We start from the raw sequence: 230686 nt of genomic DNA, 5'->3' as shown, positions 1-230686 counted from the left end.
ATGCGTTGCATCCAACTCATTGGCAGCTTCTGCAAGCGCCTGAACGACGGTTACATCAGCAACTGCCGGAAACTCAATCGGCGCGTACTCTTTGCTTGTGCCTTCCATTCGGACTGCACCACTCGCAATGACCAAATCTCCACCCATGATTTCCGGCTGCATACCGCCACTCGTTCCGACACGGATAAAGGTATGCGCACCGCAATGCACCAGTTCCTCCAGTGCAATGGCTGCCGAGGGACCTCCGATCCCGGTAGAGGTCACACTTATCCGTGTCCCATTCCATTCACCCGTATACGTGACAAATTCACGGCTGTCAGCCTCCAAAACAGCATGATCGAAATAGGCTGCAATATTTTTACAACGCTTTGGATCACCGGTCAGGATCACATACTTCCCGACCTGCTCCGGCTTTAATCCGATATGATACTGATAACCGGCACCTTCTGTATAATCAATCATGGTATGTCCTCCTGCTAAACGTGTCTCAAAAAAGCAATTCAAATAAATCTACCTGTTTTACATGCTGCTGATCCAGCTCCATAGATTGTACTGGCTGAAGATTGATACGGTGACCAGAGAAATATTTGCCATAATTTTAATAAAGATATCGAGACACGGCCCAACGGTGTCTTTTAACGGATCACCTACGGTATCACCGACAACGGCTGCTTTATGAGCCTCAGAGCCCTTGCTGTGTCCCTCAATGGCACCTGTTTCAATATACTTTTTGGCATTGTCCCATGCGCCACCTGCATTTCCGGTAAAAATAGCCAGCATGATAGCACAAATTGTAGATCCAATCAATATACCGCCGACAAATTCCGGGCCAAATACAAAGCCACAAAGGACTGGAACGATAACCGCCAGCAGAGCCGGAATCTTCATCTCACCGATGGCACCTCTGGAAGAAATTTCAATACATGTTTTATAATCCGGCTTGGCCGTGCCAGCCAGAATGCCGGGCATTTCGCGGAACTGGCGTCGCACCTCATCGACCATCTTGCGGGCAGCCTTGGCAACTGCTTCGATCAGGATACCGGAAAAAATAAATGGGAGGGCGCCACCGAAAATAAGATACGATATTCATAGTGAATAAACGCATTCGCACCCACGCGGATTGCAGACGCAATCTCAGACATCTGCTCCGTGCCTTCGTCCATTTTCTTTACGTCAAAGAAGTTGAACACGGCATACGCCAGAGAAAGAACCGACGCAAACAGGACAAGAATCAAAACACCATTCATACATAGCCCTCCTTAAAACAGCAGCGTACTGTTACAAAAAATATCCTAAGAGCATTATATCATAGGGAGAAGATTTCATCCACTCATTTATAAAAGGTAGATTTTGATCCCCCTCATTCCTGGCAGTCCATGAAAGACGACCGGAGCATCACTTATAAAATGGAAAGAACCGATGCGCTCTACCTGCCTTACACCGATAAAAAAACAAAAAGTACATCGACTCTGGTATTTGATCGAGAAAGTGACGAATAACAGAGGCTGCACCGACTATGAAAGCAGCTGTCCGTATTGATTTATGCCCTTTTGTTTTTTATTTCTACACAGCGGTTCCACATGTTGTCGTTGTTCCAGTAATGTTTTATTTTTTGTTGCGGGGCCGCTGTGTAATGAACTTGTTTGTACGGAAGCAATACAGGAGCTATATAGAATCAGCCCTGAATGCTGAACCGGTAAATTGTAGTTTCATGATACTGTTCATTCCTCCGCAGAATCGCAGAGGGAAAATCAGGATGATTCGGGGAATCCGGGAAATGCTGGGTTTCCAGACAAAACGCGCCGCGCTTTGTATATACTGCGCCGTTTTTCGCTTTGCACAGTGCCGTATCTTCCTGCACAAAATTGGCATTGTAAATTGGCTTCGCAGTGCGAAAATCAAACGGCGTATGCGCTACCGGCCGCAGCTCTCCTGTCGGAATGCTGTCCGGCTTCACAACAGTGAATCGGGATGCGCCTATACACAGCATTTGCTCTGCGACAGAACCGGCACCATGACCATCCAGATTGAAATAGCTGTGATTGGTCAGGTTGATGACCGTATCTGCATCCGACACTGCCTGATAATCCAAAACCAGTTCGTTGTTTTCCGTCAGTGTATACGTGATTGCCAGCTCTACGTTACCTGGATAGCCTTCTTCCCCGTCTGGGCTTATTCTGCGGAATACAATACTGTTTTCCGTGGTCTCAGCCTGAAACATACTCGTGGGATAGACGCCGTGAAGATGATTTTTTCCTTCATTTGGATGCAGCAGATAGGTTTTTCCGTTCAAAGGGAACTGGCTTGCCGCAATGCGGTTGGCATACCGTCCGACAAATGCGCCATGGAACACACTTCCCTGCTCATAGCCTTCCAGCGTGTCATATCCCAGTACAACATCCACTGCGCTTCCATCCCGGTCCGGTATCACAATCGACTGAATGACACAGCCGTAATCCAGCGCACATACAGTCATACCATTCCGGTTGGTCAGCGTATATCGCGTAACAGGATCTCCTCCGCAGGTTGTTCCAAAAAAGTCTTTTGTAATCATACTTCCTCCTGTTCATCCGTCCCTTCCTCATCCTGTGCGCCGGGAATGTCATATTGTCCGGTCAGGATTCGTTTGACAGAATCGACAATCAGTATCACTGCTGCTATCAGGAATACTGCCATTGCGATGGTAAACGGAAGCGTTCCGAATTCATTCCGAAGCAGATAAACCAGATACAACAGATATCCACCGATCACGGTGCGCAGCAACAGATTCATCTGCGTCAGGGGATGTTTTCTGTGCTCTTTTTTCATCATTTCAATCACAATCCTTATGCAGCAGCTTTGGTATCTTTGTTTCCCATACCGCACTGGGCAGGTATGGGAAACAAAAAGGAAGTAAGGAAAGGGAACATCAGGAGAATGGATTTTCCGTCGGATACGGCAAGTTCTTTGGCTGATTGTATGCAATATCCTGTACGCCGAGATATTTCATCACTTCAAACAGCGCCTTGCCGACATGCGCGAAGGCAACTGCACCATGATGCGGATAACGCTTCTGAATAAGCACATGGCGGTAGAAACGGCCCATTTCCGGAATGGCAAAGATGCCGATTCCGCCGAAGGAGCGGGTCGGTACGTCAAGTACCTCGCCCTCTGCAATATACGAACGCAGGACGCCGTCGGAATCACACTGCAAACGATAGAACGTAATCGGGCTGGCAGCGATATCGCCCTCCAGCGTACCGCGGGTGAAATCCGGCTCTGAGCCTTCCGGCTCGAGAAGACGGTGCTGGATCAACTGGTATTTCACAGCACGGCTTGCGCACATCTTGCAGCTCGGCGTGTTGCCGCAATGGAATCCCATAAAGGTATCCGTCAGATCGCATGCATACTTGCCCTTGATATCTTCGTCATAGATGTACTTCGGTACTGAATTGTTGATATCCAGCAGCGTAACGGTATCACCCGATACACACATACCGATATACTCGGACAGCGCGCCATAGATATCTACCTCGCAAGAGACCGGAATTCCGCGGGAAACCAGACGGGAATTAACATAACATGGTTCAAAACCGAACTGGCTCGGGAATGCCGGCCAGCACTTGTCGGCAAATGCAACGTATTTCTTGCTGCCCTTGTGGTTTTCTGCCCAGTCGAGCAGCGTCAGCTCAAACTGTGCCATGCGGGCACTCAGTTCAGGATAATAGACCCCCTCGCCCATTTCCTTCGCCATATCCTCACAGACTGCCGGAATACGCAAATCGTCCGCATGCTCCTTGTACGAAACGAGCAGATCAAGTTCGGAATTTTCTTCTACTTCAACACCCAGCTCATACAGTCCCTTGATTGGTGCATTGCAGGCGAAGAAGTCCTGGGGGCGCGGGCCGAAGGTGATAATCTTCAGACTGGAAATGCCGATAATGGCGCGGGCAACCGGGACAAATTCCCGGATCATCTGTGCGACTTCCTCAGCTGTTCCCACCGGATATTCCGGGATATAACCCTTCAGATGCCGCATGCCCAGATTATATGAGCAGTTCAACATACCGCAATACGCATCGCCGCGTCCGTCAATCATATCGCCGTCGCCTTCGGCAGCTGCGACAAACATGCATGGACCGTCAAAGTTCTGTGCAATCTGTGTTTCCGGGGTCTCCGGACCGAAATTCCCCAGGAAGACAACCAGCGCATTGCAGCCGACTTTCTTTACATCTGCAACTGCCTTGAGCATATCCAACTCATTCTCTACGGTTACGGTACAATTATAAATTTCTTCGCCATATGCCTTTACAATGTTCTCGCGGCGCTGCGTGGAAAGTGCAATCGGAAAGCAGTCACGGGAAACTGCAATGATGCCCAGCTTTAGACCTGGAATCTTGATATATGCTGTAAAAATGTTCAGGAAGGTCTTATTCTGTACGGAAACTGTCTTGCTGTCCAGAACAAGGCGGCCAATACCGCGGAATATGAACATGCCGGCCAGTGTAGTGATGAACGGCGGAATGCGTACATAACCAATCCAGAAGCCCTGCCATACACCGGCAATCAGGCCGATCAGCAGGCAGATAACGATGGTCAGGATTGGATTCATACCCTTATTGGTAATCATAACGACTGCGACACCGCCGACCAGACAGATAACAGAGCCAACAGAAAGGTCAATGTTGCCGCCTGTCAGGATGCAGAGCAGCATGCCGCAAGCCATAACCAGAACATAGCCGTTTTGCAGCATCAGGTTGGACATATTCTGCGGATACAGCAGTCTTCCGTTTGTCAGGAAATAAAACAGGACAAAAACGACTGCAAGGGCAATGACCATTGAATACTTGGTCATAAACGCCACAAGATTAAACTTGGTTTCCTTTTTCATTTTGCACGCTCCTTTGCATTATTTTACGGTGGAACGGATGATATAGCTCATGATGCTCTCCTGTGTTGCAGTTTTCGCATCCAGTTCAGCCAGCATCTTGCCTTCGTTCATGACATAGATTCGATCACACATGCCCAGAAGTTCCGGCATCTCCGAGGAGATCATAATAACGGACTTTCCACTCGCCACCATTTTATTGACAAGACAGTAAATATTATATTTTGCGCCGACATCGATGCCTCGGGTTGGCTCATCCAGAATGAGCACATCCGGTTCGGTAAACATCCATTTGCCGAGCAGAGCCTTCTGTTGATTGCCGCCGGACAGATGGCTGACCTTTTGCTCAATGGACGGGGTCTTGGTTCCCATTGCCCGAGTCATATCCTCTGTGACCTGAACTTCCTTGTCCTTGTCAATCACGCCGCCGCTGCAAATCTTCTGCATGGCTGCCAGGGTCGTGTTAAACCGGATACTCTCATCCAGAACCAGACCGTTGACCTTTCGGTCCTCAGTCACATATGCCATATGATGTTCAATTGCGTCCTTGGGATTCTTCAGATGTACCTTTTTGCCGTTCAGATACAGCTCGCCGCTGATATTCTGTCCGTAGCTTCGTCCAAAGATGGACATTGCCAGCTCAGTACGTCCTGCGCCCTGTAGGCCGGAAAAGCCGACCACTTCTCCCTTATGTACCTTGAAGGAAATATGGTCGTCGACAATGCGCTCCGGATACAGCGGATGGTGCACGGTCCAATCCTTTACCTCCAGAAGAACCTCCGGATGGATGCACGGTTCGCGCTTCGGGTAACGGTCTTCCATAGCGCGGCCGACCATTCCCTTGATGATGCGCTCTTCGCTCAGTTCATCTACGCCCTTGACCAGCGTTTCGATGGTGGCGCCATCGCGGATGATCGTAACCTTGTCCGCACAATAGATGATCTCGTTGAGCTTGTGTGTGATAATAATCGAGGTGAGTCCCTCTTTTTTAAAGGCGATCAGCAGATCCAACAGCATCTTTGCGTCCTCATCGTTCAGTGAAGAGGTCGGCTCATCCAGGATCAGCAGCTTGACATTTTTGGAAAATGCCTTTGCAATTTCAACCAGTTGCTGCTTGCCGGTGCCGATGTCCTTGATGAGCGTCTGTGCCGATTCATACAGACCTACCTGCGCCATGTGTTTTTCTGCTTCATGATACGTTTTATCCCAGTCAATGAAACCTGATTTCGTCTTAATTTCATTGCCGAGGAACATATTTTCTCCAATTGTCAGCAGCGGGATCAAAGCCAGCTCCTGATGAATAATAACAATGCCCTTCGCTTCGCTGTCCTTCAGCGTTTTGAACTGGCACAGCTCCCCATTATAATAAATCTCACCCGTATAGGAATCTGCCGGATAAATACCGGACAAGACGTTCATCAGGATGGATTTGCCTGCGCCGTTCTCTCCAATCAGCGCATGAATTTCGCCACGTTTGACAACCAGATTGACATTATCCAGTGCCTTGACACCCGGAAATTCCTTTGTAATGGATTTCATTTCCAGAATGATGTCTGCCCAAACAGGTCTCCTCCTTCCTGTATCTCCATCGCCGCTTTTCGAGCCGGCAGACAGGGCATTGCCCCGTCTGCCGCAAGCTCAGAGGTGAATGATAATAACAAACGGTTTCTTACTGTGCTACAGACAGATACCCGTCGTCTCCCATGGTGTACAGACCCGTGTCGACCAGATCCTGCAAGTTGTCCTTGGTGATAACTGCCGGAACCAGAAGCAGGGAGTTGCAGTTATTTCCATCGGAGGTCTGGTAGGAGGTGGTATCATATACGCAGTCAAACTCCCAGCCAGCCTTATCGATGAAGTCCTGATCGATTGTCTTGTCATCCAGAATGCCGTTTACCAGATCCAGCGTGGCAATGCATTCATTGGATACGTTCTTATATACCGTCATAGTCTGCTTGCCGTCGACGATGTTCTTCAGGTTTGCTTCGTCACCGTCCTGCCCGGTGATGATGATATCGTTGTTGCCCTTGTAGTCGGACTCAATAGCCTGTGCAACGCCCAGTGCGGTGGAGTCATTGGAACACAGCCATACATCCAGCTGTGTACCGTCTGCGTAGTAGGAACCAAGAATATTCTGTGCGCGCTCCAGTGCGACGTCGGTGTTCCACTGCTCGGTAGCAACCGTGTTGAAATCCTTCTGGCCGGAAACAACATTCAGCTTGCCGGAATCAATGTACGGCTTCAGTGTATCAAACGCACCGTTGAAGAAATAGCCTGCATTGTTGTCTGCCGGATCACCCGCGGTAAACTCCATATTGTAGGTCTTGTCGGTATTGTCCAGATCCAGCTGGTCGATGACGAACTGGCCCTGCAGTGTGCCTACCGTATAGTTATCAAAGGATACATAATAGGACACCGCATCATTTTTAATCAAGCGGTCATATGCGATAACCGGAACACCTGCTTCTGCCGCTTCGTCCAACGCGGTGTTCAGCGCCTCGCCGTCAATCGCTGCGATGACCAGCAGATCGGCGCCATCAGCAAGCATATTCTGAATGTCATTGACCTGCTTACCGGAATCGTTGTCCGAGTAGGTCAGAATGGTGTCGTAGCCGGCATTCTGGAACTGCTCTTCCAGATATGCGCCGTCACGGTTCCATCTCTCCAACGACTGCGTCGGCATGGACAGGCCGATTTTTGCCTTGCCGTCTCCGCCGCTGCTGTCGCTGCCCGCTGAGCTTCCGCCTCCGCCACAGGCAGTCAGGCTGACCGCCATAACCGCTGCCATCAGCATAGCCATCAATCTCTTTTTCATAATGGATACCTCCATTTCCGCTTGTAGAATCCTGTCTTTTTTTCAGGATTTCCTTGTTGTATTTATGATACGCCAACTATGCGCCAAACAAAATAGACAAATCAAGCCGTTTTTTGGATGATTCTATTCAGCAAAATGCATATGTTACAATGACTAGCACAAAAAGAAAGAGACCCGAAGGTCTCTTTCAGCCTGTCGAAAAAGTCGCCGAAAGGCGGCTTTTTCTGTTATAATAAAGATAAGAGAGACAGGTGATAAAATGATAGTAAAAGGGAAGGAAAACAGAGAGGCAGTAGAGATTGTAAGTCTGGATATGTTAGTGCCCGAGGATCATCTACTGAGGAAAATAGATGCAGCAGTAGATTTCAAACAAATTTATGAATTTGTAGATGATTTGTACTGCAAGGACAACGGCAGGCCAAGTATCGATCCGGTAGTATTGTTTAAGATTGTAATGATACAGCACATATATGGGATACCATCGCTCCGGCGGACGCTGGAAGAAGTGAATATGAATGTTGCATACAGGTGGTTTATCGGTTATCCATTGAATGAGCAGGTGCCGCATTTTTCAACAGTAAGCTATAATTTTAAGCATCGTTTTACAACAGCAACTGTAGAATATATATTTCGGTGGATATTGAACACAGCAGCAAAGGAAGGATTTCTGGATACGAGTGCAATTTTTATCGATGGGACACATATCAAAGCAAGTGCAAACATGAAGAAAAAAGCACGAAAAGCTGTTCCAGTTGAAGCAAAACGATATGCAAAGGAGCTGCGGGAAGAAATTAACAGAGATCGCGAAGAACACGACAAAAAGCCATTCAACGATGATGACGATTCAACACCGCCAAAGGAGAAAGAAATAACAGTTTCGACAACGGATCCGGATGCCGGCGTATTCCATAAAGGTGAACACAAGAAGTGTTTTGCCTACGAAGCGCATACAGCCTGTGACAAGCATAATTTTATTCTCGACGTAGAAGTAACAGCAGGAAATGTACATGACAGTGTAGCATTTGACCCGTTATATGACCAGCTTTGCGAACATTACCCAGAACATAAAACGATAGTAGCAGACAGCGCCTACAAAACTCCTTCGATTTGTAAACGTATTTTTGAGAGTGGAAGAGTATTATCTACAGCATATAAACGTCCAATGACAAAGAAAGGCGGTCATGAATGGTGGAAATATGTTTATGATGAGTATTATGATTGTGTAATCTGTCCGGAGTATAAAACACTTCATTATGCAACAACGAACAAAGATGGATATCGTGAATATAAGAGCAGGTCATACGTCTGCGAACATTGTCCGACCAGAGAGCTGTGTACATCGAGTGCAAAGTTTGAAAAGACTGTCACCAGACACGTATGGGCTGATTATGTAGAGTTGGCAGAAGACGCACGTCATATGACTGAATATCGTGACTTATATAAACTCCGACAACAAAAGATTGAACGTGTATTTGCAGATGCCAAAGAAAAGCATGGTATGCGCTATACACAATATCGAGGCTTGGCTCAAGTTACCAACTGGGTGAAGCTTAAATTTGCTGCCATGAATCTGAAAAAGCTGGCTATGTGGAAGTGGAAGATCCATTTCCCTATTCCAGTTTTCCGGCTTTTTCCCTATATGTGCCAAAATCTGGCTCTCGCTTAATGCGCAGCCGGGTTCTTCGACAGGCTCAAAGAGACCCGAAGGTCTCTTTAAAATCGTACAGCTATTTGTTGTCCGTATCTGGAGTATTGCGGTACACCTGTGCACGCGAATGGAAGCCGCTCTGGATGATAACTTCGTCCAGATTATCTGCTGTGACCGCGGTCGGCTCAAGCATGCAGCACGGAACGAAGATACTTCCATTGTATACGGTGTCCTCTGTTTGCGGTGTCTCTCCCCGGCTCAACTGCACCGCATATTCCGCCGCCAGACTTGCCAGTTCGATAAATGGCTTATAGACGGTCATCGTCTGGGTTCCCTCTGCAATCCGCTGGCATGCTGACAGCTCTGCATCCTGTCCTACCAGCACCACCTGTCCTGCTTTCTGGTATTCCGACAGCGCCTGGAACGCCTGACCGGCCAGATCGTCGTTGCCGCACATGACGCCGTCAATTTTATTGCCTTTCTGCAATTCCTCGCTGACGATGTCATAGGCATATTCCGCAGCAGACAGAGCAGCAGACTTGCCGCCAGTATTTTTTCATTCCATATTGCTCCCATTATCTCGATATTCCCTCGGTGTGACGTCCTCATATTTCTTAAAGGCCCGGCTAAAATACTTCAGATCCTGATACCCCACATCACATCCAATCTTGCGAATGCTCTCCTGTGTCTCCCGCAGCATCTGCTTTGCTTTCTCCATACGGAGCCGCGTCAGATATTCCAAAAATGTCATGCCCAGCTTTTCCTTAAACAGTTTGCTGATGTATGGCGGGCTGACATGGATGATCTCAGACACTCGGTTGAGTGTGAGCTCCTCCGTATAATGCTGCTGAATATACTGCTCAGCCCGTTTTACCATGTCAATCGTCTGGTGTTCCTTTGTCAGATGTATACTTTCCAGCGCATTGCGGATTCTATCCTGAAACCATTTCTTCAGCTCCTTCATCTCGCTGGTTTTGTTGATCTGTTCCAGATAGCCATGCCGTTCCAGAAAGCGGTATTCTCGGCCGCCCGTGTGGAACGCACGATTCTCACACTGCAGCACCAGTTCCAGTGTTTTCAGCTTGATATCCGTCACATTTTCTCCATGGATCATCAGCATCCAGTCAAAAAATTGTTCTGCGGTCTGAACTGCATTTTCGTCCCCGCACCTGACTTCTTCATATAGCTGATATTCCAGATCAACCGGATACCCTTTCTCTCAGCTTTTTTGCAGCGGCAGATCATTGAAATGACACACCTCACCTTTGTTCTGCCGGAGTGCATTGATTGCCTGCTTATGTGACCGTGCCAGCTCTTTGACCGGAACAACTGAGCCGATTCCAATCTGGAACTGCTGTCCGACGGCTGTAGTCAGCCTTCGGTTCAACTCCTTTGCCTGCTCCATCATATGCAGGCGTGTTGTATATTCGTCCTCCTGCGTGTCGCACATCACCACGCACAACACTTTATCCCCCATCAAAGGGCCGCAGATAGCGGAGAAAATCTCATGCGTCAATTCGCGTATTCTCTCATACATGCGGTTCAGATTGAGGTTCCACTGGATACTGTCCGCATCCTTCTTCGGGGGCTGTGCCGCCAGCACCAGAAAACAGCCATATTTCTGATGAATCCCCAGCAGTTCCCGATACTGTTCCATCAGTCCCGCTGTATCCTGCCCCATGATGACGGAATAGATAAAGCCATGCTCCAGCATCGGCAGTGCGGTTTCCAACTTTTCGCGCAGTTGCAGATCATTGCTGCGGCTCTTCCGTGACATCTTCCAGCGTCTTGAGCAAAAGATCCTTTTTTACCGGTTTGGTCAGATATTCCTGCACGCCGAGCTTGATTGATTTTTGTGCATAGTCAAAGTTATCATACGCGGACAGGACGATAAACTGCATATCCGGGTGATTGGGTAAGATTTCCTGCATTGCATAAATCCCGTTAATACCCGGCATCTGAATATCCATGATCGCAATATCCGGCCGGAAGCTGTCCGCCAGTTCAATCGCAGCCCGTCCGCTCCGTGCCGTCTGTATTTCGCACTGGCTGCCGAATTTTCGTTCTATCATATATTTCAGTGCAGTCAGTTCCAACCCTTCATCATCTGCCAGCATGATCCGATACATCCTGTACCTCCCTCGGAATCCTGATTTGAATCCGTGTTCCCTTATTTTTTCCCTCACTGTAAATCATGACCGCATCTTCCGTCCCATAATACAGGCGCAAGCGATTGATTACATTGTGCAAACCAATTCCCCTTTCACCGACCGGATGGAACTGTTCTGTTTCCTGCATCAGGCGTTCGATCTTTTCTGCGGACATTCCGACGCCGTTGTCTTCCACCTCGACAATGATTCAATCCTCCTCTTCTCTGACAGAAAGTCGCAGCCGCTTATATCCTTCCAGCCCGCGTATGCCATGTTCGATTGCATTCTCCATCAGCGGCTGCAAACACCATGCCCGGAATGCGGACGCGCGGCAGGCGCTCCGGATAGCAGGACTGGTAATCAATCTCGCCGGCATATCGCGTATTCATAATATAGATATAGCTTTCCGCCTGTGTGATTTCCTCTTCCAGCCAGGTCTCTTTGCCGTTGTTTTTGGTGTTGTATCGGAAGAAATCTGTGACATTTTCCAAAAATGCATACGTCCGGTCTGCATCCTCCATCATGGCAAGCTGTGCGCCTGCGTTCATGGTATTGTAGAGGAAATGCGGATTGATGCGTGCCTGTAACGCACCCATCTGTGCATCCTTCAGATGCACTTCCATCAACAGATTTTCCTCCTTCAGCCGGCTTTCCGCCTCCATTTGCTGCCGAAGCAGGACAATGTATTTCTGCAAGCTCTGCACCATTCGATTGAATGCATCGCTCACAATGCCTACCTCATCATGACTCTGTACCGTGAGCGGCGGCAGGTCAAGTTCTCCCTTACCAACCTGTTCTGCATGCCCCGCCAGCGCATCCAGCGGCTGTGTAAAGTGATCGAGGCAACACAGCAGCGCCAACAGGTTGAAAAGCAGCACCATCAGACTTTCACAAATGCTCAGCACCAAAATGCGCTGATGAGACTGTGAAAGCATCTGATACTGTTCTGTTCTTCTGGAAAACAGCTCTGTACTCAGGCTTTCCAGTTCTATCTGTAAATACTGGTACACCTCTTCCGCCTGCTGATATGCCCGACCATAGCCCGCGATGTCCCGTCCACGTTTGGCATTGATCGCCTGTTCTGTAAAGCCGAGCCAGGTTTCTCCCTGTGAACGGATATTTTTCTCCCGCAGCTGAATGAAATCATTGGTCGGCTGGTCGTTAAACGCTTCCATATATTCCCGAAAATCCGCACTGGCTCGATAATAGCCTTCCAGATCATCCGTTCCTCTGGTATTCAGATATGCATAGACATTGGACTGGATTTCCTCCATGGTTGTCAGAATCTGCTGTAGATTCCGATTGTTGTCATAGACAGAATTGACCGTTTTTTCAAGCCGATTCAGATTCATATAAGTAACCAGATTGACCAGGCATACAAGCATCATTGTCATGCCGAACACGAATCCAATCTTTTTTCTCAGAGAACAATATTGCAGGTGCGATCTAATCCGCTTTTTCATTGCGTTCCCTCCAGGGTGCTGCGGTACTCCGCCACATTGTCAATGGTAATCACTTTCAGTGGAATCGAACGGTAGCTGCTCTTTTTCCCCTCGCACACAAGATCATCCAGGCATTGCACGCAGCTGCTGCCCAGCTTTTGCGTATCTAATGATACGGATGCAAAGATACCGCCCTTTTCAATTGCATCGAGTATTTCGCCAGTCGCGTAATTCACCAGCAGCTGAATGTCACCGACCCGATTGCAATCCACGACTATATGATAGGCGCAGATTGCAGCAACGGTGCTCATACAAATCAGTACATCCGGCGCATCTTCCGACAGGATAAAATCCTGTATGTTCTCCTCAATCGAAAATGTATCGCTGCCCTCGATTATTTTTCTGTCAAGAGCAATCTCATCCGGCAGCACTTCCAACAGGCTGGCTTCTACACTCCGAATGGTGTTTTCTGAATCCTCCGCCGTCTGCAAGATTGTGACTTTCTGCACTTCGTCTGTCTTTTGCAAGTCGAGTACAAGCTGTCCATACGCCTGTCCAACATCATAGCTGCTGACGCCGACATAATCCTGTGTCTGTCCGCTGTAATCATCTATCACAGAAACAACGGGAATATCCTGCTCCTTTGCCTCTGCAATCAGATCATTTACCTCCTGCGATGCGTCCGAGCGGATGATAATGCCATCCGCGGGAATGAATGACAAGGGACAGCTTGTCCGCCAGATCAAGTGATAACGGCAGGCTCTCTCCAACCAGCTCCACACAGACATTTTCCTCCTCTCCTGTCTGTTTCGCACTGTCGTAGACGGATGCCCAGAACGGATCTTCGTTATCTTCCAGCAGCATCGCATAATGCCTGTCATAATATATGGTCTGTTCTGTATCTGTCGAAATCTGACGTTCCAGACGGCTCTGTATCACCAGAATCATACCGACAATGAGCAGACACAGGCTGCCGGTCAGTATCATCCCCAGTTGGGTTCCCGACAGAGCAGGAAATTTCATCTTCTTTTTCATTATATTCCTTCTCCCAACCACACAGGATTCCCTCAGGCGACCGTGCCAACTTTCCTGAATCGTTCGTCTGTTTATCTCACACAGTATCTATAATATACCAAAGAAAATACATATTGTCTTTGATTCCTTTGATTTTTACTGTGATTTATTTGCTGTCCCTCTTCACACAGCGGGTATCCATATACAATTTGAACTTTGATTCAAATTCCGATTTATGCGCTGACAGAAGCTCCGCAGATTTACAAATAAAACAGCATAAAAATCCCGCCCTGCTGCACAGCAAGGCGGGATTATGTAACCAGATATTTTTGTTTTTTACTCAGTCTCCTTGACAGGGACACTTCAAAAACAGCGAAATGGTGCCGTATTACTTTTTCATCAAGGGTGGCAGCAGACAGAGTAAATCTTACGGCTTGAGGTTCGGTTGGATTTCCCCGCAGGCGACCAGCCGTTGCCAGCTGGCGGTTTCCCATTATGGTCTGTGCCGGGTCGTCACCGATTCCGGGACCGAATTGCCACTTAGTCCGTACTGCAATCCTCTGCCTGCCCAGTTACGACAGTCTAGGCGTTTTCCGCGACAGCTCCCCACGTTCTTAGCCTCTTTTGCAGACATGGTTTCACAGGTCAATACAGATTATGCCATGGCCGTGACAACAACCTGCGGACACCCGATTCACCATGCCCACTCAAGGCAGGCTACACTGCACACAGCGTCGTTGGACCGTAAAGGTACTTTGCACCGCATTGCAGGTTCTTCTCCTGCCCCGTAGAGCATCCATCAATCTGAAGATGTATAGGTGCTCCACAGCAACAGGTCTCCACGGTAACAGGGTCGTGATTTCATGCCATTGAAAGACGCCCTGAAACCTTAACCCCCAGCATCCACCCCAAACTGGGCGTAAGAAGCAAACACCAGGGACTTCATCGATATGCCCGTCTACGGATTTTTAGGCCCGTCTTAGGAACGTAAAGAACTGACTAGAATACTGCGCCACCGCTTCATAATTTACCATATTGTTTAGAAATTTGCAAGTTGTCGCTCCATTTGTTTACAATTTATTCTAGATTGATTTAATACTTGCGCTCGGCCAGTGTACGTGCGAGTGCCGGCAGCATGCCGGTATCTGCAAACGGCGTCAATGCCTGAATGGCCTGCTCCGACAGCTCACGCACGAGCTCATGACAGCGTTCTACGCCGAGCAGCGACGGATATGTACTCTTGCCGTTTTCAGCATCCGAGCCGATTGGCTTGCCCAGTGCTTCCTCATCGCCCTCGATATCCAGAATGTCATCCTGAACCTGAAACGCAAGTCCGATGCAGCGTGCGTATTCCAGCGCTGCTGCCGTCTGTTCTTCACTTGCACCGCCAATCAGACAGCCAAGCTGTGCTGCAACACAAATCAGTGCGCCTGTCTTGAGTTCCTGAAGGGTTTTGAGCTGGTCAAGCGAAATCTGTTCTTCTTCAGCCTTCATGTCCAAAACCTGACCGCCGATCATGCCTTCCATACCAGAGGCGCGTGACAACGCGCGGACAGCTTTCAGCTGTATTTCAGCGCTGACCAGCGCGGTGTTTGCCGGGTCAGACGCGGTCTCGAATGCCAGATTGAGCAGGCCGTCGCCGGCAAGCACTGCCATCGCTTCGCCATACACTTTATGATTGGTTGGCTTGCCGCGGCGCAGGTCATCATCATCCATGCACGGCAGATCGTCGTGAATAAGAGAATATGTGTGAATCATTTCCAGTGCACACGCAAACGGCAGCGCCGCTTCGATCTTTCCACCACTCAGTCGGCAGAACTCCAGCACCAGTGCAGGACGCAGGCGCTTGCCTCCTGCCATTGCAGAATACTGGCATGCCTCAAAAATTACACTCTGACCTTTATCTTCCTGCGGCTGCAAATATTCCATCAGCTTTTTTTCCACCATTGCACTGTAGGCTGCAAGCTGTTCATTCAGTGTCATCTGTCATTCTCCTTCCTGCGTATCAAATGGCAGCTCAACTTCTTCGCCATTTTGCGTTGTCACCATCGTTACCTTCTGTTCGGCGCGGTCAAGCAGGCCAGACAGATAAGCAGAGAGTTTCGTTCCCTCTTCAAATAGCGCCATGCTCTTATCCAGCGGCACCTCTCCGGCTTCCAGCTGGGCTACAATTTCCTCCAGACGTTTCATCGCCTGTTCAAATGTCATGTCTTCCATATCTATTTCCTCAGCATTTTCGCTTGACTTGTTTCACCGTGCACACCGCGCCGCCTTTGGCAAACCGGACAAAGATTTCGTCCTCACGGCGCAATTTGGCACTGCTTGCGACAACTGTGCCATCCTTCGTTACGACAGAATAACCACGTGCCAGAACCTTGAGCGGACTGTACGCGTCGAGATATGCCGCCTGCCGTACAAATTCCTGTCTTCTCGCCGCAAGAATTTGCTGCATGGCAGCAGTCATCTGTCCAGCTACATGCTCCAGTTCAAAGCGTTTGTCCTGAATATATCCGATCGGAGTTCGCAGCTTTCTGCGCTTGTCCAGTGCATCCAACTGTGCACGCTTGCCCTGCAAAACCGCTTCTATATCGCTGCGCAGGATGCTGTCCGCCGTGCGGAGAAAACGCCGGAGCTCTGCGACATCCGGCACACAGATTTCTGCCGCATTGGACGGCGTGGAAGCGCGAACATCGGCGGCAAAATCTGATATCGTAACATCCGGTTCATGCCCTACGGCAGAAATCACCGGAATTTCTGATGCCGCAATGGCACGCGCCACAATTTCTTCGTTAAATGCCCACAGGTCTTCCAACGAACCGCCGCCGCGTCCGGTAATAATCACATCCGCTTCCCCGCGCCGGTTTACTGCTGCAATGGCATCTGCAATTTGAGCCGCTGCCCCTTCGCCCTGCACAAGAACCGGATAAATCTGCACCTGCGCCAACGGATACCGACGTCTGAGAATGCGAAGCATATCGCGCACTGCCGCACCGGTCGGTGAAGTGACAACAGCAATTGTCTGTGACAGACGCGGAATCGGCTTTTTGCGCGCCTCATCAAACAGTCCTTCGGCATATAATTTCTGCTTGAGCTGTTCAAAGGCAATGGTAAGTGCGCCAATACCATCCGGCATCATATCCGCAATATACATCTGATACTGTCCATATTTTGGATAACAACTGATGCGTCCGCGCGCAATGACCTTCATACCATTTTCCGGTCGGAAACGCAGTCGTGCAGCATCTGAACGGAACATCACCGCAGAAAGCACACCATCTTTATCCTTGAGGGTCAGATATCTGTGTCCGGAGGAATGTGCCTTATAATTGGAAATCTCGCCCTGTACATACAAATTGCGAAACGGCTCATGCTCTTCCAGCATCTGTTTTATCGCATGATTGACCTGTGAAACCGTATAAACTGTCTGTTGCTTCATAACAGCTCCCCACTCAGCAATGCCGCCAGGACCGCAACACCTACTGCATTATCGCCCGACAGTGTCGGTTCGGCAAACTGTGCATCAAATGCATCGCGCATGCGCTGTTGAAGCCGACGGTTGGACATCACGCCGCCCGCACACAGCACGGGCAAATGAAATTCTTCCACAGCCTGCCGCGTTGCATCCATCACAGCACTGCCAACAATATCAATTGTATAGCGCGCAACGGTTTCACGCGGCGCGCCTGTCTGATACAGCTTTTCAATTTTATTCTGTGCGCCGGACAGTGAAAACCGACAGCCTGCTACCTTCGGACGGAACGGCTTTTCCGGCTCCGTACAATCATTTGCCAGCTGTTCCAGCTGTGCTCCTGCCGGAAATGGAAGCCCCAGCAGATTTCCGGCACGGTCAATCAACTGGCCTGCTGCCAGATCATCCGTGCCACCAATGATTTCCGCCGAAAATAGCGGTGCATCCGGTTTGACATATAACAACTCGGTCGTGCCGCCGGACAAATGCCATGCCAGAAACGGCTCACGCAGCAAATGCAGGGCGTTTGCAGAGAATGCTGCTGCCGCTAAATGCCCCTGTTGATGTGAAACCTCATAGAATGGGATTCCCTGTGCATGTGCCATACTGCGTGCAACACCTGCTCCGGCAAGAAAACACGGCATATAAGACCCCTCAACTGCACGTGGCCGGGTACTTGCCGCAATTGCCGCGATCTGTGTGCCGAAGCCCTTTTCCAGTTCGAGAATCCGTTCCGGCAGATGCTGTACATGCTGAAACAGCGCATCACTTTGCCGCAGTCCGATACGACCCTCCGGCACCTCCAACAGCCGTCCGGCATTGTGCCATGCGCGGCTTTCACTGTCAAACAGTGCCGCAGAAGTGCGGTAATTGGAAGTGTCAATACCAAGAAAACGTGCCATCAGTCTGCCGCCAGCTCGCGTGCAGCAGCGCCGAGTACGCCATTGATGTACCCCGGAACTTCCTCGGATTCATATTTTTTCGCCAGCTCCACTGCTTCGTCAATTGCAGTTCCAACCGGAACATCCTCGACGTACTGCATCTCATACAGAGCAAGCCGCAGCAGCGACATCGTCATATGGGACAGGCGGTTCGTATTCCAGTTAGTGGAATGCTCCTCGACAACTGCGTCCAGCTCTGTACAATGTGCGCAGACACCCATAACGGTATTGCGAATATATACCTTCTGATCTTCCGGCAGTTCTCCTGCATACAATGCAATATCGCCCGCCAACGAATCCATAACCGACTTTTCCAGACGGTCAGACAGCAGTTCCTCGTCACTGAACTGCTTGAAGCTCAGTTCAAAAATCAGATGAAGTGCAATTTCTCTTGCTTCTTTTCTTCCCACAGAAGTACCTCCGTATTGCGCCTGCCGTCTCACGGCATATCGGCACATTCATTTCGTTTTATCATTGATTGCATTCTTGCAAATCGCTGTATGAGCTTTTTCTGTTATTATTTTAGGCGCTATCTGAATTTGCAGAAATAATCAACATTTTCAACTTGTCAGATACACCCTAATCAAAAGCCCGCAATTTTACAGAATAATTCTATCACATGACAGCGCATTTGGCAAATGGATTTGCATAACGCACCGTAGTATGCGATGCAATCGTGTAACAAAGTGAGAAAACGACCATCTTCTGCCGCGAAATATGCCGATAAACCGGTTAGCTGTCACTTCCCTATCCATACACTTGATTTTCCCCTATCGCATGATATAAAATGTCATGAGAGAATGGAGCGTGAACACATTTATGAAAACTGACAAGCAGTCGCCTCAGATTTTAAATGATTTTCTGGCGTACCTTTATACTGTAAAAGGAAAATCACAAAAGACTGCACACGAGTACTATCTGGATCTGCGCATGTTTTTCCGATTTATCAAGCAACAGCGCGGTCTGGCTGATGATATCCCGTTCGACGAAATTCCGATCACAGATATTGATATTGAATTCATACGAACAATCACTCTTTCAGATGCGTATGCGTTTCTGATGTATACTGCACAGGATCGTCTGAAACACAACAATTCCGACCACAGCGATGTCGGACTGTTGTCCACCTCCCGTGCACGCAAAGTCTCTGCTCTTCGTTCTTTTTTCAAATACCTCACCGACAAGGCACATTTGTTGTCACACAATCCCATTCAGAACCTCGAGTATCCGTCTGTGCGGCGGTCCCTTCCGAAATACCTGACCGTTGACGAGAGCATTGCTCTGCTTGAATCGGTCGATGGCCCCTATAAAGAGCGCGATTACTGTATCCTGATGTTGTTCCTCAACTGCGGTCTGCGTGTATCCGAGCTGTGCGGGTTGAATGTGTCTGATATCAAAGAAAATCAGATCCGTGTGCTCGGCAAGGGAAACAAAGAACGCATGCTGTACCTGAACGAAGCCTGCGTAGACGCCATCAACGCCTATCTCCCCCACCGGGTTGAGCCAAACAAGGATTCCGATTCCGCAGGTGCGCTGTTTGTCAGCCGACAAAAAAACCGGATACGCAAGACAACCGTGGAGCACCTGGTCAAGAAATACATCGCACAAGCCGGACTTGATCCGTCCAAATTCTCCGCGCATAAGCTGCGCCATACCGCTGCAACACTGATGTACAAAAACGGTGTAGATATCCGAACTTTACAGGATGTTTTGGGACACGAAAATGTCAATACTACGATGATTTATACCCATATTAACGATGCAAACATGAAGGACGCTGCTAGTAAAAACCCTCTCTCCAGTTATAAACATAAAAAAAAATCGTCAGAAGACGATGAATAACCGCTCAGATATAACAAAAGGTGCCACATATGCGGCACCTGAGCCTGTCGAAGAACCCGGCTGCGCATTAAGCGAGAGCCGGGTTCTTCGACAGGCTGAGCGGAGCAAGTGCTTGCTCCGCTGTAATCACATCCGTTATTTCAAATACTTCGCAAGATACTGTCCGGTATATGACGTCTCACAACGCACAATTTCTTCCGGCGTACCGGTGCAGACGATTGTGCCGCCGCCATCACCGCCCTCCGGGCCAAGATCAATGATATGGTCAGCAACCTTGATGACATCGAGATTGTGTTCAATGACAATTACCGTGTTGCCTGCATCGACCAGCTTTTGCAGCACATCGACCAGGCGGTGTACATCCGCGACATGCAGGCCCGTCGTCGGCTCATCGAGAATATACATCGTGCGTCCAGTGGCGCGCTTGGAAAGCTCAGTCGCTAGCTTGACACGCTGGCTTTCACCGCCGGATAACGTGGTTGACGACTGTCCGAGCTTGACATATCCCAGACCAACGTCCTGAAGTGTCAGCAATCGGCGGTAAATCTTCGGCACATTTTCAAAGAAAACCACCGCTTCGTCTACTGTCATATCAAGCACATCTGCGATGCTCTTTCCCTTGTAGCGCACCTCCAGGGTCTCCTTATTATAGCGTTTTCCCTTGCACACCTCACACGGAACATACAGATCGGGCAGGAAATGCATTTCAATTTTCAGCAGGCCGTCGCCGGTGCATGCCTCACAGCGTCCGCCTTTTACGTTGAACGAAAATCGTCCCGGCCCATAGCCGCGCATTTTCGCATCCTGTGTCTGTGCAAACAGCGCGCGGATGTCATTGAACAGTCCGGTATACGTGGCCGGATTGGAGCGCGGCGTACGTCCAATGGGGGACTGGTCAATATCAATCACCTTATCCAGATGTTCCATGCCGATAACTTCACCAAACGAGCCCGGCCGGGTTTTCGCGCCATTGAGATCAGCTGCCAGCTTTTTATACAGGATCTCGTTGACGAATGAAGATTTGCCGCTTCCCGACACACCGGTAACGCAGGTCAGCTCGCCGAGCGGGATCGTAAACGTCTGATTTTTCAGATTGTTGACGCAGCAATCTGTAAAGGTGATAAACTTTCCATTCCCTGTTCTTCGCGTATCTGGCACGTCAATTTTGCGTTTTCCGCTCAAATACTGTCCGGTTATGGATTCTTCGCATTTCAACAATCCGTCAATATCACCCGAGTAGACAATATTGCCGCCGCCGGTTCCCGCTGCGGGCCCTACGTCAATGATATGATCTGCCGCATACATGGTATCTTCATCGTGTTCAACGACAATCAGCGTATTGCCGAGATCGCGCAAACGTTTGAGCGTGGCAAGCAGTTTATCGTTGTCGCGCTGGTGCAGGCCGATGGACGGCTCGTCGAGAATATACAGCACTCCCATCAGGTATGAGCCGATCTGGGTTGCAAGGCGGATGCGCTGGCTCTCGCCGCCGGACAGCGTGGCAGAGGCGCGCGCAAGTGTCAGATAATTCAGGCCGACGTTGTTGAGAAAGCCGAGGCGCTCGCGCGCTTCCTTCAGAATGCGTTCCGCAATGCGCATCTGCTGTTCGGTCAGCGTCAGGTGGTCGAGAAAGTCCAGCTCCTGCGAGACAGACTTTTCACAGAATTCCATGATATTCAATCCGCCGACCGTAACGGCAAGAATTTCCTTTTTCAGACGGCGTCCGGCACAATCCGGGCACGGAATCTCACTCATGCTGTCTTCAATTTCCGCGCGCGCCCATTCAGAATTGGTCTCACGGTGGCGACGCTCCAGATTGCGGATGACACCTTCAAATGGCTGCTCCATTTTTTTGCCGGAATAATGCGCCGTGCGCAGCAGCAGTTTTTCCTCGCCGGTTCCGTACAAAATGGCATGTACCGCCTCTGCACTCATCTTTTCAATCGGCGTATCCAGTGTAAAGTGGTATCGCTTGCCAAGGGCATCATAATACATCTTTGCAATCGTTCCGTCGTCACAATTCGTCCATCCGCTCGCTTGAATCGCGCCTTTGCGAATAGAGAGCTTTTTGTTCGGAATGATGCGGTCAGGGTCGATTTTCAGCTGTACACCGAGACCGGTGCAGGTCGGGCAGGCACCATACGGATTGTTAAACGAAAACATGCGCGGTGTCAACTCTTCAATGGAAATCCCGCAGTCATCACATGCATAGTTCTGCGAGAATGAGAGGGTTTCGCCGCCGACGATATCCGCCAGCACCAACCCACCCGCCAGCGCAGATGCCGTTTCGACTGAGTCATTCATGCGGCTGCGTATCTCCGGCTTGATGACAAGGCGGTCAACCACAATTTCAATGCTATGCTTCTTGTTTTTCTCCAGTTTGATCTCTTCAGACAAATCGTATAGATTGCCGTCGACACGCGCACGTACATAACCGCTCTTGCGGGCATCGGCAAGCACCTTGACATGCTCGCCTTTCCGCTGACGTACAACAGGCGCGAGAATCTGCACCTTGGTGCGCTCGGGGAGCGCCATAAGCTGGTCAACAATCTGGTCGATGGTCTGCTGCTTGATTTCCTTTCCGCACTTCGGACAGTGTGGTGTGCCGACACGTGCCCACAGCAGGCGCAAATAGTCATAGATTTCTGTAACCGTGCCAACCGTGGAACGCGGATTACGGCTCGTGGTCTTCTGATCGATGGAAATCGCCGGCGACAGACCTTCAATAAAATCCACATCCGGCTTGTCCATCTGGCCGAGAAACTGACGCGCATAGGATGACAGCGATTCGACATAACGTCGCTGTCCCTCCGCATAGATGGTATCAAAAGCCAGCGAGGACTTTCCGCTGCCGGACAGTCCGGTCAGAACAACCAGCTTATCGCGCGGAATCCACACCTCCACATTTTTGAGGTTGTGCTCGCGGGCTCCTTTTACATGTATATATTCCTGCATTTCTTTGCCTACTCCCAATTCTTTCCGATTAGGCGCTATCTGAAAACCAAGAAAATGACGAATATTTCGCAAAGGCGAGACTGGTTCAAGGCAACAGCACGCTGGAACCCTTTCGGATTTCAGGTGTTTTTAACAAAGAAGCAGTCCGTATTTTCAACTTTTCAGATACGCCCTAGTCCTGCTCCAGTGCGCGAATCTGATCGCGCAGTTCAGCTGCCAGCTCAAATTCCAGCATCTTGGCGGCCTCCTTCATTTCCCTGCGCAGCACAGCAATTTTTTGCAGCCGCTGGGTCTTGTTCAGCTTGTTCTGGCTGAGCACGGCGCCGACCTCCGTCGCTGGAGCGGAAATCTCAATGACATCATGCACCTGTTTGACAATCGTCTTGGGCACAATGCCGTGTTCCTGATTGAACTGCTGCTGAATGGTGCGGCGGCGTTCTGTCTCACGAATGGCATTCGCCATGGACGGCGTAATGGTATCTGCATACAAAATAACTTCGCCGTTGGCGTTTCGCGCCGCGCGGCCAATGGTCTGCACCAGAGAGGTCTCTGAACGCAGAAAGCCCTCTTTATCCGCATCCAAAATCGCAACAAGCGATACCTCTGGCAGGTCAAGGCCTTCGCGCAGCAGGTTAATGCCGACCAGTACATCGAACAGACCCAGGCGCAGGTCGCGGATCAGCTCCATGCGCTCAATGGTTTTGACATCGTGGTGCAGATAGCGCACACGAATGCCCGCATTTTCCAGATATGCGGTCAAATCCTCCGCCATTTTCTTTGTCAGTGTGGTGACCAGCACGCGCTCCTTCTGCGCGGCGCGGGTGTTGATCTCCCCGATCAGATCATCAATTTGTCCTTCAATCGGGCGGACATCGATCTTCGGATCGAGCAGTCCGGTCGGGCGGATCAGCTGCTCGACAATCTGGCTGGAACGGCTCTTCTCAAAATCCGACGGTGTCGCGCTGACGTAAATGACCTGATGGATACGCGACTGAAATTCTTCAAAATTGAGCGGACGGTTGTCCAGCGCAGACGGCAAGCGGAATCCGTTGTCAATCAGGCTCTTTTTGCGGGCATAGTCGCCGTGGTACATCGCACGCACCTGCGGCAGCGTGACATGCGATTCGTCGATAATCATCAAAAAATCCTTCGGGAAATAGTCCAACAGCGTAAACGGCGCTGAACCCGGCGCGCGCCCGGAAATCACACGCGAATAGTTCTCAATACCGCTGCAAAACCCGATTTCCTGCATCATTTCCATATCATAGCGTGTGCGCTGTCCGATGCGCTGTGCTTCGACCAGCTTGCCGTTGTCCTCGAACCATTTGACGCGCTCATTCATTTCACGCTCAATTTCCTTCAGCGCAGCCTCCATTTTCTCCTTGGAGGCGACATAATGTGACGCCGGATAAATCGCGGCGTGCTGTACATCGCGCATGCGTGCGCCCGTCAGTGGATTGACCTCACTGATGCGGTCGATCTCGTCGCCGAAAAACTCTACGCGATAAGCAAACGAATCGGTATATACCGGCCAGATTTCCACTGTATCGCCGCGTACCCGGAACCGATTGCGTTCAAACGCGATGTCATTGCGCTCATACTGGATTTCAGTCAGGCGTCGGGTCAGCGTATCGCGCGGAATCTCCATACCGGGGCGCAGCGAGATGACCATATTTTTATAGTCAATCGGATCGCCGAGGGAGTAGATGCACGAGACCGACGCGACGATAATGACATCTTCCCGTTCAAACAGCGATGAGGTAGCAGAATGACGCAGGCGTTCGATCTCCTCGTTAATGGCGGAATCCTTCTCAATATAGGTATCCGTCGAGGCAATATACGCCTCCGGCTGGTAGTAATCATAGTAGGATACAAAGAATTCTACCGCGTTGTTGGGAAAAAATTCGCGCAGCTCCGAGCACAGCTGTGCCGCCAGTGTTTTATTATGTGCCAGCACCAGCGTTGGCTTCTGCACTGCCTGAATGATATTGGCCATGGTGAAGGTCTTGCCTGAACCGGTGACACCGAGCAGTGTCTGCTCCTCAAAGCCCAGTTTTACCCCCTGTGCCAGCTTTTCAATGGCCTGCGGCTGATCGCCGGCAGGCTGATATTCCGATACAATTTCAAATTTCGGCATGTACACGCGCCTCCTGTGTGCTCTATTATAATGCAGGCTCTGTCCGAATGCAAGAACAAATGTTCGATTTTCGATTCAGTACGTGATATCCTGGCTGCTGGAAAGAGAAATCCAGTGGTTTTCTGTGACGATAATATGATCGGCCAGATGAACCTCGACCTGCTGAAGCAGCGCCCGCAGGCGGGCGGTCTCGTTGATATCGGCGCGGGATGGCAGACATTCCCCGCGGGGATGGTTGTGCGCAAGCACGACATTGGCGGCGTTGTACTTCAAAACTGCCTTTAACAGCTCGCGATCGCTGATTTTTACGGCGCAGGCACTTCCCTGCCCGATTTCACAAATGCGGATCAGGCGACAGTTGTTGTCGAGCAGGACGGCAATGGCCGCTTCTCTGGGCTTGTCGGCATAATAGCTCATGAGCAGCTCGGACAGCTTTTCCGTATTGTTGTACTGTTTGCCCTTCAGCTTGGCCATCTGATAACGCTTGAACAGCGGCGGCATCAGATGAAGCAGTGCAGCGACAGACGCCCCTGCCCCCTCTACCTTTTGAATATCGACAGGTGACGCCTCCAGCACGCCTGCCAGTGAGCCGAACTCCTCAATCAAACGGTGTGCCAGCGGATTGACATCCCCACGCGGAATGGCATAGAACAGCAGAAGCTCCAGTATTTCATGATCGGCAAAATTGTCCAATCCATGTTCCAGAAACCGTTTGCGCATGCGTGCGCGATGATTCTGATGTATTTCTCCTGCCATGATAACAGCTCCTCTCTGCGTATGGAATCTCTGTCCGCTCTGTAAACACCATCAAATCCAAACTGTGCGCAGCTGCGCAATCGCCGGTTCGATATCCTCCTCGGAAATACCTGCGCTGGACAGGTAAAATACTGCGGCATGCATGCGCTGCCGCCCGAGCTGATACGAAGACATCGGCACAATGCGGACGCCGACCTGTCTGGCCTGTTCGCACATTTCCTCCGCATTCCCATGCCCCGCCAGCGAAACAATGACATGTAAGCCGGTGTCATTCGGTCGCACTGCGGCGCGCGCACCGAAATGCTCGGCAAAGGCTTCGGCAATGCGCGCATTTTTGTGTGCATAAATGCGGCGCAGGCGGCGCACCTGCTTTTCCAGCCGTCCCTGTTCGATAAATCGCGCCATGGTCAGCTGTTCCATGGTGCTCGATGTCTGATTGTAATGCTGAGCCACGGCACGGTACAGCGGCAGCAGCCGGGGCGGAAGCACTGCATAGCTGATGCGGATGGACGGCGGCAGCAGCTTGGAAAATGCGCCCAGATAAATAACATTGCCGCCCGAATCCAGCGCAGAAAGCGTTGCGAGCGGCTTTCCTGTATAGCGCAACTCGCCGTCATAATCATCCTCGAAGATGACGGCGCTGTTCTGCTGTGCCCATCGCAGCAGCTGCACCCGTTTCTGATGGGTCAGACTCGCACCGGAAGGAAACGAATGTGATGGAGAAATATACAGCATATTTGCCTCTGACTGCCGCAGCTCGCCCAAGTCAATGCCGGATGCGCCGCCGCGGATAAACACAGTATCATAGCCATGGTCGGCAAACACACGAAAACCTTTTCGGAAACCGGGATCTTCAAACGCAATGCGCTGGCAGCTCTTGTCAAACATTTCGCACAGAATACCGAGCAAACTCTGGATGCCCGCGCTGATGACGACATGCTCCGCTGTCGTATACACACCGCGCCCGGCGGACAGATACCGCGCAATCTGCTCACGCAGCGCGCGTTCTCCCTGATTTTCACCGTAGCCGAGAAACGGGTCGCTGTCCATCATGACCGAACGCGACAGCTTGCGCCAGATATCGAAGTCAAACAGCTCCGGGTCCATGCGGTGACCAGAAAAGTCATACCGGCACTGCTCCGGCTGCGGCTCCGGCTCAATGTCCTGGCAGACAGGCGGGCGATGTGGAATATCGTTGACATAATATCCGCTCTGCGGAATGCAGTTGACAATGCCATCCGCACACAGGTGTTCATAGGCAGTTTCCACCGTCGTGCGGCTGACCGCAGAATCGTGCGTCATCTGCCGGATAGATGGCAGCCGTGTCCCGGGTGCGAGCCGCCCGGCCTCAATTTCGTCCCGAATCTGGTGATACAGCCGGAGGTAAAGCGGTTCACTCATGAGGCTGCTCCCCTCGCGGTTCATGCACCAGCTCCGCCGCATGCGCAAGTACCTCGCGGCAGAATGCGCTGTCCCGAATTTCCGGATATGGGATTGTGGGCTGCGGTGCACCATCATGGTGCCGCAGCGATTTCCCCATCCAGATGACGTCCCGCCATTGTCCGAATTTATACATGCTGTTGTGATAAGCTCCCATGCGCTCAAACCCCATTGACATATGAAACGCCATGCTGCGCGGGTTGGGGCAGGTGATACCGACATAGATGCTGTAATAGCCCTGATATGCCAGGATTTCAAACAGCGCAGTGTACAGTGCGGACGCAATGCCGCGGCGATGGCATCCCATGCGCGTATAAATCGAGGTCTCGCATGACCACTGATACGCAGCACGCTTGCGGTGCGGAGATGCATAGCCATAGCCGACGATCTGTCCGTCCATTTCACAGCACAGCCACGGCGTCTTCGCTGTATACGTGCGAATGCGGCCGAGAAACTCTTCCAGACTCGGCGGCTCGTATTCACTTGTCACCGTTGTATGAATGACATACGGTGCGTACAATCCCAGCATTTCCCCGGCATCTGCCTCTGTCGCGGGACGGATAATGATTTGATTCAATACCGAAACTTCCTTACTTCCAGAAATAGTATCGCATCAAATGGCATTTTTGATGCGCATTTGTTCCCGCCATGCGGGAGAATACACAAATGTAATACACATTTAGTATATCATAGCAGAATCCGGTTGTGAATATCAACGGATGAGAATTTGTCACGGGCGATACAGGTGTTGCAATGATGCGTGACACCTGCAAAGACTGCAACTGTTAAAAGTTTGTTTCATCTTGACCGATCCTGTCGAACCGTGCTATAGTATATAGATACAGAGGTGTACCGATCTGTCTCCATAATACATGGAGCAATGCCTGATCGTATTGGAAAGCATGGGTGCTTTTTGTGCTCATGCTTTGTTCTTTTTCAGGCAGCTTTGAATTTTGAGAGAGGAGAACATATGAAAAAGAAAAACATCCTGTTTCTGGTTGTTGCCGTCGGAATTGCAGCACTGCTGATTGGCTTTACCATCAATACCCCCGGCACCATCGACCCAGAGAACTATGTTCCGGCAGTCTATTCCACGCCGGGTGCGCTGTTGCCGCCGATCATCGCAATTGCACTGGCACTGATTACCAAGGAGGTCTATTCCTCCCTGTTTGTCGGCATTGTCGCAGGTGCCCTGCTGTATGCCAACGGCAATCTGGAGCTGATGCTCAACACCATGCTCTTCAATGAAGACGGCGGCATGATCTACAAACTGGCTGACAGTTGGAATGTCGGTATTCTGGTGTTCCTGGTTATCCTGGGAATTATGGTCGCGCTGATGAATCTGGTAGGCGGCTCTGCGGCCTTTGGCCAATGGGCTTCCACCCATATCAAAACCCGTGTCGGCGCACAGCTTGCCACAATGGTTCTTGGCGTACTGATCTTTGTCGATGATTATTTTAACTGCCTGACTGTTGGTTCTGTCATGCGCCCGGTCACTGACCGCTATCAGGTCTCCCGTGCGAAGCTGGCGTATCTCATTGATGCCACGGCCGCACCTGTGTGCATCATCGCGCCGGTTTCCAGCTGGGCTGCCGCTGTCACCTCTTCTGTACCGGAAGGCTCCGACATCAACGGCTTTTCCATGTTCCTGCACACAATTCCGTACAATTTCTATGCACTGGCAACTCTGCTCATGGTCGTAATCGTCATCGTTTCCAAGCTGGATTACGGCCCGATGTACCTGCACGAGAAAAATGCATTAAACGGAGACCTCTTTACCACAGAATCCCGGCCTTATGGCAACGCCGACGAGGAACCCACCAATCCAAAGGGCAAGGTCTTCGATCTGGTTTTCCCGATTGCTGTCCTGATCGCCAGCTGTATTGTCGGCATGATCTACACCGGCGGATTCTTCTCGGGCGAGAGCTTTGTAAACGCATTTGCAAATGCGGATGCCTCTATGGGTCTGGTTCTCGGCAGCATGGTCACATTGATTATTACATTCTGCTTCTACATGGTTCGCGGCGTGATGACCTTCCAGGAATTTACCAGCTGTATCCCCGAAGGCTTTAAAGCGATGGTAGCGCCCATCCTGATTCTGACCATGGCATGGACGCTGTCCGGCATGACCGGTCTGTTGGGTGCAAAGTACTATGTACACGACCTGGTGTCCGCTTCTGCCGGTGCTCTGAACATGTTCCTGCCGGCAATTATCTTCGTCGTTGCGCTGTTTCTGGCGTTCTCCACCGGTACAAGCTGGGGAACCTTTGCAATTCTGATCCCGATTGTGTGCAACGTCTTTGGCAACGGAGACACCTATGAGATGCTGGTTATCTCCATTGCAGCCTGCCTCTCCGGCGCTGTATGCGGTGACCACTGCTCCCCGATTTCCGACACCACCATCATGGCCTCAGCCGGTGCGCACTGCGATCATGTCAACCATGTGTCAACCCAGTTGCCGTATGTCATGACGGCTGCCGCGGTCTCCTTCGTTGGCTACATCATCGCGGGCATTCTGGGCTACTATTCAGAGGACTCTCTGGCTCTGGCTGCGACTCCCATCACATTGGTGCTCATGATTGCTGTTCTGTTCCTGATGCGTAAAATTCATACCAAAGACGCGGCTGAGTAACACAAAGTTACCTCTCAAGCATATAAAAAGGACGATCACTGGCGCTGTCAGTGTCGTCCTTTTTCTGTTCACAGCTTATTCTTACCGCTTGTGATACTTTCTGTCTTCCTGCTCGTATTTCGGCTCGCAGGTCAGCAGAATGCCCAGCTTTTTAAACACCTGCTCATCCACCGAGGAAAGCAGAACGGTCGAATGTGCCTGACACCCCCGCAGCTTCGGCAGCTGCTCCATCGCCAGTCTGGCAACAGGGTTGTGCGCCGCTGAGGAAGAGAGTGCAATCAAGATTTCATCCGTATGCAGTCTTGGGTTGCGGCTGCCGAGATAGTCGGTTTTCAAGCGCTGAATCGGCTCAATTGCATCAGGAGAAACCAGCTTTTTGCCGTGGTCAATGCCTGCCAGCTTCTTGAGTGCATTGAGCAGTGCCGCAGCAGATGCGCCGAGCAGGTCACTTGTGCGTCCTGTGACAATGGTACCATCCTCCAACTCAATGGCTGCCGCAGGCTGTCCATTTGTCTCCGCTTCCTTTTTCAGTGCCGCATCGACGACAAAACGATCCTTGATGCTGACACCAGCCTGTTTCATCAGCAGCTCCAGCTTAAAGCGGTCGTCGCGGGAGGCGCCGTTTTTCTTGTGCTCACACAGGCAGTTGTAATACCTGCGTATAATTTCCTGTCTGGACGCCCAGCGACAGGCATCGTCATCAATGATACATTTTCCCGCCATGTTGACGCCCATATCGGTGGGCGAGCGATACGGGCTTTTGCCTGAAATCAGCTCAAACATGGCATTGACCACCGGGAAAATTTCAATATCACGATTGTAATTAACCGTTGTGACACCGTATGCTTCCAGATGGAACGGGTCAATCATATTGACATCGTTCAGGTCAGCTGTCGCCGCTTCATAGGCCAGATTGACCGGGTGCTTGAGCGGGATATTCCAGATCGGGAATGTCTCAAATTTTGCATAACCGGCCTGAATGCCGCGCTTGTGTTCATGGTACAGCTGGGAAAGGCAGGTTGCCATCTTGCCGCTGCCCGGGCCAGGTGCCGTAATGACGACCAGCGGGCGTTCGGTCTCGATGTACTCATTCTTCCCATAGCCCTCATCGCTGACAATTCGATTTACATCGCCGGGATAGCCCGGAATTTTATAGTGGCGGTAAGAGCGAATCCCCATGCTCTCGAGCCGCTTCTGGAACAGCTCGGCGGAAGCCTGTCCCGCAAACTTGGTCAGGCAGACGCTTCCCACAAAAAGTCCGGCTTCCTGAAACACATCAATCAGCCGCAGTACGTCGAGATCATAGGTAATCCCATAATCGCCTCGCACCTTGTTTTCCTCAATATCTTCCGCACTGATGACAATGACAATTTCCGCCTGATCCTTCAATTGCAGCAGCATTTGCAGCTTGGAATCCGGCTGGAAGCCGGGCAGAACGCGCGATGCATGGTAGTCGTCGAACAGCTTGCCGCCGAATTCCAGATACAGCTTGTTTCCAAACTGTGCAATTCTGTCCCGGATATGCTGGGACTGTAGCTTCAGATATTTTTCGTTATCAAATCCGATCGTAACGAGAATCTCCTCCCCTTATTATCCGTGTTTTCTGTTTGTGTGCGTTTTCATCCGCCGGGCAGCTCTGCCGGGCGCTTCCAAAAATAGAATCAAGATCAGTATACCACAAAAGTCGGGGAGATTCACGCCTTCCTGCTTATTTTTCACCCGAAGCAGCAAAATTTTCCCATTTCACATCCTTTGTACCAAACAGTCCATTCTGTCGCTTGCCGCACGCCGCTTTACATGCTAAACTGAAACAAAAAGGAGCGTGATATGCATGCACTGTGAGCGAATTCCATTTCCGGGAAAGCCAAAGGTTTTTCTCGACTGTTATCTGTTGGACTCCGGCCTGCGCCTCGGGCAGGATACGGCTCGTCCCGCTGTCATGATCTGTCCGGGCGGCGGTTATGTATACCTGTCCCCGCGCGAAGCGGAACCAGTTGCCATGGCCTATGCTGCCAGAGGAATTCACGCCTTTGTTTTGAACTATTCCCTCGGCTGGGATACCGCAGGCTTTGCCCCGCTCACAGAACTGGACTGGGCAATTGCGCTCCTGCGCAGTCATGCCGCCGAATGGCACATTGATCCGCAAAAAATCTTCACCTGTGGTTTTTCCGCGGGCGGGCATCTTGCGCTTGCCGGCGGCCTGCTTGGGCAGGAACGCCCAAACGGCGTGATCCTGGGCTATCCTGCAATCGATTTCAGCAGTTCTGAAAGCGCCTTGATCCGCACCCTGTTCGATGAACAGGATGACAATGCCCCCTGGATCAGCCTCCAGACACAGGTTACACCGGATTCTCCGCCGGTCTTCCTGTTTACAACATGGGACGATGCCATGACGCGCCGCATGTCGCTGGAACTCGCCATGGCCTATGAACGCTGCAACGTGCCGATGGAATGCCATATCTTCGGCAGAGGGCCTCACGGCTACAGTCTGGCCAATGCAGCCAGTGCGGACGGTTCCAGTCAGGTTGTCAGCCCGCATGTCGAGAAATGGCTGGAACTGAGCGTCGAATGGCTGTTCTCCGTCTTCGGGGAGCCTGAAATGCGCGATTATTCCACCAGCCATATCATGGATGCAATACGGGAACTGGGCATTGCGCTGCCGGATGACTCAGACGCGCGGCAGACGCTAGACAACGCATAAATATTGATACGCATAGCAAAGCGGAAACCAGACCATTGTCGAAACCGTGATAGCTGTCTACGAGCAGAAAACTGCCGCCCGGCGAAAAACTCAGCTGGGCGGCAGTCTCATTTATTCTTTTTCGATCCTCTACCAAGGAACCATTCGGCTTACATATAATCCGCTACGTTGTCCTTGTTTACCGGCTCAAACGGGATCCAAACGATGGAATCACTGTAGGATTCGCCGCTTTCATCCTTGACAAACTGCGTGTTCTCATTCGCGGGCTTTCCGTTAATCAGATTGATCGCCGCTTCAACAGCGCCAACACCCTGACCCTCCGGATTCTGGAAGACAGTCATCAGCATCTTGCCCTCCTGAACCATCTGCGCACCATCCTTGGTGCAATCGACACCGACGATCGGGATAGTAGACGGATCAACATTCGCCGCTTCACAGGCCTCAACAGCACCGCATGCCATCGAGTCGTTGTTGGAAATGATGCAGTCAAACTCCTGACCCGAAGTCAGAACCGGGCTGATCTTGTCGATTGCCTTTGCACGGTCATATTCCGCCGCCAGCTCAACAACCGGCGTTGCGGTAATACCATTCTCCTTCAGGCCGTCCAGAACACCGGCACAACGCTTGATCTGCGAGACCTGTCCGAGTGTACCCTGAAGCAGAACATACTTAATCTCAGTCTTGCCCTGTGCCTTAAAGTACTCGGCCAGTGCATCCGCCTGATACTTACCGGCATCGGTTTCATTGGAACCGACAAATGCAACATTTTCTGCATCCAGCACGTGATAATCCGAAGGACCACGGTTGACGAATACCAGCGGCATGCCGTCTGCTGCATCTACAACCGACTGTGCAGCGTCGGAATCGACCGGATTGACAATGCAGGCCGAATCTCCACCGTTCTTTGCGGTTTCAACGAACTGAATCTGCTTCTGCGCATCGTTCTGCGCGTCCTGCGCTACGATCTTGTAGCCTCTTTCCTCACCAGCTTTGGTAGCGGCCGATTCAAGGGTAGACAGGAAGTCATCGCGCTGTGCCATAATCAGGGTCATATTTCCCGTGCTGCCGGAGCCGCCGTTCGATGCCGCGGAACCGTTGTCTGCTGTTTCTGCGCTGCCGCCGCAGCCTGCCAGACACCCTACCGTCATCACACCTGCTGCAAGCAGTGCCAGAAGCCGTTTATTTTTCATTTGTGTTACCTCCATATTTCTCTCGGTGTCATTGTTCTAAAATAACATATTTTCAAAACAAATACAGATAACCTCCTGAACGCAATGCAGCCTCCCATCGCTGCATTGCGTTCGATTATCGTCCGGGCAAAAAAGAACTGTCGAGCGCAGTTTCATTTCCGCAATTGCAAATAAAAAAGGAAGAGAGTAAAAAGGAACTGAAAATGATCTATGCTACATGCCACATGCAAGGCAAATAGCCAATATTGATTTTATTTCCTCTCCTGCCTCATGCAGGAAGCATGAGACGGGAGGAAGAAAACGAATATAACGAATATTTTGAACGGGTACTGTGTGATTAGCGTGCGAAGAATCCATAGGATTCCGGTTCCGGCTCAGTGATGCTCGGTACATTGACCAGATTATCTTCAATCATCTTGCGCGTATACGCACCATCTTCAATGGCTCTCTCCGGGAAGCCCAACGGGTTGAAGGTCGCAATGGTATCATCCTGCTCATTAAAGCCCATCTCGCGCAGCGTCTTGAAGATACGGTCAAAATCGACGTCGCCTTCGCCCAGATGGCCGATGTGCGCATGGCAGCGGACGGAGCCGTTTGCATACAGCGGAGACGGGTTGACGTTGTAGCGGAACAGCTTGGTATAATCGTAGGTATCTGCAAACAGGACATGCTTCAGATGCTTCCGGGTGTACTTCAGGTTCTTCTCAATGTCGCCCTTACCGCCGTCATAGTGGAAGGTATGCGGGATGGAATACAGATAAGCCAGTGCCGGGCTGTCATAGTAACGGATAATGTCATAGGCATCGTTGTTGTGCTCATAGAAATCGTCCGGATGTGCCTGAACGTCCAGACGCATGCCCTTGCTCTCGAGCAGCGGTACCAGTACATCCAGCGAACGCATCAGCTTTGCTTCGCGCAGCTCCGGGTTGTCGCGTCCAGGGCCAAGCTCGGTGTTGAATACCTTGACGTCCAGAATTTCTGCGATTTCAATCATTCGTTTCCAGCAGTCAATGGCATATTCGCGGACAAATTCATCCGGATCAGCCCAGCGGAAGCCAGTGGTCAGAGATGCAATCTTCAGTCCTGCATCGGCAATCGCCTTCTTATGCCACTTAACCTCATCGTTCGTTGCCTTCGGGCGCTTCCAGAAGCCCGGGAAATCCGCGTTGTACGGATTGATGTACTCATATCCGGCTCTCGCTACAGTGTCGTACTGCTCCTCGTAGGTCATTCCGGTTTCCCAGAACGCGCTTCCGTCAAATGCGATTTTCATGGTTTTTCCTCCTCAAATCAGAATTCACATTATATTCTCATATCGGTTGTCGTTGCTGTGTATCAGGAAAGCATAGTTTCCTTCAGGAACTTCGCAGACTTCTGGATTGCAACCAGATTGTTCGGCATCGACGGGTCTTCTACCTCGATGCAAACCGGACCATGGTAATCGCCCATTGCCAGCGTTGCGAAGAATTCCTTCCACCACAGGTGGTCGTGGCCATAGCCGACAGCGACATAATTCCAGACGCGGTCAACCGCCGGGCCGTTGTATGCGCCAAGCTCGAAGCACTCCAGACCCTTGATGTGGTCATTCAGGCGGGTGTCCTTGCCATGTACGTGATAGATTGCCTTCTCTTCACACAGCTTGCGTGCAATCATCATCGGGTCGCCGCCCATAAAGAACAGATGGCTCGGGTCGAGGTTCAGTCCGATAATATCGCCGACTGCGTTTCTCAGATGCATCAGTGTGCTGACATTGAATACCATGTTCATCGGGTGGTTTTCCAGCGCAATGGTCTTGACGCCGCATTTCTTAGCCAGATCGGCAGCCTTGCTCCAGAAATCGATCGTGACATCCCACTGGTATTTCAGTACATCCATCATTTCCGGCGGGTATGTGTGCAGTACCCAGTTCAGGGTTTCATCATTCGGGCTGCCTGCCGGAAGGCCGGACTGTGAAACGACATGCTCAACACCCAGCAGTTCTGCCAGTCGGAATGTGTTCATGACATCCGGCGCATGGCTTGCCCACCGCTCACCCGGGCCGATTGCGTTTGCAGAGCAGTTCAATGCTGCAATTTTCAGGCCGCGGCTCTCGATGGCATTTAAATACTCTTTGCGTGCCTCTGCACTGTGCAGCAGCTTCTCCATGTCCAGATGCGGTGCGCAGGAATAGCCGCCGGTACCGAGCTCCAGCACCTCGATGCCCATCTCACAGGCTGTGTCGAGTACCTGTTCAAACGGCATGTCCGGCAGGCCGTCGGTAAACAGGCCAAGTTTCATCGGGTTCGGGTTAAACGATGCAACCGGCATATCAAAATCTTTCGGATTGATGCTCATAAGAATTCTCCTTGACTCCTCTATTTGGCTCTCTCCGTCAACGCAGTCCGCGTTGACGGAGGAATTTTCTTGCTTGTTGATATACTTGGAATGTTAAAAATCAATCCATGCGCCGCCCTGATCGCCGGACTGTGCGCATTTCTCGACCCACTTGACACCCAGAACGCCTGCATGGATGTCCGGATACCAGAAGTCGATTTCTTCGCCCTTCTCGTTTTTATCGATTGCTTTTGCGAAACGGGTATACAGATTGCTCCAGGACTCGAACAGACCTTCCGGATGTCCGCCGCCGATGCGGTCATCTGCGACAGCTTCCGGATACAGATAGCCTGCGCCGCGCTGCATGACACTCTGCGGCTTGCCCTGTACTTCATATGCCAGCTGATTCGGATGCTCAACATCCCATGCAATCGAAGCCTTTTCACCGACGATACGGAAGCGTGCACCGAACTCAGAACCCGCGTTGACACAGCTCGACCAGATGTAACCGACAGCGCCGTTGTCATATTCCATAATGGTCATCGCATTGTCCTCCAACTGGCGGCCCTCTACGAACGACTGCTTGGAGCACATCAGGCGCTTGATGTTCATATCCGGCATCATTGCCTCAGACAGGTAAACCATATGGGTGCCGACATCGCCGAGGACGTAAGCCGGACCTGCCTTCTTCGGATCAACGCGCCATGCGGTCGAACCGGACTTCTTTTCAACTGCTACGTTGTGTGCGCCGTGTGCAAACTGCATGTTTACGATGCGGATTTTGCCGAGGTCGCCGCGTGCAATCATCTGACGCGCCTGCTCAATCATCTGATGGCCGCAGTAGCCATAAGAGATGAACATAACCTTGCCGGTCTTTTTTACCAGAGCTTCCAGTTCCTCTGCCTCTTCCGTCGTGAAGCACAGCGGCTTCTCACAGTAAACATGCAGACCGGCCTCCAGCGCAGCCTTTGCGATTTCAAAATGTGTGAAATTCGGGGTGGCAATCGAAACAGCCTGGACGCCGTCCGGACGCTTTGCTTCTTCCTCAATCAGGGTCTTGTAATCCGGATAGCAGCGATCCGGATCGACATGGCAGTTGATACCGAAGTCCTTGCCGCGCTCCGGGTCGACGTCGAACGCACCCGCAACCAGTTCAAAGTTTGCATCGCGCAGTGCTGCGGAGCGATGGATATAACCGATCTGGCTTCCTCTGCCGCCGCCAATCATTGCCCAGCGAATCGGCTGATCTACAATTTTTTCACCGTTAATCATGATAAATTCTCCTATCTTAAATATTTTATTGTGTCGCTGTAGGTGTTTTTCCTTTGTTGAGTCTATTATATTCAGAATGCCGTGCAACATCGAGAACAGAAAAATTCAATTTTAGCACGAAATAACGATATTCCTTTCTTTCGGCAATCTGCTGTTATTTCCACGAATTATTTATGCACTCTGCTATTGATACCATATTTACCCGTGTTTTTATGTGTATTTTATACAATTCCTATTTTTGAACTGTCTGATATAGCACGAATTTCGTTTGAGTTCTCCAGATATCACTCAAAATAGCACAAAAAGCTGCCACCAGATCGGAGCGTCTGATGGCAGCTTTTCTTTTGGGCGGAGAGGGAGAGTATATCATCTCCGCCGCTATGGAGAAGTTGTAATGATATAAGCGCAGTTATGCTGCAATGCCAATCGGCGAGAAGAAGATATACAACGCGATGGCAAGCACGATACCGGCAAGGCAGACAATGTGGCGGTATTTCCACGGCGTCATGTCAACGGTTCCGGTTGCAGGCGGATTCCACTCTTCTTTCTTGCTCGTATGATTCAAAATTGCATAGAATGCAACCTCAAGGACAAACAGGACAGCCATTGCATACAGGTAATGGATCGGCTCTCCATTGGTCGGATAGGTCGGGGCGACAATCAGGAAGATCGCATAAACTACAAGATGGAATACAGTGACAACCTTCGGTGTCCAGTTGGGTACACGCTTGAAGAAGACGGCACCCATGATGGTGGTCAGAATCGGCAGCCCGAGGAACTGCATCATGGAGTTCAGGAAGGTAGTAATACCATTTGCATAAGCAACAAACGGGGAAATTGCAATCGAGACGACTGCGACCAGCGTGCCAAAGCGCTTGGCGATTTTGACATAATACACCTCCGGCTGATCCGGCTTGACAACCGCCTTGACGATATCCAGAGCGAACATGGTGGACGCAGAGTTCAGTACCGAGTTAAACGAGGACAGGATCGCACCGAACAGGACAGCAGCGAAAAATCCCAGAATCGGCTTCGGGATCACCGCAGCGATCAATGCCGGATATGCGACGTCGATGGCATTGCTGCCTGCCGCTGCAATCGTGTCCTGAATGGACGGCAGGAAGTATGCGATAACGCCCGGCAGAACCAAATAGAAGAAACCGATGGACTTCAGGAATCCACAGTAAATCGCTCCCTTCTGGCCTTCTGCCAGAGACTCAGCTGCCAGTGTACGCTGTACGAACGACTGATGGGTGCACCATGCAAACAGGTTATAGAAGAACATGCCGGTGAAGATCAGCGGCCACGGGAGAGCCGGCTGCGACGCATCCCAGGATGCCCAGGCATTCAGCTTGGCCGGTTCGGTATGAACCATATACATAAATCCATCGATAATACCGCTTCCGCCGGTCTCTTTGGCCAGCATGGCCAGTCCGAGGAACGGAACCAACAGACCGCCAATCAGCAGGCCAATGCCGTTGATGGTGTCGGATACGGCAACTGCCTTCAGACCTCCGAAAATTGCATAGCAGGCACCGATGACACCAATGATAACGCAGAGGATAGCAACCGATGCAAACCGGCTGATGTTGAGCGCACCGGAAAAGTCGAAGATTCTCTCAAAGGCTACTGCACCGGAATACAGGATAACCGGCAGATTCAGAATGGAGTACATAATAACGGTAAGTACCGAGAAAATCAACCGGGTGGTTCGATCAAATCGGGCCTCCATCAGCTCCGGCATGGTCGTAACGCCGTATTTCAGATACGTCGGCAGGAAAAAGTATGCCAGTGCGAACAGCGTGAACAGAGAACCGACCTCGAATGCCATCGGGCTCATATTGGTCGCCCATCCCTGGCCATTGGTGCCGACCAGCTGTTCTGCTGACAGGTTGGTTAACAACAGTGATCCGGCAATGACCAAACCCGGAAGGCCGCGTCCTGCAAGGAAGTAGCCGTCATTGGTATCCAGCTGATCTCCGCGTGTTTTGACTGCTGAAATAACGGCAACCAAAGCGGTGAAAAACAGGAAGGTAATGACACCCAGATCATGGAATTGAAAAAGCTCATGGTATCTCTCCTTTTTCATCAGTATATCGCATGCCCTGTATGGCACAGGCACGCGAATGATATTGCAAAGCGCATGCATTCGGCCGGTTCGTTTGCTTTGTGAGTTTATTATATTCATTTTGTTTTGTAACATCGAGAACAGAATATCTTAAATTTAGCACAAATTTCAGATCCTCGCCTTTTTTGTCAAAACGACGTTTTTACAGCAATTATTTTGTATATATTGCTAAAATCAACCGCATCTCCGCCCATCTATTCGGATTTCGCACAAAACCATGCTGATATTATGAATCCTAGCACAAAAAACCTGCCGAGAGGTTTTTTCCTCCCGGCAGGTTACATTCGATGGGGTTACATTTTGCTCGGCGCGCAGCCCATGATCTTTTTGAACAGCCGCGAAAAATAGTTGAGGTCATAGATGCCGACGCGTTCCGCCGCTTCGCGGATCGGCATGTTATCCCTCTGTATGTACTCACAGGCACGGACAATGCGCAGGCGGTTGACATAGGTGATCGGAGAAAATCCCGTGATGTCCTTGAAGATCTTTCGGAAATAGTTGGGGCTGAAGGAATACTCCCGTGCGATTTCATTGAAATCCAACGTTTCGTCCAGATGCTCTTCAATCAGCATCAGAACATCTGCCACAGCTTTCTGGTTGGACTTCGAGCACACCGCATACATCTGGTTCTGACGTCCCATCGCCTTCGTCAGCTCCAGCAGGAAAACCTCCAGATATTTCTGTTTCATCAGCAGACTGATGTGCTCCGTGGATTCCTGTACGTCGACGCCATGCTGCAAAACCGACTTGACAAATGGGATCTCCATCGGGTTCAGATGCACAACTCCCTGTTTGCTGCTGTTCAGCTCATAGCCAATGCGCAGTTGTCCATGATGGTAGTATGTCTCCCGTTCGGTCAGAAGTGTCTTTTCCTCGCAGGAATTTGCGTCTTCTTCCAATCCGGTGTCCTCTGCAAATGCCTCATACCCCCGCAATGCGTGTACCACACGTTCATCCAGCGATTCCAGCAGAAACTGACAGTTGTAAATTAACGTCTGCCCACTCAGGGAAAAGCCATGTACGCGGTGCGCCGCGACAATCACGACATCACCCTGTATCAATAACGTCTCTGTGCTGTTGTACATATGTCGGCATGAACCCTGTCCGACGAATAAAAGCTCATAATATTCATGCCGGTGCATATCGACAGAACGGGAGTCTGTCCAGCGCTCGAATGAAATATTGGAGCCGTCTCTGGAATACATGTCGAAATACGGATATACGCTTTTATCCATTGTCTTTCCATCCATTTCGGTTCTATGATCCGATGGTCTATACATCTTTTTTCTATTATAGCGTGGTTTTCATTGTATCATCGAGAACAAAACATTCCGCTTTTAGCACAGAATTATGATATTTGCATATTTTTTTACACTTTCAGGCACAAAAAATGCCGGAGGCGGTTTCGTCCTCCGGCTACGGTCGTATTATATCCTGCTCGGTGAGCATCCCATGATCTTTTTAAACAGTCGGGAAAAGTAATTAAAATCGTAAATCCCGACCTGCTCCGCCGCCTCGCGGATGGTCATTTTATCCTTCTGCATGTATTCGCAGGCGCGCAGGATGCGCAGGCGGTTGAGATAGGAAACCGGTGACAACCCTGTGATTTCCTTGAATATTTTCCGGAAATGATTCGGGCTGAAACAATAGTTCTGCGCGACCTCATTGAAATCCAGTGCTTCATCCAGATGCTCCTCCATGTACATCAGAACCTCTGCGATTGCCTTTTGATTGGACTTCGAGCACACATGATATTTCTCATTCTGACGCGCCATTGCTTTTTTCAGCTCGAGCAAAATAACCTCCAGATATTTCTGCTTCATCAGCACACCCAGTCCGTCAGGATTTTCCTGCTCCTCAATGCCATGCTGTAAAACCAGATTGACAAAGGAAAATTCCATCGGACTCAGGTGAATCACGCCCTGCTTGCTGTTGTTCAGCTCATAGCCGACATGAAGCTGGCTGTCCTGATAAAATCTTTCCCGTTCGTTCAGTCGATCCTGCCAGGTGCGGACATCTTCATGGAGAGAAAGATCCGGCACATGTAAAAATGGTTCGCCCGCCCGCAGCTCTTCTGCAACCTTCGCTTCCAGTGCATCCAGCTGGAATTGACAGTTATAAATCACAGTCTCCCCATGCAGTGAGAATCCATGTGGCTGGTGCTCCGTCACAATGACTGCGTCGCCCTGAATCAGCAACGTCTCTGTCCCGTTGTACATGTGGCGGCACGAGCCGCGTCCGACAAAGAGCAGCTCATAATATCCATGCTGATGCATGCCCACAGACCGGCAGTCTGTCCAGCATTCAAACGCAATATTTGAGCCATCCCTGGAATACATGTCAAAATAAGGATATTCCGCCGATTCTTTTTTCATAGTTCCACTCCAATTTAAACAACAGGCCGCTTCAAATTATGCCATCTATTATAACACCGCACCGCATCTTTTGTCCATCGCCGGAGCCTACTGCCTGAATCTGAATAAGAAAGGAATAAATGTTAAATCTAACGCCAGTGTAGCACATTTTATAGTATAATAAAAAAGAAAGAAGGTGCTGCTATGAAGAATCGAATGCTTATCACCATCAGCCGACAATTTGGAAGCGGTGGACGTGAAATCGGTGGACTGCTGGCCAAAGAGCTGGAGCTGCCACTGTTCGACAAAGACGCAATTGCACAGGCCATGAGGGATTATGGCATTTATGCACGCATTATGAGCGAAGAACGCCCCTCCCCTACCAACAGCCTGCTGTTTTCTATCGCAGCAAATATGTATCCACTCGGACAGCATGGGTTGTCATTTGAACAGCAGGTCGGCCTTGCGGAAGAGGAAACCATGCGCAATCTGGCAAAGGAAGGACCGTGCGTGTTTATTGGGCGCGCCGCTGATGCAGTTTTTGTCGATGACCCTGGACGCATCAGCTTTTTCATTCATGCACCGCTACAGTGGCGGGCAGTGCGTGTGGCGCAGCAATATCATCTGAGTGAATCCAAGGCAAAGAGCCTGACACAGCAGATGGACAAAAAGCGTGCATCCTATTATACAGAACGCACAGACAACAAATGGGCAGAGGCACAAACCTATCACCTCTCGATTGACAGCAGCCTGTTGGGCACCGAAGGAACCGTGCAGCAGATGCTTTCTTTTGTCCGTGCCGTACAGGACAGATAGCTTCATATGTATCTAAAAAGCGGAATGATGGCGAAATAAAACCGTTGAGGTGACCCCTCAAAGTTAGACTTTTTTCGAGACGGCTTTGGCCGTCTCGTTTTTTATGCAGCTAAAAGATGGAGCCTATATTGGACAGGACTCCTCCATCCTAACTTTTCTTTGATTCTTCGCTCATTGTAATATTTTATAAATCGTTCTATTTCAAATTTTAATTCATCAAAGCTATAGTAAACAACACCATAGTATATCTCTTGTTTAAGCAATCCAAAGAAGTTTTCCATTACAGAGTTATCAAGACAATTTCCTTTTCTAGACATACTCTGAAATATTCGTTCTGATTTTAATCTGTGTGAATATGCCTTCATCTGGTAAGCCCAACCTTGATCAGAATGAAAGGTTCTTCTGTACGGACAATCAGAAGTGATTTCTATGCATTTTTCTAAAGCATCCATTACATTCTTTGCAGAAGGTGTTGTGATATAATATAGTTGTAACACCTCGACCTAATAGGATATAATCTTAGGAGGAAACGAGGTATGTCACAAATGAGTAAACACTATGAACCAGAATTCAAGAAGAAGATAGTTCGTCTTCATCTTGAGGAGGGAAGAACCCTCAAAGGGCTTGCTGCCGAATATGGTGTATCCAAGGCAAGTATATCTATCTGGATCAAGCAGTTCCGCAAAGAATGCCAAACAAATGAAGAAGCCAAAGCTGATTATGATTACATGAAGGAGAATCTGCAATTGAAAAAGCAGTTGGCAGAACTTCAGAAGGAAAATGACTTCCTAAAAAAAGCGGCGGCATTCTTTGCGAAGGAAATCGATTAGCGGCTTATCGATTTATTCAGCAGTATGGGCACAAATATGGTGTCCGTTGGTTGTTGAAAAGACTGAATATCTTACCAAATGCTTATTATAATTTTCTGAAAAACAGAAAATGTGATTATCATAAGCATAAGGACAAAATCAAGCGTGAAATTGTGAATATATACCACTCTCACAACGGCACAGATGGTTACAGAACCATGCATGCTTATCTCCTTCGCAGAGGATATAACATCAGTCGCATAACTGTCCATAAATACATGAATACAGAGCTTCAGTTATTCTCAATTGTAAGGAAACGCAAGCCGGACTATGAATACGGTGCACCTCATAAAGTGTTTGAGAATAAGCTCCATCAGGATTTTAAGGCAGAATCCATTAACCAGAAATGGTGCACTGATTTTACCTGTTTATTTTTAACGAATGGCAGCAAACGTTATAATTGCACGATTATTGATCTATATGACAGAAGCGTTATTGCCAGCATTACCGACAAACACATAACCGCAGAGCTTGCAAAAAGGACCCTGCAGAAAGCAATTGATTCCCAGCCGGGCTTAGATCCCAGCTGCCTGATTCTTCACTCGGATCAGGGAAGCCAGTATACCTCAAAGGAATTCACAGAATACTGCGAATCAGTTGGTATAACGCAAAGTATGAGCAAGGCTGGATATCCATACGATAATGCCCCTATGGAGCGATATTACAACACTCTCAAGAATGAATTGATAAATCATCATTACTATCATTCTGAGAAAGAATTATATACATCCATCGAAGAATTTGCGTATGTCCATTATAACCATGAACGACCGCATTCTTATAATAATTACAAAACGCCTTTCGAGGCACGCTACGGGGCGTAAAACCTATGCAGTAAAAATCAGGTCAAAGTGTTACAAAAAAGCTTGACCACAACACACGTCATTCTGCTTTTTCTTTTTGATTTAGGCGCGCCCGGCGCTCCGGCCAGTCCGGTAGGAATTTCGTCATGAGCTTCCAAAACCGTTCACTGTGGCTCGCCTCCAGCAGATGGCACAGCTCATGCACCACGACATATTCCACGCATTCCAGCGGCCGCTCTGCCAACGCGAGATTCAGCCAGATGCGGTGCGCGCTGTAATTACAGGTGCCCCATCTGGTTTTCATACGTTTGATGTGCCATTCTCTCACCTGTACGTGCATCACCGGCGCCCAGTGTGCGAGCAAATCGCCCGCCACCTCGCGCAATTGTTCCCGCTGCCAGCGCCAAACCAGCTGTTCGCGCTGTTCACAGGTGCTTTTGACGGATGCCGTCAGCACAAGGCAATTCCCTGTTCGCCGCACACCGCAATCCCGTCGTGTTTCCGTCTCGTGCACCTCCAGTGAGCAGGGCTCCCCGAATACAAATATCTGTTCGCCGGTCTCATACCGGCGCGGGACATGCCGCGCACGCACAAGGCGTTGTTGTCTGACAATCCAATCCATGTGTGCGTGTACAAATACGCGCACCGCCCGGTCACTGGTATGTGCCGGAACAGACAGATGCACGCGCCCGTCCGGCGCCTTGACATACAGGTTCAATGATTTGATGTTCTTGCGGACAACCGTGACGGAAATCCCGTCAATTTCCATTTGCTTTGTCATCCAACCTGCCTTCCTTCCGTTTGAGTTCCACCGTCATGGCAAACGCTGCAAGCGGAATTGCCGCAATGCAGCCCAGTCCTGCCACACCGGAAAACAGGAAAACCTGATACAACGCCTTGGAGTTGAGAAAATACCCGAAAGAATAGCCCCAGTAGCACACGATGTGAAACAACAGCAGCGATTCTCCCACACAGGAGAAAAACAACGTATTGATTGTAGTGGATAGGATTTCCCTGCCGATGTTGAGCCCGGAGGCAAACAGCTGTGACGACAGCAACGTCGGATTGTTTCGATGCACCTCATAGACGGCCGACGTCACCGCGACAGCGGCATCCTTTACCGCGCCCAGCAGTCCGAGCAGGATCACGCCAATTTCAACCTGATACATGGACAGGCTGACATTTCCGTCAAGGAACAGGCCGTCATCGAGGTTAATCTTCACTTCGCTGTAGCCGCCCGCATGTCCTGCGCGGCACAGCAGCAAGCCAATGACAAATGTCACCAGCAAAACTACGAGAATGACCAGAAACGAGACACGCGTTTTCAGATTGTTGCCATTTTGATAGAACAAAATCAGAACAGTCAGCAGAATACCCGCCGCCGCACTGACCGCCAATGGATTCGCACCATATACAATAGCGAGGACAACTCCCGCTAAGACAGCCATATTCATCAGAATGGTCAAAAATGCCTGCAAACCGCGGTCATGCCCAATGAGAAACATAAGCGCCAACAGGATAATGCCCAATATCTTAACCATGCTGCGCCCCCTTCCGTCGATTTGTCCAGAGCTTCAGCACCAGCTGGGAAATCGGCACAGCAAGCACCAGACCGATGGAACCGACCAGAAAACGCACCAGCTCAAATGACAGCACATATTCCCAGACGAAAGATACGGTCAGATTGTTGCGCAGCATAAGCAGCATTTCCGGCAGTCCACCACAAATATAGGTGAAAAACAGGACATTGACCATCGTGCCCATAATATCGTCGGATACCGCACGCACCGAATCGCGCAGCTGTTCATAGGAAAGATCCGGATTGTGCATCAACAGCTCATCTGCTGTGGAAATCAGCGAAATGGCGACATCCATGACCGCGCCCAAACCACCGACCATGATTTCGCAGAAGAACAGCGCGCTCAGGTCATCCGGTACAACAGCATATTCCAGCATCTGATATTGCAGTGCAGGTGTGTAGGCGCGAACAACCAGAAAAATCCCTGCTGTGGCAGCAATCGACAGCAGCGTGACCGCAATGGCGAGCACTGAGCGCCGGTTCCAGCCGTTTGCGATAAGCAGGGAAAGTATGGTGAACAACAAAATGAGCACGCCTGTCAGTGCAAAAATATTCCAGCCATCCAGATAGCAGCGCAACGCGATGGTCAGCAGCGCGATATTAAACAGCAAAGACAGGGTTGCGAGCAGACCGGAGGCACCCGCGACCGCAAGCATGCCGAGCAGCAATGCCGCCGCAAGCAGATAAATCAGCGTGTCACGCTTCTGACCAATGATTTTTCCGATTTCCCCATTGCCGCCCGGTTCGACAAACAGTTTATCGCCAACCCGATAGCATTCATCACGCACGCCGGAATCGGTGTACTGGTTAGACAGCCGGATGGTTTCCCCTGCCCGTGTGCCATTTGTGAGCCGCGCGGCAATCGTCTGTACATAATAGTTTTCATTTCCGATGCTCACGCCGCTCTGTGTCTCGGTGTGTTCGGTCTGGATTTCTGTAATGACCGCAATGGTACTGGTATACCATGCATCGTCGTGATCGACAACAACATAGCCGGCCACAGCGCACAGAAAAAGGATTGTCAGCAGGATCGCCTGTCTGCGCTGCGAAGCCGACGCATTTGGCCGCGCCAACGCCCGGCTGCCCGGAATTTTCGTAACAATTCCTCCTCAAATCAGTGTTAATCTGTTTTTATTCTATGGTCTTCCCTATCAAATGTCAAGGCATGTCCTGCCGGTATAAAACAATATCCTGCCGTCCATACTTTCCGTGAGGTGATTTCAGATGTCAAAAAACAGTGCCTATTTCTCCGTTTCCTCCCTGAACGGAATGCATGACCTGAAGCGCATCCGGCAGGAGATCGACCGGACATGCGATGGTGTTCTTTCTGTTGCCGTCGGTCTCGACCGCAATGTGGTTACGATTGATTTCGATGACACCGGCGTAACCCCACAGAAGCTGCGCGACTGTCTGACCAATATGGGAATGCATGTCACCGGTGCACGCATCGAATACCATTCGATGCAATAAGGGCAGGACAGACGGCAAAAAGAAAGCCGAGTCATTGCCCGGCTGAACCAGCTGTCCCCTGTTGCCGCATGCGCCCGGCACAGGGGACAGTTTCTTTCTCTTTCGCGTTAAAATGCAATTGTTCCGCCGCCGATGACAACATCGCCGTCATACCATACAGTCGCCTGTCCCGGCGAAATGGCACGCTGTGGCTGGTCAAATTCTACTATAACCCGTCCAGTCTCACTCGGGAACAGCATGGCAGGCTGTCCCTCCTGACCATAGCGAATTTTTGCCTGTACACGCATTGGTCTGGTCAACTGCTCCACAGCAATCCAGTTGCAATCCTCCGCTGTCAGGCGGCGGGAAAACAGTGCCTCCTTTGTGCCGATGGTCACAGTATTGTGTGCCGCATCCTTGGCGCAGACATAATGTGGCTCAGGAAAGGCAAAGCCCAGTCCCTTGCGCTGTCCGACCGTATAATGCACCAGCCCGCGGTGCGTACCGATGCAGTTCCCCTCCGCATCGAGAAACGCACCCGGCTCAGGGGGATTTCCTGTCGTACGCTGAATAAATGCAGCATAATCGCCATCCGGCACAAAGCAGATATCCTGACTGTCCGGCTTGTCGGCATTGCGCAGCGAGGCGCGTTCTGCCAGCGCGCGTGTCTGCTGCTTCGTCAGTTCACCCAGCGGAAATTTGACGCGCGCCAGCTGCTGCTGTGTCATACTGTACAGCACATAGCTCTGATCCTTATGCTGGTCGCATGCCGTTTTGAGCAGGATGCGTTCGCATGCGTGATCGTATTCGATGCGCGCATAATGCCCGGTTGCAATGCGCCAACAGCCAACATCCTCCGCACGGCGCAGAAGCGCATCGAATTTGACATATCGATTGCAGTCGATGCACGGATTTGGCGTCTGGCCACAGGCATATCCCGCAATGAACCGATCAATGACCTGCCGGTGGAACGTATCTCCCATATTGAATACATAGTGCTCAATGCCCAGTCGGCTGCACACGCTGCGCGCGTCCGAAATATCGTCCGCAGAACAGCATGAGCGCGTGGATTTTCCCAAATCGCCCTGATCGTACAGCGCCATTGTCACACCCGCGACATCATAGCCCTGTTCCAGCAGCAACAGCGCGCTTGCCGAGCTATCCACACCGCCGCTCATGGCAGCGAGTATTTTTTCCTTCAATTTGCACACTCCCTCAGAGAAACAGCCCTGCCTTTGTCAAAAAAGCAGAGCTGTCGCATATCTTTCAAATTTAGCCGAGACGAATCATTTCATCGATGCAGCGCTTTGCCGCAAGACGGGTTTCCTCGTCCATCCGGATTTCCTCACCTGCGCGACCCTGAAGCACATGCAGTACATCGACCAGCGTGGTGGACTTCATATTGGGACAGATGAGTTTTTTGCTCAACGGATAGAATTCCTTTTTCGGACAGTCATACTGCAAATGCTCAGCGATGCTAATCTCCGTGCCAATAATGAATTCCTTCGCATCGGATGCCTTTGCATATTCCATAATAGCAGAGGTCGAACCGACGAAATCCGCCTGATTCACAACAGCCGGGACACATTCCGGGTGGACAAGCAGCAGCGCATCCGAGTGCTGCGCACGCGCCTTCTCAACATCCTTCGCCGTGACTGCGGCATGAATCGGGCAGCCACCCTGCAACAGCTTGATTTCCTTTTCCGGCACCTGATCCGCGACATACTGACCGAGATTGCAGTCCGGGATAAAGACAATTTTATCACTCTCGAGCTTTTTGACAATCTTGACCGCAGAAGACGAAGTCACACAGACATCACAGATGGTCTTCAGTTCTGCGGTGGTATTGATGTACGCGACCACCGTGTAATCCGGATTGGCGCGTTTCCACATGGAGATCAAATCGCGATCCATCTGCTCCGCCATCGGACATCCGGCGATGGGATTGGCAAGATAAACGGTCTTCTCCGGTGAAAGGATTTTTACCGTCTCCGCCATAAAGCGCACGCCGCACATAATAACGGTTTTCTGCGGTGCAGTGGTTGCCTTGACGCTCAGCTGATAAGAATCGCCGACGAAGTCGGCGACCTCCGCAATTTCTCTCGCCTGATAGCTGTGTGCCAGAATACAAACGTCCTGCTCCTTCTTTAAGCGCAGAATCTCGTCCTGAATTTCTCTAATCATAATTGTGTCATACTCCTGCTGTACAGATAAATTCAAAGAATTTATTATTCCTATCGGTTTAATATGTTTATCAGCCAAAAGAATACCATGTTTGCGGTCTCCTGTCAAGAGCTCCGACATAATTTTATCAAAAACCGACCTCCCACTCGCGGTGGGAGGTCATTTTTCACACCAGCTCGACAGTCCGTGCAGCGACCGCATCGCAAAAGGCGCGGTCATGCTCGACAAGCAGCATCGTCGGGCGATATTGTTTCAACAGCTCTTCGATCTGAATGCGGGAATCGATATCAATATAATTGAGCGGTTCATCCCATAAATACAGATGTGCCTGCTCACACAAGCTGGCAGCAAGCAGAACCTTCTTCTTCTGACCCGCACTGTAAGTGCGCATATCTTGTTCAAACAGGGTACGGGAAAAATCCAGCTTGCGCAGAATGGTATAAAACAGGCTGCGGTCAATGCCGCGCTGACAGGCAAACGACTCCAGCCCGCCGGTCAGGAACGAGGTATCCTGCGGAACATAAGAAATGCGCAGCCCGCTGCCGATGTACAGCCTGCCGGAATAATCAACCGGCGCACCACACAGCAGCTTCAGCAGACTGCTCTTCCCGGCACCATTTTTTCCGACCAGCGCGACGCAGTCGCCGCGCGAAATGGTGAGGTCGACCGGACAACAGATATCCCGACCGTCGTATCGAATGCTCACCTGTTTCAGCTCCGCAAGCGTTTCCACACAATACCGCAACGGCGACAGCCGGAGCGGGGGCGCCTGTTCCATATTGTGCAGCAGCTGGGATTTTTCATCAATCGCTGCCTGCTGCCGCGCCTCAATTGCTTTGGAGCGTTTCATCATTTTGGCCGATCTGTGCCCGATATATCCGGTATCCGGCCGCAAACCGGAATTGCGCGTGCCACGCTTGGTTTTTTCCATTTTGTCCGACCAGTTCGAGGTGCGCGCGGCGGCAGCTTCCAGCCGACTGATATCCTTCCGCAGTTTTCTGTCCTGCGAGCGCTCAAACTGTTCCTGCCTTTGCCGATTTTCATTCCATGACGAATAATTTCCGCGCTGAATTTTCACTCCGGTGCGCTCAAATGACAGAATATGGTCGACACATCCATCCAGAAACGCGCGGTCATGTGAAACCAGCAGGAAACCGTGCTTGCGCCGCAAATATCGGCTGACAACCTCACGGGCATGGCGGTCCAGATGGTTGGTCGGCTCATCAATCAGCAGAAAATGATCCTCGCGCAGGAACAGTGCCGCAAGCAAAACCTTTGTCTGTTCGCCGCCAGACAGTGCGGCAAACGGGCGTTCCAGTACATCCGGAGATACCTCAAGCAAATTGAGTTCACGCTCCAACTGCCATTCCTCTCCCGCCGGAACGAATGTCTGTATCAGCTGCGCAGTCGGTCTCCCTGGATTGTCTACCGGAAATGGAAAATAATCGCACGCGACATTCATATAGATACCACCGCTGTATGCAAAATCCCCGTGCAGCAGACGCAGAAAGGTCGTCTTTCCGCGCCCGTTTCTTCCGATCACACCTGTTTTCCAATCAGTATCCAGCTGCATGCTCAATCCATCAAAAACAGGCTCTGCATTTCCTTCATGTGTAAAGGTAAGATGATCTGTTTGAATCAATGACATGTATTTCTTCCTCCATACATCAAAAATGGGCTACAGGAATGGTATCCTGTAGCCCAAACGCACGTATGCCATCAAGCAGAGCAAATACAAGCTGTCACATTCCCGCAGCGGCACGACAAACACACCCGGCAGAGACAAACCCTGTCGGTTCACAGTGCCGTATTTTCATTAGCAGGAAAAATGACGCAATGGTATTCACTCCCATCCAGATTTTATCGGTTCTGATTGTAACAGATCGGTTTTCTCCTGTCAAGCCGTCATGCCAGCAGATACACGAAATATGCGGCATAGCCCAGCAGCATGAGGACACCGACCGGCCTGCGCAGCTCTTTGGTGCGGAAGGTTCCCAGCCACAGCAGAACGCCGGCTGCAATTGCCACAAGCGCATCAATGACAAACGCAGACGCAAATACAACCGGTGTAATCAGTGCAGTAGTGCCAATGACAAACAGCATATTGAAGAGGTTGCTGCCGACAATGTTGCCGATTGCGATGCCCGCATTGCCTCGGCGTGCCGCCGTCACCGAGGTGACCAGCTCCGGCAGCGAAGTTCCAAGGGCGACAATGGTCAAACCGATAAAGCGTTCGCTCAAACCGATCATACGTGCAATGCCGGTGGCGCCATCGACAGCAAAATCACTGCCCAGCACAACAATCACACCGCCAACAACAATAAAAAGCAGACATTTTGCGATGCGCATCGGCGCATGTGCAGGCTCATCCTCTGCCACGCCCTTCTTAGACAGATAGAACAGATATGCCAGATAAATGAGAAACAGCACCCACAGCATTACGCCCTCAATCAATGTGATCTCATTGCCGGTTAAGCCCATGGCAATCATCACAACCGTGACAAACAACATATACGGGATTTCAACCTTGAGCGTCGATTTCTGAATTGCGACATTGGTAATCACCGCCGTAACGCCGAGAATGACCAGTACATTCATGATATTACTGCCGACGACATTGCCGACTGTAATACCCGCATTGCCCTTCAGAGCAGCCGTAATACTGACCGCAGCTTCCGGCATGCTGGTTCCCATCGCCACAATAGTAAGACCGATAACGAGCTGTGGAATACCGAATTTTGCCGCAAGCGATGCAGCACCCTCTACAAACCAGTCAGCGCCCTTTACCAGCATAACAAATCCGACAACGAGCAGCACAAAATTTAACATATTTCTTTTCTCCTTCCAGATAGCAGATGGCAGCAGAGGATAAAAAAATCGAGACCTCTGCTGTGAATACAACAAAAGTCTCGCCGTTTAGTCACTCTCCGGGCCTCAAAAGACCGTATTGACGAAAAGTAAACGTCCGCACCGGACGCCAGCTACTCCCTTTTTACGTTATTATAATCAGATTTTGTCGGCTTGTCAACGGCAGAGAACAAAAAGAACCGGAAAAGATATCAATCTGACACAGTCAGGCAAACAATCCGTTTCTTCGGATTATCTCGTCTGTCCGCGCTGTGTGAAGGGGTTTGATCCCCCCTTGAGACGTGGAAAATCGTGCTATTCGTTCAAATATGATTGAAATTTTTCTCTGGCCACGATACAATAGAACTACTATGGATACCGAAAAACAGAAAGGATGAAATCAATGACCACGACACCCGTTCCAATCCATCCTGAAGAGGAAAAACCAACTTATTTCTGTACAAAAAGCACAACCAATACCTATACACTCATTTCTACCATAGCTTTTTTAATTGGCGTCCCGCAGCATACCTTTGAAAATGAGCATGAGCCGCCGCAATTGGAAATATATGACAAACTGAAATATAATAAAAACGCCTGTATTATTCGTAATTTATGCATGCTGCGCACAGCAATTATCCGCAATTTTAAAAAGATCAATCACGAAATGTACCATAATTTCCGCCTGTTGACTTCGCTGGATGAATACATTCCCATGTCCTGTCTGACCGAGCTGAGCGCCTGCGGCATCCATATTTTAAAGAAAAACGCACGGCTCGCGCAATATATTGTAGACATCAATAAAAATATTTCTGATCGAATCAATAACTGTAAAAATCTATTTCCGCTCTGGCTCGACTGGAATTATGTGCGCGATATTTTTATCATGCCCAATGGACTGAAAGAAGACGGGACGAAGGCAGCTTCCGACCTGTATTACGCTGAAAAAGGCAATTATCCGTATCAGGTCTATCTCAACTGGGTGTTCTTTCCGAGTGATGGTAATATCCTGTTTAACGACAAAAAATTCACATCGCTGCTGTACAAATGGCATGAAGACGAATTCACCGATTTCAACCGTGTTTCCAACGTCGATCATTCAGTTAAAACCAATATTTTCCGTTTTCTTGAGGAAAGTCAGAACACAGTCATTGCTGTCGACTGCGAAAATTCAGATCCATATGATCTGTGTGCAACACTGAACAATCTGGAAGATGAGCTGCGCGATAAGATCAGCAAAATCATGCTGTTTGACGATGTACATACCTCCACTGCCTGGCAGGTGCTCGCAGAACACACAGAAATCCCGATTGAACGCATTGAGGTTAAGCGCCTCAAGGATGACAAATCGCTGGTCGATACGCATCTGACCGTCGGCGTCTGCCGTGAGTTTTATGCCAACCATGTCGACTCATTTGTGTTGGTCGCAAGCGATTCAGATTACTGGAGTCTGATTTCCACCTTACCGGAAGCGCGCTATCTCGTCATGGTGGAACATGAAAAGTGCAGTGAAAAGCTCAAAGAAGCGCTGGATGAAAACGGCATTTTCTACTGTTATATCGACGATTTCTATTCCGGCATGGGCAAGGATATCAAGCTGACCGCTCTGCTGACCGAAATGAAACGCTACCTTGCCGCACATATCGACCTGAATGTCAACCAGATGATGGACGAAATGTACCGCTCCACCCGTGCTGTCATGTCGGAAACGGAAAAGCACCAGTTCTATGAAAAATATATCAAATCTCTTTCCCTCGCCATCGACAACGACGGAATGGTTTCCATTCAGATCAAAGGGAAATAAGCCATGATTTACACAGAACAAACCAGACGGGCGATGAAGCTCGCCTATACCGCACATCATGAACAAACAGATCGGAGTGGCCTGCCCTATATCCACCATGTTCTCCATGTCGCGGAACAGATGACCGATGAGGTGTCCACAGTGGCCGCTCTGCTGCATGACACCGTGGAGGATACCCCGCTCACGCTGGATGACCTGAGGGAAAACGGCTTCCTGCCGGAAGCCATTGAAGCCGTGCGCCAGCTGACGCACGACCCTTCTGTTGCCTATCTGGACTACATTCGCACGCTGCGTGACAATCCCATTGCAGTCGCTGTAAAGCTTGCTGATCTCGCACACAACAGTGATCTGTCTCGGCTCGAACACATCACCGGGCAGGATCGACAACGAGTCGAAACATACCGGCAGGCCATTCAGATTCTGAAAACGACTGAAGTGGTCGCGGCGCTCCTCTGGGATGCAGATCGGTTCCTGATCTGCCAGCGCCCGCCGCACAAGGCGCGCGGTCTGCTGTGGGAATTTGTCGGCGGAAAGATCGAGCCTGGTGAAACCGGGCAGCAGGCACTGGTGCGCGAATGCCGCGAAGAACTCGGCATCACCGTTTCCGTCGGCGATGTCTTTATGGACGTCACACATCAGTATCCCGACCTCACGGTACACCTGACGCTGTTCCATGCGCGCATTGCCGCAGGCACACCGCAGCTGCTGGAACACAACGCGCTTCAGTGGATCACGCCGCAGGAAATCGACCGGTATCCATTCTGCCCGGCAGATGTCGCCATATTGGAACGGATCCGACAGGAATATCTGTAAAGCAACTTCCTGTCTTTACAAAACAGCAGCGCATGGTGTATGATTTTTGCAGACAGCGAATGTCCGGCTATCACTCGCTGAACGAAGGAAGGGAATTTACGTGATCTTTTATTTTTCGGCAACCGGAAACTCAAAATATGTCGCAAATCGACTCGCACGTGCACTGGACAGTGAAATCGTTTCCATTGTCGACTGTCTGAAAAATGGCAGGCTTTCATTTGAAATCCAGACAGACGAACGGGTTGGATTTGTATTTCCCACATATGCATGGGGACTTCCGTCTGTAGCCCAGGAATTTATGCAGCGCATGGAGCTGCATACAAACGGAAGTGCATATTTTTACTTTGTTGCGACGTTTGGTACGACACCGGGTACCATCGGCTATACAGCAAACCAGCAGCTGTACGCGCGCACGGGTCGAAAATTTGACGCCCGTTTCGGCGTGAAGATGCCGGATACCTGGACACCGATGTTTGACCTGTCAGACAAAGAAAAGGTGCAGCAGATCAATGACCGCGCAGAGCCACAGATTGACCGCATCATCCAGAGAGCCCGGCATTATACCGGTGGAAATTATTTAAAATCCAGAGTACCGCGGTTTCTCATTCCAATTTTTGAAAAATACTACGATTATATGCGGAAAACCAGCCATTTTACCGTAGAATCGTCCTGTATTGGTTGTGGCCTGTGCGAACAGAACTGTCCGGCAGACGCAATCCGACTCGAAAACGGAACGCCGGTCTGGACAACAGACAGGTGTGCCATGTGCCTCGGCTGCCTGCACCGCTGTCCACACTTTGCGATCCAGTACGGAAAAAACACGCAAAAACACGGGCAGTATCTCAACCCGCATACATAACAAAATCCGGGCCGTCGGCTTCGCCGCTGACAGCCCGGATCTTTTTATCGTTTTTTCCGAAATTAACCTCTGATATTTGCGCAGATAATCGCGCCCATCTCGGAGGTAGACAGCACCTTCTCACCTTCCTTGGCGATATCCGCAGTGCGGTGTCCATCGTTCAGTGCCTTTTCAACGGCTGCTTCGATGCAGTCAGCTTCCTCGCCCAGACCGAACGAATAGCGCAGCATCATTGCACAGGACAGGATAGTTGCAATCGGGTTTGCAATGCCCTTGCCTGCAATGTCCGGTGCAGAGCCATGAATTGGCTCGTACATGCCCAGCTTGCTCTCGCCGATAGAAGCAGACGGCAGCATGCCAATCGAGCCGGTAATCATGCTCGCTTCATCTGACAGAATGTCGCCGAACAGATTTCCGGTCACAATGACGTCAAACTGCCCCGGATTGCGAACCAGCTGCATCGCCGCATTGTCGACATACATATCCTGATATTCGACCTCTGGATACTCCTCGCGCAGCTTGTGCATTGTTTCACGCCATACGCGGGAGGTTTCCAGTACATTTGCCTTATCTACGGAAACCAGCTTCTTGCCGCGCTTCATTGCCATATCGAAACCACGGCGACCGATGCGCTCGACCTCGGTGACAGAATAGTTCATGTCATCCCAGCCGGTTTCACCCAGTTCGCTCTCTCTGCGGCCGCGCTTGCCGAAATAAACGTCGCCGGTCAGCTCGCGGCAGACCAGGATGTCAAAGCCATCACCGATGATCTCCGGTTTGATCGGGCAAGCCTCTGCCAGTGCTGCGTGCATCTGTGCCGGGCGCAGGTTAACAAACAGGCCCAGACCCGAACGCAGACCGAGCAGTGCGCGCTCCGGACGCTTATCCGACGGAACGCTGTCCCACTTCGGGCCACCGACAGCACCCAGCAGGACGGAATCAGACGCCTTGCAGATATCCAGTGTCTCCTGCGGCAGCGGAATGCCGTACTTGTCAATGGCGTTGCCGCCCGCATAGCACTCGGTAAACTGGAAGGTATGACCGAACTTTTCACCGACAACCTCAAGTGCCTTCATGGCCTCTGTTACGATTTCCGGGCCGATGCCGTCGCCCTTGATGACTGCAATATTGTACTGCATCGATTAACCCTCTCTTTCCTTCAGGCTCTTGAGTAAACCGCCTGCACGGATAATATTCTGTAAGAACGGCGGGAATGCCGCTGCCTGGAACTGCTCGCCCGTAGTGATATCCGTGATGATGCCGGTATCGAAATCGACCTCTACCTCATCGCCTGCACTGATGGCATTCGCAGCTTCTTCACTCTCCATGATCGGCAGGCCGATGTTGATGGAGCTGCGGTAGAAAATACGCGCAAAGGACGATGCGATAACGCAGGAAATACCATTGTCACGGATAACCTGCGGTGCATGCTCACGGGAAGAGCCGCAGCCGAAATTCTTGGTTGCAACCATAATGTCGCCCTTCTTGACGTTCTTGACGAATTCGGTGTCGATATCCTCCATGCAGTGAGTTGCCAGTTCAACCGGATCGGCAATGTTCAGATAACGAGCCGGAATGATAACGTCGGTATCGACGTTATCGCCATATTTAAAAACAGAACCTCTTGCTTTCATGACTGTTCCTCCTTTATTCTGCGACGTCTGCCGGGTCGGTAATATAGCCGGTGATTGCGGATGCAGCAGCTACCGCCGGGCTTGCCAGATAGATTTCCGAAGAAACATGACCCATACGGCCGACAAAGTTGCGGTTGGTCGTAGAAATTGCACGCTCACCGTGTGCCAGAATGCCCATATGTCCGCCGAGGCACGGGCCGCAGGTCGGTGTGGAAAGAATCGCACCTGCCTCAACGAAGATTTCTGCGAGACCTTCGCGGATGCACTGGAGATAAATCTCCTGTGTTGCCGGAATGACAATCGTGCGGACGTTCTTCTTGACCTTCTTGCCCTTCAGAATCGCAGCGGCTTCGCGCATATCCTGAATGCGGCCGTTGGTGCAGGAACCGATGACAGCCTGCTGAATTTCAATCTTGCCGAGCTCATCAATCGTCTTTGTGTTCTCCGGCAGGTGCGGGCAGGCAACCGTCGGGCGCAGTGCAGACAGATCAATATCATAGGTCTCATCATAAACCGCATCCGGATCTGCTTCATATCTGATAACCGGACGGTTGACGCGGCCTTCGATGTATTCCATAGTCTTCTCGTCAACCGGGAAAATGCCGTTCTTTGCGCCCGCCTCGATCGCCATATTGCAGATCGTGAAGCGGTCATCCATCGACAGCGAAGCAACGCCTTCACCGGTGAATTCCATCGAACGGTACAGTGCGCCGTCGACGCCAATCTTGCCAATAATGTGCAGGATAACATCCTTGCCGGAAACATACTTCGGCAGAGAGCCGATCAGATTGAATTTGATGGCAGACGGAACCTTGAACCATGCCTTGCCGGTTGCCATGCCTGCCGCGAGGTCTGTGGAACCGACGCCGGTGGAAAATGCACCCAGTGCACCATATGTACAGGTATGGGAGTCCGCGCCGATAATCAGTTCGCCCGGGCCGACCAGGCCTTTTTCCGGCAGCAGGGCATGTTCAATGCCCATCTGTCCGACATCGAAGAAATTGACGACCTCGTGCTTGCCTGCGAAATTGCGGCAGGTCAGGCACTGCTCTGCGGACTTGATGTCTTTGTTCGGTGCGAAATGATCCATAACGAGCGCAACCTTGTTGCGATCAAACACCTTGTCAAATCCAGCCTTTTCCATCTCACGGATGGCAACCGGGCCGGTAATATCATTCGCCAGTGTCAGGTCGAGATTTGCCTCGATCAGCTGACCTGCGGTTACGCTTTCCAGCCCCGCATGACTGGCGAGAATTTTCTGTGTCATAGTCATTGCCATGAGAAATTACCTCCTCTTTTCATAAAAATCTGCCTGCCCTGCGCGGGCAGGCAGATATGCAGTGCAATTAGCTGTTGAGATACTTGTTGATGCCGTTGATGTATGCCTTGATAGAAGCCTCTACGATATCGACAGATACGCCGCGGCCGGTAACGACCTCATCCTCGCTGCCGTCGAATGTCATCTTGACGACAGCTTCACTCTGTGCATCCTGTCCATCGGTCAGTGCACGCAGCGAGTAGTCCTGAAGCTCAATCTTCAGGCCGGTAATCTTATTGATCGCAGCATAAGAAGCATTGATCGGGCCATCGCTCAGTGCAGCGCGCTCGAACTCCTCGTCACCCTTGGTCATCTTGACAACAGCAGTGGTGCTGATGGTGTTGCCGCTGTTGATGACATACTGCTTGAGGGTATAACGAACCGGGCCGGAAACCGGAACCACGCCGATGAGTGCTTCGAGGTCACGATCCTTGATGACCTTTTTCTTATCAGCCAGTACCTTGAACTTGGCAAATGCCTTGTCGATTTTCTCCTTGGACAGCGTATAACCGAGATCCTTCAGGCGTGCCTCAAAAGCATGTCTGCCGGAATGCTTGCCAAGGACAATGGCATTCTGCGGGATACCGACGGATTCCGGTGTCATGATCTCGTAGGTGCTCTTGTTGTTCAGTACGCCATGCTGATGGATGCCGGACTCATGTGCGAACGCATTCGCGCCGACAATCGGCTTGGTCGGTGCAACCGGAACGCCGGTGATGGTCTGGATCATGCGGCTGGAACGATAGATCTGCGTGGTATCGATGCGGGTATCCGCGTCGAAGAAGTCCTTGCGGGTCTTGAGCGCCATGACAATTTCCTCGAGGGATGCATTGCCCGCACGCTCGCCGATGCCGTTGATGGTACATTCAACCTGACCGATGCCCGCCTGAATGCCTGCCAGAGAGTTTGCAACGCCCATGCCGAGGTCATTGTGGTTATGGCAGGACAGAATAATATTTTCCGTGCCGTCAACGTGCTCACGGATGTAACGGATCAGGTTCGCATACTCGTCCGGAGTCAGATAGCCGGTGGTATCCGGAATATTGATGGTGGTAGCGCCGTTCTTGATTGCGACATCAACAACGCGGCACAGGAAATCCCAGTCGGAACGGGTTGCATCCTCTGCGGAGAACTCGACATTGGACAGCAGCTTTGTGGTGTATGCAACGTGATGTGCAACGCTCTCGAGTACCTCTTCCGGCTTCATCTTCAGCTTATACTCCATATGAACCGGAGAGGTTGCAAGGAATACATGGATACGCGGATCAACCGCATCCTTGACCGAGCTGTACGCAACATCGATGTCCTTTTCCACACAGCGCGCAAGCGAGCAAACGGTGGAATTCTTAACGGTATTGGCAATGGTAGCAATGGCTGCCGCATCGCCCGGCGACGCAATTGCGAAGCCTGCTTCGATGATATCGACGCCCAGCGTTTCCAGCTGGCGGGCAACCTCAATCTTTTCGCTGAGGTTCATGCTGCATCCGGGAGACTGTTCGCCGTCTCTGAGGGTGGTGTCAAAAATTCTGATCTGCTTTGACATGACTTTATCCTCCAAAAATAATTAAAAATTACTGGTTCAAAGAAGTGGACGGGACAGGCATAAAAAAAGCCTTCATCTCGCCAAATAAATTTGGAAACAGAGACGAAAGCAAACTTCCGCGGTACCACTCTACTTGCCGCCATTGTTACATAAATAAGCGACCGCTCAACGCATCCAGCAATGCGCTTCCCCTGTAACGGTGGGAAATCCGTTCCAACCTAATCAGGGCAGAGCCTGGTTCAGCGGACTGTTCCCGGGTGAGTTTCGCTGCTGAACGCCACTGCCTTGCACCACACGGCAGCTCTCTGAAGACGGCTGACAGTTACTTTACCCGTTCATCACATTTTTCAAATATTACGATTCCTATTATATGACGATTCTCCCCTGCTGTCAAGAGCTTGCGGCAAATTTTGCAAAAGAAATCAGCAAAAAGTGGTAGCTGCGCAGGAGCAAAATCCGGTATTTGTTGTTGGTTTTTGCAGATATGGTATAATGAACTGCGCCCCGTTCCTCCACGGTTCACTTTATCTCCCTAAATTTTTCTTGACATTCTATTCCCGTTGCGTTATACTGTATACAAATTTTGATAACAGCACTGCGATGACGGAGAAAAGTAAATCCGCATCGGCTCACCAGGGATAGCACGCCACAGACTGAAAGCGGGCTTTGAGCCGGACGAATTGAAGTTCCCTCCCGAGCTTTTGCGCTGAACTACAGTAGGTGCAGACGGCTGCCCCCGTTACCGGGCTAGAATATCGGGCTTCCCGGCCCCGTATTTGAATAAAGTGCGGCATAAGTGCCGAATTTGGGTGGTACCACGGAATGTTTGTCTTTCGTCCCTTGCGATGCGGGAGGAAGGACTTTTTTTATGCTTACTTTTCTTGCTGTGTTCAGCCGGGAAATATCTGTTTCAAGGAGAAATGTATCATGATCGTTGTATTGAAAAAAGGTTGCCCGAAGGACGAAGTTGAACGGCTTACTGGTTGGATTGAGCATTTTCATGTCAGTGTAAATCCGATTGTCGGTGAAGAAACCACAATCCTTGGTCTTGTCGGCGATACCTCTGCGGTTGATAAGGATACCCTGATGCTCAACCAGTGGGTTGACCGCGTCATGAAGGTACAGGAGCCGTTCAAGCTCGCAAACCGTCAGATGCATCCGGAAAATACCGTTGTCGATATCAACGGCGTCAAGGTCGGCGGCAATAAGCTGGTCGTCATGGCCGGCCCGTGCTCCGTCGAGAGCGAGCCGCAGATCTGCGAGATCGCCGCAGAAGTCCAGCGTCAGGGTGCAGCGATTCTGCGCGGCGGTGCGTGGAAGCCGCGTTCCTCCCCGTACTCTTTCCAGGGCATGAAGGCACAGGGTCTCGAACTGCTGTGCAAGGCGAAGGAAAAGACCGGTCTGCCGATTGTCACGGAAATTACCAATCCGGCTCATATCGAGCTGTTCGAGGGCAAGGTCGACTGCTATCAGGTCGGCGCGCGCAATATGCAGAACTTTGAGCTGCTCAAGGAACTGGGTAAGACCCGTACACCGGTTCTGCTGAAGCGCGGCTTCGCCAACACGCTGGAGGAGTTCCTGATGTCCGCCGAGTACATCATGGCGGGCGGCAATGAGCAGGTTATCCTGTGCGAACGCGGCATCCGTACCTATGAAACCTACACGAGAAACACGCTGGATATCAGCGCAGTTCCGGCACTCAAGCGCCTGAGCCATCTGCCGGTTGTGGTCGATCCGTCGCATGCCGCAGGTATCTACTGGATGGTAGAGCCGCTGGCAATGTCTGCCATCGCCGCAGGCGCAGACGGCCTCATTATCGAAGTGCACAACGATCCGGCGCACGCGCTGTCCGACGGCGCACAGTCGCTGACCTATGAGCACTTCGCTCGCACAATGGGCAAGATTCGTGCGGTTGCCGGTGCAATCGGCCGCGAAATCTAAGCAGGAGGCAAAACAATGTATCATCTTTCCCTTCAGGGCTCTACCAGCACATCTGATATCTATATCGGCGCAGGTGTGTTCCAACAGACTGCCAAGCGCGTTGCAGAAAAATTCAAGCCCGCACGCATTCATGTCGTCACGGACTCCAATGTTGCACCGCTCTATCTCAAGGAGCTGTGTGCGGAGTTCCCGCTGAATATCACGACGACTGTCATTCCCGCAGGTGAAGAATACAAAAACCTCGATACTGTTGCAGGCATTTATGCCGACATGAGTAAAGCCGAGCTGACCCGTTCCGACCTTGTCATTGCACTGGGCGGCGGTGTCGTCGGCGATATCACCGGCTTTGCTGCGGCAACCTATCTGCGCGGCATTCATGTCTGCCAGATTCCGACCACGCTGCTGTCGCAGGTTGATTCCTCTGTCGGCGGCAAGACCGGTGTCGACCTGCCGCAGGGCAAAAACCTTGTCGGCGCGTTTTATCAGCCGGAGCTGGTCATGATTGACACAGACATTCTGACTTCCCTGCCAGAGCGCATTTTTAACGACGGCATGGCAGAGGTCATCAAATATGGCTGTATTTCCAATCCGACGATTCTCGAACTGATTGCAGAGCCGGACTTCAAGTCGAATATGGAACAGATTGTATACGAATCGGTGCGCATCAAACGCGACGTCGTTCAGCAGGACGAACACGACACCGGTCTGCGTATGATTCTGAATTTCGGTCATACCATTGGCCATGCGGCAGAGAAGGTCGGTCATTTCACCGAGCTGTCACACGGTCAGGCAGTTGCCATCGGCATGGTACAGGCCGCAAAGCTGGGCGCTGCGCTGGGCGAAGCCGACCTGACCGAACAGATTGTTGCCGCTTGCAAGGCACACGACCTGCCGACTGAGCTCCCATATCCGACAGAGGACATCTACACCGCTCTGCTGCACGATAAAAAGCGCACGGCGGACACCATGAACTTCATTCTGGTACATCCGCTCGGCAAGGCTGTTATTCATAAAATCCCGCTGGAGCAGCTGCACCAGCTCATCACAGCGCTGTAAGGAGGAACTATGGGTTCTGTTTGGGGAAATAATTTCAAACTGACCATTTTCGGCGAATCACATGGCGGCGGCATTGGCTGCGTACTCGACGGCTTTCCAGCCGGCGTAGCCTATGACGAGGAATTTATTCTGTCGGAAATGGATCGCCGTGCACCGGGCAAAAACCGTCAGTCCACGGCGCGCCGTGAAAAGGACCTGCCGAAGGTCCTTTCCGGCGTATTTGAGGGAAAAACCACTGGTACACCAATTTCGTGTGTCATTGAAAATACCGATACCCGTTCGGGTGATTATCGCAATTTGATCGACCATCCGCGCCCCGGTCATGCGGACTACACCGGACGCATTCGCTTCCATGGCTGCAACGACCCGCGCGGCGGCGGACATTTTTCCGGACGCCTGACTGCCCCGCTCGTATTCGCGGGTGCCATGTGCAAGCTGTTCCTGCGCTCGAAGGGGATGGCAGTTGGCTCACATATCGCTTCCATCGGTCAGATTATGGACACGCCGTTTGATGACGTATGCATTCCGGCAGAACAGCTGGAAACCCTGCGCACACAGCAGTATCCAATCATCAATCCGCGTGCACAGCAGGCGATGCTCGATCAAATCGATCAGGCGCGCGAAGCGCTGGATTCGCTCGGCGGTATCATTGAATGCGCCGTCATCGGCGTTCCCGCCGGTCTGGGCTCTCCGATGCTGTGTCCGGCTGAGGGCCGCATCTCTTCCCTTTTGTTCGCTGTTCCGGCGGTCAAGGGCGTAGAATTTGGCGCAGGCTTCTCCATTTCCGCCATGCACGGTTCAGAGGCAAATGACCGCATGATTCTCGAAGACGGTGTGGTCAAAACCGAAACCAACAACAATGGCGGTATTCTGGGCGGCATCACAAGCGGCATGCCAATAGTTGTACGCGCAGCGATTAAGCCGACGCCGTCCATCTCCCGTGAGCAGATGACGCTCAATCTGGCGGACGGCAAGGTGGAACCTCTGGTCATCAAGGGACGGCACGACCCGTGTATCGTCACGCGTGCCGCACCTGTTGTCGAAGCAGCCGTCGCGGTTGCCATGACCGATTTGTATTTGGAGGCCTACGGATATGCGCAAGATTGAAGACATTCGCCGTGATATCAACGCGATTGACCACGAAATTCTAAAGCTGTTCCTCAAGCGCATGAAATGTGCGGAGGAAGTTTCCGATTATAAAATGGCGAACGGCGGACAAGTGCTCGTTCCATCGAGAGAAACTGAGCTGCTGGACACGATGCTGAAGGACATTCCGGATGAGCTCAAGCTGGAGTATTCCTCCCTGCTTCGCACCACAACGCGCGTCAGCCGCAAGCACCAGTACTTCCGCATGCTGGAGGCCGAGCCGGAACGGCTCAAGCTGGACATCCAGCCGCGCATTACCGACCCGAAGATGGTTTATTACGGCGGACTTCCCGCATCCTATCAGGATATGGCCTGCTCGGAATTGTTCCCGAACGCAGAAAGACGCCCCATGGAATCATGGGAGGACGTTTTTCGCGCTGTGGTAAACGGCGAAGCTGATGCTGGCGTCGTTCCGGTCGAAAACTCGACGGCAGGAACTGTCAACGAAATATATGATTTACTCCAGCAGTATGGTTTGTATATTTCTCATTCGCATGTCAAGGTAATCCGGCACTGTATCGCCGGATGTAAAGGTACTACCCTTGATAGTGTAAAAGAGGTGTATTCCCATCCACAGGCGCTCCGCCAGTGCCAGCAGTACATCAAGAAGCACGGCTACATGCTGCTGGAGGAAAGCAACACAGCGGTTGCCGCAAATAAAATTGCACAGCTCGCTGATCCGACCAAAGCTGCCATCTGCTCCGAGGCTGCGGCGAAGCTATACGGCCTGGAAATTCTGGAAACAAGCGTCAACGACGGTGACTACAACCAGACGCGGTTCATTGCAGTGCAGCGCACACTGTCCGCACAACCGGGTGATACCCGTGTCAGCCTTGTGCTGACGCTTCCGCATGTCGTCGGCAGCCTGTACGGTTCGCTCGCCGTGTTTGCTGACTACGGCCTGAACATGACGGAAATTCATTCTCGTCCGCTTCCGGATATGCCGTGGAATTATTGCTTCTATATTGATTTTGATGGAAATCTGCTCGACCAGGATACACGTGCGCTGATCTATCAGCTGACACAGGAATGCGCCTATGTCCGTGTGCTCGGTTCGTATCCGGTCAGCCAGGAGGAGGGCACAAAATGAGTTTGACACTTTCCCCTGTCCCCGCACTGCGCGGTACCGTGACTGTGCCGGGAGACAAATCCATTTCCCACCGCGCGGTTATGCTCGGCGCACTCGCGGAGGGTACGACCCACATCACCGGTTTTTTGATGGGTGAGGACTGTCTGTCCACCATCTCCTGCTTTCGCAAGATGGGTATTGACATTGAAGTTTCAGATGAAGAGGTTGTTGTGCATGGCGCAGGCCTGCACGGTCTGAAAGCGCCGACCGAACTTCTGTACACCGGCAATTCCGGCACAACCACCCGCCTGCTGTGCGGCATCCTCGCCGGACAGCCCTTTTCCTCTGTTCTCAACGGCGATGCCTCCATTCAGAAACGTCCGATGGGGCGCATCATCAAGCCACTGCGCCTGATGGGCGCGGATATCGACGGCAAGGACGGCAATCTCTGCCCGCTGACCATTCATCCTGCGCCGCTCTCCGGCATCCGCTATGAGCTGCCGGTTGCGAGTGCACAGCTAAAATCTGCAGTCCTGCTCGCCGGACTGTTTGCCGACGGACAGACAACAGTAGTAGAACCCGCTGCCTCGCGCGACCACACGGAACGCATGCTGCGCGGACTCGGCGCAAAGGTGGAGACTGTGGGCAATGTCATCACACTGACACCGCCGGATACGCTGCGCGCTGTCGATGTTGAAGTTCCCGGCGATATCTCCTCCGCAGCTTATTTTCTCGTGGCCGGCCTGATTCTGCCGGACAGCGAAATTATTATCCGCAATGTCGGCGTCAATCCGACGCGCACCGGCATTCTGGATGCACTGGACGCGATGGGGGCAGATATTGAGCGTCTGAATGAACGCGGCGATGTCGAGCCGGTCTGCGACCTGCGCGTGCGTTCCTCCCGTCTGCACGGCACAGTCATCGGCGGCGATATCATCCCGCGGCTGATTGACGAGCTGCCGGTTTTGGCAGTTGCAGCCGCATTTGCCGAGGGTGAAACCGTCATCCGCGACGCACAGGAACTCAAGGTCAAGGAATCCAACCGTATCGCGGCGATGACAACGGAACTGTCCCGCACAGGTGCGGATGTCCGTGAAACAGAAGACGGCATGGTTATCTGTGGCGGCAAGCCGCTCCACGGCGCGGATTTTCTCAGCTATGCTGACCACCGCGTTGCAATGAGCATGGCGGTGTGTGCGCTGGCCTGCGAAGGCTCGTCCTCCATCGATGACCCAGCCTGTGTCGCCATTTCCTATCCGACGTTCTTCGATACGCTGGATAGCCTGAAAAACAACGAAGCATCCGGCAGGAGGTCGAAGCTATGATTCTGACAATGGAAGAATTTCGGGCATACCAGCCTGAAAAACCGACCTTCGCGCTGTTCGGGCACCCGATTGCACACACCATGTCGCCGGAACTGCACGCACTGCTGTTTGCAGCATCGGGCAAGGATTGTACCTATTTCGCAGTCGATGTGCCGCCAGAGGATCTCGCGGAGGCCATGCAGATCGCCAGCGAAAAATGCGGCGGTCTGAACCTGACCATTCCGCACAAAAAGGCGGTTTTCGACTATCTTGATGCCGTTGATGAAGCCGCGCGTGACCTCGGCAGTGTCAACACCGTGCATTTCCGGGACGGCAAAGCCATCGGCTATAATACCGACATCCTCGGCTTCTCCGGTTCTCTGGAATTTGACGGTATCGATCCAAAGGGTAAAATCGCCGTCGTGTGCGGCTATGGCGGTGTTTCGCGTGTCATGGCCTATCATCTCGCCAATGTAGGCGCCAAAGTGTTGATTACCGGGCGCAATCTGGCTAAGGCAAAAGCGCTGCGCAATGAGCTGCGCGGTTATCTGCCGGAGGCGGATATCGACATTATGCCCGCCACCCAGCTGCCGCGTGCTACTGAAATCGTCGTCAACGGCACACCGCTCGGCATGTATCCGCATGAAGACGGCACTCCGTTGGACAAGCTGCCAGTCGGCACAACTTATGTTTTTGATGCAGTCTACAATCCCCCGCTCACTACAATCATGCGGCTCGCGCCGGGCAATGCCAAGACGCGCAATGGCCTGCTGATGCTGGTACTTCAAGCGGCCTATGCCCAGACCATCTGGTTCGGTACGCAGTTTGAACAGGCAAGCCTGACGCGCATTCTACGCCTGCTCGCGGGCGACATGGCAAAAAAACGCCTCAAGACAATCTATGGCAAAAGCAATATCGTCCTGTGTGGCTTCATGGGCAGCGGAAAAACCACCATTGGCCGCAAACTGGCGCGGGCGCTGCAATGCGAGTTTATCGATATGGACGATTATCTGGAAGAGCGCGAAGGCAAGAAAATCTCCGATATCTTTGCAGAGGTTGGAGAAGAAGGCTTCCGCGATATCGAGACCCGGTGCGCGCATGAAATTGCGGACAAAACCGACTGTGTCATTGCGCTGGGCGGCGGTGCAGTTCTCCGCGCGGAAAATGTCGAGCAGTACAAAAAGAACGGTCTGCTCATCCATTTGAATACGCCGTTTTATCGTATTGTCCAGAATCTCAGCCGTGACACCTCCCGCCCCCTGCTACAGGGCGACAAAGAGAAGCAGACACGTCTGCTGTACAACCGGCGCAAACGCATTTATGTATCCTGCGCTGACCGCTCGGTTTCGGGTACACGCATTTCCGAAATCATAGATTCGATATTTAATGCGATTTGACAGCATTGTCACCGCACATTTCCGGCAATTGAAATATACTCGATTTCCTTGCGAAATTCATCCGTTTTTTTGGTTGTATTTGCAATTGTAAAGACCTTTTGAACGTGGTAAGATAATCTGGTGCCTGCGAGGGCATCAGATTATTTTTTTGCAAAGGATGCAAACAGCCATGAAGGATATGACAAAGGGAAACCCGACCAGACTGATTCTGCAATTTGCCATTCCATTGCTCATCAGCAATCTGTTTCAGCAGGTATACAGCCTGGCAGATACGCGTATCGTCGGCAGCTTCCTTGGCGAGGAAGCACTGGCGGCGGTCGGCGCGACCTCTTCTCTCAATTCACTTGTAATCGGACTGTTGATGGGAATGACGAACGGTTTTGCAATCGTCACAGCGCGTTTTTTCGGTGCAGATGACCGAAAGAGCATGAAAAAGGCAATCGCAGGTACCATTGTGCTCGCCGCCGGTACCGTCGCGGTTCTCACCGTTCTGTCAGTCGTATTCCTGACCCCGCTTCTCCGCATCCTCAATACGCCCGACTATCTGCTCGTACAGGCCGCTTCCTATTTCCGTATCATTCTGCTCGGCATGATGGTCACAGTGTTCTATAACGGCTGTGCAGCGACGCTGCGCGCAGTGGGCGACAGTGTAACTCCATTGATTTTCCTTGTCATTGCCACAGTTTCCAATGTCGGCCTCGACCTGCTGTTTATCTGTGTGTTCCACAGCGGTGTACCGGGTGCGGCCATTGCCACGGTGCTCGCTCAGGGCATTTCGGTTATCCTATGCCTGCTGTTCATCAAAAAGCGCTACCCGGAGCTTGTGCCATGCTGCGATGACTTCATGCGTCTGTTCCACGACCGTCATCTGGTCAGCTGGATGTACAGCACCGGTCTTTCGATGGGCTTCATGCTGTCACTCGTCAACATCGGTTCTGTTGTACTGCAAAGTGCCATCAATACCTTCGGTGCCAACACCATCGTCGCGCACACAGCGGCGCGCAAGCTGACTGAGCTGTTCATGATGCCATTTTCCGTGCTTGCCACAACAATGGCTACCTATTGCAGTCAGAACCTTGGCGCAGGCAAAATCGAGCGCATCAAAGCGGGCATATGGCGCGCACTCATACTCTCATGGATCTGGTGCGGCATTGTCATCGTCATATGCTACTCCATTGTGCCAACGCTGATCTACATGGTAACCGGCAGCACAACTGCGGAAATTCTCAATACCGCGACAAAATATCTGCATATCAACTGCATTTTCTATTTTGTCACCGTTGTGATTTCTGTCCTGCGCAATTCGCTCCAGGGCATGGGCGACATGGTCACGCCGCTGGTGTCCAGCAGCATCGAATTGGTCGGCAAAGTGCTGATTGTCGTGCTGCTCGTCCCGCGTCTGGATTATATGGGTGTCATCGTATCTGAACCGATTATCTGGTTTATTATGGTCATCCCGCTGATTATCCAGGTAATCTTTGGCAAGACCTTCCGTATTATGCGGGAGGAAACGCAACCTGCATAAAGACTGACAGCTGCCGCACATATACGGCAGCTGTTTTTGTATCTCCCTGCCTGATGCCAAAATAAAAATACCGCAGCGGTGCTACGGTATTTCAGGCGCGTTCTCTGAAAATCAGGAAAATTCAGTACGCTTAAATAAAATGAAAGGAATTAAAATGAAAAAGAGAGAGAAATAAGAGTAATATGTCAATTCACATCCGGCACAAAGCTGGATGGAGCGGATTGGTTGTCTGCCGCTTTTGTTTCTCTGAGGAAACCGGCCGGGCAGCTGGCCGAGAGATGTGTTTCATTTGTTTGTTTCTTAACTCTGGTAATAGAATACACTATTTTTTCCTTTCTTTGGTGACAGAATTGCGAAAAATTTTTTACAATTTTACGACGTATTTGTTTCTGAATCATGAACGACAAAAAAGAACCATTCTCGCCCGGCACATCCCCGTGCTTGACTATCTTTTTCCCATATTCTAAAATAATCTTCGGCTTTACTTTTTTACATATAAAGGAGTTTCTATGAGAAAAGCATTATTTTCCGGCATTGCCGGGGCATTTTTCTTTGCCTTTACTTTTATTTTAAATCGGAGCATGGATTTGAGTGGCGGTTACTGGATGTGGAGCGCAAGCCTGCGCTATCTTTATACACTGCCGATGCTTTTCCTTATTCTATGGCAAAAGCATCAGTGGAAGGCTATTTTGCATGAAATCCGCCAAAGACCTGCCTTCTGGATTCTCTGGAGTACCGTCGGGTTCGGGCCTTTTTACGCCCCCTGTCTCTGGCTTCTTCCTATGGAGAATCCTGGCTGATTGCATCCACCTGGCAGATTACCATTGTGGCAGGCGTTTTGCTGACACCACTGTTCGGACAAAAAATTCCGCTGAAAATCTCGCCATGTCCTTTCTGATCCTCGCAGGAATCTTCATCATGCAGGGCTCTCACTGGGGAACATCGCACCCTGGCACAATTGTCAAGGTTCTGACTCCCATTCTGATTGCAGCCTTCTCCTATCCGCTGGGCAACCGCATGACAATGGCAGGCTGTCCCTCACACATCACTGCGATTCAGAGAATTTTCGGCATGACCCTGTGCAGTATGCCCTTCTGGCTGATCTGCTCGGCAGTTGCCTACAGTCAGGCCGGATGGCCGAACGCCGGACAAAACATACAGTCTTTTCTTGTCGCGCTGTTTTCCGGCGTAATTGCGACGTATCTGTTTTTCCATGCAACCGATATGGTAAAAAACAATCCCAGACAGCTCGCCATGATCGAAGCGACACAGTCCGGAGAGGTTATCTTTACTCTTCTGGGCGGTGTCCTGCTTCTCGGGGATTCCGCTCCATCTGCACTGAGTTTTCTCGGTGTCGCTCTGATTGTCCTAGGAATGACAATCAATAGTCTGATAACAGATTGAAGAAAAAATACCACTTTTTCGTGACATATGCAATCCTGTCTGATAGCACTCGTGTAAATACGTAGTATTTTTATGCAGAGCAATGCCGCAGCCAGAAACGGCTGCGGCATTAGAAAGGAAAAATATGAAAAATATAAGAGTAAATCGAATTGGAAGAAAAGAGGAACTCCCAACCCGATGGGGCAGGTTGTCTGCCGCTTTTGATCCGATGATCGGGCCGGGCAGCTGGCCTGTAAGAGCGATACAGAATGTGGTTTGTACAACGTTTTGTACTGGTATTATCATACTGCATTGTACTCGTGTTTGGGTGAACAAAACGGGAAAACTTTATGTCGATCATGAAAACAAAATATGTCATTTTTGTTAACAGACGCAAAACCAGGGGGGTGATGGCAGATCTCATCCTGCCCGGTCGTTTTTCGCTACAACAGCAGTGCCTTTTGATACAGCCGCTATGCCTCCGTCATCATCTCCCGCATGTGCTCAATCGCGCGCCGTTCCAGCCGCGACACCTGTACCTGTGAAATTCCCAGCGCAGCCGCACACTGCTGCTGTGTCTGGCTGCGGAAATAACGCAACAAGATGACTTTTTGCTCCTTTTCATTCAGACGGTGGATGCTGTCGCGCAGCAGGACAGATTCAAGCACTTTTTCCTCAATGCCGTCGTCACCCACAAGGTGCTCCAGCGTCGCGCCGTCGTCACCGATTTCCCGCTGGAGCGAGTCAGTCGGAACCAGCGCACTTTCACACGCTGCAATCTCTTCCGGTGAGGCATCCAGCAGCTCAGATAACTCGGAAATCGTCGGCTCACGCCCCGTCTTCATCGAAAGCTGTTCGCGTGCGGCATTGACGCGAATAGCAAGTGATTTGATGGTGCGGCTGACCTTGACTGTGCCGTTATCGCGCAGAAAACGCCGGATTTCCCCGCTGATTTTCGGCACAGCATAAGTGGAAAAACGCGTGCCATACTCACAGTCAAAGCCCTGCACTGCTTTGACAAAACCAAGACTTCCAAGCTGATACAAATCCTCCATGTCGACGCCGCGCCCGGCATAGCGACGGACAATGCTCCAAATCAGACCGCTGTTTTCCCGAATCAGCGTTTCACAGGCATCTTCCTCCCCTGCTTGTGCACGCCGGATCAGGCGGAGCTGCTCTGCGGCATTATTTCTGTCCAAGGCGCGCCGCAATCCGTTTGGTCATTGTGACCTGTGTTCCAACCCCTTCACGCGAGCGCACGCGCAGGCGATCCATAAAGCTCTCCATAATGGTAAAACCCATGCCGGAGCGCCCTGCGTCGCCGGTGGTAAACATCGGCTGGCGCGCCTTCTGAATATCCGCAATGCCACAGCCCTTATCTCGTACAACAATCTGGATTTCCCCGTCATCATACAGCTTCGCCGCAACAGTTATGTATCCGAGTGTATCCCGATACGCATGAACAATACAGTTTGTCACTGCCTCGCTCACCGCCGTCTTGATATCGTTAATCTCCTCAATCGTCGGATCGAGCTGCGCGGCAAAGGCTGCAACTGCCTGCCGCGCAAATGCCTCATTATTGGAACGACTTTGGAATTTGATACTCATCTGGTTGATTTCGCTGTGCATGGCTCTTCCTCCTCATCCTCCGGCTCCGGCAGATGCGGCAGCTCCGGAATAAACTGTATGCGCCTGACGATACCGCTCGCCTGAAAAATACGCATGGCTGTAGGCGGCGTGCCGACAACAGTAAATGTCTGACCTGCCCCAAGCACATTGCGCTGTGCCCCGAGCACGACCGCAATACCAGAGCTGTCCATAAAGGTCAATCCGGACAGATCGAGAAAAATTGGTTCCGTCGCATACAAGGTCATTGTTTTCTCGAGATATTCCACGCACTGTGCCGCTTCGTGATGACCCAACTCACCGTTAAAGCGGATGACAATCCCGCAGTTCTCCCGCTTGTGTGAACATTTCATTTGTTTTTCAACTCCCGAAAAAAAATAGAACTGCCTGTTTTCAGGCAGTTCTATTATAGTCAAAGCGATCTATTTTTTCTGTCAGATAATGCCGTCTTTGAGGGCATTTTTTGCTTCTCCTGCGACATAAAGCGAGCCGCAGACAATCACAACATCATCGTCCTGCGCAGATCCGAGTGCGCGCCGGAGGGCAGAACCGATATCACCGCAGTCAAATACATTGGTATACGGCGAAAATTCACGGATTGTGGAAGCAAGCTGGCGGCTGGACAGCGCGCGCGGATTGTCCGGCTGAACGGTATAAATGGCATCCGCGCGGCGCGTCAGCATGCGCACACACGCCTCATACTGCTTATCTGCGACCATGCCGAGTACAAGCGAAATGCCGCCCTGGGGCAGCATGCTGTCCAGCGTTTCGCACAATGCGGTCACGCCATCGACATTGTGTGCGCCATCGATCATCAGCAGCGGTTCGCGCCGGACAATCTCCTGACGGGCAGTCATGCATGCTTTGGCAAAGCCCGCAGAAATCGCCTCGTCCGGGATGCTCCAGCCTTTGCCGCGCAGAGCAGTCAGAGTTGTATATGCAGTAGCGGCGTTATACGCCTGATGCCTGCCAATCATCCGCAGGCAAAACGATTGACCGTCAATCACACATTCCGTGCCCTCCAGCGTGCACGCAATATTTTCCGGCTGTGCGGCTGGAAGATAGGGCACGCACATGTCATAGCAACGCTTTTTCAGCACCTGATCGACCGACGGCTTCTGCTTCGGATAGTTGATGAGCAGCGAGCCGGATTTTACAATATAGCTTTTATCCGCGGCAATTTCTTCCACCGTATTGCCGAGCACCGCCATGTGATCGAGCGCTACATGCGCCATAACAGCGGCCTCCGGGCAGTCAATGACATTGGTCGCATCAAAACGCCCGCCGAGTCCAACCTCCAGCACGACAATATCACAGCCCTGTTCGAGGAAATACAGCATCGCGCACGCGGTGGTAAATTCAAACTCACCGATACACTCCCCTTCCGGCAGCTGTAAATACTGCTCAATCTCGAGGACGCGCGATGCAATGCGGCACAGGTCTTCCCGTGGGATATATGTGCCGTTTATACGAATGCGTTCACAGAAATCGACAACAAACGGAGAAACGAACAGACCGGTTCGATAACCGGCCTGTTCCAGAGCAGCCGCCGTCAGCACGGCAATGCTGCCTTTTCCGTTGGTTCCCGCGATGTGAACAAATTTCAGTTTTTTCTGCGGATTGCCCAGTGCGGCGAGCAATGCGCGAATGCGGTCGAGGCACGGTGTTCCGCTGAACCGGCCGTGCGCATGAATAGCAGATAAAATCTGTTCGTAATCGCTCATATGCTTCAGTCCAGTGCAGCCAGGCTCTCATCCAGCTTGGCGATCTGCTCCTTCAGCTTGGCTGCCTTGGTGCGCTCGCCCTCGACAACCTGCTCCGGCGCTTTCTTGAGGAATCCCGGATTGCCCAGCTTCTTCTCGATAAAGGACAGATCCTTCTGTGCCTTTGCCTTTTCCTTGTTGAGACGTGCTTTTTCCTTCTCAAAGTCGATCAGCTCATTCATCGGCATATACATCTGTACATCGCCGGTGACAACCGATACCATCTTTGCCGCGTCAGCCGGTGCAGTATCAGAAATGCTAAGCGCACTGGAGTACGCCAGCTTGAGGAAACAAGCTTCGCCTTCCTTAAATACAGACTGATGCTCTGCATTTTCGGTGACAACGTAAATCTGGGCCTTCTTGGACGGCGGAACATTCATTTCAGCGCGGCGGTTGCGGATTGCACGGATGCTCTCCATGAGGATTTCCATCTGTGCTTCCTCTGCCTCGAAGTGCAGCTCTTCCGAATAGGTCGGCCACTTGGACAGCATGACAGTCTCGCCCTCATGCGGCAATGCAAGCCAGATGGTCTCCGTGATAAACGGCATGAACGGATGCAGCAGCTGCATCGAGCCGGACAGGACATAGCACAGGACATTCTGGACATTCTCGCAGGTCTCCTTGTCCTCCTTGTTCTGGAGGCGAGTCTTTGCGATCTCAATATACCAGTCACAGAAAACATCCCAGATAAAATCATTCAGCTTCTGTGCGGCAATGCCAAGCTCATACTTGTCAATGTTGGTCGTGACATCCTGAACCAGCGTATTGTACTTGGACAGAATCCATTTGTCCTCCATCGTCAGCGTCTTCGGCAACGCTACCTTATCGATGGTCAGATTCATCTGGATAAAGCGGGATGCATTCCAGATCTTATTGCAGAAGTTGCGGCTCGCCTCGACACGATCCTTGGAATAGCGCATGTCATTTCCGGGCGAGTTACCGGTTGCCAGCGTGAAGCGCAGTGCGTCTGCACCGTACTGGTCGATGACCTTCAGCGGGTCAATGCCGTTGCCGAGCGACTTGGACATCTTTCTGCCCTGCTCGTCTCGGACAAGGCCATGGATATATACCGTTTTAAACGGTACCTGCTTCATGTGCTCCATGCCGGAGAAAATCATGCGGGCAACCCAGAAGAAGATGATATCATAGCCGGTGACCAGCGTATCCGTCGGATAGAAGTACTCCAGTTCCTTGGTCTTTTCCGGCCATCCAAGCGTGGAGAACGGCCACAGTGCAGAGGAGAACCAGGTATCCAGTACATCTTCCTCCTGACGGATGTGCGTGCTGCCGCACTTCGGGCATACGGTGACATCTTCCTTGGCGACAACCATTTCGCCGCAGTCCTCACAGTAATATGCCGGGATGCGGTGACCCCACCACAGCTGACGGGAAATGCACCAGTCATGGACATTTTCCATCCAGCGGATATACGTCTTGCTGAAGCGCTCCGGAACAAACTTAATCTCCCCGTCTTCAACGACACGGATCGCTTCCTTTGCAAGCGGTGCCATCTTGACGAACCACTGCGCGGAGGTCATCGGCTCAACCGTCGTGCCGCAGCGGTAGCAGGTGCCGACGTTGTGCGTGTGATCCTCAATCTTGACCAGACGTCCCTCGGCTTCCAGATCCGCCAGAACTGCCTTGCGGCATTCGTAACGATCCATTCCCTGATACTTACCGCCGTTTTCGTTGACAGTCGCATCCTCATTGAACACCAGAATCTGTTCCAGATTGTGGCGCTGTCCCATTTCAAAGTCATTCGGGTCATGGCACGGCGTCGTTTTGACGCAGCCGGTACCAAATTCCTTATCGACATAATCATCGGCAAAAATCGGAATTTCACGGCCGATAATTGGCAGGATTGCCTTCTTGCCAATCAGGTGCTGATAGCGCTCGTCGTCCGGATTGACCGCAACACCGGTATCGCCCATAAAGGTCTCCGGACGGGTAGTTGCGACAATGATGCTCTCCTCGGAATCCTTGATATCATACTTGATATACCACAGCTTGCCCGGCTGGGTTTCATACTCTACCTCTGCGTCAGACAGGGCAGTTGCGCAGTGCGGACACCAGTTGATGATACGGCTGCCCTTGTAAATCAGGCCCTTGTCATACAGGTTGACAAAAACTTCCTTGACTGCCTTCGAGCAACCCTCATCCATGGTAAAGCGTTCACGGCGCCAGTCGCAGGACGAGCCGAGCTTTTTCAGCTGCTGAATGATGCGGTTGCCGTACTGATTTTTCCAGTCCCAGACGCGCTCAAGGAACTTTTCGCGGCCGAGATCATAACGAGTCAGCCCTTCCTCGTTGCGCAGGTTTTCCTCTACCTTAATCTGGGTTGCAATGCCCGCATGGTCGGTGCCCGGCATCCACAGGGCGGAATAGCCCTGCATACGCTTGGTGCGGATGAGGATATCCTGTAATGTCTCATCGAATGCATGGCCCATGTGCAGCTGACCGGTGACATTCGGAGGCGGAATAACAATGGTAAACGGTTTTTTGGTTTCGTCTACTTCGGCATTGAAATATCCCTTTTCTTCCCACGTTTTGTACAGCTTATCTTCCGTGGCGCTGGGATCATACGTCTTTGGCAATTCGTTGGTCACGAGTATTGCCTCCTTCCTATAAGAATATCATTCAAATCTGAGGGCAGGTGTACCGGAATAAAAAAGAAAACCCTCCGTCCGGAATCATCAGGACGAAGGGAAAGCTCCGTGGTACCACCTAAATTCGCACAGAAAACCTGTGCGCACTTTGTGCCGCGTAACGGGGGCAAATCGGAAGCACCTACCGCCGGAACGAAAACCGGTTTGGGTACTTCGGCTCAGAAGCGACCTTCCATCCCCTGCCGCAGGAACTTACACCGACCGTTCCCTCTCTTTGCCGGCTGTACAGGAATGTACTCCTCTTCTTCAACGCCTTTCTTTTATTTAAGACCAGTATATTATAGTATCTTCCGGTATTGTTGTCAAGAATACACTTGATTTTTGCACGCTCATATGATATAAAATAGTAGTATATTCAATTGCAACGTGAAAAAAGCCAGGAACGGGAAGAGTAACCGACGCCCACTGCGGCACCAGAGAAGGACAGCCATCGGCTGAAAGCTGTCCGCCGAAACGGTACGGTGAAGTTCGCCCGGGAGCTCCGGTGTCTAAAAGCACCGGCGGGAGATTCCCGTTACCAATCCCCAAGTGCCGGCTGTGCGCCGGAATCCGGGTGGTACCGCGGAAGCATTCCCTTGCCTTTCGTCCCTGTTTTCTCAAGTGGGGCGGGAGGTTTTTTTGTGCAATAAAATTCGCAAGGAGTTGTTTTAACAGATGAAGGAGAAATTACAGTCTATCCGGGAGCTTGCTGAACAGGCGATGGCTGCCAGCAAGGACGCCCGTGAGCTCGACGCCATTCGCGTCAAGTACCTCGGCAAAAAGGGCGAGGTCACGGCGCTGATGAAGAACATGCGCAATCTGGCTCCGGAAGAGCGCCCGGCGTTCGGCCAGCTGGTCAACGACCTTCGCGCATCCATTGAAGCTGGTCTGGCAGAAAACAAGGCGCGTCTGGAGGCCATCGCACTGGAGGCCAAGCTCAAGAGCGAGACCATTGACGTTACAATGCCGGGCGAGGAAGTCACCGTCGGCACCAAGCACCCGATCAGCACCGTGCTCGACGAGGTCAAGGATATCTTCATCGGCATGGGCTTCTCCATCGGCGAAGGCCCGGAGGTCGAGAAGGACTGGTATAACTTTGAAGCGCTGAATATCCCGAAGGATCATCCGGCACGCGACACACAGGACACCTTCTATATTTCCGACAACGTGGTTCTGCGCACGCAGACCTCTCCAATTCAGATTCGTACGATGGAGCATAAGAAGCCGCCGATCCGCATCATTGCCCCCGGCCGCGTCTTCCGCTCCGATGCTGTCGATGCAACGCATTCCCCCCTGTTCCATCAGATCGAGGGTCTGGTTGTCGACAAGGGCATCCGCATGTCCGACCTGAAGGGCATTCTGGAAATGTTCGCAAAGAAGCTGTACGGCGAGGACACCGTTGTCCGTTTCCGCCCGCATCACTTCCCGTTCACCGAGCCGTCCGCAGAGATGGATATGCAGTGCTTCCAGTGCCACGGCGAGGGCTGTCCGCTCTGCAAGGGCGAGGGCTGGATTGAAATCCTCGGCTGCGGCATGGTTCATCCGAAGGTTCTCGAGGTCTGCGGCATTGATCCGGACGAGTATTCCGGCTATGCCTTCGGCATCGGTCTGGAGCGCATCGTTATGAGCCGCTACAAGATCAACGACATCCGTATGTTCTATGAAAACGATGTGCGCTTCCTGCACCAGTTTTAAGCTGAGAACACGCAAACGGATACTATACTGAACTCTGGAGGAATGAAATCATGAAGCTGCCAATGAGCTGGCTTTCCGAATTTGTAGATATGTCGGGCATCACCAACAAGGAATATGCGGATAAGATGACGATGTCCGGCTCGAAGGTCGAGGAAATTGATTACCTCGGCGAAGAATTCAAAAATGTTGTCACGGGTAAGATTCTGTCCAACGAACCACACCCGGATTCCGACCATCTGGTCATCTGCATGGTCGATGTCGGCAAGGAAGAGCCGATTCAGATCGTTACCGGTGCGCCGAACGCACATGTCGGCAGCATTGTACCGGTTGCCCTGCACAAATCCCAGCTGCCGGGCGGTGTGAAGATCACCAAGGGCAAACTGCGCGGTGTACCGTCCAACGGCATGATGTGCTCCCATGAGGAACTGGGGCTGACGCTCAACGAAATCCCGTACGGCGATCCGAACGGCCTGCTGCTCATGCCGGAGGGAACTCCGGTCGGCGTTGACATCCGCACCGTCATCGGTCTCGACGAATATGTCACCGATTTTGAAATTACATCCAACCGTCCGGACTGCCTGAGCATCATCGGCCTCGCACGCGAAACTGCGGCTACCTTTAACCGCCCGCTCAAGCTGCATGCACCGGTTGTCAAGGGCTGCGGCGGTGACATCAACAACAGTCTGTCTGTCGAGGTTGATGCACCGGATCTGTGCCCGCGTTACACCGCGCGCCTGGTTAAGAACATTAAAATCGAGCCGTCCCCGGCCTGGATGCGCGAGCGCCTGCATGCTGCCGGTGTCCGCCCGATCAACAATATCGTCGACATCACCAACTATGTCATGCTGGAATATGGTCAGCCGATGCATGCATTCGACTACGCCTGCCTGAAAGACAGCAAGATCATTGTCCGTCGCCCGAAGGACGGCGAATTTATCCAGACGCTGGACGGACAGAATCATTATCTCGATAATGACATGGTCTGCATCGCTGACGGAACCACTGCCACTGCGGTTGCAGGTGTCATGGGCGGCTATGAGAGCGAAATCACCGAAAACACCAACACGGTCGTCTTTGAGTCGGCGAACTTCCACGGTGCAACGGTCCGTATCACTGCAAAGAAGCTGGGTATGCGCACAGAGGCCTCCGGCCGCTTTGAAAAGGGTCTTGACCCGCGCATGACCGTCGATGCAGTCAATCGTGCCTGCGAGCTGGTCGAAATGCTCGGTGCAGGTGAAGTTGTCGACGGCATCATCGATGTCGACGCAACCAGCGATGCGCACAAGCGCCTGCCGCTGGAATGCGACAAGATGAATGCCCTGCTCGGTATTGACCTGTCCCGTGAGGAAATTGTCGGTTATCTGGAGCGCCTTGGCTTTGCAGTTGAGGGCGATGAGGTTGTCGTTCCATTCTACCGCACTGATATCTCGCGCATGTGCGACCTCGCCGAAGAGGTTGCCCGTATGTACGGCTATGACAACATCCCGACTACGCTGTTCGGCGGTGAATCCGTACTCGGTGCACTGACTCCGAAGCAGAACTTTGAAAAGAATATCGGCATTCTGGCACGCGCCTGCGGTTTTGACGAGGCATTGAACTTCTCATTCGGCAGCCCGAAGATGTATGACAGCATCGGCCTGCCGGAGGACAGTGAAAAGCGCAAGTCGGTCAAGATTCTCAATCCGCTGGGCGAAGAATTCAGCGTCATGCGCACCACTTCCCTGCCGTCCATGCTGGATTGCCTGATGCACAACTTCAACTATCGCAATGCAACTGCAAGCCTGTATGAAATCGCGACGATTTATCTTCCGGCACTCAAGGACGGTGAGGTTGACGCAGAGACCCTCCCGCAGGAGCCGCATATCCTGACGCTCGGCTCGTATGGCCGCCTGTCCTTCTTCCAGTTCAAGGGCGTCATCGAGCGAATCCTGAACGACACGGGTGTACAGGATGTATCGTTTGAACCGGTCACCGATCATCCATCCTATCATCCGGGCCGCTGCGCAAGAGTCCTTTCCGGCGATACGGAGATTGGTGTATTCGGCACGGTTCATCCGGTTGTTGCAAAGAACTACGGCGCTGGCAACAGCGAGGTGCTGGCTGCCGAGTTGAATCTCGATGTTATGTTCGGCTGTCTCTCCACAGAAAAGATTTACCAGCCGCTGCCGAAGTATCCGGCTTCTACCCGCGACATCGCAGTTCTGTGCGACGAGAGCATTCCGGTCGCACATATGGAAAAGGCAATTTCCAAGGCCGTCGGCGGCATTCTGGAAGCGGTTTCTCTGTTCGATGTTTACAAGGGCGACCAGGTTCCGGAAGGCAAAAAGAGTGTTGCTTATTCCCTCAGACTGCGCCGCAGTGACCGCACGCTGACCGATGAAGAGTGCGACGGCGCAATGAAAAAGGCCATCGCCGCTCTGGAGAAGCAGTTCGACGCAAAGCTCCGTAAGTAACAAACTCGTAACAAAGCTCTTTACAAATTGAGATTTCTGTATTATTATGAAAGTACGTTGAAAGGAGGGCCCGCAATGCTTGACGGAACCAGACAGTTCAGTATGAAAGAAGAAAGTGACAAGGAAATGAAGCGTGTGCTTCAGACGGTATATGACGCTCTCAAAGAGAAGGGCTATAATCCGATCAACCAGATCGTTGGTTATCTGCTCTCGGAGGATCCGACGTATATTACCAACTACAACAATGCACGCAGCCTGATTCGCAAAATTGATCGTGACGAGCTGATGCAGGAATTGATTTCCAACTATCTTGAACTGTAATACAGGGATTTTCACAGGGCGTCTTCGGACGTCCTGTGTTTTTCTGGTCAGATGTTGGAGGATACTTACCCAAAAGTGTTACTGAAGTGTTTCCATATCGTTTCTGTATTGTGTTTGCTATATGCTCTGGATCGTGGTATGATTGATACAACGAAATAGCTATTGAATACGGAAATTGCGCACAAACCAATCAATCCCGGGAGAGATTACCTGCCTGAACAGAAGGAGGTTCTCTGACATGCTGCGTACCAAAATGATGAAAATAGCGGCTGCTGCCGCAGTTGCGACTGTGATTGTCTGCACCGGCGCATTCGCCGCCAATGTTGTTTCTGTCACTGATGTCAATGTTCGCTCCGGCCCCGATAATTCCTGCGCTGTTGTCGCAGTCATGAAAAGGGGCACCTCAGCAGAGAAGCTGGGAAAGAGCGGCAACTGGATCAAGGTAAAGGTCGACGGTAAGACCGGTTATGTATACGGCAAATATTTGAAGGATGCTCCCGATTCCCCTGATGACGCAAATGTGGAGAAAAAGACTGTTTCTGTCACTGCCTCTTCGCTGCGCGTCCGTTCCGGCCCGGGAACGAAATACAGCACCATCGGATATCTGAAAAAGGGCGGCGAGGCTGTCGTTGTCGAAACATCCGGCAAATGGTATAAGATTGAATACAAAGGCAAGTACGGCTATATCAGCAGCAAATACACGAAGGATATCACCAAAACAGTTGAGGTGACTGCATCCTCGCTGAATGTCCGTTCCGGCCCCGGCAAGGAATATAAGTCCATCGGAACCCTCAAGAAGGGCAAAACTGCGACTGTTGTTGCAGAGACAAAAGACTGGTACAAGATTGAGTATAAGGACGGATATGCTTACATCAGCAAGAAGTATGCCAAAGAGGTTGCACCCGAAAAGCCCGCCGCGGGTAAAACGGTAACCATCACCACCGACCTCTATGTTCGCTCCGGCCCCGGCAAGGAATACAAGGCCATTGGCACTCTGAAAAAAGGGAAAACCGTGGAGGTCTTCGAGAAAAAGAACGGCTGGTATCGTATGAAATTCAACGGAAAAACCGGCTATATCAGCGCAAAATACACCCAATAACTCTATGTAACCTTCCAAAATAGCAAAACACTGCGGCGTGAAACCCCAATATCCCGGGGTTTCACGCTTTTTTCTTTGCAAAATGGTAACAAAATATTTGACAGTACAGGTGTCATGTGCTATACTAAAGAAAATGTAACCGTATTGTAATGTTTGATGAGGCGTTTTGTAACCTCGATGTGCGGCGTGTGTGCTTGTCCCCTGTTTGACATGAAATCTCTCACGTGGTATACTAATCCTATTGCGTGTGAAACGAAATTTATTTTGCAAAGGAGATTACCTTATGTCAGCTACTTCCAAAAAAGATGCGGATGACGGCATCCTCACATACAAGGGCCACCCTCTGATGAGACATGACAATATCATTTATTACGGCAGCATGAGCGACCGCTATATCATCATGATGCAGATTCTCGAGACTAAGATGGTCAAGGATCTCGAGGTCGCAACGCGTGTTTCCGTTCAGTTGCAGCAGACATCCCCCAGCGTCCGTCCAAAGGACAGAATTGTAAAGAAAACGGAAAAAGATGGCCTTTATACAGCACTGGATATCGCTGTAGTCTGGCTCAACAGGGCGCTGTCAGCCAAATAATTTTAGTGAAATCAGGAGGGTTCCTACCATGATAAGTTCGAAGAAGATGAAGTTCGCCGTAACAACGGCAGCAGCTACTGCTGTTGTCTGCACAGGCGCTCTGGCAGCAAACGTAACTTCTACCACGGATGTAAATGTTCGCTCCGGCCCAGGTAGCTCATATTCTGTGCTTACCGTGATGAAAAAGGGAACCACTACCTCTCAGCTGGGCACTTCCGGCAGTTGGGCAAAGGTCACGGTAAACGGCAAGACTGGTTATGTCTACAGCAAGTACCTGACCAGCGGCAGCTCGTCTTCTTCGACGACTCCTTCCACGACCTCATCCAAGACCGTTTATATCACAGCCTCTGCACTGAATGTCCGCTCCGGCCCGGGTACTTCCTATGGTGTTGTTGGCGGCCTGAGCAAGGGCAAGTCAGCAACGGTTGTTGGCACCTCCGGCAGCTGGTATAAGATCAAGTACGGCAGCGGCTATGGCTACATCAGCAGCAAGTATACATCCTCTTCGGCAGTAGATTCTGATTCCGGTTCGTCCAGCACCACTTCCTCTTCCAAGACGATGTACTGCACGGTTTCCGGTCTGAATGTCCGCTCCGGCAAGGGTACTTCTTACGCTTCCAAGGGCACCCTGTCCTATGGCCAGCAGGTCAGCGTAGTCAATACCTCCAGTTACTGGTATAAGATCAAGTACGGCAGCGGTTACGGCTATGTCGGTTCCAAGTACCTGTCCTCTTCCAAGCCGTCCGGCAGCTCCACCACTCCGGTTTCTGCTCCGTCCAACAAGGAAAAGACGATGTACTGCACGGTTTCCGGTTTGAATGTCCGCTCCGGCGCAGGCACTTCCTACGCTTCCAAGGGCACCCTTTCCTATGGCCAGCAGGTCAGCGTAGTCAATACCTCCAGTTACTGGTATAAGATCAAGTACGGCAGCGGTTACGGCTATGTCGGCTCCAGCTACCTGTCTTCTACCAAGCCATCCAGCGGCGGCAGTGTTTCGGATACGACCCCGAGCACCGGCGGCAGTGTTTCCGGCTCCAGCATTGTTTCGTACGCTAAGAGCTTCCTCGGTTGCTCGTATGTTTACGGTGCATCCGGCCCGAGCTCCTTCGACTGCTCTGGTTTTACCCAGTACGTGTACAAGCACTTCGGTAAATCCATCCCGCGCTCTTCCGCTTCGCAGTATTCCAGCTGCAAGAAGATTTCCAAGTCCAGCCTTCAGCCGGGCGATCTGGTATTCTTCACCAACGACGGCAGCGGTGTCGGTCATGTAGCGATTTACATGGGCAATGGTCAGATCATCCACGCGGCAAACTCCCGCAGAGGTGTCTGCACCGACAGCCTGAACAGCAGCTACTATTCTTCGCATTACGTTGGCGCAGGCCGTTATTGATTTACATAGCAAATAACCCGACTGGTTTCCCAGTCGGGTTTTCTTTATGCCTTCGCCCCTGTTACAGTCAATTTTCCGTCGGCAGAGGAAATCGATTCCACCCGGCTGAGTTTTCCGGCCAGACTTCGATTTATGCTCGTTTCCAGCTGATTGAACGCATCTGCCCCCACCACTGTATCCGGAATTTCCATCGTCGCCACCTTCAGGCTTTTCGGCACAACTGCAACCGCGCCGCCATCGGCACACAATGTAAGCTCCAGCTGAAGCGGCAGGCTATCCGGCAGCAAATCCAGAACGGAGAGATATGCCGAGGAAATGCTGTCATCCTGCTCCTTTAACAGTGCCGCAGCATCAGACTTATTCACAGAACCGGATAATAGGACTACCCCATTTTCACCGATCTCTGCGGATAAATCGGACACTTCCAGCTGTCCGCCCAGTGCTTCCTCTACAGCCGAAAGAAAAACCTCTTCTCCGAGCACAAGTTCTGTCTGTTCACCGGAATCTCCTTCTGTTTCCTCAGCTGCATGCTCCTGCAACTCTGCCGTGCCGGGATCGTGTTCCGGCAGTGTCCTTCCTACATACAGCCTGCTGAAGGCTGCCACGCCAATTGCCGCACAGATTGCGACAATCAGAGTAATACGGAATTTTTTTACTCCACTCAAATCTGCACCACTCCATTCCCTGTGCACAGCGTATGCGTATGTCCAAAAAAATATACGTACAAAAAAGCTCCACCAGATCATCTGTCCGGTGGAGCTGCTGCATTATCTGATTATTTATCCGGAGTTTCCGTCTTCCAGACCTCCTGGAGCGAGGTTGCAAGCCCTGCAAGTCCCTGGATTTCCGACGGAATGATAATCTTGGTCGCCTTGCCGTCTGCGGCTTTTGCAAATGCCTCCAACGCCTTCAGGCGAATGACCTGGTCATTCGGTGCCGCCTTGTTCAAAAGCTCGAGGGAATCCGCCAGTGCCTTCTGCACAGTCATCAGCGCCTCTGCCTGACCCTGTGCTTCTTTGATCTGTGCTTCGCGCTTTGCATCTGCGCGCAGTACCATAGACTCCTTCTCACCCTGTGCGACAAGAATGGCGGACTGCTTTTGGCCTTCTGCAACAAGGATTGCCTCACGGCGTTCACGCTCCGCCTTCATCTGTTTTTCCATCGATTCCTGAATTGCCTTCGGCGGAATGATGTTTTTCAACTCGACACGGTTGACCTTGATGCCCCATGCATCGGTTGCTTCATCCAGAATGGTGCGCATCTTGGTGTTGATAACATCGCGGGAGGTCAGCGTTTCATCGAGTTCGAGATCTCCAATGATATTTCGCAGTGTCGTCGCGGTCAGGTTTTCAATCGCTGCCATCGGGTTTTCCACGCCATAGGTGAACAGCTTCGGATCGGTAATCTGGAAATAAACAACCGTATCGATCTGCATCGTGACGTTATCCTTCGTGATAACCGGCTGCGGCTCGAAATCAACGACCTGTTCTTTGAGTGTGACCTTGCGCGCAATCTTTTCAATCAGCGGAATTTTAAAATGCAGGCCGGTCTGCCATGTGCCCTGATACGAACCAAGGCGCTCAATGGTGTAGGCTTTTGCCTGCGGGACAATCTTGATGTTGGAAACCAGTACGATGAGCACAATCAGTGCCAAAACAATGATCACAAATACCACGATCCATTACCTCCATTTTCATCACAGTGTTCCACCATTGCCTTTACGCCGGATATTTCCCGCACAACAACGGTTTCTCCTTCTGCAATCTGTTCATTGTGGATACTTCTGGCGGTCCAGATCTGACCCATCAGGCGGATCTGACCCGTGCCATTCCTGTTGTCAATCGCCTGTACCACAACCGCCTCCTGTCCGAGAATGCGGTCTGCATTGGTTCTATCCCGCTGCGGGCGCAGAACCCTGCGCAGCAACGGACGAAGCAACAACAAAAGCACGAACGACAGGACAAGGAAGATTCCAAACTGTCCCGCCCAGCTCAAACCGGCATTTGCCGCAAGCAGCGCACCGATGGAACCGGCCGCAAACCAGAGTGTGACAAGCTGTGTCGTCACTGCTTCTATTATCAGACAGGCGATGAGCACAACCAGCCAGAAACACACCGGTGACACAGTTGAAATCAGCATCACATCGCTCACCCTCCTTCTTTGTTTACTATATCATATCCACACGGCAATGTACACAACAACACCGTAACAAAAAGATGGCAATAAGGTAAAATCTATGAAAAAGCCCGATCTTCATACCGTGGAAGATCGGGTGTCATTTATCATAAGATGAAATATCACGAGATGAAAGGAATACCTGCCCTTGAAAGCATTCAGTGTCACAGCGCCATGCAGGCCTGTCGCTCTTTGTAATATACCGGAGTCAGCCCGCACGCTGCGGCCAGCTGGTATGCCTCTTTCAGATACGCCCCTATGCTGCCGCAGTCGTGTGCGTCCGAACCGATGGTCACAGTACGCCCACCCGACTCAGCAAACCGACAGCACAGCTTACGAAGTGCAGCTACTGCCCGCCCATCTCCAAACTGCCGGGTATTGATTTCAAGCGATTTTCCTTTTGCCGCGAGACATTCCAGTATTCTGTCAAACAGATTTGGAAACTCCTCGTACAGCAGGATAGAATTTTCATATGGCGCGTGTCGGCTGACATAATCGATGTGTGCCAGGGTATCGAAATCATCATAGCTTCTGACATTTTCATACATGGCTTCCAGATATGCCGTATAAGCGCTTTTCCTGTCCGGAAAAAGCTGAAAATACGACGGATCATATAAATCCCTGCCACATACAGCATGAATGGAACCAATCACCATATCAAAGGGATAGGAACAAACCAACGTTTGATTCTTCCCCTCAACAAAGCGCTGCAATCCGATCTCCACACCGAGGAGAAGCGTGTCGCTCCGATGTGGCGCATATGCGGAAAAGTACGCTTCCGGATCAAATTCATATACCTTTGGCTCTGGAAATTCATAATCCATATGTTCCGTCAGCACGACACCGATTCCAGTTTGCCGCACATACTGCTGAACCTCGGCAATTTTCATTCGGCTGTCAGAAGAAAACGGCGTCGTATGCATATGTGTATCGTACATTTCAACTGTCCTTTTCCAGTTCCGCTGCTGTGCGCATATAGTCGTCCCGGATCGTCTGAGGCACAAGGCCTCCGCCGGTTGCCCATACAATCTGCGTGGCATTTGCCATCCGCGAAACAAGCTGATTGTCTTCCAGATAGCGTCTTGTCTCCGATTCTGTATTCATGCACACTGCACCGTGCACGGCCGCACATGCACTCGGTTCCAGAAAGATCCCTTCGGTATCCATCATGTCCTTCATATATCGATACAGCTTTTCATCGGCAACGGTACATGCGCCGCTCAGCATGGTTTTCATTATGCCGCCTACAAAAGCAGATGGTCTTCCCACAGCAAGGCCATCCGCCTGTGTCTCGCCGCTCAGACCGATATCCTGCACTGAAATTTTGTTGTTCAAACCGGTTGCCAGGCCGAGCAGCATGCAGGGTGCCTGTGTCGGCTCAACGAAAAAGCAATGAACATCATCGCCAAACACCTGCTTGAGACCAAAGGTGATGCCGCCCGGTGCGCCGCCGACACCACACGGGATATAGACAAACAACGGATGGTCTTGATCCACAACAATTTCCATCTCATCTAACTGCTGCTTCAGGCGTTTTCCAGCTACGGCATAACCGAGAAACAGATTTCTGGAATTTTCATCGTCTACAAAATAACTCTTGGGGTCTGCATCGGAAAGCATTCTGCCATTCCTGACGGCTTCACTGTAGTCGCCCTCATATTCGCGCACATCGACACCATAGCTCCGCAGCAAATCTTTCTTCCACTGCTTTGCATCGGCAGACATATGGACAACCACATGGTATCCGAGTACTGCACTGATGATACCGATGCTCAGCCCCAGATTGCCGGTAGAACCGACCTGGATGGTATATGCACGAAAAAATGCTTTCTTATCCGGATCTCCCATCTTCGCATAGCTTTCGCCCGGCTCCAACAGGTGATGCCGCAGGACAAGATCTTCCGTGTGCTTGAGCACCTCATAAATGCCGCCGCGCGCTTTGACAGACCCGGCAATGGCAAGATGACTGTCCTTTTTCAGCAGGAGTTTGCCGGTCTGTACGCTGCCGTATTTCCGGTTCAGGCATGCCTGCATCGCGTCAATCGCCACAAGCGGCGATTCAATCAGACCACCCTGCGGCTGCGTCTCCGGAAAATATGCCTGAATGAGCGGTGCAAACCGAAAAAGCCTCTGTTCCGCGTCATCTATGTCGCTCTGATTCAGCTCACAGCCCTGCATACTCTGTTCCAGACAGCGTTTATCAGGATTGATCCAAACAACCTCCTGTCCCTGTCTGAGTGATTCCAGAACACGAGAGTCCGATATGAGCGTCTCAAAGTTTTCCATGTTTTTTCCTCCATGCAATCAGGGACATAAATTCCTGTATGATTCCGGCGGCTGCAATCGATGTAATCCCGCTGCCGTCAAAAGCCGGGGCGACTTCAACGATATCATAGCCTACAATGTCCAGTTCCTTCAGACCACGAAGAATCTTAAGCGCCTCCCAGGTGGAAAATCCGCCCGGAACCGGCGTTCCGGTGCCCGGAGCAAAGGCAGGATCGAGAAAATCGATATCGAACGTGAGGAATACCTTTTTCCCCTCTGTGCGCGCACAAATGCATCGGATCACATCCTCACCGGACATCTCATGCATCTGTGCCGCTGTTATCGATTGGTAGCCGAGCTTTGCGGAATTCTCTGCGTCCTCCGCACCGTACAGCCCCTCCCGTATGCCCAACTGAATGGAATGTGCGGTGTCCACCAGACCTTCCATTGCGGCATGATAGAATGGTGTGCCATGGCTGTAGGGCTTTCCGAAGTATTCGGAAATCGTATCGTAATGCGCATCAAAATGAACCAGTGCAACCGGGCCATACACTTCGCTGCACGCCCGCAGCTCCGGCAGGGTAACACTGTGATCTCCGCCCATGGCAATCGGAATGATGCCCCGCGCAAAAATCTCCTTCATCTCTTTCTGCATCACATCAAACGACTCTTCCACATATCCCGGTACAGAGCCGATATCGCCGTAATCGACACCGGAGCACTGCGCAAAGATGTCAACCTCCAGTTCCGGATGATACGGCTTTGCCGCGAGCGATGACATTTCCCGGATAGAAGCCGGGCCAAAACGCGCGCCTGCGCGATAGGTTGCGCAGGTATCAAACGGAATTCCGAGCACAGCGAAATCAATGTCATCCAGCGTTCTGATATTCTGCATCCGCATGAACGTCTTAACTCCGGCAAATCTTGGGGATTGTAAAGAATTTACTGTTCCGTATTTCATATATTTGTTCTCTTTCATTATAATCTAATACAGTTGTGGTCTGCAACTGCCAGTTTGACCTTATTCCCGTTCTGGAAAAGTGTTTTGCTGCGGAACAGGACATCAACCTTGAGAATGATTCCATTGACCCGGACACGGTACTGCAACACATTGCCCTTCGGCGTGTTGTCGACAATCGTGCCAGTAAAGCAATATTCTTCGTCTGTTTCACCATCGACAAATTGCAGCGTTTCCGGGCGGATGGCAATACCTTCCGGTGCCGTCACACGCTTGCCTGTGACAGCTGCAAACTGCTCTTCCGACAGGATATTATAATTTCCGATAAAGGTAGCGGCAAATTTGCTGACCGGCGCAGTATACATGCCGATCGGATCACTCGACTGCTCAATTTTTCCGTCATGGAACAGATGGATGGTGTCCGACATGACCATCGCCTCATCCTGATCGTGCGTGACAAAGATACTGGTGAGACCCAGCTTTTTATGCACCTCGCGGATGCTCTGCTGGAGTGCCTTTCTCAGCTTGGCATCGATGGCACTGAGCGGCTCGTCCAACAGCAGCACCTTCGACTGCTGCACAATGCTGCGTGCCAGTGCAACTCTCTGCTGCTGTCCGCCAGACAGACTGACCGGATAGGCCTTCTCCTTCCCGGTCAGCTCGACCATTTCCATGACTTCCTTCACCTTACTGTCGATTTCATCCTGTGGCTTCTTTTTCATTTTCAGACCAAACGCGATATTTTCCTCTACCGTCATGTTTGGGAACAGGCTGTAATGCTGGAACACCATGCCGATGTTTCTATCTTTTGGCTCAAGTCCGGTGATATCCTTGCCGTCCATGATAATCTGTCCGGAGGAAATTTCCTCCAGACCAGACAGACAACGCAGAAGCGTGCTCTTGCCGCAGCCAGACGGTCCCAGCAACGTGACAAACTGCCCCTTTTCGATATTCAAATTCACATTTTTGAGCACGTGATTTTCGCCATAAAATTTATCAATATTCCTGAATTCAATATATGCCATCTGGAATTTACCTCTCCTTCTTTTTGTCTTTCTGTAGGCCGAATACTGCCAGAGAAATCAGCAGCGTTACGATAAACAGCAATACAATAACGGCGCTTGCCTTTTGTCCGGACTGCTTCATGACAGCATACAGATACATCTGTCCGGTTGGGAAGTAGTTGCCCGCCAGCGTATTGATGATGACAAAATCGCCAAACACAATCGACAATGCCAGCATGGCGGAGACCATAACACCACTTGCAATGTTGGGAAGGATGATGTTCCAAAATGCATAAAACCTTCCAGCCCCCAGCATCTGTGCCGCTTCCAGTAGTCTCGGCGCGTGTACTGCATTCAGATTATTGCGCACACCCTGATAAATATAGGGAAGCACGACGATGCAGTAGGTGCAGACCAGCATGAATACGCGGTTGGAAAATGGCTCCGGCGCATTGACATACAATCCCAGCACACTGATCGGAAGGATAACGCCCTGAATGGCATATGGGATCGTACAAATCACCTTCATGATGCTGTCCAGCTTAGGCAGGTACACCACTACCACATACATGGCAAGCAGGACAACAATGGTACAAATGACAATCGGCACAACGGAGATCAGGACTGTTCTTCCAATGCAGCTCCAAAAATACGAATCCCGGAACAGTTCCAGATAGGCATTCAGTGTAAATCCTTTGGGAAGAATCGTAATCCATTCGGTAAACAGCGAATAGATAAAGGTCAAAAGCAATGGGAACAAAAGATAAATTCCGATAACCCACAGAAGCCCACTGCTTCCTCTTTTCTTTCCGGTTTCTCTCATTCCTGGTGCCCCCTGTCTTTCTGTAGAATCTTCTCATTGATGAAAACGGAAAGGACCATCAGTGCCATCAGTATGACAGCCAGTGCGCCGCCGAGATGCGGATTTTGTACGACATCTCCGACAAACTGTTCCGAAATCCGAATCGGGAGAATCGAAACATTGTTCATCACCAGAGCATACGCAGTCGCATAGGCCGCGATGGCATTGGCAAACATCGTGGAAAAGGTACCCAGGATGCTCGGCATCAGTACCGGAATACCAACCTTCATCCAGAATGTTCTGCTGGTACCTCCCAGCAGCCCGACAGCATCCTTCCATTCCTTTTTGATGGACTCGAATGCCGGGAGCAGCAGAAGTGTGGACAGCGGAATCTGGAAGTAAATATAGGTAAACATCAGGCCTACAACCGAATACAACGGAAATTCTGCCAGAAATTGAATGCCGTATTTCTGTCCGATCAGGGTGAGAATGCCCGTGTTGCCCAGCATGATAATGTAGGCAAATGCCAGCGGAACGCCCGAAAAATTGGAAACCATATTGAGCAGGCTCATGAAAATCTTTTTCGCTCTGCCGCCTTTTTCATAGGCCGCCTTGGATCCAAAGAATGCCACAAACAGGCCGATGACAGATGAGAACACCGCAATAATCAGGCTATTAAAAATAGCTGACCGATATAGTTTTTTGGTAAAAACCTGGACATAATTGGCCAAGGTAAGACCAATCTCTCCGCTCTCTGGTGTAAAGCTTCTTACGATAATGGTTGCAATCGGGATAATCTCAAACAGCCCCACCAGAATCACGAACGGAAGCAATGCCAGCAAATACTTTTTTGTCTGCGTCTTCCTCATAATTCCACTCCCTGTTTATTTGGCGTATGCCATGACTTCTTCATTCCACAGAGAGGGAAGCTCTGCCACGGTTTCTTCCCATGCTTCCTGATCTTCTACCATCTTTACATTGTTATACTGATTATCCGGGATCATTTTTTCCTCCAGCTCGGCCGGCAGATCTATATCGCGCACTGTTTTCGCATACCCCTTTGCCAGATTCAACTGTCCCTCATCACTCAGAATATATTCTCTCGTCAAAGCTGCCGCATACGGACGTTTGGTATACGCGTTGATGATAGTTGTGTAACCACTCTGTACCGAACAGTCGCTCGGAATGCACATCTCAAAATCTGCATCCGGATTGTTTTCCTTGATCTGTTCGCGGTAGCCGATTCCTACGAAATCCCAAATAATTGCAACGCCAATTTCACCCTTTTCAATGCGGCTGAAATTGAATTCTCCCTTATCCAGACGTCCCTGCTCCGCAAGCTGGCGGAAGAAATCCAGACCCGGTTGAATGTTGCTTTCATCTCCGCCCATTGCATAAGCCGCAGCCAGCACAGCATACTGTGCTCTGGTGGACTTTGCAACGTCACCGATGGATACGACATAGTCGCCGTCCAGCAGATCCTGGAATGACGTCGGCGCATCCGGAACCAGCCTCTTGTTGGTCATCAGCGCCATGGTTCCGTAATATGCAACCACCCAGTCGCCATCATCATCTTTTGCCCAATCCGGGATTTCATCCCAATAGCTGGTCTTATATTTGAGAGTCAGGCCCTTTTCTTCTGCAACTGCGCCGTAGGTCTCACCCACATCACCGATATCCTTGGTCGCATTGTTCTTCTCCGCCTCGAACATCGCCAGTTCCTCTGCGGAAGACAGGTCGACATCGGTGTGCTTCAATCCATATGTATCGTAAATTCCGCTCCACGTATCATCCCAGTTTGCCCAGTCATCCGGCATACCTACGGAATTAACTTCTCCTTCTTCTTTCGCCTTGGCTGTAATCTCTTCCAGAGACATGCTGTTCAAATCTACACTTTCTGTTTGTGTGCTGCCTGTACTTCCGCAGCCTGCAAGACATGCGGCAGAAATCGTAGCTGTTAAAACCGCAGCCGTCAATTGAATGAATCTCTTTTTCATTGTTACCTCCTGAAATTAAATGGATCTTTTTTGACTTCTTTTACAGCATACTTCTTTGTGCAGCAAAAACTTCAACTCATGAATCAGTAAAGTTTGTTAAATTCAAGAAAATTCTGACCGCTATTGTACCGGAATTTGAATTTCCAGCACGGTTTCCTCCGCATTGTTGGTCAATGTGACATCGATTTTATATATTTGCAAAATCTTGCCGCAAATTCGATAGTTTTTCTCCTGAATGTACTGCTTGATTTTCTCAAAACAGCGATCATATTTTTCCAGAACTCCATTTTTATAGTACATGCAGACATACTTACCTGACGGAATTTCCCTCAAATAAGTTGTGTCCGCCTTTTCGGGAGAAACCAGCAGCATCGGTACAGCCGGAATAAGCTGATCGTTGGGGACAAGCAATCTCTCGTCAGCTATGACTCCTACCCGGTCACTGGCAAGGATCGGTATTTTTTCTCTGATATAATTCTCCAGCTTGGTGAACGCCATCGCATGCTCTTCCCTGTCGCCCGCTTCCTTTCCAAAGGTAACCATATAACGGATTGGAAATTCCATTTCAAATACGGTTTCCATTTGCGGAAGGTCAGACAAACTTCTCAAAAACGCCAGCTTCCGGAGCAGCGCCTCATTCAACTGCATTTGTTCCTGTAATTTTCGTTCAAATTCCCTCTGATACTCCTCCAGCATCGAAAGAGACTTTTGAAAATTCCGATTGTCAAGGTATTCCTGAATCATATTCAGACTCATACCGGCCTGACGCAGTTCAAGAATGGTTCCGAGGCGTTCATACTGGCGGATCGAATAATACCGTCGTCCGCTCTCCGAGGTATAATCCGGTTTCAGCAGCCCGATTCTGTCGTAATATCTCAGAGTTTCACTTGTGATGTTTTTTAATTTTGCCAGTTCTGAAATTGAAAGTACATATTTGACCATGTTGTCTTTCCTCTGTATTTTTGGGTGTGCGAAAAAGGGACTCATCTGAGTCCCTTTAAAAAGATTGGATTCGTCCATGCGGTATTTCCGTGTCGGTCGGTGCATTCAACCCGGATGTAATCCTCATTGCCGCGCAATGCAAACCTCGCCTCGGTTATGTCATCTTTCCCTGACCGGGATACCACACATCCTCCTGCATTGATGTAATTGCCTGCGATAAAATTTACTCTGTTTACTGAACTGCACTGCACATATGCCACATTGTCCCGAATACCCCAGTCAAAGATTTCCGGGCCAGAAGAAGAATAATAATTTCCGTCCACAATGGCCTGAACAATCGATTCATGGTTCAGCTTCTCCGCTTTGACTACGATATATCCGCCAAAACTGTCCTCCACAATGCCATCATTGTGGTTGTCATCCGAAGCAACGGCAAAAATTTTCTTTCCCTTGCGCAGCATAACATCCCAATGCAGAGAATCAACTCCTGTTGCACTTTCGTTCACCGTGCCGTAATTAAAAATTTCCATTGCCGTACAACCCTCAATATCGATAAATTCATCCTCCCTGACTCTGGACCAGACAGGGTGATTGTAGGTAGTAATGCATCCATGTTTTTTCAGATCATCCTGAAGCTCCTGCGCCACAGCTGCGCCATCCCAGTTGCCGTAAAACAGACGCGGCGGATAATATTCCAGATGATGAAACAGATTGTGTTCTGCGTTCTTTTGCATCTCTTCCGTTCCCAGGATGCCGTGAATATGATGAATCCGCAATCGTTCCGTTTTACTCTCATCCTCATACAACACGGCTGATGCCTCCAGAGCGGGCAAAATAAGAAACGTATCACTGCCCAATTCGTTGCGGTAATCGGAATATAAATCGTGATCGCTGATGGCCAGAAAATGATATCCATGCTCTTTATATAATGCAGCAACTTCGTCAGGTTTCAATAATCCATCTGAATTTGTCGAATGGCAGTGCAAATTGCCTTTGTACCATGTTCCTGTTTCGGTAAAACCGTTGATATTCATAAAATCACCTCTTCCCTATCGTATCTGCCCCCAATGCTGCAATCTACCATACCAGCGTAAAATTTTGGTTAAGTCTTCTTAAAATGTAAAGCTTTGATTTTGACATCAGTTAAAAAATGTGTATAAAAGCAAAAAAATTCCCGCCTTTCGGCGGGAATTCGAGCCTGTCGAAGAACCCGGCTGCGCATTAAGCGAGAGCCAGATTTTGGCACATATAGGGAAAAAGCCGGAAAACTGGAATAGGGAAATGGATCTTCCACTTCCACATAGCCAGCTTTTTCAGATTCATGGCAGCAAATTTAAGCTTCACCCAGTTGGTAACTTGAGCCAAGCCTCGATATTGTGTATAGCGCATACCATGCTTTTCTTTGGCATCTGCAAATACACGTTCAATCTTTTGTTGTCGGAGTTTATATAAGTCACGATATTCAGTCATATGACGTGCGTCTTCTGCCAACTCTACATAATCAGCCCATACGTGTCTGGTGACAGTCTTTTCAAACTTTGCACTCGATGTACACAGCTCTCTGGTCGGACAATGTTCGCAGACGTATGACCTGCTCTTATATTCACGATATCCATCTTTGTTCGTTGTTGCATAATGAAGTGTTTTATACTCCGGACAGATTACACAATCATAATACTCATCATAAACATATTTCCACCATTCATGACCGCCTTTCTTTGTCATTGGACGTTTATATGCTGTAGATAATACTCTTCCACTCTCAAAAATACGTTTACAAATCGAAGGAGTTTTGTAGGCGCTGTCTGCTACTATCGTTTTATGTTCTGGGTAATGTTCGCAAAGCTGGTCATATAACGGGTCAAATGCTACACTGTCATGTACATTTCCTGCTGTTACTTCTACGTCGAGAATAAAATTATGCTTGTCACAGGCTGTATGCGCTTCGTAGGCAAAACACTTCTTGTGTTCACCTTTATGGAATACGCCGGCATCCGGATCCGTTGTCGAAACTGTTATTTCTTTCTCCTTTGGCGGTGTTGAATCGTCATCATCGTTGAATGGCTTTTTGTCGTGTTCTTCGCGATCTCTGTTAATTTCTTCCCGCAGCTCCTTTGCATATCGTTTTGCTTCAACTGGAACAGCTTTTCGTGCTTTTTTCTTCATGTTTGCACTTGCTTTGATATGTGTCCCATCGATAAAAATTGCACTCGTATCCAGAAATCCTTCCTTTGCTGCTGTGTTCAATATCCACCGAAATATATATTCTACAGTTGCTGTTGTAAAACGATGCTTAAAATTATAGCTTACTGTTGAAAAATGCGGCACCTGCTCATTCAATGGATAACCGATAAACCACCTGTATGCAACATTCATATTCACTTCTTCCAGCGTCCGCCGGAGCGATGGTATCCCATATATGTGCTGTATCATTACAATCTTAAACAATACTACCGGATCGATACTTGGCCTGCCGTTGTCCTTGCAGTACAAATCATCTACAAATTCATAAATTTGTTTGAAATCTACTGCTGCATCTATTTTCCTCAGTAGATGATCCTCGGGCACTAACATATCCAGACTTACAATCTCTACTGCCTCTCTGTTTTCCTTCCCTTTTACTATCATTTTATCACCTGTCTCTCTTATCTTTATTATAACAGAAAAAGCCGCCTTTCGGCGACTTTTTCGACAGGCTGAAATTCCCGCCTTTCGGCGGGAATTCTTAAATCGAGAATCTCTCGTAAATTTGGTGTACCTTGTGTTATGGCACTGACTTAGTACATGCCACCCATGTCCGGAGCAGCCGGAGCAGCAGCCGGAGCCGGCTCCTTGATGTCGGTAACAATGGACTCGGTTGTCAGTACGGTAGCTGCCACAGAAGCCGCATTCTGCAAAGCAGAACGGTTAACCTTCGTCGGATCAACAATACCGGACTCGATCATATCGCAGTAGGTCTCGCTGTAAGCGTCGAAGCCATAGCCAACCTTGCCGGATTCGCGGATCTTCTCCAGAACAACTGCGCCATCGATGCCTGCGTTTGCAGCAATCTGCTTGATCGGAGCCTGAAGTGCCTTTGCAACGATGCTGACACCAGTCTTCTCATCACCTTCGCAGGTATCAGCAACAGCAGCAACTGCGGAAACTGCATTGACATATGCAACGCCGCCGCCGGCAACAATACCCTCTTCAACAGCAGCGCGGGTAGCGTTCAGTGCATCCTCAACACGCAGCTTCTTTTCCTTCATTTCAGTCTCAGTTGCAGCACCAACCTTGATGACAGCGACACCGCCAGCCAGCTTTGCCAGTCTCTCCTGGAGCTTCTCACGGTCGAAATCAGAGGTGGTCATCTCAATTGCATGACGGATGTTTGCAACGCGTGCCGCAATTTCTTCCTGTGCGCCAGCGCCGTCAACAATGACAGTGCCTTCCTTGTTAACCTTGACCTGACGTGCACGACCCAGCATATCCAGCGTAGCGTCCTTCAGCTCGAGGCCGATCTCTTCCGAAATAACCTGGCCGCCGGTCAGAACAGCGATATCCTTCAGCATCTCCTTGCGGCGATCGCCAAAGCCCGGAGCCTTAACTGCAACACAGGTGAAGGTGCCGCGCAGCTTGTTCAGAAGCAGGGTAGACAGTGCTTCGCCTTCCAGATCCTCTGCAATGATGAGCAGCTTCTTGCCGGTCTTGACAATCTGCTCCAGCAGCGGCAGCAGATCCTGAATGTTGGAAATCTTCTTATCGGTAATCAGGATAACAGCATCATCCAGAACTGCCTCCATCTTATCGGTATCCGTTACCATGTACGGCGTGATGTAGCCGCGATCGAACTGCATGCCTTCTACGATTTCAGAATAGGTCTCAGCGGTCTTGGACTCCTCGACGGTAATAACGCCGTCAGCGGAAACCTTCTCCATTGCCTCAGCAATCAGATCGCCGATTGCAACGTCGCTGGAAGAAATCGCTGCAACACGAGCAATATCGCTGGTGCCCTTGATGTTCTCGGAGTTACCCTTGATTGCTTCAACCGCAGTAGCAACGCCCTTGGCGATACCCTTGCGCATAATCATCGGATTTGCGCCTGCTGCAACGTTCTTCATACCCTCAGTGATGATAGCCTGAGCCAGAACGGTAGCAGTCGTAGTGCCGTCGCCTGCCAGATCGTTGGTCTTGGTTGCAACTTCCTTGACCAGCTGTGCGCCCATGTTCTCGAACGGATCATCCAGCTCGATGTCCTTTGCGATGGTAACGCCGTCGTTGGTGATCAGCGGGGTGCCGTACTTCTTGTCGAGAACGACGTTGCGGCCCTTCGGACCGAGAGTTACCTTAACCGTATCAGCCAGCTGGTCTACGCCGCGACCCAGTGCACGGCGAGCTTCCTCGCCGAAAAGAATCTGCTTTGCCATGATATAATAGCCTCCTAAATGATGGGTAATAAATGCTTAAACTTACTCGACAACAGCCAGAATGTCGTTCTGACGGACAACGATCAGTTCCTCGCCGTCAATCTTGACCTCGGTGCCGGAGTACTTGCTGGTGATTACCTTATCGCCAACCTTAACCTGCATAACGACTTCCTTGCCGTCGACAACACCACCCGGGCCAACAGCCAGAACTTCTGCTACCTGCGGCTTTTCCTTTGCAGAGCCGGTGAGAATGATACCGCTCTTGGTGGTTTCTTCTGCTTCGGTCATCTTGATGACAACGCGGTCAGATAAAGGCTTGAGCTTCATAATAAAAATCCTCCTAAGATGATTAAAATAACTTCTTCAGGTTTAGCACTCGATTACCCGGAGTGCTAACGTATATTATATTATATCATTTGCCCCGAATACGCAAGAGTTTTTTTCCGATTTTTCCAATATTTTTGTAAACAATTTATGAATGACCCTCAAACCGCTTGTTTGGGCGATTATTGCGATTTTTCTGAACTTTTTTCATGTTATTCTTTGTGTTGGCAAACGAACGGAACCGCTTTCGCTTTTCAGGCGGCTGATAATACATAAACAGATTACAGCGCAGCATGCCGTTGTACAGTTTTCTTTTTTTATCCGCTTTTACCCCGAAAAACTCCTCAAATTTCTCGTCAGAGCTGATAATATACTGCTTCATTGGCGAACGAGAGGCGGTTGTGCCAAAATTTCGCAGCAGCTTGCGCGCAGAAGCAACGTCCATCATGCGCTCACCGTACGGTGGATTGCAGATCAGTGTGCCCTCGCGTCTGTCCAGGCGCAGTGTGCAGGCATCACGTGTCTCGAAACGCACCGTATGCTCTACGCCCGCCTTTTTCGCATTTTCCGCAGACAGCTCAACGCATGCCGGATCGATATCACTGCCGCAGATGTCATAGCAGCGGTCACGGTAGATGACGTCAAGTGCCTGTTCCCTTCCCTGCCGCCACAGCTCCGGGTCGATACATGCCCATTTTTCCGCGTCAAAGGAACGCGCCAGTCCAGGCGCGCGGTTCATGGCAATCATCGCCGCCTCGATCGGGATCGTACCCGAACCGCAGAATGGGTCGAGAAATTCTCCCCGCCCGCGGTAACGTGAGAGATGCACCATCGCCGCCGCAAGCGTCTCGCGCAGCGGCGCTTCGTTTGCATTCGCGCGGTAACCGCGCTTGTGCAGTCCAGCACCCGAGGTATCCAGATACAGTGTTGCAATATTATCCATGATAGAGAACTGTACCTGGCAGCGCGGGCCAGTCTCCTCAAACCAGCCAATGCCGTAGGATTCCGACAGGCTTTTGACAATCGCTTTTTTTACAATGCTCTGGCAGTCCGGGATGCTGTGCAAATTTGAATTCAGCGAATAACCCTTGACCGGGAACGCACAGTCCTTTTCAATGTAGTCCAGCCACGGGAGCTCGTAAACACCCTCAAACAGCTCTTCAAAGGTACGTGCCGGGAATTCTCCCACTTTAATCAACACGCGCTCCGCGCAGCGCAGCCACAGATTAGCCCATACCAGTGTGCGCGCATCGCCGGAAAAAAATACCCGCCCGTTTTCGACACGGACATCGGTCAGCCCGCCGCCATGGCGCAGCTCATCGCCGACGATTCCCTCCAGTCCGAACAGGGTCGGACAGCAAAATTCATATTCCATATATAAAAATCCTTCCATAATTGCCGCAGAATGCGGCGTGTGTTTCATTGTACTATACTTTCGCCGGTCAGACAAGTAGCTTTGACATGATCTGCCGCGTTTCACTTTGCATTTCCAATTGTTTGTGTTATACTGAATACAATACTGAATGATTCGAGGTGTTCGCATGATCCGTTACGGCTTTATCCGTACCAAAGACGAAATCAAATTTTTGATCCTGACCTGTATGACTTACCTGCCGTTTCCGGTATCCTACGACGCTATCGTAGATATCTGTACCTGGTGTGACGATGGGTTCGGTTATTTCGAGCTGTCTGAGGCATTTTCCGAGCTTCAGGATTCCAAACATGTGCAAAAAACGAAAACCGACGGCGAAGAAGTGTTTTCCATCACACAGAAGGGCCGCGAGACCGCAGATGCTTTCCAGAACCGTCTGCCCTATACTGTGCGCGAGGCAGCTGAACTGTCCGCATTGCGCGTGATCCGCAAAATACGCCGCGATGCACAGGTTTTCGTAACCACGGAGCAGAAGGACGAAAAGGATTTTGTCGTCGAAATGACCATGCAGGACGTCTTTTCCGTCCGCATGAATGTCGTCAGCCTCCAGCAGGCCGCGCTTCTCGAACAGAACTTCAAAAAACATGCCGAAGAGATGTATCAGCAGCTGCTGTCCACACTCACGCATAACTACGAAGAATAACGGCAGAACAAGGCGGATTGCAAACCGCCTTTTTTGCTGCCAAAAAAAATGATATAGATTGGAACGGTGAATCATGTCAAAAAAAACAAAAGGTATTTTATTTATCATTCTGTCGGCGTTCTGTTTTGCGCTGATGAATCTGTTTGTGCGGCTGTCCGGTGATCTGCCGTCCATGCAGAAGAGCTTTTTCCGCAATTTCGTTGCATTTATTTTTGCACTTGCGGTCCTGCTGCGGTCAGAGGAAAAGTTCAAATTCAACCACAAAAATCTCCCGCTGCTGATTCTGCGCGCTACATTTGGCACGCTCGGCATTTTATGCAACTATTATGCGGTTGACCATCTGGTGCTGTCGGATGCATCTATGCTCAACAAGCTGTCACCGTTTTTCGCCGTCATTATCTCATATTTCTACCTGAAGGAAAAAGTCACGCCGTTTCAGATCTCGGCGGTTATCATCGCTTTCCTCGGCGCACTGTGCATCATCAAACCGGGCTTTTCCTCGCTTACAACAGGCCCCGCACTGCTCGGCGCGCTGGGCGGACTCGGCGCAGGTGCAGCGTACACGATGGTGCGCAAGCTCAGTCTGAACGGCGAACGCGGGCCGTTTATCGTCTTTTTCTTCTCCGCATTTTCATGTGTCTTCTGTCTGCCCTATCTGCTGTTCGCCTATCACCCGATGACCATGCAGCAGCTCGTGTTCCTGCTGCTCGCCGGTCTGGCCGCAGCGGGCGGACAGTTCGCCATTACAGCAGCCTATGCCAATGCGCCGGCGCGTGAAATCTCCGTCTTCGATTACTCACAGATTGTTTTCGCCGCGCTGCTCGGCTTTGTCTTCCTCGAGCAGATTCCGGATGCGCTCAGCATTATCGGCTATATCATCATCTGCGGCACTTCCATTGCGATGTTTTTCTACAATCAAAAACACTGACACACGCAAAAATCAACCCCGCAGCCGAAGCCGGCTGCGGGGTTGCTCTATACCCAGATTTTATTTCTCACGTATATCGATAAACTGTCAATTGCTTTCAATGAGACCGTAGCCGCCAGCCGCTCTCTTGTAGATTACGGCAGGTGTGTCGTCAGATTCCGCATTCTTGAAGAAGAAGAACTGGTGTCCCAGCAGATTCATCTGAAGAATTGCTTCCTCAACCGTCATTGGGGTGACATCGAAGCGCTTGCGGCGGATGACATCATAGGTATCCTCAACATAGTCTGCCATGCTCGCATCGTTTGCGGCAGCCTTGTCGAATGCGCCTTCACGCAGTTTCTTTTCCAGACGAGTCTTATTTCTGCGGATCTGCTTCTCGATGCTACGGATCATACCATCCACAGAAGCAAACATATCGGTCGTGGTTTCCTCTGCACGGAAAACCATTCCGCTGTGTCTGACGGTTACTTCCGCCGTCTGTCTGCCCTTCAACTCACTGAAAGTAATTGTTGCAGAAGTATCTTTGTGGAAGTAGCGATCCAGCTTGGTTACTTTCTTGATGGCGTAAGCGCGAAGCTCGTCGCTAATCTGCATTTTTCTTTCAACGATGGTGATCTTCATAACATCAGCTCCTTATGGTCAATACGACCCAGTTTCCGATATTCAATTGTGCGGAAATGCGTCCCGGCAACCGCCGGCAGATGTATCGTATAAATCACGAAAAAACTTACGCTTCCTTTTGTTACTTTAAGTATACCACATATTAGAAAACCTGTCCCATGGCAAATTCAGGCAAATTCGACCCTGGGACAGGTTGTATAAAAAATATCTTCGATTATCTCTTGTTTTCGTGAAATTTCTTCAAATATCAAATCGTTCCATCCGCGTGGCGCGTGACATGACAACCGATGTTGACAACGCACGGCAAACCGGCAATATGCGTCGGGAACGGCTCAATGGCCGCCATCAGCGCGGTAACAGTTCCGCCCAGTCCCTGCGGTCCAATGCCGAGCGCATTGACACGCTCGATGATTTCCTTCTCCATCTCCGCATAGAATGGGTTCTCATTGAACTGTCCGGCGGGGCGCATCAGTGCACGCTTTGCGAGATAGGCAGCCTTGTCCGAAGTGCCGCCAAGTCCGACACCGATGACAATCGGCGGGCACGGGTTGGAACCGGCGCGATCACAGGACTCAACGATAAAGTCAATAATATCTTCGCGCGTTGCTGCCGGAGTGAACATCTTCATAGCGCTCATGTTCTCGCTGCCGAAGCCCTTTGGTGCAATGGTGATATGAATCTGATCTCCCTCGACAATACGGGTGTACAGGATTGCCGGGGTGTTGTCATTGGTATTGACGCGGTCAAGCGGATCACGCACGACAGACAGACGAAGATAACCATCAATATAGCCCTGACGCACGCCTTCGTCCACAGCGTCCTCCATCAGACCGCCGGTAATGTGGACGTCCTGTCCGACCTCGACAAAGACAACCGCCATGCCGCAATCCTGGCAGATCGGAACCTGATTTTTACAGGCGATGTCACAATTCTCGATCATCTTGCCGAAGATGGTCTTGCCGAGCGGGGACTGCTCCGCTTCCTGTCCGTCCAGATACGACTGGCGGATGTCCTCCGGCAGGACATAGTTGGCCTTCATGCACAGCTCGCGAACGAGCGCGGTGATTTCTTTTGCTTCGATGGTTCTCATATCTTACAATCCTCCTGCTTGATTTGGGTTCCGTTGATAAATACAGCAGTTACTTTGGTGCGGTAATCCAGCGGGTCTCCGCTGGTAATCAGGATATCTGCATCTTTCCCGACACAGAGCGAACCGACGCGGTCATCAATCCCGGCAATCTGTGCCGGAATGCATGTAATCGCGCGCAACGCATCCATTGGCTGCATACCTGCCTGAACAGCAGCGACAGCACAGCGCATGAGATGCTTGAGCGGCGTTTCCGGATGATCGGTGCTGATAGACGTCAGAATCCCGGCGCGCGTCAGCAGCGCGGGGGACTGTTCGGTCAGATGCCGCAGCTCCGGTTTGGAGCGGTCGGTCAGGAACGGGCCCGAACAGATCGGCACGCCCTCCTCTGCCAGAATATCCGAAACCAGATGTGCTTCTGTGCCGTGCAGGATGACCGCATGCAGCGAAAACTCCTTTGCAATGCGCAGAGCAGTGAACATATCATCTGCACGGTGTGCGTGAAAATGTGCCTGACAGCTTCCGTCAAGCACAGGAATCAGCGCCTCCATTTTTGCATCATATTCCGGTGCATCGGCAGGATCGTCCGCACGCTTTTTCTGTGCGGCATATTCCTGCGCCTTATGCAGTGTTTCGCGAATGAGTGCTGCGGTCGCCATACGTGTAACCGGTGCCTCATCTTTATCATTATAACACGATTTGGGATTTTCACCCAGTGCAAATTTCATAGCGCAGGGCGCCTGAACAATCATATCATCAATGCGGCATCCGTTGGTCTTAATCGCAGCTGCCTGTCCGGCAATCGGGTTACAGCTGCCGGGAGAAACCACACAGCAGGTCACGCCTGCGGCGCGTGCTTCGGCAAAGCTGCGCTCCATCGGATTGATGCCGTCAATGACACGCAGCTGCGGCGTGATCGGATCGGTATCTTCATTTCCGTCTTCTCCCTCGAAGCCGATAGAATCCTCAAACAGTCCCAGATGGGTGTGCGCATCGACCAGCCCCGGCATAACCCAGCCGCCGTGCGCATCGAAGTATTCTCCGGCAGGAAGATTTTCCATCGACCCAATCGCGGTAATTTTTCCATTTTCAAACGAAATAAAACCGTTTTCGATGATTTCCCCTTCCATGGGAACAATTTTTCCGTTGCAAATAATCATAACAATTCCTTATGCGGTGAAAAAACTAATTGACATTTATTGGAAATCATGGTACGATAACCACGGTGGCAGGATGCTGCCATCCATGCACCGTTCATATCTTTATCCCCACAATCCATTTTACCCTTCGGTTTTCCGAAGGGTGTTTTTTTGTTTGCAGAAAAAATGCCGCCAAAACCATCGGGCGGCATTTCGATTTCAGCTTATTTGCGGCGGCGCGCACCGGTCTTTTTATCGCGGTTATGGCGGATGTCAGCCATACGACTTTCGCTGTCCTGCATAAAGTGCTTGAGCTTATCCTCAAACGAAGCCGGTACATCCTTCGCCTGCTGACGCGGGACATAACCGCCGCCAGAGGAGGAACGCAGGGATTTCTTTCCGCCGTTGGAACGCGGCGCATAGCTTCCGTTTCCCGCAGAGCTGCGGCCTGCCGGGCGACGCTCCGTATTCGCGCGCGGCTGCGCTTTTTTGATGGACAGATTGACGCGGCCGGTGTCATCAATTGCGATGATCTTAACCCTGACCTCCTGACCCTCTGTCAGATGATCGCGGATATTGCTGACATATGACTGATCTACCTCAGAAATATGTACCAGTCCCGTCTTTCCCTCCGGCAGGGAAACGAATGCGCCAAACTTTGTGATTCCGGTTACCTTACCGGAAATGATTTCTCCTACGGCCAACTCCATACCTTTTTGATTTTTCCTCCATGAATGTGGTTACTGCTCCGAACTGTCAATAAAAATGCGCTCGCCAGGGGATGCGTAGCCCAGCACATCACGCGCGATTTTTGCAATTGCTTCGTCTGTGACGCCTTCGTCCAGCGATTCCTTCAGCTCCTTATTTGCCAGTTCCTTATGTTTGATCTCTTTATCCAGTTCCTCGCACTGCTGCTGTAGGTCGTTGATCTGAAGCTGGAGGGAAACAAGCCGGACTCCGGCAAATACAACAACGAGAACCAGCAGAGCTTTGACAAGCGGATGCAGCTTTGACTTCCTGCGGCGTTTCATCGTACTCCTCCTTACATCACGAATAACAATACTACTTTATTTTATACCACCGCAGGCAAAAATGGAAGAACTTTTTTTATTTTTTCGCGATTTCTCTAAAACTGAATGCTATTTCTCTCTATTTTTTCTATGATTGCGCAGTGGCCGCGCAAACCGGGCGCAAACGCCGCGCAGGATCATGCTGCCTGTTTTCACCATTCTTCCGCACTTTCGCAGCAGCCAGCGGAGCAGTCGCCCGGCGGTCGCGCTCCAAAGAATACCGCCCGCAAGCATGGACACCGGCATAAAGCCGCGCAGGCGCATCTGCGATATGCCTGCAACAAGTACAAATAGAATAGCTGCAACGAGAACAGAAAACAACGCATCGAGCAGCAACTCCAGCCAGCGCCGTCCCACAACCAGCCGGATTTCTCTTAAAACATCATATACCGCACCGCAGGCTGCTCCTGAAAGAAGCGCCATAAGGATCGTCCAGAGCTGCTCCGGCAGCGGATTAACCACAGTCACTGAAACAACCGCCGGAGGAATCCACCTCCCGGCGTTCCACTGTCATCGTATTCCAGCAGGTCAACCGTTCCAGTCACACGCAGTTCCCCACTTTCCAGACTGAGCTGGTCAACATGCAGCCCGTTGCCGCGAATGGTCAGCGTGCCCAGTCCAGTAGAGACAATCACCTGATTCTCATCGAAGTTTATCACATCACTTACACCTGAAATCGCCAACTTTTGTCGATCCTGCAACGACAGACCATGCGGCAACGCCCGGCTTTCCCCTTTTGCATCGCGCTCCATGTCATCCCCTCCGTAAAAAAGCAATGCCCGAACGCTTCAGCTTATGCGTTCGGGCAGAACAATATGACGGTATTATTGCAGTTCGCGGTACAGCGCAGATGCATCATTTTTGAGCACATGCTCGGCAATGTTCAATACTTCAACCTTGAGTGTGCGCTGGCCGAAGGAAATTTCAATGATATCTCCAACCTTGACCTGATAGGAAGCCTTTGCCTGCTTGCCGTTGACCAGAATACGGTCATTGTCACACGCTTCATTTGCAATCGTTCGCCGCTTAATCAGGCGGGATACCTTTAAATATTTGTCCAGTCTCATGTTGATTATCGCACATCCTTTGTAAAAGTTCGTAATTTTCAAAAGTCGAATCAATCTTTACTGTTTATAGAAAGAAAATTGTAAACAGGTTTCCTTCGACCATAGATATCTTGTGTATTGGAAAGCATACCTGCCGTCACTCCGTCGACTTTCTCCGTTTCTCCAAGCATGCCCTCTGTGATCTTTCTGTTTCTGGTTCTTTTTTTGGTTAAAAAAACCGTGATATTGTTATTATAACATATCAGGAGCATCCTTCGCAACGAATGCTCTGTAATTTCTCAAACACGATCTATGCGGTCTATAAATGGAAATCATAATAGGTACAGTCCAGATAATTCTTAAAGTTTTTCCACAGGCTGAGGGCGGCAATCTATTTACGGATTGCCGCCCTTTTTTCTCGTTTTCAGACGCGTTTTCGATACAAACCCGCCAGAATAATGCCCGCTGCCAATACCATCACAGAGGGAATCAGCAAACGCCAGTCGATTGGCTCAGACTGTGCCTGGTCCGGTGAAACAGACTGTGTCTCTCTGCGCGTTGTCTCACTTCGCTCCACATTGCTGTTCTCATCTGATGGCACACCCGGCTGCATGGATTCATCCTGCTGCGACGCGGCATCCGATGCCATTGCCGGTTCATCCTGTCCATTCCCCGGCTGTCCGGGCTGCCTTCGGACGTCCGGCTGTGTTCCGTTCTCCGTAGAAGACCCACGTTCATTCGGTACAGTACGTTCTGACACAGCAGATGAATCCTCATTTTCCGTCTTGTCTCCTGCCGGCTGGGCTGTATCACCGCCTTTGCCGTGGTTCATCGTTCCCATATCCGAAATCGTAAGATCGGAGGCATCTATCCTTCCATCCGGATTCTGTGCCCGTCCGTCAGAGGTTGACGCGATGCTGCCGTCAAGCTGTCCTCGGACACTGTCAGCCCGGAGCAGGCAAAATTCTTTCAATGTTTCTATTCCTGTCTCGAATTCTTCATAGGTACAGAATTTGGTGGGATCTTTTTCAACATAAGGAGCAATCATTTCCTGCACACGGTCTATCATGTCAGAAAAGTAACCGCTGTCAAAATAATCCGCGATCCATTCCGCAAAATATTGATGATACTGTTCTGTATATGTTTCATTGGAAAAAATCCATGCCAGCATAGGTCTGGATTCAATTGTCCCGCCAGACACCGGAGAATCAATGGGATAGTTGACAAGTTCTGTGGCGTCAGAAGACGACATAAAGCCGCCAAAGGCCAGATTATAATCCCATGGGATCATGGACAGCTGTCCATCCTCTTCATAAAGGTAATAATTGTGAATCATAGAGCCGGTATAACTGTCAAAATTACATACAAAATTATGCACGACAAAATACCGAATCACTTCATCTGTATCGACGGTCTCTTCGATATTGGTATTTTCATTCAACTGCCGGATGGCTGCGATGAGCCGATCCTTATCCGCATCGGTAATCTCCGTCTTTGCATTGTCAAAAACATTCTGATAGCTGGTATATTCATCATCAGAATAGATCAATGAAACATCGCTGCTTCCCATACCTCCACCATTTTGTTGTTTATCTGGCATCTTTCTGTCATTCTGAGAATCGATATTGCCACTGTCAACCGATTCATCTGGCTGTTCTGCACTGTCATCCGAGTCATCCATATGGAAATCACCGCCATTGCCACGGCCACCTCCCATGCTCTGACTGTCAGGTTTATACAGCTCACCGGAATCCGAACCATAATTGCGTTGTAAAAACGAATCCTCCACGCCTTCTACTGCCAGATATAAGCCCCAATCTTCGCCATTTACTGTAATATAAACAAAGCTGCAAAGCGGAGCATCCACCTGAAACGATCCCCTCATCTGATAGGTAAGATAATCCTTCATGTAAGTATTATCCTGAATCAGATTGTTCAGACTCAGTTTATCCAAGCCATGATAGGTGGCGGAATTGTCATAATGGTCGAACTCAATCTTAAAACTATAACGATTATTTCCATAGCTTTCTACCTGCGTCAGCGAGGTATTGCCTTTGGCTCGAATGGCTACATTTTTGTAGGCTTCATTGTCGATCACCACGGAACAGAGCGCATACGTTTCATCGGTGCATGTTTCAAGGAACCCATCCCAATCATCCATCACAATGTCTATGGTATGGACAGAGGACGTATCAAACAGAAGATCTTCATACCCCATATGACTGTCCGTCTGCATGATGCCAAGGCTTTCCGCATGCGTCATCAGCAAAACCGTCAGCAGAAGGATGCACGCAAGAACGGCACAGCAAATGCGGTCTATATATTTGTGCGTTGACATATGGTTGTCTCCTTATTCTATCCCATATATTCGCCGTTATAGCTGACCAGCACAGCACTGTTTACACCATGTAGCTCGGAAAGGGTATTGATGAAATCGGTATTGTCCTCCTTCATACGGATTTCCAAAGTAAGCTCAATCGAGCCCTTTTGCGCAGTTTTGCTTTTTACAACACATTTCTTTACCTGCTCTTTCAGAAAATCCACAGCCGCCAGCTCACTGTCATGGTTTTCACAGCGGAGCACAACAATATAAGGATTTAAATGCGTCTTCTTGTTGGCAAAAACCAGAAGTACAATGCCTATAATCACGCTGCCGAATACAGCGAGCGGAATCATACCGGAAGCCAGAACAATGCCTGCCGCAATGGCCCAGAACAGAAACGCAATGTCCAGCGGTTCCTTGATTGCGGTGCGAAACCGTACAATGGAAAGGGCGCCAACCATGCCCAAAGAAAGTACGACATTAGAAGTTACCGCAAGGATAACAAACGTCGAAATCATGGTTATCGCCACAAGCGTTACACCAAAACTGGATGAGTACATAACTCCGGCAAAGGTTTTTTTGTATATCAGAAAGATAAACAAGCCGATACCGAAAGACAATACCATGGCAAGCACCATATCAAAAACAGAGATGCTTGTGATGTTCTCTAAAAAATCTGATTTGAAAATATTATTAAATGTCATATGAATGGATCTCCTTTACAAAACACGGAGCCGGATTATCCATAAATCCGGCAAGCTGCATATTTGGAAAATGCCGACGTATGTGTGCCCGGAATCTGTACAATATCCCGGATTACCGCGGGCAAAAAGGTTTCCCACTTGACCTCCAGAATGATCGGTGCATCCCCGGCGGGCACCATAACACACTGTGGATTCAAAAAATCCGTGCACCGCATCCCTGTCCGGATATGATAATCCAGTGTCACCCGTACATTTCCTGCCGCATACACAAACGGCTCTCTCGTATAATCCACAATGGTTTTGGGGCGAAGTCCTTGAATCTTTTGCTTTAAATACAGCTCCTGAAGCAAGGTTTTTTTCGTGTCCGCAGCGACAGTCCAATCTCCGCTTGCGATGCCTTGCACTTCCTCCAACGTCAATTTTTCCTTTTCTTTGCCGCAAAGTCCGTTCATTTTGCTTTTCTTTTCCAGCAAAATCAGCGAAATGTCCGCATTATAATATCGGATACGGAATTTTTCCCGACTGTTCACGCCATCTATCTTTTCCCGTAACGCTTTGTCCTGCAGATTGTCAAAATACATACTGCGGATTTCATACCGGCCATGCACGGCATGTGCATCCGGCTGCATAACCGCCGTCAATCTCGGGCGTAAAGCAAACAGATCCGCGCAGCTGATCTCATGTTTCCATTCATGCCGAAAGTCCATCATCGCCGTCCTCCTTTTCAAAAATGTTATGAAAACATTTTACCCCGATAACCTTAGTCTGGAATTGTCAAGAAAAGTGCAGTCTAAAAACTCACAAATTTTAAGCAGCAGATGAATGATACATATTGTGGTAATGTGTCTTATAAACAGCGGGTGGAAGCCCTAAGGGATTCGACGTATATACTCGCTTCCGATTATAGTAGATAAACACATATCGAAAGATAATAGATTTAACCTCCGCCATTGGCATTCGGTAAGTAGGAATTCTATAGAGCAGTGCCTTCTTCAAAGTTGCGAAGAAGCTCTCCATTCGGGCGTTATCGTAGCAGTGTGCCACACCGCTTAAGCTCTGCAGCATACCATATTCAGAAAGTTTTTTCTTGAACGCCTCGCTGGTATACTGGCTTCCGCGATCGCTATGAAGTGTCGCGCCTCGAACCGGATACCGGCAGGCAACTGCCTTGAGTGTATTGATACAAAGTTCTTTTCGCATATTGTCATCCATCTGAAGAGAAAGAATCTCACCGTTAAAGCAATCCATAATCGGGGAAATATAGAGTTTTCCGTCCAGGCAGCCGATCTGCGTGATATCTGTCAGCAGTTTTTGATACGGGGTATCAGCCCGAAAATCCTGCTTGATCAGATTTTCCTCCTCTTGAATTTCGGTGGCAGCGCGTGTTAAACCATGCGGACGTCTGGGTCTGCCGTGAATCAGACCTTTTTCGTGCATAATTCGCCTGATTCTACGTTTTCCTGTGTGGAATCCGTTCTGCTCCAAGGCAAGCTGCATTCGTTCCACGCCGTAATTGTCATTATAATCGGATTCATTCATAATCCTGTCTATTGCCGCCGAAAGAAGCGCGTCCTTAGACGGCTTACTGAGATTCTTCAGATATCGATAATATCCAGATTCGCTTACATGAAGAATTCTGCATAATAGTTCCACACTCCACTCCTTATCTGAATCTGTCTGTATAGAGTGGATAAAGCGGTATCGCTCATGTGCTTTTACTTCTTTCGGCGCGCTGCGAAAAAACCAAGAGCCTCCTGAAGTATATCGTTAGCTCGTTGGAGCTCTTTGACTTCCTTCTCCAGCTCAAGCATTCTTCGTTCCTGCTCGCTTGCCGGCAGTTGTTTATGACCACTTCCTACAAATTGATGTTGTATAATTTTAGTTGACAACTGATTCTCAAGGATTAAAAATATAATCAAGAGAAAAAGGAGACAACAACGATGCCACAAAACAGAACCTATGATATGGAATATAAAGTACAAGCAGTTAAACTGGCGTTGGAAATTGGTACAACGAAGGCAGCCAAAGAACTTGGTATTCCAGCGAACACCCTGCATACATGGATGCGTCAGTACCGTCTGGGCAACTTGAGCCTGGGAGCCGGCACACAGACACCGCAAAGAGCCATGACTCTGAGTGAAGAAATTCAGCTGCTTCGCAAACAGGTGAAAGAGCAGAACAAGGAAATCAAACGCCTCAGAGAAGAAAATGAATTTCTGGAGGAAGCCAGCGCTTTTTTCGCCGCGAGCCGTCGGAGGTCTGCAAGAACGAAAGAATGAAATTCATTGCCTTGAAAACCAACGATGGCCAGAACACGGGGAAAATCGCATTCTACTGTAAGTCGCTCCATGTCAGCAGGCAGGGGTTCTACAAATATCTGAAGGCCCAGACTCGCCCATGGAAGTATCAGGATTTGGCTGATGCCATGCTGGAGATCCTTGCAGAAGACGAATGCAACGATACTTACGGTCGAATCCGCATGTATCAGGCTTTACGTCTGAAACAGCCACAGGGCGTGCAAATTCCAAGTGAACGGACGGTATACCGGATCATGGAGGAACTGGGTATCAGCCACACACCAAGGCGCAAGCCCAATGGCATTACCAGAGCAGATAAGGAAACTCGTAAATCCGATGATCTGCTAAGACGCAATTTTGACGCAGACAAACCACTAACGAAGTGCGTTACGGATATTACTGAAGTCAAAGGAAAAGATGGAAAGCTATATGTATCCGCTGTCTTTGACTGCTACGATTCCTGTGTTCTGGGGCTTGCAATGGATACCAACATGAGAGCATCCCTGTGTGTTCAGACGCTGAAGAATGCCCATGATGCCTGCCACGATCTGCGTGGCGTTATCATTCACAGTGACAGAGGAGCACAATATACCAGTCAGGAGTATCGGGCAGCCATCGGCCGATATGGAATCCTTCAGAGTATGAACAGTGCTGGTGGAAGATGCCATGATAATGCACGCTGCGAAAGCATGTGGGCCAGAATGAAGGTTGAACTACTTTATGGACGTTACAACACCGAAAAGATGACCATTGATGAACTCAAGACGATGATTTGGAGATTCTTTATCGGGTATTGGAATAACCGCCGTATCTGTTCCAGAAATGGCGGGCTGCCTCCGATGGTAAAGCGCCAGAGATACTATCATTCCCTAAAGAAAGCTGCTTAGCAAATCCTTGAGCAAAATGTGTCAACTGATCTTGACAACTTCAAATGCCTGATCTCCGTATTTCTTTCGCTTACCTCGCCAGGTTGTGACTGTATTGTAGGGGATTCCAAGCTGGTCAGCCGCCTTCTTTGCTCCGATTTCATCTGAGAGCTTCAATGCTTCTTCTTTAAAATCTTTATCGTAGCTTCTTGCCATGATTTCTCACCGTTCCTTTGTTCTTATTCTATCATAGTTTGGTGAGTTTTCCGACTCTACTTAAATGATACCACTCCAGTCCAAGCTTAGAAAAAGACAGGACTCCACGAAGATTTCGTGAAGTCCTTGTGAATATTCAGAGAATCATGCGTTTACACACAAATGGTAAAACAAATCACATCCGGTTCCATATAAGATGCACGAATGTCCCCGTGATTTGCCTGAACGATAGCTTTTGCCACCGAAAGCCCAATCCCATACCCGCCGCTTTTCTGTGTACGTGCTTCATCCGAGCGAAAAAATCTGTCAAACAACTTATCCGGCGATACAGCAGGCAGTCTCTTGCAGGTATTTTGCACCGTGAATTGCAGATGTTTTTCTTTCTGCATCAGCTCAATCTGAATCCGGCCGCCTTCGTTGGTATATTTTACAGCGTTATCCAGCAAAATGGAGCACAACTGTTCTATCTGACTCTGATCCGCATGGATTTGGACATCCGACGGAATATGCGTATGTACATCAATCTGTTTGGATTCCATCAATGGCATAAAACTCCGTACAGATTCCATGAGCAGATCGCTAAAGCAAAAGTCAATTGCATGCACATGCTCCACTCCTTCATCCATCCGGGAAAGCAGCAGCAAATGCTGCATCAAATCGGAAAGGCGTTCTGTCTGTTCTTTGATGTTCCGGCTCCATTTGTTTTCTCCCTGATATAATTCCATTGCCTCTGTATTGGATTGAATAATTGCGAGAGGAGTCTTGATTTCATGTCCCGCATTGGTAACAAACTGTTTTTGTTTTTCCATATTTTCCGCAATCGGACGGATCGCCTGTTTGGAAAGCAGAAATACCGACAATAGCATCAGGCACCAGCAAACTATTCCTACGCTTCCTGAAAGCAGCAAAACCCGCAGATATGACAACATTTCATCTGAAGTATCTAAAAATACCACCACAGTTCCTTCTGCAGTATTCATTTGTGTGATCTGATACCGGTACTGCCCAATCCTTCCGGATTTCGTTGCATTGTCCTCTGCCTGTCCTGCCAACACAACGGCTTCCTCTTGGGTGACCGTTGAGGTGCGGCTGACATCCACATAAATCACCTCTCCCGATTCATTCAGACGAACGACAAAAAAATTGGAGGACATCCATATATCCTCCTCATTTTTTCGATTGCCAAAGGGCAGTGGATCCTGAGAGCGTTCCATTCCCGGCAGATCTGCAGGGGTGTCGGGGCGTTGGTTTTGCCTGGTCTCCCGGTCTGAAATCTCTGCACAGCAGTTCCTCTGTAGAAAGATACATGCCTTCGTTCAACATCAGCAGCTCCATCAGCTGGTATTCCAGCTTTGGCAGCACGACAGTCTGATTCCCACAGGACAGCGCATAACTCTGCTGGTTGAGAGAAATATTGCCGCATCTTAAAATATCAGGTGTAAATTCGTTTCGGCGGCGAAGCATGGCACGAACACGGGCCAGCAGCAGCTTCATAGAAAAGGGTTTGGGCAAATAATCATCCGCGCCCATATCCAGACCCATAATCTGATCTTCAATCTGCGATTTTGCTGTCAGGAGCAAAATCGGCGTACTGCATCCACCTGCCCGCAGACGCTTCAGCACTTCCAGTCCATCTATTTTTGACATCATGATATCCAGCATATTGCTGCGTCTGGGCAAACGCAAGTGCTTCTTCTCCGTCGTAAACAGCATCTACAATGTAATTGTGATAGGTCAAAATGTCTACGACTGCTTCAGACATGCCGCGTTCGTCCTCAGCGTATAACAGTCTCATGTGTTTCTTTTTCCTTCCGGGTATTGATGTTATACTTTTTCATTTTATCATTGCAGTGCATCAGAGGCAGCCATCTTTCCCATCACACAGGTTGTTTACCTTACCTCTTTTTTGTTTTGTGATATCAAAATGAACCAGATTCAGACATGTTACAACTGTCTCCTTGCTCGTGCGTACAAACAAATAATTTTCACGTTCATTGGCATAACCAGCATAATTTTCCAATCCATTTGTGTATATACGTATGATTACGGCAATACAAGACAGTCATATCGAATCGCCTTTCCCTTAAGTGAATAGCTGGGTTTGCGACCCGCCAAGTACGGTCCTTTGAGCGGCCTTTTGATAACCACTTTGCGAGGATGTGCCGCAACAGCTGCATTAACTAACTCAATCTCATCCGCACACGGCCGTTCCAGCTTTTGAAGGAGCTGGAACTTCTTTTTTATCAGTGCACTTTTCTGCCGTTCCGGGAACATAGGGTCAAGCAAAATCACATCTGGCGCAGTTGCCAGCTGCGGCAGTGCAGCCAAACTATCCTCTTCCAAAAGCTGCATTCGTCCGACAATCTCTGCCAACTCCGGCAATTCCGCTGCCCGTCGCAGGGCATCCCGCAGCAGTGCCGCGATCACCGGATCATATTCGTAGAGCTGTACAGAAAATCCAGCTGCTGCCAGCAAAAGCGCATCTTCTCCCAGTCCGGCGGTGGCATCAACTGCTTTCAGTGTATAATCCGCGTTTTTTATTTTCGCCGCACGCACAAGAAGTTCACGTTGCAGATTAGCAGGTCTGAGCCGCGGCAGCATATGGGTGAAATCACCGCGCAGCACCAGTTCTCCGCTTACCAACGAAAGGCCGTCGGCATCCAACCGAAGCATCAAATCCGCGTGTTCCGCATTGGACTTGTCCCATGTGATTTCTACGCTCAATCGCTGTGCTAACCATTCAGCCTCTTCGATGTCCGCGCCACTATCGGCAAAAACAATCAGATTTTCCGAGTGTTTTTGCGTATCGTTGTCCCTCGTATTCGTCATCGATCTATCTCCTCCATCTCCCCTTATTCATACCATTAAAACAAATATTATAATATTATAACATGAAATGAAAATACTGGCTAGCAGTGCTCAATTCTATGTGGCACGTATGGTATCTCTGCCCTTCGTGCTGGTCCGATTTTCCAATTCATCATAGGTGAAAAAATAAAGCGGCAAAAATAGATACCATATACCCTATCGATCGTAATATCTGTCAACAGAATGCACTATTTATTTGCATTGCTGTAGTGTTGCGTCAAAGATTATGGTATGATAATAGTGATAGTGAAACGACAGAAGTTGATAATCCAATATGCCCCTGCTATCAGAACAACTATTCCAACTTCCGGCAACAGGATTTCATATACGTAATGATTTATGATAGAAAGATGAGGTATGCATATTATGAAAATTCAGAAAGTAGAGCAACCAGTTATACGTCTCCCGTGGGTAAATTCCATGGGAGTCATTGGTGATCCCGGTTGTGAAGGACTGGGCACATACAATATGAAGGTGTATGCGGGGACACTGGAAAAGAGTGCCGAAGACGACATTACATTGATTGCAGGTGATCTGGTTCCGGCAGGAAATGCACATTATTACGAAGAAATCAGTGCATTAACCGAAGTAATTGCACATAACGATATCTATGTACTGCGCGGAAATCATGATACCGGAGCTTATACCGATTATTTCGGAAGAAAAAACTATGCATTACTTGCAAAAGAGTTTTCTGTGGTCGTTCTGGACAATGCCATGCGAACCTTTGAATCAGATGGACTGGAACTTCTGAAGCAAGTACTTCAAATGGAAGAGGTTCATCAGGTCATTATTGCCTTTCATATTCCAATCCCAAATCATTTTATTCGAAATTCTGTATCTGAAGAAGAATTCGAACGGCTAAAAGAGGCCTACACACCATGGAAGAACAAGGTAAAATATTTCCTGTGTGGCCACGTGCATTCCAGATTTGAAGATCGTATAGATGGGATTCCCCTGATCTGTACAGGTGGCGGAGGTGCCCTCATAGAAGATGTGTCGGAGGATATTCGGGCATGTGACGTAGAGCATCATATGGTTCACTTTTTCATGGAAAAAAATGAGCTTGCATACCGATTTGATGAGCTCTCCGAAAACGCTTATGACACAGAACGAAAAGTGCCTATTTTGAGAGAAAATCTCGAAAAGACAGTAGCGTCCGAACTGATGGCACATCTGAAATATCTGATGTTTGCGGATCGCGCAAAAAGACGTGGAATGGATCGAATTGCCAATCTTTTCGAAGCATTGGCAGCATCAGAATATCATCATGCCAGAAATTTTTATTCAGTCATTCAAAATAAAATGCCATTCGGAGAGTCGGTGGAAGCATTTATTCCCGGCGAAGAGTTTGAATATCAACATTTTTACAAAATGATGGAAGAGTATGCGCTCCAAAAAGACGCACCACTGACAAAACAAGCGTTTTCGGGAGCTGCTGCTGCCGAAAAAGTTCATACCGAACTGCTAAAGGAAGCAGCAGCAATCGACAACTTTGATAAAGAAACAGTTTATGTATGTCCGATTTGCGGTTATGTGATGACCGGAGATCCGGTTCCAGATCGCTGTCCAGTATGCGGAGGTCCAAAACGGCAATTTGAGGTATTTCAAAGCTGACCTGCTGAACGATATCAGGAATTTATGTTCATTTGCCTGAATCCAAACGAAATTCCGTTTTCCCATATGTATTCTGTGTCATGCCAAAGGAGGCTGCTCCATTTCAAGAGCAGCCTCCTACTGTTTATATTACATTATATTTGTTGGATTGCAACCAGATTCGGCAGCCAGTCGAAAATCTGCGAAAATCAGGAAATCAATTTAAAACAGTGTTTGTATTCATCATTTTTTGTGAAATACGGATATATAGAATAACCGCAAATACGATAGAAATCAAATCTGCAACAGGCTGCGCCCAGACAAGACCAGTCAGACCCATCATTTCTTTCAAAAGAAACAGCGCTGGGATGAAGATGATACCCTGACGGCTCAAGTTGATAATCAGAGATTCTGTAGCGGCACCCATGGCCTGAAGTGCGTTAATTATTACATAAAAGACACCAAACAAAAAGCTGGTGGTCAGCAGGATGCGTGCGAACTGTACTGCGTAATCAAACGCCATGGCGTCCGTCAGGAATGCACTGACAATCTGATTGGTAAACAGATAGCATACCGCAGTCAAAACAAGGCTCAAACACAACGCAAAGGTCAGAGAGAAGCGAAGCACCTTCTTGAATCGACCCCAGAGCTTTGCACCGACGCAGTATCCCAGCAGCGGCTGGACGCCCTGGCCGAGCCCCATGGATACCATACCAGTAATAGTCACGACCTTCATGGCAACGCCCATAGCGGCGATGGTCATATCTCCGTATTCGGCCATCTGGCTGTTGATAATGATCTGTGAAACACTCATAAGCAGAGATCCCAGAGCGGCAGGGACACCGATGGCCAGGACACTGCTGCACACCTTACCCTTCAGTGTGAAATCCTTGATATTGACACTGAGAGAGGACTTCCCACGCAGGAAATAGAGAATATAATAGCCTGCACCTACCACATTACCAATAACGGTAGCAATGGCAGCACCTACAATATTCCAACCAAAGCCTAAGATCATGATTGGATCGAGAATGACATTCAGAAGATTTCCCAGAAGTTGTCCCATCATAGCCTTTCCGGATTCTCCCTCCGCACGGATTACATTGGAATAGCAATTGGAGATCAGGACGAATGGCCCACAACAGGTAACGATGGTCAGATAGCTTTTTGCCAGTTCCCATGTATCCGCACTTGCGCCGACCAGGGCAAGAATCTGGTCCATAAAAATCAGCATCAGCGTGGACAACACAATACCGATATCGACACAACTCCACATACAGAAGGCGCACACCTTCCGTGCATATTCAAAACGTCCCTCTCCTATCGCTCTGGAGATCACAGAAGTACCACCAATACCTAAGATGGAACCGATGGACATAAAAATCAGAAACACCGGCGTTGCTAAAGAAACAGCAGCCACCTGTAAGGCATCATGTGTCTGCCCGATAAAAAAGGTATCGGCCAGATTATAGATCAAAACCATCAGCATAGCAGCCATCGCGGGGACTGCATTCTTGAACACCGCCTTTGGCACTGGCATAGAACTAAAAACTTCCATTGATTTTTGATTTTCCATTGAAGTTGCTCCTTAAACACAAGCATGCTGTCAATCGCATGCTATTGATATAGTTTTGGAAAAGTCCGACTGAAATCGGACCGTTTTTATGAGAGTGTATTGCGGACTTTCTGGAGCAGACTGATAAAAACAATCCGTTCTGTATCCGTCAGCCCAGAGAGAAGCGTGGCTTCCTCCTGCTCCATATTCTTTTCAGCTGTCATGCAGCACTGAATTCCCAGTTTCGTGATGCGTACCATTTTGATTCTGCGGTCTGCGGCATCTCCGAAACCTTCAACAAATCCCTTCTGCTCCAGTCGAGTGATAATGCCCGCTGCTGTGGATTGGGCAACATGGAGCTTTCGTTCCAATTCTTTCAGCGTCATCTGCCGTTCAGACGCTTGGTTTAGCATCATGAGTGCGCAGAGCTGAGCCATTGTTAAGTCCTGCGCCCGCAGTTTATTGTTGGCTCTCTTTTCCAGTTCGTCATTGATCTGTTTGAGCAGCATCCCACAGGAATTTTGATCGGTCATATCAGCACCTCCTCAATGGATTCCATTATATTGCACATACGCACAAAAGTCAATAGCATACTTTTGATTTTTGCTAAATAATCCAATGAAACATCCATCGATATCACAGGCAACCGAAAAATAGTGCCGGCAAAAAAACGGCTGTGACAGCCTTTTGGATATACTCCTGCTATTTGTAGAAAAAGCCTGCTTTGGTATCACGCCAAAGCAGGTTTTTGAAGTATATGGGAGAAAAAACACAAATGCAAAAAACAAAACGAAGAAATCATCTACAAATTCATAAATTCGATTGAAGTCTACTGCTGCATCTATTTTTTCTCAGCAGATCATCCCGCGGAACTAACATATCTAAACTGACGCTCTCTACTACTCTGTTCTCCTGCCCATTTACCAGCACATCCCCCTCTTTATTATATCGAAAAAGTACCGCATAAGCGGTGCTTTTTCGATAAGCCGAGCAAAACTGCTGGAAATATTACAATAACAGGGGGTAAAAAAGCGGATATAGAACAAACCTATGATAATGATATGTACCTCCAATACTGGGTGTCCAGTATTGGAGGTACATATCAAATGGGAAAACCGAACGGGGTAACGCTTCTGCTATTCTTTCTCTATATATGGTGCCGTGCTGCTGCGTCTGACCAGCGCGGGCGGGATCACGATCTTCTGCGGATAGCGCCGTTCCGGTCGGTGTGCAGGCGTAGAGGCGCGCTGCATGACCAGATGCACGGCAGTCGCCGCCATAAAGTCCAAATGCGGGCTGACGCTGGTCAACGGCGGCTCGACCACGGATGACATCACGGTATCATTAAAGCTGACGATGCTCATATCCGTCGGCACCTGTACCTGCAACTTGCGCAGCGCATGAATCGCGCCGATGGCGCATTCCTCATTTACTGTGACGATCGCTGTCGGTGCAGAATCCCGCTCCATTGCGCGCAGACGCATGCTGAATTCATTTTCCACAATCATCTGGTCACGCATCGGCGCTTCAATTACCAAATCGGGGCGAAACAGTCCACGTTCCCGCATATAATGCTCATAATACCGCCGCCGTGGCTCGCGCACAATGCGTTTGGTCTCATCACCGAGCCGTTTGGGACCGATAAATCCAATGCGGCTGTGCCCCAGTTCACGCAGATAATCCAGCGCCTGTTTCATGCCCAATTCAAAATTCAGCACAACTGAATCGTGTCGGAGTTCGTCCGGAGAAGAATCCAAAAAAGTAATGTTATTGCTGAGCATCTGCATGGAGGCAATCTGTACATCGGAAAAATATCCGATGGCAATGATGCCATCGATGCCGGAGGCAGACAACGCATGATATCCATCTGAATCGGCACGCAGCATGACCGTCTGCATTTTCTGCTCATAGCAGGTCTGCTCGACAAAATTCTTCAGATACATAAAATAAGGGTCTGCCATCTGTTCCGCCGGGGAAAGCATTTCTGCAATACCAATTGTCATGGTATCCGTAACAATGCGCTGTGTCCGCCGCCCGGAACCGCCTGCATACCCCAGCTTTTTCGCTGTATCGAAAATAATCCGACGTGTCTCCTCACTGACCGTCATAGAAGGATCATTGTTGAGGACGCGTGAAATTGTAGCGAGGGAAAAGCCTGTATGCTCAGCGAGCGTTTTGAGTGTGACTGCCATAATAAGAAAGCCTCCGATTCACCTGCTGTTCTGCCGGTTTTCCCGGTACATACTGCCCGTTTGCCGCAGCTGTTTTTCCTTATTTTAGTGCAAATGCAGAGGAAAGTAAAGCGGATTCTTCTATCCAGTCCGGCACAAGCCGGCCAAGCCCACAGAATCGCCGGAAGGTGCCCACACACGCAGGAAAAGAGCCGACCTGCTATTCTTCCGCAGTTCCACTCTTTCCTGTTCTGATGGACAGATAAAAGGAGGATTATTTATAACACGCGCACCAGTCCAAACACTACACATACGGCAAACAGAATCCCGGCGCGAAGCAGCACTGCGAGCGGCGCATTGCCATCGCTGATGTGCCCTGCATACGAGATGTTGCGCTTTGGACAGATGTCGCTGCATTTGCCGCAGGAAATACATTCACCCATGCGCACATTGTCCGCATCCGTTTCAACACAGACCGGGCAGCTTTTCGCGCATGCAGAGCAGCGCATCAGGCAGCTTTCCCGGTTGCGTGTATATCGCCCGACGACGGGCAACAGCGCAAATACCGCGCCCATCGGGCACAAGAACTGGCAGAAAAACCGTTCCTTTACCGCCATGCCGACCACAATCAGCGCCAGCAGGATACTGCCCAGCGCATACGCCGACCCACACCATTTAAGTGCTGTCAGCATGGAAAAGACATCCCATGGACTCCAGCCGGACAGGCCTGCATAGACGCCCGCCGCGCACAAAATCACAATGGCTGCCAGCACCAGATACTTGATTTTCTGCATCCGGTGCACGGCCAATTCGGGAGGCTGTGGCAGGCGGTGTCCGATCTTGCGCTGGATCAGCTGGGACAGCGCGTAAACCGCATCGCCAAATGAGCCGAATGCGCACGCGTAGCCGCAGAAAAACCGTCCAAACAAGATCGTATATACGCATATCACCAGCAATGCGGCAGCAAAAGAACTGAATGCAAGCGGCTCACCCGCGCCAATTGCTGTGGCAATTTCCTTGGTGCCGGAAAACGCTGCGGTATAGACTGATGGTGCGAGCAGGAAAAAGATCAGCTGAATGCCTGCCCGCAGGCGGCGGCGCTGTGCCACGCGCTTCTTCGGAGACACGGGCTTTTGTTCTGTTTTCGATGAAATCATTTTTTCGCCCCTTCCAACGCCTGCTGTACAGCAGTCTTGATGCCGGTCGAGCTGAAGGTCGCACCACTGATGGTATCCACCTCCGCACTCTGTGCTGCGAGCATGCGGTCAATGATCTGCTTTGCCCGATCCAGATAGGCAGCATCTTCGCCATTTGCGGCTGTGACGGCAATATCCGCCAACTTTCCTTCGGATACAGTGACCTCAACGGAAACTGTCCCGCCGAAGCCTTCACCGCTTCCGGCATAGGTACCGTCCTGATAGTCCGCTGCTGTATCAAAAACTGCCTGCTGCGCGGCAGCATTGTGTTCCTGTGCCCGCTGCATGGCGAGCTGATTGGCCTCCTCCGCGCGCTGCCATTGCAGCGCATTTGCCTGATAAATCCCCAGCGCACCCACTGCGACAATCAGACTTGCCGCGCGCATCCAAAATTCGCGATGCTTCACTGTTCCTCCTCCGTGACTGTCGTGCCGAGCGCCAGGTCAAGCATTTTGCCCGCTTCCACGATGGATTTGGACGAACAGGTTGCCCGACTGACCACATCCAGCCCGCCAAAGCTCTGTTTTTCGATTGCCTGTGCCTTGATACCCGCTGCACTGCCTCTGCCGTCCAATGCCCAGGTGATATACCGCCAATTTTCAGAAGCGGCATCCGGCCGGGTAACAGCGATATTGGAAAGCGCACGTGTTACCGTTTTTTTCGTTACGGTCTTCGTGTTCCCGTCCGCATCTGTTGCCGTTTGGGTCTCGGTTTTGGTCGTCTGGCGCACCGTAACGGCAACCGTCATATCATACGCGTCAAAATCGCCGAATTCATCCGGCACGCAGGATACCTCTGCCGAATAGACCATGTCCTCTGTCTCTGTATTCTCATCCGGCTCCTGAGGCGTCGTCGGTTCCTCCGGCTGTTCCGGTGTATCGGGCTGCTCCGGCTCTTCGGGTTGTCCGGAAGCCTGTGTGAGTGCGCGCCGCACCGCATTCAGGATGCCATTGGACGAATAGGTTGCGCCGGACACTGTATCAACATTTGGTGTCTGTTTTGCAATGACCTGTGCAATGACTGCCTTTGCCCTTTCAAAATATGACGGTGTTTCATCCTTTGCAGAAACCACATCAATGGCTTTGATCTGCCCGCCCGAAATGGTTACCTTCACGGTAATATTGCCGCCAAAGCCCTCAGCAGTGCCGGTATAAGCCCCATCCTTATATGTGCCGTCTGTAAAATCATCTGGCTTGGCCGGTTCAGTCGGTGTAGTCGGGTTTGCCGGAACAGACGATGTTTCATCCTCCCCGCTGGAGGTGCCGCCTGCCGCCTGCGTGAGCGCACGCTTGACCGCATTGATGATTCCGTTGGAGGAATAGGTCGCACCGGATACCGTGTCTACGTTGGGGCTCTGTTTGGACAGAATTTGAGAGATGACGCCCTTGGCACGTGCGAAATAGGACGGCGTTTCCGCCGGTGCAGAAACGACATCAATCGATGCAATTTTCCCGCCCGAAATGGTTACCTTCACGGTAATATTGCCGCCAAAGCCCCGTGCCGTACCAGTATACGTGCCATCTTTATAGGTACCGTCTGTAAACGGGTCGGAAGAAGTTCCTCCCTGGCTTGCCGCATTGAGCGCCGCAAGTGTACCCGCGGCGGAACCCGAAGATGTGCTTTCCCCGTTTTCCAGCTCAACTGCCTCCGCCCGTGGAATCAGCCCCGGAACATTTTCCAGCTCCGGTCCGCCATATGCAATGCCCCATGCGGCAAGACCTGCAACCGCCACGCCCGGAATCAGTCGTTTTGCCAGTCTGTCAACTGTATCATTGTGAAAAATACGCATGTTCTGCCTCCCGCATTACTTTCGTGAAATTATTTCAAAGGACTGATCGCTGGAAAAGGCATCCGCGATACCCTCCGTCACAGAAATCGAACCGTCATCTGCAATCAGCACTGCGTCAAATTCATCCGCATGCTGCCGCCAGTATTCTGCTGCTTTATCTGCGCCCATGACAAACAACGCCGTTGAAAGGCCATCTGCAAGTGTGCCGTCGGCACTCACAATGGTAACGGAAGACAGTCCGCTGTCCGCAGGCTTGCCCGTGGACGGATCTATAATATGATGATACGTTGTTCCGTTCTGCTCAAAATACCGCTCATAGCCACCAGAGGTGATAACTGCACAGTCAGTCACCTCGAGCACACCGACAACATTCTCCGAATTTTCGGGGTCCTGAACACCGACGCGCCATTTATCGCCGTCCGGTTTTGTGCCGTGCACGTGCACATTTCCGCCGAGCGAAACCAGACCGCTCTGAACGCCGTATTCATCAAACAACTCCATAATGCGGCCGGAGGTATAGCCCTTTGCAATGCCGCCGAGATCAACTGCCTGTCCATCTCCCAGCGTGAGTGTGTTGCTGTCATCATCCCAGTCCAGCTGATCGCTTCCGGTGTGCTCCAACAGCGCCGCAATCGTACTGTCCGACGGAACCTGATAGGCTTCGTCCGTGAAGCCCCACGCCTGCATGAGCGGATAGACTGTGATATCAAATGCGCCGCCTGTTCCGCGATTGATTTCCAGCGCGCGGGACACCAGTTCTGCGGAATCCTCTGACAGCTGTGCTGTTCCTGCGGCATTGAGTCTCGAGATTTCACTGTCCGCCGAGCCGGTAGACAACAGTGCATCCAGCCGATCAATTTCCTGTTCGGCGGCATCCACTGCCTCCTGTCCATTTTCACCGTAGGCTGTGATGATCATATAGGTATCCATTGCAAAGATTTCCCTGCTCACAGGTTCTTCTGTATTTGTCTGCACGCTGCTCCCTGCGGCTTCTGCTGTATTTTCTGCTCCCGTGCCGCAGCCCGTGAGCAGCAGACAGACGGTAAGCGCGCCTGCAATCCAATCTTTTCTCATGCCATGCTCCCTTCTGTTTTCGGAAGGCGGTCAATCAGCCAGCCACCCAGCAGTCCGATAACCGCACCTGCCGCAATGCCGGACACCCACAATGCCAGCAGATACCATGCAACCGCGGTTGTCTGCATGACAAGCATGGCGACCACAATCTGTCCGACGTTGTGTGCCACGCCGCCCGCTATGCTGACTGTCAGCGGCTGAAATTTTCCGGTCTGCTTCAGCGCAATCATAACCGCCCCGGACATCAGGCCGCCGACCAGTGAATACCACAGGCTGACCGCCGTGCCGAACAGCATCGACGTCAGGATAATGCGCACAAAATTGATGGTGATTGCCGGCCGCGCACCCATACGGTACAGCGCTGCCAGCACCACGAGATTGGTCAATCCCAGCTTCATACCGGGCACGGCAAAAAATGCCGGAATCAGCGTTTCCAAATAGCTGAGCACCATGGCGAGTGCCGCCAGCATGCCATATTCAGCCAAACATTTGGTCTTTCTCATCGATTGCTCCCTTTCACAGTGTATTCAAGACGCCACAACATCCGGCGCCGCGCTTCCTTCTGCTTTTCCTTCGATGGCAACAACCACCTCATTGGGCAGACAGATAATACTTTCTCCCACATGCCGGATATGACCCTGATGCACGCACAGCTGATCCGGACAGCTCGCGTCCTCCAGCCAGACCTCTCTGTCCTGTATCACAAGTGCATTGACTCCGCTGCCTGCGCCCTCAATACAATATACCGTGTTTCGGTTCTGTGAAAACTCTGCAACCTTCTCTCCGGAGACACGTACGACAACCGTATCTCCGTCCGTTCGTCCCAGCGCGAGAGCGGAACCGAACAGCAGGCTTCCTGCCAAAAGGCCACAGATCAAAATGATATCCTGTTTTTTCAGCTCCACGTAAAATCCTCCCGCCAGACAGCGTGCCCCGGCCGGAAGACCCGGCCGAGGCATGCCGTTTGTATTACCTGTTGTTCGTTATTCGCCCTTGACTGCATTCTGCACTGCCTTCACAATCGCATTGGAGGAGCAGGTTGCAGTGGAAACGGCGTCGCACTCCACAGAAGAGAGCTCCGAGACACTTTTGCCGGTCAGCTGTGCGGCGATACCTGCCTTCGAGCCTCTGCCGTTCATTGCCTTGTTGAAATAGGTCAGATTTTCGTCATCAATTTTGCAGCCGGTGTTCAGCGCAATCGACTTCACAACATCGTTCTCCACAACGACGTCAATGGTAATATCATAGGCGTCAAAATCGTGGAATTCATCCGGCTCAGTGGTCGCAGTTCCGGTCAGCGTCTGCTCACCGCCCGGAACAGACAACGTAAAGCTCAGATTTTTGGTATAGCCCGTCGCCGTGACTTCGACGGAATAGGTCTTGCCTGCTTCAAAAATCGCCGTCTCACCTGACTTTGCTTCCAAGTTGATTGTACCGTCATCATTGATGATTTTGACGGAACGCTTTCCACTCGCATTATAGGAGGTTTCACCGACTGTGACGCTTGCGATATTGGCCAGATAATTGGAGAAATCATCCTCCGCAGCATCCTCGGCACGAATCAGTTGGATATTCTGCGCGTCATAAGCCGCTACAACCGCATCACTTGTCAGCACAAAGGACGTAGATACCGGTGCATAGACGCCGCTCTGGTCGGAAACCGTCAATGTATATTGACCGACAGTCGGAGTCCCCGTCCAGGAAACACTCTGACCATCGCAGGCAAAGCCTTCAACCGTTTCTCCCTTTGCATTGGTGACCACATACTGCTTGTCATAGTCCTCCGGGAAGTCTTCCATTGAGACAGCAGTGCGGCCACTATCTGCCGGTGCATTTTCAACGGCAAGCGTGCTGACAAACTTCTTTGCCACATAAGCATTGCAGTCAATGGTATACACACCCGCATCGGTATAATATGTCACCGACTGGATCGTGCTGCCCATCAGGCCGACATAGTGCTCCGAATTGAGCGTATTGCCGTGCGGCTCCGTGGTCTTGATGCCGGACGACCATGCGATTTCCGTTTTTCTCCAGATGTTCTCCTGATGGCGCATACCATAGGCGGTTGTCACGCCGTCCTTCTCCGCAGACAGGACGACACCATACACCTTGGCATTGTCAAATGCATCGGTGTCAATTTCTAACTGGTAATCGCCCCACGCGCTGTTGGTCGAAATCGAAACGCCAGCTTCCAACTTCTGCGCCTCGCACTCCGCCTTTCCAAATGTCAGCTTGTCTCCATCGACGGTCAGCGTCTTGTAAACAGCGGGCGCACTGTCGAGCATGGTGTAATAATAATCCGACTGTGCGCTCTGCGCCTGCGGCAGCTTCGCCAGATCACCTCTGCAAACCGCAACCGGATAGGTCACACCCTTGATATTGACACGCGACTCCCCGGCAACCCAGGTATCTGCATTGTAGTCGTTATAGGTACCTTCGTTCAGTTCACCCTCGCCATTCTTGATCGACTTGGCATTGGTTGCGGACGAAACGGCATCGACCGCATCCGTATTGTTGATTTCCGCCGCATAGAAATCCGCATACGGGATATTCATGCTGACATAGACCAATTCATCCGGATCTCCCATCAGGCACTTGTTCAGCATGACAATGGCCTCTGCGCGCGTCATGCTGTTGCCCGTCTGAATGGTCACACTGCCGTCGGCAGCCTGATAGCCCGCAATCAGACCTTCGCGCACGAGTGCACCGACATACGGTACCGCCCACTCCGGAACGTCTGCCGCATCCGCAAAGCCCTTCAAATCCGCACGTGTTCCGTTGCATTCCAGACCAAGCATATTGGCAACCATCGTAAAGCCCTCTGCACGTGTCAGATTTTTATTCGGCTCCATCGTAGTTGCAGTGGTACCCTTCATATATCCAGCCTTCAGCGCCGCACTCAGATCCGCATAAAACCAATCTTTTTCCGAAACATCTGTATATCGTGCGATATTCGCGCTGCCTTCGGTGTACTGCTTGACTTCATTCGCAATCGCAGAGAACTCTGCGCGGGTAATGGTGTTGTCCGGCTTGTAAATGCCGTCACCGTAGCCTGCCAGATAACCCTTGTTAATAAATGCCTGAAGCGTAGCTTCTGCCCAATGTCCGGTGATATCCGAATTCGCCGCCAACGCTGCACCGCTGCCGAGCAACATGCCGCCTGCGGTCACAATGCTGCACGCACGTACTGCAAATCTGTTATTCTTTTTCACGTTACTTTCCTTTCTGTCCGCGTGTGGTGTTGTTAGTATGAGCTAACTTTCTTTGAAAAAAGCAGTTGCGTGGAGCAAACTCTCCACGCAACTTTTCTTCTTATTTCTGACAGGTAAATTATAGCGCGTCTCTTGTTAGTTGTCAACAACTTTTTTCATCTTTCGGATACACGCCTCTGGCAGCTCTGTCAACAGAACACAGGCGGCCTGCTGTGCTTCCTGCGCGCTCAGAGGAAGTCCTGCACGGATCAGGCACGCTGCGAGGTTGTCCACACACTGCTCATACAGGCCCGCCGTCTGCCTGCCATATTCCGTTAGATGGACCTTGCCATACGGCTGCTGAATCACCAGCTCTTTGTCACGAAAAACAGCGACAATGCGCGCTGCTGACGCTTTTTTGACCTGTAGGATACTCGCAATTTCTGTCAGTCGAATATCATTCCCGGTCTTTGACAGCTCGTACATTGTCAATAAATAGCGCAGATGTGTACTTGTCAGTTCCATCTACCTGCCTCCTCCTGTCTCTCCGGCATATATGGTTGCCGAAAAAGCATATCTTATTAGCTTATGCTAACTAGTTTTCAGCATATCACACATCTAACGGGCTGTCAATCACTACCGGTAAAATTTTAAGCATTCACTAACTTCCGTGTCTCGTCCATCTCGGCGCAAGGGTACAAAAATCTACGCTCTGCATGCACAGAAGCGCAGACCATGTGTCCGATTCCATTATCCTGCAAAGCTGGATTCGTTCCGCAGTTCCTGCTCCGCGAACAGCTCATCGACTGCCTTGCGGTATGCCGCCAGCGTCTGCGCTTTTCGGATTTTTTTGGCGTATTTTTCGGGATGTTCAAACAGGCAGCTGAGATATACCCACAGCTCCTTCATCTTGAACAACACATTGCGCTGTCCGGATAAAACCTCCTGATATCGTTCCAGCAGCGCGTCATGGAAGCCATACAGGTGCTTTTTATCTGTCGGTGCATGTCCCTCTGCCTGCGCCGCAAGACCGGGATTGGACAGCAAACCGCGCCCAAGCATGACTGTCTCTACCGTGGGAAACCGTGCCGCAAAGCGGTAGATGTCTTCTGTCGTGAATAAATCACCGTTGTAACACACCGGCATGTTTGCGCCGTTTACAGCGCAGGCAAAGGCCTCCCAGTTGGGCTGGTTTCTATAAAAATCTGTCTGTACGCGCGGGTGGACAATCAGCTCAGAAACCGGGTACCGGTTAAACAGCTCCAGCAGTGCCGGGAATTCCTCTGGGCTGTCCTTGCCAATTCTGGTTTTAATGGAAATCCGAATGGAGCACTGCGAAAAAATTTCATCCAGAAAGCGTTCCAACCGTTCCATCTCCGCCAGAAGACCTGCACCCTTTTTCTTGGCGACAACAGTCCCGGATGGACAGCCGAGGTTCAAATTGACCTCCTCATAGCCGTATTCGCACAGCCGGTCTGCGACCGTTCCAAACGCGGCAGCATCATTGGTCAGAATCTGCGGTACCAGATGTATTCTGCTGTTATTCTGCGGCAGAATGTCATTGATTTCCCCTGACCGAAGCCCGCCGTCGCGATTCGGCCCCAAAAAAGGGGAAAAATAGGCATCGATCGCGCCAAAATGCTCCTGATAGGTGTTTCTGAATATATATCCGGTGATCCCTTCCAGCGGGGCAAAATAATATCTCATCGTCAAAATCCATCCTATATAATATGTATCCATCTGTTTTATTTGCCTTTCAGTATACGGTATCCGTACACAAAAATCAACGCCGACACCCAATGCGGTTCTTGTCGAAATTGCGGTTGACAACACCAGAATATATGCGGTATGATTTTCAGAGCAACAAAATTTGATAATTTTGACAATACAGGAGGACAACAATGGCAACACAGGCATTACGGCCGGATATCTGCGCCCGCGGCACGATGTTTTTCAGCGGCGCATGTGTCGCAAGCGGCGGCGTGCTGCTCACAATTTTACAGGATCGGTACGGATTTGATTATGAATTGGGCGGAACCCTTCTCGCAGCGCTCAGCGTCGGCAATCTGGTTTCTGCCTTTCTGACCGGCATGCTGCCCGCATATCTCGGTGACCGGCGCACGGTTCTCCTGCTCTCGGCAGGCTATATGCTCAGCTTTTGTCTGATGGCAGTTTCAGGCAATCCGCTCTGGCTGTTCGCCGCTTTCTTTCTGGCAGGCATCGGAAAGGGCAGCACACTCAACGCCAGCAACGTGCTCGCCGGAAAAGCCGTCGACCGCACGCGCTCTTTGAACCTCATTCACGCAGCATATGCCGTCGGCGCGCTGCTCTCCCCGCTGTTTATCGCCGCATTGAGTCGGATCAGCTGGAACGCGTCCATGTTTGGCTTTGCAGTCTGCGGCCTTCTGCTGTGGCTGCTATTTTCGCAGGCAGGGCTGTCCACCACCCGCCGGACATCCGGACAGGCAGACAGCGACTGGAGCTTTCTGCGCAGCACACGCTTCTGGATTCTGACTGCCCTGATTTTCTTCCAAAACTGCACAGAAATCAGCGTGACCGGCTGGATGGTCACCTATTTTAAGGATACCGGTATCCTGCCGCCCTTCTGGAGTCAGGGAACCATCACTGTGATCTGGCTGGCGACGCTGATCGGACGACTTGCCGTTGCATTTGTCCTGCCCATCCGCAGCCGCCCGCGCGCGCTGGCGCTCATGTCAGTCTGCTGTCTTATCACCTATGTCGGGCTGATGAACGCGCACCATTCTGTGGCAGCTCTGGCCTTTCTCGCACTGTTCGGACTGTCCATCGCAGGCATCAACCCGACGGCCGTCGCCTGTGTCGGCTCTGCCATGTCGGCGCGTGCCATGGGCATTCTTTTGCCTACTGCCGGAATTGGAGCAATCGTCATGCCGTATATCACGGGTGCAGTCGGTGCACGACTGGGTATCTCTGCCGGCATGATGGCAATCACCGCCGCTGTCGCGGGCATGCTTGTCAGCTCTCTCCTGCTCGTCCGACTGGAACACGCAAAAAAAGACCAATAACGTGTCAAGAGGCTCCCGAACAGCAATTCGAGAGCCTCTTTTTATCACAGAATATTCTGGTCAAAGATTGTTTTCATACAGCTGGCGAATTTTCTCCGCAGTCTGCTGGAGCTGCTGCGCACGAGTTCCGAAAATACGAACCGCGAGATCGCCCTGTGTCAGCGCGGTCACACCGCCTTCTGCCTCTGCCTGCTCCAGAATGTCCCAGATCGGCTCCTGAAGCTGTGTGCATGGGCCGGAGAGGAACAAATTCGCCATGTGCGTATAGCCCTCATACATACCCATGCCCTCCATTGGCATTTTGTCCGGCTCGTACCGCGTGTTGTCGCGGTAAATCAGTTCCTCCCCGCGCGTAATCCATACCTTTGATGAAAATCTGCGGTAGGCAAACCGTTCGTCATAGGCAGTTCTGCCGCAGGAAATGATATCCTGCAAAAAAAAGCGAGAAGAAACATCCGCAAGATGAATATCCATCTCGCTGTCAAAAGCGGACTGTGCAAACGGAATGACCGGCTGCGGCGCATAATACAGCACGGCGTCCGGCTCCACTTCAATGTGGATGTGCCGGGATGCCGAACCGCTGTCCATTTTATGGATTTTGTCAAATGACTGCGACAGTACCTCGAGATCGGCACCTGCGCCGACATGATATGCAAATTCCTGCGTATCGCCGCGCATGATACCCGCCGACGCGCACACCGGCATAATCTGTATGCCGCCATTTGCTTTGGGAAACGGCTTCATCAGCTTATATGGTGCGGTAAAGGACACATCGTCCAGAATTGTCCTGCCATCGCGGCATACCGCTGAAACCGAAAGCCGGGAGGTTTTTCCGAATTGATTGTCCATTTAGATTCCTTCCAGCAGGACGTTCTTCTTGATCCAGTCGACGACCTCGTCCACATGCTCGCCGCTGCGGATATTGGTGAACAGGAACGGGCGATCTCCTCGCATTTTTTTGGAGTCACGCTCCATCACCTCGAGGCTCGCGCCGACATACGGTGCAAGATCAATCTTATTGATAACCAGCAGATCGGAACGCGTAATACCCGGGCCGCCCTTGCGCGGGATTTTGTCACCCTCTGCGACGTCGATGACAAAAATGGTCGCATCGACCAGCTCCGGGCTGAAGGTTGCGGAGAGATTGTCACCGCCGCTCTCAATAAACAGCAGTTCAATATCCGGGAAGCGCTCCATCATATCATCGACCGCTTCCAGATTCATCGAAGCATCCTCACGGATTGCGGTGTGCGGACAGCCGCCGGTTTCGACGCCGATAATGCGCTCAATCGGCAGGACGCTGTTCTTCGCAAGGAATTCCGCGTCCTCCTTGGTATAGATATCGTTGGTAATGACACCGATGCTGTATTCTTCTGCCATGCGTCTGGACAGCGCTTCGATCAGCGCAGTTTTGCCCGAACCGACCGGCCCGGCGACACCAATTTTTACATAAGACATAATTGCTTACTCCATTTCTGTTTGTTATGACATATAGAGGCGGGAATACAGCTTTTCATGCTGAATGCCCCGCAGGTCAAAACCGGGCGCCGAGAGGCAGAGATCTTCCTCCGTCCATTCGCGGACGGAGGAGAGAATTTCCTGAAAGGAATTGTAACAGCTGCTCAGCAGTTTTTGTCCGGCGCTTTGACTGAGTGGGATGGTCTTGACACAGTTGGTGACCATAGCGGATGTCTGGGCATACAGGTAATGCGACAACGCATCATCCAGTCCGATCCCGAGTGCCGCACAGAAGACGCCGTAAATACAGCAGTGTGTCATCGGCTTCCTGCTGCGTGCGGCAAGATATTCGGAAAAAACCGCGCCGAGACCGTTGATCTCCAGCTTCTGTATCGTCTTCGCAAACCGGGAACCCATCTTGCGGGAAGCCTCCCGCTGCTCCATCGGCAAACGAGATGCTGCCAGCAGATCTTCCAGCCGCATCAGCCCGGCAAGATCTTCTGCCTGCGCGCGCTCATAGGCAAGGCGCACAGCGAGCAGATCGGTATATGCCAGATTCCAGCGCAGCTTGTGCGAGATATATTCCTCCGCTGTCGCTTCATCATGAACAATGCCCTTCTGGATATAAGTTTCCAGTCCCTGCGAATGCGAATAAGCACCAATCGGGAACAGTGCATCGTTGACCTGTAAAAGATAAAACTGTGTTTCGTTCATGTCCGCACCCATCAGTGATGGTGGTTGTTGATGGTCGATGACAGAGACTTGTCAAAATCGAACCGTACTGTTGTCTTTTCGACCGTCACACCGTGGATTTTGCCCAGCTTGTCCATCATCGGCTCATGATACGGGATGTAAAACGTAAAATCATCCTCGCCGCGGAACATCGTTGTATGCGTGTTTCCGACTTCGTAGCAGAGCTTCGCAATCTGGCGCGGATGATCCCGGCGTACCTCTGCCCGGATCGCCTCGCAGGGCGGGATGTTCACCACAACCACCGTATTGTCATCCACATAAATCACATCGTCCTGACGCAGGCCGCGCGTGAGCACGGAATCATCCATACGGATACCGACTTCATGACCCTTGTCTGTCGTCTTTCTGTGGATTTTCTTAAACGCCTCATGCCACTCGATATCGACGGTCTCCACCGTCTTGCCGACCGTATCAATATCGCGCAGCGTGCCAAAAACCTGTTCGCAAAGCATAACTCAATTCCTCATTTCGTGTTTGTTTTACCAGATCTGAAGCAGCATCATGACGCCCGGAATCCAGGCAGTGACAACGCCTTCAAAAACCTGGAGGCAGGGCGTAAACTTGCCCAGCTTCTTGCCCATGATGTCCTCGACAAAGGCAGTGCCCCAGAGGATGGCCCACAGCCACCAGATCACAGCCCAGCGCCAGTCCGGCACAATGCCGAGTGCCGCGCTGCCGGTGACGCCCTCAATGATGCCGAAAATGACGGCATTGACCGCGACAAACGTGGAAAACCACGCAAACGGGATCGGATTTGCCTTGCCGAGGAAATTGTTCACGGCGACAAACAGATAGGTGAAGCAGAACAGCAGTCCGGTGCCGGCGGCATAGTAGTTGCCCTGAACCAGATTGACAAAGTTGATGAACAGCGACAGGCCGCCGGTGAAGATATTCATCACGGCGGCGGACTTGCCGTCCACGTGATAAAGGTTGCACATACCGTTGTTAATCAGTACAATGCCAACGAATAACAGGCAAACGCCTAACATATTGGTTTCCTCCTGAATGCAGTAGAATTAGAACAGGCTGTACAGCTGTGTCAGCGGCAGCTTTTCTGCCGGCTTGGAGCTGATGGGTTCGCCGTCAACCGTGACCTCATAGGTCTCCGGATCAACGGTAAGCGCCGGCGTGCGGTCGTTGTAAACCATGTCCTTCTTGGTGATCTTGCGGCAGCCGGAAACCGGAACGACCGTCTTTTCCAGACCGTATGCGCCCTTGACATCCGCGTCCATGGCAGCCTTAGAGACAAAGGTCAGGCAGGACTCGAACTTTGCCTTGCCGTGCGCCGCAAACATCGGCTGATACAGCACCGGCTGGGTGGTCGGAATGGATGCATTCGCATCGCCCATCTTGGAGGCGAGGATCATGCCGCCCTTGATGATAATGTCCGGCTTTGCGCCGAAGAATGCCGGGTTCCACAGAACCAGATCGGCGAACTTGCCCGTCTCGACCGAACCGACATAGTCGGCAATGCCGTGGGTCAGCGCCGGGTTGATGGTATACTTTGCAATGTAACGCTTGACGCGGAAATTGTCGTTGCCGTGACCCTCGTCCTCCGGCAATGCACCGCGCTCGTCCTTCATCTTGCTGGCGGTCTGCCAGGTGCGGGTAATAACCTCGCCGACACGACCCATTGCCTGCGAGTCAGAGCTCATCATGCTGAAAATACCCATATCGTGCAGGACATCTTCCGCCGCAATGGTCTCCGGACGGATGCGGGAATCCGCAAACGCAATATCCTCCGGAATGTTTTTGTCCAGATGGTGGCAGACCATCAGCATGTCCATATGCTCGTCCAGCGTGTTGACAGTGAACGGCATGGTCGGGTTGGTGGAAGACGGGAGTACATTCGGTGCTGCTGCCGCGCGGATGATATCCGGCGCATGTCCGCCGCCTGCGCCCTCCGTGTGGTAGGTGTGAATGGTGCGTCCGGCAATCGCGTCCAGCGTATCCTCAACACAGCCGCCCTCGTTCAGGGTATCGGTGTGGATGGCAACCTGTACGTCGTATTCATCCGCGACGTTGAGGCAGTGGTCGATAACAGCCGGGGTTGCGCCCCAGTCCTCATGAATCTTCAGACCCATCGCGCCCGCCTTGACCTGTTCAATCAGCGGCTGTTCATCAGAGCAGTTGCCCTTACCGAGGAAGCCGAGGTTCATCGGGTATTCCTCCGCCGCCTTGAGCATCATCTTGATGTTCCACGGACCCGGAGTACAGGTGGTTGCATTCGTGCCGTCCGCCGGACCGGTGCCGCCGCCGATCATCGTGGTGACACCGCTGTACAGTGCACAGTCAATCTGCTGCGGGCTGATGAAATGGATGTGGGTATCAATGCCGCCCGCGGTGACCAGCATGCCCTCGCCCGCGAGTGCCTCGGTGGACGCGCCGACCGTCATGCCCGGCGTGACGCCGTCCATCGTATCCGGGTTGCCCGCCTTGCCGATGCCCGCAATCTTACCGTCCTTGATGCCAATATCCGCCTTAATAATGCCGGTGGAATCGACAATCAGTGCATTGGTGATGACGAGATCAAGGTCGCCGTCCATGCTGCGGGTTTTGACCGACTGACCCATGCCGTCACGCAGCGTCTTGCCGCCACCGAACTTGGCTTCGTCGCCGTAGGTGGTGTAATCCTTCTCGACCTCAATGACCAGGCTGGTATCCGCCAGACGGACCTTGTCGCCGACCGTGGGGCCGTACATTGCAGCATACTTGCTGCCAGAAATCGAAATGCTCATGATTGTCCCTCCTTACAGAAATCCCTTGCGCTTGGCATTTTCCAGCGAAGCCGCCTTGGTTGCATCGGTTGCCTGTGCGCAGGTCAGGTCATTCAGGCCAAACACACGCTTACGGCCGCCCATCTCGGTAAGCTGGACTTCCTTTTCCTCGCCCGGCTCAAAGCGGACAGCTGTACCGGAGGGAATATCCAGATGGTAGCCATATGCCGCATCGCGGTCAAAGGACAGGCACTTATTTGCCTCAAAGAAATGGAAATGCGAGCCGACCTGAACCGGACGGTCGCCCTTATTTGCAACAACGATGGTAACAGTCTTTTTGCCTTCATTCAGAACGATATCGCGATCTGCGGGCATGATTTCGCCGATTTTCATGTTCCTGCCTCCTCACTGAATCGGGTTGTGGACGGTGACCAGCTTGGTGCCGTCCGGGAAGGTGGCTTCTACCTGAACCTCACCGATCATATCGGCTACACCGTCCATAACATCCTCTTTGGTCAAGATTTTGGTGCCGAGCTGCATCAGCTCAACAACTGTCTTTCCGTCTCTGGCAAGCTCCAGCAGCTCCGAGCTGATATACGCCAGCGCTTCGACATAGTTCAGCTTCAGGCCGCGCTCCTTGCGCTCCTTTGCAAGATTGCCTGCCATGTGCAGCATCAGCTTTTCCTGCTCCTTTGGATTCAGACGCATAATATTGCTCCTCTCTGTCCGAGTAAATAAAAAATCGCAGTCAGCAGAGCATGCAAACAACTCTGTAGACTGCGCATAAAAAAAGACAGACTGGGAGAGTCATTTTGTGCGACTCCGTTGTCTGCCTCTGTATACATCCCTACGTAGGGGATGATTTATTTCGACAACAGTATACAAAACTGTTCCCGAATTGTCAAGCAAAATCTGGAAACAATCCAAAAACCATTCTCGAAATCATTTCATAAACTGATCGATGGCGCGCTCCAGATCGCGGATAGCCTGCTCGTCGCCCTGCTCGACAGCATCGACAATGCAATGCTCGATGTGATCCTTGAGAATCACCTTGCCCGTGTTGGTCAGCGCGGCGCGCACCGCCGCGAGCTGAATGAGCACCTCCGGGCAGTCGCGCCCATCCTCCACCATTTTTTTGACGGATTCCAGATGTCCGATTGCACGTGACAGCCGATTGATAACAGCTTTGGTGTTGGCATGCGTATGCCCGTGTTCCTGTGATGCGCCGTGCTCATGTGGGATTCCGGCAGCATGCAGACGTTCATGCTCGTGTTGATCCATAGAGAACTCCCCTTTCTGTACGGAACAGTATAGCATGAAATCCGCGATTCTGACAAGCCAAAATTGCCCCGTTCTGCCAGTCTCTGGTTGAACCAAAAGAAAAAAACAACCCCCTTGGGGGCTTGCGCAGACAATTTCCTGTGGTAAAGTGAGGAATATAAAATTGCAAGTCTAAATCTCAAATTATTCACAAGGAGGATTTTATCATGCATATGGCTGACGCACTGGTAACGCCCGCAGTAGCCGGAACAATGTATTTCTGTTCCGCCGCCGCAGCGGGCTATTCCATCAAAAAAGTCCGTATGGAAAGCGATTCCAGAAAAATTCCGTTGATGGGTGTCATGGGTGCATTCGTATTTGCGGCGCAGATGATTAACTTTACCATCCCCGGCACAGGATCGAGCGGACATCTGTGCGGCGGCATGCTGCTGTCCGCGCTATTGGGACCATATGCCGGCTTTCTGACGATGATTGGCGTGCTGCTCATCCAGTGCCTGTTGTTCGCAGACGGCGGTCTGCTCGCACTCGGCTGCAACATCTGGAATATGGCATTTTACGGCTGTTTCCTCGGTGCCCTGTTCATCTGGAAGCCAATGATGAAAACCGGTATGTCGAAGAAAAAAATTATCGCGGCCTCAATCCTCGGCTGTATGCTGACACTCCAGTGCGGTGCGTTCAGCGTCACGCTGGAAACACTCGCCTCCGGGGTAACGGAACTCCCGTTCGCTGCCTTTTTCGCTGTCATGCAGCCGATTCACCTTGCCATCGGCCTGGTGGAAGGCCTGATTACAGCGGCAGTGCTTCTGTTCGTCTATGAAGCACGCCCGGAACTCCTGTTTTGCCATAAATATGCCAAACAGGCAGAAGGGCGTTGTTCCTTCCGCAAGACGCTGGCAATCCTCGCCGCAGCCGCAGCTGTAATCGGCGGCGGACTGTCCTATTTCGCTTCCTCCAATCCGGACGGTCTGGAATGGTCCATTGCCAGGCTGACCGGCTCGACCGAACTCACCTCCTCCGGCGGCGTCTATGAAGCAGCAGGCGCAATTCAGCAGGCAACCGCACTTTTGCCGGATTATGCGTTTAAAAGCTCGGAATCCGCACTCGGAACGGCCTGTTCCGGTCTGATCGGCGGTATTGTTGTCATTGTCCTGTGCACACTTGTCTGCTGTGTGTTCAAATTCTTCCGGAAGAAAAAATCGGCATGAGCAGAGCAGAAAATGCAGTCCGTGAAATCCATCGCATGGACTGCGCCGCATCTCAGGATCAGTGGGCAAACCGCCTTCACCCACTGGTCAAATTTCTCCTGACCGTGTATTATATTGCGCTGACTGTTTCATTTTCCAAATATGATGTGATTGGTATATGCGGTATGGTGATATATCCTCTCGTTATGTTTCTGCTGTCTGAGCTTTCGTTTTCCGACTGCCTGCGGCGGTTGAAGCTCGTCCTGCCGCTGGTCTGCGTCGTCGGAATCCTGAACCCGTTTCTGGATCATACAACAATTGAACTCGGCGGCATTGAGATGAGCGCAGGCGTGTTGTCCATGCTGACACTGATTTGTAAGGGCGTATTCAGTTTACTCGCCTCGTATCTGCTGATTGCGACCACATCCATCGATCAGCTCTGCTATGCATTCCGTCTGTTGCATATGCCCAAAATCCTGATGACTCAGATTCTTCTGACCTATCGTTATATCACGGTATTGCTCGAAGAGGTCAGCCGCATGATGCAGGCATATGCACTGCGTGCGCCCAATCAAAAGGGCATTCATATCACCGCCTGGGGCTCATTGACGGGACAGCTTTTGCTGCGCAGCGTTGACCGTGCAAATGTTGTCTATGAAAGCATGGTACTGCGCGGCTATCGCGGCAGCTTTGCATACATCGGCGAAAAAACGCGCCTGCGCGCGCAGGACATCGCATTCTTTGCAGTCTGGCTGACGGTGCTGACACTGTTCCGCAAATATCCGGTTTTCATCTTAATCGGCAACCTGACAGGAGGTCTGTTTACATGAATCAGCCACAAATCGAGGTGGAAAACCTCTCTTTTGCATATGAAGACAGCCGACAGATTCTGCACGATATCACGTTTCACGCATCCGGGTCAGAAGCGATTGGATTGGTCGGCGCAAACGGTGTGGGAAAATCGACGCTGCTCAAGCTGCTGGTCGGGCTGAACCTTGCCTTTTCCGGCAGCATCCATGTCAACGGACTGCCTGTGGAAAAAAAGACGCTTCCACAGATCCGGGAGAAAACCGGCTATGTCTTTCAGGACTCGGACAGCCAGTTATTCCTGTCAACAGCATATGAGGATATTGCCTTTGCCCCGCGCAACTACGGTTTTTCTGAAGCAGAAGTGGATGCGCGCGTACACCACGCGCTGGAACTGATTGGCATTGACCATCTGCGCGATAAACAGATTTATAAAATGTCCGGCGGCGAAAAGAAGATGGTTTCTATCGCCACAATTCTCTCCATGACGCCGGATATCATCCTCATGGACGAGCCGTCGATTGCGCTCGACCCGCGCAACCGCAGGCAGCTGATTCATATTCTGAACGACCTTCCGGGTCTGAAGCTCATCGCCTCCCACGATCTGGATATGATCCTCGACACGTGCGAACGCACTATTTTGATGGCGAACGGAACCATTGTGCGTGACGGCCCGACAGCAGATATCCTGACTGACCGGGAATTACTCGAGGCCAACGGACTGGAGCTTCCACTCAGCTATATGCGGCATCCGCTATGACGCAATTACAGCGTAATCCGTCGAATTGTATTGCAAATCAGCCTTTTTTCTGCTATAATAGCGCCGAAACAGCCGGCACGGTACAGCATGATGCCAGCCACAGAGACCCCGCGTTTTCCGGCATCATTGGAAGCGATGGAACGTATCTGCCCGGCAGACGAGTTCTGTCTTTTTCTCGCTCCATGCCGTAACAGAAAGGATGTGTCCAGCCCTTGGCTGATTCCAATACAACAAAGCATGCACTTGCCGCAGCGCTCAAGGAGCTGATGGAGGAAAAACCGTTTTCCAAGATCAATATTGCGGATATCTGCGCAAAATGCAGCATGAACCGCAAGAGCTTCTATTATCATTTCAAAGACAAATACGATCTGGTGAACTGGATTTTCGACACCGAATTCATCGAAGAGATTGAGAACGGTGCGCAAAATCCCAACGCCTGGAATTTTTACCGCGATCTGTGCAATTATTTTTATGATAACAGGCCATTCTATCGAAAGGCACTGAAAATCAGAGGGCAAAACGCCTTCTCTGAGCATTTTCGGGAGCTCTGCCTCCCGATCTTTACCCACGTACTGGAAACGCTGGTCGACGAGCCGGATGTCAATGATATCCAGCTGAATTTCTTTGCCGATGCATTCCTGCTTTCGATCGAGCGATGGATTCTCAGCAAGGACTGTATGAAACCGGATGAATTTGTTGAGGCAATGAAATCCTGTATTCGCATCGCCCACAAAATACATGTTGATGAGCTGTGAGCATACAAAAATCCGGCTGGTAAAAAATGCCATCCGGATTTTTTTCTATCCTCTCTGTCCCGGTTTCTCAAAGTCCGGTCAGGAAGCTCTGAATTTTCCCGATATCGCCCAGCAGCTGTTGCCGCCGCTTTCCGATCATCAGCTCTTTGTTGTTGCGGGCGTATGCCTCGCTGCCATACTGCCCGATAAACCACGTGCTGAAAAAGTTTGTATTCAACTCGGTAACAAAGACCACCAGCTCCTGACTTTTGCCAAAGGCGGTTTCCAGGAAGGCAAAGGCGTGCTCCAGCTGCTGTGATGCAGAGTCTGCCTGCTCCTCCATTTTCTGTACTTCTGCCTGAAAGCGTTCCGAGAGAAGCACAAAACCGTCGTCATCGCTGCGGACTGCCTCCGCAGACAACACTGCCCGGTCATCCTCCAGCTGTTGTGCTGCCCGCAGCAGTGCGGAGACCTCCCTCCGGTCGACAGCCGCAGCTTTTTGACGGGCATACAGCGATGTACGGATGCGGTCGGACTCGCGCGCCAGCAGCTCGCCCAGCGGCTGCTGGCCGAGATATCGTTTGACCGATTTCAGGCCCTCAAACAGGCGTGAAGCTGACATGTCCGTGTAATACGCTGTGGAAAAAGCCTCTGTCAGGCGGCCGATCAGCAGGCCGATCACGCTGAGCCGTTCATCGAACGGCGCGGTTTTCAGCCGCTCCAGTGCGGCGGCAGGCAGCCCGCCGGACAGGATTTCCTCCACATGGTAATCCGACTGGTATTTGCAGAACAGATCATAATACGCGGCAAAATCGCGCGCAATGCGCGGATGCTGAAGATATTCCAGAATGACCGGTTCATCGACCGGCAAATCCAGCTGCTCGCAGGTGAGAAGGAACTGCGACAGATCCTCCCAGCCGCGCGCGGTGACAAATGCCTGTCCGTCTACTGTGGTTTCAAACGCATAAAAATTCTGCTTCTTAATGTCCAGATAAGAGAGAATCGCCGGATGGATGCGGCTGCGGTAAGCATACTTCTTCCAGACTGCATAATCCTCCTGCACATCAATACGACGCAGGCGGTCGAGCGTGACAACATCGAAATCGCGCACAGATTTGTTGTATTCCGGCGGATTTCCGGCGGCAACAATGATCCAGCCCTCCGGCACAAAATGGCTTCCGAAGGATTTGCGCTGTAACAGCTGGAGCATGGTCGGTGCAAGTGTTTCGGAAACGCAGTTGATCTCATCGATGAACAGAATGCCCTCGCGCAGGTCAGTCTCCTCCATCTTGTCGTATACGGACGCGATAATTTCGCTCATCGTGTATTCCGTGATGGTCAGTTCTTTGCCGCTGTAATTTCGCTTTGTCAGATACGGCAGACCGATGGCGCTCTGTCTGGTGTGGTGCGTGATGGTATAAGACACCAGTGCAATGCCGCACTCTGCGGCGACCTGTTCCATAATCGCGGTCTTGCCGATGCCCGGAGGGCCCATCAGCAAAACCGGACGCTGGTGCACGGAGGGAATGCAGTAATTCCCCTCCCCATCCTTCGCCAGATAGGCCCGCACGGTGTGAATGATTTCCTGTTTTGCGCGTAGTATATTCATCGTTTCATCCCTTTTGTGATATCGTCTGTGCCCAGGACGAGCTTCATCGCCCACGGCGGCACCATATGGTCGGCATAATTGTCATCCAGAAACAGAAACGCGACATCATAGGGCGGGCGTTTCTGCGGAAAAATGCCAAATCCATCGGTAAAAAACAGCATGCCGCGCAGGTGCAGTAGCTCACCCTGCCGCTGTAGCTGTTCCACATAGTCAAAGACCGGTCGAAAATCCGTGTCACCGTTTCCGCAGACCTCAAACGTCTGCAAAACCTCCGTCAGATGCGTGGTATCGGTTATTTTCAAATCTGACTGGATGTCGGCGTCGCACTGGATAACGTGGACATTGACTGAGCGAAAAAAGCTGCCGGTATCCAGCAGCAGACTCACTGTCTGTTCCAGAAACCGCCGTACCAGCTCGCCGCTGCACGAACCGGAGGTGTCTACCGCAATGACAAAATCGTGGATTTTGCGCGCCTCACGGTATTCCAGTTCTTCTATCAGCGGCATATTTTGGTACAGCTGCATGCTGTAGTTGTAATACCCATAGTCAAAGCTGTCCGGATCGATGCGAACCTCCTCACGCGTGACCGCAAATTTCTGCAAAAATTTGCGGTAGTCACAGCGTTCCCGGTTTTCAATCTGTAATTGCTGCCGCAGGCTGCCCGCCATGAGGTTGAGCTCCCGGTGAAAGGTCTCCATCGAGGTCTGTGTCTTGCGGCTGATGTCCTGCCATTTCCGATCGACTTCCTCCCGGTCAGGCGGCGGACTGTCCGGGGAATCGCTGTCGGGCGATGGCTGCCCGTCGTTTTTGTCATCTTTCAGCTGTTCCCAGAATTTGTGATCGTCCGCCAGAAATTCTTCCTGCATGCGCCGCTTGTCAACGTAGGACATGTGAGACAGCGCACCGTAAACCTGTTCCGCGTTGCAGACTGACAATTCCAGACGGTCATAATATTCCTGCCTGCGGTCAGTCACCAGACGCTGCACGCACGGATACTCCATGGAATCCAATACGGATTCCACCGCAATATCACATGCAAGATTCCAGTCCTCCGCATCGCGGTCTTCGTCCTGCGTCATATGCCGAAAAATACAATGCAGCACCATATGCAGATAAGTGCGGTTGACACCCACCGGGTCGTCCTGATAGGCAGAAATCAGATAATTGGGATTGTAAAAGATGTGCACGCCATCAGTGGCAATGGTTCGCGTATTCAGATTTAATTCATAGGACAGTGCGGACAGCGCCACATCCAGAAACCGCATAGACAGGTACAGCTCACTGCGTGCCAGTGACAGAATGCGGTCTCCGATCCGGATCAGCTGTTCATGAAGTGCATTCATGCCGCACCCCCTACAGCGCAAACCGGTTTGCCCGGCGTCCGAAACGCGACAACCGGTGATCCATGAGCAGGCTGACACCCTCTGGGAACTCACGTTCCGATGCTGCCGCAATCGCGTCTTCCAGTTGCTCCCGGGTCAGCAGCTCTTCTCGAATCAACAGCTCCAGCCGCGGCAAATCACGCGCTGTCAGCACATCGGAAACGACTTCCGCTGCATGCGCGGACAGATAATCCAGATACGCTGTCCGATATTTCGCGCGCAGCTGGTATGGGTACAGCAGGCGGTAAAACGCGATCGCCTGCACAGCTTCCGGCTCGTCCTCGCGCACTGCGCGCGGGAAGGTGCGGTCATATTCGTCGAAATTGACGCCGTTGCGCGTCACACACATCCGGTAAAACGAACCGGAACCATAGGTGACTGAACGGAATTCGCGCGGTGGAATGATCTCCTGAAAGGCATAATCATATTCCGGGAACAGGAGGACAACTGTCTGTCTGTCCCCTGTCTCGATGGTCAGCGTAATTTCGTTGGTAAAATCGGTCACAATGCTTTTGAGCCAGGCCAGCCCCCTCACAAAAATGTGGTGAAGCGCCCGGCAGTTTTTGAATGCGCCGTCGCCGACCGAGCGCAGGCCGTTTTGCAGCACCAGCTGTTCCAGCGCAGCGCAGTTATAAAATGCATGATTGCCGATGGAATCGACACTTCCCGGTAGCGCGACACGCCGGAGCTGCGGCTGCTGCGCAAAGGCATAATCTCCGATTTCCGTCACCGGCACACCCTGCCACGTGTCCGGAACCGTCAGAAACGCGGCGCTGCTGTTGGATTTTACCAGCACTGCCCCGCGTTTTCCCTGTTCAAATATCAGATTTTCCATCCAATGCCCCCTGAGCCAGTTGTTTTATCGTCCTTATTGTACCACGCCGCCCGCCGCTCTGCCACAGTCGGGCGGAATTTTCTTTGCAAACCGCCCCTATCGGCAGAAAAAATGCACTCGCTGCATGCGCAGCGGGTGCATTTGTCTATATGGAACGCTTGCCGTGCTCACGCACCCAGGAAGCCCTTGAGATCCTCAATCAGATCATCTGCATCCATGCCGTGAACCTCTGCCGCCTGCTCGAGTGTCTCCATACGGGCGGACGGGCAGCCGATGCAGTGCATGCCCATATTGGTCAGGATATCCGCTGCTTCCGGAATGGCCTCCAGCAGTGCGCCGATTGTCGTATTCTTATTGATTCTCATGTGATTGTTCTCCTTTATTTCAACTTTGCTCCATCCTGAAATGCATTTCCGACTTTTTCGCCCAGCGCCAGATACGTGCGGTTGACCGGGTCAAACGCAATCGGGTGCAGCCGGGACGGGTCAATATTGCCGTCGGCCCCAAGGATGATCTCCTCCGCGCTGACATTTACAATCTCGCCGAGCATGCACTCCGACTGTTCGTCATAGCTGACCAATCGGCATTCCAGTGTCATCGGCAGCTCATCGATCATCGGCGCATCCACCAGTTCACTCTTTGTCGTATGGAAGCCCGCGCGTGCAACCTTGTCCGGCACCTGATTGCCGGAGACAATGCCGACATAATCGCAGGCAACTACATGCGCTTCATCTGCCATGCTGACGGTAAATGCCTTTCTGGCAAGAATATTCTTGACGGTCTTGTGTCCGGCGCTGAGATACAGGGCGATCTGGTTGGAATCGCTGATGCAGCCCCATGCGGCGTTCATGACATCCGGCATGCCGTCCGCGTCATAGGATGCGATCATCAGCACCGGCTGCGGATACAGAAACGACTTTGCGCCAAAGCTCTTTCTCATTTTGTTTCACTCCTGTCGTGAAATAGGTTTTATTTTGGATACCGCTATTATAGCACAGGCTCTTCCAATCGCAAAGTGTCCTGCCGCTTTTCTCTGAAAACAAAACAAAAATGCAAAAAAAACATAAAATTGTATATTTTTAGATGAGAACTACCCCGTTTTCGCCCAAAAGAACATGGTATAATAGAAGCACGTGATAGTTACTCTTTGTATCCCAAATAGAATTTTTTATCCCGATTGCTGTCGGGACAGAGACAGGAGGACATGACATGGCAAAAAAGGCTTCTGAACACGTAACATACTATAAAAATGCAAACGGGCCGGTGATCGGCACGGTTGCACGCCGTATCATTGAGCAGGATGGTTGTTATTTTAAGGACATCGACGGCTCCGGCACGCTGAACCCGGTTGCGGACTGGCGTCTGCCCGCAGAGGAACGCGCCCGCGCCTATGCGCAGACGCTGACCACAGAGGAAAAGCTGGGACAGATTTTTATTTCAGATTGGCGCACCGGCGAGGCGCAAAAGGACAAAAGTCTGCTGGATGAATCCGGCCTTCTGGACGAAGGCGAATTACACGGCAAAACCATTTTCGGCGAGCAACACCTGCCCAGCACTTCTTTCCTGCTGAAGAACTGGTGGGCACGGCATTTTATTCTGCGTGCCAATCCTGACGCAAAATATCTGACCGACTTCCTCAACCAGATGCAGGCCGTCGCCGAGGAATGTGAACATTTTGTCCCGGTACAGGCAGCTTCCAACTCGCGCAATGAGCATGCAATTCCCGTATTCGGCATGAATGATGCTTCCGGTGTCTTTGCCACCTGGCCGGGTACGCTTGGCATTGCGGCCGCCATCAAGGGCGACAGCATCGAAATCGCCGACCAGTTTGCCGACGCAATCCGCCGCAGCTGGAATGCAACCGGCCTGCGCAAGGGATATATGTATATGGCGGATGTCATGACCGATCCGCGCTGGCAGCGCACCTATGGTACCTTCGGCGAAGATCCGGCACTGATCTGCGAGATTTTCGAGCACCTTCTGCCGCGTATTCAGGGCAGTTCAGATGGTGTCACGAACGATGGCGTCGCCATGACAGTCAAGCATTTCCCGGGCGGCGGCGCACGGGAAAATGGCTTTGACCCACACTATGCCGCAGGACAGTGGAACGTCTACGCCACCGAGGGCAGCCTCCAGAAATACCACATCCCAGCCTTCCAGGTTGCTGTAGACAACCATGCCTCCGCGATCATGCCATACTATTCCAAGCCGTCCGCCGAAAAGAGCGCACCGCAGACAGACAAAAACGGCCATCCGATAGAAATGCAGCCGTTCGGCTTCGCATATAACAAACCGTTTATCGACGGCATGCTGCGCAAGCAGATGGGCTTCCAGGGCTATATCAATTCGGATACCGGCATTGTCCATAACATGGGCTGGGGTGTTGAAATGCTCGACCAGCCGGAGCGCATTGCATTCGCGCTGAACAATGGCGGTGTCGACCTCATCAGCGGTCTGTTTGACATTGATTACGGCAAGGAAGCACTGGCGCGTACAAAGAATGGCTATTACGACACACATCCCGTCCCGGACGGCTTCCGCAGAGAGGAGCTTGAACTGACCGAAGAAGCGCTGAACCGCGCTGTCATCCGCACAATGACCGAGATGTTTGCACTCGGCATGTTTGACAATCCGTACCGTGATCCGGCGGAGGCGAAGGCCGTCACCGCCAACCAGACCGACTGGGCGAATGCAATGGATGCGCACCGCAAGAGCGTAACTCTGCTGAAAAATGATGGCACACTGCCGCTGACTGCCGACAGTCTCACCGGCAAAAAGGTCTATGCGGAGGCATTTTACAAGCAGCCGGAGCTTGCAGAAAAAGACACCGCCGAACTGAAAAAGCTGTTGGAAGGTGCTGTGATTGTCGAAGATCCCGCACAGGCGGACTATGCCATCCTGATGATTTCTCCGTCCTCCGGCGAATACTTTAACGCCACATCGGGTTATCTCGAACTGGATATCTGTGAAGACAAGACAGTGCCGAACGTCGATGAAACGGGCCGTCCGGTCGCAGAAACGCACACAGAAACCACGCTCCCCGGTGCAAAACGCATTGTGGACATCGCAGCTGCCGTCCACGCAAACGGCGGCAAAGTCATTGCCAACATCAATTTCACGCTTGCATGGCAGGTGGGCAATATTGAGCCTCATGTCGATGCGCTCACCGCAGGCTATGACACCTATCTCTCCGCAACTGTCGACGTCATGCTCGGTCGGTATGCGGCAACCGGCAAATTGCCCATCACGCTGCCGCGCGGCGATGAGGTCCTCGCTGTCGACGCCGAAGGCCGCTGTGTCAGCCCGAACGACGTCCCGGGCTATGACAAGGATCTGTACATGCCGGATGCGCTCAAGGACGAAAACGGCAAGGCATATGCATACCGCGACACCGCAGGCAACTACTATGAACTCAACTTCGGTCTGAGCTACTGATTTTGATTTCCTTCCGGAAAATCCCGTAAAAACAGCAAAGCCCTTCCGCCAACCGATTACGGGAGGGCTTTGCTCTATCTGCCGGACAGGGACATGTCATCCCCTCCAGCCCATGTCACGTGAGATGCGGTCACGCGCCGCCATCAGATGCGGCTGGAGCTGTGCCAGATAGGTATCTGTCATGCGCATCAGCGGGGCGCTGAGTGAGATCGCACCGCAGGCCCGGCCTGTGTAATCGTAAATCGCCGTTGCAATACAGCGCACGCCGAGTTCATTTTCCTCGTTGTCAAACGCATAACCGCGGCGCCGGATCGCCTCCAGTACATCCTGCAAGCGTTCCCTCGTCACAATTGTGTGCTGCGTATACGGCTGAATGTCGCTCTGTTCCCAGATCGCATCCACCTCTTTATCGGTCAGGCTCGCAAGAATCGCCTTGCCCACACCCGTGCAGTACATCGGGCGGCGCATGCCAATGCGCGAGAACATGCGGATGGCACTGTTTTCTGCCTCCACCTTGTGGACATAGACAATGTCGCTGCCGTCCGGCACGACCAAATGCACAGTCTCTCCGACCTCGTCGCGCAGGCGCTCCATCGGCCCGCGGGCAATCTGTACCAGGTCGAGGTTTTCCACGACCTGTCCTGCCAGCGCATACAGGCGCGTCGTCATGCGGTATTTGTTTGTCTCCTCATCCTTGCGCACATAGCCGCGTGTTACCATGGCAGACAGCATCCGGTGCACGGTGCTCTTGTGCAGTCCGGTCATCTCAGTGAGTGTGTGAATGGTCAGTCCGTCGCGCGCTTCGCAGAGTCGCTCCATGATATCAAATGCACGGTCGAGCGACTGCACGGGAGAACTCTTTTCAGCCATGGTCAATCTCCTCTCTGTTTTGAATTATGAAACTCTGTTTCTATTTTATCGGTTTTTCATAAAAATTACAAGATATTTTTGTCAATCAATTCACGAATTTCCGCTTGTTTTTTTGGCAAAGGGTACATAATAAGAATCAGCAAAGGGAAATACAAAACGCAGTTTCATAATTCAAAACAAATCTGGAGGGAAACAAAATGAATGCACTGAATCAGGCAATTTCCGACATCGGCGTAGTCCCTGTTATTAAGTTAAGGAACCTCTGAATAAATAGCCTTTATTCTGTTCCCACTCGATACATTGCCGTTTTTGCGCTTGGTTAAGGCGATTTCAGAGCGAAATAGCCGTTATTCTTCTGTTTTTCGGCTCCTTTTCCCGAAAAAGGGCAGACTACCCCTATATCAGGTTGTGGAAAGTTTTCGCCCGGCGATGGCGAGAGCGTACAAATTGGCACAGGCGAACATGGCGTATAGTCGATTCTCGTTTTTCATCAGTCCACGATACACCGTTTTCTTGTAGCCGAACTGACACTTGATGATCCGAAACACATGCTCTACTTTGCACCGCACCGAGGATTTGTGGTTTTCGATATACCGTTCCCAGTCAGTGGCTTTGTCACTGACTTTAGGAAGACTTCTGGGACGGCGGTTAATACGAAAGTCAATCTTTGAAAAATGCGCATTGTTGGCAATTTCAGGACGTTTTTGTACTCCAAGATAGCCGGAATCCCCATAGACTACCTCGTCATCTTCCCGGAGCAGATTCGCTACTTGCGTGATGTCATGCTCGTTTGCTGCTGTGACGGTTATCGTGTGAACCAGGCCGCTGCCTGCATCTACGCCGATATGACATTTCATCCCAAACCGCCATTCTTTCCCCTTCTTGGTCTGGTGCATTTCGGGGTCACGAGCTTTCTCAGCGTTTTTTGTGGAGCTGGGAGCATTGATGATCGTCGCGTCCACGATGGTGCCGCCCTTCATCATGTGTCCGGTTCCTACCATAACCCGGTTGATTGCGTCAAAAAACAGTTTATTCAGCCCGTTTTCTTCCAGAAGATGGCGGAATTTACACAGCGTCGTTTCATCCGGCACCGCTTCCGTCATGAAGTCAATGCCTGTAAATTTCCGCATGGCATAGCTGTCGTAAATGGCATCCTCGGTTGCCGGGTCAGACAGGTTGAACCAGATCTGAAGCAGATACATCCGCAGCATTTTCTCAATTCCCATAGGTGGACGGCCTCGTTTTCCCTTGGGGTAGTAGGGTGCAATGACACCTACCCACTCATCCCAGGGGATGATCTCGTCCATGATTTCCAGAAATTCTTCCCGCTTGGTTTTCTTCTTGCGGAAGCTGTATTCCATGTCTGTAAATGTTTCCTGCTTCATTGTCATGCACCACCTTTGTTTTGATAGTCTTATTTTATCATATCCCCAACCTATATGGTGGTGAGGATTAAATCAGAGGTTCCCTAATTCTCACAAAATAAACTCTCATTACTAAACCTAACCTACAAAACCCAATCTATTTTCCTGCAAAAAAGGCAGACCGAAAGCACAACTTGCTTCTGGTCTGCCTTTTCCCTTTTCCTCTGTCGCTGCATCGTCTGCGGCATGTGGAGCTTAGGCACTATCTGTTCAGATACTCCTAAATTACCACGCTCTGAAAATACATTGCCATCGACTCGTATTCTTCCGGCTGGATATCTGCCGGGCCGGGATCGGGAACACGGCCCCATTCATCTTCACGCGGCTCCTTTTCCGGCACAATACCCGTGATTCTGCCCTGTTCGACACATACATCCGCTGAAATGGTATATCCTTCCGTATGGAACGAGAACGTATACATCGATGCCTTGCCAAACCTTCCCATCATGGTAAAATAATAATTCAGTCTGTCCTCATCGACCTCTCTGCCGATAAATTTCTGTTCCAGTTGCTCAAATGTCATTTCTGTTCTCCTTTCCCATAGATGCAGCGCATCCATCAGTTGATTCTTCCGCAGAAGGAACAGACGCGCATTACGCCGTCCCAAAGCATTCCGCCGCAGAACTGGCACCGGTCTTCCAGACACCAAACAGTCGGGCACTCCCATTCCAGCTGTACGTTTTCTTCCAGCCCAAGGTATTCTCTCAACCGAGCCCGGCTTGTAAAACGCTTTCCTTCCGCATCTTCTACTTCACCCCAGAGTGACAGTTTTTTCAGCGACGTACAGCCGGAGAAAATATGCTCTGCGAGCAGCCGGAGCTGATTGCCCGGCAATTCTATTTTCTCCACAGACGTACAGCTTTCAAATGCCTGTGCTGCAATCCGTTCCACTGCGTGCGGCAGGACGAGCTTTCCTGCTCCGCCGATGCATCGTCTCAGGGTTCCGTCAATGATTTCAAGCCTGTTTTCGTCTGCCATACCAGTCCCTCTCTGACTTTCATTCTCAGGAATTATTGTTAGCATAGCACACCTCCGAAAGACTGACAAGGGGATTTGGCAATTTCCCACAGAAGGTATTGGCCTGTCCGCAGGCGCATTCACACAAAAAACTTCTCTATTCTTCTTTATATTTCGTGCATTTCTCACGAAAGTATGATATGATAAGAGAAACCAAACGCAAAGGAGCGTTTTTATATGGAAAACAACCTTTTTACAAATGCCCATATTCTGGCATGGCTTCAGTATTTTACGGACAACGCAGATGTTGATCTGGAACGGGTCAAAATTCTGGATATCACCCGAAAAAACAAAAACTTGATTCCGACTGTTGAGTCCCATCGTTCTGTTCTGGTGTTTACCGAAGCCGGCCATCCGGATATCTTCTATCGCATGTATAACGCCGGTCTGGGTGAATGCACCGTTATCTACAACGAAGGCAGTGAACCGAGCGGCCCGATCAAGCAGAACAAGGTTTATGATATGATGAACCGCGGCATCAATGCCTCTGCCGGCATGCTGATTCTCAATCCCAAGGCACGCAGCACGTTTAAATTCGGCATGAACAACCTTTCCTTTGCCTTCGGCTCTGTCCGGTATGTCGGATCGGAAATCCGTGCTGTCATCCTGAGCAAGATGCAGATCGATCCACAGAAAAATCTGTGTGTCATTTCGGGCGAATCCATCGCTGTCGAAGCTGCCATCCTCGGCGGCGAAGGTACAGTTATCGCCGTAGAATACAACTCCCGCGACCGCAAGACTCTGGAAGACAACATCAACCAGTTTGGTCTGAACAATGTCACCATCATCGATCATGTCGATGACGAGACCATGAAGGGATTGCCTGTTCCGGACGTCACGATGCTCGTCGCATCCGCCAGCATGGAGCAGGAAATGAAGTGCCTGCTCAAGCTCAATCCGAACATGGAATTTGTCATCTATACACTGGACTTCAGAGTTGCCGCCGAAATGCCTGCGCTGTGCAAGAGTCTCGGCATCAACGACCCGGATATCATCCAGATTTCGGTCTCCAAGCTCAACAGCAAAAACAATTTTGACACCCAGCCGGCACCGTGGATCATCACCGGCAAGGCGGGAGAATGAGCCGTGATACAGAATCTCTGAACAAATAACAGCAGCCGGAAGCCGCATTTTGCAGCTTCCGGCTGCTGTTTTCACAATTTTGCGCAGATATCTTCTCAGTTATCCTGATCCTGTGCGGCAGTTGCCGGATCCTGTGTCGCAGTTGCGCGGTATGCCTCCTCATAGAACAGCTCCTGTGAATTGAGCTTTTTCTCATGGAGATTCCGATCAACATATGCGCGGTCACAGGTCTGCTGCTTGCCCTTCTCGTCGTCCGCCATAACTGTATCAAAAATATGGCGCAGGCGGTCACGAATTTCTTCATCATAAATCGGCGCGGCGACCTCAACGCGTTTGATGGTATTGCGCGTCATGAAATCGGCAGAAGCGATATAAATCTTCTCGTCTGCCCCTACGCCGAAGCGATAGATACGTGAATGCTCGAGGAAACGTCCGACAACACTGACCACCGTGATATTTTCTGTCTCGCCGGGAATGCCCGGAACAAGGCAGCAGATGCCGCGGACAATCAGCTCAATCTTTACGCCCGCCTTCGATGCTTCAATCAGCTTTTCAATGATGGCCTTGTCTGTGAGCGAATTGATCTTTACGCCGACATAAGCAGGCTCACCGCGCAATGCCTTCTGTTCTTCGGCGTCGATCATCGCGATAACTTTGTTTTGCAGGCACTTCGGTGCAACCAGCAGGTGTTCCGTCTGTTCCACCGTCTCGCCGAGCATCAACGATTTGAATACGCGTGCCGCTTCTGCACCAATTTTCTGGTTGCCCGTGAGCAGCGACAGATCGGTATACAGCCGCGAAGTCTTTTCGTTGTAATTGCCCGTACCGATCTGGGTGATATAGGACAGCCCCTGTTCGGTATGGCGCGTAATGAGGCACAGCTTGGAATGTACCTTGTACATGCCGAGACCGTAAATGATGTGGCAGCCAGCGTCTTCGAGCCGCTTGGACATCTCGATATTGTTCGCCTCATCAAACCGGGCGCGCAGTTCAACCAATACGACAACTTCTTTTCCGTTTTCTGCCGCTTCGATCAGTGCATCGATGACCTTACTGCGCTCTGCAACGCGGTACAACGTCATTTTGATGGATACCACACTGTCATCCTCTGCCGCCTCATGCAGCATGCGCAGGAACGGTTTCATGCTCTCAAACGGATAGGACAGCAGGACATCCTTCTTTGCGACCTGATCCAGAATGCTTTCCTTAAGGTTGAGTGCGGGCGTCATCTGCGGGCTTCTGCGCTCATAAAACAGGTTGGTCTTATCTCGCAGATAGCCTTGCAGCTGGAAGCCAAACGACAGGTCGAGCGGGGTGTCTACCTTGATGATATGCCGCTTATGTACGCCGAGGAACTTTGCAAGCTCCTTCTGTGTCTTATCATTGATCTGCCGACTCAGCTCCAGACGCACCGGGCTCAGGCGGGTGCGCTGTTTAATCAGATGCTCCATGACATCGCGGTAATCGAGATCTTCATCCAGTACATCTGTTGCGTCAATATCTGCATTGCGGGTTACGCGCATGATGGACTTTTCTCTGACGGTATATTTCGGATACAGCTTAGAGGCAAAGTGCAGAATCAGCTCCTCGCACAGCATAAACGTGCCCGGACGGGAGGGGATTTCAATCAGGCGCTTAAATACACTGTTTGTGCATGGCACGATTCCCATCTTGCCCTTGCCGCCCTTTGTGGACAGCAAAACCAGCGCATACAACTGCTTGTTGTTGAGGAATGGGAACGGCTGCTGCTTGCCGATAATCATCGGGGACAGGAACGGCGCAATATTCTGGTCGAAATAGGTCTCCAGCAGAGCGCCTTCCTCGTTCGACAGCTTGTTAAAATTGATGATGCGGATACCCTGCGGCTCCAACTCGCCCATCAGCTGTTCATAAATTCTGGATTTCTTCTGTTCCAGCTCCGCAACACGTTTGAGGATGGCCTTTACCTGCTCCTCGCTGGTCATATTCGTCTTATTCTCACGAATTTTTTCATCGGAATGCATTTGAACCATCAATGTGCCGACGCGAACCATGAAAAATTCATCCAAATTGGACTGATAGATCGCCGCAAAGCTCAGGCGCTCTGCCAGTGGAACTCTGGCATTCCCTGCTTCATTCAGTACCCGTTCGTTGAACTGTAACCAGGACAGCTCTCTGTTTGTATAGCATGTGGTATCCATTGATATCCTCCCTATTATGAATCAATCGCTTTTATCATTATTAAACCAGTAATTTTAACTCGATTCTACCACTTTTCTGTAAAACAATGTAATGTCTTTGTAAAAAAACAGGGCTCCTGTCAGCTGCAGGCACAGCCGGGAGCCCCATTGCAATGGTTATTCACCTAAAATATGCCTTGCGACATAGATTCCGCTCGCGGATGCATGTGACAGCGAATGCGTGACACCGCTGCCGTCGCCGATGACATACAGTCCCCTGTGCTTTGTCTCCAGATTTTTGTCCAAATCCACTTCCATGTTATAGAACTTGACCTCTACACCATAGAGCAGCGTATCATCATTCGCCGTTCCCGGCGCAATTTTATCCAACGCATAGATCATCTCAACAATACCGTCCAAAATACGTTTGGGCAGTACAAGGCTCAGATCGCCCGGTGTCGCCGTGAGCGTCGGAACGACCATGCCCTCCTCCATGCGCTTCGCTGTGCTCCGCCTGCCACGGATCAGGTCACCAAAGCGCTGGACAATGACACCGCCTCCCAGCATGTTGGACAAGCGCGCAATGCTCTCGCCATATCCGTTGCTGTCTTTGAATGGTTCGGAAAAATGCTTTGCCACCAGCAGCGCAAAATTGGTATTTTCTGTCTGGTGCTCCGGGTCCTCATAGCTGTGACCGTTGACTGTTACAATGCCATTTGTATTCTCATTGACGACAATGCCGTAGGGGTTCATGCAGAATGTCCGGACATTGTCCTCAAATTTTTCCGTCCGATAGACGATTTTGCTCTCATACAGCTCGTCTGTCAGATGAGAGAAAATCACAGCGGGAAGCTCTACGCGCACACCGATGTCCACACGATTGGATTTCGTCGGGATGTCCAGACTGCTGCAAATACGTTCCATCCACTTGCTTCCGCTCCGTCCGACCGAAACAATACATTTGGTACAGTCGGCAAAGCCATCTGTATACCGCACGCGGTATCCGTCCTCGATACATTCCAAATCGGTGACCGGTGTATGGAAATAGAAGTCAACGCAGTCCTTCAGTTCATTGTAGAGATTTTCCAGCACGACATAATTGATGTCCGTGCCGAGATGCCGGACAGAGGCATCCAACAGCTTCAGCTTATTCTGCATGCACAGCTTTTTGAATTTCGTTCCGGCAGTCGAATACATCTTCGTATGCGCTCCGCCGTGCGAGACATTGATGCCGTCGACATATTTCATCAGTGAAATAGCCTCTTCCCTGCCGATATACTCATACAGCGTGCCGCCGAAATCGTTTGTGATGTTGTATTTTCCGTCAGAAAAAGCACCTGCACCGCCGAAGCCGTTCATAATCGCACAGGTTTCACAGTTGATGCACGATTTTACCTTGCTGCGGTCGATCGGGCATCGCCGCTTTTCCAGCGGATATCCTGCCTCAAATACGGCAATACGCAACCCACTGCCCTTTTTGCACAGTTCATAGGCGGAAAAAATACCGCCCGGCCCTGCACCTATAATAATTACGTCATATTTCATACAAAATTCTCCCGGATCACACGCACCATCTTCTACCATGCATGCAGTTATTTGATATACCGCCTTTATTGTAGCATTGCCCGGCACTTTTTTCAATTGATACTGTCAGTATGCATCCAAAGCCGGAACACTATTCTTTTCGCTTCGCCGCAGGACAGACCGTGCTGCGGCCGTCTGCTCCCCGCAATTTTCTGTACAGAATCACGCATGCACTGATACGCTATCAGCAAAACGTGGATGGTATCGCACAAGGTATCAACGAAAATGTGATACCAGTCTCCTCCTTTGTGATATCTGATGTTGGGAAATTCAGCTATAATAGTAACGTCCTCACAGATAAGGCCGCAATTATGACATGAATTGACGGCTGATAAAAAATAAGCTATGCTATTTGATGTCGGAGCGCGTAGCAACAGAAATTTGACACAGCGTTCCGTCTGAGCATGATAATGCACGGAGGACTTCAATGGATTCATACAGTCTGATTTGTTTTACAAAGCTATACCAGCTGGGAAGCATCCACAAGGCGGCGGATGAACTGTATATCTCTCCGCAGTCGATGAGCAAACGGCTTCAGCGGCTTGAGGAAGAACTGGGACAGACACTGTTCGACCGCTCCCCTTCCGGCCTGACACCGACGCCGCACGCACATCAGCTGGCTTACAGCGCTAACATCATTCTGAACGAATATGAGCGTGTGCGCGCTGTGTTCAGCGGGCAGACCAGTGACTCAACCTGCACACTGCATATCGCATCGACCTACGGTGTGCCGAAGCGCCTGTCACTCGCGTTCATTCAGGATTTTTACCGCGAGAATCCAAGCATTCATCTTGATCTGGTCGAATATCCGGAATATCCCATCTTCGACATGCTGGATGAGGGGAAAATTGATTTTGCATTTCTCCCCGAACCGATTGACATTGTCAAGTATGAGATCGAATACTGTTTTTCCCACAGATACTGTCTGGTTGTCAACAAAGCACATCCGCTGGCAGACAGAGATTGCGTCGAGTACCGCGACCTGAACGGCATCCCTCTCGCCATTAAGGGGCGGGATTATTCGTTCTATCCGGTCAATATGACAAAATTCTCACGCGGTGGACTGACGCCGCAGATTCTGCTGGAAATCAGCGATGATTCTTTGATTGTGGAAGCTGCGCGGCAAAACTGGTGTGCCGGTATCACGGCGGACTTCTTCGCTGAGCAGTATGCAGATGACAATGTTGCCGTCATCCCGTTCTGTGACGACAGCTTCACGCGAAATGTATTTCTCGTGCGGCGCAAAAATCAGGAGATGTCAGCGGCAGAAAAACGGTTTTGGACATTCACGACTGACTGGATTCAGAAAAACATGGAGGACAGCGGACGATAGACCGCACCTGTTTTTGTTTTCGATTTCAATTCTATAGATGCGAAAAGGAGTAATTACCCATGGAAAACGCAAGAATTTACTATCAGGAAGATTGTAATATTGCACTGCTGGATGGCAAGACCATTGCCATCATCGGCTACGGCTCCCAGGGTCATGCACATGCACTGAACCTGAAGGAATCCGGCTGCAATGTCATCATCGGCCTTTACGAAGGCTCCCGTTCCTGGGCTAAGGCTGAAAAAGCTGGCTTCGAGGTTTATACCGCTGCCGAGGCTGCCAAGAAGGCTGACATCATCATGATCCTCATCAACGATGAGAAGCAGGCTCAGCTGTACGAGGAAAGCATCCGCCCGAATCTGGAAGAGGGCAACATGCTGATGTTCGCACATGGTTTCAACATCCATTACGGCTGCATCGTTCCGCCGAAGAATGTCGATGTCACCATGATCGCGCCGAAGGCTCCGGGCCACACCGTAAGAAGTGAATACCTCGCTGGCAAGGGCACCCCGTGCCTGGTTGCTGTTGAGCAGGACGCTACCGGCAAGGCTCTGGATCTTGCACTGGCTTATGCTTCCGCTATCGGCGGCGCACGCGCTGGCGTTCTGGAAACCACGTTCCGCGTTGAGACTGAGACCGACCTGTTCGGCGAGCAGGCTGTTCTGTGCGGCGGTGTCTGCGCTCTGATGCAGGCAGGCTTCGAGACTCTGTGCGAAGCTGGCTATGATCCGAGAAATGCATACTTTGAATGCATCCATGAGATGAAGCTGATTGTCGACCTGATTTACCAGAGCGGCTTCGCAGGCATGAGATACTCCATCTCCAACACCGCTGAATACGGCGACTACATCACTGGTCCGAAGATCATCACTGAGGACACCAAGAAGGCAATGAAGAAGGTTCTGGCTGACATTCAGGACGGCACCTTCGCAAAGGACTTCCTGCTCGACATGGCTGATGCCGGCAAGCAGGTTCACTTCAAGGCGATGAGAAAGCTGCATGCTGAGCATCCGTCCGAGAAGGTCGGCGAGGAGATCCGCAAGCTGTACAGCTGGAACAACGAGAGCGACAAGCTGATTAACAACTGATTATTTCCTAAAATTTTGCTTTCCTAAAAAGGGAGAGGCTTTTGGTCAACTGATCGAAAGCCTCTTCTTTTTGTTTTGCCGGAACCATTGCATTTAGAACGCGGCTGTGTACTTTCCGCGCTCCGTTTGCTATAATGGGAACGACATTTTCCATCTGGGAGGAATGCTGCATGGGTTATCTGAGATACCCGTCTTATTATCCAAAATTCCGCTGTACGGCATCCGCCTGTACGCACAACTGCTGTCTTGCGGGCTGGGAAATCGACATCGACGACGAAACGCTCACCTATTACCAGCAGGTCGATGGTGCATGTGGTGACCGCCTGCGGGCACATATCGCACTGCCCGCTGAGCCGGGCGAAACCGCACATTTTATGCTCGATACACAGGGACGCTGCCCGTTTCTGGGTAAGCACAACCTGTGCGATATTTATACCGAGCTAGGTGCAGAACACCTCTGTCAGATCTGCACCGAGCATCCGCGCTATTACGATTGGTTTTCCGATGGGACAGAAGCCGGTGTCGGATTGTGCTGTGAGGCTGCCGCTGAGCTGATTCTGCAAAATACCAGTGTTCCCGCGCTGGAAGCCGTCCCCGATGACGACTTTGAACCAGAAGCGCTTTCAGAAGACGAGCGCGCCGCAGAGCATGAGCTGTTCCGCATGCGGGACGAGCTGTTTCACATCGTCAAAGCAGAACCATATCTGCCGCTGGAGGAACGCATGAACCGGCTGTACAGCACTGCCGTCAACATGCAGAAAACCTGTGATACATGGATGTTTTCTGCCGCCGAAGCTGCATACGTCCCCAATTGGACGGATGCATTCTGGCAGCTGGGATCGCTCACCCGTCTGCTCGATTTCTTTCTCACGCTGGAAATCAATGAACCTGCATGGCGTGACCTGCTCTTCGAGACAAAAGCACAGCTGCCTGAACTCCTGCGCCACAGACAGGCGTTTCTTTCCTGTTATCAGGATAATCTGTATGAATATGAACAGCTGCTTCTCTACTTCCTGTATCGCCATTTTATGGGAGCTCGCTGGGATGGCATGCTGTGTGGGCGTGTCAATTTTGCGCTCATCAGCACCTGCATGATCCAGTTGCTGGACATACAGACATGGCTGACAGAGGGATGCCTGACGCATGCCCGACAAATTGATCTGTGCAGGCGCTATTCCGAAGAAATTGAATACGACGAGGAAAACACGGAAAAAATCCTCCTGTATTCTATCCTGTGAGTATTTCGATACAAAGTTTTGAGCCCGTCCGCCAAAAAAGGCGGACGGGCTCAAGCAGGAAAGGTGTATTACTGGATGCTATCAAATGAGAAATCAGATATCAAAATAAGGAAAGGATTTTATGCAGGACAGCTTCCCTCTCAGGAAATGCTGTCCTGCACTTCATAGGGAAAGTAAGGGGATTGGTAGATTATCTCTGAACACGGCCGGAACCGTCGCCGCCGGCGAGCTTTTCAACCTCAGAAACCGTAACCAGGTTGTAGTCGCCTTCGATGGAGTGCTTGAGTGCGGATGCCGCAACAGCAAACTCAACCGCATCCTGCGTGGACTTGCCAGTCAGCAGGGAGTAAATCAGGCCGCCGCCAAAGCTGTCGCCGCCGCCGACGCGGTCGGTGATGTGCAGGTGATACTCCTTGGAGAAACAGTAGTTCTCACCGTCGTACAGCATTGCTGCCCAGTCGTTGTCACTTGCGGAAATCGAGGTGCGCAGGGTGATGGCAACCTTCTCGAAGCCAAACTTGTCAGCCAGCTGCTTGGCTACCGACTTGTAGCCTTCCTTGTTCAGCTTTCCGCCGTAAATATCTGTGTTCTCTGCTTCGATGCCGAAGACATCCTTTGCATCCTCTTCGTTGGAGATGCAGACGTCGACATACTGGCACAGATCGGTCATTGCTGCGCGCGCTTCTTCACGCGTCCACAGCTTACCGCGGTAGTTCAGATCGCAGGAGATCTTGACGCCGTGTGCCTTTGCCGCCTTGCATGCCTCGCGGCAGATTTCAACGACATTCGGGCCGAGTGCCGGGGTAATTCCGGTAAAATGGAACCACTCTGCGCCCTCGAAAATTGCGTTCCAGTCATACTCGGACGCAGAGGATTCCTGAATAGAAGAGTGGGCACGATCATAGATGCATACCGAGCCGCGCTGGGATGCACCCTTTTCCAGATAGTAGATGCCGACACGGTCGCCGCCGCGGACGATCATAGAGGTATCTACACCGTAATGGCGCAGGCTGTTGACAGCTGCCTGTCCGATGGCATGCTCCGGCAGCTTGGTGACAAATGCCGTATCAATGCCATAGTTTGCCAGCGAAACGGCGACATTGGCTTCGCCGCCGCCAAAGGTTGCCTGCATCTGGTCATTCTGGAAAAAACGATAGTAACCGTTCGGAGCAAGGCGAAGCATAATTTCGCCGAAGGTAATTACTTTAGCCATTGCGCGCCTCCTTTACGATTTCACGGGACTTTTTGCACAGGTCGGTGATTTCATCCCACTTCTGGTTATCGATTAGATCAGCAGTTACCATGTAGGAGCCGCCGCATGCTGCAATTACCGGGCTGGACAAATAGTCCTTCAGGTTCTTGAGGGATACGCCGCCGGTCGGCATAACCTTGAACTGCGGGAACGGTGCGCTCATTGCCTTGATCTTAGCGAGGCCGCCGGACTGCTCAGCCGGGAAGAACTTCAGGACTTCCAGACCAAACTTCAGAGCCGCATGGTAATCGGTTGGGGTGGTGCAGCCCGGATAAATGGCGATGTCCTTGCTCTGTGCATATGCAACCAGCTCCGGATCAAATCCCGGGGTTACGATAAACTGTGCACCTGCTGCAATCGCATCGTCGATCTGCGCGGTGGTAGTTACAGTACCTGCGCCGACGATCATGTCCGGGCAGGTCTCCTTCATTGCCTTGATGGCGAGCGGTGCGCCTGCTGCACGGAAGGTGACTTCAGCGACCGGAACGCCGCCTTCGCACAGTGCCTTTGCCAGCGGAGCGGCATCGCGCTCCGGGTTGTTTAACTTAATAACAGGGACTACGCCGATGTCGGAAATTGCCTGATTCAGTGCATTCATAGTTGCATCCTCCTGCCGTCAGTGGACATACTTCTTCAGCGTTGCACGGACTGCGCCCGGGCCCGCCATCAGTTCCTGGAAGTAGCCGATGACCTTCTCTGCCAGACCGCATTCGTACAGATCAACTGCAAAAATAGATGCGTCGGACAGAATTGGGCGCAGCTGCTCTGCGTCGATCTCGCCGCCCAGCGTGATGCCGGTGAGCTTCTCCTGCATAGCCGGAAGCAACGGGTCAGGGCTGATGTCAAACGGCTTGCCCTCGTCGTCCACGCCGATGAGGTAACGCAGCCAGCCAGCCAGTACCAGCGGAATGAGGTTCAGCTCGGAAGCTTCGCGGTCAGGCGATGCGATATATGCCTTGATGGTTTCGCCGAAGCGGATGGACAGTTTCTGCGACGTATCCGTTGCGATGCGCTGCGGGGTGTCCGGCATGAACGGATTCGGGAAACGTGCAGTCAGTACCTCTTCGAGGAACTTCTTCGGCTCGATGACGCCTGGATCAACGACAAACGGCATGCCTTCGACATGGCTCATCTTATCGATAAATGCACTCAGCTCCGGGTCCTTCATTTCCTCTGCGATAGAGGTATAGCCCAGAATGCAGCCGTAAACAGCGAGGCAGGTGTGCAGCGGGTTCAGGCAAGTGCAGACCTTCATCTTTTCGACCTTGTTGACGGTGTCACGGGAAGTGATGATGACACCAGCGTCCTCCAGCGGCGGTCTGCCGTTCGGGAACTGATCCTCGATAACCAGATACTGCGTCTTTTCTGCATTGACAAACGGTGCGGTATAGGTATGCTTTGCCGTCGTAAACGGGCTGATATCCTCCAGACCGTCTTCAATCAGCTGCTTTTCAACAACTGGATGCGGGCGCGGGGTGATCTTATCGATCATGCTCCACGGGAATGCGATATCGTTTTCGAGATATGCGTAATCCTCTGCGGAAATCTTACCGTTATCCAGCCATGCCTTGGCGATTTCCATCACTGCCATCTGGAGCTTCTCACCATTGTGCGAGCAGTTGTCCATAGATACCAGTGCGAGCGGCGCGCCGCAGGCATGCTTTCTGCCGAGACACATGGCAGCCAGCTGTGCCATGAACGATTTGCAGCCCTCCGGGCCGTTTGCCATATCCTCGACAACAGCCGGAACCAGCTCATGCTTTGCATTGCGCAGGCTGTAGCCCTTCTCCGTGATGGTGAACGAAACCATCTGGAGCGACGGCTGCTTGAAGATTTCGGCAATTTTATCGCCGTCATACAGCATGGTCAGGCTGTCCGCCATCGAACCGATAACCTCCTTGTCCAGTTTGCCGTCTGCGTTCAGCGTAACAGCAATGGTCAGGTTATCATACGGACGGAAGCATTTGGTAATCACTTCGTCGTCATAGCTCTCGCAGCAGATGATGCCGGTGTCCATCTTGCCCTGTTCGATCAGGCGCTGGCACAGTGCCGCCGGGAAAATGCGGAAGATGTTGCCCGAACCGAAATGCATCCACTGCGGCTTTTTCGCCGTATTGGCAACGATCTCCGCCGGGTCAAAGCTCGGAAGATGGTAGCCCTTCCATGCGTCCTTATTCTGAATGGATTGTAACGAAAGCTTCATAATTTTCCCATCTCTTTCTCTTTAAAAATTCACACGCCAAAGCGGAAAAATTCATTGGTATTGTGATAGCACAGGTCTTCCACCAGTTTTCTGAGCTGCGTTTCGTCAGCCGGATACTGTCCACTCTCGACCCATTCGCCGATCAGTTCACACAGGACACGGCGGAAATATTCATGCCGCGTATAGCTCAGGAACGAACGCGAATCGGTCAGCATGCCGACAAAGCGTCCCAACACGCCGTTCGACGCGAGGTCAATCAGCTGCTGGCGCATACCCGGGCGGTTGTCGTTGAACCACCACGCGCTTCCCTGCTGCATCTTGCCTGCAACGCCGCCGCCCTGAAAACATGCCATAATCGTTGCAATCGCGGTATTATCTACCGGATTGAGCGAATACAGGATGATCTTGGGCAGACCGTCGTTTTCCGCAAAGGCATTGAGCAGCGGTGCGACATTTTCCACACCGGACTGGCTGTTGACGGCGTCATAGCCGGTGTCCGGGCCGAGCTTTGCAAACTGCGGTTTGTTGTTATCGCGCAGACAGCCGAAGTGAATCTGCATGACCCAGTTCAGCTCCGTGTATTTCTTTGCACATGCAATGGTAACCAGCGTCTTATATGCATCCGCCAGCGCCTGATCCGGCTTCTTTCCAGCCATCGCAAGAGCAAATGCCTCATTGGCTGCCGCGGAATCCGGTGCGGCATACATGCAGTAATCCAGGCCATGGTCTGCACACAGACAGCCCTTTGCACTGAAATACGCAATGCGCTCACACAGCGCCGCCGCGACATCCTCCGCGCTTGTGAGCTCGCGTCCGACAACGCCGGACAGCTTCCGGATATACGCATCAAACCCAGGTTTTTCGATATTGACCGCCTTATCCGGACGGAATGCCGGCAGCACTTTGATCGAAAATGACTCGTCTGCGGCAATCAGCTCATGCCAGTGCAGGTCGTCCACCGGATCATCGGTCGTGCAAATCGCCTTGACATTGAACTTCTCCATGAGGCTGCGTGCGGAATATCCCTTCAGGATTTCATTGCATTTGTCATAGATTTCGTCCGCATTATCCGGCGTCAGCGGCTCTGTGATACCAAAGCCGCGCTGCAACTCAAGATGGCTCCAGTGATACAGCGGATTGCCAATCAGCTGGGGCATAGTCGCCGCAAAAGCACGGAATTTTTCGCGGTCATCTGCGTCACCGGTGACCTTGTCTTCGGTCGTTCCGGCTGCACGCATCACGCGCCATTTATAGTGGTCGCCGCCGAGCCAGACCTGAGAAATGTTATCAAATTTCCGATCCTCAGCAATTTCCTGCGGATTGATATGGCAGTGATAGTCGATAATCGGCATCTGCTCCGCTACTTCATGGTACAGCTTTTTTGCTGTCTCAGTGGAAAGCAGAAAATCCTGATCCAGAAACGGTTTCATACCTGCGCCTCCTGTTGCTTATACTTTGCCCTCAGTCTTGTCGAGCATATCCCAGCAGCCCCAGAGGTACATAATGCCGAGTGCGCGGTCATACAGGCCATAACCCGGTCTGCATTCCTCGCCCCAGATATGACGTCCATGATCCGGACGCATGTAGCCCTGATAGCCGCAGTCGTGGTACGCCTTCATGATGTCAAGAATGCCGACATCGCCATCGCAGTCACGATGAGAGGCTTCGGTGAAGTCGCCGTTGTCAAAATGCTTGACATTGCGCACATGTGCGAACGCAATGCGGTCGCAATAGGTGCGGACGATATCTGCGACATTGTTCTTCGGGTTTGCGCCCAGCGAACCGGAGCACAGGCACAGGCAGTTGTGGTCATCGTCCACCATGTTCAGGAAGCGTCCAATGGATTCCTTGTCAACCAGCAGGCGCGGCAGACCAAAGATATCCCAGGGGGGATCGTCCTGATGAATCGCCATTTTGATGCCAGTCTCATGGCAGGTCGGCATAATGGCTTCGAGGAAATACTTCAGGTTCTCCCACAGCTTTTCCTTGGTAACGGGCTTATACGCCTCAAACAACTCGTCCAGCTTCGCCATGCGCTCCGGCTCCCAGCCTGGGAACGTCATGCCATGCAGGTTGCCGAGGATGTAATCTGCCATTTCCTTGTAATCCTGCTGAATTTTGGACTTTTCGTAGTACAGTGCGGTTGCGCCGTCTCCCATCGGATGGAACAGGTCGGTACGCGTCCAGTCGAAGATCGGCATAAAGTTGTAGGTAACAACCTTGACACCGAACTGCGCCAGATTTTTCAGTGTCGTCTTGTAGTTTTCGATATACTTGTCACGGGTCGGAAGGCCAATCTTAATGTCGTCGTGCACATTGACGCTCTCTACGACATCCATATTGAAGCCTGCGCCCTCAATCTGCTTGCGAGCCTCTTCGATCTCCTCGACCGTCCAGACCTCGCCTGCCTGCTTGTCATGCAGTGCCCAGACCAGTCCGGTGACGCCCGGGATCTGCTTAATCATTTCCGGCGTGATGCTGTCATTGCCCTCGCCGTACCAACGGAATGTCATCTGCATAAAAAATCCTCCTTACTGCTCACTGTTATAAATCTCATACTAAACCCTATCATTTATAGTATCTCTGTCAATTTTTTCTCGTTCCCAATAACAACTCATTTGGAAAGATTCGCTAAAAATTGTTCTATTTTCTCCTGCTGATAGGCACCGGCATAGGTTCCGGTGCGCAGGCAGTTCAGGCCGTCGGATGCAAACTCCGCCCAGCTCTCATTTTCATGCTTTACCAGAATGGGATAAAAGAACACACCGCTCCGCTCTGCCGCACGCAGGTCATCGCAAGCATCGCCGCAGGCGAGCACATGGTCGCGGGAATAGCCCATTTCGAGCAGCCCCGCAATACAGCGTTCCTTGCTTCCGCAATCCTCTGCCAGAACAATATCTGTGTGTTCCAGCAGCCCATACATGTCCCATTCTTCCAATACGGTTTCCAGCGGTGCATTGGAAATGACGGCAACATCCGCATAGCGGTGCGCCCGTGCCAGTGCACGCTGTACACCCTCAAACGGGCGTCGGTCTTCCTTTGGCAGCAGGGCAACCTGACGATTGACCTCCCTGCTCCAAAGCAGTGCCTTTTTCAGACAAATGCTGTCGGTTTGTTCAATCTCCGCCCGAAGTGTGCGATGATTGAGCACTCCGCCGGCGGATGTCCACCGCAGCAGATCGTCCAGCCCCGGAATATCACCGCCTGCATCACTGATCTCTTTCAGGATCAATGCCAGACCTTCAAAGCGGTTGATTCCGCGTGTCATCGAATACAAATTGATTTCATTCCAGCGCGACAGAACCAGGCCGCGCGCCGGCTCCAGTCCCCATTCCGCCACAAGGCCGGGGCCGAAGCACTGTGTATGTTTTCTCTCCATGGTATCCATGGCGCATCCGTCACTGTCGACAAAAACCAGGTAATTTTTCCGTTTTACAAAACGTTCGAGCTGATTCGCCATAGCAATCCTGCCTTTCTTCCCTCCCGGGTGGGAGAGGGCTCCCTGAAAGCCCTCTCCCTTCCGGTCAGTTGGAGAGTTATGTGGTTGGAGGATGGATTTTAGCCTTCACCGCGGCGGCGTGCCAGTTCTGCTACGTTCGCTTCTACCTTGTTCTTGCTCAGCGGGTAGATGAACAGCAGTGCCAATGCAACGGCAAACAGGCCGACAGCCGGAATGATGCAGGACATATCAAAAATCTTGGACGTAACAGCCGGATCAAATGCAGTTTCCGGGGTGTAACCGATCATGCCCAGAATACCGCCTACCAGGCCAGAGGAGAACGCCTGACCCAGCTTACGTGCAAACGAGTAAACGGAATAGATCGTGCCATCCTCACGGATGCCGTTCTTGATTTCCGCATCGTCGATAACGTCGGTAATCATGGCCCAGATAATCGTGTTGAAGAAGCCGAGGCCGATAAATGCCAGCGTGTAGAACGCAACGTACACATATGGATTGGATGGACGCAGAATCAGGCAGACAACGTATACTGCTGCGCCAAACAGGCAGGAAACGGTAGCCAGCTCTTTTTTGCCAAACTTCGCCGAGAGCTTGGTTGCAAGCGGTGCACAAACAACCAGTACTGCAACGGAACCTGCCATCGCGGCTGCGGACTGCGCCGCTGCGCTGCCATAGTAGTTCGGGAATACATAAGCGGACATACCCTGCATGCCGAGCATGCCAAGCAGCAGCAGGATTGCAGCTGCAATGATGCCCAGCAGTGCGCGATTTGTGAAAATGCTCTTGAGCATTTTTACCACATCGAGCTTTTCGGTATTTGCAGGAACCTCAACGCGCTCGCGAACCAGGTTGAAGCAAAGCAGATAGCAGATGATGGCGCAAATGCTGAATACGCCTGCAATGATGGTCATGCGGGAACCGGAAAGAACGGTGTTGCCCTGTACGGTTTCATACGCAACCAGCGGCGTACCAACGCCGATAACCAAGCTTGCCAGTGTAGAGCCGACTGTTCTCCAGGTAGAAAGCTGTGCACGGTCAGTCGGATCGGAAGAAATTGCCGATGCCATCGAACCGTACGGAATGTTGATGGAGGTATAGAAGATGGAACCCCACAGGATGTAGGTGACAACCATCCAGAATACCTTGAATCCGTAGGACATGCCTGCGAATTCTGACTGATAAATCAGGAATGAAGCGATTGCAACCGGGCCGCACATGCGCTTGATCCACGGGCGGAACTTGCCGTCCTTGGTCGGCTTGGAACGGTCAACGATCTGACCCATCGTAACGTCAGTTACCGCATCGACGAAGCGGGCTGCCATCATCAGCAATCCGACTACGCCTGCACCGATTCCCATTACGTCGGTATAAAACTTCAGCATAAAGCTGGAGGACAGGATGAAGGTGAAGTCATTGCCGAAGTCACCAAACATGTAGCCTATCTTATCCTTCATGCCAAACGGCCGCACAGATGTAGAATTAGCTGCCATTATTTTTCCCTCTCTTTCTTTCAAATCAATTCTCTCTATCTCTAAGGCACTGTTATGCCTTAGAGATCTGAATCAGCTTGGCGTTGAGGCTCTCGAGGAAGCCCTCCGGCAGGGTATTGCCCGCCATCGCCATCATGCGCTCAGGCGACATGGCCTTCATCATATCCCACATGCCTTCGCCCGGTACAAGATTGAAGTTGGTTGCCAGCTTAACCGCTTCAGCGACAACTGCCAGTGCCTCTTCGCTCTCTGCAAGCTCTTCCATCGTGTACTTAACGTTGTACTTGCCCTCCGGGAATTCCATCGGAGCCTTGAGGTCGAGGTCGCCTGCCAGCTTGAACCAGTTGGCAACGCCTTCCTGTCTCTCGTTGAACTCCGGCAGAACGTAGATAGACGGTTCGGTCTCGACCTTCTCGAGCGTCATGGTGTCCTTTACGCCGCATGCCTCAGCGACAATGATGTTCATGCCGTCATCCAGTGCAACGCCGTCAAATACGAATACCTTGTCAGCTGCCTTGACATCGATCAGCTTGCCGTTGACATACAGCGAAACCGGGGACTGGTTGGAGTAAACACGAATCTGGGTGGTCTCGCCTGCACGCTGTGCATAGCGTCTGCCGCACAGGTGAACCATCGGCTCGCTGTTCCAGTATGCTTTGTAGATATAGTAGCTGTCCTTTTTGGTCTTTCGATCCATTGTGACGAGGCCCTTGTTGTTTCTGCCTGCCACGCCGCCTTCGTCGCGTGCTGCGCAGCCGAAGTCGAACATATTCCAGACATGGCTCGACCAGATATACGGACGCTCGTCCAGCACCTTTGCCATGTGCTCATGGTACAGAGCCTGATACTCTTCGGAATAATCCTTGCACATCGGGTTGGAGCTATGGTAGGTGATAATGCCCTCACAGCCGTACTCGGAAACGCCGATGCAAATTTCCGGATGCTTTTTATGGAAGTCATCGAACCACGGGCCGTTGTCCTCCATCTTTCCGCCATACCAGCCGAAGTAATGGTTGTAGCTCTCGACATCGGTGATGCCGTGCATCGGGCTGTCAACCGGCGTCATGGAAACGTGCGCAATGGTGGTCAGACGAGTCGGATCCATCTCCTTACACAGTGCGTTCAGCTCCTTGTGGTTTTCAACCAGCTGCTCGGAAATGCCGCCGATGAGGATTTCATTGGAAACACCCCAGAAACAGATGGACGGATGGTTGTAGTTCTGTGCAATCAGTTCTTTCATCTGGCTGATGCAGTTCTGATGTGCCTGCGGATCGTTGTTCATCACGCTGATAAACGGAATCTCTGCCCAGATGATGAAGCCCAGCTCATCGCATGCATCATAGAAATCCTGGGAATGCTGATAATGTGCCAGACGGATGGTGTTTGCACCCAGTTCCTTGATGATTTCCGCGTCCTTAAAATGATCCTCGCGGGTCAGGGCATTGCCCTTGTAGAGCTGATCCTGATGGCGGCTGACACCGCGCAGCGGAGTTGCCTTGCCGTTGATGATGAAGCCCTTGTCCGGATCGCAGGAGAAGCTGCGGACGCCGACCTTAGCAGATACCTCATCATATGCCTCATTGCGGCGCTGGAGGGTTGCGGTCACTGTATACAGATACGGACTGTCAATCTCCCACAGCTTCGCATCCGGTACATAAATTGTCGTCTTTGTAGCGTCTGCCGGGCGGGATGCGGAACCCACTTCCTTGCCGTCTGCATCGGTGATGGTGTACAGAACGGTGAAGTTTTCATCTGCATTCTTGACCCAGGAATTCACCTCGAAGCAGGCACCGCCACAGTCACACGGCTTCGGAGTGACGCGCAGACCGTTGCTGCCGCAAAAATCCAGATCGAAATGAGTTTCCGGTACGCTGATGATGTTGACGCCGCGGTACAGGCCACCGTAGAAGGTGAAGTCAGCTGACTGCGGATATACGCTGCTCTTGTTTACATTGCTGCACTCGACAACCAGCAGGTTATCTTCGCCGTTTTTGCACAGGTCAGTGACATCTGCACGGAAGATGGAATAACCGCCTTCATGATAGGTAACCTTCTCGCCGTTGACATATACGGAAGCCTGCTGGCCTGCCGCCAGAATTTCCACGTATACGCGACCGCCTGCCAGCGGCTGCTTCGGGGTTGCGAAGGTTCTGGCATACCAATAGGTGCCGCGATCATAGCTGCCATTTCCGTCATGCCCATCAACAGCATTCCACGTATGCGGCAGATCAATGCACTGCCAGTCGGTCGGCATGGATGCCGGAAGGCCAACGTCCTTCTGGATAAACTGCCAGCCGTCATTGATGTTGATAATGTTGCGCATAGTTTTCCTCCTAATCTCCTTACTGTATGTTTGTCAGCATGAAAGCCATGCTGTGTTTCACTTTGCCTTGTAATCGAGCGGCAAGCTCTCCCAACGCTGCTTGAAAGTGAATGCCGCACGCTTGGGCTGGCGCTGACGGGTAAAAATGCCCTTTTTGTTGCCGTCCATGCGCATAATACCCTCTGTCGTCTGGAAATCTGCAAAGTTCCAGACCAGCTCGCCCTTGACAAACGGATAGCTGTCAAAGACACGGTGGCACATATCCAGACACTCGATCTGGTATTCCTGGCTCCACATGACGCTCGGGAGCTTGTCCATCTGGCCATTGGTATCGCCGCCATATTCGGTGAAAATCATCGGGCGATCCCCGACCAGCTGTGCCCATGCATCCATTTCCTTGCGGAATGCGATCTCCGCGCTCTCAATATCCGCGCCGCCCAGAACATACCAACCAAAATAGCGGTTGAGCGAAATAAAGTCTGATAACTGCCAGCATTTGCATTTATCCGGCGTGCTATTCATCAGCAATGCGAAGGTTCTTGGACGTTTCTGCGGATCAAGCTCACGGCAGCGGTCAAAAATTTTCTCAAAATAAACGGTAGATGATTCGTCCAGCGTGTCCGGCTCATTGAGCAGGCTCCATGCGAATACACAGGCATGATTTTTGTCGCGGGCAATCATTTCCTCTACCTGAAGCAGATGATTTTTTTGCAGCTCCGGTGCGGTCTCCTGCGCAAAGAATGCAGTCTGTTTGCCGCTGGACGCATCGGTGAAGTTCATCAGGCTCGGGAACATGCCGACTGCCGGAACCTCGTCGATCACCAGGAAGCCCTCGCGGTCTGCCAACTGATAGATTTCCTCGCTGTACGGATAATGGCTGGTGCGGAAACAATTGGCACCGATCCATTTCATGAGCTCGAAATCCCGTTTCATCACGCCCATGTTGAAGCCGCGGCCAACGATGTCGCTGTCCTCATGCTTGCCAAAGCCCTTCAGATACACCGGCTCGCCATTGATGAGAATATTATTGTTCTGAATTACAACAGTCCGGATACCAATATGCTCGGTATATTCATCGACAACGGTTTCTCCGTCGACAATGCGGATGATAAACTGATACAGATACGCATCGCGCACCTTCCACAGGTGGACATTCGGGATATCGATCTCCCCGTCCTTGCCTTTTGCCATAGCAACGGTGTTTCCCGCCTCGTCCTTTACTTCGATTGTAACCTCGTTGTCGCCCGTCGTGACGGTGTGATAGCTGACCACTGCGTCGGAGCCGCTGATGGCATGGGATACGGAGAAATCAAAGATGGATTCCTTCGGTGTCGCAATCAGCCAGACCGGACGGTGAATGCCTGCGTAATTATAAAAATCAAAATACGGCTTTGCGATTTTGCGCCCACTTGGCAGGGTGGAAACCGAACCGCACGGGAGTGTGGTTTCGCTCAGTTCATTGTTGCCGAGAACGACAAGCCGGTTGTTTGCGCCATAACGCGCGATCTCTGTGATTCTAACGCAGAATGGAAGAAAACCGCCCTCATGCGTCGCAATCTCAACGCCGTTAAAGTAAACCGTCGCACGGTGAGTTACACTGCCGAAACGGAGATCGATCTCTCTGCCCTTCCATTCATCCGGCACAAAGACATCGGTTTCATACCAGAAATCACCGCAAAATTCGCGTGTTTCTTTGTCAGTGTAAAAATCTGCAAAGCTCGCCGGTACCGGAATCATGTCGGGCGCCGGGAGGCCGTCATTCCAGCCCTGCTCCACGCCGCATGACTGTGGGTCTGTCTGGAACCTCCACATACCACTCAGGTTGACAGAACGTCTGGAACATGTATTTTCCGGATACAACATCGAATATTTTAACATTTTTTATCACCTTCCTTGACATTTGTGTTTTTTTAAAAACATTTTATGCGTTATCACTCTAAATCCGGCAATATTTTTTGTATAAATTAACAATTTTTACTCATCAATACACATTTTAACTGTAAAACGCACGAAGTATGACTGACTTTCTGCACAATTTCATTTGCATTTTCCTGTTTTTTTGTTAATGTTATTATATTGTCAATCTCGACGATTTGCTATGCAGAATTTTCAGCTGTTTTTGTCTGTTTTTTGGATGAAATACAATCAACCTAAATTTTGTACAAAGAAATCCAAAAGCAGTCCATCGGCAAAAAACAGTCCGTATGATATTGTCAGGACAGCACGTCAGAGGATTTTGCGCCGCTTGGGAGAGGATAGGGCATGAAAAACACTTCAATCGATTTTGTATACCAGTTTTTAAAAATCAACCACATTCCGGTTCGTTTTATTCAACCACCTTGTGACAACCTGACATGGCTCGACATGGGACTTCGTGAAAGCATTCTGCATTCAGATGTTTCCTCCTCTACGGATGAGTTGAACCACTGGCTCGCTACGCTCCAGAAGAACAAAATCTATCACACCACCGATGACTTTCAGTGCAACTATACACTGATCCGGCTGCCGGACAGCGATGAAATGCTTGTGTGCGGTCCGGTTCTGTTCGAAGAGATCCGCGCCGCACGACTGACACAAATCTGCGACAAGCTGAATGTGCCGGAAGAACTGCGCGACCAGATTCGGGATTACTATTACCGCGTGGTATTCATCCCCGCGCAAACCCTGTACCTGAGTGTATTTACGATACTCGGCAATCAGTTGTTTGGAGAAAACAACTATGAGGCGATTTATTCGGATTTCGGCTCCATGAAAGAGCTGTTTCAAAGCTATGAGTACTATTACCGTGTTCCGGACAAGCCGTTTCTGAGCATCCAGATGATTGAAGAGCGGTATGAGCTGGAAAATGCGACGCTCAATGCTGTCGCCAACGGAAATGAAAGCAAAGCTCTTGCATCCTGTGCGCGCTGGACCGCACATGTAATTCCCCAGCGCTTAGCCAACGAACTGCGTGACAGCAAGGACTATATGATTACGCTCAACACTCTGCTGCGAAAAACAGTAGAACAGGCGGGCGTGCATCCCATCCACATCGATTCGGTATCCAATCGAAACATCCAGCTGATCGAGCAGCTTTCCAGCATCGAACAGTGCCGGAGCTTTCGCTCAAAGATGATCCGCTCCTATTGCCTGCTCGTTCGCAAGCACAACCTGAAGGATTATTCCCTGTTGACACAAAAAATTATCACCTATGTGGACACCGAGCTGTGCGCCGACCTTAGTCTGAAGGCACTTTCCGAGCGTCTGTCGGTCAATGCGAGCTATCTTTCTACACTGTTCAAAAAGGAAATGGGCATGTCTCTGACAGATTTTGTCAACCATCGGCGCATTTCACACGCTCAAAAGCTGCTTATCAGCACGGAAATGCCCATCAAATCGGTCGCCTTGAAATGCGGCATTCCGGATGTCTACTATTTCAGCCGCCTGTTCAAGCGCATCACAGGTACAACGCCGAAGGCATATCGCAACAACACCAATTCCTTCGAGCAATATCAGGAGATGGCTTCCCCTTCCGCCGGGAACCCGGATTCCTCCGATTTTCACTGATGTCTGCTTTTTCGTCCAAACAGCAAATATCCCCTTTCGCATCCGGTGCGGAAGGGGATTATTGTTCTCTTTTTTCCGTAAAATGGGAAACAGAGCCCCATGGCATAAGGCTCTGTTTCCGACAAGTTGAGAGAAAACACAAAAGTGCAAAAAGTAGATAGCTGTTTTATGCGCCAATTCCGAGCGGGGAGAATGCGATGTAAACCGCAATGACGCAGATCAGAACAATTACGCTGACAATCTTGCGGTACTTCCACGGTGTCAGGTCAACTGCCTTGACATCCTCCTGCTCCCAGGCCTTCAGCTGCGGATTCTTTGCCTTGTTGCGGCTGTTCATGATTGCCATCATAATCAGCTCAATCGGCCACAGAACGGCAACTGCATACAGATAATGCAGATCGCTGCTCATTGTAATCATGAAAATGCCATAAACGGCAATGTGGAATACCATGATAACCTTCGCCACATATTTCGGCAGATACTTGAAGAAGAAACCGCCGAATACTGCCGACAGAACCGGAAGGCCGATCAGCATGACAAACGAATCGAGGAAGGTCTTCAGACCTGCCGGGAAGAAGTAAACCATCGGGCCGACAATGGTGGTAGCAACCGCAAAGACGATGCCGACATTCTTGCCAACCTTGACCAGCTTTTCTTCCGAAGCGTTTGTGTTGATAAATTCCTTATAGATATCCATCGTGAACATGGTGTTAACCGAGTTCAGAACGGAATTAAACGAGGACAGAATCGCGCCGAACATAACGGCTGCAAAGAAGCCCATCAGCGGTGCCGGGATGACCTGCGTAACCAGCTGCGGATATGCGTCATCCATCATGGTAACCTGATTGCCCTGTACCTCGAACAGCGCGTATGCAATGACACCCGGCAGTGCGAGGAACATAAAGCCCAGGATTTTCAGGAATGCACAGTACAGTGCGCCCTTCTGTGCTTCCTTCAGATTTTCAGCAGCGAGTACGCGCTGAATGAACGACTGGTGCGTGCACCAGGACTGGAGGCCAAGAAATACAAGGCCGGTGAATACGGTCGGCCACGGAACTGCCGGCGGCAGGGAATCAGCCGGGGCGATGGAATTCAGCTTCTCCGGATAGTTCTGAACCAGATACTTGAAGCCATCGACAATGGCAAGGCCCTCCGAACCGGTGGCATTGCCCAGCACATGCAGTGCAAAGAACGGAATCATCAGGCCGCCGATCAGCAGGCCGATACCGTTGACGGTATCGGAAACGGCAACTGCCTTCAGGCCGCCGAAAATCGCATAAATCGAACCGACAACGCTGATTAAGATACACAGAACAACGATGGACTGGAACTTGGTGATGTGCAGCAGCTGCGAAACGCCGAAAATATTCTCAAAGACCAGGGAACCGGAATACAGGATAACCGGAATCTGTACAACCAGGTACAGGATGATGTATGCGATGCAGAACCAGAGCTTGGTGCTGCGGTCGAAGCGCAGGCCGATCAGCTGTGGAATGGTGGTAATACCGCTCTTCAGATAGCGTGGTGCCGCCCAAAGTGCCAGTACAATCAGTGCAGTAGCAGCCAGAACCTCAAATGCCATCGGGCTCATGCCAACTGCCCAGGTCTGTCCGTTGGTTCCGACCAACTGTTCTGCGGACAGGTTGGTCAGCAGCAGGGATCCTGCAATGACGAAGCCCGGCAGGCCGCGTCCTGCGAGGAAATAACCGTCGGCTGTCGTCTGGTCGTCACCCTTCGTCTTGACATACGAGATGACCGCAACCAGAATCGTAAAGCCGATAAAGGTAATCAGTGTCCAAAGCATATCTCTATACCCTCTCTTTCTATTCTCTTCTTTTGATTCGCAATGCGGGACTCAAACCCGCTTTTTCTATTTGTAAAGGAATGATGCTTTAACTGTTTCTCATTTCTTCTTCCCTTCCCTGCTGTGAAAGATCCCATTGGGACAGCGGCCTCCCAATAGCCGCCGTCCCGGAATCCTGCGCCGGGGTTCGAAAGGAGCGTTTCCTCTTTCACGTGAGTTGAAGATGTTTTGAGAAAAACTATAAACTCTATACGAACTGCCATGTATGGCAGTTCGTTCCCAAATTACAGGCAAAATGCCCGGCTCAGCAGTTCTCCATGATTGCCTTGACAGCAGTCGCAGTGTCGGTGGACGGGAACAGCTCATAGCCGACGCGGCCAGTATAGCCGCAGGCTTCCAGATGACGAATCACCTTGGTATAGTTGATCTCGCCGGTGCCCGGCTCATGGCGGCCCGGTGCATCCGCAACATGGATGTGACCGAACTGGTCGCTGTAGTTGCTGATGGTGTCACAGATGCAGCCTTCGTTGATCTGCATGTGATAGACATCATACAGCAGCTTGAGGCGCGGGGAGCCAATCAGGCGGCAGATTTCCGCACCCATCTGGGTGGTTTCAAGGAAGTTGCCGACATGGTCGGTTGTGATGTTCAGCGCCTCGAGGTTGAGATTGATTTCCTCTTCCTCTGCAATCTTTGCGCACTCCAGCAGCATGTCGTACATGGAGCACAGCTTGACGGTGTGCGAGAGATCGTCATAGTGGTTGACGACAATGCCGCCGTCGCCCAGTGCGTTGGAATGAATGGTTACGCTGGAAGCGCCGACCTTCTTTGCCGCTGCAATCGACTGTCTGAGGTAGTCGATGTACTTTTCCTTATGGGTCGGATCAACGAGGGAATAATCCGCATCGCCGTTGAAGCCGGAGATCGCGATGCCAGCCTTTTCCGCCGCTTCGCGGGTCGCATCCAGATCACGAATGCGCCAGTCCCAGAACTCTACCGCTTCAAAGCCGTCATCCTTTGCCGCCCGGAAGCGCTCCAGCCACGGCAGCTCGGTATACAGGGTGTCAATGCACGCGCATTTTCTCAGTGCCATGTTACTCTACCTCCGAGATCTTGACCGGACGGCCTTCCTTCAGGGACTTGGTTGCAGCAGCAGCCATCAGAACCGGATACAGACCATCTTCGCCGGTTACCGGAGTCTCAGTATCGTTGATGACAGCATCTGCAAATGCCTTCATCTCAGAGACAAATGCGCCGGTGTAGCGATCCCACATGACCTTGTATGCAGTGCCATAGCTCGTGCCGTCTGCGGTGGACAGAACAGCGGTGGACGGGATGTCGTTTTCATCCTGTGCGCATCCTTCGGAGCCGAAGACTTCAACACGCTGGTCATAGCCGTAAACTGCCTTGCGGGAGTTGTCGATGACGCCGATTGCACCGTTCTCAAACTTGAGGGTGACAACTGCGGTGTCAACGTCGCCTGCCTCGCCGATGCCCGGATCGACCAGAACAGAACCATATGCGCTGACCTCAGTGACTTCGGAGCCTGCGAGGAAGCGAACCATATCGAAGTCATGGATCATCATATCATAGAAGATGCCGCCGGAAACCTTGACATAAGATACCGGAGGGGGCTCCGGGTCACGGGAAGACACCTTGATGATGTTTACCTTGCCAACCTTACCGCTCTGAACCATGTCATATACTGCGCGGTGGTTGTGGTCGAAACGGCGGCAGAATCCGATCTGCAGCTTGACACCTGCTTCCTTTGCCGCGTTGATTGCTTCATGAACCTTGTTCAGATCGTAATCAATCGGCTTCTCACAGAAGATGTGCTTCTTTGACTTTGCCGCTTCGATGATGAAGTGGGAGTGCGTGTCGGTGGAGGAGCAGATCAGGACTGCCTCAATCTCCGGGTCGTTCAGGATATCCGCCGGGTCGTTGGATACATTCGGAATGCGGCACTGTGCTGCAAATTCGCGGGTCGCGTCGTTTGCGAACGGATCCGCAATTGTCTTGATCTCCATTTCCGGGACAAACATGGAAATGTTTTTTGCATGAACCTTGCCAATACGTCCAGCACCGATAATACCAACCTTCATGAAAATCTCTCCTTTTTCGTGAATTATTTTGCAGAAGCTGTCATTGTCTTTTGCTGGCGCTATTGTACTGCGAAAATACAGGCAGAAAAATGTCAGTTTGTTTAGATTTTGTGTTGTTGGTTTTGCACTTTGGTCAAAAGCTGTTCGGAAAACTGTACAAACATTTTCTCAATGTGTCATTATTTTAGGTCTGCCACGTTTGTCTCCCGTTTTTTTGTGTTCATCTTTTGGAATTGTGTCATTTTTTTAGGCAAAAAAACAGGGCAGAAAGCATATGCCTTCTGCCCTGCCTGTTTTCCTGTGGTTTATTTTGTCCTGCACTGTTTCCGGTAATTCTGTGGGGTCTCTCCCACAGTTTTTTTGAACACCTTGCAGAAATTACGGTAGTCATTAAAACCGCTCTTTACGCTGACCTCCCGGATTTTATCATCCGTATTCACCAGCAGTTCCTTCGCCGTGCCAAGGCGGCAGGAAAGCAGGTATTCCGAAAACGTGATGCCGGTTTCCTTGCTGAAAATATGGCTCAGATATGCCGGGTTGAGGTGAACCTGTTCTGCCGCTTCGATCAGTGTGGCTTCACCGGTATGGTTTTGCTGGAGATAGCGGATGGTGCGGCTGACCGCACTGCTGTAGTTGTCCGGCTGCGGAAGGATTTCCTCGCGGAAGGTCAGGTAGGCACGTTCCAAGCCGCGGAAGCCGTCAAGCATATCCGGCGCAGTGCGCTGGGGAATCCCAGCTTTCCGGTCTGTCTGCCGCAGCCATTCCTGTACCAGCCGCGCCTCGGTATGTTCCGCGCGGAATGCCGCCAGTGCTTCCTCCCACCGCTGCCGCAGCAGCCCGCCATCCCGCTTTTCCATATACTTCGGCACTTCCTCACTGAACCGCTGCGCCGCAGACGGGATTTCTTTTCCACATGGCTCAATCTGCCAGCCATACAGGACGGTCTGCGCCGAATAAAACCGCTCGTTCCGTGCTTCCTGTGCTTCCTGCCAGCATTCGTCAGCTTTCGGATTGAAATTCTCTGCCCGGCTCGTGCCGACGCACACCGAAACTGCCAGATACCGCTCCGCATACCGCACAACCGCCGATGCATATTGCTGTATTTTCTCCCGGCGTTCATATACGCTCGAAATGCCGGAAAAATCCAGCAGCAATGCATATTCCCCCTGCTGCACATGGATACAGCGGATGGCCGACTGGTTGCGGCACACCTCGCGGCAAATCTGAGCAAATGAGGAATGGAATCGTTTCTGCTGCTCCAGCTCCATTGCAGAGACCCGGGTTTCATAATCGAGAATCAGCACCGCAAGTGCAGCCCCTGTGTGGAAGCCGTCCTCCGGCCGCGGCGCGCTGCCCTGCAGCAGCTTCAGGTAATAGGCCCGCTCCACCTCCGGCGCATCGAACTGAAGCCCGCCCTGTGATGTCGATACAATCTTCTTCTTCAAATCGACGAGCAGCTTGAGCAGCGTGTCCTCTGTCAGCAGATTTTTGAGGACATATTCATTTGCGCCGAGCTTCATGGCTTCCCTGACATAGTCAAAGTCGTCATGGCAGCTCAGTACGACGATACACGCGGTATTTTCCTGCTGTCTGAGCCTGCGGATCAGTTCAATGCCGTCCATCACCGGCATGCTGATGTCGGTGATGATGATATCCGGCCGGTATTCCTCCGTCATGCGCAGCGCTTCCTCTCCGTCCTGCGCTGCACCGACCAGTGTGTAGCCGTGCTTTTCCCAGTCCGTCAGGCGCGATAAGAATGTGCGGACAAGGAAATCATCATCCACAAGCAGTATCTTAGTCATCACTCTCACCTCTCTCCGTCAGATATTTTTCTAAATATTCCGCCACATTTCCCTGTGTAATCAGCGGTGTCTCCACATATGTATGGTGGGAAATTTCCTCCCCATCCAACGAATGTACAATGGTCGCAACGGTCTGATATCCGATTTCATAGCCGTTTTGTCCGACCAGCGCGAGAATTTTTCCATCCTCAACGCCTGCCATCGCATCGCTCTGCATGTCCACACCAACCAGCTGCACATCACCGCCGGTGCGCTCAAGCTGCTGCATTGCGCCGAGCACAATCACTGCGCTGGTGCAGAAGACACCTTCAATATCCGGGTTCTCCCGCATCAGCTGTTCCATACAGGCTGTGCCCTCGACATAGCTGCTGCTCTCTGCCTCTTCGACCGCACAAAGCTCTAAATCTGTATATTGTTCGATGTAGTAAGTAAAGCCCTGCAAACGCTCCTCATGCGTACTCTGCCTGCGGCTGCCGGTGATGACGGCAACCTTTCCGCTCCCCAGCTTTCTGTCCAGTGCTTTTGCCGCCAGCACGCCGATCTGATGATTGTTTGCGCCGATATATGGAAAATCAAACCGATCCGCCACCGTATCAATATAAAAGCATGGAATGTCCTCCCGCGCAGCCAGACCCAGCACATCAGCACCATCCGAATCACACGGTGAGACCGCAATGGCATCCGGTTCAGAATCGATTACATCCTGCAAAATGGTATTCTGCGCCTCCACATCGTCCTCATGCGACGGCCACAGGATGTTGACTGAAACACCGTAATCATTTGCCGCGCTTTTCAAGCCGTCCTCCACAGACAGCCAGTGCACTGAGTCCATCGCTTTGAGTACGACGCAGATCGTGCGCTTTTCCTGCGTTTGCTCCTCACTGCCACAGCCGGCCAGCAAAAGCGCTGCCAGCAGCAATACAGCAATTTTAATTGCATGCCTTCTCAAATCGTATACTCCTCCGCATCATAGGAAGCCGGCATGGTAATCACGGCCACCGTGCCGTACTGCGCTCCGGAATAAAATGCGAGCTTTCCCTTTTCTCCATAGTATAATTGCAGCCGCTCGCGCACATTGCGCACGCCGATGCCGCTGAATTTGCTGCGCCGTTCGCCGCTCATCAACTGCTTCAGATCGTCTTCTGTCATGCCTCTGCCGTTGTCCTCGACGCTGATTGCCAGCATATCCCCTTCCTTTGCCGCGCGGACAACAATGCGCCCGCCCGATTTCTTGAGGTCGATGCCGTGCAGGATTGCATTTTCCACCAGCGGCTGAATGAGCAGGCTGGGCACATAGCAGCGTGCAATATCCGGACTGACATCGAAATCCACTGTAAAGCTGTTGGCATAACGGAACAGCTGGAGCTTTGTATAATTCTGCACCATGTGAATCTCCTGCTCCATGGTGATAAACGCGCCGCGGTCGCTCGCGCTGAGCTGCAGCAGCTCGATAAATGCCTCCAGCTGCTCCGCGATCTCGGAGGAATTCTGCAAAACCGCGGCGTATTTGATGGAATTGAGCGTATTATACATGAAATGCGGTGTAATCTGATATTTGAGCGCCTCGATTTCCGCTTCCTTTTTAAGCAGCTTTTCCGTAACCAGCTGGTCAATTAAATCCTCAACCTGTCCGATCATATCATTAAATCCTTTGGACAGGCGTCCGATTTCATCCTCCGACTGTACTTCTGTACGCGCCGTCAGGTCGCCCTGGCTGACCTGATCCATCGTTTCCTCCAGATTTTTCAACGGGCGCAGCATCTTGGTGACAATGACCAGAATCAGGATGCATGCCAGAAGGTTGAGCAGGAGCGCAATCAGGAATATCTGGTTTCTTGTGCGCGTGATGTCGCCTGTGATAACACTCCTGTCCGCTACAATGGTCATCTCATACTGGCTCAGTGGCGCTGTCACGCTTGTGACAAGCATATTGTCCTGCGGTTCCTTCCGCTGTGTTCCGAGCAGCTTCAGGTTTGTTCCCGAAGCCACACGTCCATCCGGCGTGATAATATAGCTGCTCCCCCTGCCGGGATTTCCATGCCCCTGCAAACAGCTGAAATATACATCGCGCTCGTCCACATTGACAATGATATATCCCACCGTCTGCCCGTCTGTTGTATTGTGCACAGGCTTTGCATAGGTGAAAATCTGTTTTTTCACGACAGAGGTCTCATCTGTCACATACTGTGGCGAAAGCGGGTCGTCCTGCACATCGGTCAGGCGGTACATCCACAAGACATCTTCTTCACTGCACGGTTGAGCCAGCTGTTCTGACTGCGTCACCTTGAGCGCGAGGCTCTGTGACGGAAGAAAGCAGTAAACCGAATCAATGCTGCCGTTGCGGTACGATGCCAGCCGTTCCAGAATCTGAGGATCGGTGCTGCTGTCGTAGTCCTGTACGAGCTGCTGCAGTTCTGTATCCGTCGCTGCATTGATTGCCGTATAGTACGCCTCCCGCATCATGTCGTCAAACATTCCGGCACAGACAGTCAGGCTGTTGGTCGCTGAATCGGTATAATTTTCCTCGATGACATCCACGGAATTGTTATATAATACCGCAGACAATGCAATGGACACAATCATCGATACAAAAATCATGCTCAGTATGCTTTTCTGCCTGAATCCCAGCTTCATGTACCCTCTTCCACCTTTTCCCTTTGTTTCTGTCGCGGTAATTATATCACATTCAAAAATGGTTATCAAATACAGCAAAAACGGGGCTGCACACCGGCAGCCCCGTCGCGGGTCAATTTTCTGTTTCTGTCATTCCCTGCCGTCCCAGCAATAGGTGCAGAGATTTTCCTTCGGAATGCCAACCGCTTCCAGCATATCGTCCAGACGGTTATAGCGCAGTGACGTGAAGTCCAGCTCCTTGCGAATTTCCTCGACCATGGTGTCATATTTCGGGGATTCCGGATCGGTATACTGCTGAAGCACCTCGTCAGAAACATCCTCCGTACCTTCCAGCCGTGCGATGACACGGCGGGTAATCAGATCCATCTCCGACGACGAGCGCGAGAAATTGAGATATTTGCAGCCGTATACCAGCGGCGGGCAGGCCGAACGGATATGTACTTCGCTCGCACCGCTCTGATACAGAAATTCCGTCGTCTCGCGCATCTGTGTGCCGCGGACGATGGAATCGTCGATCAGCATCAGGCGCTTGCCGCGGATTAGGTCGTGCACCGGGATCAGCTTCATCTTTGCAATCAGATTGCGTTTGCTCTGAATGGTCGGCATGAACGAGCGCGGCCAGGTCGGCGTATACTTGATGAACGGACGGGAATACGGAATGCCTGACGCGTTGGAATAGCCGACTGCATGCGCAATGCCGGAGTCCGGCACGCCTGCGACGGTATCCGGGCGGACATGGTCGCGTTTTGCCATTTTCTGTCCGCAGCGGTAGCGCATCTGCTCGACGCTCACGCCCTCATACGAGCTGGACGGATAGCCATAATAGACCCAGAGGAACGTGCAAATCTTCATATCCTTTCCGGGCGCAATCAGTGTCTTGACTCCCTCCGGCGTCACGACATCAATTTCTCCCGGACCGAGCTCCTTGTAATCCTGATAGCCGAGATTGAGATAGGAGAACTTTTCAAAGGCGATACAATAGGCATCGTCCTTTTTGCCGATGGTGATCGGCGTTCTGCCGTATTTGTCTCTCGCGGCATAAATACCCTTCGGCGTCATGACCATCAGCGTCAGCGAGCCGTCGATGGTCTCCAGCGCATAATGGATGCCCTCGATGAGATTTTCTTTCTGGTTAATCAGCGCCGCGACCAACTCAGTCGGGTTGACGTCACCGCCGCTCATCTCCAGAAAATGCGAATTACCATTGTCAAAAATGGTGCTGACGATTTCATCGGTGTTGTTGATCTTGCTGACCGTTGTAATAGCGTAGGTGCCGTGATGCGAGCGCACAATCAACGGCTGCGGTTCGTAGTCGGAGATACAGCCGATGCCCAGATAGCCCTTCATCTCCTGGACATCCTTGTCAAACTTTGTACGGAACGGTGCATTTTCAATGTTATGGATGGAACGGTCAAAGCCGTTTTCGCCATACACCGCCATACCGCCGCGACGCGTTCCGAGATGAGAATGATAATCCGTTCCGAAAAACAGGTCAAACACGCAGTCATCCTTCGCAGCAACGCCAAAAAATCCTCCCATGGGTTTCCTCCTTATGCATCAAAAAAACAAATGTGATGAAAAGCAAAAATTTCTTCAAAGCAAGTATAACACAGATGTGTGCTTTTGTGGCGGGAAGAAACCATTTTTTCACAAAAAAGTTGTTTCCATCCGCCAAAAAGGGAATCCGCCCGCCGGCAGGATTCCCTTTTCCCGTTTTTTCACATCGTTTGGTCAGAATTTTCCGCTGTCGCCGGAAAAACCGTCCGAACCCACACTCGTTCCCCCGCTGTCCGAATCCTTATGAATCTTCGTCCGCGTTTCGGTCGTGTAGGTGTACATATCTGTATGCAGTGTGAGGGCCACAGCATCCGCTGCGATGTAATCGCGCGCAGTCGGCGCGGCATGTACCGTCCGCATCTGCATGCGGAAAATCAGGCAGACAACGCCCGCAATCAGGCACGGCACGACAATGACAATGGCGAGATTGGTGCCCATCGACCGGCGCGCCGCATCCGGATCGCTGCCCACATCCAGCGGTGTGCCGTTCTGCGACAGCGCCAGCATTTCCTCACTCTTGTCCAGATAGTCGGAAAAGCCGTCATACCAGTTGTCATCGGCAAAATCGTCGAGAAATTCATCCTCCAGCACCTCCTTGCCGTAATCGGTAAACGAGGCGTTGCCGAAATCCCCATACGCGATAAGTGCAAAATCGCGATCCCCCATGCTCAGCATCAGAAGCTCGCCGTCCCTGCCTTCACCTACGCCGAGATCGTTGTTTCTGTAATAATCCTTCGCACACGCCAGAATATCCGTATAACCGCCGTCGGTGAAATCCTGCAACACGGCGATATAGACACCGCATGCATACTGCTGCGAGATGGCAGACGCACGCTGCGTGAGCTCCGACTTTTCTGTATCGGTCAGAAGACCAGCTTCATCGACGACAAAATCCGCATCCGCTGCGCAAGCTGCCACTGGGAATGCAAGCAACAGACACAGTGCAAAAAGGAACGCAGTTATCCGTTTTTTCATTGTCCTGCCCTCCTCATAAAAACAGCACCAGCGCAAGCACTGCCGCCAGCGGCAATGCAATGCCTGCGAACCATGCCCAGAATCTGCCCCAGCTTACAGGAAGATCGCCAACCAGCTTTCCGGTCTGCCCGTTCATGGCAAACAGAAAATTCTTCCCGTTCCACTGTGTGCTGAGCATCCAGACCGGAAGCAGCGCATAGCTTACCTTTCCCCGATGCAGCTGCACATCTGCACGCTCCGGCACGCACATTTCATAGCCATGTACCGTTGCCTGCATGGCCTCAACGGCGCTGCGCTGTACGCGATCTTCTACACGTTCAGCGCATTCCTCTATGCTGACATCATATTTATCGGCCAAATAACCGGGCAGATACCCCATGGAAAACGGCTCCAAATCCGCATACTCAAACGGCTCGATGGAATCCATATGCGCATCCGGCATCTTGCTGGATGCATCAACCGGAATGCGCTGAAACGGGATGGTACCCGCGCGGTGCACCTCGAAATGTTGGGTGGTCGTAATCTCATATTCCCCGTCCGAATGCATAAAGGATCGGGTCGCATGAAAGCGCACATCCGCATCTGCCGTGCCGTCAAACAGCCAGAACGGGACATAAATGCCCTTGATTTCCTCAATATGGTTCTCACTGGTGAATGCCTTGGGCAGCAGGCGCTTGCCTTTGTAATGCTTTTTCAGCGCTTCCACTGCAGCTTTTTTATCCACCTTAAACGGAATGATGTAGTCCGGCTTGAGCATACCCTCGAGCCGCCCGGGCACAACAGTCGGATTGCCGCAGTATGGGCAGCTCGTCGCCGCTGTGTTCGCATCACAAATCAGCTCCGCGCCGCAGGACGGGCAGGTATAGGCGCGCATACTGTCCGCGTGCCATTCGCCTGCCATACCGAAGGTATCCCACGCATCTGTTTTCGCTTCCTCCTTCTGCCCGGTCTGTGTGGCCTGTTCTGCCTGTTCTGTTTTTTGTTCCTGTTGTGCATACATTGCCTCGATTTCCGCGATCTCATAGGATGAGCCGCAGTAATCACACGCCAGCTTTCCGGTCGCCGCGTCAAAATGCAGCGGCCCGGTGCAGGCAGGGCACTGATAATTTTTTACCTGTGTCGGCATCGGTATACCCCTCTCCCGAAAATATGTCGTTTATCTGATATCGCCATCATCGAACGGGTCGCCGCACTCCGGACAGAATTTTGGCGGGTGTGCCGGATCCTCCGGTTCCCAGCCGCACTTGTCGCACCGATACTGCGGAACACCCGCCGGTTTCTTCGTTCCGCACTCAGAGCAGAATTTCCCCTTGTTCACTGTACCGCAGGACGGGCAGACCCAACCGTCCGCATCCGGCTTTTTCGCACCGCATTCCGTACAGAATTTGCCAGTATTGCCCGTATGTCCACAGGTACACGTCCAACCGGCTCCCGACGCCGCCGATGCTGCCGCAGGCTGAGAAGGAGCAGGCTGTGCCTGCTGCCCCATTTGGAACAGCTGCTGTGCATTGGCTCCGCCTGCGCCCTGTGCCATGTTCATGCCCATAAACGCCATGGCGGGGCCTGCACCCTCGTTCGCCGCCGCGCTCTGCATCGCTGCCGCCTGTGCGCCGACCATGTGTGCCGCTGCCATTGTCGGATTGCGGAACGCTGCATTGCGTTGCAGCTCCTTAATCATCTGCTCATCCTCATCCGACGCCTTGACGCTGGATACACCGAAGGATACAATCTCAATGCCGCGCAGATCCTTCCACTTTGCCGAGAGAATCTCGTTGAGCGCCGCCGCAATTTCCGCTGTATGTCCGGGCAGCGCGGAATAGCGCACACCCAGTTCACTGATACGCGCAAACGCAGGCTGCAATGCCGTCAACAGCTCGGATTTCAACTGTCCGTCCAGTTCGCTGCGTTCATAAACACCGTCCACATTGCCGCAGACATTTGTATAAAACAGCACCGGATTGGTCACACGATAGCTGTATTCGCCAAAGCAACGGATGGAAATGTCGACATCAAGGCCAACATTGGTATCCACCACGCGGAACGGCACCGGGGACGGCGTGCCGTACTTGTTGCCGATCAGCTCTTTGGTGTTGAAATAGTAAATGCGCTGATCCATCGGCGCTTCACCGCCAAAGGTGAACCGCTTACCGATATTTTTCAGCACCGCCGGTATGTTTTTGCTCAGATCGCCGCAGAAAACCGACGGCTCAGTCGCCGCATCATAGGTATATTCGCCCGGTTCGGCGCAGATATCGACAACCTTGCCTTGCTCGACGATCATCATGCACTGTCCGTCGGCAACCGCAATCACTGAGCCGCTCGTAATGATGTTTTCATTGCCGCGTTTATTGGAGGAGCGTTTCGAAGTGCGCTTCTGTCCCTTTGCCGCGATGACATCGGCTTCCAGTGCATCACAATAAAAATATTCCTTCCACTGGTCGGCCAGAACGCCGCCTGCGGAGCCAAACGCTGCCTTAATCAATCCCATATCCTGTTCTCCCTTCCATCTCAACAATTCGGTTGTCTCTCTGCGTTCATTATATCAGACCAAGGCGATAAAATCCACTTAGGATGCGCTGAATATACAAACTGCCGGGGCTGTTATGCCCCGGCAGCTGTCACTTTTTTACAATTTATTTTACCATATCGGCTGCAAACAGTGCCGCGCCGAGCGCGCCGCACAGCTGTGCCTTATCGCTGATGACCAGTTCTGTACCCAGTCGTTCCTCCAGCGTTTTGACCAGTCCCTTGTTTTTGGATACGCCGCCGGTCATCATATATTTTTCCGCACCGCCGACGCGTTTCGCCAGTGATGCGGTCTTTGCCGCAACCGCTTTATTCAATCCGTGGACAATGTCATCTGTCGCCTTGTTCTGTGCAATCAGCGAGACAACCTCGGATTCCGCAAACACCGTACACATGCTCGAAATCGTGATATCCTCACCGTACTCCAGTCCGGTAACGCTCATCTCGTCCAGGCTCATCTCCATCGTGCGCGCCATCATTTCCAGAAAGCGCCCGGTGCCCGCCGCGCACTTGTCGTTCATGACAAAATTTGCAACCGAACCGTCCTCATTCAAGCGGATGACCTTGCTGTCCTGCCCGCCGATATCGATGACCGTGCGCACCTCCGGGTCGAGATAATGTGCACCGCGCGCATGGCAGGTAATTTCTGTAATGCTCTTATCGCCCTGCTCAATCGCCGTGCGGCCATAACCGGTCGTAACGAGCGCATCGATGTCATTGCGCTCCAGCCCTGCATGCTTCAGTGCCTCTTCGAGTGCGCGCTCCGCGCCGATGGCAGCGCCTGCACCGGTCGGCAGGATGATATCTGTGACAATCTCTCTATCTCTATTTAAAATGACAACGTCCGTACTCGTCGAGCCGCTGTCAATGCCCGCAAAATATCCTTTCCCCATGCTGATCTCCTTTCCTTCACACTGTGCCGGATCGATGCTCTCCGCAAACGCCTCCAGCCGCGTCAGCAGCTGCCCGCTGCTCTGCACCGTGTAATCCGATTCAATTTTCAGCAGCGGCACGGCAGCATGCTGCTTGAGCTCTGCATATTCAAAGCTGTAAAAATCACAGAATTTGACCGTATGATAGATGATACCGCGCAGGTTCGGGTCATGATACAGCTGTTTGCGCCCGGTGTTGTCCAGCATGCGCATGCACGGCAGCTGATGCAGCAGCTCGCCCGCATACCATTCCATCAGCGCATCAAAATCCAGTCCCTCCGGCGGCTGTTCCTCACCGACCGAACGGTTGTGCACACAGCTGTTGTTCTGCACAGGCAGTGGCATCGCCTCCTGCACCATGCTGAACAGCTCGCGCCCCATGCGCGCGCCGAGCACCGTCAGATATGGTTCATGCAGTTGATGCGGCCGCACAAACGCGGCGCGGAATTTCTCTTCGTTAAACGCCGTTCCCTTGTATGCACCATAGGCGCGCGCCAGTCCTTTGAGCTGCACCGCTGTGCGCGCACGGCTGCACGTGCCATCGCTGTGCAGAATATCGACCAGATACAGGAAATCCAGCTTGCCGCTGTCCTCCAGAATATCATACACACTGCGGATGGTATCACAGCAGTTGACGAGTACCAGTTCTTTTACCTCGCCCGCCATGACTGCCTCGATCAGCGCCTTGCCAAAGCCGCAGAGATTCGGGTGCGCAATCTGATCTGCCAGCTCAAAGCCCTGCGGCATCTGATTGAGGTTTTCACACTGCGCGCCAAACGCCGTGAGCAGCTCAACCGGTGTATATTTGCAGACATAATAGGTTTTATTCATGCTCTACCCCTCCCAGCATTTCAAGGAACGCACCGAGGCGGGTTGCAGTCTGTCCCTCTCCGCCGTGGCTGCGGTCACAGCCGTCGCCATCCAGAATCAGCAGCGGGATACCGTTTTCCTCAAATTTCTTTTTCGCCAGCTGTGCGCCGCCGAGCGTATGTTTGCAGCCCCAGTGGCAGAACCAGACTGCGCCATCCGCGCCCGCCTGTCTGGCGCATTTGATGCCATGATCGATGCGGCGCGAAACACAGCCGTTGAGCGCATGATAGACCATGCGGGATGCCATTGCTTCATACGGCTTGTCCGGGTCAAAATCTTTGGTCCATGTCTGGGAAAGCTCACAGCCGACAATCTGCGCATCGGGATTGAACCGCAGCGCATCACGCACCGCATCCGACCAATACGGAATCGTGTGCATCCAGTAAATGCGTTTTCCCTTTGCCGGAGGCGCTTTCTTCACATCACGAAGCAGCAGCTTCGTATATTTCTCCTGTTCCGATGTGCCGAGCAAAATATTGTTCGCCATACCCGCATACAGTGGGGAGACCAGATCCTCCGGGATATATTTGTCCGCACGCAGCATCTGGAAGGTCTCATGCTGCCGCAATGTACGGCGGCTGGTCTCCAGACGACGGATGAGCCGATCTTCTTTGATCGTTTTGCCTGTCTGCTGTTCCAGAAATGCGGCCAGCCCGCGCAGCTGGTCCGCAACATAGGCAACGTTTTCGCCGTTCTGCTGCATCGGCACATCTATGGCGAATGACGGCACATCAAACAGTTCCGCCAGCCTGCGGAACGTCACAAGATTCGCGTCACAAGTGAGGTTGGTGTAAACAATGCACTTTGGCCGGGGCAGCAATCCCTTTTCCGCCGCGCCGAGAAATGTCTTGTGATAGCTGCACAGCGTTTCGGACAGCCCGCTGTTCTCCGCCTGCTGGAGCATCGCACGCTCCGCCTTCGACGCCGCCAGGAAGCAGGAAAAGCTCTCGACATTATACGGGTTCAAGCCGACCTCCTGCATCAGCTCACACGGTGTAAACACGCTGACAATGACAGACTGCTTCGGCTTTTGCAGCGGCTTCAGCATGGCATCCATCATCATTTTCGCCATATATCGGTCTGCCGGAAGCAGCCGTCTGTCCGGCTTCCATTGATTTTTCAGATTCTGCGCCTCCCAGCCGGTTTTGAGCAGCCACTGTGCACGCGCCGGGCTGGTATCGCTCCAGTTTTCTATCAGTTTTCCAAAGGTTTCTACTACTTGCATACGTTGCCTCCCCTCAGAGGTGTCTGTGCGGCGCATGATGCCGCAAAAAGCGTGCAGGGAAAGCATACCGGCTCTCCACTGCACGCGGTGTTGTTTCATCAGATGCGCTGGCTCAGCCGGTCGCTCCACTGCGCGCGGAATTCGGCAAAGCGGCCCTCATCAAGCGCCTTGCGGATTTCCGCCATCAGGTTGTTGTAGAACCACAGATTGTGCATGACCGTCAGGCGCTGGCCGAGCATTTCGCCCGACTTGAGCAAATGGCGGATATATGCCCTGCTGTAGGTGCGGCAGACCGGACAGTTGCAGCGCTCATCAATCGGCTTGTCATCCAGTTGATATTTTGCATTGTTCAGATTTCGGATGCCGTCCCAGGTAAACAGGTGACCATGGCGCGCATTTCGCGTCGGCATGACGCAGTCAAAAAAGTCTACACCGCGCCAGACGGCTTCGATGATATTGGACGGTGTGCCGACACCCATCAGATAGCGCGGCTTGTCCGCCGGTGCGTGCGGCAGCACGACATCAAGAATGTGGTACATGGTCTCGGTGGACTCGCCCACGGCAAGGCCGCCGATGGCATAGCCCGGCAAGTCGAGCTGCGCGATGTCCTTCATATGCTGGATGCGCAGGTCATCATACGTGCCGCCCTGGTTGATGCCAAACAGCATCTGCTGCGGATTGACCGTAGTCGGCAGACTATTCAGGCGATCCAGTTCCGCTTTGCAGCGATACAGCCAGCGCGTCGTGCGCTCACAGGATTTTTTGACATATTCATACGGCGATGGGTTCTCACAGCACTCGTCAAATGCCATCGCGATATCAGAGCCGAGATTGGACTGGATCTGCATGCTCTCCTCCGGACCCATGAAAATCTTCCGGCCGTCTACATGCGAAGAAAAATATACGCCCTCTTCCTTGATGCGGCGCAGGGACGACAGTGAAAACACCTGAAATCCACCGCTGTCGGTCAGAATCGGACCGTCCCAGTTCATAAACTTATGCAAACCGCCCATCGCGCGCACAATCTGGTCACCCGGACGCACATGCAGATGATAGGTGTTGGAAAGCTCAATCTGGCAGCCCAGTTCCTTCAAGTCCTGTGCGGAAACAGCACCCTTAATCGCGCCCTGTGTACCGACATTCTGAAAAACCGGCGTCTGCACCGTGCCATGGGCACAGGTAAATTCGCCGCGGCGGGCATTGCCCTCTGTACGCAGTACCTTAAACATTCGTGTCCTCCCTGTGTGCGTTTTCGGTGTAGATCAGCATGCTGTCGCCAAAGCTGAAAAAGCGGTATTCCTGTTCGACAGCGATTTGATAGGCATTCATAATCATATCACGCCCTGCAAAAGCGGAAATCAGCATCATCAGCGTGCTCTCCGGCAGATGGAAATTGGTCACAAGGCAGTCGATCGCCTTGAAGCGGTAGCCCGGATAGATAAAGATATTCGTCCAGCCGGAGCAGGCGCGCACCGAACCATCCTCTGCCGCAATGGTTTCCAGCGTGCGCGTTGCCGTCGTACCGACTGCAAAAACGCGTCCGCCGTTTTTGCGGGTGTTGTTGATGATTGCCGCGTTTTCTTCGTCCATCATATAAAACTCAGAATGCATGACATGATCCTGCACATCGTCCACCTTGACCGGACGGAACGTGCCCAGACCGACATGCAGTGTCACACAGGCGATGTTGACACCCATTGCCCTGATTTTCTCCAGCAGCTCCGGTGTAAAATGCAGACCTGCCGTCGGTGCAGCTGCAGAGCCCGGCGTCTTGCTGTAAACTGTCTGATAACGCTCCGGGTCATCCAGCTTTTCCTTGATATATGGCGGCAGCGGCATCATGCCAAGCTCCTCCAGAATTTCCAGGAAAATTCCCTCGTAATGGAAACGGATCAGGCGGTTGCCACCGTCCGGCAGGATTTCCTCGACTGTGGCAGTCAGTTTGCCGTCGCCAAAGCTCAGCTTTGCGCCCTCGCGGCATTTTTTGCCTGGGCGCGTCAGGCATTCCCATACACCGTCGCCCTTATCCGTCAGCAGCACCAGCTCAATCGGATATCCGGTATCTTCACGCACACCGAGCAGGCGCGCCGGAATCACGCGGGAATTGTTGAGCACCAGCGTGTCACCCGGACGCAGGAAGTCCGGCAGGTCATAAAAATGCCTGTGCTGAATCTCGCCGGTGTCCTTACAGAGCGCAAGCAGACGCGACTCGTCCCGGTGGTCGAGCGGTGTCTGTGCAATCAGACGTTCCGGCAGGTCATAATAAAAATCACTTGTTTTCATCGTTCACATTGTTGGCGCGAGTACAGCGCGCCTGCCTCCTTATCCCCTTGCAGCAGTAAAAATTCTGCCCGGAATGATACGGCTTCTATCATATCGCAAAGCACATACGAAATCAAGTGCGGGAAAAGCCGTCGTTTTGTGCGATTTCCCCATGGAATCGGCTTGACAAAGTTTTTTGTACCATGATAAAATAAGGAAAGCATAATTTCATAGTACGATTGAGGCGCGGTTTTCATCAGTACTGTCCGAACAGGAGGCGAATGCTCCGATGACCGGACACAAAAGGGTCTGCCGCCGAAGAGGGCGTTTCGTTCGCTGACGTCTGTCTGGACGGGTACGAGAACATCTGCCCGGCTGTCACCGGTTTGCTCCCGTGATGCGCTATCGCTACTTGTTCCCTGTGCGGCTTCGTGCAGGCACTTTGTTCCGCATCTCCGGCCGGCTTTTTCCGACCGGCTTTTTCTTGCTCAAAAAGCCGGCGCAAACTGCGTGCTGCGGACTATAATAATGACAAAACATTTGCTTTTCAGGAGGATACCCAACATGAAGAATTACAGAGTCGGCATCATTGGCGCCACCGGTATGGTAGGTCAGCGTTTTGTCACCCTGCTCGCAGACCATCCGTGGCTTACTGTCGCTGCAATCGCAGCCAGTGGCCGCAACAAGGGCAAGACCTATGCGGAAGCGGTCGAGGGTCGCTGGAAGATGACCACCCCGATGCCGGAGAACGTCAAGGACATGGTTCTGTACGACGCAGAGGCAGATGCGGAGGAGTTCGCTTCTAAGGTCGACTTCACCTTCTGCGCTGTCAATATGAAGAAGGACGTCATCCGCGCCCTCGAAGAGAAGTATGCAAAGCTGGAATGCCCGGTTATCTCCAACAACAGCGCACACCGCTTTACCCCGGATGTTCCGATGATTATCCCGGAAGTTAACGCAGACCATGCAAAGATCATCCCGGCACAGCGCGAGCGTCTGGGAACCAAGCGCGGCTTTATTGCCGTTAAGTCCAACTGCTCCATCCAGTCCTATGTTCCGGCTCTGACCGCACTCAAGGATTTCGGCATTGAGAAGGTCGCTGTCTGCACCTATCAGGCAATTTCCGGCGCCGGAAAAACCTTCGAGACCTGGCCGGAGATGGTTGACAACGTCATTCCGTACATCGGCGGCGAAGAAGAGAAATCCGAGAAGGAGCCGATGAAGGTCTGGGGCCACATCGAGGGCAATGAAATTGTTGCAGCTTCTGAACCGGTGATTTCTGCGCAGTGTCTGCGTGTCCCGGTCAGCGACGGTCACACCGCCGCTGCCTTCGTCAAGTTCAAGAACAAGCCGACCAAGGAGCAGATTCTGGAAGCATGGGCAAACTACAGCGGCCGTGCACAGGAGCTGAATCTGCCGAGCGCACCGAAGCAGTTCCTGCACTATTTTGAAGAGGATGACCGCCCGCAGGCACGTCTGGACCGCAATCTCGAGGGCGGTATGGCCGTTTCCATTGGCAGACTGCGCGACGATGTCATTTTTGATTACCGTTTTGTCAGCCTGTCACACAACACCCTGCGCGGTGCTGCAGGCGGCGCTGTTGAAATGGCAGAGCTGCTGTGTGCCGAGGGCTACATGGATTGATTGTTCCAACAACAGAACCCGTTCCCGTTTCTCTGAAACCGGGAACGGTTCCGCTGGAGAGCAGATAGACACCAATTTGATCGGAGGGAAAACTTCATGAAACAGCCTATCTTTACCGGCGCTAACGTCGCTATTATTACACCGATGACCGCTACCGGCGTCAACTATCCGGAATTTAAACGCATCATCGACGACCAGATCAACCGCGGCATTGATTCCATCACGATCTGCGGTACGACCGGCGAGGGTTCCACCCTGACTGACAAAGAGCACAAGGATACCATCCAGTTCTGTATCGACTATGTCAACGGCCGTGTTCCGGTTATCGCAGGTACCGGCTCCAATGACACGAGATATGCCGTTGAACTGGGTAAATTCGCATCCCAGGCGGGCGCTGACGGCCTGCTGACTGTCACCCCGTATTACAACAAGACCACCCAGCAGGGTCTGATTAAGCATTTTTATACGCTGGCTGATGCAACGACAACCCCGATCGTTGTCTACAACGTACCGAGCCGCACCGGCATGACCATCAAGCCCGAAACCTATTTTGAGCTCTCTAAGCATCCGAATATCAACGGTGCAAAGGAAGCCTCCGGCGACTTCTCCCTGCTGGCAGAAGCCATGCGTCTCTGCGGCGATGAGCTGAACTTCTGGTCGGGCAACGACGACATGATTGTACCGCTGATGGCAATGGGCGGCAAGGGTGTTATCTCCGTCCTCGCTAACGTCGCACCGGATATCGCACATGGCATTGCACAGAAATGTCTCGACGGTCAGTATGCCGAAGCACGGGAAATGCAGATCAAATACCTTGATCTCATCAATGCGCTGTTCCTCGAGGTCAACCCGATTCCGGTCAAGATGGCAATGCGTTTCCTCGGCTGGGATGTCGGCGAACTGCGCATGCCGCTCTGTGACATGACAGATGCGCATGTGGCACAGCTCAAAGCTGCCATGACCGAAGCGGGCCTCAAGCTGGCAGAATAAGGAGCACAAACAGATGTTGAAAATTGGACTCTGCGGCTGCAATGGCCGCATGGGCAAGGTCATCACTGACATTGTCTCCAAAAAAGAAAACATGAAAATTGTTGCAGGCTTTGATGCCTACACCGAAAAACTGTCGGATTACCCGGTTTACGCTGATCCGCATGAGTTTACCGGTGCATGTGACGTTATTATCGACTTCTCGAATGCAAATTCACTCGAAATGCTGTTGGATTATTGCAAGAAGACTAAGACACCGGTTGTCATCTGCACCACCGGCCACAGCAAGGAGCAGCTTGCAGAAATGCGCGCCGCTTCTGCGGAAATTCCTGTCTTTCGTTCCGGCAACATGTCCATTGGCATCAATCTGATGATGGATCTGCTGCGCAAGGCAGCTTCTGTCCTCGGCGACGGCTACGATGTGGAAATCACGGAAAAGCATCACAATCAGAAACTGGACGCTCCGTCCGGCACGGCGCTGATGCTGGCCGATGCAGTCAACGAAGCACTGCCGTACGATGCCGAGTATGTGTATGACCGCCATGAGCGCCGCATGAAGCGCCCGGAACATGAAATCGGTATTCATACTGTCCGCGGCGGCACAATTGTCGGCGAACATGAGGTTCTGTTTGCAGGCCGTGACGAATTGATTGAAATTCGCCATGTTGCCCTGTCCCGTGAAGTCTTTGCTGTTGGCGCAGTCGATGCAGCGGCTTTTCTTGGCGCACATACTCAGCCGGGTATGTATGACATGTCGGATGTCATCGCTGCAAAGTAAACTTCTCTTATAAACAGCAATCCCTCAGACCAGCGGTCTGAGGGATTTTTTCATGCTTTTCTTTCCCGCCGGATGTATTTTCGATACAGTCCGTCATCTGTACAGTACACATACAGTGTTCCCATTCCAATTCTCGGAAATCGGGACGCCGCATCTCCTTCCGGATACAGACGGATAACGTATAATTAGTTTCGCAAATTCCTTCGGATATGATTCCGATCCTAACATGAAATAGACATAGCTCTGACAATGAAGTAGAATTGAGTTACCACACAACAATTCGAAAGGAGTCAAGAACTATGTCTGATAACATTATACACGTAAATCAAGATCTAATCCATACCGAATTGAAAGATCTCGTCAGAAACAGTGTAGAGGAGGCTTTGAACGCCATGCTGGATGCAGAGGCGGATAAACTCGTCAATGCAGACCGCTACGCACGTGATGAAGAACGAAAGGGGTATCGATCCGGGCATTATGATCGTTCATTCACCACTTCATCCGGCGAGGTAAATCTGAAGATGCCGAAGCTCAAAGGGCTGACCTTTGAAACATCCATCATCGAACGATATAAACGCCGGGAAACTTCCGTTGAAGAAGCTCTGATTGAGATGTATCTGGCCGGTGTATCTGTCCGTCGAGTGGAAGACATCTCCGAAGCATTATGGGGAACAAAAGTCTCTCCTGGTACGATCAGCAATCTCAACAAAAAGGCCTATGGACACATTGAGGAATGGAGAAACCGAAAGCTTACGGTGGAATATCCTTATATCTTCGTTGATGGCATTTATCTAAAAAGATGCTGGGGTGGCGAGTTCGAAAACTGTTCCGTACTGATAGCCATATCTCCTTCGCAGAGGATATAACATCAGTCGCATAACTGTCCATAAATACATGAATACAGAGCTTCAGTTATTCTCAATTGTAAGGAAACGCAAGCCGGACTATGAATACGGTGCACCTCATAAAGTGTTTGAGAATAAGCTCCATCAGGATTTTAAGGCAGAATCCATTAACCAGAAATGGTGCACTGATTTTACCTGTTTATTTTTAACGAATGGCAGCAAACGTTATAATTGCACGATTATTGATCTATATGACAGAAGCGTTATTGCCAGCATTACCGACAAACACATAACCGCAGAGCTTGCAAAAAGGACCCTGCAGAAAGCAATTGATTCCCAGCCGGGCTTAGATCCCAGCTGCCTGATTCTTCACTCGGATCAGGGAAGCCAGTATACCTCAAAGGAATTCACAGAATACTGCGAATCAGTTGGTATAACGCAAAGTATGAGCAAGGCTGGATATCCATACGATAATGCCCCTATGGAGCGATATTACAACACTCTCAAGAATGAATTGATAAATCATCATTACTATCATTCTGAGAAAGAATTATATACATCCATCGAAGAATTTGCGTATGTCCATTATAACCATGAACGACCGCATTCTTATAATAATTACAAAACGCCTTTCGAGGCACGCTACGGGGCGTAAAACCTATGCAGTAAAAATCAGGTCAAAGTGTTACAAAAAAGCTTGACCACAACACTTTGAATTGTATTCAGTTTTCCCGTCTGATCTCGATCATCCGGCTTGGCTTTTTACCCGGCGCATTATGCCGGAGTCCGAACACCATATCCGACGTCCGTTCAAAAAAGCCAATATCTTTTTTCCAGCTCATCCCGCATTTACAATGCTGCAAGCCGATGAACTGCTGTTTCATCCTTCGTCCGCAGTTCGTGCAGACCTTATTGCTCTTTCCCATTGCTTTAGATATCCAGACTGTTTTCGTTCAGCAGGAAATCATAGACGCTCATAATCAGGACACCATTCTCATTGTAATGCGGCGCTGGAGTATCCTTGGTGATGATAATCCGCTTGAAGAAATCTCCGGTCAGCATCAGAGAACGCTGTTCCTGCTCCATCTTTGCCTGATCCGGAATCGCGTAAGCCGACTGGATATAATAGCGTTTGGAGCCTTTATTGCAGACGAAGTCAATCTCCAACTGCTTGCGGATGCTGTTTCCCTTTTCGTTGGTATCATACTGCATGATAACGCCCACATCCACATTGAAGCCGCGGATTTTCAGCTCATTGAAGATGATGTTTTCCATACTGTGCGTTTCTTCCAGCTGTCTGAAATTCAGACGGGCATTTCTCAGCCCCATATCGGTGAAGTAGTATTTCATCGGGGTATCAATGTATTTTTTGCCTTTCACATCATACCGGACGGCGCTGTCGATCAGGAAGGAATCGCAGAGATAATCAATATACTTCTTGATTGTACTGCTGCTGATTTTCTTGTTTTTGACCGACCGGAAGGTTGCAGCCAGTTTTTCAGGGTTTGTCAGCGAACCGATTGCGGAGGATAGAATGTTCAGAAGCTCTTCCAGCTCCGCCTTGTTGCGGATGTTGTGCCTTCCGACAATATCCGAAATATAGGTTTCCTCAAAGAGAGATTTCAGAAACGCGATTTTCTGATCCGGAGTAGTAAAGCTCAGTACCAGCGGCAGACCGCCGTACAGCATATACTCATTCCAGCCATCCTGCTTCGTACCAGGACAAACCGACATGAATTCCGCAAAGCTGAGTGGATACATATGCACTTCATCGCCGCGTCCTCTGAACTCGGTGATCACATCTTTGGAGAGGAAGCGGGCATTACTTCCGGTCACATACACATCCACGTTTTTCATTCGGGTCAGGCTGTTCAGGATTGCCTCAAATTCCCCAAGCAGCTGCACCTCGTCAAGCAGCACATAATACATGCCGTCGTCTTTGATCTGCTCCTTCAGGTAAGGATAGAGCACATCGGGATCACGGTACTGCTTGTTTTCATAAGCATCAAATGCAATCTCAATGATGTGGCTTTTCTCTACTCCTTCCGAAAGCAGGTAATCCTTGAAGAGATTGAACAGAAGATAAGACTTTCCGCATCTCCTCATGCCGGTTATCACTTTAATCAATCCGTTATGCTTCTTGCTGATCAGCAGATTCAGGTAACGGTCTCTTTTAATTTCCATGCAGCGCACCTCCTATTGCAGATTTTTGCGGTTTACTGCAATTATCTGCAATAGTATTATACCTCGCGCGAAGTCATTTTACAACCGGTCTACGAAAGATTTTTGCGGTTTCCCGCAAAAATCTGAAATAAAAATCAAACTGTATTCCGAAATTGGGTGCGTTTGCACCTTTTTTTCGGAATAGAATCAGATATCGAAATCGGGGTAGAGCTCCAGCTGCCCGAACTCCTCATCGGTCATTGTTCCCAGTTTTGCAAGCGCCCCCTCGGTCAGCTCCAGAAGCTGCACCTCATCGCGTTCCAGGTACTTCTTCATTTCCGTGAGTTTCTGCATCAGACCGGCACGGCTGCTGCCGGCGCTGTAGATGCACATCAGATTCATCTCATCATTGGTGAACTTCGTCATATCAAATCCCTTTCTGCGCTTTTTTGTCTGCGCGGTCTTTTCGCTTCTGGACGGCGCGGGTGCGTGGAGCATTGCCAGAACGGAAGGCTTTTTACCCGGTTCAGAATCCTGCTTATCTTCCTGAATAACCTGTTTTGCGGCTTCAAACAGCGCCGATAAATCGGGCGCCTTTGGCTTGACCTCCGGCTGTTCCTTTGGACCGTTGTTGATGATGTATCTCCATAGAGAAGATACACCGGCACATCGCGTTCAAACAGCTCCATAGCACGTTCTTTTGTCAGCGGGAGCATCGCATCATCCGTATAGCCGTAAGCGTTCCGTGCCTCCACGGAAATTGCCGGGTCAGGTGGAATGTCCGTCTCCGGCTCCGGATTCTCCTGCACAGGCGGCTCGATGGCAATCGCTGCATCCTGCGCGGCCTGCAGCTCATCCAGTATCCCGATATCTGCAACCTGAAGCGGGGCCTTCTGCCCGATTCCATGGGAGTTGCAGATTTCAAGCACCGCGCCGGCCAGCGTGCTGATCTCCATATCCAGCTGACCGCCGTCGAGTTCCTTCATGGATGCCTTATCGTAAATCGTGTAATCCACACCAGTGTCTGTGCGCTGAACATGAAGATACCGCTCATCCACGGCATAAAGGCGCTCCATCGCCATGGCAGGTTCAGCGGCAATCAGCTCCGCCTCGCGCTCTTTCAGGATTTCCGCATAATGCCGGTCGATATCGTTGATAAGACCGTCGGCAGTCTTGCTGATCACTTCCAGACTTTCCCGTAGCTCCGGCAGAGTTTTATCCTTCGACCAAGATGCAATATAGCCGAAGCTGTTGTCGCCGGTAGCGATGCCGTAATAAGCGCACACCGCATAAGAGATACTTTCCGCCTGTACTTCTTCGGTACTGCGGGAGAGTGTCTGTACCTTCACTTCGGAGGATGCTTCCTCAACTTCCAGACGCCACTCAAATTCATTCTCATCCACATAGCGCCAGCCCTCCGACTCAGCGAACTTCTCCGCTTCTTCCTCAGTCTCAAAACCGGAACTGAATGCGCGCTTCGTTCCTCCTTCGCTGACCATAACCACATTCCAGCCCGGAGCAGGTTCATCCGCTGTCTTGCGATTGTGAAGTAGGGCATGCGCCATCTCATGTATGACCGCAGATACCGTCTGCACTTCGCTCATGCCTCTGCGGATGGCGATATCCTGATGCTCCAGGTCAAAGTAACCGTCCATGCCGCCGCCCATCACTTCCATGGAGATGGGAACCGGAGAGGAGCGGCGCAGCGCCTCCATGAACACATCGTAATTCGCCACATTGCCCGACAGGTCATGGGCCAGCTGGGGCAAAGGCTTGCCCTCGGTCTGCGAAACGTCGAACACCGTCACCGGCTTGTACATGGGAATCTGGATGGTCTTTTCCTCTGTAATAACTTTCCCGTCCGCATCCAGCATGGGAAGATGCGTATCCGGGTCGAGCGTTTCCTGCTCGATTTTCTTCTTAAAGGGAGTCGGGGCGATGATTTTTATGCCGTGTTCTCCCTTGATGACATTTCTGCCGAACTGATTTTTCCACTTATTGAAGCCCGCCACCAGCGTGGCGTCCGGCTTTTGCATGTGGATCAGCACCTGATTGTTGACGCTGTAATGGTGAAACCGGCTCATGGTCTGAAGATACTGCGCATAGGTCTCCGACTGGAACAGCTCCTTGATGCCGTCCTCAATGCTCGCTGTGATCTCCTTCAGCCTGTCCTTGCTGTTCTGTTTTTCTGCCATATACCATCCTTTCCGGGAAACAGGGCGCAGAGCCGAAGCCCTGCGCCCATCTCCCTGCATTATTCATCTGAATCGCGGCCTTTGCTTCTGTCCGGCGGGACGGTGCCGGCCTCCTTTGCACGCCTGCTGGCCGCCTCGCGCCGCGCTCTGGAAAACGGCTCTCGGACGGAAACACAGCTTTTCGCACCGGCAGAGGAACGCTTCTTCTCCTCATACACTTCTTCCGGACATTTTCTGCAAAGGGCGTCCAGCTTTTTAATCAGCCTCCTGTCGTAGGTGTAGACGCTGGTGGTATCGTCTGCATCGGAAAACAGGATAATCGTTTCGCGTTCTGCGGGGCTCAGCTTCATGCGCCGGTTTTCTCCCTGTCAAACTCCAGTGCGTAGCTGGATTTCTGCCCGTCGTCCGTCAGTACGAGGTAGGCAGAATAGCTTTTGCCGGTCTTTTCGGAGTACATGCCGCTGACAAAGGTTTTTCCATCCTTCAGAAGCGCCTCCGCCATCTTTTTTGTCAGAATGATGTGCTTTGCGGACAGATAGCGGTTGTCCTTCCAGAGTCCGAAGCGGCAGTCGCGGCGCTCACAGAAAAAGCCGGTCTTGCTCTCCGTAACCGGACTGCCGCAGCGGGGACATTTTCCGACCACCGGGCGTCCGGACGGGAACAGCACCTCCGCACCGCTCACAGGTTCGTAGTCACGCACCAGCTCGGAAACCATGCGGCTGATCTGCGCCATAAACGCCTCCGGAGAGAGCTCGCCGCGCTCGATCTCCTTCAGCATGTTCTCCCATTCCGCAATTAACAGCGGAGACTGAAGCTGCTCCGGAAGCACCGTGATCAGGGAGATGCCGATATCCTGGGGAACCAGGCTGACCGCCTTTTTATTTTTCTTTCGCTCCACAAAGCCGGAGGAAACCAGTTTCTCCAGAATCCCGGCGCGGGTAGCGGGCGTGCCCAGCCTCTTGCGCTCGGCATCGTCCGGCATTTCCTTGGCTCCCGCATTTTCCATGGCGGAAAGCAGCGTATCCTCGGTTTATCGGGCAGGCGGCTTTGTTTTTCCTTCCTCCATCGAAACAGCAAAACTGTCAATGGACTGTCCTTCGGTCATCGGAGGGAGCACCTTTTCCTTCTGTTCGCCCGCCGCATAGCTTTTCCAACCGGCGTTCAGCACGGTTTTTCCTTTTGCGGTGAAAACCTGTCCGCCGCATTCGACGGTTGCCACCGTTTCCAGATAGGTGTACGGCGCACTGACCGCCATCAGAACCTGACGGGCAACCAGCTTCAGCACCTCGCGCTCTCCGGCTGTCAGAGCAGAGAGTTCGGCTTCTCCGGCAGCCATCGTAGGAATGACGGCGGCGCAGGCCGCGACGGCCGGAACTCCGCTTTCCATATCGTCCGTCAGGAAGCGGCTGTCGGTTCGCGGATAGGTGCAGAGCTTTTTCTCATACAGGGACTGAAGATAGTCCAGCGTCTGCTGAGCGGTAAAGCCCAGGATACGGTTGGCATCTCTCTGGAGTGTCGTCAGGTCATAGAGCGCCGGGGCTTTTTCGGATTTCTCCTTCTGCTTCACACTTCGGATCACCGCCGGCGCTCCTGTGCAGGCAGATTTCAGGTTTTCCGCATCCGGCTTGTTTTTCATCTTTTCACTGACCGCCGTGAAATCACCGGCATCCAGCTTCACCGTATAAAAACCTGCTAAGAAAAGTCAAGGACAAATCTTAGCAAGACGAGAAAAATATTATTGAGAAAAAAGGTATAGCAAAGCGGGCCACCGGGAATCCGCTGACCTAATGAAGCTGGGATTATTATTCCGCTGCGTACACCTCGCTCACGCGGGCGTAATAAATATGCAGGAACTTGTTGAGGGCTGCAATCTTTGCCACTTTTTTAGGTTTACCCTTGGCTTCTTTTTTGAGCATATACAGATAAACAGCCGCGTCCTCGGTTGGTTTCACAGCCTTTAGGCATTTCATTACTTCATATCCGGTTTTACGAAGCAGTGAAGATCCTCGTTTAGAGATTTTACGCTGTGTCCCTGTAAAGCTGCCTGACTGAAACGGTGGCGAGTCAATCCCGGCAAAGGCAATTAGTGCGCTTCCGCTATGGAAGCGTCGAACATCGCCAATCTCGGCAATCAGCCTTGGCGCTAAAACATCACCAACGCCATTCATAGCACGAACAGTATTGTATTCGGGTAAAGTAGTTGCAAGCTCCTGCATTTGTGCTAAAATAGTTTCCAGAGTCTTGTTCACTTCTTTTAGGACTCTCACAGCCTCCAGCGTTAACATTTTGGTCGATGCGGCGCCGGAGGGCAAAGTAGGGATACCATTGCAAGCCAAGGTGTAAATTTCTTTTGCCTTGGATTCACTTGCATGGTATCCTTTCTTTTTGGCCCAGTTACAATAACACCGAACGAACTGAGCTTCACTTTTCTTTGTAATGTTGTCAAAATGCCAGTATTCCGCTACAAAATCACTGAGTTTGTCCTTTGTTGGCTCTTCCGAACGTTTTCAGCTGAGTAAGCTCTTTATTCCGGGCATAGTCCTGTCCAACAGATTAGTCAAAGCCAGTTTACTTTCAATCCGAATCGTAATATAGTGGGCGTATTGCCGCCCCAAAATTCTAAGCTGGGCGTATATTTCATCCGGCAGTATATAATCCACCAGCTTAAACCAATTGTCAATCCCGTAGTTTGCAATTCTCACGGCATCCATTTTATCGGTTTTGCCCTTGCGAATGGCCGTCGAAGCATACCGCTTCATAGACAACGGATTGACAACGCTCACAAAAAGGCCAGCTTCCTTGAAACTGGAAAGCAACGGTAGATGATAAGCTCCGGTGGCTTCCATTACGATCTGAACCTCTCCGTCAACAGCCTTGATTCGGGATATGAGCTCTTTGATCTCCGGCTCACTGTGCTGTACTTCATATGGTGAAGCAATTACTTCTCCGTATGGTCGGAGAATACAGACGGTACTTTTGACCTTCGATACATCAATGCCAACGCTTGTCATGTTGAACCCTCCTGATTGAAATCTGTAATTGTAATCCCATCTGCACTTATTGCTATTCAGTTTGGTTCGTTACGCGAAAGCCCATTCCGGTTTCAACCTGCTTAATCGAATGTTTACAATAAGGGATGGCTGGCAGTTTTTATGTCGGAGGCTTCGCTCCAAAAAGCACCACGCCAGACCAATTACTCCCTTATTGTAAAAGAATAAGCGCAAATGTGAAACACCCGTCGGTGCCTTACACTTACGCTTTTATAGTACCAAATGCACCTGCCTATCAGACAGATGCTTTGAAGAGTTTGAATGTAGCTATTTTCAAGTCCGAAAGTGTTCTGATTTTAGGAGTTTCCGACTTGAAATGCAGAAACTTTTGATTCCGCATCGAAAATGCAATGCTTATTCGGTGAGCAGCCAATCTATGAGATTTTCGGACTTGATGCCATCATAGGAATTGATAAAGCTGCGGTCCATAGACAGCACGATTTTTTCATAGTTGTCTGGAATCAGGCGCAGTGGGCGAAGCTCCCGTTCACGGGTCTCCGGTGACTGCATACTCTCCGTCACTTGGATATATACCTTATCATTTGGCTTTTCCGCAACGAAGTCAACCTCTGTTTCTCCAACTTTTCCGATATACATCCGATAGTCACGGCGGAGAAGTTCCAGAAATACGATGTTCTCAATAATATGCCCGCGGTCAACATCTCGATAGCCTAACAGCATATTGCGAAAGCCCATATCAATGATATAGTTCTTGCCCAGCGTTTTCAAAAGCTGCTTGCCTTTTACATCGTACCGACCAACAGAGAAGAATACAAATGCATTGCACAGCATGGAAATATATTTGTCCACCGTTTTCCCTGCGATGTTTTTCTGCTTTCCGGTATGAATATCTCCCTCGTTGGAGAGCACATTTCCGATGCTGTTTGGGGAAGTGATACTGCCGATGTTGGAGCACAGAAACAGCATGATTTTCTGAAGCATTGCCTGGTCTGCTCCACTGTTGCGCTGCAAAATATCCCGCAGTACTACAGTGGAATAGATACCCTCCAACGCCTGGTTGCTTCTGGCTTCGTTGAACTTATATTCTCGCAAAATAGGCATCCCGCCGAATTGGAGATACTTCTGGAATTTTTCATCCATAGTTACATCGGCTGCAAATTCATAAAAGTCCAGAAACTCCTTAAACGACAGCGGCAGCATCCGTATCTCTACATATCTGCCGGAGAGCAGCGTAGAAAATTCTGTGGACAACAGGTAAGCATTGGAGCCCGTGATATAGATGTCTACATCAAAATCCAAACGGAACGACTCGATTGCTTTTTCCCAGTGCTCCACTGCCTGCAGTTCATCAAAGATAAGGTAGGTCTTTCCTTCCTCAGCAATCTGCTTGCTGACATAATCATAAAACGAAAGATAATCGGTCAAGTCACGATAGCGCAAAGACTCCAGGTTCATGTGGATAATATGAGAATCCGGCACACCTTGCTCCAACAGATACTGATGAAACAAATCCAGCAAGGACGATTTTCCGCAGCGTCGGATGCCGGTGACGATTTTCACCAAATCCACATCTTTGTTTTGAATCAGCTGATTCAGATATTGGGGTCGATTAATCAATTCGGTCATAACGCACCTCCTGAATTTCTTGATTCTATTATATCCAAAATCTCGAGAAAGTAAATAGTTTCTGAAGTGTAAGTCTAAAACTTCTTTATATTCGATAGTTTTCGACTTGCTAGGGCAAAAAATCCAACTGTGTGCCGTCAGATAAACAGCAGTCCTCGGCTGTCATAGACCGATTCACTGACATCGTTGCCGCAGCGAATTGCACGGTCTAATGCCATAATCATGGCGATGGCACCGTCAATCTTCTCTGTTGACTTTGCTTTATCCGCTTTGATGTTTCCGGCAGGGTCAGTACGGATGAAAATATTATCCATATTCCAGCGAAGTACTGGATGCCCACCGTGTGCCAGCTTCTTTTCCAGCGTCAGTTTCATCAGTTCCTTCGTTGGAGGAGACATGCTGGCAAAACCCTGTCCCATCGGAACGACTGTAAATCCCATACCTTCTAAGTTCTGTACCATCTGAACAGCACCCCAACGGTCAAAGGCAATCTCCCGAATGTTAAAACATTCTCCCAGCCGTTCAATAAATTTTTCGATATAACCGTAGTGAACAACATTACCTTCTGTGGTTTCTAAATATCCCTGTCGGTGCCAAAGGTCATATGGAACATGGTCGCGCTTGACGCGAAGCTCCAACGTATCCTCAGGAACCCAGAAATACGGCAATACATAATATGGCTCGTCCTCATCCTCTGGAGGGAACACCAAGCAGAAGGAAGTAAGGTCTGTGGTAGAAGATAAGTCCAAGCCGCCATAACAGACGCGGCCTTCCAGCATTTCTTCATCGACTGGATAAGCAAAGGCATCCCATTTGTCCATCGGCATCCAACGCGCAGCTTGCTTCACCCATTGGTTCAGACGCAACTGTCGGAAGGAGTTCTCCTCACCGGGATTCTGCTTTGCACTTTCGCAAGCGGCCTCAACTTTATCCATTCCGATGGTCTCACCCAAAGATGGATTTGATTTCAGCCAGACCTTAGGATCAGTCCAATCTTCTGTATCACCGGCACCATAAATCACCGGGTAGAAAGTTGGATCAATTTTTCTGCCCTCCAAAATATCCAATGCTTTCCGATGGGTTTCAAAACAGATGCTATGTGTATCCGTGCCGGCCGTTGTAATCAGAAAATATAGCGGCTGCATACGGGCATCGCCGGAGCCTTTGGTCATGACGTCAAACAGCTTTCGGTTTGGATGTGTATGAAGCTCATCAAATACAACACCGTGAATATTAAAGCCGTGTTTACTATAGGCTTCTGCCGACAACACCTGATAAAAGCTATTGGTTGGCGTAAAAAGAATACGCTTCTAGGAGGTCAGAATTTTGCAGCGCTTATTCAGAGCCGGACACATGCGAACCATATCCGCAGCCACATCAAAAACAATGGTAGCCTGCCCTCGATCTGCTGCACAGCCATAGATCTCGGCACGCTGTTCACCGTCTCCACAGCAAAGTAAGAGGGCAACCGCTGCTGCCAGCTCGCTCTTGCCGTTTTTCTTCGGAATTTCGATATATGCAGTGTTGAACTGTCGGTACCCATTGGGTTTAACCGTACCGAACAGATCTCTGATAATCTGTTCCTGCCAGTCCAAGAGCTTAAATGGCTTACCGGCCCAGGTTCCCTTAGTATGGTAAAGGCACTCAACAAAGCTGACCGCGTAATCCGCTAACTCCTTATCATAATAGGAGGTGTCCAGCATAAACTGACACCGTCAGAACGCGAAGAGATGATTCGGCTCAGAGCGGAAAATGAGCGACTGAAAGCGGAGAATGCCGTAATAAAAAAAGAGATCGCCTTGAGAGAAGAGAGATGTGTAGCGCAACTCAAGGCGAGAAAGCAGCGCTCGTCAAAGAACTGCGCGAAGAAGGATACACCCTGAAATACTTACTGAAAGCGCTGGGGTCGTCCAAGTCTACCTATTACTATGAGATTGGAAATGTTGTGGTCAAGCTTTTTTGTAACACTTATGGCTAAAAATATCATAAATCAGTTACGCTGCATTCCGGCCTCGAATGGGGTCCGATATCCATTGAAGGTGTATGGTCGTACATGATTGTAGTCAACGTATGCAAATTCCTCCACTTTCTGATAGAGCGATTCTTCCGTTGCAAATTCATATAAATTTGTACACTCGCTTTTCAACGTGTTAAAGTATCGCTCCATTGGTGCATTGTCATATGGATAACCTGCCCTGCTCATGCTTTGCGTCACATTTTGAGATTCACAAAATTCGGTAAATGCTTTCGACGTATACTGTGTCCCCTGATCGGAATGCAGGATCACTCCGACTTTGATAGACGGCTGTGATTTCAACGCTTTTTCAGCGTGCGGATGGCAAGCTCACTGGTAATGTTTCGATCCAGTGTACTGGCGATTACGCTGCGGTCATACAGATCCAGAATGGTGCAGTTATACCGTACTCCATGGTTTTTCAAAAACAGATATGTGAAATCCGTACACCATTTTTGATTTGGCTTTTCAGCAGTAAAATCCTGATGGAGCTTATTTTCAAACACTTTATGTAGCTGTGGCTTGCCATGTCCATAATCCGGCTTTTTCGGACGCACGACAGAGAACAGTTTTATTATTCATATATTTATGAATGGGTGTTCGACTGTAATGATATCCTCTGCGCGCCAGATAAACCGTCATGCTCCGATATCCATCCACGCCCATGTGCTCATGGTAAATATCCATGATTTGTGACTGCACCTCTGATTTTTGGGTATAATAATCCGCCTTCCGGTGTTTCCGGTAGTTATAATAAGCATTCGGACAGATTACAAAGCCGTCTGAGCAGCCAGCGCAAACTGAAAAAATCATGAATTGGTGTTCCATACAGTGATTATAAGTGGACTCATACGGCGTATAGTTATATCAGCGATTCACAAACAAGTGATGGATATACGGCCTATTATTATCTCATTCGGACCGCCTATGAAACAACCAATGCATTCGGACAAAATATTTTGCATGAGGTAACAGCCCGGTGCTACTATGTTCCAGAGTATAGCAATATAGTCTATATGACCTACATAACATTAGATGGAGAAACAGTTTACTTCGATGAGGAAACAGAGGATTGGCTGCTGGACATAGGTTAATTTCTTCTGGGAGGGGCCTGCGGACAAAAAGTTGGACTCCAAAAGGAGGGAACTGAATGTATACAAAAGAGCAGGAAGAAATCGCACTAAGAGAATACGAGCGGCTGGGATCAATAGCTGCTGTAATCCGTCGGTTAGGATACCCGAGCGAGTCTACGCTTTACCGCTGGTATGAGCGCAAAAAAGCCGGGTTAGAGAACAGACATGGCCACACAGAAGAGTCTCCCACAGAGATGGATCATCACTGCAACACATCGGGGCATCCAAGGCATCCCTCAGCAGAATTCAAATATGAGGTAATTCACCGTTGCTTTGAATTAGGCGAAGATGTAGAATATGTATCAAGGGAAATCGGATACAGCCGTATGAGCATATACGTCTGGCGCAGGAAATATCTGAAGTATGGGATGGTGGGTCTGATGGCGAAGAGAAAAAGCATACCAAGGGAGCCGTTGCCTCAGGATCATGCATTGCCTGAATCTGAGGAACTGGAGAATCTTCGAACGCAACTCCAGGAACTGCAGTTTGAAGTAGATGTGCTGAAGGAGACCATCTCAGTTTTAAAAAAAGACCCGGCATCGATCTAACGGTACTCAGAAACCGTGAAAAGGCAGTGATCATCGATGCCTTGAAGGGGAAATATGCACTGCCAGCGCTGCTGTCCCGTTTTAAGATGGCCAAAAGCAGTTACTATTACCAGCAAGCTGTTATGAACAAACCCGACAAATATCTATCCCAACGGGCACAAATCACCTCGATTTTTCACGAAAACAGGGGCATATATGGTTACCGTCGCATTTATCTGGCGCTGAAGCGCAAAGGGATTATGCTCTCCGAGAAGATCATCCGCCGGATCATGAAAGAAGAAAAACTGGTGGTTTTGCGCTCGAAGAAACGAAAATATAGTTCGTATTTGGGGGGAAATCACACCCGAAGTAGAGAACATCATTTTACGCGATTTCCATGCAAATCAGCCGTATGAGAAGTTGCTGACGGATATCACAGAATTTGCCCTTTCGAACGGCAAGCTATATCTCTCCGCCATGATCGATTGTTTTGATGGAATGGTTGTGGGCTGGACGATCGGAACCCGCCCCCAATGCCGATCTGGTCAACACCATGTTGGATCAAGTGATTGCCGATCTGCCAGAGGGCTGTCATCCGATTGTCCATTCTGACAGGGGCTGCCATTACCGATGGCCCGGATGGATTGAACGGATGAATGGGGCCGGTCTCATTCGCTCTATGTCTAAGAAGGGCTGCTCCCCCGATAACGCAGCCTGCGAAGGTTTCTTTGGAAGGCTCAAAAACGAAATGTTCTATGGCCGCTCTTGGACAGGAGTCTCGCTTGACGATTTTAGCCGGGAGATTGACCGCTATATCAATTGGTATAACCATAAACGCATCAAGTTATCTCTAGGTGGGATGAGCCCGATTGAGTATAGACATCATCTTGGTTTTGCTGCATAATCAGTCCAAGATTTTGTCCGCACCCCCGAGTATCCCATGGATTGTGTAAACCTTCATTGCAGTGTAGAATAAAAGCACAGCAATGGAGGTTTTTACAAATGGCAAGAAGAAAGCGAACACCCGAGGAAGAAGCCCGGAGAACAAAAATCAGAGAATTATTGCAGGCAAGCAATGTGGGCAGCATGGAGGATATCCAGAATCTGTTCAAGGAAACCATTGCCGAATTTATGGAAGCCGGACTCGATGCAGAACTTGATGAGGAACTTGGATACAGCAAGTATGACTATCGGAACAAAAAGACGGATAACAGCAGGAATGGTCACAGCCAGAAAACGCTGCGAACCAGTTTCGGAGATGTAGAAGTAGATATTCCCAGAGACCGAAAAGGAGAATTCGAGCCTCAGCTGATTAAAAAACATCAAACCAGCATCAGCCAGGATATCGAGGAAAAGATTTTGTCCATGTATGCGAAAGGGATGACGACGAGCGATATTGAAACGCATATCCAGGACATTTACGGTGTAGAAGTCTCAGATACAACGATTAGCCGGATAACGGATAAAATTCTGCCGATTGCAAAAGAATGGCAGCAGCGGCCGTTGGAGAGCATTTATGCAGTGGTATTTCTGGATGCAATCCATTATCATGTTCGCAGCGAGGGTAGAATCGTCAAAAAGGCAGTATATATCGCTATTGGCATTGATCTGGATGGACATAAAGATGTCCTGGGCATGTGGGTCGGAGAAAATGAGAGTGCCAAATATTGGGCAACTGTTTTGAACGGACTGCGCAATCGCGGAGTGGAGGATATCTTCATTGCGTGCACTGATAATCTGACTGGATTTGCTGCTGCAATTGAAGCTGTATTTCCGAAAACTGAGATCCAGAACTGCATTATCCATCAGCTGAGAAATTCCAGCAAATATGTCTCCTATAAGGATTTAAAGGCACTAATGGCCGATTTGAAGGCAGTTTACGCCGCTGTAGATGAAGATGCAGCTCTGTCTGCCCTAGACACCTTTTCTGCCAAATGGGATGCGAAATATCCCAAAATTTCGTCCTCCTGGCGAGATAACTGGGCAAATCTCAGCACCTATTTTAAATACCCACAGGAACTGAGAAAGCTGATTTATACGACCAATGCGATAGAAGGCTTCAACCGCCAACTTCGCAAGGTAACCAAAGCAAAGACCATCTTCCCTACGGATGACAGCCTGTTTAAGATGCTGTATCTGGCAATGATGGACATCACGAAAAAGTGGACTGGCCGACGTCAGGATTGGGGCAGAATTTACTCTAATCTGGCGATCTATTTTGAGGATCGAATGCCCGACTAACAGCAAACCGCCCCGGCATCAAGGATAAATAAACAGCGGCTTTCGCCGCTGCCCTTGACACCAGAACGGTATTGCCGTTATAGTGTGAGCAAGGGAACGGCAGATATGCCGTCCCCCTCATCATAAAATATCTATTCTTTTCTACACTGCTATTCAGCGTTTACACAGAATTTGGGATTCTCGGGGGGCCTGCGGACAAAAAGTTGGACTCCAAAAGGAGGGAACTGAATGTATACAAAAGAGCAGGAAGAAATCGCACTAAGAGAATACGAGCGGCTGGGATCAATAGCTGCTGTAATCCGTCGGTTAGGATACCCGAGCGAGTCTACGCTTTACCGCTGGTATGAGCGCAAAAAAGCCGGGTTAGAGAACAGACATGGCCACACAGAAGAGTCTCCCACAGAGATGGATCATCACTGCAACACATCGGGGCATCCAAGGCATCCCTCAGCAGAATTCAAATATGAGGTAATTCACCGTTGCTTTGAATTAGGCGAAGATGTAGAATATGTATCAAGGGAAATCGGATACAGCCGTATGAGCATATACGTCTGGCGCAGGAAATATCTGAAGTATGGGATGGTGGGTCTGATGGCGAAGAGAAAAAGCATACCAAGGGAGCCGTTGCCTCAGGATCATGCATTGCCTGAATCTGAGGAACTGAAGAATCTTCGAACGCAACTCCAGGAACTGCAGTTTGAAGTAGATGTGCTGAAGGAGACCATCTCAGTCTTAAAAAAAGACCCCGGCATCGATCTAACGGTACTCAGAAACCGTGAAAAGGCAGTGATCATCGATGCCTTGAAGGGGAAATATACACTGCCAGCGCTGCTGTCCCGTTTTAAGATGGCCAAAAGCAGTTACTATTACCAGCAAGCTGTTATGAACAAACCCGACAAATATCTATCCCAACGGGCACAAATTACCTCGATTTTTCACGAAAACAGGGGCGTATATGGTTACCGTCGCATTTATCTGGCGCTGAAGCGCAAAGGGATTATGCTCTCCGAGAAGATCATCCGCCGGATCATGAAAGAAGAAAAACTGGTGGTTTTGCGCTCGAAGAAACGAAAATATAGTTCGTATTTGGGGGAAATCACACCCGAAGTAGAGAACATCATTTTACGCGATTTCCATGCAAATCAGCCGTATGAGAAGTTGCTGACGGATATCACAGAATTTGCCCTTTCGAACGGCAAGCTATATCTCTCCGCCATGATCGATTGTTTTGATGGAATGGTTGTGGGCTGGACGATCGGAACCCGCCCCAATGCCGATCTGGTCAACACCATGTTGGATCAAGTGATTGCCGATCTGCCAGAGGGCTGTCATCCGATTGTCCATTCTGACAGGGGCTGCCATTATCGATGGCCCGGATGGATTGAACGGATGAATGGGGCTGGTCTCATTCGCTCTATGTCTAAGAAGGGCTGCTCCCCCGATAACGCAGCCTGCGAAGGTTTCTTTGGAAGGCTCAAAAACGAAATGTTCTATGGCCGCTCTTGGACAGGAGTCTCGCTTGACGATTTTAGCCGGGAGATTGACCGCTATATCAATTGGTATAACCATAAACGCATCAAGTTATCTCTAGGTGGGATGAGCCCGATTGAGTATAGACATCATCTTGGTTTTGCTGCATAATCAGTCCAAGATTTTGTCCGCACCCCCCTCCCTTTCTTCTTATCCTCGCACGCCCCAATATACCTTTGTTCCAAATGTTGTGTGCCAAGGGGGGATCCTTGGGACACCCTCGTTTTGTCGGAGTATAGCCACACTTCGCAATTTTGCTTGTGTGCTCCACTCTAAAACTGTAAAAAACATTGTCCGTTTTTATCGGTTCAATTGCTCATGCACCATTGCAGAACAGGCACCTGTACAGGTGCCTGTTCCCAATTCAATCGCAAAATCCCGTTGTCACCACAACAGTTGTTCTTTCGCGTTTTCTGTGCGTTACTTGATGCTGTTCTCGTATGCCTCGATCATCTTCTTGACCATCTGGCCGCCGACCGAGCCTGCCTGACGGGAGGTCAGATCGCCGTTGTAGCCTTCCTTCAGGTTGACACCAACCTCATTCGCCGCTTCCATCTTGAAACGTTCCATTGCGGCCTTAGCTTCCGGTACAGTCAGTTTGTTCGAGTTGCGGTTCATAATCGTTCTCTCCTTTTTTGGTCCCCGTCCGTCCTCTGTGCTAATAGTGTATGGAAATTTAAAAATCCTATGCAAAAAGAATGTCGAAATTGCCAGAAACATTTGGTTATTCGGTCAAATTTGGACGCCATGTCCAGCCCCCGGTTTTGCATCCATTCGTTGTCGTTTTCCCGCAAACACATGTATCATTTCCCATATATTTTATGGACTATGCCAGTATTTGTCTAAAATATGTATTTTGTTTTGAATCATGGCAGCTTGTCCGGTATAATAGAGAAAGCTGAAATGATTTCTTTATATTTCTGGAGGAATAATCATGTCTTGTGTATCCGTACCGAAAATTCTGATGCCTAAAAAAGGCACTGACCTGTATAAATGGTCCGTTGTCGCCTGCGACCAGTATACATCCCAGCCGGAATACTGGGAAGAAACTGACCGCATTGTCGGCGATGCACCGTCCACCCTGCGCATTACACTGCCGGAGGTCTTTCTGGAAACCGGTGATGTCGCAGCATTGACCGATGAGATCAATACCACGATGAAGCAGTACCTGTCCGACGGTGTACTGACCGAATTGCCGGCAGGCTTTATCCTGACCGAACGCTTCTCCGGCGGAGAAACGCCGCGCCGCGGCCTTGTCGCAGCAATTGACCTCGAGTGCTATGAATATACCGCAGGCTCCCGTTCCCTCGTCCGTCCAACCGAAAAGACGGTTGTCGAGCGCATCCCGCCACGCTTGGAAATCCGCAAAAATGCGTCGATCGAGGTTCCGCATATCATGCTGCTCATCGATGACCCGGATCGCACCGTGATTGAGCCGATGTTTAAAAAAACCGCAGAACTGGAGCAGGTTTACAACACCGATCTGATGCAGGACGGCGGTCACATCAACGGTTGGTTCATTCCGGAAGGTGCGCTGACCGATCATCTGCTTTCTGCGATGGATGCACTGAACGACCGCGAGACCTTCAATAAGAAATACCGTCTGACCGAAGACCTGCCGCTGCTGCCGTTCGCAGTCGGTGACGGCAACCATTCGATGGCGACCGCAAAGGCATACTGGGAGGATGTCAAAAAGAACCTGACACCGGAAGAGCAGGCGACCCATCCGGCACGCTTTGCGCTGTGTGAAATCGTCAATATTCACGACGAAAGCCTCATCATCGAGCCGATCCACCGCGTAATGTTCCATGTCAACGCAGATGACCTGCTGGCTTCCTCAAAGGAGTTTTATGCAGCAAACGGCAGCGAATGCGAATATTTCCTCAGCGACAGCCCGACCGCATACAGCCTGAAACAGGAAGAAAACGTACATACCGTCGGTATCTGCTGCGGTGAAAAAACCGGAGTGCTGACTGTGAAGAATCCGAAGTGGGGTATCCCGCTCGGCACGCTTCAGGCGTTCCTCGATGCCTATTTGGATCAGCATACAGACGCAAAAATCGACTACATCCACGGTACAGATGTTGTAAACTCGCTCGGCAGAGCGGAGGGCAACATGGGCTTCTTCCTGCCCGATATCGAAAAGAATGACCTGTTCCGCGGTGTCATCATCGACGGCGTCCTGCCGAGAAAGACCTTCTCCATGGGCGAAGCGCATGAAAAGCGCTATTATATGGAATCCAAACTGATCGTCAGATAAGCAATGACTTTATGGGGCTGTCCACACTGGACAGCCCTTTTTTCTGTCCCAGACCAGCTGTGCCCGCCCTCCCTGTACCGTACAGCAGCAGCAGGCAAAGGCCAGCGGGAAGGCATGGTTTTTTTCAAATGTACATGACAGTACGTCTACTCCCTCTTCTCTGCGCACACTGACCGTCCCGTCCTGCATCGCCTGCTGCACCAGCGGGTCATCTGTATGCGGCATCTCTGCCAGCTCCGGTGCGCGGACACCGGCGACATACTGCTCCGGCAGTTCCGTATATCCTAGAGACGCGAGATACTGTCGGCTCATCGTGCGGCTGACCGCCAGCCCATCGCCATCCGGCTCCGCTACGCCGATGAGCAGCGGCTGGGCGCCGTCGCGTATGCCCCAGACGCGTAAAATCTCACCGTATTTCGGCAGCGCGCCGTGCGCACGGAACTTCACCTGCTGTCCGTCCGTCTGTACAGTGATCTCGCCCCAGTCCTCTCCGTTCCTGCTGATGCGCATGGCTCCGACTCCTTTCGCGGCACACACCGAATTTTTCCTGCAAAAAAAGAGGTTCCCCTGCACAGCATATGCCATGCAGGGGAGTTCTATTACCAGTCCGGCCGGTGTTTTATGTAAGCATCGGCCGAAACCGTTTCTCTTTACTCCCGCGCGGTCAAACCAAAGCTGACAGCCAGCGCACGGTCAACCTCATCCATGTGTGATTCATCCAGCGTACCCATTTTCTCGCGCAGGCGGCGTTTATCCAGCGTCCGGATCTGTTCGGTCAGAATCACGGAATCCCGCGTCAGGCCGAAGCTGCGCGCGCCGAGGGAAATATGTGTCGGCATTTTGGCTTTATTGACCTGCGATGTAATCGCGGCTGCGATAACGGTCGGGCTGTACCGATTGCCGACATTGTTCTGCACAATCAGCACCGGGCGCATGCCGCCCTGTTCACTGCCGACAACAGGCGAAAGATCTGCATAATAAATGTCTCCGCGCTTGACATGATGATCCAATCTAATCACACTCCAAAGGAAAGAAATTTCAGGAGGAAGCGATTCACTTCCCGCCTGTTACTGTTACTTTCCCCAGCAACCCATTGCTTTAATCATGCATCGTATGAATATTTTTCTGTCTCATCTTATGCGGCCTGCGCACGGCGGTTGCATGCGCGCTTTATTCGCCGATATAAATGCGCGGAACGCGCTTGCTGATATCGCACAGCACCTCATAGGAAATCGTATTGGCAGCTTCCGCGAGTGTATCCGCCGTCACCGGGCCATCGCCGAAAATTACGACCTCATCACCGCGTCTGACATCCATACCAGAGACATCCGCCCACGCCATGTCCATGCAAATGCGTCCGACGGTTGGGACAACCCTGCCGCCTATGACGACGGAAATATGGTTGCTCGCGCAGCGCGGATAACCGTCCGCATAGCCCATTGTGAACACCGCCACGCGCATCGGTTTGTCCGCCGTAAACGTGCGGCCATAGCCGATGGAATCGCCCGCCGGGATATCACGCACTTGAACCACGCGTGCCTTGACAGTCATAACCGGTTTTAACAGGATGGTTTTTTGGGTTGTACTGTCCGGATAATAGCCATAGAGGATAATGCCCGCGCGCACCATATTGAACACGCCATCCTGATACAGGTCGGTGGTAAATGTCTGGCTGTGCTGTAAAATCGCCGCACTGTTTGCACAGTGGCGGTAGCGCAGGCTCACACCATGCTTTTCCAGTTCCAGACACATGTCGACAAAGCGGCGATACTGTAATTCTGTAAATTCCTCGCCGCCATCAACATCAGCAACGGCAAAGTGGGTAAAGATACCTTCTGTCTCGATACCCGGCAGTGCCACTGCATCCAGAATCTGTCGAACATTTTCCTTTGTGCTGCGCGTTTCAAAGCCGATACGGGTCATGCCGGTATTGAGGGCAATATGTACGCGGATGGGCTTGCCTTCCGCCTGTGCGGCCCGGGAAAAGGCTTCCGCATTGTCCCTGTCGCACAACGCTGCGGCAATATCATAGCGCGCCAGCAGCGGCGCGTCCTCGTCCCCGACATAACCGAGAACCAGAATTGGCAGAGTAAAGCCCGCTTCGCGCAGTTCAACGCCCTCCAGCGCAGTTGCAACGGCAAAAAAGTCCGCGCCTGCACGCTCCAATGTCCGCGCCGCCTGCACCGCGCCATGTCCATACGCGTCCGCCTTGACAACGCCGAGTACCTTTGCCTCCGGCATGATCGCTTTGACGCGCTGCCTGATCTGCGTAAAGTTGAATTCCAAATTGTTCAGATTGATTTCTGCCCAGCTCCGGCTGGTTTTATTGGGGATTTCCATACTGTTTGATGCTCACTTTCCATTCAGCGTGCACGATGCAAACGTACACCGCATGATTTGTTTTCCGTCGCAGTAAATACGCGCCTCAGACAAGGCGCCTGTCTCTGCATTCAAATAAACTTCCTTCACTGCCGTGCATTCATCCGTGACCTCCTCAAAACGGAGCGCCAACAGCTCGCCCTCCATCCATACCTGCTCCGGAACGGTATTCATCAGATCATACAGCAGATAGGTGGTGACATCTGCGGGCGTCAGACCTTTGCGGTCCGGCATGGCAGTTTCCAGCTCTGTGCCGTCATAAGAGAACGTAACGTCTTCCCCCGTTACCTCAGCCTGAATCCCCGCAATGGATTCCGGTGCAAGCACGGTCATGACAGCAGTCGCTGTCCCTTCCTTTTTTTCATAGTCATAGCCGATTTGATAGGTCATAGTCTCTTCATTCAAATCGGATGTGATGTCTGCAACTGTCTCGATGGACGAAGCCGCCGCATACACATCCCGGACGGATGCGGCGATTTCTTCGGGGTTTTTTACCGCAGAACAGCCGGTCAGTAGAAAGACAGCTGCCACAGCGCAAAAACAGCGTCGAAACAAACACTTACCACTCCCTGGAGTTCAGCGGTTTGAGTACCTGTGGGATACGGGACAGCATATCGGTCGGCGTCATGCCAAACTCACCGATTTCATTGGCGCACAAATCGCCTGCACGGCTGTGGATATACGCGCCGCAAGCAGCAGCTGCCAGCGGCGGCACCCCCTGTCCCAGCAGTGACAGAATGATGCCGGACAGCACATCTCCGCTGCCGCCCTTCGCCATACCGGGATTGCCGTGCACATTTTGCAGCACCGTCCCATCCGGCCCCGCAACAACCGTGCGGTGTCCCTTGAGCAGCAGCACACAGTGATGTTTTTGTGCAAAGGCTGCGGCATCCCGCTCCGGAATTCCTGTGCAGGGAATGTCACAAATGCGCGAAAATTCGCGTGCATGTGGGGTCAGAATCACCGGGTACCTGGCTTCCTCCAGTACATGTATATGTCCGGCGAGCACATTTATACCGTCTGCATCGACAATAATGGGACATTCTGCCTCACGGATGATTGTTTGCACCGCCTGTGCAACGCCTTCGCTGATGCCCAATCCCGGTCCTGCCAGAATAGCCGCGCGCCGCGCAAGCGGCGGCAGACAGTCTGCCGTAATTTTGCCGTTTTCGTCCGCCTCCAGCGGCAAAAAAGTCGGCTCATTGAGCTTGCCCGCCAGAATCGGGTAAATACACTGCGGCACGGCAAGCGTTACGATACCCGAACCGGTGCGCACGGCAGCCTGTGCCGCAAAATACGGCGCTCCGATGTAATCCCGGCAGCCACAAATGGCAAGCACACGGCCATAGGTATTTTTGTCGCTCTCCGGCTGACGCGGCCGGATGTGCGCCGCAACATAATTCCAGTCAATGACAGTCATTCCGCATTCCCTCCATCCAGCAAAATCGCTGTCGCCGTCGCATAACTCTGACAATGCGCAATGCTCAACAGAAAATTCCGATGCGGATGCAGCACAAACGGTGCACCCAGCTCCGTATGGCTGATTTCGATATCCTTCAGATTCAGTCCATTGCGAAAGCCGGTTCCCAATGCCTTTGCAACTGCTTCCTTTGCGCAGAACAGACCTGCGGCAGACTGCGGGAGGTTGTTTCCCTGCCCATCCAGCCAGTCACGCTCCGCTTGTGTGAACACGCGCTGTGCAAAGGCAGGACGGCGCAATGCCTGCTCGATGCGGCGGATCTCTATCATATCTGTTCCCAAACCAGTCATATGCAATTCCTCCTGTCCATGCGGTTTTTATTGTACCACAATTCCCGCGTGTTGTCGCGTTTTTCTCCTTTTTTTGCAGGATTCGCCCCAAAATCCTGCGTTTAAAAATTTTTCGCAGAATTTGAAAAAAATTGTTGACATTGTTCGGTCAGGCTGATATAATAATTATCGTTGCAGCGAGGAAAGCTGCTGAACAGAATATCGAGGTGTGGCTCAGTTTGGTAGAGCGCTGCGTTCGGGACGCAGAGGCCGTGGGTTCAAGTCCCGCCACCTCGACCATGTAGAGCAAGCGAAATTTCGCTTGCTCTGTTTTTTTGTCCAAACAACGGTATGGTTCAAGGCGGCTGATTCATGAAACGCAACATCCGCCCCGCTGACGAAGAGTTCGACAATTGCACTCTGCCGCTTGTGTTTTCCGTTCTTTGGTATGCGGCAATCGGCAAACAACTCACGCTGTCTCCTGCCCCTACTCTTCTGCTGTTCGCCGCAGCCGGAATTTTGCTCAAGCTGTTCCTGTGACCACATTCCATAGAATTGTAAAAAGGTGCTGACTCCTTTGCCGGGAATCAGCACCTTTTTTCTATGTACTTTTACTTTCTTTACCGGGTCAGTTTTTTCACCCAGTGGCCGTAGTTTACCTTGATAAACGCCGGGACGCATTTGAACAGCTGATCGAGGTTCAGACACCAGACGACGACTATGGGCGACGCCTTCACGACAAACGCCATAATGAACGAAAGTGGAATGACGATACACCAGATGCTGATGAGGTCGAGCTTCATGACATACTTGGTATCGCCGCCGCCCTTGATGATACCGGCATTGACTGGCATCTGATAAGACATGCCGACCATGACAATACACAGAATATGCAGGAACGAGCGCGCCAACTGGCGGCTTTCATCCGAAAAGCTGTACAGCGACAATACCGGTTCGGTCAATGCGAACAGCAGGATACCACAGCAAATACCCATGCACAGGAAGACCACCTGAAAGGTCTTCGCGTAATCCTTGACCGTCTTCATCTCGCCTTCGCCAATCGCCTTGCCGATCATGACATTCGCCGTCGAAGCAGAGCCGACCGCAACTGTCTTGACAATCAGGAACAGGTTGGATGCCATGCTGTTTGCTGCAATTGCGCTCGAGGTCAGATGTCCGAGGATCGCTGTCTGCAACGCCGTATTGACGCCCCACAGGCTTTGCAGCAGGATAATCGGCGCACTGACACGGAAATAATCTCCGGCAATCGTGCGGTCAGCATGCAGGAAATCCTTGAGCTTCAGGTGTAGATTGACTTCTTTCTTTTTGATATAAAGCAAAAGGACAACGCATTCAATGATACGCGCGGTCAGCGTGCCGATGGCAGCGCCCGCTGCACCCAGGCGCGGCATGCCAAAATGTCCGTAAATCAGCACCCAGTTAATGCTGAAATTGATGCACAACGTGCTCAGTGACAGAAAAAAAGCAATCTTTACGACCTCTGTGCTGCGCAGAACTGCCAACAGGATCGTTGTGATACAAAAGAACGGATAGGTAAAGCGAACGATATTCAGATAGCGCACACCCTCCGCGATAATCGCCGGATCTTCCGTAAATAAGCCGACCACCTGCGCCGGAAAGAACGACACGATGAGGAACAGCAGCGCCATTAACACAAGCGCAGTCTGCATGGCAACACCCGCTACCTTGCGAATCGAAGCCGTGTCTTTTTTTCCCCAATACTGTGCGGCAAGGATGACCATACCGTCACCGATGCCCATCAGCAGATTCTGATAAATGAACTGGATCTGATTGACCGCTGTTACGCCGGACAGCGCGCTCTCCGCATATCGTCCCAGCATCAGATTGTCCGTCAGGTTGACGCTGAGCGCAATGACATTTTGCAGGACAATCGGCAGGCACAGCATGAGAAATGAACGGTAAAATTTTTTATCTTTGATTAACATGTTGTCTTGCTCCCCTGTGCACAAAAAATGCCGGCAGCTGCCGAAAGCAGCCACCGACATGGTATTTCTGTGCAGCAAATAATTGTTACAGCTTCTTGCCGGTCAGCAGCTCGTATGCCTGGAGATACTTGGCAATCGTCTTATCGACAATTTCCTGCGGCAGCTCCCAGTCATGCTCATTGGACTTGAGCCAGTCACGCGCAAACTGCTTGTCAAAAGACGGCTGGCCATGGCCCGGCTCATAGCCATCTGCCGGCCAGAAGCGGGAGCTGTCCGGGGTCAGCATTTCGTCGCCGATCACGATATTGCCCTCTTCGTCCAGACCGAACTCGAACTTCGTATCTGCAATAATAATACCGCGGCTGAGTGCATAATCAGCGCACTTCTTGTACAGTGCAATGGTATAATCGCGGAGCTTGGAAGCATATTCCTCGCCCTTGCCCGGGAAGCGCTTTTCCAGATAAGCAATGCTCTGCTCATAGGAAATATTTTCGTCATGGTCGCCGATTTCCGCCTTGGTGGACGGGGTATAGATCGGCTCCGGCAGCTTGTCGGACTCCTTCAGGCCCTCCGGCAGCTTGATGCCACAGACCGTGCCATCCTTCTGATAGCTCGCCCAACCGCTGCCCGTGATATAGCCGCGGACGATGCACTCGACCGGCAACATCTCCAGCTTACGGCACATCATGCTGTTGCCGTCAAACTTCGGCTGCTGGAAAAATTCCGGCATATCCTTTACATCGACGGAAATCATATGATTGGGGAGAATATCCTGCGTCATGTCAAACCAGAACTTGGACATCTGGGTCAGGACAGTGCCCTTCTTGGTGACCTGATTTTTCAGGATGACATCAAAGCAGCTGATGCGGTCAGTTGCAACCATAATCAGGCTGTCACCGTTGTCATAGATCTCACGAACCTTGCCTTCCTTAATCGGCTTCATTTCTTTCGTACTCATGTTCGATTACCTCACTGTACAGATTGCGGAATTTTCGTAAAAAAATACTACTTATTAGCTAATCAGATTTCGAGATAAAAATCAATGGTATTTTTCACTATTTTTTGTCAAAAAAGCACCATATTATTTTCAATACAGGCGGGACGGTCATACCTGCACATGAAAAACAGCCTCCCACCGCCATTGCTGCAACGCAGCTGCGAGTCGAGGCTGATTCTGCTGTCTGACCACAGCGGTCAAACAAAGCGGTTCTGCTGGGAATCGTAGGTATAATTGACGGCGTCCAGCTTGCGCACGAGCGTTTCCCGGTCGATATTCAGATCACTGCAAAGCATGTCCAGCGACGAATACGAGTCGCGCAACTTAGTGTTGACATAGCTCAGCAGCATAATCGGATCCTGTGGCAGCATAAAAAAACCTCCTGTGTTTCTCATCTGTATTTCCTGTCTGTTTTCCCTGTTATTTTACACCAGAACACGCTCGGATGCAACCACATGCAAAAAAGAGGGGCTGCTTGTGCAGCCCCTCCCAGCCTGTCGAAAAAGTCGCCGAAAGGCGGCTTTTTCTGTTATAATAAAGATAAGAGAGACAGGTGATAAAATGATAGTAAAAGGGAAGGAAAACAGAGAGGCAGTAGAGATTGTAAGTCTGGATATGTTAGTGCCCGAGGATCATCTACTGAGGAAAATAGATGCAGCAGTAGATTTCAAACAAATTTATGAATTTGTAGATGATTTGTACTGCAAGGACAACGGCAGGCCAAGTATCGATCCGGTAGTATTGTTTAAGATTGTAATGATACAGCACATATATGGGATACCATCGCTCCGGCGGACGCTGGAAGAAGTGAATATGAATGTTGCATACAGGTGGTTTATCGGTTATCCATTGAATGAGCAGGTGCCGCATTTTTCAACAGTAAGCTATAATTTTAAGCATCGGGGTGCGGACAAAATCTTGGACTGATTATGCAGCAAAACCAAGATGATGTCTATACTCAATCGGGCTCAGCCCGCCTAAAGATAACTTGATGCGTTTATGGTTATACCAATTGATATAGCGGTCAATCTCCCGGCTAAAATCGTCAAGCGAGACTCCTGTCCAAGAGCGGCCATAGAACATTTCGTTTTTGAGCCTTCCAAAGAAACCTTCGCAGGCTGCGTTATCGGGGGAGCAGCCCTTCTTAGACATAGAGCGAATGAGACCAGCCCCATTCATCCGTTCAATCCATCCGGGCCATCGATAATGGCAGCCCCTGTCAGAATGGACAATCGGATGACAGCCCTCTGGCAGATCGGCAATCACTTGATCCAACATGGTGTTGACCAGATCGGCATTGGGGCGGGTTCCGATCGTCCAGCCCACAACCATTCCATCAAAACAATCGATCATGGCGGAGAGATATAGCTTGCCGTTCGAAAGGGCAAATTCTGTGATATCCGTCAGCAACTTCTCATACGGCTGATTTGCATGGAAATCGCGTAAAATGATGTTCTCTACTTCGGGTGTGATTTCCCCCAAATACGAACTATATTTTCGTTTCTTCGAGCGCAAAACCACCAGTTTTTCTTCTTTCATGATCCGGCGGATGATCTTCTCGGAGAGCATAATCCCTTTGCGCTTCAGCGCCAGATAAATGCGACGGTAACCATATATGCCCCTGTTTTCGTGAAAAATCGAGGTGATTTGTGCCCGTTGGGATAGATATTTGTCGGGTTTGTTCATAACAGCTTGCTGGTAATAGTAACTGCTTTTGGCCATCTTAAAACGGGACAGCAGCGCTGGCAGTGCATATTTCCCCTTCAAGGCATCGATGATCACTGCCTTTTCACGGTTTCTGAGTACCGTTAGATCGATGCCGGGGTCTTTTTTTAAAACTGAGATGGTCTCCTTCAGCACATCTACTTCAAACTGCAGTTCCTGGAGTTGCGTTCGAAGATTCTCCAGTTCCTCAGATTCAGGCAATGCATGATCCTGAGGCAACGGCTCCCTTGGTATGCTTTTTCTCTTCGCCATCAGACCCACCATCCCATACTTCAGATATTTCCTGCGCCAGACGTATATGCTCATACGGCTGTATCCGATTTCCCTTGATACATATTCTACATCTTCGCCTAATTCAAAGCAACGGTGAATTACCTCATATTTGAATTCTGCTGAGGGATGCCTTGGATGCCCCGATGTGTTGCAGTGATGATCCATCTCTGTGGGAGACTCTTCTGTGTGGCCATGTCTGTTCTCTAACCCGGCTTTTTTGCGCTCATACCAGCGGTAAAGCGTAGACTCGCTCGGGTATCCTAACCGACGGATTACAGCAGCTATTGATCCCAGCCGCTCGTATTCTCTTAGTGCGATTTCTTCCTGCTCTTTTGTATACATTCAGTTCCCTCCTTTTGGAGTCCAACTTTTTGTCCGCAGGCCCATCGTTTTACAACAGCAACTGTAGAATATATATTTCGGTGGATATTGAACACAGCAGCAAAGGAAGGATTTCTGGATACGAGTGCAATTTTTATCGATGGGACACATATCAAAGCAAGTGCAAACATGAAGAAAAAAGCACGAAAAGCTGTTCCAGTTGAAGCAAAACGATATGCAAAGGAGCTGCGGAAGAAATTAACAGAGATCGCGAAGAACACGACAAAAAGCCATTCAACGATGATGACGATTCAACACCGCCAAAGGAGAAAGAAATAACAGTTTCGACAACGGATCCGGATGCCGGCGTATTCCATAAAGGTGAACACAAGAAGTGTTTTGCCTACGAAGCGCATACAGCCTGTGACAAGCATAATTTTATTCTCGACGTAGAAGTAACAGCAGGAAATGTACATGACAGTGTAGCATTTGACCCGTTATATGACCAGCTTTGCGAACATTACCCAGAACATAAAACGATAGTAGCAGACAGCGCCTACAAAACTCCTTCGATTTGTAAACGTATTTTTGAGAGTGGAAGAGTATTATCTACAGCATATAAACGTCCAATGACAAAGAAAGGCGGTCATGAATGGTGGAAATATGTTTATGATGAGTATTATGATTGTGTAATCTGTCCGGAGTATAAAACACTTCATTATGCAACAACGAACAAAGATGGATATCGTGAATATAAGAGCAGGTCATACGTCTGCGAACATTGTCCGACCAGAGAGCTGTGTACATCGAGTGCAAAGTTTGAAAAGACTGTCACCAGACACGTATGGGCTGATTATGTAGAGTTGGCAGAAGACGCACGTCATATGACTGAATATCGTGACTTATATAAACTCCGACAACAAAAGATTGAACGTGTATTTGCAGATGCCAAAGAAAAGCATGGTATGCGCTATACACAATATCGAGGCTTGGCTCAAGTTACCAACTGGGTGAAGCTTAAATTTGCTGCCATGAATCTGAAAAAGCTGGCTATGTGGAAGTGGAAGATCCATTTCCCTATTCCAGTTTTCCGGCTTTTTCCCTATATGTGCCAAAATCTGGCTCTCGCTTAATGCGCAGCCGGGTTCTTCGACAGGCTCAGAGGGGCTGCTTGTGCAGCCCCTCCTTTTGTATTCTTTCAGGCATCTTGATTTGCCACAACTCAGCGGTTGCGATTGCGATTGTAGTTAATCAGGCAGCCTGCCTTGACAATCTTCTTTTCATCCGGCGTCATATCCGCGATGTAAAGGGAAATCTCCTTTACCTGCTCGCCGAGAACGTACGCCTTGATGTCCTGCATATCGCCGTCAAGTGCGACCTTGACATTCGGGATATAGATGTAATCGCCGATCTCAAACTCCGGCTCGCCCTTCATCTGGAACGGAAGCATGCCCCAGTTCATGACGTTGGAGCGATACCGCTTGGTCGCATATTCGCGGCAGATGTTTGCCAGACCACCAATGACACGCTGGCAGGAAGCCGCCTGCTCACGCGCAGAGCCATCGCCCGGCTTGACACAGTAGATCATGCTGCCGATTTCGGTATCGGCCGGAACCATGTCCGGATCGATGGTCTTGATCTGTGCATAAACCTTCTCCAGCTCCGGCTCAAGGTCAACCGGATTCTTGCCTGCGGCGCGCGCCTTTTCCAGCTTGTCGACCTCCTTGGAGCGTCCGACATACTTCGGATCGCGGCGGGACAGCGTAAACTCTGCCAGACCCAGCGGGTTGGAGCGGTAGGATGAGGTCTCACCGGACGGAATCAGCTCATCAGTCGTAGTGACGTCGTCCATGATCTTGGTACATACCTTGAGCAGGATGTTGTCGGTCAGTGCGCTCATCTGCGGCCAGTCCTTGATATTCGGGCCGTAAACCAGCTCTGCACCCTCAACCGGTGCATTGTAGCCCTGATAGACGCGGGAACGATAGGACGAATCGTCGAACTCGTATTCCGGTACAACATAATCGTCGACCACTGCGGTTGCCGGAGTCAGAATGCCGCCGTTTGCCGCCGTTGCCGCGATGGAACGCGCGTCCATCAGTGCGACAGAGGACATCTGACCGCTGCCCGGCTTCGAGCCCTCGCGGTTCGGGAAGTTTCTCGTCGTATGGCGGATGCTCAGGCCGTTGTTTGCCGGTGTGTCGCCTGCACCGAAGCACGGGCCGCAGAATGCGGTCTTGAGAACAGCACCTGCTGCCATCAGCTCGGAAACTGCGCCCTTCTTGACGAGATCCATGTAAACCGGCATGGAAGACGGATAGACGGACAGTGTGAACTCGTCCGCGCCGCACTGTGCGCCGCGCAGGATGTGTGCTGCTTCCATGACATTGGTGTAGCCGCCGCCTGCGCAGCCGGCAATGATGCCCTGCTGTACCTGTAGCTTGCCATTTACAATCTTATCGATCAGCGTAAACTTGATATCGGAATTGCCACCGATCAGGCGCTCCGCATCCTTCTCTACTGCACGCAGGATATCGCCGAGGTTTGCGTTCAGCTCGTCGATCTCATAGGTGTTGCTCGGATGGAACGGCAGTGCGATCATCGGCTTGACGGTGCTCAGGTCAACATAAACCATGCCATCATAGTATGCAACATCCGCCGGATTGAGCTTCTTATAGTCATCGCCGCGGCCATGCATCGTCAGATATGCCTTGGTGTCGTCATCCGTGCACCAGATCGAAGACAGGCAGGTGGTCTCCGTCGTCATAACATCGACGCCGTTGCGGAAATCGGTGGTCATCGAAGCGATGCCCGGGCCGACAAATTCCATGACCTTGTTCTTGACATAGCCGCACTTGAAGACTGCGCCGATGATTGCCAGTGCGATATCCTGCGGGCCGACACCCGGCTGCGGCTTGCCGTCCAGATAAATGCCGACAACGCCCGGATAGCTGACATCATAGGTATCACACAGCAGCTGCTTGACCAGCTCGCCGCCGCCTTCGCCGATTGCCATGGTGCCCAGTGCGCCATAACGGGTGTGGCTGTCCGAGCCGAGAATCATCTTGCCGCAGCCTGCCATTTTTTCGCGCATGTACTGGTGGATAACTGCCAGATGCGGCGGAACATAAATGCCGCCATACTTCTTCGCAGCGGACAGGCCGAATACATGGTCGTCCTCGTTGATGGTACCGCCGACCGCACACAGCGAGTTGTGGCAGTTGGTCAGGACATACGGGATCGGGAATTTCTCCATGCCGGATGCTTTGGCTGTCTGGACAATGCCGACAAACGTGATGTCATGCGAAGTCATGGCGTCAAACTTAATTTTCAGCTTGTCCATGTTGCCGGAGGTGTTGTGCGCGGAGAGGATGGAATAGGCAATCGTGCCCTTCTTTGCTTCCTCCTTGTCTGCCGCCTGTCCGGTCAGTGCCTGTACCTTCGCTGCATCCTGCTCTGCGACAATTTCCTTGCCGCCGACCAGATATACGCCGCCGTCATATAATTTGACCATTTGATTTGCTCCCTTCTTTATTCGTCATCGATTGGAAATCGTTATCGAATACTCTGGTTTTGCGGACAACGTCCCGGCCTGCGCAGATGTCCACACAAAGCCGTTCTGCTGTTCTTTAGAAATATTATATGATATCTTTTTCAATTCTTCAATCAAAAAGCGCGGAATTCCTTCTATTTCTTTGCAAAAATCGTGCTTTTTTCCGCTCCATTCTGCAACATCGGCGTGTTCGGCTTCCCCCGGAGCAGTAGCAGGGGTAATCTCCGTACATCTTGCAGGTACTTCTTTTGTCTCTTCCGCCATCCATCCTCCGTTGCCGGTCAGATCATCCTTAACACAACAAAAACGGGAATCTGCATGTATTTTCCGCATGAATCA

204 protein-coding genes, 1 tRNA gene, 14 pseudogenes, 1 riboswitch and 4 other annotated features (1 of these 224 only partly in view) are annotated in these 230686 nt (G+C 51.1%); of the genes and pseudogenes, 55 read left to right on the top strand and 164 right to left on the bottom strand.

Going from position 1 to position 230686, the window contains the following annotated elements:
• The 9 genes and pseudogenes from udp to ACLM7Z_RS10435 form a co-directional block, all read right to left on the bottom strand.
• Positions 1-459, bottom strand: partial view of a uridine phosphorylase gene (udp, locus tag ACLM7Z_RS10475; RefSeq protein WP_407922970.1) — the 5' portion only. It extends 315 nt beyond the left edge of the window; 459 of the gene's 774 nt are visible here — the first part of the coding sequence; its start codon is at positions 457-459; its stop codon lies beyond the left edge, outside the window.
• 60 nt (positions 460-519) lie between these two features.
• A complete protein-coding gene (locus tag ACLM7Z_RS10470) occupies positions 520-1032 on the bottom strand; it encodes a sodium/proton-translocating pyrophosphatase (protein ID WP_435645772.1) in 513 nt (170 codons plus the stop codon).
• On the bottom strand, positions 1032-1247 hold the full coding sequence (locus tag ACLM7Z_RS10465; RefSeq protein WP_087021599.1) for a sodium/proton-translocating pyrophosphatase: 216 nt from the start codon (positions 1245-1247) through the stop codon (positions 1032-1034). Before ACLM7Z_RS10465 ends, ACLM7Z_RS10470 begins: the two co-directional genes overlap by 1 nt.
• 428 nt (positions 1248-1675) lie before the next feature.
• Entirely contained in the window at positions 1676-2554 is an 879-nt protein-coding gene (locus ACLM7Z_RS10460; protein WP_087021601.1) for an aldose epimerase family protein, read from the bottom strand.
• The gene (locus tag ACLM7Z_RS10455; RefSeq protein ID WP_087021604.1) at positions 2551-2811 is read right to left on the bottom strand and encodes a hypothetical protein; all 261 of its coding nucleotides are present in this window, start codon (positions 2809-2811) and stop codon (positions 2551-2553) included. Before ACLM7Z_RS10455 ends, ACLM7Z_RS10460 begins: the two co-directional genes overlap by 4 nt.
• Before the next feature lie 97 nt (positions 2812-2908).
• Positions 2909-4381 (bottom strand): L-fucose/L-arabinose isomerase family protein, encoded by a 1473-nt coding sequence (locus ACLM7Z_RS10450; RefSeq protein WP_242969872.1) that lies wholly within the window; start codon positions 4379-4381, stop codon positions 2909-2911.
• 63 nt (positions 4382-4444) lie between these two features.
• Positions 4445-4732 (bottom strand): annotated as a pseudogene (locus ACLM7Z_RS10445) (ABC transporter permease subunit); the annotation flags it as partial.
• Between the two features lie 156 nt (positions 4733-4888).
• Positions 4889-6406: a sugar ABC transporter ATP-binding protein gene (locus ACLM7Z_RS10440; RefSeq protein WP_087021607.1), complete on the bottom strand. Its 1518-nt coding sequence runs from the start codon at positions 6404-6406 to the stop codon at positions 4889-4891.
• 130 nt (positions 6407-6536) lie between these two features.
• Positions 6537-7682 carry a substrate-binding domain-containing protein gene (locus ACLM7Z_RS10435; RefSeq protein ID WP_435644992.1) on the bottom strand — a complete coding sequence of 382 codons (1146 nt, stop codon included), beginning with the start codon at positions 7680-7682 and terminating at the stop codon, positions 6537-6539.
• Positions 7683-7941: 259 nt separating this feature from the next.
• Here ACLM7Z_RS10435 and ACLM7Z_RS10430 point away from each other — a divergent pair, with 259 nt between their 5' ends.
• The gene (locus tag ACLM7Z_RS10430; protein WP_435644792.1) at positions 7942-9348 is read left to right on the top strand and encodes an IS1182 family transposase; all 1407 of its coding nucleotides are present in this window, start codon (positions 7942-7944) and stop codon (positions 9346-9348) included.
• 61 nt (positions 9349-9409) lie between these two features.
• Here ACLM7Z_RS10430 and ACLM7Z_RS10425 read toward each other — a convergent pair whose 3' ends face one another.
• The 13 genes from ACLM7Z_RS10425 to nusB form a co-directional block, all read right to left on the bottom strand.
• Positions 9410-9859: a substrate-binding domain-containing protein gene (locus tag ACLM7Z_RS10425; protein ID WP_087021613.1), complete on the bottom strand. Its 450-nt coding sequence runs from the start codon at positions 9857-9859 to the stop codon at positions 9410-9412.
• 27 nt (positions 9860-9886) lie between these two features.
• Positions 9887-10426, bottom strand: coding sequence for a helix-turn-helix transcriptional regulator (locus ACLM7Z_RS10420; protein WP_165761160.1), 540 nt, complete (start codon positions 10424-10426; stop codon positions 9887-9889).
• Positions 10427-10549: 123 nt separating this feature from the next.
• On the bottom strand, positions 10550-11107 hold the full coding sequence (locus ACLM7Z_RS10415; protein WP_087021618.1) for a hypothetical protein: 558 nt from the start codon (positions 11105-11107) through the stop codon (positions 10550-10552).
• Entirely contained in the window at positions 11082-11459 is a 378-nt protein-coding gene (locus tag ACLM7Z_RS10410) for a response regulator (protein ID WP_087021622.1), read from the bottom strand. The genes ACLM7Z_RS10415 and ACLM7Z_RS10410 overlap by 26 nt, the downstream gene beginning before the upstream one ends.
• Complete coding sequence (locus tag ACLM7Z_RS10405; protein WP_435644991.1) at positions 11434-11676, bottom strand: sensor histidine kinase; 243 nt, start codon at positions 11674-11676, stop codon at positions 11434-11436. The genes ACLM7Z_RS10410 and ACLM7Z_RS10405 overlap by 26 nt, the downstream gene beginning before the upstream one ends.
• Positions 11677-11725: 49 nt before the next feature.
• Complete coding sequence (locus ACLM7Z_RS10400) at positions 11726-12943, bottom strand: histidine kinase (RefSeq protein ID WP_087021628.1); 1218 nt, start codon at positions 12941-12943, stop codon at positions 11726-11728.
• The gene (locus ACLM7Z_RS10395) at positions 12940-13644 is read right to left on the bottom strand and encodes a substrate-binding domain-containing protein (RefSeq protein ID WP_273350576.1); all 705 of its coding nucleotides are present in this window, start codon (positions 13642-13644) and stop codon (positions 12940-12942) included. Before ACLM7Z_RS10395 ends, ACLM7Z_RS10400 begins: the two co-directional genes overlap by 4 nt.
• A complete protein-coding gene (locus ACLM7Z_RS10390; protein ID WP_165761163.1) occupies positions 13583-13957 on the bottom strand; it encodes a hypothetical protein in 375 nt (124 codons plus the stop codon). Before ACLM7Z_RS10390 ends, ACLM7Z_RS10395 begins: the two co-directional genes overlap by 62 nt.
• A gap of 1071 nt (positions 13958-15028) precedes the next feature.
• On the bottom strand, positions 15029-15919 hold the full coding sequence (locus ACLM7Z_RS10385; RefSeq protein WP_087021633.1) for a polyprenyl synthetase family protein: 891 nt from the start codon (positions 15917-15919) through the stop codon (positions 15029-15031).
• A 3-nt stretch (positions 15920-15922) separates the two neighbouring features.
• Entirely contained in the window at positions 15923-16153 is a 231-nt protein-coding gene (gene xseB, locus ACLM7Z_RS10380; RefSeq protein WP_330395860.1) for an exodeoxyribonuclease VII small subunit, read from the bottom strand.
• A gap of 10 nt (positions 16154-16163) precedes the next feature.
• On the bottom strand, positions 16164-17372 hold the full coding sequence (gene xseA / locus ACLM7Z_RS10375; protein WP_273349438.1) for an exodeoxyribonuclease VII large subunit: 1209 nt from the start codon (positions 17370-17372) through the stop codon (positions 16164-16166).
• Positions 17369-18307, bottom strand: a complete 939-nt coding sequence (locus ACLM7Z_RS10370; protein ID WP_087021642.1) for a DNA-binding protein — start codon at positions 18305-18307, stop codon at positions 17369-17371. Before ACLM7Z_RS10370 ends, xseA begins: the two co-directional genes overlap by 4 nt.
• Entirely contained in the window at positions 18307-18756 is a 450-nt protein-coding gene (gene nusB / locus ACLM7Z_RS10365; RefSeq protein ID WP_165761164.1) for a transcription antitermination factor NusB, read from the bottom strand. Before nusB ends, ACLM7Z_RS10370 begins: the two co-directional genes overlap by 1 nt.
• A gap of 409 nt (positions 18757-19165) precedes the next feature.
• On the opposite strand from nusB, the gene ACLM7Z_RS10360 reads away from it, so the two are divergent.
• Positions 19166-20188, top strand: a complete 1023-nt coding sequence (locus ACLM7Z_RS10360; RefSeq protein WP_087021648.1) for a tyrosine recombinase XerC — start codon at positions 19166-19168, stop codon at positions 20186-20188.
• 135 nt (positions 20189-20323) lie between these two features.
• On the opposite strand, the gene uvrA is transcribed toward ACLM7Z_RS10360, so the two are convergent.
• The 5 genes from uvrA to ACLM7Z_RS10335 form a co-directional block, all read right to left on the bottom strand.
• Positions 20324-23143: an excinuclease ABC subunit UvrA gene (gene uvrA, locus ACLM7Z_RS10355; protein WP_273349442.1), complete on the bottom strand. Its 2820-nt coding sequence runs from the start codon at positions 23141-23143 to the stop codon at positions 20324-20326.
• A gap of 172 nt (positions 23144-23315) precedes the next feature.
• The gene (gene uvrB, locus ACLM7Z_RS10350; protein ID WP_273349444.1) at positions 23316-25280 is read right to left on the bottom strand and encodes an excinuclease ABC subunit UvrB; all 1965 of its coding nucleotides are present in this window, start codon (positions 25278-25280) and stop codon (positions 23316-23318) included.
• A gap of 75 nt (positions 25281-25355) precedes the next feature.
• Positions 25356-26036: a RadC family protein gene (locus tag ACLM7Z_RS10345; protein WP_273349446.1), complete on the bottom strand. Its 681-nt coding sequence runs from the start codon at positions 26034-26036 to the stop codon at positions 25356-25358.
• Between the two features lie 51 nt (positions 26037-26087).
• Positions 26088-27437 (bottom strand): PLP-dependent aminotransferase family protein, encoded by a 1350-nt coding sequence (locus tag ACLM7Z_RS10340; RefSeq protein WP_165761165.1) that lies wholly within the window; start codon positions 27435-27437, stop codon positions 26088-26090.
• The gene (locus ACLM7Z_RS10335; protein ID WP_087021663.1) at positions 27430-28053 is read right to left on the bottom strand and encodes a GNAT family N-acetyltransferase; all 624 of its coding nucleotides are present in this window, start codon (positions 28051-28053) and stop codon (positions 27430-27432) included. Before ACLM7Z_RS10335 ends, ACLM7Z_RS10340 begins: the two co-directional genes overlap by 8 nt.
• A gap of 393 nt (positions 28054-28446) precedes the next feature.
• On the opposite strand from ACLM7Z_RS10335, the gene ACLM7Z_RS10330 reads away from it, so the two are divergent.
• Complete coding sequence (locus ACLM7Z_RS10330; RefSeq protein ID WP_087021668.1) at positions 28447-30108, top strand: Na+/H+ antiporter NhaC family protein; 1662 nt, start codon at positions 28447-28449, stop codon at positions 30106-30108.
• Positions 30109-30189: 81 nt separating this feature from the next.
• Here the strand turns inward: ACLM7Z_RS10330 and ACLM7Z_RS10325 are convergent, their stop codons facing one another.
• Complete coding sequence (locus tag ACLM7Z_RS10325) at positions 30190-31686, bottom strand: DUF1846 domain-containing protein (protein ID WP_087021671.1); 1497 nt, start codon at positions 31684-31686, stop codon at positions 30190-30192.
• Between the two features lie 253 nt (positions 31687-31939).
• Between ACLM7Z_RS10325 and ACLM7Z_RS10320 the strand changes: the two genes are divergently transcribed.
• Positions 31940-32809: an alpha/beta hydrolase gene (locus ACLM7Z_RS10320; protein WP_435644990.1), complete on the top strand. Its 870-nt coding sequence runs from the start codon at positions 31940-31942 to the stop codon at positions 32807-32809.
• 149 nt (positions 32810-32958) lie between these two features.
• On the opposite strand, the gene ACLM7Z_RS10315 is transcribed toward ACLM7Z_RS10320, so the two are convergent.
• From ACLM7Z_RS10315 to ACLM7Z_RS10285, 7 genes are all read right to left on the bottom strand, one after another.
• Positions 32959-33999 (bottom strand): sugar ABC transporter substrate-binding protein, encoded by a 1041-nt coding sequence (locus tag ACLM7Z_RS10315; RefSeq protein ID WP_435644989.1) that lies wholly within the window; start codon positions 33997-33999, stop codon positions 32959-32961.
• A 337-nt stretch (positions 34000-34336) separates the two neighbouring features.
• Positions 34337-35272, bottom strand: coding sequence for a sugar phosphate isomerase/epimerase (locus ACLM7Z_RS10310; RefSeq protein ID WP_273349588.1), 936 nt, complete (start codon positions 35270-35272; stop codon positions 34337-34339).
• A 62-nt stretch (positions 35273-35334) separates the two neighbouring features.
• Positions 35335-36333 carry a sugar phosphate isomerase/epimerase family protein gene (locus tag ACLM7Z_RS10305; RefSeq protein ID WP_242969869.1) on the bottom strand — a complete coding sequence of 333 codons (999 nt, stop codon included), beginning with the start codon at positions 36331-36333 and terminating at the stop codon, positions 35335-35337.
• 93 nt (positions 36334-36426) lie between these two features.
• Entirely contained in the window at positions 36427-37584 is a 1158-nt protein-coding gene (locus ACLM7Z_RS10300) for a Gfo/Idh/MocA family protein (protein WP_087021683.1), read from the bottom strand.
• A 409-nt stretch (positions 37585-37993) separates the two neighbouring features.
• Positions 37994-39673, bottom strand: coding sequence for a solute:sodium symporter family transporter (locus ACLM7Z_RS10295; RefSeq protein WP_435644988.1), 1680 nt, complete (start codon positions 39671-39673; stop codon positions 37994-37996).
• Positions 39674-40005: 332 nt separating this feature from the next.
• Entirely contained in the window at positions 40006-40947 is a 942-nt protein-coding gene (locus tag ACLM7Z_RS10290) for an AraC family transcriptional regulator (RefSeq protein ID WP_435644987.1), read from the bottom strand.
• A gap of 192 nt (positions 40948-41139) precedes the next feature.
• Positions 41140-42087 carry an AraC family transcriptional regulator gene (locus ACLM7Z_RS10285; protein ID WP_087021691.1) on the bottom strand — a complete coding sequence of 316 codons (948 nt, stop codon included), beginning with the start codon at positions 42085-42087 and terminating at the stop codon, positions 41140-41142.
• Positions 42088-42270: 183 nt separating this feature from the next.
• On the opposite strand from ACLM7Z_RS10285, the gene ACLM7Z_RS10280 reads away from it, so the two are divergent.
• Positions 42271-42882: an AAA family ATPase gene (locus tag ACLM7Z_RS10280; protein WP_087021694.1), complete on the top strand. Its 612-nt coding sequence runs from the start codon at positions 42271-42273 to the stop codon at positions 42880-42882.
• A gap of 101 nt (positions 42883-42983) precedes the next feature.
• Here the strand turns inward: ACLM7Z_RS10280 and ACLM7Z_RS10275 are convergent.
• Positions 42984-43307: pseudogene (locus ACLM7Z_RS10275) on the bottom strand (transposase); the annotation flags it as partial.
• Positions 43308-43418: 111 nt separating this feature from the next.
• Here ACLM7Z_RS10275 and ACLM7Z_RS10270 point away from each other — a divergent pair.
• Positions 43419-44575 (top strand): IS3 family transposase gene (locus ACLM7Z_RS10270; protein ID WP_087018148.1). Its coding sequence is split into 2 segments (ribosomal slippage): positions 43419-43683 and positions 43683-44575, totalling 1158 coding nucleotides; the frame shifts between segments, so codons are not numbered across the junction.
• Between the two features lie 58 nt (positions 44576-44633).
• Here the strand turns inward: ACLM7Z_RS10270 and ACLM7Z_RS10265 are convergent.
• Genes ACLM7Z_RS10265 through ACLM7Z_RS10255 form a run of 3 tightly spaced genes read right to left on the bottom strand, consistent with a single transcriptional unit; the run spans position 44634 to position 47206 of the window.
• The gene (locus ACLM7Z_RS10265; RefSeq protein ID WP_087021702.1) at positions 44634-45335 is read right to left on the bottom strand and encodes a M48 family metallopeptidase; all 702 of its coding nucleotides are present in this window, start codon (positions 45333-45335) and stop codon (positions 44634-44636) included.
• The gene (locus ACLM7Z_RS10260) at positions 45313-46095 is read right to left on the bottom strand and encodes a YibE/F family protein (RefSeq protein ID WP_273349025.1); all 783 of its coding nucleotides are present in this window, start codon (positions 46093-46095) and stop codon (positions 45313-45315) included. The genes ACLM7Z_RS10265 and ACLM7Z_RS10260 overlap by 23 nt, the downstream gene beginning before the upstream one ends.
• Positions 46088-47206, bottom strand: a complete 1119-nt coding sequence (locus tag ACLM7Z_RS10255) for a YibE/F family protein (RefSeq protein WP_087021708.1) — start codon at positions 47204-47206, stop codon at positions 46088-46090. The genes ACLM7Z_RS10260 and ACLM7Z_RS10255 overlap by 8 nt, the downstream gene beginning before the upstream one ends.
• Positions 47207-47357: 151 nt before the next feature.
• Here ACLM7Z_RS10255 and ACLM7Z_RS10250 point away from each other — a divergent pair, with 151 nt between their 5' ends.
• Entirely contained in the window at positions 47358-47603 is a 246-nt protein-coding gene (locus ACLM7Z_RS10250; RefSeq protein ID WP_087021710.1) for a heavy-metal-associated domain-containing protein, read from the top strand.
• A gap of 107 nt (positions 47604-47710) precedes the next feature.
• Here the strand turns inward: ACLM7Z_RS10250 and mnmA are convergent, their stop codons facing one another.
• The 4 genes from mnmA to ACLM7Z_RS10230 form a co-directional block, all read right to left on the bottom strand.
• Positions 47711-48784, bottom strand: a complete 1074-nt coding sequence (mnmA, locus tag ACLM7Z_RS10245) for a tRNA 2-thiouridine(34) synthase MnmA (protein WP_435644986.1) — start codon at positions 48782-48784, stop codon at positions 47711-47713.
• A 70-nt stretch (positions 48785-48854) separates the two neighbouring features.
• A complete protein-coding gene (gene nadA, locus ACLM7Z_RS10240) occupies positions 48855-49766 on the bottom strand; it encodes a quinolinate synthase NadA (protein WP_435644985.1) in 912 nt (303 codons plus the stop codon).
• Between the two features lie 166 nt (positions 49767-49932).
• The gene (abc-f, locus tag ACLM7Z_RS10235) at positions 49933-51414 is read right to left on the bottom strand and encodes a ribosomal protection-like ABC-F family protein (RefSeq protein WP_087021712.1); all 1482 of its coding nucleotides are present in this window, start codon (positions 51412-51414) and stop codon (positions 49933-49935) included.
• 257 nt (positions 51415-51671) lie between these two features.
• Complete coding sequence (locus tag ACLM7Z_RS10230; protein ID WP_087021713.1) at positions 51672-52595, bottom strand: calcium/sodium antiporter; 924 nt, start codon at positions 52593-52595, stop codon at positions 51672-51674.
• 577 nt (positions 52596-53172) lie between these two features.
• Here ACLM7Z_RS10230 and ACLM7Z_RS10225 point away from each other — a divergent pair.
• The 3 genes from ACLM7Z_RS10225 (at position 53173) to ACLM7Z_RS10215 (ending at position 56089) form a co-directional block, all read left to right on the top strand.
• Entirely contained in the window at positions 53173-54417 is a 1245-nt protein-coding gene (locus tag ACLM7Z_RS10225) for an NYN domain-containing protein (protein ID WP_435644984.1), read from the top strand.
• Positions 54418-54420: 3 nt separating this feature from the next.
• Entirely contained in the window at positions 54421-55230 is an 810-nt protein-coding gene (locus ACLM7Z_RS10220; RefSeq protein ID WP_087021715.1) for a (deoxy)nucleoside triphosphate pyrophosphohydrolase, read from the top strand.
• Between the two features lie 100 nt (positions 55231-55330).
• Positions 55331-56089 carry an EFR1 family ferrodoxin gene (locus tag ACLM7Z_RS10215; protein WP_087021716.1) on the top strand — a complete coding sequence of 253 codons (759 nt, stop codon included), beginning with the start codon at positions 55331-55333 and terminating at the stop codon, positions 56087-56089.
• A gap of 62 nt (positions 56090-56151) precedes the next feature.
• On the opposite strand, the gene leuB is transcribed toward ACLM7Z_RS10215, so the two are convergent.
• The 4 genes from leuB to ACLM7Z_RS10195 form a co-directional block, all read right to left on the bottom strand.
• Positions 56152-57228 carry a 3-isopropylmalate dehydrogenase gene (leuB, locus tag ACLM7Z_RS10210; protein ID WP_087021717.1) on the bottom strand — a complete coding sequence of 359 codons (1077 nt, stop codon included), beginning with the start codon at positions 57226-57228 and terminating at the stop codon, positions 56152-56154.
• Between the two features lie 3 nt (positions 57229-57231).
• Entirely contained in the window at positions 57232-57723 is a 492-nt protein-coding gene (leuD, locus tag ACLM7Z_RS10205; protein WP_087021720.1) for a 3-isopropylmalate dehydratase small subunit, read from the bottom strand.
• Positions 57724-57736: 13 nt separating this feature from the next.
• Positions 57737-59002, bottom strand: coding sequence for a 3-isopropylmalate dehydratase large subunit (gene leuC / locus ACLM7Z_RS10200; RefSeq protein WP_087021723.1), 1266 nt, complete (start codon positions 59000-59002; stop codon positions 57737-57739).
• Positions 59003-59069: 67 nt separating this feature from the next.
• Positions 59070-60584: a 2-isopropylmalate synthase gene (locus ACLM7Z_RS10195; RefSeq protein WP_087021726.1), complete on the bottom strand. Its 1515-nt coding sequence runs from the start codon at positions 60582-60584 to the stop codon at positions 59070-59072.
• A 95-nt stretch (positions 60585-60679) separates the two neighbouring features.
• Positions 60680-60932 (bottom strand) — a binding site (T-box leader).
• A gap of 243 nt (positions 60933-61175) precedes the next feature.
• Positions 61176-61428, top strand: a binding site (T-box leader).
• An 83-nt stretch (positions 61429-61511) separates the two neighbouring features.
• Between ACLM7Z_RS10195 and aroF the strand changes: the two genes are divergently transcribed.
• From aroF to ACLM7Z_RS10155, 8 genes and pseudogenes are all read left to right on the top strand, one after another.
• On the top strand, positions 61512-62525 hold the full coding sequence (gene aroF / locus ACLM7Z_RS10190; protein WP_087021729.1) for a 3-deoxy-7-phosphoheptulonate synthase: 1014 nt from the start codon (positions 61512-61514) through the stop codon (positions 62523-62525).
• 15 nt (positions 62526-62540) lie between these two features.
• Positions 62541-63581, top strand: coding sequence for a 3-dehydroquinate synthase (aroB, locus tag ACLM7Z_RS10185; RefSeq protein ID WP_087021732.1), 1041 nt, complete (start codon positions 62541-62543; stop codon positions 63579-63581).
• Between the two features lie 9 nt (positions 63582-63590).
• Positions 63591-64688: a chorismate synthase gene (aroC, locus tag ACLM7Z_RS10180; protein WP_087021734.1), complete on the top strand. Its 1098-nt coding sequence runs from the start codon at positions 63591-63593 to the stop codon at positions 64686-64688.
• Positions 64675-65817, top strand: coding sequence for a prephenate dehydratase (gene pheA, locus ACLM7Z_RS10175; protein WP_087021737.1), 1143 nt, complete (start codon positions 64675-64677; stop codon positions 65815-65817). Before aroC ends, pheA begins: the two co-directional genes overlap by 14 nt.
• Positions 65814-67121, top strand: coding sequence for a 3-phosphoshikimate 1-carboxyvinyltransferase (aroA, locus tag ACLM7Z_RS10170; RefSeq protein ID WP_087021740.1), 1308 nt, complete (start codon positions 65814-65816; stop codon positions 67119-67121). The genes pheA and aroA overlap by 4 nt, the downstream gene beginning before the upstream one ends.
• A complete protein-coding gene (locus ACLM7Z_RS10165) occupies positions 67118-68497 on the top strand; it encodes a shikimate kinase (protein WP_087021743.1) in 1380 nt (459 codons plus the stop codon). Before aroA ends, ACLM7Z_RS10165 begins: the two co-directional genes overlap by 4 nt.
• A gap of 169 nt (positions 68498-68666) precedes the next feature.
• Positions 68667-70022 carry an MATE family efflux transporter gene (locus tag ACLM7Z_RS10160; protein WP_273350511.1) on the top strand — a complete coding sequence of 452 codons (1356 nt, stop codon included), beginning with the start codon at positions 68667-68669 and terminating at the stop codon, positions 70020-70022.
• Positions 70023-70531: 509 nt separating this feature from the next.
• Positions 70532-71426: pseudogene (locus ACLM7Z_RS10155) on the top strand (DMT family transporter).
• A 452-nt stretch (positions 71427-71878) separates the two neighbouring features.
• On the opposite strand, the gene ACLM7Z_RS10150 reads toward ACLM7Z_RS10155, so the two are convergent.
• The 5 genes from ACLM7Z_RS10150 to ACLM7Z_RS10130 all read right to left on the bottom strand — a co-directional run bounded on the left by ACLM7Z_RS10150 (position 71879) and on the right by ACLM7Z_RS10130 (position 77400).
• Positions 71879-72604, bottom strand: a complete 726-nt coding sequence (locus ACLM7Z_RS10150) for a SigB/SigF/SigG family RNA polymerase sigma factor (RefSeq protein WP_435644983.1) — start codon at positions 72602-72604, stop codon at positions 71879-71881.
• Positions 72591-73034 (bottom strand): anti-sigma F factor, encoded by a 444-nt coding sequence (gene spoIIAB / locus ACLM7Z_RS10145; protein ID WP_435644982.1) that lies wholly within the window; start codon positions 73032-73034, stop codon positions 72591-72593. Before spoIIAB ends, ACLM7Z_RS10150 begins: the two co-directional genes overlap by 14 nt.
• Positions 73010-73384 (bottom strand): anti-sigma factor antagonist, encoded by a 375-nt coding sequence (locus ACLM7Z_RS10140; protein ID WP_087021751.1) that lies wholly within the window; start codon positions 73382-73384, stop codon positions 73010-73012. The genes spoIIAB and ACLM7Z_RS10140 overlap by 25 nt, the downstream gene beginning before the upstream one ends.
• A gap of 81 nt (positions 73385-73465) precedes the next feature.
• Positions 73466-74755 carry a bifunctional folylpolyglutamate synthase/dihydrofolate synthase gene (locus tag ACLM7Z_RS10135; protein WP_087021754.1) on the bottom strand — a complete coding sequence of 430 codons (1290 nt, stop codon included), beginning with the start codon at positions 74753-74755 and terminating at the stop codon, positions 73466-73468.
• Positions 74756-74760: 5 nt separating this feature from the next.
• Positions 74761-77400, bottom strand: coding sequence for a valine--tRNA ligase (locus tag ACLM7Z_RS10130; protein ID WP_087021757.1), 2640 nt, complete (start codon positions 77398-77400; stop codon positions 74761-74763).
• 85 nt (positions 77401-77485) lie between these two features.
• Positions 77486-77719: a binding site (T-box leader), on the bottom strand.
• A 110-nt stretch (positions 77720-77829) separates the two neighbouring features.
• Positions 77830-78053, top strand: a binding site (T-box leader).
• A gap of 61 nt (positions 78054-78114) precedes the next feature.
• On the opposite strand from ACLM7Z_RS10130, the gene pheS reads away from it, so the two are divergent.
• From pheS to ACLM7Z_RS10100, 6 genes are all read left to right on the top strand, one after another.
• The gene (gene pheS / locus ACLM7Z_RS10125; RefSeq protein ID WP_087021760.1) at positions 78115-79134 is read left to right on the top strand and encodes a phenylalanine--tRNA ligase subunit alpha; all 1020 of its coding nucleotides are present in this window, start codon (positions 78115-78117) and stop codon (positions 79132-79134) included.
• A 50-nt stretch (positions 79135-79184) separates the two neighbouring features.
• Positions 79185-81587: a phenylalanine--tRNA ligase subunit beta gene (pheT, locus tag ACLM7Z_RS10120; protein WP_087021763.1), complete on the top strand. Its 2403-nt coding sequence runs from the start codon at positions 79185-79187 to the stop codon at positions 81585-81587.
• A 75-nt stretch (positions 81588-81662) separates the two neighbouring features.
• Complete coding sequence (locus tag ACLM7Z_RS10115) at positions 81663-81908, top strand: IreB family regulatory phosphoprotein (protein WP_087021767.1); 246 nt, start codon at positions 81663-81665, stop codon at positions 81906-81908.
• A 238-nt stretch (positions 81909-82146) separates the two neighbouring features.
• Positions 82147-83007, top strand: coding sequence for an SH3 domain-containing protein (locus tag ACLM7Z_RS10110; RefSeq protein ID WP_087021770.1), 861 nt, complete (start codon positions 82147-82149; stop codon positions 83005-83007).
• 283 nt (positions 83008-83290) lie between these two features.
• Complete coding sequence (locus ACLM7Z_RS10105; RefSeq protein WP_087021773.1) at positions 83291-83599, top strand: hypothetical protein; 309 nt, start codon at positions 83291-83293, stop codon at positions 83597-83599.
• Positions 83600-83627: 28 nt separating this feature from the next.
• Positions 83628-84989: a C40 family peptidase gene (locus tag ACLM7Z_RS10100; RefSeq protein ID WP_087021775.1), complete on the top strand. Its 1362-nt coding sequence runs from the start codon at positions 83628-83630 to the stop codon at positions 84987-84989.
• A 44-nt stretch (positions 84990-85033) separates the two neighbouring features.
• Here the strand turns inward: ACLM7Z_RS10100 and ACLM7Z_RS10095 are convergent, their stop codons facing one another.
• The 16 genes from ACLM7Z_RS10095 to ACLM7Z_RS10020 form a co-directional block, all read right to left on the bottom strand.
• Positions 85034-85654: a hypothetical protein gene (locus ACLM7Z_RS10095; RefSeq protein ID WP_087020532.1), complete on the bottom strand. Its 621-nt coding sequence runs from the start codon at positions 85652-85654 to the stop codon at positions 85034-85036.
• A 110-nt stretch (positions 85655-85764) separates the two neighbouring features.
• Positions 85765-86664: an SPFH domain-containing protein gene (locus tag ACLM7Z_RS10090; RefSeq protein WP_205703629.1), complete on the bottom strand. Its 900-nt coding sequence runs from the start codon at positions 86662-86664 to the stop codon at positions 85765-85767.
• Complete coding sequence (locus tag ACLM7Z_RS10085; RefSeq protein WP_435645771.1) at positions 86652-87128, bottom strand: NfeD family protein; 477 nt, start codon at positions 87126-87128, stop codon at positions 86652-86654. Before ACLM7Z_RS10085 ends, ACLM7Z_RS10090 begins: the two co-directional genes overlap by 13 nt.
• Positions 87129-87328: 200 nt before the next feature.
• On the bottom strand, positions 87329-88102 hold the full coding sequence (locus ACLM7Z_RS10080; protein WP_087020522.1) for a histidinol-phosphatase HisJ family protein: 774 nt from the start codon (positions 88100-88102) through the stop codon (positions 87329-87331).
• Position 88103: 1 nt separating this feature from the next.
• Positions 88104-89450, bottom strand: a complete 1347-nt coding sequence (locus ACLM7Z_RS10075) for a D-serine ammonia-lyase (protein ID WP_435644981.1) — start codon at positions 89448-89450, stop codon at positions 88104-88106.
• Positions 89437-90324: an agmatinase gene (gene speB / locus ACLM7Z_RS10070; RefSeq protein WP_242969842.1), complete on the bottom strand. Its 888-nt coding sequence runs from the start codon at positions 90322-90324 to the stop codon at positions 89437-89439. The genes ACLM7Z_RS10075 and speB overlap by 14 nt, the downstream gene beginning before the upstream one ends.
• A gap of 83 nt (positions 90325-90407) precedes the next feature.
• A complete protein-coding gene (locus ACLM7Z_RS10065; RefSeq protein WP_435644980.1) occupies positions 90408-91412 on the bottom strand; it encodes an ABC transporter ATP-binding protein in 1005 nt (334 codons plus the stop codon).
• 7 nt (positions 91413-91419) lie between these two features.
• The gene (locus ACLM7Z_RS10060; RefSeq protein ID WP_435644979.1) at positions 91420-92214 is read right to left on the bottom strand and encodes an ABC transporter permease; all 795 of its coding nucleotides are present in this window, start codon (positions 92212-92214) and stop codon (positions 91420-91422) included.
• Positions 92211-93062: an ABC transporter permease gene (locus ACLM7Z_RS10055; RefSeq protein WP_435644978.1), complete on the bottom strand. Its 852-nt coding sequence runs from the start codon at positions 93060-93062 to the stop codon at positions 92211-92213. Before ACLM7Z_RS10055 ends, ACLM7Z_RS10060 begins: the two co-directional genes overlap by 4 nt.
• Before the next feature lie 15 nt (positions 93063-93077).
• On the bottom strand, positions 93078-94190 hold the full coding sequence (locus ACLM7Z_RS10050; RefSeq protein ID WP_087020503.1) for an ABC transporter substrate-binding protein: 1113 nt from the start codon (positions 94188-94190) through the stop codon (positions 93078-93080).
• 120 nt (positions 94191-94310) lie between these two features.
• A complete protein-coding gene (locus ACLM7Z_RS10045) occupies positions 94311-95132 on the bottom strand; it encodes a MerR family transcriptional regulator (protein WP_435644977.1) in 822 nt (273 codons plus the stop codon).
• 41 nt (positions 95133-95173) lie between these two features.
• On the bottom strand, positions 95174-96166 hold the full coding sequence (locus ACLM7Z_RS10040; RefSeq protein ID WP_087020498.1) for a CehA/McbA family metallohydrolase: 993 nt from the start codon (positions 96164-96166) through the stop codon (positions 95174-95176).
• 187 nt (positions 96167-96353) lie between these two features.
• A complete protein-coding gene (locus tag ACLM7Z_RS10035; protein ID WP_435644792.1) occupies positions 96354-97760 on the bottom strand; it encodes an IS1182 family transposase in 1407 nt (468 codons plus the stop codon).
• 149 nt (positions 97761-97909) lie between these two features.
• Positions 97910-99538 carry a chaperonin GroEL gene (gene groL / locus ACLM7Z_RS10030; protein WP_087020495.1) on the bottom strand — a complete coding sequence of 543 codons (1629 nt, stop codon included), beginning with the start codon at positions 99536-99538 and terminating at the stop codon, positions 97910-97912.
• Positions 99539-99580: 42 nt separating this feature from the next.
• Entirely contained in the window at positions 99581-99865 is a 285-nt protein-coding gene (locus ACLM7Z_RS10025) for a co-chaperone GroES (RefSeq protein WP_087020492.1), read from the bottom strand.
• 145 nt (positions 99866-100010) lie between these two features.
• The gene (locus ACLM7Z_RS10020; RefSeq protein ID WP_435644976.1) at positions 100011-101237 is read right to left on the bottom strand and encodes a THUMP domain-containing class I SAM-dependent RNA methyltransferase; all 1227 of its coding nucleotides are present in this window, start codon (positions 101235-101237) and stop codon (positions 100011-100013) included.
• 148 nt (positions 101238-101385) lie between these two features.
• On the opposite strand from ACLM7Z_RS10020, the gene ACLM7Z_RS10015 reads away from it, so the two are divergent.
• Entirely contained in the window at positions 101386-101937 is a 552-nt protein-coding gene (locus ACLM7Z_RS10015) for a DUF4364 family protein (protein WP_435644975.1), read from the top strand.
• 73 nt (positions 101938-102010) lie between these two features.
• Entirely contained in the window at positions 102011-102865 is an 855-nt protein-coding gene (locus ACLM7Z_RS10010; RefSeq protein WP_087020486.1) for a DMT family transporter, read from the top strand.
• Positions 102866-102952: 87 nt separating this feature from the next.
• Here the strand turns inward: ACLM7Z_RS10010 and hpf are convergent, their stop codons facing one another.
• The 13 genes and pseudogenes from hpf to ACLM7Z_RS09945 all read right to left on the bottom strand — a co-directional run.
• Positions 102953-103486, bottom strand: a complete 534-nt coding sequence (gene hpf / locus ACLM7Z_RS10005; RefSeq protein WP_087020483.1) for a ribosome hibernation-promoting factor, HPF/YfiA family — start codon at positions 103484-103486, stop codon at positions 102953-102955.
• A 247-nt stretch (positions 103487-103733) separates the two neighbouring features.
• Complete coding sequence (locus ACLM7Z_RS10000; RefSeq protein WP_435644974.1) at positions 103734-104576, bottom strand: fumarate hydratase; 843 nt, start codon at positions 104574-104576, stop codon at positions 103734-103736.
• Entirely contained in the window at positions 104573-105733 is a 1161-nt protein-coding gene (locus ACLM7Z_RS09995) for an amidohydrolase (protein ID WP_087020478.1), read from the bottom strand. Before ACLM7Z_RS09995 ends, ACLM7Z_RS10000 begins: the two co-directional genes overlap by 4 nt.
• Positions 105734-105936: 203 nt before the next feature.
• Positions 105937-106422, bottom strand: a complete 486-nt coding sequence (locus tag ACLM7Z_RS09990; RefSeq protein ID WP_087020476.1) for a S1 RNA-binding domain-containing protein — start codon at positions 106420-106422, stop codon at positions 105937-105939.
• A gap of 30 nt (positions 106423-106452) precedes the next feature.
• The gene (locus tag ACLM7Z_RS09985; RefSeq protein WP_087020473.1) at positions 106453-106743 is read right to left on the bottom strand and encodes a septum formation initiator family protein; all 291 of its coding nucleotides are present in this window, start codon (positions 106741-106743) and stop codon (positions 106453-106455) included.
• Between the two features lie 108 nt (positions 106744-106851).
• Positions 106852-107250: a spore cortex biosynthesis protein YabQ gene (gene yabQ / locus ACLM7Z_RS09980; RefSeq protein WP_133058284.1), complete on the bottom strand. Its 399-nt coding sequence runs from the start codon at positions 107248-107250 to the stop codon at positions 106852-106854.
• Complete coding sequence (gene yabP / locus ACLM7Z_RS09975) at positions 107247-107558, bottom strand: sporulation protein YabP (protein WP_435644973.1); 312 nt, start codon at positions 107556-107558, stop codon at positions 107247-107249. The genes yabQ and yabP overlap by 4 nt, the downstream gene beginning before the upstream one ends.
• A gap of 48 nt (positions 107559-107606) precedes the next feature.
• The gene (locus ACLM7Z_RS09970; RefSeq protein WP_087020465.1) at positions 107607-107849 is read right to left on the bottom strand and encodes an RNA-binding S4 domain-containing protein; all 243 of its coding nucleotides are present in this window, start codon (positions 107847-107849) and stop codon (positions 107607-107609) included.
• Between the two features lie 57 nt (positions 107850-107906).
• Positions 107907-108035 (bottom strand): annotated as a pseudogene (locus ACLM7Z_RS09965) (integrase DNA-binding domain-containing protein); the annotation flags it as partial.
• 217 nt (positions 108036-108252) lie between these two features.
• Entirely contained in the window at positions 108253-110166 is a 1914-nt protein-coding gene (locus ACLM7Z_RS09960; protein ID WP_435644972.1) for a CotH kinase family protein, read from the bottom strand.
• Between the two features lie 17 nt (positions 110167-110183).
• Positions 110184-110855 carry a DUF4956 domain-containing protein gene (locus ACLM7Z_RS09955; RefSeq protein ID WP_273349125.1) on the bottom strand — a complete coding sequence of 224 codons (672 nt, stop codon included), beginning with the start codon at positions 110853-110855 and terminating at the stop codon, positions 110184-110186.
• Between the two features lie 35 nt (positions 110856-110890).
• A complete protein-coding gene (locus ACLM7Z_RS09950) occupies positions 110891-111565 on the bottom strand; it encodes a polyphosphate polymerase domain-containing protein (protein ID WP_435644971.1) in 675 nt (224 codons plus the stop codon).
• A gap of 97 nt (positions 111566-111662) precedes the next feature.
• A pseudogene (locus tag ACLM7Z_RS09945) lies at positions 111663-112559 on the bottom strand (IS3 family transposase); the annotation flags it as partial.
• A gap of 236 nt (positions 112560-112795) precedes the next feature.
• Here ACLM7Z_RS09945 and ACLM7Z_RS09940 point away from each other — a divergent pair.
• Together ACLM7Z_RS09940 and ACLM7Z_RS09935 are read left to right on the top strand one after the other, a co-directional pair.
• Positions 112796-113134, top strand: coding sequence for a transposase (locus tag ACLM7Z_RS09940; protein ID WP_087021933.1), 339 nt, complete (start codon positions 112796-112798; stop codon positions 113132-113134).
• Positions 113131-114039, top strand: coding sequence for an IS3 family transposase (locus ACLM7Z_RS09935; protein WP_435644970.1), 909 nt, complete (start codon positions 113131-113133; stop codon positions 114037-114039). Before ACLM7Z_RS09940 ends, ACLM7Z_RS09935 begins: the two co-directional genes overlap by 4 nt.
• A 21-nt stretch (positions 114040-114060) precedes the next feature.
• On the opposite strand, the gene ACLM7Z_RS09930 is transcribed toward ACLM7Z_RS09935, so the two are convergent.
• The 5 genes from ACLM7Z_RS09930 to ACLM7Z_RS09910 form a co-directional block, all read right to left on the bottom strand.
• The gene (locus ACLM7Z_RS09930; protein ID WP_435644969.1) at positions 114061-114234 is read right to left on the bottom strand and encodes a hypothetical protein; all 174 of its coding nucleotides are present in this window, start codon (positions 114232-114234) and stop codon (positions 114061-114063) included.
• A 152-nt stretch (positions 114235-114386) separates the two neighbouring features.
• Positions 114387-115334 (bottom strand): sensor histidine kinase, encoded by a 948-nt coding sequence (locus tag ACLM7Z_RS09925; protein ID WP_435644968.1) that lies wholly within the window; start codon positions 115332-115334, stop codon positions 114387-114389.
• 67 nt (positions 115335-115401) lie between these two features.
• Positions 115402-115881, bottom strand: a complete 480-nt coding sequence (locus ACLM7Z_RS09920; protein WP_435645770.1) for a response regulator transcription factor — start codon at positions 115879-115881, stop codon at positions 115402-115404.
• Positions 115787-116029, bottom strand: a complete 243-nt coding sequence (locus ACLM7Z_RS09915; RefSeq protein WP_435645786.1) for a hypothetical protein — start codon at positions 116027-116029, stop codon at positions 115787-115789. Before ACLM7Z_RS09915 ends, ACLM7Z_RS09920 begins: the two co-directional genes overlap by 95 nt.
• Before the next feature lie 248 nt (positions 116030-116277).
• The gene (locus tag ACLM7Z_RS09910; protein WP_087020457.1) at positions 116278-117063 is read right to left on the bottom strand and encodes a class I SAM-dependent methyltransferase; all 786 of its coding nucleotides are present in this window, start codon (positions 117061-117063) and stop codon (positions 116278-116280) included.
• Between the two features lie 405 nt (positions 117064-117468).
• Between ACLM7Z_RS09910 and ACLM7Z_RS09905 the strand changes: the two genes are divergently transcribed.
• Positions 117469-118719 carry a ferritin family protein gene (locus ACLM7Z_RS09905; RefSeq protein ID WP_242969840.1) on the top strand — a complete coding sequence of 417 codons (1251 nt, stop codon included), beginning with the start codon at positions 117469-117471 and terminating at the stop codon, positions 118717-118719.
• A gap of 196 nt (positions 118720-118915) precedes the next feature.
• Here ACLM7Z_RS09905 and ACLM7Z_RS09900 read toward each other — a convergent pair whose 3' ends face one another.
• The 12 genes from ACLM7Z_RS09900 to ACLM7Z_RS09845 form a co-directional block, all read right to left on the bottom strand.
• The gene (locus ACLM7Z_RS09900; protein ID WP_087020452.1) at positions 118916-120274 is read right to left on the bottom strand and encodes an MATE family efflux transporter; all 1359 of its coding nucleotides are present in this window, start codon (positions 120272-120274) and stop codon (positions 118916-118918) included.
• Positions 120275-120360: 86 nt separating this feature from the next.
• Complete coding sequence (locus tag ACLM7Z_RS09895) at positions 120361-120786, bottom strand: MarR family winged helix-turn-helix transcriptional regulator (protein ID WP_087020449.1); 426 nt, start codon at positions 120784-120786, stop codon at positions 120361-120363.
• Positions 120787-121389: 603 nt separating this feature from the next.
• On the bottom strand, positions 121390-122445 hold the full coding sequence (locus ACLM7Z_RS09890; RefSeq protein WP_087020446.1) for a LacI family DNA-binding transcriptional regulator: 1056 nt from the start codon (positions 122443-122445) through the stop codon (positions 121390-121392).
• A gap of 257 nt (positions 122446-122702) precedes the next feature.
• A complete protein-coding gene (locus ACLM7Z_RS09885; protein WP_435644967.1) occupies positions 122703-123581 on the bottom strand; it encodes a 4Fe-4S binding protein in 879 nt (292 codons plus the stop codon).
• Positions 123578-124027 (bottom strand): FMN-binding protein, encoded by a 450-nt coding sequence (locus tag ACLM7Z_RS09880; RefSeq protein ID WP_435644966.1) that lies wholly within the window; start codon positions 124025-124027, stop codon positions 123578-123580. Before ACLM7Z_RS09880 ends, ACLM7Z_RS09885 begins: the two co-directional genes overlap by 4 nt.
• Entirely contained in the window at positions 124024-125409 is a 1386-nt protein-coding gene (locus tag ACLM7Z_RS09875; protein ID WP_435644965.1) for an FMN-binding protein, read from the bottom strand. Before ACLM7Z_RS09875 ends, ACLM7Z_RS09880 begins: the two co-directional genes overlap by 4 nt.
• Before the next feature lie 15 nt (positions 125410-125424).
• Positions 125425-126483 (bottom strand): FAD:protein FMN transferase, encoded by a 1059-nt coding sequence (locus ACLM7Z_RS09870; RefSeq protein WP_435644964.1) that lies wholly within the window; start codon positions 126481-126483, stop codon positions 125425-125427.
• A complete protein-coding gene (locus tag ACLM7Z_RS09865) occupies positions 126480-126986 on the bottom strand; it encodes a Gx transporter family protein (protein WP_273349132.1) in 507 nt (168 codons plus the stop codon). Before ACLM7Z_RS09865 ends, ACLM7Z_RS09870 begins: the two co-directional genes overlap by 4 nt.
• A 24-nt stretch (positions 126987-127010) precedes the next feature.
• Positions 127011-127388, bottom strand: a complete 378-nt coding sequence (locus ACLM7Z_RS09860; RefSeq protein ID WP_165761119.1) for a NusG domain II-containing protein — start codon at positions 127386-127388, stop codon at positions 127011-127013.
• Between the two features lie 78 nt (positions 127389-127466).
• On the bottom strand, positions 127467-129695 hold the full coding sequence (locus ACLM7Z_RS09855; RefSeq protein ID WP_273349134.1) for an S-layer homology domain-containing protein: 2229 nt from the start codon (positions 129693-129695) through the stop codon (positions 127467-127469).
• Between the two features lie 135 nt (positions 129696-129830).
• Positions 129831-130199: a metal-dependent transcriptional regulator gene (locus ACLM7Z_RS09850; protein ID WP_087020425.1), complete on the bottom strand. Its 369-nt coding sequence runs from the start codon at positions 130197-130199 to the stop codon at positions 129831-129833.
• A 225-nt stretch (positions 130200-130424) separates the two neighbouring features.
• On the bottom strand, positions 130425-131381 hold the full coding sequence (locus tag ACLM7Z_RS09845) for a tRNA-dihydrouridine synthase family protein (RefSeq protein ID WP_273349135.1): 957 nt from the start codon (positions 131379-131381) through the stop codon (positions 130425-130427).
• Between the two features lie 194 nt (positions 131382-131575).
• Between ACLM7Z_RS09845 and ACLM7Z_RS09840 the strand changes: the two genes are divergently transcribed.
• Positions 131576-132718 carry an MFS transporter gene (locus ACLM7Z_RS09840; protein ID WP_435644963.1) on the top strand — a complete coding sequence of 381 codons (1143 nt, stop codon included), beginning with the start codon at positions 131576-131578 and terminating at the stop codon, positions 132716-132718.
• A 60-nt stretch (positions 132719-132778) separates the two neighbouring features.
• On the opposite strand, the gene ACLM7Z_RS09835 is transcribed toward ACLM7Z_RS09840, so the two are convergent.
• The 9 genes from ACLM7Z_RS09835 to ACLM7Z_RS09795 form a co-directional block, all read right to left on the bottom strand.
• Positions 132779-133567: an urease accessory protein UreD gene (locus tag ACLM7Z_RS09835; RefSeq protein ID WP_273350338.1), complete on the bottom strand. Its 789-nt coding sequence runs from the start codon at positions 133565-133567 to the stop codon at positions 132779-132781.
• Positions 133568-134176, bottom strand: a complete 609-nt coding sequence (gene ureG, locus ACLM7Z_RS09830; protein ID WP_087020413.1) for an urease accessory protein UreG — start codon at positions 134174-134176, stop codon at positions 133568-133570.
• Positions 134177-134200: 24 nt separating this feature from the next.
• Positions 134201-134890 carry an urease accessory protein UreF gene (locus tag ACLM7Z_RS09825; RefSeq protein ID WP_087020410.1) on the bottom strand — a complete coding sequence of 230 codons (690 nt, stop codon included), beginning with the start codon at positions 134888-134890 and terminating at the stop codon, positions 134201-134203.
• A gap of 11 nt (positions 134891-134901) precedes the next feature.
• The gene (locus tag ACLM7Z_RS09820) at positions 134902-135381 is read right to left on the bottom strand and encodes an urease accessory protein UreE (protein ID WP_087020407.1); all 480 of its coding nucleotides are present in this window, start codon (positions 135379-135381) and stop codon (positions 134902-134904) included.
• A 27-nt stretch (positions 135382-135408) separates the two neighbouring features.
• Positions 135409-135918, bottom strand: a complete 510-nt coding sequence (locus tag ACLM7Z_RS09815; protein ID WP_087020405.1) for an AmiS/UreI family transporter — start codon at positions 135916-135918, stop codon at positions 135409-135411.
• A gap of 27 nt (positions 135919-135945) precedes the next feature.
• Positions 135946-137667, bottom strand: a complete 1722-nt coding sequence (gene ureC, locus ACLM7Z_RS09810; RefSeq protein ID WP_087020401.1) for an urease subunit alpha — start codon at positions 137665-137667, stop codon at positions 135946-135948.
• Positions 137668-137679: 12 nt separating this feature from the next.
• Positions 137680-138039 carry an urease subunit beta gene (gene ureB, locus ACLM7Z_RS09805; protein ID WP_087020398.1) on the bottom strand — a complete coding sequence of 120 codons (360 nt, stop codon included), beginning with the start codon at positions 138037-138039 and terminating at the stop codon, positions 137680-137682.
• A 12-nt stretch (positions 138040-138051) separates the two neighbouring features.
• The gene (ureA, locus tag ACLM7Z_RS09800; RefSeq protein WP_087020395.1) at positions 138052-138354 is read right to left on the bottom strand and encodes an urease subunit gamma; all 303 of its coding nucleotides are present in this window, start codon (positions 138352-138354) and stop codon (positions 138052-138054) included.
• Positions 138355-138588: 234 nt separating this feature from the next.
• The gene (locus tag ACLM7Z_RS09795; protein ID WP_087020392.1) at positions 138589-138927 is read right to left on the bottom strand and encodes a metal-sensing transcriptional repressor; all 339 of its coding nucleotides are present in this window, start codon (positions 138925-138927) and stop codon (positions 138589-138591) included.
• Positions 138928-139133: 206 nt separating this feature from the next.
• Here ACLM7Z_RS09795 and ACLM7Z_RS09790 point away from each other — a divergent pair, with 206 nt between their 5' ends.
• The 4 genes from ACLM7Z_RS09790 (at position 139134) to ACLM7Z_RS09775 (ending at position 142433) form a co-directional block, all read left to right on the top strand.
• Positions 139134-140132: an energy-coupling factor ABC transporter permease gene (locus ACLM7Z_RS09790; RefSeq protein ID WP_087020389.1), complete on the top strand. Its 999-nt coding sequence runs from the start codon at positions 139134-139136 to the stop codon at positions 140130-140132.
• Entirely contained in the window at positions 140129-140941 is an 813-nt protein-coding gene (cbiQ, locus tag ACLM7Z_RS09785; protein WP_273350341.1) for a cobalt ECF transporter T component CbiQ, read from the top strand. Before ACLM7Z_RS09790 ends, cbiQ begins: the two co-directional genes overlap by 4 nt.
• Entirely contained in the window at positions 140938-141678 is a 741-nt protein-coding gene (locus ACLM7Z_RS09780) for an energy-coupling factor ABC transporter ATP-binding protein (protein WP_087020382.1), read from the top strand. Before cbiQ ends, ACLM7Z_RS09780 begins: the two co-directional genes overlap by 4 nt.
• Before the next feature lie 212 nt (positions 141679-141890).
• Positions 141891-142433, top strand: coding sequence for a TetR/AcrR family transcriptional regulator C-terminal domain-containing protein (locus tag ACLM7Z_RS09775; protein ID WP_273350342.1), 543 nt, complete (start codon positions 141891-141893; stop codon positions 142431-142433).
• A 67-nt stretch (positions 142434-142500) separates the two neighbouring features.
• Here ACLM7Z_RS09775 and ACLM7Z_RS09770 read toward each other — a convergent pair whose 3' ends face one another.
• From ACLM7Z_RS09770 to ACLM7Z_RS09750, 5 genes are all read right to left on the bottom strand, one after another.
• A complete protein-coding gene (locus tag ACLM7Z_RS09770) occupies positions 142501-144021 on the bottom strand; it encodes an AAA family ATPase (protein WP_273350343.1) in 1521 nt (506 codons plus the stop codon).
• Positions 144018-145364, bottom strand: coding sequence for a vWA domain-containing protein (locus ACLM7Z_RS09765; protein ID WP_087020372.1), 1347 nt, complete (start codon positions 145362-145364; stop codon positions 144018-144020). The genes ACLM7Z_RS09770 and ACLM7Z_RS09765 overlap by 4 nt, the downstream gene beginning before the upstream one ends.
• A 10-nt stretch (positions 145365-145374) precedes the next feature.
• Positions 145375-146238 carry a leucine-rich repeat domain-containing protein gene (locus ACLM7Z_RS09760; protein ID WP_087020369.1) on the bottom strand — a complete coding sequence of 288 codons (864 nt, stop codon included), beginning with the start codon at positions 146236-146238 and terminating at the stop codon, positions 145375-145377.
• A gap of 167 nt (positions 146239-146405) precedes the next feature.
• Complete coding sequence (locus tag ACLM7Z_RS09755; protein WP_087020366.1) at positions 146406-146603, bottom strand: DUF1858 domain-containing protein; 198 nt, start codon at positions 146601-146603, stop codon at positions 146406-146408.
• A 14-nt stretch (positions 146604-146617) separates the two neighbouring features.
• A complete protein-coding gene (locus ACLM7Z_RS09750) occupies positions 146618-147178 on the bottom strand; it encodes a flavin reductase family protein (protein ID WP_435644962.1) in 561 nt (186 codons plus the stop codon).
• A 269-nt stretch (positions 147179-147447) separates the two neighbouring features.
• On the opposite strand from ACLM7Z_RS09750, the gene ACLM7Z_RS09745 reads away from it, so the two are divergent.
• Positions 147448-149673, top strand: coding sequence for a glycoside hydrolase family 3 N-terminal domain-containing protein (locus tag ACLM7Z_RS09745; RefSeq protein ID WP_435644961.1), 2226 nt, complete (start codon positions 147448-147450; stop codon positions 149671-149673).
• Between the two features lie 96 nt (positions 149674-149769).
• Here ACLM7Z_RS09745 and ACLM7Z_RS09740 read toward each other — a convergent pair whose 3' ends face one another.
• From ACLM7Z_RS09740 to ACLM7Z_RS09725, 4 genes are all read right to left on the bottom strand, one after another.
• Complete coding sequence (locus ACLM7Z_RS09740; RefSeq protein ID WP_087020357.1) at positions 149770-150543, bottom strand: IclR family transcriptional regulator; 774 nt, start codon at positions 150541-150543, stop codon at positions 149770-149772.
• A 401-nt stretch (positions 150544-150944) separates the two neighbouring features.
• Positions 150945-151928 carry an IS5 family transposase gene (locus tag ACLM7Z_RS09735; protein ID WP_087020354.1) on the bottom strand — a complete coding sequence of 328 codons (984 nt, stop codon included), beginning with the start codon at positions 151926-151928 and terminating at the stop codon, positions 150945-150947.
• Positions 151929-152187: 259 nt separating this feature from the next.
• Positions 152188-152490 (bottom strand): hypothetical protein, encoded by a 303-nt coding sequence (locus ACLM7Z_RS09730; protein WP_087020351.1) that lies wholly within the window; start codon positions 152488-152490, stop codon positions 152188-152190.
• 35 nt (positions 152491-152525) lie between these two features.
• Positions 152526-152945, bottom strand: coding sequence for a leucine-rich repeat protein (locus tag ACLM7Z_RS09725; RefSeq protein ID WP_165761118.1), 420 nt, complete (start codon positions 152943-152945; stop codon positions 152526-152528).
• Between the two features lie 216 nt (positions 152946-153161).
• On the opposite strand from ACLM7Z_RS09725, the gene ACLM7Z_RS09720 reads away from it, so the two are divergent.
• Positions 153162-154067, top strand: a complete 906-nt coding sequence (locus ACLM7Z_RS09720) for a precorrin-6B methylase (protein WP_087020348.1) — start codon at positions 153162-153164, stop codon at positions 154065-154067.
• A 95-nt stretch (positions 154068-154162) separates the two neighbouring features.
• Here the strand turns inward: ACLM7Z_RS09720 and ppk1 are convergent, their stop codons facing one another.
• Together ppk1 and ACLM7Z_RS09710 are read right to left on the bottom strand one after the other, a co-directional pair.
• Complete coding sequence (ppk1, locus tag ACLM7Z_RS09715; protein WP_435644960.1) at positions 154163-156247, bottom strand: polyphosphate kinase 1; 2085 nt, start codon at positions 156245-156247, stop codon at positions 154163-154165.
• A gap of 156 nt (positions 156248-156403) precedes the next feature.
• The gene (locus tag ACLM7Z_RS09710) at positions 156404-157771 is read right to left on the bottom strand and encodes an NAD(P)/FAD-dependent oxidoreductase (protein ID WP_087020341.1); all 1368 of its coding nucleotides are present in this window, start codon (positions 157769-157771) and stop codon (positions 156404-156406) included.
• Positions 157772-158237: 466 nt separating this feature from the next.
• Here ACLM7Z_RS09710 and ACLM7Z_RS09705 point away from each other — a divergent pair, with 466 nt between their 5' ends.
• The 3 genes from ACLM7Z_RS09705 (at position 158238) to fliB (ending at position 161466) form a co-directional block, all read left to right on the top strand.
• Positions 158238-159143, top strand: a complete 906-nt coding sequence (locus tag ACLM7Z_RS09705) for a LysR family transcriptional regulator (RefSeq protein WP_435644959.1) — start codon at positions 158238-158240, stop codon at positions 159141-159143.
• A 59-nt stretch (positions 159144-159202) separates the two neighbouring features.
• On the top strand, positions 159203-160228 hold the full coding sequence (ilvC, locus tag ACLM7Z_RS09700) for a ketol-acid reductoisomerase (protein ID WP_087020335.1): 1026 nt from the start codon (positions 159203-159205) through the stop codon (positions 160226-160228).
• A 170-nt stretch (positions 160229-160398) separates the two neighbouring features.
• Complete coding sequence (gene fliB / locus ACLM7Z_RS09695) at positions 160399-161466, top strand: flagellin lysine-N-methylase (RefSeq protein WP_273348994.1); 1068 nt, start codon at positions 160399-160401, stop codon at positions 161464-161466.
• Between the two features lie 190 nt (positions 161467-161656).
• Here the strand turns inward: fliB and ACLM7Z_RS09690 are convergent, their stop codons facing one another.
• The 9 genes from ACLM7Z_RS09690 to uidA form a co-directional block, all read right to left on the bottom strand.
• The gene (locus ACLM7Z_RS09690; protein WP_087020330.1) at positions 161657-162679 is read right to left on the bottom strand and encodes a sugar kinase; all 1023 of its coding nucleotides are present in this window, start codon (positions 162677-162679) and stop codon (positions 161657-161659) included.
• A complete protein-coding gene (gene eda, locus ACLM7Z_RS09685) occupies positions 162672-163316 on the bottom strand; it encodes a bifunctional 4-hydroxy-2-oxoglutarate aldolase/2-dehydro-3-deoxy-phosphogluconate aldolase (protein ID WP_435644958.1) in 645 nt (214 codons plus the stop codon). The genes ACLM7Z_RS09690 and eda overlap by 8 nt, the downstream gene beginning before the upstream one ends.
• 18 nt (positions 163317-163334) lie before the next feature.
• Positions 163335-164921: a mannitol dehydrogenase family protein gene (locus ACLM7Z_RS09680; RefSeq protein WP_435644957.1), complete on the bottom strand. Its 1587-nt coding sequence runs from the start codon at positions 164919-164921 to the stop codon at positions 163335-163337.
• A 29-nt stretch (positions 164922-164950) separates the two neighbouring features.
• Positions 164951-166351, bottom strand: a complete 1401-nt coding sequence (uxaC, locus tag ACLM7Z_RS09675) for a glucuronate isomerase (RefSeq protein WP_273350639.1) — start codon at positions 166349-166351, stop codon at positions 164951-164953.
• A gap of 18 nt (positions 166352-166369) precedes the next feature.
• Positions 166370-167440, bottom strand: a complete 1071-nt coding sequence (uxuA, locus tag ACLM7Z_RS09670) for a mannonate dehydratase (RefSeq protein ID WP_087020319.1) — start codon at positions 167438-167440, stop codon at positions 166370-166372.
• Positions 167441-167535: 95 nt separating this feature from the next.
• On the bottom strand, positions 167536-168381 hold the full coding sequence (locus tag ACLM7Z_RS09665) for an HAD family hydrolase (RefSeq protein WP_087020316.1): 846 nt from the start codon (positions 168379-168381) through the stop codon (positions 167536-167538).
• A gap of 98 nt (positions 168382-168479) precedes the next feature.
• A complete protein-coding gene (locus tag ACLM7Z_RS09660; protein ID WP_435644956.1) occupies positions 168480-169871 on the bottom strand; it encodes an MFS transporter in 1392 nt (463 codons plus the stop codon).
• A 52-nt stretch (positions 169872-169923) separates the two neighbouring features.
• Entirely contained in the window at positions 169924-172194 is a 2271-nt protein-coding gene (locus tag ACLM7Z_RS09655) for a glycoside hydrolase family 2 protein (protein WP_087020310.1), read from the bottom strand.
• A gap of 57 nt (positions 172195-172251) precedes the next feature.
• Complete coding sequence (uidA, locus tag ACLM7Z_RS09650; RefSeq protein ID WP_273350630.1) at positions 172252-174072, bottom strand: beta-glucuronidase; 1821 nt, start codon at positions 174070-174072, stop codon at positions 172252-172254.
• A gap of 384 nt (positions 174073-174456) precedes the next feature.
• On the opposite strand from uidA, the gene ACLM7Z_RS09645 reads away from it, so the two are divergent.
• A complete protein-coding gene (locus ACLM7Z_RS09645) occupies positions 174457-175740 on the top strand; it encodes a helix-turn-helix transcriptional regulator (protein WP_087020304.1) in 1284 nt (427 codons plus the stop codon).
• A gap of 166 nt (positions 175741-175906) precedes the next feature.
• Here the strand turns inward: ACLM7Z_RS09645 and ACLM7Z_RS09640 are convergent, their stop codons facing one another.
• From ACLM7Z_RS09640 to queA, 14 genes are all read right to left on the bottom strand, one after another.
• On the bottom strand, positions 175907-177544 hold the full coding sequence (locus tag ACLM7Z_RS09640) for a solute:sodium symporter family transporter (RefSeq protein WP_435644955.1): 1638 nt from the start codon (positions 177542-177544) through the stop codon (positions 175907-175909).
• Between the two features lie 304 nt (positions 177545-177848).
• Positions 177849-178637 carry a TIM barrel protein gene (locus tag ACLM7Z_RS09635; protein ID WP_435644954.1) on the bottom strand — a complete coding sequence of 263 codons (789 nt, stop codon included), beginning with the start codon at positions 178635-178637 and terminating at the stop codon, positions 177849-177851.
• 1 nt (position 178638) lies between these two features.
• Complete coding sequence (gene iolG / locus ACLM7Z_RS09630) at positions 178639-179646, bottom strand: inositol 2-dehydrogenase (protein WP_435644953.1); 1008 nt, start codon at positions 179644-179646, stop codon at positions 178639-178641.
• Positions 179647-179951: 305 nt separating this feature from the next.
• Positions 179952-181448: a response regulator gene (locus tag ACLM7Z_RS09625; protein ID WP_273350660.1), complete on the bottom strand. Its 1497-nt coding sequence runs from the start codon at positions 181446-181448 to the stop codon at positions 179952-179954.
• Positions 181441-182397, bottom strand: a complete 957-nt coding sequence (locus ACLM7Z_RS09620) for a substrate-binding domain-containing protein (RefSeq protein WP_273350658.1) — start codon at positions 182395-182397, stop codon at positions 181441-181443. The genes ACLM7Z_RS09625 and ACLM7Z_RS09620 overlap by 8 nt, the downstream gene beginning before the upstream one ends.
• Positions 182394-184082, bottom strand: a complete 1689-nt coding sequence (locus ACLM7Z_RS09615) for a histidine kinase (protein ID WP_273350654.1) — start codon at positions 184080-184082, stop codon at positions 182394-182396. The genes ACLM7Z_RS09620 and ACLM7Z_RS09615 overlap by 4 nt, the downstream gene beginning before the upstream one ends.
• A gap of 129 nt (positions 184083-184211) precedes the next feature.
• Positions 184212-185621 carry an amidophosphoribosyltransferase gene (locus ACLM7Z_RS09610; protein WP_087020281.1) on the bottom strand — a complete coding sequence of 470 codons (1410 nt, stop codon included), beginning with the start codon at positions 185619-185621 and terminating at the stop codon, positions 184212-184214.
• 192 nt (positions 185622-185813) lie between these two features.
• Positions 185814-186614, bottom strand: coding sequence for a TPM domain-containing protein (locus ACLM7Z_RS09605; RefSeq protein ID WP_435644952.1), 801 nt, complete (start codon positions 186612-186614; stop codon positions 185814-185816).
• A gap of 13 nt (positions 186615-186627) precedes the next feature.
• A complete protein-coding gene (locus tag ACLM7Z_RS09600) occupies positions 186628-187740 on the bottom strand; it encodes a Trm112 family protein (protein WP_087020275.1) in 1113 nt (370 codons plus the stop codon).
• A 30-nt stretch (positions 187741-187770) separates the two neighbouring features.
• A complete protein-coding gene (locus tag ACLM7Z_RS09595; RefSeq protein WP_435644951.1) occupies positions 187771-189102 on the bottom strand; it encodes an SPFH domain-containing protein in 1332 nt (443 codons plus the stop codon).
• Positions 189103-189247: 145 nt separating this feature from the next.
• Entirely contained in the window at positions 189248-190903 is a 1656-nt protein-coding gene (locus tag ACLM7Z_RS09590; RefSeq protein WP_087020269.1) for an acyl-CoA dehydratase activase, read from the bottom strand.
• Positions 190896-192167, bottom strand: coding sequence for a 2-hydroxyacyl-CoA dehydratase subunit D (locus tag ACLM7Z_RS09585; protein WP_435644950.1), 1272 nt, complete (start codon positions 192165-192167; stop codon positions 190896-190898). Before ACLM7Z_RS09585 ends, ACLM7Z_RS09590 begins: the two co-directional genes overlap by 8 nt.
• A 98-nt stretch (positions 192168-192265) precedes the next feature.
• On the bottom strand, positions 192266-193396 hold the full coding sequence (gene tgt, locus ACLM7Z_RS09580) for a tRNA guanosine(34) transglycosylase Tgt (RefSeq protein ID WP_087020263.1): 1131 nt from the start codon (positions 193394-193396) through the stop codon (positions 192266-192268).
• Positions 193389-194450 (bottom strand): tRNA preQ1(34) S-adenosylmethionine ribosyltransferase-isomerase QueA, encoded by a 1062-nt coding sequence (gene queA / locus ACLM7Z_RS09575; protein ID WP_087020261.1) that lies wholly within the window; start codon positions 194448-194450, stop codon positions 193389-193391. The genes tgt and queA overlap by 8 nt, the downstream gene beginning before the upstream one ends.
• Before the next feature lie 210 nt (positions 194451-194660).
• Positions 194661-194842, top strand: a riboswitch (Lysine riboswitch).
• 151 nt (positions 194843-194993) lie between these two features.
• Between queA and asd the strand changes: the two genes are divergently transcribed.
• From asd to ACLM7Z_RS09550, 5 genes and pseudogenes are all read left to right on the top strand, one after another.
• A complete protein-coding gene (gene asd, locus ACLM7Z_RS09570) occupies positions 194994-196073 on the top strand; it encodes an aspartate-semialdehyde dehydrogenase (protein ID WP_435644949.1) in 1080 nt (359 codons plus the stop codon).
• Positions 196074-196169: 96 nt separating this feature from the next.
• Positions 196170-197063, top strand: coding sequence for a 4-hydroxy-tetrahydrodipicolinate synthase (dapA, locus tag ACLM7Z_RS09565; protein WP_087020255.1), 894 nt, complete (start codon positions 196170-196172; stop codon positions 197061-197063).
• A 13-nt stretch (positions 197064-197076) separates the two neighbouring features.
• Entirely contained in the window at positions 197077-197838 is a 762-nt protein-coding gene (dapB, locus tag ACLM7Z_RS09560; protein WP_087020252.1) for a 4-hydroxy-tetrahydrodipicolinate reductase, read from the top strand.
• A gap of 299 nt (positions 197839-198137) precedes the next feature.
• Positions 198138-198695 (top strand): annotated as a pseudogene (locus ACLM7Z_RS09555) (transposase); the annotation flags it as partial.
• A pseudogene (locus tag ACLM7Z_RS09550) lies at positions 198682-199338 on the top strand (IS3 family transposase); the annotation flags it as partial. The pseudogenes ACLM7Z_RS09555 and ACLM7Z_RS09550, both read left to right, overlap by 14 nt.
• 67 nt (positions 199339-199405) lie before the next feature.
• Here the strand turns inward: ACLM7Z_RS09550 and ACLM7Z_RS09545 are convergent.
• The 10 genes and pseudogenes from ACLM7Z_RS09545 to ACLM7Z_RS09500 all read right to left on the bottom strand — a co-directional run.
• Positions 199406-199567: a hypothetical protein gene (locus tag ACLM7Z_RS09545; RefSeq protein ID WP_242969838.1), complete on the bottom strand. Its 162-nt coding sequence runs from the start codon at positions 199565-199567 to the stop codon at positions 199406-199408.
• Positions 199568-199613: 46 nt separating this feature from the next.
• Positions 199614-200867 (bottom strand): ATP-binding protein, encoded by a 1254-nt coding sequence (locus tag ACLM7Z_RS09540; protein WP_435644948.1) that lies wholly within the window; start codon positions 200865-200867, stop codon positions 199614-199616.
• 186 nt (positions 200868-201053) lie between these two features.
• Complete coding sequence (locus ACLM7Z_RS09535; protein WP_087020550.1) at positions 201054-201272, bottom strand: transposon-transfer assisting family protein; 219 nt, start codon at positions 201270-201272, stop codon at positions 201054-201056.
• On the bottom strand, positions 201269-203041 hold the full coding sequence (locus ACLM7Z_RS09530) for an LPD16 domain-containing protein (protein ID WP_435644947.1): 1773 nt from the start codon (positions 203039-203041) through the stop codon (positions 201269-201271). The genes ACLM7Z_RS09535 and ACLM7Z_RS09530 overlap by 4 nt, the downstream gene beginning before the upstream one ends.
• 59 nt (positions 203042-203100) lie before the next feature.
• Positions 203101-203391 carry an immunoglobulin gene (locus ACLM7Z_RS09525; RefSeq protein ID WP_435644946.1) on the bottom strand — a complete coding sequence of 97 codons (291 nt, stop codon included), beginning with the start codon at positions 203389-203391 and terminating at the stop codon, positions 203101-203103.
• A pseudogene (locus ACLM7Z_RS09520) lies at positions 203388-204728 on the bottom strand (DNA topoisomerase); the annotation flags it as partial. The pseudogene ACLM7Z_RS09520 and the gene ACLM7Z_RS09525, both read right to left, overlap by 4 nt.
• A 115-nt stretch (positions 204729-204843) precedes the next feature.
• Positions 204844-206052: pseudogene (locus ACLM7Z_RS09515) on the bottom strand (IS110 family transposase).
• A 393-nt stretch (positions 206053-206445) separates the two neighbouring features.
• Positions 206446-207678: an ATP-binding protein gene (locus ACLM7Z_RS09510; RefSeq protein ID WP_087020228.1), complete on the bottom strand. Its 1233-nt coding sequence runs from the start codon at positions 207676-207678 to the stop codon at positions 206446-206448.
• Between the two features lie 137 nt (positions 207679-207815).
• Positions 207816-209381: pseudogene (locus tag ACLM7Z_RS09505) on the bottom strand (terminase large subunit).
• Positions 209382-209668: 287 nt separating this feature from the next.
• Positions 209669-210497: pseudogene (locus ACLM7Z_RS09500) on the bottom strand (IS3 family transposase); the annotation flags it as partial.
• 345 nt (positions 210498-210842) lie between these two features.
• Between ACLM7Z_RS09500 and ACLM7Z_RS09495 the strand changes: the two are divergent.
• From ACLM7Z_RS09495 to ACLM7Z_RS09475, 5 genes and pseudogenes are all read left to right on the top strand, one after another.
• Positions 210843-211373, top strand: a complete 531-nt coding sequence (locus ACLM7Z_RS09495) for a transposase (RefSeq protein WP_435644886.1) — start codon at positions 210843-210845, stop codon at positions 211371-211373.
• A 26-nt stretch (positions 211374-211399) separates the two neighbouring features.
• Positions 211400-211768 carry an IS3 family transposase gene (locus ACLM7Z_RS09490; RefSeq protein ID WP_435644885.1) on the top strand — a complete coding sequence of 123 codons (369 nt, stop codon included), beginning with the start codon at positions 211400-211402 and terminating at the stop codon, positions 211766-211768.
• Between the two features lie 290 nt (positions 211769-212058).
• Positions 212059-212256 (top strand): annotated as a pseudogene (locus ACLM7Z_RS09485) (IS3 family transposase); the annotation flags it as partial.
• Between the two features lie 98 nt (positions 212257-212354).
• Entirely contained in the window at positions 212355-213593 is a 1239-nt protein-coding gene (locus ACLM7Z_RS09480) for an IS256 family transposase (RefSeq protein WP_435644945.1), read from the top strand.
• Positions 213594-213821: 228 nt separating this feature from the next.
• Positions 213822-215234: an IS3 family transposase gene (locus ACLM7Z_RS09475; RefSeq protein ID WP_435644944.1), complete on the top strand. Its 1413-nt coding sequence runs from the start codon at positions 213822-213824 to the stop codon at positions 215232-215234.
• 309 nt (positions 215235-215543) lie between these two features.
• Here ACLM7Z_RS09475 and ACLM7Z_RS09470 read toward each other — a convergent pair whose 3' ends face one another.
• Positions 215544-215741 (bottom strand): alpha/beta-type small acid-soluble spore protein, encoded by a 198-nt coding sequence (locus tag ACLM7Z_RS09470; RefSeq protein ID WP_087020223.1) that lies wholly within the window; start codon positions 215739-215741, stop codon positions 215544-215546.
• 316 nt (positions 215742-216057) lie between these two features.
• On the opposite strand from ACLM7Z_RS09470, the gene ACLM7Z_RS09465 reads away from it, so the two are divergent.
• On the top strand, positions 216058-217383 hold the full coding sequence (locus ACLM7Z_RS09465; RefSeq protein WP_435644943.1) for a DUF1015 domain-containing protein: 1326 nt from the start codon (positions 216058-216060) through the stop codon (positions 217381-217383).
• Between the two features lie 9 nt (positions 217384-217392).
• Here the strand turns inward: ACLM7Z_RS09465 and ACLM7Z_RS09460 are convergent, their stop codons facing one another.
• The 6 genes from ACLM7Z_RS09460 to acpS form a co-directional block, all read right to left on the bottom strand.
• Positions 217393-217893, bottom strand: a complete 501-nt coding sequence (locus ACLM7Z_RS09460; protein ID WP_087020217.1) for a hypothetical protein — start codon at positions 217891-217893, stop codon at positions 217393-217395.
• A gap of 140 nt (positions 217894-218033) precedes the next feature.
• Positions 218034-218393, bottom strand: a complete 360-nt coding sequence (locus ACLM7Z_RS09455) for a type II toxin-antitoxin system PemK/MazF family toxin (protein ID WP_087020214.1) — start codon at positions 218391-218393, stop codon at positions 218034-218036.
• Positions 218394-218553: 160 nt separating this feature from the next.
• The gene (gene alr, locus ACLM7Z_RS09450) at positions 218554-219723 is read right to left on the bottom strand and encodes an alanine racemase (RefSeq protein WP_435644942.1); all 1170 of its coding nucleotides are present in this window, start codon (positions 219721-219723) and stop codon (positions 218554-218556) included.
• Positions 219724-219735: 12 nt separating this feature from the next.
• Positions 219736-220317: a hypothetical protein gene (locus ACLM7Z_RS09445; RefSeq protein ID WP_133058283.1), complete on the bottom strand. Its 582-nt coding sequence runs from the start codon at positions 220315-220317 to the stop codon at positions 219736-219738.
• Positions 220318-220321: 4 nt separating this feature from the next.
• Positions 220322-221182, bottom strand: a complete 861-nt coding sequence (locus ACLM7Z_RS09440; protein ID WP_087020205.1) for an NAD(P)H-hydrate dehydratase — start codon at positions 221180-221182, stop codon at positions 220322-220324.
• Positions 221179-221532 (bottom strand): holo-ACP synthase, encoded by a 354-nt coding sequence (acpS, locus tag ACLM7Z_RS09435; RefSeq protein ID WP_087020202.1) that lies wholly within the window; start codon positions 221530-221532, stop codon positions 221179-221181. Before acpS ends, ACLM7Z_RS09440 begins: the two co-directional genes overlap by 4 nt.
• Positions 221533-221734: 202 nt before the next feature.
• Between acpS and ACLM7Z_RS09430 the strand changes: the two genes are divergently transcribed.
• Positions 221735-221811: transfer RNA gene (locus ACLM7Z_RS09430), tRNA-Pro, on the top strand.
• A gap of 72 nt (positions 221812-221883) precedes the next feature.
• A complete protein-coding gene (locus ACLM7Z_RS09425) occupies positions 221884-222051 on the top strand; it encodes a hypothetical protein (RefSeq protein WP_165761115.1) in 168 nt (55 codons plus the stop codon).
• A gap of 80 nt (positions 222052-222131) precedes the next feature.
• On the opposite strand, the gene ACLM7Z_RS09420 is transcribed toward ACLM7Z_RS09425, so the two are convergent.
• From ACLM7Z_RS09420 to ACLM7Z_RS09410, 3 genes are all read right to left on the bottom strand, one after another.
• Entirely contained in the window at positions 222132-223478 is a 1347-nt protein-coding gene (locus tag ACLM7Z_RS09420) for an MATE family efflux transporter (protein WP_087020199.1), read from the bottom strand.
• A gap of 85 nt (positions 223479-223563) precedes the next feature.
• Positions 223564-224436 carry a phosphoribosylaminoimidazolesuccinocarboxamide synthase gene (locus ACLM7Z_RS09415; protein ID WP_242969837.1) on the bottom strand — a complete coding sequence of 291 codons (873 nt, stop codon included), beginning with the start codon at positions 224434-224436 and terminating at the stop codon, positions 223564-223566.
• Positions 224437-224672: 236 nt separating this feature from the next.
• Complete coding sequence (locus tag ACLM7Z_RS09410; protein ID WP_087020196.1) at positions 224673-224846, bottom strand: DUF4250 domain-containing protein; 174 nt, start codon at positions 224844-224846, stop codon at positions 224673-224675.
• 190 nt (positions 224847-225036) lie between these two features.
• On the opposite strand from ACLM7Z_RS09410, the pseudogene ACLM7Z_RS09405 reads away from it, so the two are divergent.
• Positions 225037-225399 (top strand): annotated as a pseudogene (locus ACLM7Z_RS09405) (transposase); the annotation flags it as partial.
• Between the two features lie 3 nt (positions 225400-225402).
• On the opposite strand, the gene ACLM7Z_RS09400 reads toward ACLM7Z_RS09405, so the two are convergent.
• A complete protein-coding gene (locus tag ACLM7Z_RS09400; protein ID WP_435644941.1) occupies positions 225403-226815 on the bottom strand; it encodes an IS3 family transposase in 1413 nt (470 codons plus the stop codon).
• A 45-nt stretch (positions 226816-226860) separates the two neighbouring features.
• Here ACLM7Z_RS09400 and ACLM7Z_RS09395 point away from each other — a divergent pair.
• Positions 226861-227927, top strand: a pseudogene (locus ACLM7Z_RS09395) (transposase); the annotation flags it as partial.
• An 89-nt stretch (positions 227928-228016) separates the two neighbouring features.
• On the opposite strand, the gene ACLM7Z_RS09390 reads toward ACLM7Z_RS09395, so the two are convergent.
• Both ACLM7Z_RS09390 and ACLM7Z_RS09385 read right to left on the bottom strand, forming a co-directional pair.
• Positions 228017-230308 (bottom strand): hydratase, encoded by a 2292-nt coding sequence (locus ACLM7Z_RS09390; RefSeq protein WP_273350493.1) that lies wholly within the window; start codon positions 230306-230308, stop codon positions 228017-228019.
• A 24-nt stretch (positions 230309-230332) separates the two neighbouring features.
• On the bottom strand, positions 230333-230611 hold the full coding sequence (locus ACLM7Z_RS09385; RefSeq protein ID WP_087020193.1) for a hypothetical protein: 279 nt from the start codon (positions 230609-230611) through the stop codon (positions 230333-230335).
• Positions 230612-230686 lie beyond the last annotated feature (75 nt).

Source organism: Butyricicoccus porcorum, from assembly GCF_051246315.1.
GTDB lineage: Bacteria > Bacillota > Clostridia > Oscillospirales > Butyricicoccaceae > Butyricicoccus_A > Butyricicoccus_A porcorum.
The sequence above is the reverse complement of the archived record's forward strand: the minus strand, read 5'-3'. Positions and strand labels throughout refer to the sequence as shown.

Excerpts from the sequence above, each read along its gene's own strand:
- ACLM7Z_RS10010 (WP_087020486.1), top strand. The coding sequence starts at position 102,011 with ATGTCAAAAAAAACAAAAGGTATTTTATTTATCATTCTGTCGGCGTTC.
- ACLM7Z_RS09510 (WP_087020228.1), bottom strand. The coding sequence starts at position 207,678 with ATGACCGAATTGATTAATCGACCCCAATATCTGAATCAGCTGATTCAA.
- aroC (WP_087021734.1), top strand. The coding sequence starts at position 63,591 with ATGGGTTCTGTTTGGGGAAATAATTTCAAACTGACCATTTTCGGCGAA.
- ACLM7Z_RS10020 (WP_435644976.1), bottom strand. The coding sequence starts at position 101,237 with ATGGAATATGAATTTTGCTGTCCGACCCTGTTCGGACTGGAGGGAATC.
- ACLM7Z_RS09470 (WP_087020223.1), bottom strand. The coding sequence starts at position 215,741 with ATGAACCGCAACTCGAACAAACTGACTGTACCGGAAGCTAAGGCCGCA.
- ACLM7Z_RS09740 (WP_087020357.1), bottom strand. The coding sequence starts at position 150,543 with ATGGCTGAAAAGAGTTCTCCCGTGCAGTCGCTCGACCGTGCATTTGAT.
- abc-f (WP_087021712.1), bottom strand. The coding sequence starts at position 51,414 with ATGTCATTGATTCAAACAGATCATCTTACCTTTACACATGAAGGAAAT.
- leuC (WP_087021723.1), bottom strand. The coding sequence starts at position 59,002 with ATGGCAATGACTATGACACAGAAAATTCTCGCCAGTCATGCGGGGCTG.
- ACLM7Z_RS10025 (WP_087020492.1), bottom strand. The coding sequence starts at position 99,865 with ATGAAGCTCAAGCCTTTATCTGACCGCGTTGTCATCAAGATGACCGAA.
- ACLM7Z_RS09475 (WP_435644944.1), top strand. The coding sequence starts at position 213,822 with ATGTATACAAAAGAGCAGGAAGAAATCGCACTAAGAGAATACGAGCGG.
- aroF (WP_087021729.1), top strand. The coding sequence starts at position 61,512 with ATGATCGTTGTATTGAAAAAAGGTTGCCCGAAGGACGAAGTTGAACGG.
- ACLM7Z_RS09530 (WP_435644947.1), bottom strand. The coding sequence starts at position 203,041 with ATGGCAGAAAAACAGAACAGCAAGGACAGGCTGAAGGAGATCACAGCG.
- ACLM7Z_RS10310 (WP_273349588.1), bottom strand. The coding sequence starts at position 35,272 with ATGAAAATCGCATTTGACGGAAGCGCGTTCTGGGAAACCGGAATGACC.
- pheT (WP_087021763.1), top strand. The coding sequence starts at position 79,185 with ATGAAGCTGCCAATGAGCTGGCTTTCCGAATTTGTAGATATGTCGGGC.
- ACLM7Z_RS09995 (WP_087020478.1), bottom strand. The coding sequence starts at position 105,733 with ATGATTATTTGCAACGGAAAAATTGTTCCCATGGAAGGGGAAATCATC.
- ACLM7Z_RS09955 (WP_273349125.1), bottom strand. The coding sequence starts at position 110,855 with ATGACATTTAATAATATTTTCAAATCAGATTTTTTAGAGAACATCACA.
- ACLM7Z_RS10400 (WP_087021628.1), bottom strand. The coding sequence starts at position 12,943 with ATGAAAAAGCGGATTAGATCGCACCTGCAATATTGTTCTCTGAGAAAA.
- ACLM7Z_RS09935 (WP_435644970.1), top strand. The coding sequence starts at position 113,131 with ATGAAATTCATTGCCTTGAAAACCAACGATGGCCAGAACACGGGGAAA.
- ACLM7Z_RS10285 (WP_087021691.1), bottom strand. The coding sequence starts at position 42,087 with ATGAAAAAAGAATCGGCGGAATATCCTTATTTTGACATGTATTCCAGG.
- ACLM7Z_RS09720 (WP_087020348.1), top strand. The coding sequence starts at position 153,162 with ATGGAAAACAACCTTTTTACAAATGCCCATATTCTGGCATGGCTTCAG.
- ACLM7Z_RS09750 (WP_435644962.1), bottom strand. The coding sequence starts at position 147,178 with ATGAGAAAGAGCTTTGGCGCAAAGTCGTTTCTGTATCCGCAGCCGGTG.
- iolG (WP_435644953.1), bottom strand. The coding sequence starts at position 179,646 with ATGAAGGTTGGTATTATCGGTGCTGGACGTATTGGCAAGGTTCATGCA.
- ACLM7Z_RS09660 (WP_435644956.1), bottom strand. The coding sequence starts at position 169,871 with ATGGCAGCTAATTCTACATCTGTGCGGCCGTTTGGCATGAAGGATAAG.
- ACLM7Z_RS09525 (WP_435644946.1), bottom strand. The coding sequence starts at position 203,391 with ATGAAGCTGAGCCCCGCAGAACGCGAAACGATTATCCTGTTTTCCGAT.
- tgt (WP_087020263.1), bottom strand. The coding sequence starts at position 193,396 with ATGTTTAAGGTACTGCGTACAGAGGGCAATGCCCGCCGCGGCGAATTT.
- ACLM7Z_RS10075 (WP_435644981.1), bottom strand. The coding sequence starts at position 89,450 with ATGGAAAACTTTGAGACGCTCATATCGGACTCTCGTGTTCTGGAATCA.
- ACLM7Z_RS10390 (WP_165761163.1), bottom strand. The coding sequence starts at position 13,957 with ATGAAAAAGAAGATGAAATTTCCTGCTCTGTCGGGAACCCAACTGGGG.
- ACLM7Z_RS09680 (WP_435644957.1), bottom strand. The coding sequence starts at position 164,921 with ATGAAGCTTTCGTTACAATCCATTCAGAATAAGGACGCATGGAAGGGC.
- ACLM7Z_RS09840 (WP_435644963.1), top strand. The coding sequence starts at position 131,576 with ATGGCAACACAGGCATTACGGCCGGATATCTGCGCCCGCGGCACGATG.
- ACLM7Z_RS10230 (WP_087021713.1), bottom strand. The coding sequence starts at position 52,595 with ATGTTAAATTTTGTGCTGCTCGTTGTCGGATTTGTTATGCTGGTAAAG.
- speB (WP_242969842.1), bottom strand. The coding sequence starts at position 90,324 with ATGCAGAATATCAGAACGCTGGATGACATTGATTTCGCTGTGCTCGGA.
- ACLM7Z_RS09850 (WP_087020425.1), bottom strand. The coding sequence starts at position 130,199 with ATGGAACTGACAAGTACACATCTGCGCTATTTATTGACAATGTACGAG.
- ACLM7Z_RS09735 (WP_087020354.1), bottom strand. The coding sequence starts at position 151,928 with ATGAAGCAGGAAACATTTACAGACATGGAATACAGCTTCCGCAAGAAG.
- ACLM7Z_RS09845 (WP_273349135.1), bottom strand. The coding sequence starts at position 131,381 with ATGAGATATTATTTTGCCCCGCTGGAAGGGATCACCGGATATATATTC.
- ACLM7Z_RS10045 (WP_435644977.1), bottom strand. The coding sequence starts at position 95,132 with ATGGTCAAATATGTACTTTCAATTTCAGAACTGGCAAAATTAAAAAAC.
- ACLM7Z_RS09910 (WP_087020457.1), bottom strand. The coding sequence starts at position 117,063 with ATGACGAATACGAGGGACAACGATACGCAAAAACACTCGGAAAATCTG.
- ACLM7Z_RS10160 (WP_273350511.1), top strand. The coding sequence starts at position 68,667 with ATGAAGGATATGACAAAGGGAAACCCGACCAGACTGATTCTGCAATTT.
- ACLM7Z_RS09610 (WP_087020281.1), bottom strand. The coding sequence starts at position 185,621 with ATGGGAGGATTTTTTGGCGTTGCTGCGAAGGATGACTGCGTGTTTGAC.
- ACLM7Z_RS09725 (WP_165761118.1), bottom strand. The coding sequence starts at position 152,945 with ATGGCAGACGAAAACAGGCTTGAAATCATTGACGGAACCCTGAGACGA.
- ACLM7Z_RS09820 (WP_087020407.1), bottom strand. The coding sequence starts at position 135,381 with ATGCTTTGCGAACAGGTTTTTGGCACGCTGCGCGATATTGATACGGTC.
- ACLM7Z_RS09465 (WP_435644943.1), top strand. The coding sequence starts at position 216,058 with ATGTCTTGTGTATCCGTACCGAAAATTCTGATGCCTAAAAAAGGCACT.
- ACLM7Z_RS09905 (WP_242969840.1), top strand. The coding sequence starts at position 117,469 with ATGAAAATTCAGAAAGTAGAGCAACCAGTTATACGTCTCCCGTGGGTA.
- ACLM7Z_RS10085 (WP_435645771.1), bottom strand. The coding sequence starts at position 87,128 with ATGCTGATTTCAACTGTGTCACCGGTGTGTTTCTGGCTGGTTGTGCTC.
- pheA (WP_087021737.1), top strand. The coding sequence starts at position 64,675 with ATGCGCAAGATTGAAGACATTCGCCGTGATATCAACGCGATTGACCAC.
- ACLM7Z_RS10250 (WP_087021710.1), top strand. The coding sequence starts at position 47,358 with ATGTCAAAAAACAGTGCCTATTTCTCCGTTTCCTCCCTGAACGGAATG.
- ACLM7Z_RS09420 (WP_087020199.1), bottom strand. The coding sequence starts at position 223,478 with ATGTTAATCAAAGATAAAAAATTTTACCGTTCATTTCTCATGCTGTGC.
- ACLM7Z_RS09410 (WP_087020196.1), bottom strand. The coding sequence starts at position 224,846 with ATGCTGCCACAGGATCCGATTATGCTGCTGAGCTATGTCAACACTAAG.
- ACLM7Z_RS09535 (WP_087020550.1), bottom strand. The coding sequence starts at position 201,272 with ATGACGAAGTTCACCAATGATGAGATGAATCTGATGTGCATCTACAGC.
- ACLM7Z_RS10040 (WP_087020498.1), bottom strand. The coding sequence starts at position 96,166 with ATGAATATCAACGGTTTTACCGAAACAGGAACATGGTACAAAGGCAAT.
- ACLM7Z_RS09765 (WP_087020372.1), bottom strand. The coding sequence starts at position 145,364 with ATGAATGCACTTCATGAACAGCTGATCCGGATCGGAGACCGCATTCTG.
- leuB (WP_087021717.1), bottom strand. The coding sequence starts at position 57,228 with ATGCAGTACAATATTGCAGTCATCAAGGGCGACGGCATCGGCCCGGAA.
- dapA (WP_087020255.1), top strand. The coding sequence starts at position 196,170 with ATGAAACAGCCTATCTTTACCGGCGCTAACGTCGCTATTATTACACCG.
- ACLM7Z_RS09960 (WP_435644972.1), bottom strand. The coding sequence starts at position 110,166 with ATGTCAACGCACAAATATATAGACCGCATTTGCTGTGCCGTTCTTGCG.
- ACLM7Z_RS10345 (WP_273349446.1), bottom strand. The coding sequence starts at position 26,036 with ATGGCAGGAGAAATACATCAGAATCATCGCGCACGCATGCGCAAACGG.
- dapB (WP_087020252.1), top strand. The coding sequence starts at position 197,077 with ATGTTGAAAATTGGACTCTGCGGCTGCAATGGCCGCATGGGCAAGGTC.
- ACLM7Z_RS10055 (WP_435644978.1), bottom strand. The coding sequence starts at position 93,062 with ATGAGGAAGACGCAGACAAAAAAGTATTTGCTGGCATTGCTTCCGTTC.
- ACLM7Z_RS09920 (WP_435645770.1), bottom strand. The coding sequence starts at position 115,881 with ATGTCAAAAATAGATGGACTGGAAGTGCTGAAGCGTCTGCGGGCAGGT.
- ACLM7Z_RS09865 (WP_273349132.1), bottom strand. The coding sequence starts at position 126,986 with ATGAGAAAGACCAAATGTTTGGCTGAATATGGCATGCTGGCGGCACTC.
- ACLM7Z_RS10220 (WP_087021715.1), top strand. The coding sequence starts at position 54,421 with ATGATTTACACAGAACAAACCAGACGGGCGATGAAGCTCGCCTATACC.
- ACLM7Z_RS10265 (WP_087021702.1), bottom strand. The coding sequence starts at position 45,335 with ATGACAAAGCAAATGGAAATTGACGGGATTTCCGTCACGGTTGTCCGC.
- ACLM7Z_RS10340 (WP_165761165.1), bottom strand. The coding sequence starts at position 27,437 with ATGAGTGAACCGCTTTACCTCCGGCTGTATCACCAGATTCGGGACGAA.
- ACLM7Z_RS10080 (WP_087020522.1), bottom strand. The coding sequence starts at position 88,102 with ATGTACGATACACATATGCATACGACGCCGTTTTCTTCTGACAGCCGA.
- ACLM7Z_RS09665 (WP_087020316.1), bottom strand. The coding sequence starts at position 168,381 with ATGGCGAATCAGCTCGAACGTTTTGTAAAACGGAAAAATTACCTGGTT.
- groL (WP_087020495.1), bottom strand. The coding sequence starts at position 99,538 with ATGGCAAAGCAGATTCTTTTCGGCGAGGAAGCTCGCCGTGCACTGGGT.
- xseA (WP_273349438.1), bottom strand. The coding sequence starts at position 17,372 with ATGAAGCAACAGACAGTTTATACGGTTTCACAGGTCAATCATGCGATA.
- leuD (WP_087021720.1), bottom strand. The coding sequence starts at position 57,723 with ATGAAAGCAAGAGGTTCTGTTTTTAAATATGGCGATAACGTCGATACC.
- ACLM7Z_RS10050 (WP_087020503.1), bottom strand. The coding sequence starts at position 94,190 with ATGAAAAAGAGATTCATTCAATTGACGGCTGCGGTTTTAACAGCTACG.
- ACLM7Z_RS09835 (WP_273350338.1), bottom strand. The coding sequence starts at position 133,567 with ATGGACAATCAATTCGGAAAAACCTCCCGGCTTTCGGTTTCAGCGGTA.
- ACLM7Z_RS09990 (WP_087020476.1), bottom strand. The coding sequence starts at position 106,422 with ATGGAGTTGGCCGTAGGAGAAATCATTTCCGGTAAGGTAACCGGAATC.
- ACLM7Z_RS10455 (WP_087021604.1), bottom strand. The coding sequence starts at position 2,811 with ATGATGAAAAAAGAGCACAGAAAACATCCCCTGACGCAGATGAATCTG.
- ACLM7Z_RS09400 (WP_435644941.1), bottom strand. The coding sequence starts at position 226,815 with ATGTATACAAAAGAGCAGGAAGAAATCGCACTAAGAGAATACGAGCGG.
- ureC (WP_087020401.1), bottom strand. The coding sequence starts at position 137,667 with ATGAGCATTTCGATTTCTGGCAGCAAGTATGCTGCAATGTACGGCCCC.
- ACLM7Z_RS09495 (WP_435644886.1), top strand. The coding sequence starts at position 210,843 with ATGTATACAAAAGAGCAGGAAGAAATCGCACTAAGAGAATACGAGCGG.
- aroB (WP_087021732.1), top strand. The coding sequence starts at position 62,541 with ATGTATCATCTTTCCCTTCAGGGCTCTACCAGCACATCTGATATCTAT.
- ppk1 (WP_435644960.1), bottom strand. The coding sequence starts at position 156,247 with ATGGATACCACATGCTATACAAACAGAGAGCTGTCCTGGTTACAGTTC.
- ACLM7Z_RS09540 (WP_435644948.1), bottom strand. The coding sequence starts at position 200,867 with ATGGAAATTAAAAGAGACCGTTACCTGAATCTGCTGATCAGCAAGAAG.
- xseB (WP_330395860.1), bottom strand. The coding sequence starts at position 16,153 with ATGGAAGACATGACATTTGAACAGGCGATGAAACGTCTGGAGGAAATT.
- ACLM7Z_RS10260 (WP_273349025.1), bottom strand. The coding sequence starts at position 46,095 with ATGGTTAAGATATTGGGCATTATCCTGTTGGCGCTTATGTTTCTCATT.
- ACLM7Z_RS10165 (WP_087021743.1), top strand. The coding sequence starts at position 67,118 with ATGATTCTGACAATGGAAGAATTTCGGGCATACCAGCCTGAAAAACCG.
- ACLM7Z_RS09615 (WP_273350654.1), bottom strand. The coding sequence starts at position 184,082 with ATGAAGCTGGGATTCAGGCAGAAAAGCATACTGAGCATGATTTTTGTA.
- ACLM7Z_RS09705 (WP_435644959.1), top strand. The coding sequence starts at position 158,238 with ATGGATTCATACAGTCTGATTTGTTTTACAAAGCTATACCAGCTGGGA.
- ACLM7Z_RS09710 (WP_087020341.1), bottom strand. The coding sequence starts at position 157,771 with ATGAAATATGACGTAATTATTATAGGTGCAGGGCCGGGCGGTATTTTT.
- nadA (WP_435644985.1), bottom strand. The coding sequence starts at position 49,766 with ATGATTAGAGAAATTCAGGACGAGATTCTGCGCTTAAAGAAGGAGCAG.
- ACLM7Z_RS09900 (WP_087020452.1), bottom strand. The coding sequence starts at position 120,274 with ATGGAAAATCAAAAATCAATGGAAGTTTTTAGTTCTATGCCAGTGCCA.
- ACLM7Z_RS09385 (WP_087020193.1), bottom strand. The coding sequence starts at position 230,611 with ATGGCGGAAGAGACAAAAGAAGTACCTGCAAGATGTACGGAGATTACC.
- ACLM7Z_RS09460 (WP_087020217.1), bottom strand. The coding sequence starts at position 217,893 with ATGCGCATCAGCAGGAACGGAGAGGACTGGGGCGAGATCACTGTACAG.
- ACLM7Z_RS09890 (WP_087020446.1), bottom strand. The coding sequence starts at position 122,445 with ATGGCAGTCACACTCAAAACGCTCGCTGAGCATACAGGCTTTTCCCTC.
- ACLM7Z_RS10320 (WP_435644990.1), top strand. The coding sequence starts at position 31,940 with ATGCACTGTGAGCGAATTCCATTTCCGGGAAAGCCAAAGGTTTTTCTC.
- ACLM7Z_RS09780 (WP_087020382.1), top strand. The coding sequence starts at position 140,938 with ATGAATCAGCCACAAATCGAGGTGGAAAACCTCTCTTTTGCATATGAA.
- hpf (WP_087020483.1), bottom strand. The coding sequence starts at position 103,486 with ATGAAGATCACCATCGTTGAAAGAAAAATGCAGATTAGCGACGAGCTT.
- asd (WP_435644949.1), top strand. The coding sequence starts at position 194,994 with ATGAAGAATTACAGAGTCGGCATCATTGGCGCCACCGGTATGGTAGGT.
- ACLM7Z_RS09825 (WP_087020410.1), bottom strand. The coding sequence starts at position 134,890 with ATGAACGAAACACAGTTTTATCTTTTACAGGTCAACGATGCACTGTTC.
- ACLM7Z_RS09730 (WP_087020351.1), bottom strand. The coding sequence starts at position 152,490 with ATGACATTTGAGCAACTGGAACAGAAATTTATCGGCAGAGAGGTCGAT.
- spoIIAB (WP_435644982.1), bottom strand. The coding sequence starts at position 73,034 with ATGCACAGCGAAATCAACCAGATGAGTATCAAATTCCAAAGTCGTTCC.
- ACLM7Z_RS09875 (WP_435644965.1), bottom strand. The coding sequence starts at position 125,409 with ATGCGTATTTTTCACAATGATACAGTTGACAGACTGGCAAAACGACTG.
- ACLM7Z_RS10460 (WP_087021601.1), bottom strand. The coding sequence starts at position 2,554 with ATGATTACAAAAGACTTTTTTGGAACAACCTGCGGAGGAGATCCTGTT.
- ACLM7Z_RS10060 (WP_435644979.1), bottom strand. The coding sequence starts at position 92,214 with ATGAGAGAAACCGGAAAGAAAAGAGGAAGCAGTGGGCTTCTGTGGGTT.
- ACLM7Z_RS10435 (WP_435644992.1), bottom strand. The coding sequence starts at position 7,682 with ATGAAAAAGAGATTGATGGCTATGCTGATGGCAGCGGTTATGGCGGTC.
- ACLM7Z_RS09595 (WP_435644951.1), bottom strand. The coding sequence starts at position 189,102 with ATGGGATTGATTAAGGCAGCGTTTGGCTCCGCAGGCGGCGTTCTGGCC.
- acpS (WP_087020202.1), bottom strand. The coding sequence starts at position 221,532 with ATGACTGGTTTGGGAACAGATATGATAGAGATCCGCCGCATCGAGCAG.
- ACLM7Z_RS09950 (WP_435644971.1), bottom strand. The coding sequence starts at position 111,565 with ATGATGGACTTTCGGCATGAATGGAAACATGAGATCAGCTGCGCGGAT.
- alr (WP_435644942.1), bottom strand. The coding sequence starts at position 219,723 with ATGGAAATCCCCAATAAAACCAGCCGGAGCTGGGCAGAAATCAATCTG.
- aroA (WP_087021740.1), top strand. The coding sequence starts at position 65,814 with ATGAGTTTGACACTTTCCCCTGTCCCCGCACTGCGCGGTACCGTGACT.
- uxuA (WP_087020319.1), bottom strand. The coding sequence starts at position 167,440 with ATGCAGATGACATTCCGTTGGTACGGCGAGGGCAATGACAGCATCACG.
- ACLM7Z_RS09640 (WP_435644955.1), bottom strand. The coding sequence starts at position 177,544 with ATGCTTTGGACACTGATTACCTTTATCGGCTTTACGATTCTGGTTGCG.
- ACLM7Z_RS10330 (WP_087021668.1), top strand. The coding sequence starts at position 28,447 with ATGAAAAAGAAAAACATCCTGTTTCTGGTTGTTGCCGTCGGAATTGCA.
- ACLM7Z_RS09970 (WP_087020465.1), bottom strand. The coding sequence starts at position 107,849 with ATGAGACTGGACAAATATTTAAAGGTATCCCGCCTGATTAAGCGGCGA.
- ACLM7Z_RS09440 (WP_087020205.1), bottom strand. The coding sequence starts at position 221,182 with ATGACTGTCATTGACTGGAATTATGTTGCGGCGCACATCCGGCCGCGT.
- ACLM7Z_RS09985 (WP_087020473.1), bottom strand. The coding sequence starts at position 106,743 with ATGAAACGCCGCAGGAAGTCAAAGCTGCATCCGCTTGTCAAAGCTCTG.
- ACLM7Z_RS09585 (WP_435644950.1), bottom strand. The coding sequence starts at position 192,167 with ATGCAAGTAGTAGAAACCTTTGGAAAACTGATAGAAAACTGGAGCGAT.
- ACLM7Z_RS09645 (WP_087020304.1), top strand. The coding sequence starts at position 174,457 with ATGAAAAACACTTCAATCGATTTTGTATACCAGTTTTTAAAAATCAAC.
- ACLM7Z_RS10105 (WP_087021773.1), top strand. The coding sequence starts at position 83,291 with ATGTCAGCTACTTCCAAAAAAGATGCGGATGACGGCATCCTCACATAC.
- ACLM7Z_RS09915 (WP_435645786.1), bottom strand. The coding sequence starts at position 116,029 with ATGAGACTGTTATACGCTGAGGACGAACGCGGCATGTCTGAAGCAGTC.
- ACLM7Z_RS10410 (WP_087021622.1), bottom strand. The coding sequence starts at position 11,459 with ATGTATCGGATCATGCTGGCAGATGATGAAGGGTTGGAACTGACTGCA.
- ACLM7Z_RS10290 (WP_435644987.1), bottom strand. The coding sequence starts at position 40,947 with ATGGATAAAAGCGTATATCCGTATTTCGACATGTATTCCAGAGACGGC.
- ACLM7Z_RS09605 (WP_435644952.1), bottom strand. The coding sequence starts at position 186,614 with ATGAAAAAACGGATAACTGCGTTCCTTTTTGCACTGTGTCTGTTGCTT.
- uxaC (WP_273350639.1), bottom strand. The coding sequence starts at position 166,351 with ATGAAACCGTTTCTGGATCAGGATTTTCTGCTTTCCACTGAGACAGCA.
- ACLM7Z_RS09755 (WP_087020366.1), bottom strand. The coding sequence starts at position 146,603 with ATGAGAATCAATAAGAATACGACAATCGGCGCACTGCTGGAGGCCATT.
- ACLM7Z_RS10465 (WP_087021599.1), bottom strand. The coding sequence starts at position 1,247 with ATGAATGGTGTTTTGATTCTTGTCCTGTTTGCGTCGGTTCTTTCTCTG.
- ilvC (WP_087020335.1), top strand. The coding sequence starts at position 159,203 with ATGGAAAACGCAAGAATTTACTATCAGGAAGATTGTAATATTGCACTG.
- ACLM7Z_RS09690 (WP_087020330.1), bottom strand. The coding sequence starts at position 162,679 with ATGGCTAAAGTAATTACCTTCGGCGAAATTATGCTTCGCCTTGCTCCG.
- ACLM7Z_RS10015 (WP_435644975.1), top strand. The coding sequence starts at position 101,386 with ATGATTCGAGGTGTTCGCATGATCCGTTACGGCTTTATCCGTACCAAA.
- ACLM7Z_RS09870 (WP_435644964.1), bottom strand. The coding sequence starts at position 126,483 with ATGAGAAAAGATTGGATTGCAGGCGCGCTTACCGTCTGTCTGCTGCTC.
- ACLM7Z_RS10135 (WP_087021754.1), bottom strand. The coding sequence starts at position 74,755 with ATGAGCGATTACGAACAGATTTTATCTGCTATTCATGCGCACGGCCGG.
- ACLM7Z_RS10110 (WP_087021770.1), top strand. The coding sequence starts at position 82,147 with ATGCTGCGTACCAAAATGATGAAAATAGCGGCTGCTGCCGCAGTTGCG.
- ureG (WP_087020413.1), bottom strand. The coding sequence starts at position 134,176 with ATGTCTTATGTAAAAATTGGTGTCGCCGGGCCGGTCGGTTCGGGCAAA.
- ACLM7Z_RS09930 (WP_435644969.1), bottom strand. The coding sequence starts at position 114,234 with ATGGCAAGAAGCTACGATAAAGATTTTAAAGAAGAAGCATTGAAGCTC.
- ACLM7Z_RS10000 (WP_435644974.1), bottom strand. The coding sequence starts at position 104,576 with ATGAGAACCATCGAAGCAAAAGAAATCACCGCGCTCGTTCGCGAGCTG.
- pheS (WP_087021760.1), top strand. The coding sequence starts at position 78,115 with ATGAAGGAGAAATTACAGTCTATCCGGGAGCTTGCTGAACAGGCGATG.
- ACLM7Z_RS09655 (WP_087020310.1), bottom strand. The coding sequence starts at position 172,194 with ATGCGCAACATTATCAACATCAATGACGGCTGGCAGTTTATCCAGAAG.
- ACLM7Z_RS09795 (WP_087020392.1), bottom strand. The coding sequence starts at position 138,927 with ATGGATCAACACGAGCATGAACGTCTGCATGCTGCCGGAATCCCACAT.
- ACLM7Z_RS10035 (WP_435644792.1), bottom strand. The coding sequence starts at position 97,760 with ATGATAGTAAAAGGGAAGGAAAACAGAGAGGCAGTAGAGATTGTAAGT.
- ACLM7Z_RS10440 (WP_087021607.1), bottom strand. The coding sequence starts at position 6,406 with ATGAAATCCATTACAAAGGAATTTCCGGGTGTCAAGGCACTGGATAAT.
- uvrA (WP_273349442.1), bottom strand. The coding sequence starts at position 23,143 with ATGCAGGAATATATACATGTAAAAGGAGCCCGCGAGCACAACCTCAAA.
- ACLM7Z_RS10115 (WP_087021767.1), top strand. The coding sequence starts at position 81,663 with ATGCTTGACGGAACCAGACAGTTCAGTATGAAAGAAGAAAGTGACAAG.
- ACLM7Z_RS09815 (WP_087020405.1), bottom strand. The coding sequence starts at position 135,918 with ATGTTAGGCGTTTGCCTGTTATTCGTTGGCATTGTACTGATTAACAAC.
- ACLM7Z_RS10295 (WP_435644988.1), bottom strand. The coding sequence starts at position 39,673 with ATGAAAAAGGAGAGATACCATGAGCTTTTTCAATTCCATGATCTGGGT.
- ACLM7Z_RS09415 (WP_242969837.1), bottom strand. The coding sequence starts at position 224,436 with ATGAGTACGAAAGAAATGAAGCCGATTAAGGAAGGCAAGGTTCGTGAG.
- ACLM7Z_RS09590 (WP_087020269.1), bottom strand. The coding sequence starts at position 190,903 with ATGAATAAAACCTATTATGTCTGCAAATATACACCGGTTGAGCTGCTC.
- uidA (WP_273350630.1), bottom strand. The coding sequence starts at position 174,072 with ATGTTAAAATATTCGATGTTGTATCCGGAAAATACATGTTCCAGACGT.
- ACLM7Z_RS10195 (WP_087021726.1), bottom strand. The coding sequence starts at position 60,584 with ATGTCAAAGCAGATCAGAATTTTTGACACCACCCTCAGAGACGGCGAA.
- ureA (WP_087020395.1), bottom strand. The coding sequence starts at position 138,354 with ATGCGTCTGAATCCAAAGGAGCAGGAAAAGCTGATGCTGCACATGGCA.
- ACLM7Z_RS09390 (WP_273350493.1), bottom strand. The coding sequence starts at position 230,308 with ATGGTCAAATTATATGACGGCGGCGTATATCTGGTCGGCGGCAAGGAA.
- uvrB (WP_273349444.1), bottom strand. The coding sequence starts at position 25,280 with ATGCCGAAATTTGAAATTGTATCGGAATATCAGCCTGCCGGCGATCAG.
- ACLM7Z_RS10315 (WP_435644989.1), bottom strand. The coding sequence starts at position 33,999 with ATGAAAAATAAACGGCTTCTGGCACTGCTTGCAGCAGGTGTGATGACG.
- ACLM7Z_RS10280 (WP_087021694.1), top strand. The coding sequence starts at position 42,271 with ATGAAGAATCGAATGCTTATCACCATCAGCCGACAATTTGGAAGCGGT.
- ACLM7Z_RS10385 (WP_087021633.1), bottom strand. The coding sequence starts at position 15,919 with ATGACACTGAATGAACAGCTTGCAGCCTACAGTGCAATGGTGGAAAAA.
- ACLM7Z_RS10360 (WP_087021648.1), top strand. The coding sequence starts at position 19,166 with ATGAAAACTGACAAGCAGTCGCCTCAGATTTTAAATGATTTTCTGGCG.
- ACLM7Z_RS09885 (WP_435644967.1), bottom strand. The coding sequence starts at position 123,581 with ATGATTTCATCGAAAACAGAACAAAAGCCCGTGTCTCCGAAGAAGCGC.
- fliB (WP_273348994.1), top strand. The coding sequence starts at position 160,399 with ATGGGTTATCTGAGATACCCGTCTTATTATCCAAAATTCCGCTGTACG.
- ACLM7Z_RS10415 (WP_087021618.1), bottom strand. The coding sequence starts at position 11,107 with ATGTCACGGAAGAGCCGCAGCAATGATCTGCAACTGCGCGAAAAGTTG.
- ACLM7Z_RS10065 (WP_435644980.1), bottom strand. The coding sequence starts at position 91,412 with ATGGCATATATTGAATTCAGGAATATTGATAAATTTTATGGCGAAAAT.
- ACLM7Z_RS10140 (WP_087021751.1), bottom strand. The coding sequence starts at position 73,384 with ATGAAATGTTCACACAAGCGGGAGAACTGCGGGATTGTCATCCGCTTT.
- ACLM7Z_RS10305 (WP_242969869.1), bottom strand. The coding sequence starts at position 36,333 with ATGAGCATCAATCCGAAAGATTTTGATATGCCGGTTGCATCGTTTAAC.
- cbiQ (WP_273350341.1), top strand. The coding sequence starts at position 140,129 with ATGAGCAGAGCAGAAAATGCAGTCCGTGAAATCCATCGCATGGACTGC.
- ACLM7Z_RS09625 (WP_273350660.1), bottom strand. The coding sequence starts at position 181,448 with ATGACTAAGATACTGCTTGTGGATGATGATTTCCTTGTCCGCACATTC.
- ACLM7Z_RS10430 (WP_435644792.1), top strand. The coding sequence starts at position 7,942 with ATGATAGTAAAAGGGAAGGAAAACAGAGAGGCAGTAGAGATTGTAAGT.
- ACLM7Z_RS10300 (WP_087021683.1), bottom strand. The coding sequence starts at position 37,584 with ATGATTAACGGTGAAAAAATTGTAGATCAGCCGATTCGCTGGGCAATG.
- ACLM7Z_RS09745 (WP_435644961.1), top strand. The coding sequence starts at position 147,448 with ATGGCAAAAAAGGCTTCTGAACACGTAACATACTATAAAAATGCAAAC.
- ACLM7Z_RS09895 (WP_087020449.1), bottom strand. The coding sequence starts at position 120,786 with ATGACCGATCAAAATTCCTGTGGGATGCTGCTCAAACAGATCAATGAC.
- ACLM7Z_RS09425 (WP_165761115.1), top strand. The coding sequence starts at position 221,884 with ATGAAACGCAACATCCGCCCCGCTGACGAAGAGTTCGACAATTGCACT.
- ACLM7Z_RS09790 (WP_087020389.1), top strand. The coding sequence starts at position 139,134 with ATGCATATGGCTGACGCACTGGTAACGCCCGCAGTAGCCGGAACAATG.
- ACLM7Z_RS09600 (WP_087020275.1), bottom strand. The coding sequence starts at position 187,740 with ATGCCGACACAGGTAAAAAATTATCAGTGCCCTGCCTGCACCGGGCCG.
- ACLM7Z_RS10100 (WP_087021775.1), top strand. The coding sequence starts at position 83,628 with ATGATAAGTTCGAAGAAGATGAAGTTCGCCGTAACAACGGCAGCAGCT.
- ACLM7Z_RS10370 (WP_087021642.1), bottom strand. The coding sequence starts at position 18,307 with ATGGCACGTTTTCTTGGTATTGACACTTCCAATTACCGCACTTCTGCG.
- ACLM7Z_RS09545 (WP_242969838.1), bottom strand. The coding sequence starts at position 199,567 with ATGAAACAGCAGTTCATCGGCTTGCAGCATTGTAAATGCGGGATGAGC.
- eda (WP_435644958.1), bottom strand. The coding sequence starts at position 163,316 with ATGAATGCACTGAATCAGGCAATTTCCGACATCGGCGTAGTCCCTGTT.
- ureB (WP_087020398.1), bottom strand. The coding sequence starts at position 138,039 with ATGAAAATCGGCGAAATCATGCCCGCAGATCGCGATATCGTTCTGAAT.
- ACLM7Z_RS09940 (WP_087021933.1), top strand. The coding sequence starts at position 112,796 with ATGCCACAAAACAGAACCTATGATATGGAATATAAAGTACAAGCAGTT.
- ACLM7Z_RS09760 (WP_087020369.1), bottom strand. The coding sequence starts at position 146,238 with ATGGAAAATCTGATATTTGAACAGGGAAAACGCGGGGCAGTGCTGGTA.
- ACLM7Z_RS09635 (WP_435644954.1), bottom strand. The coding sequence starts at position 178,637 with ATGGCACTGAGAAAATGCGCGTGCATTGACACCCTGTATACCGAGCTG.
- ACLM7Z_RS09480 (WP_435644945.1), top strand. The coding sequence starts at position 212,355 with ATGGCAAGAAGAAAGCGAACACCCGAGGAAGAAGCCCGGAGAACAAAA.
- queA (WP_087020261.1), bottom strand. The coding sequence starts at position 194,450 with ATGAAAACAAGTGATTTTTATTATGACCTGCCGGAACGTCTGATTGCA.
- ACLM7Z_RS09770 (WP_273350343.1), bottom strand. The coding sequence starts at position 144,021 with ATGAATATACTACGCGCAAAACAGGAAATCATTCACACCGTGCGGGCC.